General features: G+C 59.3%; 224 protein-coding genes, 9 tRNA genes and 1 pseudogene (1 of these 234 only partly in view). 150 read left to right on the top strand and 84 right to left on the bottom strand.

The genetic code is table 11. The features are described from left to right. Positions 1-78: 78 nt before the first annotated feature. Positions 79-288, bottom strand: coding sequence for a DUF2842 domain-containing protein (locus FHT78_RS12520; protein WP_029616260.1), 210 nt, complete (start codon positions 286-288; stop codon positions 79-81). 115 nt (positions 289-403) lie between these two features. On the opposite strand from FHT78_RS12520, the gene FHT78_RS12515 reads away from it, so the two are divergent. Further along, entirely contained in the window at positions 404-1,507 is a 1,104-nt protein-coding gene (locus FHT78_RS12515) for a COX15/CtaA family protein (RefSeq protein ID WP_183743952.1), read from the top strand. Positions 1,508-1,841: 334 nt separating this feature from the next. Here the strand turns inward: FHT78_RS12515 and ubiA are convergent, their stop codons facing one another. The 8 genes from ubiA to cml all read right to left on the bottom strand — a co-directional run bounded on the left by ubiA (position 1,842) and on the right by cml (position 9,825). Beyond that, positions 1,842-2,735: a 4-hydroxybenzoate octaprenyltransferase gene (ubiA, locus tag FHT78_RS12510; RefSeq protein WP_183743949.1), complete on the bottom strand. Its 894-nt coding sequence runs from the start codon at positions 2,733-2,735 to the stop codon at positions 1,842-1,844. Positions 2,736-2,841: 106 nt separating this feature from the next. After that, positions 2,842-3,195 (bottom strand): VOC family protein, encoded by a 354-nt coding sequence (locus FHT78_RS12505; RefSeq protein ID WP_183743947.1) that lies wholly within the window; start codon positions 3,193-3,195, stop codon positions 2,842-2,844. A 98-nt stretch (positions 3,196-3,293) separates the two neighbouring features. Then, entirely contained in the window at positions 3,294-5,114 is a 1,821-nt protein-coding gene (locus FHT78_RS12500) for an ABC transporter ATP-binding protein (RefSeq protein WP_183743944.1), read from the bottom strand. 219 nt (positions 5,115-5,333) lie between these two features. Further along, the gene (locus FHT78_RS12495) at positions 5,334-6,098 is read right to left on the bottom strand and encodes a hypothetical protein (protein ID WP_183743941.1); all 765 of its coding nucleotides are present in this window, start codon (positions 6,096-6,098) and stop codon (positions 5,334-5,336) included. 118 nt (positions 6,099-6,216) lie between these two features. Continuing rightward, positions 6,217-7,140, bottom strand: coding sequence for an N-acetyl-gamma-glutamyl-phosphate reductase (gene argC / locus FHT78_RS12490; protein ID WP_183743938.1), 924 nt, complete (start codon positions 7,138-7,140; stop codon positions 6,217-6,219). Between the two features lie 80 nt (positions 7,141-7,220). After that, entirely contained in the window at positions 7,221-8,174 is a 954-nt protein-coding gene (gene speB, locus FHT78_RS12485; protein ID WP_183743935.1) for an agmatinase, read from the bottom strand. After that, a complete protein-coding gene (locus FHT78_RS12480; RefSeq protein WP_183743932.1) occupies positions 8,164-8,532 on the bottom strand; it encodes an antibiotic biosynthesis monooxygenase in 369 nt (122 codons plus the stop codon). The genes speB and FHT78_RS12480 overlap by 11 nt, the downstream gene beginning before the upstream one ends. 105 nt (positions 8,533-8,637) lie before the next feature. Continuing rightward, the gene (gene cml, locus FHT78_RS12475; protein ID WP_183743930.1) at positions 8,638-9,825 is read right to left on the bottom strand and encodes a CmlA/FloR family chloramphenicol efflux MFS transporter; all 1,188 of its coding nucleotides are present in this window, start codon (positions 9,823-9,825) and stop codon (positions 8,638-8,640) included. A 279-nt stretch (positions 9,826-10,104) separates the two neighbouring features. Here cml and FHT78_RS12470 point away from each other — a divergent pair, with 279 nt between their 5' ends. Further along, complete coding sequence (locus FHT78_RS12470) at positions 10,105-10,482, top strand: VOC family protein (RefSeq protein ID WP_183743927.1); 378 nt, start codon at positions 10,105-10,107, stop codon at positions 10,480-10,482. Positions 10,483-10,535: 53 nt separating this feature from the next. Here FHT78_RS12470 and rpsI read toward each other — a convergent pair whose 3' ends face one another. Together rpsI and rplM are read right to left on the bottom strand one after the other, a co-directional pair. Continuing rightward, positions 10,536-11,009 carry a 30S ribosomal protein S9 gene (gene rpsI, locus FHT78_RS12465; RefSeq protein ID WP_007819867.1) on the bottom strand — a complete coding sequence of 158 codons (474 nt, stop codon included), beginning with the start codon at positions 11,007-11,009 and terminating at the stop codon, positions 10,536-10,538. Between the two features lie 3 nt (positions 11,010-11,012). Further along, on the bottom strand, positions 11,013-11,477 hold the full coding sequence (rplM, locus tag FHT78_RS12460) for a 50S ribosomal protein L13 (protein ID WP_113427559.1): 465 nt from the start codon (positions 11,475-11,477) through the stop codon (positions 11,013-11,015). A gap of 345 nt (positions 11,478-11,822) precedes the next feature. Here rplM and FHT78_RS12455 point away from each other — a divergent pair, with 345 nt between their 5' ends. After that, entirely contained in the window at positions 11,823-12,656 is an 834-nt protein-coding gene (locus FHT78_RS12455) for an enoyl-CoA hydratase (protein WP_183743925.1), read from the top strand. On the opposite strand, the gene FHT78_RS12450 is transcribed toward FHT78_RS12455, so the two are convergent. Continuing rightward, positions 12,657-13,493: an EamA family transporter gene (locus FHT78_RS12450; RefSeq protein ID WP_183743923.1), complete on the bottom strand. Its 837-nt coding sequence runs from the start codon at positions 13,491-13,493 to the stop codon at positions 12,657-12,659. It abuts the gene before it with no gap. Positions 13,494-13,973: 480 nt separating this feature from the next. Beyond that, complete coding sequence (locus FHT78_RS12445; protein ID WP_183743921.1) at positions 13,974-14,297, bottom strand: hypothetical protein; 324 nt, start codon at positions 14,295-14,297, stop codon at positions 13,974-13,976. A gap of 119 nt (positions 14,298-14,416) precedes the next feature. Between FHT78_RS12445 and FHT78_RS12440 the strand changes: the two genes are divergently transcribed. The 4 genes from FHT78_RS12440 (at position 14,417) to FHT78_RS12425 (ending at position 19,898) form a co-directional block, all read left to right on the top strand. Then, entirely contained in the window at positions 14,417-14,845 is a 429-nt protein-coding gene (locus FHT78_RS12440; protein WP_183743919.1) for a CoA-binding protein, read from the top strand. Positions 14,846-14,962: 117 nt separating this feature from the next. Next, positions 14,963-16,246: an O-acetylhomoserine aminocarboxypropyltransferase gene (locus tag FHT78_RS12435; RefSeq protein WP_183743917.1), complete on the top strand. Its 1,284-nt coding sequence runs from the start codon at positions 14,963-14,965 to the stop codon at positions 16,244-16,246. A 1,031-nt stretch (positions 16,247-17,277) separates the two neighbouring features. Beyond that, positions 17,278-17,622, top strand: a complete 345-nt coding sequence (locus FHT78_RS12430) for a cupin domain-containing protein (RefSeq protein ID WP_183743915.1) — start codon at positions 17,278-17,280, stop codon at positions 17,620-17,622. 149 nt (positions 17,623-17,771) lie between these two features. Then, positions 17,772-19,898, top strand: coding sequence for a bifunctional diguanylate cyclase/phosphodiesterase (locus FHT78_RS12425; protein WP_183743913.1), 2,127 nt, complete (start codon positions 17,772-17,774; stop codon positions 19,896-19,898). Positions 19,899-19,961: 63 nt separating this feature from the next. On the opposite strand, the gene FHT78_RS12420 is transcribed toward FHT78_RS12425, so the two are convergent. Both FHT78_RS12420 and FHT78_RS12415 read right to left on the bottom strand, forming a co-directional pair. Next, a complete protein-coding gene (locus FHT78_RS12420) occupies positions 19,962-21,206 on the bottom strand; it encodes a cytochrome P450 (protein WP_183743911.1) in 1,245 nt (414 codons plus the stop codon). A gap of 45 nt (positions 21,207-21,251) precedes the next feature. After that, the gene (locus FHT78_RS12415; protein ID WP_183743909.1) at positions 21,252-22,505 is read right to left on the bottom strand and encodes a GGDEF domain-containing protein; all 1,254 of its coding nucleotides are present in this window, start codon (positions 22,503-22,505) and stop codon (positions 21,252-21,254) included. Between the two features lie 380 nt (positions 22,506-22,885). On the opposite strand from FHT78_RS12415, the gene clpP reads away from it, so the two are divergent. The 5 genes from clpP to FHT78_RS12390 all read left to right on the top strand — a co-directional run bounded on the left by clpP (position 22,886) and on the right by FHT78_RS12390 (position 30,916). Next, positions 22,886-23,515: an ATP-dependent Clp endopeptidase proteolytic subunit ClpP gene (gene clpP / locus FHT78_RS12410; RefSeq protein ID WP_183743907.1), complete on the top strand. Its 630-nt coding sequence runs from the start codon at positions 22,886-22,888 to the stop codon at positions 23,513-23,515. A gap of 304 nt (positions 23,516-23,819) precedes the next feature. Then, positions 23,820-25,097 (top strand): ATP-dependent Clp protease ATP-binding subunit ClpX, encoded by a 1,278-nt coding sequence (gene clpX, locus FHT78_RS12405; RefSeq protein WP_183743905.1) that lies wholly within the window; start codon positions 23,820-23,822, stop codon positions 25,095-25,097. 401 nt (positions 25,098-25,498) lie between these two features. Continuing rightward, positions 25,499-27,916 (top strand): endopeptidase La, encoded by a 2,418-nt coding sequence (gene lon / locus FHT78_RS12400; protein WP_183743903.1) that lies wholly within the window; start codon positions 25,499-25,501, stop codon positions 27,914-27,916. A 207-nt stretch (positions 27,917-28,123) separates the two neighbouring features. Then, positions 28,124-28,399: an HU family DNA-binding protein gene (locus tag FHT78_RS12395; RefSeq protein ID WP_183743901.1), complete on the top strand. Its 276-nt coding sequence runs from the start codon at positions 28,124-28,126 to the stop codon at positions 28,397-28,399. Between the two features lie 315 nt (positions 28,400-28,714). Continuing rightward, positions 28,715-30,916 carry an esterase-like activity of phytase family protein gene (locus FHT78_RS12390; protein ID WP_183743898.1) on the top strand — a complete coding sequence of 734 codons (2,202 nt, stop codon included), beginning with the start codon at positions 28,715-28,717 and terminating at the stop codon, positions 30,914-30,916. 66 nt (positions 30,917-30,982) lie between these two features. On the opposite strand, the gene FHT78_RS12385 is transcribed toward FHT78_RS12390, so the two are convergent. Continuing rightward, positions 30,983-31,969, bottom strand: a complete 987-nt coding sequence (locus FHT78_RS12385) for an aldo/keto reductase (protein ID WP_183743896.1) — start codon at positions 31,967-31,969, stop codon at positions 30,983-30,985. 149 nt (positions 31,970-32,118) lie between these two features. Between FHT78_RS12385 and FHT78_RS12380 the strand changes: the two genes are divergently transcribed. The 26 genes from FHT78_RS12380 to FHT78_RS12255 all read left to right on the top strand — a co-directional run bounded on the left by FHT78_RS12380 (position 32,119) and on the right by FHT78_RS12255 (position 56,733). Beyond that, positions 32,119-32,520 carry a cupin domain-containing protein gene (locus FHT78_RS12380; RefSeq protein ID WP_183743893.1) on the top strand — a complete coding sequence of 134 codons (402 nt, stop codon included), beginning with the start codon at positions 32,119-32,121 and terminating at the stop codon, positions 32,518-32,520. A 328-nt stretch (positions 32,521-32,848) separates the two neighbouring features. Further along, positions 32,849-32,925, top strand: a tRNA-Asp gene (locus tag FHT78_RS12375). Between the two features lie 71 nt (positions 32,926-32,996). Next, positions 32,997-33,073, top strand: a tRNA-Asp gene (locus FHT78_RS12370). A gap of 248 nt (positions 33,074-33,321) precedes the next feature. Beyond that, positions 33,322-33,687, top strand: coding sequence for an NADH-quinone oxidoreductase subunit A (locus tag FHT78_RS12365; protein ID WP_008521906.1), 366 nt, complete (start codon positions 33,322-33,324; stop codon positions 33,685-33,687). Continuing rightward, positions 33,678-34,262, top strand: coding sequence for an NADH-quinone oxidoreductase subunit B (locus tag FHT78_RS12360; RefSeq protein ID WP_183743890.1), 585 nt, complete (start codon positions 33,678-33,680; stop codon positions 34,260-34,262). The genes FHT78_RS12365 and FHT78_RS12360 overlap by 10 nt, the downstream gene beginning before the upstream one ends. An 18-nt stretch (positions 34,263-34,280) precedes the next feature. Then, the gene (locus FHT78_RS12355) at positions 34,281-34,883 is read left to right on the top strand and encodes an NADH-quinone oxidoreductase subunit C (RefSeq protein ID WP_183743888.1); all 603 of its coding nucleotides are present in this window, start codon (positions 34,281-34,283) and stop codon (positions 34,881-34,883) included. 67 nt (positions 34,884-34,950) lie between these two features. Continuing rightward, positions 34,951-36,141, top strand: a complete 1,191-nt coding sequence (locus FHT78_RS12350; RefSeq protein WP_112544556.1) for an NADH-quinone oxidoreductase subunit D — start codon at positions 34,951-34,953, stop codon at positions 36,139-36,141. After that, entirely contained in the window at positions 36,141-36,413 is a 273-nt protein-coding gene (locus FHT78_RS12345) for a hypothetical protein (RefSeq protein ID WP_183743886.1), read from the top strand. Before FHT78_RS12350 ends, FHT78_RS12345 begins: the two co-directional genes overlap by 1 nt. A 16-nt stretch (positions 36,414-36,429) precedes the next feature. Then, entirely contained in the window at positions 36,430-37,575 is a 1,146-nt protein-coding gene (locus FHT78_RS12340; RefSeq protein WP_183743884.1) for an NADH-quinone oxidoreductase subunit E, read from the top strand. 12 nt (positions 37,576-37,587) lie between these two features. Further along, on the top strand, positions 37,588-38,892 hold the full coding sequence (gene nuoF / locus FHT78_RS12335) for an NADH-quinone oxidoreductase subunit NuoF (RefSeq protein ID WP_183743882.1): 1,305 nt from the start codon (positions 37,588-37,590) through the stop codon (positions 38,890-38,892). 4 nt (positions 38,893-38,896) lie between these two features. After that, the gene (locus FHT78_RS12330; RefSeq protein WP_183743880.1) at positions 38,897-39,553 is read left to right on the top strand and encodes a 5' DNA nuclease; all 657 of its coding nucleotides are present in this window, start codon (positions 38,897-38,899) and stop codon (positions 39,551-39,553) included. A 223-nt stretch (positions 39,554-39,776) separates the two neighbouring features. Beyond that, entirely contained in the window at positions 39,777-41,858 is a 2,082-nt protein-coding gene (gene nuoG / locus FHT78_RS12325; protein ID WP_183743878.1) for an NADH-quinone oxidoreductase subunit NuoG, read from the top strand. A gap of 12 nt (positions 41,859-41,870) precedes the next feature. Further along, positions 41,871-42,917, top strand: a complete 1,047-nt coding sequence (nuoH, locus tag FHT78_RS12320) for an NADH-quinone oxidoreductase subunit NuoH (RefSeq protein ID WP_183743876.1) — start codon at positions 41,871-41,873, stop codon at positions 42,915-42,917. A gap of 37 nt (positions 42,918-42,954) precedes the next feature. Next, positions 42,955-43,446 carry an NADH-quinone oxidoreductase subunit NuoI gene (gene nuoI / locus FHT78_RS12315; protein WP_183743874.1) on the top strand — a complete coding sequence of 164 codons (492 nt, stop codon included), beginning with the start codon at positions 42,955-42,957 and terminating at the stop codon, positions 43,444-43,446. Positions 43,447-43,588: 142 nt separating this feature from the next. Then, a complete protein-coding gene (locus tag FHT78_RS12310; RefSeq protein ID WP_183743872.1) occupies positions 43,589-44,206 on the top strand; it encodes an NADH-quinone oxidoreductase subunit J in 618 nt (205 codons plus the stop codon). Positions 44,207-44,231: 25 nt separating this feature from the next. Further along, positions 44,232-44,540: an NADH-quinone oxidoreductase subunit NuoK gene (nuoK, locus tag FHT78_RS12305; RefSeq protein WP_007823900.1), complete on the top strand. Its 309-nt coding sequence runs from the start codon at positions 44,232-44,234 to the stop codon at positions 44,538-44,540. A gap of 7 nt (positions 44,541-44,547) precedes the next feature. Beyond that, the gene (gene nuoL, locus FHT78_RS12300; protein WP_183743870.1) at positions 44,548-46,545 is read left to right on the top strand and encodes an NADH-quinone oxidoreductase subunit L; all 1,998 of its coding nucleotides are present in this window, start codon (positions 44,548-44,550) and stop codon (positions 46,543-46,545) included. Further along, positions 46,545-48,056, top strand: a complete 1,512-nt coding sequence (locus FHT78_RS12295) for an NADH-quinone oxidoreductase subunit M (RefSeq protein ID WP_183743869.1) — start codon at positions 46,545-46,547, stop codon at positions 48,054-48,056. The genes nuoL and FHT78_RS12295 overlap by 1 nt, the downstream gene beginning before the upstream one ends. Positions 48,057-48,070: 14 nt before the next feature. Further along, positions 48,071-49,516, top strand: coding sequence for an NADH-quinone oxidoreductase subunit NuoN (gene nuoN, locus FHT78_RS12290; RefSeq protein ID WP_183743867.1), 1,446 nt, complete (start codon positions 48,071-48,073; stop codon positions 49,514-49,516). After that, on the top strand, positions 49,516-50,280 hold the full coding sequence (locus FHT78_RS12285) for a biotin--[acetyl-CoA-carboxylase] ligase (RefSeq protein WP_183743865.1): 765 nt from the start codon (positions 49,516-49,518) through the stop codon (positions 50,278-50,280). The genes nuoN and FHT78_RS12285 overlap by 1 nt, the downstream gene beginning before the upstream one ends. A gap of 17 nt (positions 50,281-50,297) precedes the next feature. Beyond that, positions 50,298-51,968, top strand: a complete 1,671-nt coding sequence (locus FHT78_RS12280) for a ribonuclease J (protein WP_183743863.1) — start codon at positions 50,298-50,300, stop codon at positions 51,966-51,968. A gap of 3 nt (positions 51,969-51,971) precedes the next feature. After that, entirely contained in the window at positions 51,972-52,376 is a 405-nt protein-coding gene (mce, locus tag FHT78_RS12275) for a methylmalonyl-CoA epimerase (RefSeq protein ID WP_183743861.1), read from the top strand. 110 nt (positions 52,377-52,486) lie between these two features. After that, a complete protein-coding gene (locus FHT78_RS12270; RefSeq protein ID WP_183743859.1) occupies positions 52,487-52,762 on the top strand; it encodes a DUF1467 family protein in 276 nt (91 codons plus the stop codon). A gap of 587 nt (positions 52,763-53,349) precedes the next feature. Beyond that, positions 53,350-54,672: a proline--tRNA ligase gene (gene proS, locus FHT78_RS12265; RefSeq protein WP_183743858.1), complete on the top strand. Its 1,323-nt coding sequence runs from the start codon at positions 53,350-53,352 to the stop codon at positions 54,670-54,672. Positions 54,673-54,689: 17 nt separating this feature from the next. After that, on the top strand, positions 54,690-55,994 hold the full coding sequence (locus tag FHT78_RS12260; RefSeq protein ID WP_183743856.1) for a lipoprotein-releasing ABC transporter permease subunit: 1,305 nt from the start codon (positions 54,690-54,692) through the stop codon (positions 55,992-55,994). Positions 55,995-56,049: 55 nt separating this feature from the next. Then, the gene (locus FHT78_RS12255) at positions 56,050-56,733 is read left to right on the top strand and encodes an ABC transporter ATP-binding protein (RefSeq protein ID WP_183730168.1); all 684 of its coding nucleotides are present in this window, start codon (positions 56,050-56,052) and stop codon (positions 56,731-56,733) included. 3 nt (positions 56,734-56,736) lie between these two features. Here FHT78_RS12255 and FHT78_RS12250 read toward each other — a convergent pair whose 3' ends face one another. Beyond that, positions 56,737-57,198, bottom strand: coding sequence for a DUF5680 domain-containing protein (locus FHT78_RS12250; protein ID WP_183743854.1), 462 nt, complete (start codon positions 57,196-57,198; stop codon positions 56,737-56,739). Positions 57,199-57,268: 70 nt separating this feature from the next. On the opposite strand from FHT78_RS12250, the gene FHT78_RS29650 reads away from it, so the two are divergent. The 4 genes from FHT78_RS29650 to FHT78_RS29775 all read left to right on the top strand — a co-directional run bounded on the left by FHT78_RS29650 (position 57,269) and on the right by FHT78_RS29775 (position 61,500). Next, the gene (locus FHT78_RS29650) at positions 57,269-57,394 is read left to right on the top strand and encodes a hypothetical protein (protein WP_281412849.1); all 126 of its coding nucleotides are present in this window, start codon (positions 57,269-57,271) and stop codon (positions 57,392-57,394) included. Positions 57,395-57,510: 116 nt separating this feature from the next. Then, positions 57,511-60,996 (top strand): DNA polymerase III subunit alpha, encoded by a 3,486-nt coding sequence (gene dnaE / locus FHT78_RS12245; protein WP_183743852.1) that lies wholly within the window; start codon positions 57,511-57,513, stop codon positions 60,994-60,996. A gap of 161 nt (positions 60,997-61,157) precedes the next feature. Then, positions 61,158-61,364, top strand: a complete 207-nt coding sequence (locus FHT78_RS29780; protein ID WP_348644737.1) for a helix-turn-helix domain-containing protein — start codon at positions 61,158-61,160, stop codon at positions 61,362-61,364. Continuing rightward, the gene (locus FHT78_RS29775) at positions 61,309-61,500 is read left to right on the top strand and encodes a winged helix-turn-helix transcriptional regulator (protein WP_348644735.1); all 192 of its coding nucleotides are present in this window, start codon (positions 61,309-61,311) and stop codon (positions 61,498-61,500) included. Before FHT78_RS29780 ends, FHT78_RS29775 begins: the two co-directional genes overlap by 56 nt. 3 nt (positions 61,501-61,503) lie before the next feature. Here FHT78_RS29775 and FHT78_RS12235 read toward each other — a convergent pair whose 3' ends face one another. After that, a complete protein-coding gene (locus tag FHT78_RS12235) occupies positions 61,504-62,754 on the bottom strand; it encodes a L,D-transpeptidase family protein (protein WP_183743850.1) in 1,251 nt (416 codons plus the stop codon). A 152-nt stretch (positions 62,755-62,906) separates the two neighbouring features. Between FHT78_RS12235 and FHT78_RS12230 the strand changes: the two genes are divergently transcribed. Next, on the top strand, positions 62,907-64,637 hold the full coding sequence (locus FHT78_RS12230; protein ID WP_183743848.1) for a GNAT family N-acetyltransferase: 1,731 nt from the start codon (positions 62,907-62,909) through the stop codon (positions 64,635-64,637). Between the two features lie 193 nt (positions 64,638-64,830). Here the strand turns inward: FHT78_RS12230 and FHT78_RS12225 are convergent, their stop codons facing one another. Beyond that, positions 64,831-66,120, bottom strand: a complete 1,290-nt coding sequence (locus FHT78_RS12225) for a DNA polymerase IV (protein WP_183743846.1) — start codon at positions 66,118-66,120, stop codon at positions 64,831-64,833. Between the two features lie 76 nt (positions 66,121-66,196). Here FHT78_RS12225 and FHT78_RS12220 point away from each other — a divergent pair, with 76 nt between their 5' ends. After that, positions 66,197-66,784 carry a GNAT family N-acetyltransferase gene (locus tag FHT78_RS12220; RefSeq protein ID WP_183743844.1) on the top strand — a complete coding sequence of 196 codons (588 nt, stop codon included), beginning with the start codon at positions 66,197-66,199 and terminating at the stop codon, positions 66,782-66,784. Here FHT78_RS12220 and FHT78_RS12215 read toward each other — a convergent pair. Together FHT78_RS12215 and FHT78_RS12210 are read right to left on the bottom strand one after the other, a co-directional pair. Further along, a complete protein-coding gene (locus FHT78_RS12215; protein ID WP_183745329.1) occupies positions 66,759-67,433 on the bottom strand; it encodes a hypothetical protein in 675 nt (224 codons plus the stop codon). The two genes, FHT78_RS12220 and FHT78_RS12215, sit on opposite strands and share 26 nt — an antisense overlap. Further along, complete coding sequence (locus tag FHT78_RS12210; protein ID WP_183743842.1) at positions 67,433-67,747, bottom strand: DUF3572 domain-containing protein; 315 nt, start codon at positions 67,745-67,747, stop codon at positions 67,433-67,435. Before FHT78_RS12210 ends, FHT78_RS12215 begins: the two co-directional genes overlap by 1 nt. A gap of 132 nt (positions 67,748-67,879) precedes the next feature. On the opposite strand from FHT78_RS12210, the gene FHT78_RS12205 reads away from it, so the two are divergent. Together FHT78_RS12205 and FHT78_RS12200 are read left to right on the top strand one after the other, a co-directional pair. Beyond that, positions 67,880-68,251 carry a response regulator gene (locus tag FHT78_RS12205; protein ID WP_003547430.1) on the top strand — a complete coding sequence of 124 codons (372 nt, stop codon included), beginning with the start codon at positions 67,880-67,882 and terminating at the stop codon, positions 68,249-68,251. 17 nt (positions 68,252-68,268) lie between these two features. Continuing rightward, positions 68,269-69,642 (top strand): PleD family two-component system response regulator, encoded by a 1,374-nt coding sequence (locus tag FHT78_RS12200; RefSeq protein WP_183743840.1) that lies wholly within the window; start codon positions 68,269-68,271, stop codon positions 69,640-69,642. Positions 69,643-70,401: 759 nt separating this feature from the next. On the opposite strand, the gene rpmG is transcribed toward FHT78_RS12200, so the two are convergent. From rpmG to topA, 5 genes are all read right to left on the bottom strand, one after another. Beyond that, complete coding sequence (gene rpmG / locus FHT78_RS12195) at positions 70,402-70,569, bottom strand: 50S ribosomal protein L33 (RefSeq protein WP_003587245.1); 168 nt, start codon at positions 70,567-70,569, stop codon at positions 70,402-70,404. Between the two features lie 93 nt (positions 70,570-70,662). Next, a complete protein-coding gene (locus tag FHT78_RS12190) occupies positions 70,663-71,847 on the bottom strand; it encodes an MFS transporter (RefSeq protein ID WP_183743837.1) in 1,185 nt (394 codons plus the stop codon). A gap of 250 nt (positions 71,848-72,097) precedes the next feature. Next, the gene (locus tag FHT78_RS12185) at positions 72,098-72,550 is read right to left on the bottom strand and encodes a DUF983 domain-containing protein (RefSeq protein ID WP_183743835.1); all 453 of its coding nucleotides are present in this window, start codon (positions 72,548-72,550) and stop codon (positions 72,098-72,100) included. A gap of 20 nt (positions 72,551-72,570) precedes the next feature. Then, complete coding sequence (gene rnr / locus FHT78_RS12180) at positions 72,571-74,940, bottom strand: ribonuclease R (protein ID WP_183743833.1); 2,370 nt, start codon at positions 74,938-74,940, stop codon at positions 72,571-72,573. A 2-nt stretch (positions 74,941-74,942) separates the two neighbouring features. Next, positions 74,943-77,618 carry a type I DNA topoisomerase gene (gene topA / locus FHT78_RS12175; RefSeq protein ID WP_183743831.1) on the bottom strand — a complete coding sequence of 892 codons (2,676 nt, stop codon included), beginning with the start codon at positions 77,616-77,618 and terminating at the stop codon, positions 74,943-74,945. A gap of 256 nt (positions 77,619-77,874) precedes the next feature. Between topA and FHT78_RS12170 the strand changes: the two genes are divergently transcribed. Then, on the top strand, positions 77,875-78,081 hold the full coding sequence (locus tag FHT78_RS12170) for a hypothetical protein (RefSeq protein WP_183743829.1): 207 nt from the start codon (positions 77,875-77,877) through the stop codon (positions 78,079-78,081). On the opposite strand, the gene dprA is transcribed toward FHT78_RS12170, so the two are convergent. The 4 genes from dprA to FHT78_RS12150 are packed head-to-tail and all read right to left on the bottom strand — an operon-like array spanning position 78,061 to position 82,128. Then, positions 78,061-79,209, bottom strand: a complete 1,149-nt coding sequence (dprA, locus tag FHT78_RS12165) for a DNA-processing protein DprA (RefSeq protein WP_183743827.1) — start codon at positions 79,207-79,209, stop codon at positions 78,061-78,063. The two genes, FHT78_RS12170 and dprA, sit on opposite strands and share 21 nt — an antisense overlap. Continuing rightward, entirely contained in the window at positions 79,209-79,829 is a 621-nt protein-coding gene (gene plsY / locus FHT78_RS12160) for a glycerol-3-phosphate 1-O-acyltransferase PlsY (RefSeq protein WP_183743825.1), read from the bottom strand. Before plsY ends, dprA begins: the two co-directional genes overlap by 1 nt. Before the next feature lie 53 nt (positions 79,830-79,882). After that, positions 79,883-81,175, bottom strand: a complete 1,293-nt coding sequence (locus FHT78_RS12155) for a dihydroorotase (protein WP_183743823.1) — start codon at positions 81,173-81,175, stop codon at positions 79,883-79,885. Continuing rightward, on the bottom strand, positions 81,172-82,128 hold the full coding sequence (locus FHT78_RS12150; RefSeq protein WP_183743821.1) for an aspartate carbamoyltransferase catalytic subunit: 957 nt from the start codon (positions 82,126-82,128) through the stop codon (positions 81,172-81,174). Before FHT78_RS12150 ends, FHT78_RS12155 begins: the two co-directional genes overlap by 4 nt. A 281-nt stretch (positions 82,129-82,409) precedes the next feature. On the opposite strand from FHT78_RS12150, the gene FHT78_RS12145 reads away from it, so the two are divergent. The 3 genes from FHT78_RS12145 to FHT78_RS29765 all read left to right on the top strand — a co-directional run bounded on the left by FHT78_RS12145 (position 82,410) and on the right by FHT78_RS29765 (position 84,665). After that, entirely contained in the window at positions 82,410-84,068 is a 1,659-nt protein-coding gene (locus tag FHT78_RS12145; protein ID WP_183743819.1) for an acyl-CoA dehydrogenase family protein, read from the top strand. Positions 84,069-84,227: 159 nt separating this feature from the next. Beyond that, entirely contained in the window at positions 84,228-84,503 is a 276-nt protein-coding gene (locus tag FHT78_RS29770) for a hypothetical protein (protein ID WP_348644733.1), read from the top strand. A 24-nt stretch (positions 84,504-84,527) separates the two neighbouring features. Then, entirely contained in the window at positions 84,528-84,665 is a 138-nt protein-coding gene (locus FHT78_RS29765) for a hypothetical protein (protein ID WP_348644732.1), read from the top strand. A 106-nt stretch (positions 84,666-84,771) separates the two neighbouring features. Here FHT78_RS29765 and FHT78_RS12135 read toward each other — a convergent pair whose 3' ends face one another. Then, on the bottom strand, positions 84,772-87,624 hold the full coding sequence (locus tag FHT78_RS12135; protein WP_183743817.1) for a ribonuclease E/G: 2,853 nt from the start codon (positions 87,622-87,624) through the stop codon (positions 84,772-84,774). 628 nt (positions 87,625-88,252) lie between these two features. On the opposite strand from FHT78_RS12135, the gene FHT78_RS12130 reads away from it, so the two are divergent. From FHT78_RS12130 to prfB, 3 genes are all read left to right on the top strand, one after another. Further along, positions 88,253-89,503: an N-acetylmuramoyl-L-alanine amidase gene (locus FHT78_RS12130; protein ID WP_183743815.1), complete on the top strand. Its 1,251-nt coding sequence runs from the start codon at positions 88,253-88,255 to the stop codon at positions 89,501-89,503. 269 nt (positions 89,504-89,772) lie between these two features. Further along, positions 89,773-92,232 carry a penicillin-binding protein 1A gene (locus FHT78_RS12125; protein WP_183743813.1) on the top strand — a complete coding sequence of 820 codons (2,460 nt, stop codon included), beginning with the start codon at positions 89,773-89,775 and terminating at the stop codon, positions 92,230-92,232. A 120-nt stretch (positions 92,233-92,352) separates the two neighbouring features. Beyond that, a protein-coding gene (gene prfB, locus FHT78_RS12120; protein ID WP_183743811.1) for a peptide chain release factor 2 occupies positions 92,353-93,484 on the top strand; the annotation gives its coding sequence in 2 pieces (ribosomal slippage) (positions 92,353-92,421 and positions 92,423-93,484; 1,131 coding nt in all). A gap of 52 nt (positions 93,485-93,536) precedes the next feature. On the opposite strand, the gene FHT78_RS12115 is transcribed toward prfB, so the two are convergent. From FHT78_RS12115 to FHT78_RS12105, 3 genes are read right to left on the bottom strand one after another with little or no spacing between them, the layout of a single operon-like run. Next, complete coding sequence (locus tag FHT78_RS12115; RefSeq protein WP_183743809.1) at positions 93,537-94,556, bottom strand: dienelactone hydrolase; 1,020 nt, start codon at positions 94,554-94,556, stop codon at positions 93,537-93,539. Positions 94,557-94,587: 31 nt separating this feature from the next. Then, the gene (locus tag FHT78_RS12110; RefSeq protein ID WP_183743807.1) at positions 94,588-95,118 is read right to left on the bottom strand and encodes a hypothetical protein; all 531 of its coding nucleotides are present in this window, start codon (positions 95,116-95,118) and stop codon (positions 94,588-94,590) included. A 4-nt stretch (positions 95,119-95,122) separates the two neighbouring features. Next, positions 95,123-95,896 carry an NAD kinase gene (locus tag FHT78_RS12105; protein ID WP_183743805.1) on the bottom strand — a complete coding sequence of 258 codons (774 nt, stop codon included), beginning with the start codon at positions 95,894-95,896 and terminating at the stop codon, positions 95,123-95,125. 262 nt (positions 95,897-96,158) lie between these two features. On the opposite strand from FHT78_RS12105, the gene FHT78_RS12100 reads away from it, so the two are divergent. The 4 genes from FHT78_RS12100 (at position 96,159) to FHT78_RS12085 (ending at position 97,948) form a co-directional block, all read left to right on the top strand. Beyond that, a tRNA-Thr gene (locus FHT78_RS12100) sits at positions 96,159-96,234 on the top strand. A 107-nt stretch (positions 96,235-96,341) separates the two neighbouring features. Further along, entirely contained in the window at positions 96,342-96,674 is a 333-nt protein-coding gene (locus tag FHT78_RS12095) for a hypothetical protein (protein WP_183743803.1), read from the top strand. A 159-nt stretch (positions 96,675-96,833) separates the two neighbouring features. After that, positions 96,834-97,340: a DinB family protein gene (locus tag FHT78_RS12090; protein WP_183743800.1), complete on the top strand. Its 507-nt coding sequence runs from the start codon at positions 96,834-96,836 to the stop codon at positions 97,338-97,340. Positions 97,341-97,351: 11 nt separating this feature from the next. Further along, positions 97,352-97,948, top strand: a complete 597-nt coding sequence (locus FHT78_RS12085) for a TetR/AcrR family transcriptional regulator (RefSeq protein WP_183743798.1) — start codon at positions 97,352-97,354, stop codon at positions 97,946-97,948. Positions 97,949-97,994: 46 nt separating this feature from the next. Here the strand turns inward: FHT78_RS12085 and FHT78_RS12080 are convergent, their stop codons facing one another. Next, the gene (locus FHT78_RS12080) at positions 97,995-98,153 is read right to left on the bottom strand and encodes a hypothetical protein (protein WP_183743796.1); all 159 of its coding nucleotides are present in this window, start codon (positions 98,151-98,153) and stop codon (positions 97,995-97,997) included. A 171-nt stretch (positions 98,154-98,324) separates the two neighbouring features. Further along, complete coding sequence (gene rlmB / locus FHT78_RS12075; protein WP_183743794.1) at positions 98,325-99,215, bottom strand: 23S rRNA (guanosine(2251)-2'-O)-methyltransferase RlmB; 891 nt, start codon at positions 99,213-99,215, stop codon at positions 98,325-98,327. A 203-nt stretch (positions 99,216-99,418) separates the two neighbouring features. Between rlmB and FHT78_RS12070 the strand changes: the two genes are divergently transcribed. Together FHT78_RS12070 and FHT78_RS12065 are read left to right on the top strand one after the other, a co-directional pair. After that, positions 99,419-99,503, top strand: a tRNA-Tyr gene (locus FHT78_RS12070). A gap of 25 nt (positions 99,504-99,528) precedes the next feature. Beyond that, a tRNA-Gly gene (locus tag FHT78_RS12065) sits at positions 99,529-99,602 on the top strand. 33 nt (positions 99,603-99,635) lie between these two features. Here FHT78_RS12065 and FHT78_RS12060 read toward each other — a convergent pair. After that, the gene (locus FHT78_RS12060) at positions 99,636-99,833 is read right to left on the bottom strand and encodes a hypothetical protein (RefSeq protein WP_183743792.1); all 198 of its coding nucleotides are present in this window, start codon (positions 99,831-99,833) and stop codon (positions 99,636-99,638) included. Positions 99,834-100,218: 385 nt separating this feature from the next. Here FHT78_RS12060 and tuf (FHT78_RS12055) point away from each other — a divergent pair, with 385 nt between their 5' ends. The 12 genes from tuf (FHT78_RS12055) (at position 100,219) to rpoC (ending at position 115,431) form a co-directional block, all read left to right on the top strand. Continuing rightward, the gene (gene tuf / locus FHT78_RS12055) at positions 100,219-101,394 is read left to right on the top strand and encodes an elongation factor Tu (RefSeq protein ID WP_183743778.1); all 1,176 of its coding nucleotides are present in this window, start codon (positions 100,219-100,221) and stop codon (positions 101,392-101,394) included. Positions 101,395-101,598: 204 nt separating this feature from the next. Further along, positions 101,599-101,733, top strand: coding sequence for a hypothetical protein (locus FHT78_RS29645; protein ID WP_281412848.1), 135 nt, complete (start codon positions 101,599-101,601; stop codon positions 101,731-101,733). A gap of 172 nt (positions 101,734-101,905) precedes the next feature. Beyond that, complete coding sequence (locus FHT78_RS12050; protein WP_183743790.1) at positions 101,906-102,799, top strand: NAD(P)-dependent oxidoreductase; 894 nt, start codon at positions 101,906-101,908, stop codon at positions 102,797-102,799. Between the two features lie 215 nt (positions 102,800-103,014). Beyond that, a tRNA-Trp gene (locus FHT78_RS12045) sits at positions 103,015-103,090 on the top strand. A 189-nt stretch (positions 103,091-103,279) separates the two neighbouring features. Next, complete coding sequence (secE, locus tag FHT78_RS12040; protein ID WP_183743788.1) at positions 103,280-103,480, top strand: preprotein translocase subunit SecE; 201 nt, start codon at positions 103,280-103,282, stop codon at positions 103,478-103,480. A gap of 17 nt (positions 103,481-103,497) precedes the next feature. Further along, positions 103,498-104,028 (top strand): transcription termination/antitermination protein NusG, encoded by a 531-nt coding sequence (nusG, locus tag FHT78_RS12035; protein ID WP_007817111.1) that lies wholly within the window; start codon positions 103,498-103,500, stop codon positions 104,026-104,028. A gap of 175 nt (positions 104,029-104,203) precedes the next feature. Next, positions 104,204-104,635, top strand: coding sequence for a 50S ribosomal protein L11 (rplK, locus tag FHT78_RS12030; protein WP_037110089.1), 432 nt, complete (start codon positions 104,204-104,206; stop codon positions 104,633-104,635). A 4-nt stretch (positions 104,636-104,639) separates the two neighbouring features. Next, a complete protein-coding gene (gene rplA / locus FHT78_RS12025; RefSeq protein WP_183743786.1) occupies positions 104,640-105,341 on the top strand; it encodes a 50S ribosomal protein L1 in 702 nt (233 codons plus the stop codon). Between the two features lie 329 nt (positions 105,342-105,670). Further along, positions 105,671-106,189: a 50S ribosomal protein L10 gene (gene rplJ / locus FHT78_RS12020; protein ID WP_183730074.1), complete on the top strand. Its 519-nt coding sequence runs from the start codon at positions 105,671-105,673 to the stop codon at positions 106,187-106,189. 56 nt (positions 106,190-106,245) lie between these two features. Further along, the gene (gene rplL, locus FHT78_RS12015) at positions 106,246-106,629 is read left to right on the top strand and encodes a 50S ribosomal protein L7/L12 (RefSeq protein WP_004669074.1); all 384 of its coding nucleotides are present in this window, start codon (positions 106,246-106,248) and stop codon (positions 106,627-106,629) included. A gap of 259 nt (positions 106,630-106,888) precedes the next feature. Further along, a complete protein-coding gene (rpoB, locus tag FHT78_RS12010; RefSeq protein WP_183743784.1) occupies positions 106,889-111,031 on the top strand; it encodes a DNA-directed RNA polymerase subunit beta in 4,143 nt (1,380 codons plus the stop codon). 188 nt (positions 111,032-111,219) lie between these two features. Beyond that, a complete protein-coding gene (rpoC, locus tag FHT78_RS12005; RefSeq protein ID WP_183743782.1) occupies positions 111,220-115,431 on the top strand; it encodes a DNA-directed RNA polymerase subunit beta' in 4,212 nt (1,403 codons plus the stop codon). Between the two features lie 200 nt (positions 115,432-115,631). On the opposite strand, the gene FHT78_RS12000 is transcribed toward rpoC, so the two are convergent. Further along, a complete protein-coding gene (locus FHT78_RS12000; RefSeq protein WP_112547859.1) occupies positions 115,632-115,925 on the bottom strand; it encodes a transcriptional regulator in 294 nt (97 codons plus the stop codon). Positions 115,926-116,422: 497 nt separating this feature from the next. Between FHT78_RS12000 and rpsL the strand changes: the two genes are divergently transcribed. The 31 genes from rpsL to rplQ all read left to right on the top strand — a co-directional run bounded on the left by rpsL (position 116,423) and on the right by rplQ (position 135,744). Further along, positions 116,423-116,794, top strand: a complete 372-nt coding sequence (rpsL, locus tag FHT78_RS11995) for a 30S ribosomal protein S12 (RefSeq protein ID WP_003547537.1) — start codon at positions 116,423-116,425, stop codon at positions 116,792-116,794. 105 nt (positions 116,795-116,899) lie between these two features. Then, entirely contained in the window at positions 116,900-117,370 is a 471-nt protein-coding gene (rpsG, locus tag FHT78_RS11990) for a 30S ribosomal protein S7 (protein ID WP_112571934.1), read from the top strand. 29 nt (positions 117,371-117,399) lie between these two features. After that, a complete protein-coding gene (gene fusA, locus FHT78_RS11985) occupies positions 117,400-119,499 on the top strand; it encodes an elongation factor G (protein ID WP_183743780.1) in 2,100 nt (699 codons plus the stop codon). Positions 119,500-119,565: 66 nt separating this feature from the next. Continuing rightward, entirely contained in the window at positions 119,566-120,741 is a 1,176-nt protein-coding gene (gene tuf, locus FHT78_RS11980) for an elongation factor Tu (RefSeq protein WP_183743778.1), read from the top strand. A 307-nt stretch (positions 120,742-121,048) separates the two neighbouring features. Continuing rightward, complete coding sequence (gene rpsJ / locus FHT78_RS11975) at positions 121,049-121,357, top strand: 30S ribosomal protein S10 (RefSeq protein WP_003547547.1); 309 nt, start codon at positions 121,049-121,051, stop codon at positions 121,355-121,357. Positions 121,358-121,390: 33 nt separating this feature from the next. Continuing rightward, the gene (rplC, locus tag FHT78_RS11970; protein ID WP_183743776.1) at positions 121,391-122,032 is read left to right on the top strand and encodes a 50S ribosomal protein L3; all 642 of its coding nucleotides are present in this window, start codon (positions 121,391-121,393) and stop codon (positions 122,030-122,032) included. A 13-nt stretch (positions 122,033-122,045) separates the two neighbouring features. After that, a complete protein-coding gene (gene rplD, locus FHT78_RS11965) occupies positions 122,046-122,666 on the top strand; it encodes a 50S ribosomal protein L4 (protein ID WP_007812861.1) in 621 nt (206 codons plus the stop codon). Further along, complete coding sequence (locus tag FHT78_RS11960) at positions 122,663-122,956, top strand: 50S ribosomal protein L23 (protein WP_007812862.1); 294 nt, start codon at positions 122,663-122,665, stop codon at positions 122,954-122,956. Before rplD ends, FHT78_RS11960 begins: the two co-directional genes overlap by 4 nt. An 11-nt stretch (positions 122,957-122,967) precedes the next feature. Continuing rightward, on the top strand, positions 122,968-123,804 hold the full coding sequence (gene rplB / locus FHT78_RS11955) for a 50S ribosomal protein L2 (RefSeq protein ID WP_183743774.1): 837 nt from the start codon (positions 122,968-122,970) through the stop codon (positions 123,802-123,804). Positions 123,805-123,819: 15 nt separating this feature from the next. Continuing rightward, positions 123,820-124,098 carry a 30S ribosomal protein S19 gene (rpsS, locus tag FHT78_RS11950; protein ID WP_007531666.1) on the top strand — a complete coding sequence of 93 codons (279 nt, stop codon included), beginning with the start codon at positions 123,820-123,822 and terminating at the stop codon, positions 124,096-124,098. Between the two features lie 2 nt (positions 124,099-124,100). Continuing rightward, complete coding sequence (rplV, locus tag FHT78_RS11945) at positions 124,101-124,490, top strand: 50S ribosomal protein L22 (RefSeq protein ID WP_007812866.1); 390 nt, start codon at positions 124,101-124,103, stop codon at positions 124,488-124,490. Further along, positions 124,490-125,224 carry a 30S ribosomal protein S3 gene (gene rpsC, locus FHT78_RS11940; protein ID WP_112572305.1) on the top strand — a complete coding sequence of 245 codons (735 nt, stop codon included), beginning with the start codon at positions 124,490-124,492 and terminating at the stop codon, positions 125,222-125,224. Before rplV ends, rpsC begins: the two co-directional genes overlap by 1 nt. A 38-nt stretch (positions 125,225-125,262) precedes the next feature. After that, on the top strand, positions 125,263-125,676 hold the full coding sequence (gene rplP, locus FHT78_RS11935; RefSeq protein ID WP_003573792.1) for a 50S ribosomal protein L16: 414 nt from the start codon (positions 125,263-125,265) through the stop codon (positions 125,674-125,676). Between the two features lie 12 nt (positions 125,677-125,688). After that, positions 125,689-125,889: a 50S ribosomal protein L29 gene (gene rpmC / locus FHT78_RS11930; protein ID WP_018115518.1), complete on the top strand. Its 201-nt coding sequence runs from the start codon at positions 125,689-125,691 to the stop codon at positions 125,887-125,889. 12 nt (positions 125,890-125,901) lie between these two features. Then, positions 125,902-126,141: a 30S ribosomal protein S17 gene (gene rpsQ, locus FHT78_RS11925; RefSeq protein ID WP_018115517.1), complete on the top strand. Its 240-nt coding sequence runs from the start codon at positions 125,902-125,904 to the stop codon at positions 126,139-126,141. Between the two features lie 262 nt (positions 126,142-126,403). After that, on the top strand, positions 126,404-126,772 hold the full coding sequence (gene rplN / locus FHT78_RS11920; RefSeq protein WP_003573790.1) for a 50S ribosomal protein L14: 369 nt from the start codon (positions 126,404-126,406) through the stop codon (positions 126,770-126,772). Between the two features lie 12 nt (positions 126,773-126,784). Then, positions 126,785-127,093, top strand: coding sequence for a 50S ribosomal protein L24 (gene rplX, locus FHT78_RS11915; protein WP_183743772.1), 309 nt, complete (start codon positions 126,785-126,787; stop codon positions 127,091-127,093). Beyond that, entirely contained in the window at positions 127,086-127,643 is a 558-nt protein-coding gene (gene rplE / locus FHT78_RS11910; RefSeq protein ID WP_183743770.1) for a 50S ribosomal protein L5, read from the top strand. The genes rplX and rplE overlap by 8 nt, the downstream gene beginning before the upstream one ends. 32 nt (positions 127,644-127,675) lie before the next feature. Next, on the top strand, positions 127,676-127,981 hold the full coding sequence (gene rpsN / locus FHT78_RS11905) for a 30S ribosomal protein S14 (protein WP_018115514.1): 306 nt from the start codon (positions 127,676-127,678) through the stop codon (positions 127,979-127,981). Between the two features lie 12 nt (positions 127,982-127,993). Next, entirely contained in the window at positions 127,994-128,392 is a 399-nt protein-coding gene (gene rpsH, locus FHT78_RS11900; RefSeq protein ID WP_112572299.1) for a 30S ribosomal protein S8, read from the top strand. 41 nt (positions 128,393-128,433) lie between these two features. Beyond that, positions 128,434-128,967, top strand: a complete 534-nt coding sequence (gene rplF / locus FHT78_RS11895; protein ID WP_018115513.1) for a 50S ribosomal protein L6 — start codon at positions 128,434-128,436, stop codon at positions 128,965-128,967. Positions 128,968-128,979: 12 nt separating this feature from the next. Further along, entirely contained in the window at positions 128,980-129,342 is a 363-nt protein-coding gene (gene rplR, locus FHT78_RS11890) for a 50S ribosomal protein L18 (protein WP_097593488.1), read from the top strand. Between the two features lie 130 nt (positions 129,343-129,472). Continuing rightward, entirely contained in the window at positions 129,473-130,042 is a 570-nt protein-coding gene (rpsE, locus tag FHT78_RS11885) for a 30S ribosomal protein S5 (RefSeq protein WP_112572295.1), read from the top strand. A 13-nt stretch (positions 130,043-130,055) separates the two neighbouring features. Next, positions 130,056-130,265 carry a 50S ribosomal protein L30 gene (gene rpmD, locus FHT78_RS11880; RefSeq protein WP_007812887.1) on the top strand — a complete coding sequence of 70 codons (210 nt, stop codon included), beginning with the start codon at positions 130,056-130,058 and terminating at the stop codon, positions 130,263-130,265. A 16-nt stretch (positions 130,266-130,281) separates the two neighbouring features. Further along, complete coding sequence (gene rplO, locus FHT78_RS11875; protein ID WP_183743768.1) at positions 130,282-130,755, top strand: 50S ribosomal protein L15; 474 nt, start codon at positions 130,282-130,284, stop codon at positions 130,753-130,755. 235 nt (positions 130,756-130,990) lie between these two features. Continuing rightward, positions 130,991-132,331 carry a preprotein translocase subunit SecY gene (secY, locus tag FHT78_RS11870; RefSeq protein WP_183743766.1) on the top strand — a complete coding sequence of 447 codons (1,341 nt, stop codon included), beginning with the start codon at positions 130,991-130,993 and terminating at the stop codon, positions 132,329-132,331. Then, positions 132,328-132,978: an adenylate kinase gene (locus FHT78_RS11865; RefSeq protein ID WP_183743764.1), complete on the top strand. Its 651-nt coding sequence runs from the start codon at positions 132,328-132,330 to the stop codon at positions 132,976-132,978. Before secY ends, FHT78_RS11865 begins: the two co-directional genes overlap by 4 nt. Positions 132,979-133,196: 218 nt before the next feature. After that, positions 133,197-133,565 (top strand): 30S ribosomal protein S13, encoded by a 369-nt coding sequence (gene rpsM, locus FHT78_RS11860; RefSeq protein WP_183743762.1) that lies wholly within the window; start codon positions 133,197-133,199, stop codon positions 133,563-133,565. A 133-nt stretch (positions 133,566-133,698) separates the two neighbouring features. Next, positions 133,699-134,088: a 30S ribosomal protein S11 gene (gene rpsK / locus FHT78_RS11855; protein WP_003547577.1), complete on the top strand. Its 390-nt coding sequence runs from the start codon at positions 133,699-133,701 to the stop codon at positions 134,086-134,088. Positions 134,089-134,185: 97 nt separating this feature from the next. Then, positions 134,186-135,196 carry a DNA-directed RNA polymerase subunit alpha gene (locus FHT78_RS11850; RefSeq protein WP_183743760.1) on the top strand — a complete coding sequence of 337 codons (1,011 nt, stop codon included), beginning with the start codon at positions 134,186-134,188 and terminating at the stop codon, positions 135,194-135,196. 125 nt (positions 135,197-135,321) lie between these two features. Next, on the top strand, positions 135,322-135,744 hold the full coding sequence (rplQ, locus tag FHT78_RS11845; RefSeq protein ID WP_112572283.1) for a 50S ribosomal protein L17: 423 nt from the start codon (positions 135,322-135,324) through the stop codon (positions 135,742-135,744). Positions 135,745-135,848: 104 nt separating this feature from the next. Here the strand turns inward: rplQ and FHT78_RS11840 are convergent, their stop codons facing one another. Beyond that, on the bottom strand, positions 135,849-136,718 hold the full coding sequence (locus FHT78_RS11840; RefSeq protein WP_183743758.1) for a DUF817 domain-containing protein: 870 nt from the start codon (positions 136,716-136,718) through the stop codon (positions 135,849-135,851). Between the two features lie 118 nt (positions 136,719-136,836). On the opposite strand from FHT78_RS11840, the gene FHT78_RS11835 reads away from it, so the two are divergent. Further along, a complete protein-coding gene (locus tag FHT78_RS11835; protein ID WP_183745327.1) occupies positions 136,837-137,253 on the top strand; it encodes a DUF2809 domain-containing protein in 417 nt (138 codons plus the stop codon). Here the strand turns inward: FHT78_RS11835 and msrQ are convergent. Then, positions 137,250-137,924: a protein-methionine-sulfoxide reductase heme-binding subunit MsrQ gene (gene msrQ, locus FHT78_RS11830; RefSeq protein ID WP_183743756.1), complete on the bottom strand. Its 675-nt coding sequence runs from the start codon at positions 137,922-137,924 to the stop codon at positions 137,250-137,252. The two genes, FHT78_RS11835 and msrQ, sit on opposite strands and share 4 nt — an antisense overlap. Beyond that, complete coding sequence (msrP, locus tag FHT78_RS11825; protein ID WP_183743754.1) at positions 137,924-138,871, bottom strand: protein-methionine-sulfoxide reductase catalytic subunit MsrP; 948 nt, start codon at positions 138,869-138,871, stop codon at positions 137,924-137,926. Before msrP ends, msrQ begins: the two co-directional genes overlap by 1 nt. 320 nt (positions 138,872-139,191) lie before the next feature. Here msrP and ilvD point away from each other — a divergent pair, with 320 nt between their 5' ends. Continuing rightward, a complete protein-coding gene (ilvD, locus tag FHT78_RS11820) occupies positions 139,192-141,030 on the top strand; it encodes a dihydroxy-acid dehydratase (protein WP_183743752.1) in 1,839 nt (612 codons plus the stop codon). Between the two features lie 58 nt (positions 141,031-141,088). On the opposite strand, the gene FHT78_RS11815 is transcribed toward ilvD, so the two are convergent. Further along, positions 141,089-141,493: a GFA family protein gene (locus tag FHT78_RS11815; RefSeq protein ID WP_018115500.1), complete on the bottom strand. Its 405-nt coding sequence runs from the start codon at positions 141,491-141,493 to the stop codon at positions 141,089-141,091. Positions 141,494-141,568: 75 nt separating this feature from the next. Here FHT78_RS11815 and FHT78_RS11810 point away from each other — a divergent pair, with 75 nt between their 5' ends. Continuing rightward, entirely contained in the window at positions 141,569-142,027 is a 459-nt protein-coding gene (locus FHT78_RS11810) for a MarR family transcriptional regulator (RefSeq protein WP_183743750.1), read from the top strand. 6 nt (positions 142,028-142,033) lie between these two features. Here the strand turns inward: FHT78_RS11810 and FHT78_RS11805 are convergent, their stop codons facing one another. Beyond that, positions 142,034-142,384 (bottom strand): lysozyme inhibitor LprI family protein, encoded by a 351-nt coding sequence (locus FHT78_RS11805; protein ID WP_183743749.1) that lies wholly within the window; start codon positions 142,382-142,384, stop codon positions 142,034-142,036. 277 nt (positions 142,385-142,661) lie between these two features. Here FHT78_RS11805 and FHT78_RS11800 point away from each other — a divergent pair, with 277 nt between their 5' ends. Further along, positions 142,662-144,062, top strand: coding sequence for a DegQ family serine endoprotease (locus FHT78_RS11800; protein ID WP_183743748.1), 1,401 nt, complete (start codon positions 142,662-142,664; stop codon positions 144,060-144,062). Then, positions 144,059-145,375 carry a replication-associated recombination protein A gene (locus tag FHT78_RS11795; RefSeq protein ID WP_183743747.1) on the top strand — a complete coding sequence of 439 codons (1,317 nt, stop codon included), beginning with the start codon at positions 144,059-144,061 and terminating at the stop codon, positions 145,373-145,375. Before FHT78_RS11800 ends, FHT78_RS11795 begins: the two co-directional genes overlap by 4 nt. An 18-nt stretch (positions 145,376-145,393) precedes the next feature. Here the strand turns inward: FHT78_RS11795 and FHT78_RS11790 are convergent, their stop codons facing one another. From FHT78_RS11790 to FHT78_RS11760, 7 genes are all read right to left on the bottom strand, one after another. Further along, positions 145,394-145,696 (bottom strand): DUF1883 domain-containing protein, encoded by a 303-nt coding sequence (locus FHT78_RS11790; RefSeq protein WP_037106598.1) that lies wholly within the window; start codon positions 145,694-145,696, stop codon positions 145,394-145,396. A 124-nt stretch (positions 145,697-145,820) separates the two neighbouring features. Then, the gene (locus tag FHT78_RS11785; protein WP_183743746.1) at positions 145,821-146,084 is read right to left on the bottom strand and encodes a hypothetical protein; all 264 of its coding nucleotides are present in this window, start codon (positions 146,082-146,084) and stop codon (positions 145,821-145,823) included. Between the two features lie 23 nt (positions 146,085-146,107). Continuing rightward, positions 146,108-146,293: a hypothetical protein gene (locus FHT78_RS11780; RefSeq protein ID WP_183743745.1), complete on the bottom strand. Its 186-nt coding sequence runs from the start codon at positions 146,291-146,293 to the stop codon at positions 146,108-146,110. A 122-nt stretch (positions 146,294-146,415) separates the two neighbouring features. Then, positions 146,416-147,336: a 4-hydroxy-tetrahydrodipicolinate synthase gene (gene dapA / locus FHT78_RS11775; protein WP_183743744.1), complete on the bottom strand. Its 921-nt coding sequence runs from the start codon at positions 147,334-147,336 to the stop codon at positions 146,416-146,418. Between the two features lie 9 nt (positions 147,337-147,345). Beyond that, positions 147,346-147,492 (bottom strand): hypothetical protein, encoded by a 147-nt coding sequence (locus tag FHT78_RS11770; RefSeq protein WP_183743742.1) that lies wholly within the window; start codon positions 147,490-147,492, stop codon positions 147,346-147,348. 114 nt (positions 147,493-147,606) lie between these two features. Next, complete coding sequence (locus FHT78_RS11765; protein WP_183743740.1) at positions 147,607-148,611, bottom strand: 2-dehydropantoate 2-reductase; 1,005 nt, start codon at positions 148,609-148,611, stop codon at positions 147,607-147,609. A 157-nt stretch (positions 148,612-148,768) separates the two neighbouring features. After that, on the bottom strand, positions 148,769-149,608 hold the full coding sequence (locus tag FHT78_RS11760) for an oxidoreductase (protein ID WP_183743738.1): 840 nt from the start codon (positions 149,606-149,608) through the stop codon (positions 148,769-148,771). 124 nt (positions 149,609-149,732) lie between these two features. Between FHT78_RS11760 and FHT78_RS11755 the strand changes: the two genes are divergently transcribed. Beyond that, positions 149,733-150,620: a LysR family transcriptional regulator gene (locus tag FHT78_RS11755; protein WP_183743736.1), complete on the top strand. Its 888-nt coding sequence runs from the start codon at positions 149,733-149,735 to the stop codon at positions 150,618-150,620. Between the two features lie 3 nt (positions 150,621-150,623). Here FHT78_RS11755 and FHT78_RS11750 read toward each other — a convergent pair whose 3' ends face one another. Further along, positions 150,624-151,049 carry a lipocalin-like domain-containing protein gene (locus FHT78_RS11750; protein WP_348644743.1) on the bottom strand — a complete coding sequence of 142 codons (426 nt, stop codon included), beginning with the start codon at positions 151,047-151,049 and terminating at the stop codon, positions 150,624-150,626. 269 nt (positions 151,050-151,318) lie between these two features. Between FHT78_RS11750 and FHT78_RS11745 the strand changes: the two genes are divergently transcribed. Then, a complete protein-coding gene (locus tag FHT78_RS11745; protein WP_183745323.1) occupies positions 151,319-152,248 on the top strand; it encodes an alpha/beta hydrolase in 930 nt (309 codons plus the stop codon). 30 nt (positions 152,249-152,278) lie between these two features. On the opposite strand, the gene FHT78_RS11740 is transcribed toward FHT78_RS11745, so the two are convergent. Together FHT78_RS11740 and FHT78_RS11735 are read right to left on the bottom strand one after the other, a co-directional pair. Further along, positions 152,279-152,884, bottom strand: a complete 606-nt coding sequence (locus FHT78_RS11740; RefSeq protein WP_183743734.1) for a carboxymuconolactone decarboxylase family protein — start codon at positions 152,882-152,884, stop codon at positions 152,279-152,281. A gap of 97 nt (positions 152,885-152,981) precedes the next feature. Continuing rightward, the gene (locus FHT78_RS11735; RefSeq protein WP_183743732.1) at positions 152,982-153,401 is read right to left on the bottom strand and encodes an NUDIX domain-containing protein; all 420 of its coding nucleotides are present in this window, start codon (positions 153,399-153,401) and stop codon (positions 152,982-152,984) included. Between the two features lie 117 nt (positions 153,402-153,518). Between FHT78_RS11735 and FHT78_RS11730 the strand changes: the two genes are divergently transcribed. Further along, positions 153,519-154,007, top strand: a complete 489-nt coding sequence (locus FHT78_RS11730; protein WP_183743730.1) for a GAF domain-containing protein — start codon at positions 153,519-153,521, stop codon at positions 154,005-154,007. 135 nt (positions 154,008-154,142) lie between these two features. Further along, a complete protein-coding gene (locus FHT78_RS11725) occupies positions 154,143-155,831 on the top strand; it encodes a dihydroxyacetone kinase family protein (protein ID WP_183743729.1) in 1,689 nt (562 codons plus the stop codon). Between the two features lie 5 nt (positions 155,832-155,836). Here FHT78_RS11725 and FHT78_RS11720 read toward each other — a convergent pair whose 3' ends face one another. Then, positions 155,837-156,205 carry a hypothetical protein gene (locus FHT78_RS11720; protein ID WP_183743727.1) on the bottom strand — a complete coding sequence of 123 codons (369 nt, stop codon included), beginning with the start codon at positions 156,203-156,205 and terminating at the stop codon, positions 155,837-155,839. 267 nt (positions 156,206-156,472) lie between these two features. On the opposite strand from FHT78_RS11720, the gene FHT78_RS29340 reads away from it, so the two are divergent. The 3 genes from FHT78_RS29340 to FHT78_RS11710 all read left to right on the top strand — a co-directional run bounded on the left by FHT78_RS29340 (position 156,473) and on the right by FHT78_RS11710 (position 158,857). Next, entirely contained in the window at positions 156,473-156,664 is a 192-nt protein-coding gene (locus FHT78_RS29340; RefSeq protein ID WP_246715297.1) for a hypothetical protein, read from the top strand. Between the two features lie 230 nt (positions 156,665-156,894). Next, positions 156,895-157,884, top strand: coding sequence for an aldo/keto reductase (locus FHT78_RS11715; RefSeq protein ID WP_183745321.1), 990 nt, complete (start codon positions 156,895-156,897; stop codon positions 157,882-157,884). 247 nt (positions 157,885-158,131) lie between these two features. Then, positions 158,132-158,857 carry a DUF2270 domain-containing protein gene (locus tag FHT78_RS11710; protein WP_183743725.1) on the top strand — a complete coding sequence of 242 codons (726 nt, stop codon included), beginning with the start codon at positions 158,132-158,134 and terminating at the stop codon, positions 158,855-158,857. A 297-nt stretch (positions 158,858-159,154) separates the two neighbouring features. On the opposite strand, the gene FHT78_RS11705 is transcribed toward FHT78_RS11710, so the two are convergent. From FHT78_RS11705 to FHT78_RS11685, 5 genes are all read right to left on the bottom strand, one after another. After that, the gene (locus tag FHT78_RS11705) at positions 159,155-162,967 is read right to left on the bottom strand and encodes a vitamin B12-dependent ribonucleotide reductase (RefSeq protein ID WP_183743723.1); all 3,813 of its coding nucleotides are present in this window, start codon (positions 162,965-162,967) and stop codon (positions 159,155-159,157) included. A gap of 582 nt (positions 162,968-163,549) precedes the next feature. Then, entirely contained in the window at positions 163,550-164,116 is a 567-nt protein-coding gene (locus FHT78_RS11700) for a hypothetical protein (protein WP_246715262.1), read from the bottom strand. 219 nt (positions 164,117-164,335) lie between these two features. Beyond that, entirely contained in the window at positions 164,336-164,833 is a 498-nt protein-coding gene (gene gpt / locus FHT78_RS11695) for a xanthine phosphoribosyltransferase (RefSeq protein WP_183743719.1), read from the bottom strand. Between the two features lie 168 nt (positions 164,834-165,001). After that, on the bottom strand, positions 165,002-165,844 hold the full coding sequence (locus tag FHT78_RS11690; RefSeq protein ID WP_183743716.1) for a universal stress protein: 843 nt from the start codon (positions 165,842-165,844) through the stop codon (positions 165,002-165,004). Positions 165,845-165,943: 99 nt separating this feature from the next. Next, the gene (locus FHT78_RS11685; protein ID WP_183743714.1) at positions 165,944-166,720 is read right to left on the bottom strand and encodes a competence/damage-inducible protein A; all 777 of its coding nucleotides are present in this window, start codon (positions 166,718-166,720) and stop codon (positions 165,944-165,946) included. A gap of 221 nt (positions 166,721-166,941) precedes the next feature. Between FHT78_RS11685 and wrbA the strand changes: the two genes are divergently transcribed. The 4 genes from wrbA (at position 166,942) to FHT78_RS29640 (ending at position 170,340) form a co-directional block, all read left to right on the top strand. Continuing rightward, a complete protein-coding gene (gene wrbA / locus FHT78_RS11680) occupies positions 166,942-167,538 on the top strand; it encodes an NAD(P)H:quinone oxidoreductase type IV (protein WP_183743712.1) in 597 nt (198 codons plus the stop codon). A 148-nt stretch (positions 167,539-167,686) separates the two neighbouring features. Further along, a tRNA-Leu gene (locus FHT78_RS11675) sits at positions 167,687-167,772 on the top strand. A gap of 353 nt (positions 167,773-168,125) precedes the next feature. Then, complete coding sequence (locus tag FHT78_RS11670; protein ID WP_183743710.1) at positions 168,126-169,910, top strand: adenylate/guanylate cyclase domain-containing protein; 1,785 nt, start codon at positions 168,126-168,128, stop codon at positions 169,908-169,910. A gap of 298 nt (positions 169,911-170,208) precedes the next feature. Beyond that, a complete protein-coding gene (locus FHT78_RS29640) occupies positions 170,209-170,340 on the top strand; it encodes a hypothetical protein (protein WP_281412846.1) in 132 nt (43 codons plus the stop codon). Between the two features lie 31 nt (positions 170,341-170,371). Here FHT78_RS29640 and FHT78_RS11665 read toward each other — a convergent pair whose 3' ends face one another. Then, a complete protein-coding gene (locus tag FHT78_RS11665) occupies positions 170,372-170,734 on the bottom strand; it encodes a VanZ family protein (protein ID WP_183743708.1) in 363 nt (120 codons plus the stop codon). A gap of 195 nt (positions 170,735-170,929) precedes the next feature. Here FHT78_RS11665 and ilvA point away from each other — a divergent pair, with 195 nt between their 5' ends. From ilvA to FHT78_RS11650, 3 genes are all read left to right on the top strand, one after another. Beyond that, positions 170,930-172,180, top strand: a complete 1,251-nt coding sequence (gene ilvA / locus FHT78_RS11660; protein ID WP_183743706.1) for a threonine ammonia-lyase — start codon at positions 170,930-170,932, stop codon at positions 172,178-172,180. 36 nt (positions 172,181-172,216) lie between these two features. Beyond that, entirely contained in the window at positions 172,217-172,546 is a 330-nt protein-coding gene (locus tag FHT78_RS11655) for an HlyU family transcriptional regulator (protein WP_183743704.1), read from the top strand. 223 nt (positions 172,547-172,769) lie between these two features. Further along, entirely contained in the window at positions 172,770-174,041 is a 1,272-nt protein-coding gene (locus FHT78_RS11650) for a GGDEF domain-containing protein (RefSeq protein WP_183743702.1), read from the top strand. Between the two features lie 18 nt (positions 174,042-174,059). Here the strand turns inward: FHT78_RS11650 and FHT78_RS11645 are convergent, their stop codons facing one another. After that, positions 174,060-174,836 (bottom strand): SDR family oxidoreductase, encoded by a 777-nt coding sequence (locus FHT78_RS11645; protein WP_183743700.1) that lies wholly within the window; start codon positions 174,834-174,836, stop codon positions 174,060-174,062. A 107-nt stretch (positions 174,837-174,943) separates the two neighbouring features. Here FHT78_RS11645 and FHT78_RS11640 point away from each other — a divergent pair, with 107 nt between their 5' ends. After that, positions 174,944-175,522: a TetR/AcrR family transcriptional regulator gene (locus FHT78_RS11640; protein WP_183743698.1), complete on the top strand. Its 579-nt coding sequence runs from the start codon at positions 174,944-174,946 to the stop codon at positions 175,520-175,522. 49 nt (positions 175,523-175,571) lie between these two features. On the opposite strand, the gene FHT78_RS11635 is transcribed toward FHT78_RS11640, so the two are convergent. Further along, positions 175,572-176,186 (bottom strand): FMN-dependent NADH-azoreductase, encoded by a 615-nt coding sequence (locus tag FHT78_RS11635; protein ID WP_183743696.1) that lies wholly within the window; start codon positions 176,184-176,186, stop codon positions 175,572-175,574. A 139-nt stretch (positions 176,187-176,325) separates the two neighbouring features. On the opposite strand from FHT78_RS11635, the gene FHT78_RS11630 reads away from it, so the two are divergent. Together FHT78_RS11630 and FHT78_RS11625 are read left to right on the top strand one after the other, a co-directional pair. After that, positions 176,326-177,294, top strand: coding sequence for a LysR family transcriptional regulator (locus FHT78_RS11630; protein WP_183743694.1), 969 nt, complete (start codon positions 176,326-176,328; stop codon positions 177,292-177,294). Positions 177,295-177,483: 189 nt separating this feature from the next. Beyond that, positions 177,484-178,041, top strand: coding sequence for a DUF2087 domain-containing protein (locus FHT78_RS11625; RefSeq protein ID WP_183743692.1), 558 nt, complete (start codon positions 177,484-177,486; stop codon positions 178,039-178,041). A gap of 41 nt (positions 178,042-178,082) precedes the next feature. On the opposite strand, the gene FHT78_RS11620 is transcribed toward FHT78_RS11625, so the two are convergent. From FHT78_RS11620 to FHT78_RS11605, 4 genes and pseudogenes are all read right to left on the bottom strand, one after another. Then, the gene (locus FHT78_RS11620) at positions 178,083-180,071 is read right to left on the bottom strand and encodes a bifunctional 2',3'-cyclic-nucleotide 2'-phosphodiesterase/3'-nucleotidase (RefSeq protein ID WP_183743690.1); all 1,989 of its coding nucleotides are present in this window, start codon (positions 180,069-180,071) and stop codon (positions 178,083-178,085) included. 144 nt (positions 180,072-180,215) lie between these two features. Then, positions 180,216-180,530, bottom strand: a pseudogene (locus FHT78_RS11615) (PilZ domain-containing protein); the annotation flags it as partial. Between the two features lie 86 nt (positions 180,531-180,616). After that, positions 180,617-181,498 (bottom strand): DMT family transporter, encoded by an 882-nt coding sequence (locus FHT78_RS11610; RefSeq protein WP_183743688.1) that lies wholly within the window; start codon positions 181,496-181,498, stop codon positions 180,617-180,619. Between the two features lie 70 nt (positions 181,499-181,568). Next, entirely contained in the window at positions 181,569-182,030 is a 462-nt protein-coding gene (locus FHT78_RS11605; protein WP_183743686.1) for an Lrp/AsnC family transcriptional regulator, read from the bottom strand. Between the two features lie 157 nt (positions 182,031-182,187). On the opposite strand from FHT78_RS11605, the gene ald reads away from it, so the two are divergent. Next, positions 182,188-183,306 (top strand): alanine dehydrogenase, encoded by a 1,119-nt coding sequence (gene ald / locus FHT78_RS11600; protein WP_183743684.1) that lies wholly within the window; start codon positions 182,188-182,190, stop codon positions 183,304-183,306. Positions 183,307-183,322: 16 nt separating this feature from the next. Here ald and FHT78_RS11595 read toward each other — a convergent pair whose 3' ends face one another. From FHT78_RS11595 to FHT78_RS11575, 5 genes are all read right to left on the bottom strand, one after another. Further along, positions 183,323-183,832, bottom strand: coding sequence for a DUF1203 domain-containing protein (locus FHT78_RS11595; RefSeq protein WP_183743682.1), 510 nt, complete (start codon positions 183,830-183,832; stop codon positions 183,323-183,325). A 98-nt stretch (positions 183,833-183,930) separates the two neighbouring features. After that, a complete protein-coding gene (locus FHT78_RS11590; RefSeq protein ID WP_183743680.1) occupies positions 183,931-184,491 on the bottom strand; it encodes a GNAT family N-acetyltransferase in 561 nt (186 codons plus the stop codon). A gap of 5 nt (positions 184,492-184,496) precedes the next feature. Further along, entirely contained in the window at positions 184,497-185,366 is an 870-nt protein-coding gene (sseA, locus tag FHT78_RS11585; RefSeq protein WP_183743678.1) for a 3-mercaptopyruvate sulfurtransferase, read from the bottom strand. A gap of 17 nt (positions 185,367-185,383) precedes the next feature. Further along, positions 185,384-186,121, bottom strand: coding sequence for an alanyl-tRNA editing protein (locus FHT78_RS11580; protein ID WP_183745319.1), 738 nt, complete (start codon positions 186,119-186,121; stop codon positions 185,384-185,386). A gap of 5 nt (positions 186,122-186,126) precedes the next feature. After that, entirely contained in the window at positions 186,127-187,167 is a 1,041-nt protein-coding gene (locus FHT78_RS11575; RefSeq protein ID WP_183743676.1) for a cysteine synthase A, read from the bottom strand. Between the two features lie 360 nt (positions 187,168-187,527). Here FHT78_RS11575 and FHT78_RS11570 point away from each other — a divergent pair, with 360 nt between their 5' ends. Continuing rightward, positions 187,528-188,358, top strand: a complete 831-nt coding sequence (locus tag FHT78_RS11570) for an SDR family NAD(P)-dependent oxidoreductase (RefSeq protein WP_183743675.1) — start codon at positions 187,528-187,530, stop codon at positions 188,356-188,358. A gap of 207 nt (positions 188,359-188,565) precedes the next feature. Here FHT78_RS11570 and FHT78_RS11565 read toward each other — a convergent pair whose 3' ends face one another. Next, positions 188,566-188,889 (bottom strand): hypothetical protein, encoded by a 324-nt coding sequence (locus FHT78_RS11565; RefSeq protein ID WP_183743674.1) that lies wholly within the window; start codon positions 188,887-188,889, stop codon positions 188,566-188,568. A 296-nt stretch (positions 188,890-189,185) separates the two neighbouring features. Between FHT78_RS11565 and FHT78_RS11560 the strand changes: the two genes are divergently transcribed. From FHT78_RS11560 to FHT78_RS11550, 3 genes are all read left to right on the top strand, one after another. After that, complete coding sequence (locus tag FHT78_RS11560; RefSeq protein ID WP_183743673.1) at positions 189,186-189,773, top strand: alpha/beta hydrolase; 588 nt, start codon at positions 189,186-189,188, stop codon at positions 189,771-189,773. 86 nt (positions 189,774-189,859) lie between these two features. After that, entirely contained in the window at positions 189,860-190,423 is a 564-nt protein-coding gene (locus tag FHT78_RS11555) for a methylated-DNA--[protein]-cysteine S-methyltransferase (RefSeq protein WP_183743672.1), read from the top strand. A gap of 75 nt (positions 190,424-190,498) precedes the next feature. Continuing rightward, the gene (locus FHT78_RS11550; protein WP_183743671.1) at positions 190,499-190,888 is read left to right on the top strand and encodes a RidA family protein; all 390 of its coding nucleotides are present in this window, start codon (positions 190,499-190,501) and stop codon (positions 190,886-190,888) included. Between the two features lie 154 nt (positions 190,889-191,042). Here FHT78_RS11550 and FHT78_RS11545 read toward each other — a convergent pair whose 3' ends face one another. From FHT78_RS11545 to FHT78_RS11520, 6 genes are all read right to left on the bottom strand, one after another. Next, positions 191,043-191,624: an NAD(P)H-dependent oxidoreductase gene (locus tag FHT78_RS11545; RefSeq protein ID WP_183743670.1), complete on the bottom strand. Its 582-nt coding sequence runs from the start codon at positions 191,622-191,624 to the stop codon at positions 191,043-191,045. After that, positions 191,621-193,030: an FAD-binding oxidoreductase gene (locus FHT78_RS11540; protein ID WP_183743669.1), complete on the bottom strand. Its 1,410-nt coding sequence runs from the start codon at positions 193,028-193,030 to the stop codon at positions 191,621-191,623. The genes FHT78_RS11545 and FHT78_RS11540 overlap by 4 nt, the downstream gene beginning before the upstream one ends. A gap of 1 nt (position 193,031) precedes the next feature. After that, positions 193,032-194,345, bottom strand: coding sequence for a cytosine deaminase (locus FHT78_RS11535; protein ID WP_183743667.1), 1,314 nt, complete (start codon positions 194,343-194,345; stop codon positions 193,032-193,034). Further along, positions 194,345-195,199: an ABC transporter permease gene (locus FHT78_RS11530; protein ID WP_183743665.1), complete on the bottom strand. Its 855-nt coding sequence runs from the start codon at positions 195,197-195,199 to the stop codon at positions 194,345-194,347. Before FHT78_RS11530 ends, FHT78_RS11535 begins: the two co-directional genes overlap by 1 nt. Further along, positions 195,199-196,023, bottom strand: a complete 825-nt coding sequence (locus tag FHT78_RS11525; protein ID WP_183743663.1) for an ABC transporter ATP-binding protein — start codon at positions 196,021-196,023, stop codon at positions 195,199-195,201. Before FHT78_RS11525 ends, FHT78_RS11530 begins: the two co-directional genes overlap by 1 nt. A 66-nt stretch (positions 196,024-196,089) precedes the next feature. Beyond that, a complete protein-coding gene (locus FHT78_RS11520) occupies positions 196,090-197,106 on the bottom strand; it encodes an ABC transporter substrate-binding protein (RefSeq protein WP_183743661.1) in 1,017 nt (338 codons plus the stop codon). Positions 197,107-197,289: 183 nt separating this feature from the next. Here FHT78_RS11520 and FHT78_RS11515 point away from each other — a divergent pair, with 183 nt between their 5' ends. Further along, positions 197,290-198,240 carry a LysR family transcriptional regulator gene (locus FHT78_RS11515; RefSeq protein WP_183743659.1) on the top strand — a complete coding sequence of 317 codons (951 nt, stop codon included), beginning with the start codon at positions 197,290-197,292 and terminating at the stop codon, positions 198,238-198,240. Here the strand turns inward: FHT78_RS11515 and FHT78_RS11510 are convergent, their stop codons facing one another. Further along, entirely contained in the window at positions 198,241-199,038 is a 798-nt protein-coding gene (locus FHT78_RS11510; protein WP_183743657.1) for a creatininase family protein, read from the bottom strand. Between the two features lie 277 nt (positions 199,039-199,315). On the opposite strand from FHT78_RS11510, the gene FHT78_RS11505 reads away from it, so the two are divergent. Next, a complete protein-coding gene (locus tag FHT78_RS11505) occupies positions 199,316-199,975 on the top strand; it encodes a peroxiredoxin (protein WP_007815641.1) in 660 nt (219 codons plus the stop codon). An 81-nt stretch (positions 199,976-200,056) separates the two neighbouring features. Here the strand turns inward: FHT78_RS11505 and FHT78_RS29335 are convergent, their stop codons facing one another. After that, entirely contained in the window at positions 200,057-200,350 is a 294-nt protein-coding gene (locus tag FHT78_RS29335) for a hypothetical protein (RefSeq protein WP_246715293.1), read from the bottom strand. A 118-nt stretch (positions 200,351-200,468) separates the two neighbouring features. On the opposite strand from FHT78_RS29335, the gene FHT78_RS11495 reads away from it, so the two are divergent. Further along, a tRNA-Asn gene (locus FHT78_RS11495) sits at positions 200,469-200,543 on the top strand. A 560-nt stretch (positions 200,544-201,103) separates the two neighbouring features. Next, the gene (locus FHT78_RS29330) at positions 201,104-201,331 is read left to right on the top strand and encodes a hypothetical protein (protein ID WP_246715260.1); all 228 of its coding nucleotides are present in this window, start codon (positions 201,104-201,106) and stop codon (positions 201,329-201,331) included. A gap of 344 nt (positions 201,332-201,675) precedes the next feature. Here the strand turns inward: FHT78_RS29330 and FHT78_RS11490 are convergent, their stop codons facing one another. Then, on the bottom strand, positions 201,676-202,065 hold the full coding sequence (locus FHT78_RS11490) for a KTSC domain-containing protein (RefSeq protein ID WP_183743653.1): 390 nt from the start codon (positions 202,063-202,065) through the stop codon (positions 201,676-201,678). 465 nt (positions 202,066-202,530) lie between these two features. Here FHT78_RS11490 and FHT78_RS11485 point away from each other — a divergent pair. Next, positions 202,531-202,604, top strand: a tRNA-Cys gene (locus FHT78_RS11485). Positions 202,605-202,670: 66 nt separating this feature from the next. On the opposite strand, the gene FHT78_RS11480 is transcribed toward FHT78_RS11485, so the two are convergent. Then, a complete protein-coding gene (locus FHT78_RS11480; protein WP_348644730.1) occupies positions 202,671-202,889 on the bottom strand; it encodes a hypothetical protein in 219 nt (72 codons plus the stop codon). A 543-nt stretch (positions 202,890-203,432) separates the two neighbouring features. On the opposite strand from FHT78_RS11480, the gene FHT78_RS11475 reads away from it, so the two are divergent. The 5 genes from FHT78_RS11475 to exoR all read left to right on the top strand — a co-directional run bounded on the left by FHT78_RS11475 (position 203,433) and on the right by exoR (position 211,338). Continuing rightward, a complete protein-coding gene (locus tag FHT78_RS11475) occupies positions 203,433-204,098 on the top strand; it encodes a protein-L-isoaspartate O-methyltransferase (protein WP_183743649.1) in 666 nt (221 codons plus the stop codon). A 230-nt stretch (positions 204,099-204,328) separates the two neighbouring features. Beyond that, complete coding sequence (locus FHT78_RS11470) at positions 204,329-205,201, top strand: DUF2497 domain-containing protein (RefSeq protein WP_183743647.1); 873 nt, start codon at positions 204,329-204,331, stop codon at positions 205,199-205,201. Positions 205,202-205,318: 117 nt separating this feature from the next. Further along, positions 205,319-208,162, top strand: coding sequence for a valine--tRNA ligase (locus FHT78_RS11465; RefSeq protein ID WP_183743645.1), 2,844 nt, complete (start codon positions 205,319-205,321; stop codon positions 208,160-208,162). A gap of 390 nt (positions 208,163-208,552) precedes the next feature. Beyond that, on the top strand, positions 208,553-209,821 hold the full coding sequence (locus FHT78_RS11460; protein ID WP_183743643.1) for an OmpP1/FadL family transporter: 1,269 nt from the start codon (positions 208,553-208,555) through the stop codon (positions 209,819-209,821). 713 nt (positions 209,822-210,534) lie between these two features. Next, positions 210,535-211,338 (top strand): exopolysaccharide production regulator ExoR, encoded by an 804-nt coding sequence (gene exoR / locus FHT78_RS11455; protein ID WP_183743641.1) that lies wholly within the window; start codon positions 210,535-210,537, stop codon positions 211,336-211,338. A 75-nt stretch (positions 211,339-211,413) separates the two neighbouring features. Here the strand turns inward: exoR and xth are convergent, their stop codons facing one another. Together xth and erpA are read right to left on the bottom strand one after the other, a co-directional pair. Further along, positions 211,414-212,205, bottom strand: a complete 792-nt coding sequence (xth, locus tag FHT78_RS11450) for an exodeoxyribonuclease III (protein WP_183743639.1) — start codon at positions 212,203-212,205, stop codon at positions 211,414-211,416. A gap of 118 nt (positions 212,206-212,323) precedes the next feature. Further along, entirely contained in the window at positions 212,324-212,656 is a 333-nt protein-coding gene (gene erpA, locus FHT78_RS11445) for an iron-sulfur cluster insertion protein ErpA (protein WP_113206856.1), read from the bottom strand. A gap of 220 nt (positions 212,657-212,876) precedes the next feature. Between erpA and FHT78_RS11440 the strand changes: the two genes are divergently transcribed. The 11 genes from FHT78_RS11440 to surE all read left to right on the top strand — a co-directional run. Further along, positions 212,877-214,094, top strand: a complete 1,218-nt coding sequence (locus FHT78_RS11440; RefSeq protein ID WP_183743637.1) for a deoxyguanosinetriphosphate triphosphohydrolase — start codon at positions 212,877-212,879, stop codon at positions 214,092-214,094. Between the two features lie 62 nt (positions 214,095-214,156). Beyond that, on the top strand, positions 214,157-215,914 hold the full coding sequence (gene argS, locus FHT78_RS11435) for an arginine--tRNA ligase (RefSeq protein WP_183743635.1): 1,758 nt from the start codon (positions 214,157-214,159) through the stop codon (positions 215,912-215,914). Positions 215,915-215,975: 61 nt separating this feature from the next. Then, positions 215,976-219,269 carry an SPOR domain-containing protein gene (locus FHT78_RS11430; RefSeq protein WP_183743633.1) on the top strand — a complete coding sequence of 1,098 codons (3,294 nt, stop codon included), beginning with the start codon at positions 215,976-215,978 and terminating at the stop codon, positions 219,267-219,269. Between the two features lie 108 nt (positions 219,270-219,377). Next, on the top strand, positions 219,378-220,391 hold the full coding sequence (gene nagZ / locus FHT78_RS11425) for a beta-N-acetylhexosaminidase (protein ID WP_183743631.1): 1,014 nt from the start codon (positions 219,378-219,380) through the stop codon (positions 220,389-220,391). 25 nt (positions 220,392-220,416) lie between these two features. Then, positions 220,417-221,277, top strand: a complete 861-nt coding sequence (locus FHT78_RS11420) for a ScpA family protein (protein WP_183743629.1) — start codon at positions 220,417-220,419, stop codon at positions 221,275-221,277. After that, positions 221,274-221,996, top strand: a complete 723-nt coding sequence (gene scpB, locus FHT78_RS11415; RefSeq protein ID WP_183743627.1) for an SMC-Scp complex subunit ScpB — start codon at positions 221,274-221,276, stop codon at positions 221,994-221,996. The genes FHT78_RS11420 and scpB overlap by 4 nt, the downstream gene beginning before the upstream one ends. Positions 221,997-222,178: 182 nt before the next feature. After that, entirely contained in the window at positions 222,179-222,370 is a 192-nt protein-coding gene (locus FHT78_RS11410; protein WP_183743626.1) for a twin-arginine translocase TatA/TatE family subunit, read from the top strand. Positions 222,371-222,421: 51 nt separating this feature from the next. Further along, positions 222,422-223,063 carry a Sec-independent protein translocase protein TatB gene (tatB, locus tag FHT78_RS11405; protein ID WP_183743624.1) on the top strand — a complete coding sequence of 214 codons (642 nt, stop codon included), beginning with the start codon at positions 222,422-222,424 and terminating at the stop codon, positions 223,061-223,063. Further along, entirely contained in the window at positions 223,060-223,887 is an 828-nt protein-coding gene (gene tatC, locus FHT78_RS11400; protein ID WP_183743622.1) for a twin-arginine translocase subunit TatC, read from the top strand. The genes tatB and tatC overlap by 4 nt, the downstream gene beginning before the upstream one ends. Positions 223,888-223,980: 93 nt before the next feature. Further along, positions 223,981-225,264 carry a serine--tRNA ligase gene (gene serS / locus FHT78_RS11395; protein ID WP_183743620.1) on the top strand — a complete coding sequence of 428 codons (1,284 nt, stop codon included), beginning with the start codon at positions 223,981-223,983 and terminating at the stop codon, positions 225,262-225,264. A 4-nt stretch (positions 225,265-225,268) separates the two neighbouring features. Continuing rightward, positions 225,269-225,653 carry the 5' end (the start) of a 5'/3'-nucleotidase SurE gene (gene surE, locus FHT78_RS11390; protein ID WP_183743618.1) on the top strand. It continues 389 nt past the right edge of the window, so 385 of the gene's 774 nt are visible here — the first part of the coding sequence; the start codon lies at positions 225,269-225,271; the stop codon falls past the right edge of the window.

The raw sequence follows: 225,653 nt of genomic DNA, 5'->3' as shown, positions 1-225,653 counted from the left end.
CCAAAGACATATAATTGGTTTAACTGCAGCCGGCGGTTGGGGTTTTCCGCAGATCAGGGTTATTCCGCCGTTAATCGACTATTGCTGCTTCGGACCTGCCATCCACTTGATGATGACCATGGCCGGCAGCACCCAGAGCAGGCCGGTCAGTGCGAAGTAAAGCAGATGCCCCCACCAAGGCGCGTTGCCGAGTGTAGCGACTGCGATGGTATTCGCCACAATCGCATAGAAAAGCACGAGGATGATGATCAGGATCGTGCCAATGAATTTGCGAAGGCGGATGGGCATCGTATAGCTTTCGAACGAATGGGATTGAACCGGCGCGACGGCATGCCGCAAAGGTTCGGGGCTTGTTTTGCATCAGCCGGTGGGGCAAATCAACTGCCGGATAAAAGGAGAGATCATGGCCGTCGCGAACCTCAGCCCGGAGCAGGCGATCCGCACTGAAGTGCGCAGGCAGGACAACAATCGCCGCGCCGTTCGCATCTGGCTGGGCTTCGTGCTCTTGGCGCTCTTCTGTCTGGTGCTTGTGGGGGGTGCTACGCGGCTCACCAATTCCGGCCTATCCATCACCGAATGGAAGCCGATCCATGGCGTCATCCCGCCGCTGAATGCTGCCGAATGGGAAGAGGAATTCAAGCTCTACCAGCGGATTCCCGAGTTCCAGCAGCTGAACAGTGACATGACGGTCGATCAATTCAAGAACATCTTTTGGTGGGAGTGGGCGCACCGGCTGATCGCACGCGGCATCGGTGTGATCTTCGCGCTGCCGCTCATCTTTTTCTGGGTGACGGGCAGGATCGAGAAACGCCTGCGCTGGCCGCTTACAGGCATCCTGGCGCTCGGCGGCCTGCAGGGCTTCATCGGCTGGTGGATGGTCTCCTCCGGCCTTTCTATGCGCACGGATGTCAGCCAGTACCGGCTTGCGACCCATCTTGTCATGGCCTGCCTGATCTTCGCCTCCTGCATGTGGATCATGCGCGGGCTCTCACCGCATTCCGGCGATCTGGCCCCGACAAAGAATTCCAACCGCTGGGCGGCGGCGATCGCCATCTTCTCGCTCTTCCAGATCTACCTCGGCGCACTGGTCGCCGGCCTCGATGCCGGCTTCACCTACAATACCTGGCCTCTGATGGATGGCGCCGTCCTGCCTGGCGATCTCTTCATCCAGCAGCCCTTCTGGATCAACCTCTTCGAGAACCCGAAGACGGTGCAGTTCGTCCATCGCCTCGGCGCCTACACGCTCTTTGCAATCACGCTCATCAATATGGTGATCGCACTGCGCGCCGCCGCCTCGACCACCCATGCGCGCCGGGCCGTGGTGCTCTTCGCGCTCGTCACGATCCAGGCGGCGATCGGCATCACTACGCTGTTGCTCGAGGTGCCGCTGCACTGGGGCCTGCTGCATCAGGCCGGTGCGTTGGTGGTCTTCGGTTTCGCCGTCGCCAACTGGCGCGGCTATTACGGCGAATATCCCCGTGCCACTATTATCGCCGAGCGCGATTGAGTAGGGCAGCGGCGTCCTTCTACCCCGACTCGCGGAAGAGTGAATGGGATCAATGCGATAAGCCCTCGCATGGATTTGCCGTGACATGCTAGATTGCCAGCTTGGCGGGCGATCCTATGAAGGGGGATGTTCACATGAAAGGATTTCGCGCATTCGTGATGGCCGGCGCTCTGATCACGCTTTCCGCGATCGCTTCGGGCTGCACATCAACGGGGAGCTACGACTATGGTGAGGATACCTCCCTGAACCCGGCTTGCGCCGGTGGTTTCCGTCCCAGTGATAATCGGCCCTGCTCTTATTGAGCCAATATGGCTCACCAGGTTCTGGCAAAGGCCTAGGCCGCCAGCAATACCCCGGTCAGGATGTTTGCCAGGAACAGGCGGTAATTCACTTCCGGTCGTGCAAGGTCTATCCGCCAAGTCTGCCAGATAAGGTGCGCGACGATGACTAGCATTCCGAACGCATAGGGCAGGGACATGCCCGACAGCCAGCCTCCGAGCGACCATGCGGCGATCGTCAAAGCGTAGAACAGGCCAATCATGAGCTTGCCATGCCGGCCGAACAGGATCGCGGTCGATTTCAGACCGAGGCTTCTGTCGTCTTTCACGTCGACATAGGCATAGACTGTATCGTAGCCAATCTGCCACGCGATAGCTCCAGCCCACATAAGCACGGCTCCGGCAGGAATGTGGCCGCCAATTTCGGCCCAGGCCATGAGCATGCCCCAGTTGAACGCTGCGCCAAGCACTGCTTGCGGCCAATGAGTGAAGCGCTTGCAGAGCGGGTAGACGAAGACAAGCGGCAGAACGAATAGGGCAACCAGCCGCGTATAGGGTGACAGAAACAAGAGAAGAGACGCCGCCAGGGTGAGCTCGATGGCCAAAAAGGTCATTGCCTGACCCACGCCGATCTGGCCGCTCGCCAGAGGCCGAAAACGGGTTCGCTCGACATGGCCGTCAAATTTCCGGTCGCCGATATCGTTGATCGTGGAGCCGGCGCTTCGCATCAGCAGGGCGCCGAGCGTGAAGACGGCGAGCTGCCGGATATCGGGCAGGCCATGTGCGGCCTGAAACAGCGCCGCCCAGCATGGAAACAGCGTCAGCCATATTCCGACCGGACGATCGAGCCGCGCGAGCCTCGTATAAGGTCGCCATGGGCCCGGCAACAGCCGGTCCACCCAGTCACCCTGATGAATATCGCTCAAATCCGGGCGGTCTAACGTGCTCATGGCGTGATCCGCTTATTTTCGAAAATTTTCAATGAAAGCAATTATTTCGCAGAGTAGAGGTTTTCGCAGCCGCTGCAATGGTCGTCCCTGCGGCTGACGGAGCCGATTAGCCTGCGTGAGAGAGGATGTTCAGCAGCTTGCCGGTGGGGTCGCGAATAAAGAAGCGTCGCACCCCCCAGGGCTCGTCGGCCGGCCCGTAGACGATCTGGTGCCCGCCCGTCATAGCGCGCTGATGGACCTCGTCCACATCGTCGACCTCGATCGAAAGGTCGGGCACTGCGGTTCCCGATCCGCCCTCCGTCGCGATTCCGATCTGGGCGATTGCTCGCCTGTCGGATGCAAGAGTGACGATCCAGCCATGATCCATTACGATGTCGAGATCGAACAGCTCGGCATAGAAGTTGCGCACCTCTTCAATGGAAGCGGCGGCGATATTCGGGACGATGCGCAACACCGTCATGGATGTTCCTCCCTGGAAAAGAATAAGACTTGGTCGATCTGCGGAACAGTTCAGGCTCTGTCTGGGGAACTGTTCCGCATGTCGTAGTTCATCTGACCTCAGATGCTCGCCTGCAGTCCATAGAGGCTGGCATAGATACCGCCGCTCTCCATCAGCTTGTCATGATTGCCTTCTTCGACGATACCGTCGCCAGTAAGCACCAGAATACGGTCGGCGTGTCGGATCGTTGAAAGGCGATGCGCGATGACGAGTGTCGTTCGCCCCTTGGCAAGCGTCACGAATGCCTGCTGCACGGCGCGCTCGCTTTCATTGTCGAGCGCGCTCGTCGCCTCATCGAAGATGAGGATGGCAGGGTTCTTGAGGAAGGCGCGAGCGATCGTTAGCCGCTGGCGCTGCCCGCCCGACAGCTTTACGCCGCGTTGGCCGATATCGGTCTGGTAGCCCTGCGGCAATGCCATGATGAAATCATGGGCATGGGCGGCGCGGGCGGCGGCTTCTACCTCTTCGTCTGTCGCATCCGGTCGGCCGTAGCGCAGGTTGTCCGCCACGGTCCCGGCGAAGAGATAGACATCCTGCTGCACCACGCCGAGGTGCCGGCGCAGCGAGGCGAGCGTCACGTCGCGGATATCGGTGCCATCGATTTCGATCGAACCGCCGGTGACGTCATAGAAGCGGGGAAGCAGCGCGCAGAGCGTGCTTTTGCCCACACCGGACGGGCCGACGAGCGCGACGAATTCACCAGGCCGGATCGTCAGCGACAGATTGCTGAGCACCTCCGCCCCGTCCTCATAACTGAAATCGACGTTCGAAAGCCGGATCTCTCCTTTCGGGTTACTCATTAGCCGGGCCGAGGGACGATCCACCACGTCAGGATCGATTTCCAGGATCTCCATCGCCCGCACGAAACCCGTATAGCCTTCCTGCCAAAGCCGGGCGAGATTGGCCATACGCTTGACTGGATCGACGAGGACCCCGACGCAGAGCAGGAAGGTCAGGAGATCGGCAATGGTGAGCTCCGCAGCAAGGATACGCAACCCGCCGAGGATGACGACCAGAAGCGTGATGATCTGGGCGAAAGTCTCGGCGCCGGCGGAGAACCAGGCTTCGCTGCGGTAGCCATCAGCGCGGCTCCGAAGGAAACGCCTGTTCAGGACAGCAAAGCGCTTCCGCTCCAGATCCTCGTTGGCGAACGATTGGACGACACGGATGCCGGCCAAGGCATCCTCGACCCTTTCGTTGACGGCGGCGATCTCCTGTTTGCTCGCTTCGAGGGCGCGACTCATGCGCCGGTTGAAATGCAGCGCATAAGTCACGGCAAAAGGTGTCAGCAGGAGGATCAGAAGGGCAAGCTGCGGATCGATGAAGAACAGGACTGCCATCGCCCCGCTATATTTGAGAACGGCGATCAGCAGGTCTTCCGGCCCGTGATGGAAAAGTTCGCCGAGCCAGAAGGAATCGCCGACGATACGGCTCATCAACTGGCCGGTGCGGTGCCGGTCGTAGAAGCCGAAGGAGAGCTTCTGGCAGTGGTCGAACAGTTCCTGTCGGATATGCGCCTCGATATGCGCGCCCATCATGTGGCCGCGATAATCGACGAAGAAGATGGCCGCGGTCTCGATCGCCACGATGGCTAGCATGACGCCGCCCATGCCGAGGATCTGCCAATAAGCCGAAGCCGTATCGGTGAGCGCTATGAGATGACGCATGATGATGTTGGCGCAGAGAGGCAAGGCTACCGCGGCGGCGGCGACGACGATGGCGCAGGCAATATCGGCCATAAGCAGCGGGAGATGCGGCCGGAAATAGGACAAGAATTTGCGCAGGCGCAATTGGCGCCTGTTGTAGGATTGCGATGCTGTTGGGGTGCTACGGTTAAGATGCGGCGGGTTTTTCCTCGCGCGTGAAAGCAAACTGGACATGAACACGAATATCCTGAGTGTTGATCTTGTTTTTCTGGTTGCTCAGGATCGTTTTCATCAGTGCCTCCCATCGGCGTGGAACAGGGGCTGTGCCTTTCGAGCAGCACGGCCTTGCTGGTAGCATGGCGCTTTTACCGCAAAACGCCGCGAAAGGCGATAGTCTTTTGCTATGACGTATGATGGCCGATAGGCTCAGGTCTGGTCTTCGGAGCATTCCCCTTACGGATCCGGCCCGCTGATTTCCTCCTGCAAGCGCTCGAAAGCCGTCGGAAACAACGTGGCGGGCGGGCTGTAGGGATTGGAGAAGGCGTAAATGAAGAAGAGGATGATGCCGGTAAAGATGCCGAAGATCGATAGCAGCAGCAGGTTTCGGCTGTCGGGTGCGTAAGGGTAGTAGCCGATGGCGGTGAAGATCACACCCGAAACCGCGGCAAACCAGAAGATCAGGCTGATAGAGTCGGTGCCGCTGTTTTCCCGCCGGTCACGGGATTCCGAGATCATATGGATTTCCTCGAGCATGTGGCTGCGCAGGCTCTCCTGCTTGGCGTTGACGGGAGCCAGTTCGAGAATTTTCAGATAAGCGATGTTCCATTGATCCCAGGCCGCCGAAGAGAGCTCGCCGGTGCGCCCGAGCTCGTTCCATTCCTGCTCGATGACGATGCGGACATAGTCTTTCAGCGCCTTCTGGATTGGCGCCTGCGCTTCCGGCCCATAGCGCTCGGCATCATAGAAGACATCGCCGACCGCATTGCTTTCCACTGCGCTTTCCGTCCGCAGCGCCTGGTATTCGATCATCTCCTGCGCGAAAACGAGGGCAAGAATGAGGGCATGCAGGCTGGCGATGCGGGTAATGACTGAACTCGCCAGCTCCCTGTCGCGCCCGCCCGGGTCACCGCCCATGAGCAGATACATGAAGTAATAGGCCGCAAGCACTGTTGCGGTCGTGCCTCCAATAATGGCAATGCCGATCAGAACCGACGCCATTTGTCTCCCCCCGGAAGGGAGTGTACGGCTTTCACAACAGGCGGGCAATCGTATCGGGGCTAGCGAAGAACAGTGTTGAAGACAGGCATGCCGCAAGACATCAGGCAATTGCCGGGCGTTACACGCCCAGCATCAAATCCATGTTCTGCACAGCGGCACCCGAGGCGCCCTTGCCGAGATTGTCGTAGACGGCGACAAGCAGCGCCTGCGCGATGTCGTCATTGGCAAAAACGTGCAGGCGCATGCGATTGGTATTGTTGTAGATTTCCGGGTTGAGTTCCGGCGTGCGCTCCGACGCCTCCAAGGGGGCGACCACCACGAAACCCTTGATGCCGGCATAATAGTCGGCGATAGCGGCATGCAGGTCAGCACCTTTCGGCACTTTGGGCAGATGCGACAGCTGCAGCGGAACGGTGACCACCATGCCCTGCGCGAAATTGCCGACGACCGGCTGAAAGAACGGTACGCGTCCGAGCTTGGCATAGCGTTGCAGTTCGGGAAGGTGCTTGTGCTTGAAGCTCAGGCCATAGGGCATGTATTTGGGCGCATCCTCGCCCTTGGCGACGTAATCCTCGATCATCGTACGGCCGCCGCCAGTATAACCGGAAATGCCGTTGACCGTGACCGGAAAATCGGCCGGTATGAGGCCGGCTTCGATCAGCGGGCGCAGCGTGGCGATCGGGCCTTGCGGCCAGCAGCCGGGATTGGCGACACGCTTGGCCGAGGCGATGATAGCAGCCTGCTCCTTGCTCATTTCCGGGAAGCCATAGGCCCAGCCTTCGGCGACGCGATGCGCGGTCGAAGCGTCGATCACCTTCGTCCGGTCGTTCTCGATCAGGCTGACGCTTTCCTTGGCGGCGTCGTCAGGCAGGCAGAGGATGGCAATATCGGCCTCGTTGAGCAAGGCACCACGCACCGCCTTGTCCTTGCGGCTTTCGGTCGGGATCGACAGCAGCTCAAGATCGCGGCGCTCCGCCAGACGCTCGCGGATCTGCAGACCCGTCGTTCCAGCCTCGCCATCGATGAAGATCTTTGCTGCCATGATTATCCTGCACTTTCACTGGGTTCGGATTGTTTCCGGAATCAATTTGCCATGAAGTTGAATCAATTTGATAACAGCGGTTATCCCACCGTCGCGCGCCGTTCGGCGTGGAGGCCCAGCATATACATTGCGACCGTCGCCCCTGCAATGGCGGTGATATCGGCATGGTCATAGGGCGGAGAGACTTCGACGACGTCGGCGCCGCGGATATCGAGCTGTTTCAGCCGCTGCAGCACGGAGAGGATCTTCGCGCTGGACGGGCCGCCGGCAACAGGCGTGCCGGTGCCGGGCGCAAAGGCCGGGTCCAGGCAGTCGATATCGAAGGTTAGATAGGCGGGCGAACCCTTCGTGTGCGAAATGATCATCGACGCGATATCCGATGCGCTCATCTCTTCAACTTGATGGCCGTAAACCAGGTGGATGCCGAAATCTTCTGGCGCATGCGTACGGATGCCGATCTGGATCGAGCGGTCAGGATCGATGAGGCCGGCGCGGGCCGCACGGGCGACGAAGGAGCCGTGGTCGATACGGCGCTCGTCGTCCAGCCACGTGTCCTGATGCGCGTCGAACTGCACGAGCGCCAGCGGGCCGTGGCGATCGACATGCGCCTTCAGCAGCGGCCAGGTGACGTAATGATCGCCGCCGAGGGTGAGCAGGAAGGCGCCGCTGTCGAGAATGGCGCTCGCCTGCCGCTCTATGGCTGCAGGCGTATCCTGATGATTGCCGTAGTCGAGCAGGCAGTCGCCGTAGTCGATGACGGCCATTTCGGCGAAGAGATCGCGCTGAAACGGATATTGCGGATCGTTGTCGAAGATCGCCGACGCCCGGCGGATCGCCTGCGGCCCGAAACGCGTGCCCGGCCGGTTGGAGGTTGCGGCATCGAAGGGAATGCCCCAGACGACGGCATCGGCTCCTGTCAGATCCTTGGTGAAGCGGCGGCGCATGAAGGAAAGCGCGCCGGCAAAGGTCGGATCGGAGGCAGCCGATGTCAGGCTCTGTGCCGTGAAGGCATGGTCGATGGTCTTATTCGCCATGGGAGGCTCCTTCCTCTGCGATAAATTCGTAAGCGCGTTCTACCCGCGCAATGCGAACCTTATATTGCTTGTACCAGCGCTCACGACCGAGGCGCTGGGCGGCGAGGTGGCTCGCGACCTGCTTCCAGGCCTTCAGGCTTTCCTCGTCAGCCCAGTAGGAATTGATGATGCCGAAGCCATCGGCATCCCGCGCGCTTTCGGCCCCCAGACAGCCCGGCTGCTGCAGCGCGAGCTCGGCCATCCGGTCTGCCATTGCGCCATAGCCATTGTCGCCCTCGGTACGAACGGACGAGAAGGTCACGACGTAATAGGGTGGCTCGGGAGTGGCGGCGAAGGGTGAGGGTTTGGCAGAGGGCATAGTCGGATTCCTTGTCTCTGCAGGAAGGGGTAGGCAAGCTTCCTGCAGATTTCAAGGAATCACATTTCAAGCCGGGCAGCGGATCTTCTCCGCCGCCTTTTGGCATCAGCCGCGAGCGCGGATGCGCCATAGAGTAAACAGGGTGATAATACCCATTACCGTGCAATAGCCGGCGAGTGGCCATGCGGTATTGCCATCCAACAGCAGCACGAAGAGCGTGCCGATGCAGCCGACGATCAGGCTCTCGACACAGAAGTACAGTGCGACTGCCGTTCCGGCTGTTTGGCCAAAGGCCGCCAGCGCCCCGTTTGCCGTAACCGCGGTCGTGAGCACGATGCCGACGGCGATCACCCACATCGGCAGGACGAAGCTGGCGAATGAGGGAGCAAGCAACACTTCGCCGAGGCCGAGGAACAACGCGCCGACAAGAAGCAGGCCCATGCCGCGGGCAAGGCTGCTGGCCATTCCCCACCGTGCGACGAAGCGGCCGGCGAAGCGTGCGGATAGGATCATCACCGCTGCCGCCGTGGCGAAGGAAAGGCTGAATGCGAGACCCGAAAAGCCGGCATGGTCGATCAGCACGCGAGGTGCAGTGGAAAAGAACACGAAGAAGGCGCCCATCGCCGCGCTGAAGCCCGTCGTGTAGGTCCAGAAATGCGCATTCGTCAGGATTGAACGGATGCTGATCGTTGCCGCGACTGATGCCGCAGGCATCGTTTCGTGCCAACCCTTCAGGGCATTGAAGATGGCCGCAAGCATCAGTCCGCCGAGCAGCAGGAAGATGGCGCGCCACCCGGCATGATCGGCAATCACGGCGCCGGCGATCGGTCCGAGCGCCGGCACGAAGGAGAGGATCGCGCCAAGCAGGCTGTAGATGACGGCGCCTTCCGGCCTCGCGGCATAGACATCGCGCACCGTTGCGAAGGTCGCCACAAGGGCCGCCGACGCCCCGACCGCCTGAAGCAGACGCAGCACGACGAACAGTGCGGCCGACGAAGTGGCTGCGAGCACAAGCGAAGAGATCGCAAACAGTAGCGCGCCACCAAGCAGCACCGGGCGCCGGCCGATCCGGTCCGACAGGGGTCCGAAGAGCATCTGTCCGGCGCCGAGGATGAGCATGTAGAGACTGAGGGTCAGTTGAACGACCGTCGCCGATGTGCCGAGTGCTTCGGGCATCGTCGGAACGACGGGGAGGTAGATGTCCATGGCAAGCGAGGCCAGGATATCGAAGGGCGCCAGAAGCAGCAGCGCTGCCGGCAAGGAGCAAGTCCAGTTCCTGTTTTGGGAAGGCATAGGTATTCATCCGCTCGAATGAGTTCATCGGGCGGCAATCTGCCTTCTCATCGCAGTCTGGATCGATTGGACAGATGCCGCAACAACTTCAAAAGGTTGCTGCGGCCTATCTGTCTGCGGACGGGGTGGCTCCCATGTCAGGTCCTGTCTTGTCCGGTCTGAAACACGACGTGGCCTTAGCAGCCAGCAGTACCGGCGGCAATAGGTGAATGTGGCGCGTTGACTTCGCAAACCGCTTCCAAGAAGCTGCGCCGACTAAACCAGAAGGAGCCACGGGCAATGTTCGACCACATTTCAATCGGGGTAAAAAGCCTCGATAGATCGCGCCAGTTCTACGATGCGGCACTGGCGCCGCTCGGCTATGAGCGGCTGTCGAATTTCGAGGGAACGATGGGGTACGGCGCCGATAGGCCTGCCTTCTGGGTGAGTGAAGTGGAGCGTCCGGTGCCGGCCGATCGCGGCTCGGGGCTGCATTTCTGCTTCGTCGCGACGAGCGAGGAAGCCGTCAACGCCTTCTATGCGGCCGCATTGGCCAGTGGCGGCGAGGATAACGGCCCTCCGGGCATCCGCCCGGATTACAGCCAGTTCTATTACGCCGCCTTCATCATCGATCCCGATGGATATCGGCTGGAAGCCTTCTACAACAAGCCGGAATAAAAAAAGGCCGGGCGAAAACCCGGCCTTTCCATGAAAGCATATCCAGAAAGCAATTAGCGCTTCGAGAACTGGAACGAACGGCGGGCCTTGGCCTTACCGTACTTCTTACGTTCGACGACGCGGCTGTCGCGGGTCAGGAAGCCACCCTTCTTCAGGACCGAGCGCAGGCCCGGTTCGAAGTAGGTGAGGGCCTTGGACAGACCGTGGCGAACGGCACCGGCCTGGCCGGAGAGGCCGCCGCCGGCAACGGTTGCGACGATGTCGAACTGGCCGTCACGGGCAGCAGCTACGATCGGCTGGCGCAGGATCATCTGCAGAACCGGACGAGCGAAATATTCCGCGAATTCCTTGCCGTTGACGATGATCTTGCCGGAGCCCGGCTTGACCCAGACGCGGGCAACGGCGTTCTTGCGCTTGCCGGTTGCGTAGGAGCGGCCAAGCGAGTCGACCTTGCGGACGTGAGCCGGAGCAGCAGCTGCTACTTCAGACGACGTGCCGAGATCCTTCAGGGAGGAGAGGTCAGCCATTTATCAGGCGCTCCTTACGTTCTTCTTGTTCAGCGTTGCGACGTCGAGGACGGTCGGCTGCTGTGCTTCGTGGGGATGGTTCGGGCCGGCGTAAACGCGCAGGTTCTTCATCTGGCGACGACCGAGCGGGCCGCGCGGAACCATGCGCTCAACAGCCTTCTCGAGAACGCGCTCCGGGAAGCGGCCTTCGATGATCTGGCGAGCGGTACGCTCCTTGATGCCGCCGGCATAACCGGTATGCCAGTAGTAAACCTTGTCGGAATACTTCTTGCCGGTGAAAACGACCTTTTCAGCGTTGATGACGATAACATTGTCGCCGTCGTCAACGTGAGGCGTGAAAGTTGCCTTGTGCTTGCCACGCAGACGCATAGCGATAACGGAAGCGAGACGGCCAACGACGAGCCCTTCGGCGTCGATGACGACCCACTTCTTCTCCACCTCTGCAGGCTTCTGGGAGAAGGTTGCCATAGTAGTTACTCTCTTTTGGATCCCCATGCCCGAGGGCGAGGGGCGTTTCTTGTTGCTTGGTTGGATGACTGTAAAGACGCCCAAAAAGAAAACAGCCCCGAGAGGCTGCATTTCCGGCGCGGCTTATAGCGGCAATCGATTAGTTGGTCAATACAAGCCATTCTGGCTTCCGGAAAAATAGCTTAGAAAAAACAATATGTTAAATGTGAGGTATAGTGATACCTCACCTTATTGCGCCCAGAAACAGGAAGTTTCGCATCCGAGAAGCCATGTATTGTCGTATTCGGCTCGAAATCGCCCCACCCTTGTGGCACAAGGCGGATACAGACAGCACAGGAACATGCCATGGCCGAGATCGTATCCTTCCGCAAGGACAACAACAATTCGGGCGAGGGCGCCCTCGTGCTTCGCCAGCTTTCCGGCGGCATATTGCGCCTGACGCTCAACAATCCACCGGCCAATGCTCTCTCTATATCAGTCATGGAAACGTTGATGGGCGAGTTGCAGGGTGCTGCAGATGACCAGGACGTACGCATCGTCGTCATCGCCTCGACCGGCAATGTCTTTTCCGCCGGTCATGACCTGAAGGAATTGACTGCGCACCGCGCCGACGAGGACGACGGCGTCGCCTTCTTCGAAGAAACCTTTGCGCTGGCCGCGGATCTGATGCTCGAGATCAGTCGTTTGCCGAAGCCGGTCATCGCCGAGGTCGACGGGCTCGCGACCGCAGCGGGCTGCCAACTTGTAGCAAGCTGCGATCTCGCGATCTGTACAGATACGTCCACCTTCTGCACGCCAGGCGTCAATATCGGGCTTTTCTGCTCGACGCCGGCTGTCGCCGTTTCGCGCGCCGCCCACCGTAAGCAGGCGATGGAGATGTTGCTGACAGGCGAGACGATCGATGCCTCAACAGCAAAGGATTTCGGTCTGGTCAACCGTATCGTGCCGAGGCAGTACCTGACCCAGGTGGTCAGCAAATACGCTTCCGTCATTGCCTCAAAATCGCCGGAGGCCCTGAGGATCGGCAAGGAATCCTTTTATACGCAGCTCGAAATGCCCATAGCTGAGGCCTATGGCTATGCCGCAAGCGTAATGGTCGACAGCATGCTGACCGGCGATGCGCAAGAGGGCATCGGCGCCTTTCTCGCAAAGCGCACGCCCGAATGGAAGGGCGAGTGATCAGGCAAGCTTCAGGATCAGCCCGCCAAGCGCGATAACGATGCCGGCGAGGTAACGCCAGACGCTGGCCTTTTCCTTCAGGACCGTGACCGAGATGACGAGTGCAAACAGGATGGCGGTTTCCCGCAGCGCCGCCACCGTCGCGACCGGCGCCTTTGTCATGGCCCAGAGCGCCAGCCCGTAAGAAGCGATCGAGCCCGCGCCACCAATCAATCCGCGCCACCAGTTGCGCCTGATGTGAGTGGCGACAGTCATCAGACCGCGCTGCGACAGCGCCCAGGTAAAGAGCAGGACCGGCGGCAGAAGCGACATCCACAACGTATAGGAGACAGCGTTGCCGGAAAGCCGGGCGCCGATGCCGTCAACATAGGTGTAGGTCGCGATGACGCAGGCGTTGATGAGCGCCAGCATGATCGCATGGCGGCTGCCGTGGCGCGCTTCGAAGGCGAGCGTGAAGATGCCGATGCAGATGGTCAAGGTTCCGGCAAGCGCTCCACCCGTCAGTTGCTCTCCCAGGATGAAGCCGCTGGTGGCGACGATGAGCAGGGGTGCGCCGCCGCGCATCAGCGGATAGACCAAGCCGATATCGCCGGCTCTATAGGCGGCGGCAACCAGCTGGAAATAGGCAAATTGCAGGATTGCGGAAGCGCCAATGAAGGGCCAGGCCTGCGGCTGCGGCAGTGGAAGCAAAGGTAGGAAAGGCAGCGAGGCGACCGCGCCGCCTGCAGAGATCAGTGCCGCATCGAGCGACTTGTCCTTGCCGGCTTTGACGATGGCATTCCATGTCGCGTGCAGAAGAGCACCGAAAAGGACGAAAAGAATAACGTCGAGGGGCAAGGTGGACGGTCCGGACGCAGTGCAACAAAATACAGGGAAACACCACAGCTTTCCCGCTTGGACCCGCCCTGAAATAACAACCTGTATTTGCGTGATTTAAGTTGAAGGGTGTATTCCGCGCGGTCCAGTTTTCAATAGCATGGATTGTTCAGATGAACAATTGCCCAGCACTGAAGCAATTTTTACGTGCGCTCGAAATGCGTTCAATTACCTTCATCCGACTCAACTATGAGATGCCTCTAATGGACACGTGAACATCTCGTGATCAAATTATGTATGAAAGGTGAAATTCTTCTTTGAAGGAGGGTGTCAACGATCCTATGATGCTGAAATATAGACATTATTCTATAACTTTGAAACGATTATAAACTAGCAACCAAAGGATGTTGTGACTACAATTTGTAGCCTCAGATTGACGCCCAGGTCCTCTCGCAGGTGCGAAAGAACCGATAATATTCATAGTTCCCAATGAATGCCGACTTAGAGACTATAGTGTGGAATGAGTAGCATCCCGTCCAGGTTGTCTATATTCTGGCAGTTCAGCACCCGGCACCTGGGATTGTCCTTGGAGGGAATACTCGTCCATTCCGCATAATCGGTCGCGTCGCAATAGTTGCTGTTGCGGACATAGCGGTCGTAGAGAGGAAGGCCGCGCGGTGAGGTGTAGCGAAAGATGACAGCGCCTTCATTGTGGATCGCCGCCCGCACGCTCTGGCAGCTCATGGCAAGCGGATTGTAGCGCGAGATCGCAAGCGCCGGCGAGGCGGTCAGCACGAGCGCAAGAGCAAGGGCGATTTTTTTCATGGCACGATTTCTCCCTGATATTTTCCGGCACCTATATATACGCTCAAACAGACCAACGGTTTCAATGAACCCCGACTCTGAAATCCGCCCCAGGTGACACCAGACTGGAGACCCCTGACATGAACCATTATGTCTACTCTGACGACTATCTCTCCGGCATTTTGAAATTCGTGAAAACCATCGCGCTAACGGGGGCTTCGCCCAATCCGGCCCGGCCGAGCAATGGTGTCATGGGTTATCTCCTGTCGCGCGGCTACAAGGTCATTCCCGTCAATCCGGGGCAGGCGGGCAAGCAGATCCACGGGCAGACCGTTTATGCTCGTCTTGCCGACATTCCCGAACCCGTCGACATGGTCGATGTCTTCCGCGCATCCGAATACCTTGATGGTGTGGTGGACGAAGCACTCGCACTCGATCCCCGCCCGCAGGTCGTGTGGGCCCAGCTTGGCGTGAGCGATGGTGCGGCCGCCGCCAAGGCCGAAGCCGGCGGTATCAAGGTCGTCATGAACCGCTGTCCGGCAATCGAATATCCGCGCCTTTTCGGCTGACGCCATCAGGTAGGACGGATTTTCTTCGGAACGTGCTGCGGTTGAAAAAGATCGCGGTTAACTTTCGCAGTCGAGTGGCTATGATCGCGCCCGTCAACAATTGCACGGGAGGACGAAATGGCCAAAAACGATCCGGGATTCAATACGCTGGCGATCCATGCGGGTGCGCAGCCCGATCCGGCGACCGGCGCGCGGATAACACCGATCTACCAGACAACGGCCTTCGTCTTTAACGATTCCGACCATGCCGCAGCCCTCTTCGGCCTGCAGCAATTCGGCAATATCTACACCCGTATCATGAACCCGACGCAGGCGGTTCTGGAAGAGCGCGTCGCAGCCCTTGAAGGCGGCACGGCAGCGCTCGCGGTCGCCTCCGGCCATGCGGCGCAGATGATCGTCTTCCATACGCTGATGCGCCCGGGCGAGAATTTCGTCGCCGCTCGCCGTCTCTATGGTGGCTCGATCAACCAGTTCGGCCACGCCTTCGAGAATTTCGGCTGGCAGGTGCGCTGGGCTGACCCTGATAATCCCGGTGATTTCGAGAGCAGGATCGACGACAAGACCCGGGCGATCTTCATTGAGAGCCTTGCCAATCCAGGCGGCACATTCGTCGATATCGCCGCGATCGCCGAAATCGCCCATCGTCACGACCTGCCGCTGGTCGTCGACAACACCATGGCGACGCCGTATCTCATCCGGCCAATCGAGCACGGTGCGGATATTGTCGTGCATTCGCTGACCAAGTTCCTAGGCGGCCACGGCAATTCCATGGGCGGCATCATCGTCGATGGCGGCACCTTCGACTGGTCGAAGACCGGTAACTATCCGATGCTTTCCAGCCCGCGGCCGGAATATAACGGCATCGTCCTGCACCAGACCTTCGGCAATTTCGCCTTCGCGATCGCTTGCCGTGTGCTCGGCCTGCGTGACCTCGGCCCCGCGATCTCGCCCTTCAATTCCTTCCTGATCCTGACCGGCATCGAGACGCTGCCGCTGCGCATGCAGCGCCACAGCGACAATGCGATTGATGTCGCCAAATGGCTGAAGGCCCATTCCAAGATCGCCTGGGTGAATTATGCCGGCTTGGAAGACGACCCGAACCACGCCCTGCAGCAGCGCTACTCACCGAAGGGTGCAGGCTCGGTCTTCACCTTCGGTGTCAAGGGCGGCTATGAGGCCGGCAAGGCGCTGGTCGAGGGCCTGGAACTCTTCTCACATCTCGCCAATATCGGCGATACGCGCTCCCTGGTGATCCATCCGGCCTCCACCACGCACCGACAGTTGACGGATGAGCAGAAGATCTCCGCAGGCGCCGGGCCGGACGTGGTGCGCCTTTCTGTCGGCATCGAGGATGTGAAAGACATCATTGCCGATCTCGAGCAGTCGCTATCGAAGATCTAAGCGTCCCTCGCAGCATCGCTTGTATTTTCGCAGGCTGGTTTGTCGGGATAGGCCCATGGGATCAGCGTCCGAGTGGATTAGACTCGGGCGCAGCTTTCATGCGATCGACGAAAATAGTGGACAAGAAAAACTCGAGATTGCCGGCCCTGTGGGCTTTTTTTCACAACAGGCGGCTACCACAGTGCCTGAATGGCGACGACGACGAGAAAAGCAACTATCACCGCGGAAGCAATCCGTAAGACCGTGCGATTAGCCTGGGCGAGGACCTGTGGCTTCGGGTCCCGCTTGGGATTGAATTTATGACGACGTTTCTGTGAGGCTCTCGCCTCGGACGATTTGTTTCCTGCTGCCATGGCTGTTTCGCTCGAGATGGTGGATTTCTGGAACGCCAATCTAGCATGAAAGCTTCCTGGGTGACCCATTGAACAGTTTTTCCGCTATTTGATAATTGAATTCGACCGCCTCAATCCGAACCTGGCTCTGATCGTCGCTGCAGGTGGACCAGAACTATCGCAAGACGGCGATAGACTTTGCTTGACTGGGCCATTTAGAGCCTGAGGCCAAACTGGTTCGGCGGCGAAAAGTCCTTTATCCCGACCCTTGGCCAATCGCATTTCCTGTCGAACTGGAGTTTAGAGACGGTGCGGTGGCAAGTCGGGTCTGTCCTGAACGCATAACCTGGAAGGGAGATGTAGCGACTTGCCGACATGCCGAACACAAGGCAAATCGTCAATGCGGCACAAAAAGGCTTCATGGATGCCTCCCTTGTAGTGTGAAGGGAGGCATTTTCACATAGGGCAACGCTCTCGGACATATATCAATTTGTGCTAATACGCATCTAGCCTGCATCGCAACGTTGAAATGGCTGTCTCTGTCTTCGCTGCGACGAAGGTACGAAGCCGACCCGCCGGGCACACGCCTGTTTAGGAATTTTTGATTGTCACGATGGTCGGCTAGTTTTTGACATCTGCCGATGTCGCTCTTTTTGTGCTTAATCTTTGCCGCGAAGGATACTGAGGAAAAGGGTGACCATGGCAAACGCGATCCCCTTCGATATTGACGACGTCGAACCGGAAGTCGGTGCTCCCGACGCCGAGCGCATCATTTCCGGCAATCCGCAATTCCGCACCTGGAATCTGGAGGAGGCCGAGGGCGGCCTCTATGCCGGCATCTGGGAGGCGACGCCTGGCAAGTGGCGCATCGTCTACGAGGAATGGGAATATTTCAGCCTGCTTTCCGGCCATTCGATCGTGACCGAGGATGGCGGTGAGCCGGTGCATCTAAGGGCAGGCGACCGGATGATCCTCAGACCAGGCTTCAGGGGAACCTGGGAAGTCGTTGAAACGACTCGCAAGGATTACGTGATCAAAATTTGAATATCGGCCGGATAGGGTGTTTTTGATTATCCTAATTAAGGATGCCTACATCATCAAATGATAGACCCTTATCTGCAGCGCATTGCGGACATGATGTCTTCTGCCGTCACCATAGACATGGCCTTGCAATTCATCTTTTCGGGATTGGCATGTCGTCGAACCTTGCGGGTAGACACGTTCGCACCCAAACATCTTCCATCATTGCGACAACCGTTTGCTTCCTTGTCGTCGCTCTCGTGCTGACAGGCCTCATGGCTCATGTCGTGGTCAAGATGACCCGATCTGCAAACGAGATCGATGATGCCAGAGCCACGCGCGCCGCCCGTGCGGCAATTGCAGCCTTTGTCGGCCGCTTAAGCGCGACAACCACGGACAATGCCGTTTGGGACGATGCCTATAAAGCGATGTCATCCGCTGATGCCGCGGATTGGGCCTACGAGAATTGGGGTAAAACCAGCGCGGATTATCCCCTCTATGACGGAGCGGTCGTGATCGCCCCCGACCGCTCGTCGATCGTCTCCGCATATGCCAAAGGCAAACCCTTCCAACCAGGTGTTTTTTTCGGCGCCGCCTTTTACCGGCAAATCGACAAAGCTGCCGACTCCGGACAGGCGCCGGTCGTCAATTTCATAAAGACGGAAAAAGGCATCGCGCTGATCGTGTCGCAGGCAATCCAGCCTTTCACCGCCGAAGGCGAGCTTCCGAAGCTGAATGTGCTGAGCCTCTACAAGGAGCTCACGTCGGAAGTTCTCAATACTCTTTCGAACGAGCACGAACTCGAAGGGTTGCGCCTTGCGGCCGCGCCCGAGCCGGGCCTGCTGAGCACCCCGATCACGGACATCAAAGGGGGCATCATCGGCCATCTTGTCTGGCCCAGCAAAGCGCCCGGAAAAGCCGTGTTTGACCAGGTCTATCCTTACGTTGCTGCTGCCGTCATCATCCTTGTGATGTTCCTTGGGGGCGTTTTGCTGGTGGGCGCATTCGAGGCCCGGCGCCTGCGTCAGCTGGCGCAGGCAGCGATTTTCGAAGCAAACCACGATAGCCTGAGTGGCCTGTTGAACAGGCATGGGCTTCTCGCACTGCTGGAAGAGTTGGACGGCGCCGATTTTTCGTCGCCCCGGCTCTATCTGGTCGATCTCGATGGGTTCAAGGCCGTCAACGACGCCTGGGGGCACGCCGTAGGGGATGATCTGATCCGGATCGTATCGAACGCCCTGACCGCCTGCCACCCGGAAGTCGTTGCGGCGGCCCGGCTGGGAGGCGACGAGTTCGCGCTGGTGCAGATTGGAACCGCCACGCGTGCGGAAATACAAGACACTATTCTGGCGCTGTTTGCCGAACCCTTCAAGATCGATGGTCGGACGATCGAAGTCGGGGCAAGCATTGGGGCGGCGGGACGTGAGGGAGACATACCGTCTTTGGAGCTTCTCCGCAGGGCAGACATGGCACTCTACCGCGCCAAGGCCAACGGCAGAGGCCGAGCGGTCGAATACGATCCGGAGCTGGATCGGGAACGCCTGAGAGTCGCCGAAATGGAAGCTCTGTTGAAGAGCGCCATCAGCAATGGTGCGATCGAAGCCTTTTTCCAGCCTCTTGTCTCTGCCACGACAGGTGCTGTCACTGGTCTTGAAGCACTTGCACGTTGGCGAGCTCCAACAGGAAACATCAGCCCGGAGATTTTCATCCCGCTTGCCGAAAGGTGCGGCCTCATTGATGCGCTCGGCGTTCATATGCTGAAAACATCGATCGAGCATGCCAGGAACTGGCCCGGTCTGGCATTGTCGGTGAATGTTTCGCCGGTCCAACTCTGCAATCCGGAATTCGCCGCCGTAGTGATTTCGCTACTGCAGGAACTCGATTTCGATCCGAAGCGCCTGACACTGGAGATCACCGAAGGCGTTCTCATGACAAATCCGGAACAGGCCCGCCGCTCGATAGATCATCTCAAACAGGTGGGTATAAAATTCGCCCTCGATGACTTTGGCTGCGGCTATGCGAGCATTGGTGCATTGCGGCAGTTCGGGTTCGATCGAATGAAGATAGACCGCTCGCTCGTGTCTGCTCTCGATCAAGCCTCGAATGGTGCCGATGTCCTCAGAGCAACCATCTCTCTGGCGACCGCTCTGCAAATTCCCGTTACCGCTGAAGGCATTGAGAATACGCGCCAGGCGGCGATCCTGCGAGAGGCCGGCTGCGATCAGCTGCAAGGTTATCTCATCGGAAAACCAATGTCGGCAGTCGACATATCCAGCAAGCTTCAAGAGCAAGCCGCGTGATGCCGCACGGATTGCGACTGCACGCTCTGTGGCGGTCGTCCTGTCTTTGAGCAGTGTGGTGGCCTACCAGACGAGATCCAGGCGATCGAGGCCGTGGAAATGATAGACATCCTTGACGACGGGTGTCCTCATAAGCTTGAGCCCCGGCAGCCGCTCGAACAGTATCGGCAGCACGACGTTGAGCTCCAGCCGCGCCAGCGGCGCGCCGATGCAAAAGTGGATGCCGGCGCCGAAAGAGAGGTTGGGCGCCTCGTTGCGGTCGGGCTTGAAGGTAAGGGGATCGCGGAACTTGGCCGGATCGAGATTGGCGGCGGCCAGGATCATGCTCACCTTGTCGCCACGCTTGAACTCCACCCCATCGATCTCTGCGTGTTCGAGCGCCCAGCGCTGGAAGATATGGACGGGCGCGCAGATGCGCAGCGACTCCTCGACGGTGCGTTCGGTGGCGGCCTCGTCGCGGAAAAGCTCTGCCGGGTCGTAGCCGCTGTCCAGGATGATGCGCACCGAATTGCCGATCTGGTGGACCGTCGCTTCGTGGCCAGCATTGAGCAGCACGATGGTCGTCGAAACGAGCTCGTCTTCCGTTAGGTACTGGCCCTTGTGCTCGGTATGGATCATATGCGTCAGCAGGTCGTCACGCGGCTCGACCCGGCGCTCGGCAATGACTGTCTTCACATAGTCGGAAAATTCTCGTGCCGCCTGTTCCGCAGCATCTTCGTCCGCGCGGGTGCGCCCGAACATATACATGCGCACATAGGCATGCGACCACTTGAGGAGCTGCGGCCCCATTTCTTCGGGGATGCCGATCATGCGGGCGATCATTGTCACGGGGATGACATCGGCAAAGGCCGAGAGCAGCTCGACCTCGCCTCTGTCGGCGAAGCCGTCGATCAGTCTGTGGGCGAGCTCTTCGATTTCCGGCTTCATCCTCTCGACATGGCGCGAGACGAAGGCGCGGTTGACGAGCGTGCGCAGTCGCGTGTGTTCTGGCGGCTCGAGCTCCAGCAGCGAATAGCGCTCGGCGAGATCGAAGGCGGCGATGTGCGGCTCCGGCTCGGGGAGGCCGAGCTCCTCGCGGCTGGCAATATGCAGGATCTGCCGGCCGAAGCGGCGGTCACGCAGCAGCCCGTTCACATGATCGTAGTTGGTCACGAACCACTGCTTCTGCTCCTCCCAATAGAAGGTGGGGCAATGGGCATGGAGCGCGGCATAGACTGCGTTTGGATTGCCGTAGAAGGCAGGGTCGTTGCCATCGAGCGACACATGGCGGGTGGCTGGATCGATCTTGAGGAAGGGCGGTATCATCATGGCCAGAGGCTTAGCGGATTTGCCACGCCTCGAAAAGACGGACGCTTAACTTGCGCGGGAGAGCTCGCCCATGCGGCGCAATGCTTCCACCTGATCGTCGACGGTCGCCACGAGCTCGCCGGCATTGGAGCTGGGCTCGGTGGGCGCGGGTGCCGCTGCTTCTTCCTCGCCAAAGACGACCGTGCAGTTGCGGCCGGCAGCTTTGGCCGAATAGAGCGCCCGGTCGGCAGCCGAGACCAGCCGGTCGATATTAGCGTCGATCGCCGAGGAAAGCGCGATGCCAACGCTGACGGTGGCGGGGATCAGTGCCTCGCCCGTGCTGACTGGCAGGCGGCAGAATTCGGCGCGGATCGATTCCGCCAGTGCTTCCGCTTCCGTTTGGTCGCGGACGGTCACGAAGGCTGCGAATTCCTCGCCGCCCATGCGGCCGAAAATGTTGTTGGGGATATACTGACGGGCAAGGCGGGCAAAGGCGGTCAGGACGGCATCGCCGGATTGATGGCCGAAGCGGTCGTTGACGCGCTTGAAATGATCGAGGTCGAAAAGGATGACAGCGACCTGATGCTGCTCGTTATGTGCCTTTTCCTGGATTTTATCGAAATAGCCGAGCAGGCCGCGGCGGTTCAGCACGCCGGTCAGCGCATCTGTCAGTGTCAGCACGCGCAGATGGCGTTCCGACCGTTCCATGATGAGGCGGCAGGTAAGCGCGAAGGCGATGGTGAGCAGGAAGGCGCTCGCCATGGCGGCCGCGCCGCTGAAATTCGTTGCCTGAGCATCCGAAGGCAGGATCAGCGCCATTGTGATGGCCACGCCGAAGCAGAGGAAGGCCTGCAGCACGAAGACGACCATCAGGAAGACGCGCGTGCGTTCACGGCGGATATCGCCCGCGGCAACCGCCATGCCGAGCGCAGTGGCGCCGGTCGCCGAAGCGAGATTGTAAAGAATGACCCGGTTGGAATAATCTTCGTTGATCCAAGGCAGGAAGACGCCCGCGAGCCAGATTACCGGCGGCAGCAGCGCCCACCATTCCATTTTCTTGCGGTCGAGGGCAAGGAAGCCGGCAACCCAGGCGCTCTGTCCGAGCAAGGCGATGGCATTGCCGATTTCGATGGAAAGCAGGTTGGGAATTTCGCCGCGGGCGGCGACCAGTGCAAAGCCGATGCCGCTGAACAGGAAGCCTAGTCCCCAAAAAAGGTAGGCGGCGCTTTTCTGGTTGTGGCGCCAGGCCACGAACAAAACCAGCGCCAGCGTAAGGGCCTCAGAGCACCAGATGGACAGACCTGTAGCGACATTGAACACGGCAGCAACCCCTTGAGTGTTGGCGCATTCTGGCCGAAGAAGCTCGCTGTTTGATTAATGGCGCGAACCTCGGGCCGAGATTTCGGCGTTATCTGCCGGTAAGCTTTCCGCCCGGTAAATGTTCGTAAGATCTGTCGAATGTGGTAAGCCTTTCTTCATCCTGTCACCGACAAAAGCTGTGGGACGGAAAGGTCTGGCCTCGCCGTTAACAGGCGTTTGGAACAGACGGGATAGGGAAATGCCAAAGCCATATGCCGCGCCTGCTTCTTAACGTTATCCTTATGCGTGTCTTGAAGAGGGGGGCGGGGACACTCTATGTAGGAACAAGGCATTTTTCTTTGATTCCCGGCATTCGCCGGAAAGACGTTAAAAGGACGCACATGAGAAACCCAGTCGATACCGCTATGGCCCTCGTGCCGATGGTTGTGGAACAGACCAACCGCGGTGAACGCTCCTACGACATCTATTCTCGCCTGCTCAAGGAACGCATCATCTTCCTGACGGGTCCTGTCGAGGACCATATGGCGACACTCGTCTGCGCCCAGCTTCTCTTCCTCGAGGCCGAAAACCCCAAGAAGGAAATCGCGCTCTATATCAATTCGCCGGGTGGCGTCGTCACTGCCGGTATGGCGATTTATGATACCATGCAGTTCATCAAGCCGGCCGTCTCGACGCTATGCATCGGTCAGGCTGCTTCCATGGGGTCGCTCCTTCTGGCTGCTGGTCATAAGGACATGCGTTTCGCCACGCCGAACTCCCGCATCATGGTCCATCAGCCCTCGGGCGGTTTCCAGGGCCAGGCATCGGACATCGAGCGTCACGCCCGTGACATCTTGAAGATGAAGCGTCGCCTCAACGAAGTCTACGTGAAGCACACGGGCCGTACCTATGAGGAAGTCGAAAAGACCCTCGATCGCGACCATTTCATGGATGCGGACGAGGCCCAGACCTGGGGCGTCATCGACAAGGTTCTGACATCGCGCGTGGAAATCGAAGGCGATCAGGCCTAGTAATTAATAGGGATGGTGTTTTCGCTGCCACAGTTCTATCCCATTTGTGATTGAACAAGGGGTTTCAACTGGCGGCGGAGACGCTAATAGTAGCTATTAATGCTATGTTGAATTTTTATGACATAGCATTCGGCATTCGAAGGGGAATTCGTTGCCGCCGGCACCCGGACATGATTGATTCGGCCCGGTTCGTACCCCCTGAAGCCTTTGTCGGCAGAAGCTCCGGGTAGGGGCGCCGTCAGGGAGCTGATTGAGTGGACCGCGATTTCGTGTTGGAAATGCGGCGTGCTGGAAGGAAAGTGATATGAGCAAGGTCAGCGGCAGCAACGGCGGCGACAGCAAGAACACCCTCTATTGTTCTTTCTGCGGAAAGAGCCAGCATGAAGTCCGGAAGCTTATTGCCGGACCGACCGTGTTCATCTGCGATGAATGCGTCGAATTGTGCATGGACATCATCCGCGAGGAGAACAAGTCCTCGATGGTCAAGTCCCGTGACGGCGTTCCCACGCCCCAGGACATCATCAAGGTTCTCGACGAATATGTCATCGGCCAGCGTCAGGCGAAGAAGATCCTGTCGGTTGCCGTTCACAACCACTACAAGCGCCTCGCGCACGCCTCCAAGAACGGCGATGTGGAACTGGCGAAGTCGAACATCATGCTGGTCGGCCCGACCGGTTGCGGCAAGACCTATCTTGCCCAGACGCTGGCCCGCATCATTGACGTTCCCTTCACGATGGCCGACGCGACCACGCTGACGGAAGCCGGCTATGTCGGTGAAGACGTCGAAAACATCATCCTGAAGCTTCTGCAGGCTGCGGACTACAATGTCGAGCGCGCCCAGCGCGGCATCGTCTACATCGACGAAGTCGACAAGATTTCCCGCAAGTCCGACAACCCGTCCATCACTCGCGACGTATCGGGCGAGGGCGTGCAGCAGGCGCTTCTGAAGATCATGGAAGGCACGGTTGCCTCGGTTCCACCGCAAGGCGGCCGCAAGCACCCGCAGCAGGAATTCCTGCAGGTCGACACGACGAATATCCTGTTCATCTGCGGTGGCGCCTTTGCAGGCCTCGACAAGATCATCTCCGCTCGCGGCGAAAAGACCTCGATCGGCTTTGGCGCGACCGTCAAGGCGCCGGACGACCGCCGCGTCGGCGAAGTGCTGCGCGAACTTGAGCCCGAAGATCTGGTCAAGTTCGGCCTCATCCCAGAATTTATCGGCCGTCTGCCGGTTCTGGCGACGCTTGAGGACCTTGATGAGGACGCACTGATCCAGATCCTGTCCGAGCCGAAGAACGCGCTGATCAAGCAGTACCAGCGCCTGTTCGAGATGGAAGACGTGGAATTGAGCTTCCACGAGGACGCGCTGCGCGAAATCGCCCGCAAGGCGATCATCCGCAAGACCGGCGCCCGAGGCCTCCGCTCGATCATGGAAAAGATCCTGCTCGACACGATGTTCGAACTGCCGGCGCTGGAAGGCGTGCGCGAAGTCGTCATCTCGGAAGAGGTCGCACGGGGCTCGGCCCGTCCGCTGTATATCTATGCGGACCGCCAGGACGAGAAGGCAAACGTCTCGGCCTGACTTGCGTTGGGAACCGTTATTTCAAGGGGCTTGCCTTGTGCGGGCCCCTTTCTATTTGAAAACGGGTGCCGGGCGCTGATAATAGTTGCGGGCAAGGTTGAAAACAGCCTTGGCCGATATTGCGCAAACGATGACCCTTGGCAATGATGCTGTGATTCCGTAGCCTGTTGCTGGCGTTGCTATTTTAGGCGGTTCGGAAATGGTAAGCGTCGCTCCAGATAGGCGCTTCATTGTGTTGGCGTTCCATGTAATAAAGCTGTCACAACCGTGGAACGCGGGCGTTAACGTGGCTTGAAAAGCGTAGTCAGAACCTCCACTTGTAGCAACAAGTGAGAGTGCCGGCCGGATCCCAAGCGGCCGCGCCAGAGAGCCCGGTAACGGGACGATGGAAAGGAATAAAAATGACGAAGAAAACGTCTGTAGCGAGCAGCACCGCTTATCCTGTTCTCCCCCTGCGCGACATCGTGGTGTTCCCCCATATGATCGTGCCGCTGTTCGTCGGGCGGGAAAAGTCGATCCGTGCGCTCGAAGAGGTCATGGGTTCCGACAAGCAGATCATGCTGGTCACCCAGATCAACGCCAGCGACGACGATCCGGACCCTTCTGCGATCCACCGTGTCGGTACGGTCGCGAACGTCCTCCAGCTTTTGAAGCTGCCTGACGGCACCGTGAAGGTTCTGGTCGAAGGACGCGCCCGCGCCGAAATCGATACCTATACGAGCCGCGAAGATTTCTACGAAGCTCTCGGTCACGTGCTCGAAGAGCCGCATGACGATCCGGTCGAACTGGAAGCTCTGTCGCGTTCGGTCGTGTCGGAATTCGAGAGCTACGTGAAGCTCAACAAGAAGATTTCGCCCGAGGTTGTCGGTGCGGCCAGCCAGATCGACGACTATTCCAAGCTCGCCGATACGGTCGCCTCGCATCTCTCTATCAAGATCACCGAGAAGCAGGAGATGCTGGAAACCACCAGCGTCAAGGCTCGCCTCGAAAAGGCGCTCGGCTTCATGGAAGGCGAGATCTCGGTCCTGCAGGTCGAAAAGCGCATCCGCTCGCGCGTCAAGCGCCAGATGGAGAAGACCCAGCGCGAATACTACCTGAATGAACAGATGAAGGCGATCCAGAAGGAGCTCGGCGACGGCGAGGAAGGCCGCGACGAGATGAGCGAACTGGAAGAGCGCATCGCCAAGACGAAGCTCTCCAAGGAGGCCCGTGAAAAGGCCGACGCGGAGCTGAAGAAGCTACGCCAGATGAGCCCGATGTCGGCTGAAGCCACCGTCGTGCGCAATTATCTGGACTGGCTGCTCGGTATCCCCTGGGGCAAGAAGTCGAAGATCAAGGCCGATCTCAACAATGCCGAGAAGATTCTCGAAGCCGATCATTTCGGTCTCGAGAAGGTCAAGGAGCGCATCGTCGAGTATCTGGCGGTCCAGGCCCGCGCCACCAAGATCAAGGGTCCGATCCTGTGCCTCGTCGGCCCTCCGGGCGTCGGCAAGACCTCGCTCGCCCAGTCGATCGCCAAGGCCACCGGCCGTGAATATGTCCGTATGGCTCTCGGTGGCGTTCGTGACGAGGCCGAAATCCGCGGTCACCGCCGCACCTATATCGGTTCGATGCCCGGCAAGGTCATCCAGTCGATGAAGAAAGCGAAGAAGTCCAACCCGCTCTTCCTGCTCGACGAAATCGACAAGCTCGGCCAGGACTACCGCGGCGATCCGTCTTCGGCTCTACTCGAGGTGCTTGATCCGGCCCAGAACTCGACCTTCATGGACCACTACCTGGAAGTCGAATACGATCTGTCGGACGTGATGTTCATCACCACGGCGAATACGCTGAACATTCCGGCTCCGCTGATGGACCGCATGGAGGTCATCCGTATCGCCGGCTACACCGAAGACGAGAAGCGCGAAATCGCCAAGCGGCACCTGCTGCCGAAGGCCATCAAGGAACATGCGCTGCAGCCGAGTGAATTCTCGGTCAGCGACGACGCCCTGATGGCAATCAGCCAGCAGTACACCCGCGAAGCCGGTGTCCGTAACTTCGAACGCGAATTGATGAAGCTTGCCCGCAAGGCGGTCACCGAGATCATCAAGGGCAAGACGAAGTCGGTTCACGTTACGGCAGAGAACATCGACGATTATCTTGGCGTTCCGCGCTTCCGCCACGGCGAAGCCGAGCGCGAGGATCAGGTCGGCGTGGTCACGGGTCTTGCCTGGACGGAAGTCGGCGGCGAGCTGCTGACGATCGAAGGCGTCATGATGCCCGGCAAGGGCCGCATGACCGTCACCGGCAACCTGAAGGAAGTGATGAAGGAATCGATCTCTGCGGCGGCCTCCTATGTCCGCTCGCGTGCCGTCGATTTCGGTATCGAGCCGCCGCGCTTCGACAAGAGCGACATTCACGTGCACGTGCCGGAAGGCGCGACGCCGAAGGATGGTCCGTCTGCCGGTGTCGCGATGGCAACCGCGATTGTCTCGATCATGACCGGCATTCCGGTCAGCAAGGATGTGGCAATGACGGGTGAAATCACCCTGCGCGGCCGTGTCCTGCCGATCGGTGGCCTGAAGGAAAAGCTGCTTGCCGCACTGCGCGGCGGTATCAAGAAGGTGCTGATTCCGGAAGAGAACGCCAAGGATCTGGCCGAGATTCCTGACAACGTAAAGAACAACATGGAGATCATTCCGGTCTCACGTATGGGCGAAGTGATCAAGCACGCGCTTGTCCGTCGTCCCGAGCCGATCGAATGGGATGGCACGGTTGAAACGCCGGTCATCGCGACCGTCGAAGGGCTAGATGACGCAGGCGTTGCCATAGCTCATTGAGACTTGGCGGCCACATTTACGCCCAATTGTTGCAAATCGTGAAAAAGGCCGGCGGAAACGCCGGCCTTTTTTGTGAAAACGTCATGTAGGCGCTTGCTTTTCCTTGATTTGCAGGGTTTTTGGGTTCTCGGCGGGCCTGATGAAAGCGATTTCTGCGCCTAGCTTCCAGATTGAGTTGTTTCAAACCATTTAGAAAGGGGTGGAAACATGAACAAGAATGAACTCGTGTCCGCAGTAGCCGAAAAGGCTGGACTGACGAAGTCTGACGCAGCATCTGCCGTCGACGCCGTTTTTGACGTTGTGCAGACCGAACTGAAGGGCAAGGGCGATGTTCGCCTCGCAGGCTTCGGCAGCTTCACGGTTTCTCATCGCGCTGCCACGAAGGGTCGCAACCCGTCGACCGGCGCCGAAGTCGACATCCCGGCACGCAACGTGCCGAAGTTCACGCCCGGCAAGGGCCTGAAGGACGCCGTCAACGGCTGATACGAGATTGTCCGCCGGCCGCAAACGAGAACGGCCGCGCAGGATTTTGAGGGGGTTCGGTAATGCCGGACCCCTTTTTGCTTTCAGCGCTTGCCGTATGCCGCGCTTCGTCTTACGACGGTGATGCTTTCGAGCCGGGGCAAAAGCCCCACCAGCGGTAAGGGCTTCGGCTCGAGCCTGCGAGCGCAGCGAGATGCATCGCGAATGGCAGGCGGCCTGACGCAAACCGTACAAAATGTCGCAGGTTGTCATGTGTCTGTCATGGCAGTCCCGCAGAAAACCTTTGTTCGATTGTTCGATATTGGGGGATTTTCAATGACATTGTCTGCGCACAAGGCGGCGCTTGCTGCCGTGCTTTTCGCATCCGTTGCCTTCCCGGCAGTGGCTGAGCCGGTTTTCAACCGCATCGCCTCTTTCCCGGTCGCGACCAACCTGCCGGCCGATAAGGACAAGCTTTCGGCTACCTCGGCCGAAATCATCACCGCTTCGCAGGATGGCAACACGCTGATCTATAGCGACAGCCCGCTCGGCGCGATCGGCTTCATCGACATTACCGATGCCAAGGCGCCCAAGGCCGGCGGCGCGCTGATGATGGACGGCGAGCCGACCTCGGTGACGACAGCGGCCGGCAAGGCGCTCGTCGCCGTCAATACCGGCGAAAGCAAGCAGAAACCGTCGGGCCGTCTGGCGATCGTCGATATCGCTACCAAGAAGATCGACGCGACCTGCGATCTCGGCGGCCAGCCCGATTCGATCGCCCTCAACAAGGACAGGACGCTCGGCGCGATCGCGATCGAAAACGAGCGTGACGAAGAGGTCAATGACGGCAAACTACCGCAGATGCCGGCAGGCGACCTCGTCGTCTTCCAGCTCAAGACCGATGGCAGCGTCGATTGCGGCACCATCAAGCATATCGCCCTGACCGGCCTTGCCGGCGTCGCTCCTGACGATCCGGAACCGGAATTCGTTTCCTTCAACAGCCAGAACGAAATTGCGCTCACGCTGCAGGAAAACAACGAGATCATCATTCTCGACGGCGCGACCGGCACGGTGAAGACGCATTTCTCTGCCGGCAGCGTCGATCTCACGGGCATCGACACCAAGCGTGACGGCGCCCTGAAGTTCACCAGCGAGAAGAAGGGCGTCCTGCGCGAGCCTGATGCCGTCAAGTGGCTGGACGACAACCGGCTCGTTGTCGCCAACGAAGGCGACTATGAAGGCGGCTCGCGCGGCTTCACCATCTTCGACAAGACCGGCAAGGTCCTGTTCGAATCCGGCAGTTCCCTCGAGCGGGCCGTCGCCGCGCTCGGCCACTATCCGGAAAGCCGCTCCTCGTCGAAGGGCGTCGAGCCGGAAGGGCTGGAAGCCGCGAAATTCGGGAACGACGACCTGTTCTTCCTGCTCGCTGAACGCGCTTCCGTCGTGGGCGTGTACAAGGACACCGGCGCCGATCCGGAACTGCTGCAGATCCTGCCCTCGGGCGTTTCTCCGGAAGGCGCGGTCGCCATTCCGCAGCGTAACCTGCTTGCCACCGCCAACGAACTCGACCTTGGCAAGGAGGGCGGCGCGCGTTCGCACGTCATGATCTATGAACGCGGCGAAGGCGAGAAGGCTTATCCGCAGATCGTTTCCGCCGAGAAGGACGGCAATCCCATCGGCTTTGCAGCTCTTTCTGGTCTCGCCGCCGTTCCGGGCAAGCCGGGCATGCTCTATGCCGTCAGCGACAGCTTCCTCGCCTCACAGCCGACGATCTACACGATCGACGCCACCAGGAAGCCGGCCGTCATCACCGATGCGCTCGTCGTCAAGCGTGACGGTGCTCCGGCTCAGAAGCTCGACATTGAAGGCGTCGCTGTTGCTGCCGACGGCTCCTTCTGGCTGGCCTCGGAGGGGTATACCGAGCGCCTGGTGCCGCATGCTCTCTACAACGTCACCGCAAAGGGCGACATCAAGACCGAGATCGCCCTGCCGAAGGAACTGCTCGCCAACGAAATCCGCTTCGGCTTCGAAGGTGTCACGATCGTCGGCACCGGCGATGACGCGACGCTGTGGATGGCCGTTCAGCGCGAGTGGAACGACGATGAGAAAGGCTTCGTGAAGCTCGTCTCCTATAATCCGAAGAAGAAGGAATGGGGCGGCGTGCGCTACCCGCTCGACAAGACCGAGAGCGGCTGGGTCGGTCTCTCCGAAATCACCGCTCAGGGCGACAGCGTCTACATAATCGAACGCGACAATCTCGTCGGCGATGCAGCCAAGCTGAAGAAGCTCTACAAGGTTGCACTCTCCGACCTGAAGCCGGGCAAGCTCGGGGCCGATCTGCCCGTGGTCAAGAAGACGGAAGCCCATGATTTCATCGGCGATCTGAAGTCGGCCACCAACGGCTACGTTCTCGACAAGCTGGAAGGTTTTGCCTTCGACGCGTCGGGCAAGGCCTATGCCGTGACCGACAATGACGGTGTGAGTGACTCTTCGGGCGAAACCCTGTTCTTCCCGGTCAACATGGCCGCCACGAACTGAGTTCGTAGTCCCATGAAATGGAAAGGCCGGACTCTTGCCCGGCCTTTCCATTGATTCTTGTCAGAGCTACCAGCGCTGATGCACATGCGGCGCAATCAGTCGCCCGTAGATTTCACGCGTTGCGGCCATGACGTCGGCCGACAGCGGCGCGAGATCGGCGGCGGCCGCATTGGCCTTGGCCTGCTCGACATTGCGTGCGCCGGGGATGACTACCGTGACTGCTTCCGCCATCAGGATCCAGCGAAGCGCAAAGGCCGCCATGCTGGTGCCGGCTGGAACGAGCTTGCGCACTTCCTCGACGGCCTGCAGGCCGACCTCGAAGGGCACGCCTGCGAAGGTCTCGCCGACATCGAAGGCCTCGCCATTGCGGTTGAAATTGCGGTGGTCGTCGCTTGCGAACGTCGTGTCGCCGGTGATCTTGCCGGAGAGGAGGCCGCTGGCAAGCGGCACGCGAGCGATGATCGCCACGTTCTTGCGCCGGGCTTCGCTGAAGAACAGATGATCGGGACGCTGACGGAAGATGTTGTAGATGATCTGGATGCTGACGACACCGGGATATCCGATCGCTTTCAGAGCTTCCTCGACCTTCTCGACGCTGACGCCATAGCCCTTGATCTTGCCGGCCTTCTGCAACTCGTCCAGACCCCCAAAGACTTCCGGTCGATAGAGCACCTCCGTCGGCGGGCAGTGAAGCTGTACGAGGTCGAGGCTGTCCACCTGCAGATTCTTGAGGCTGCGGTCGATGAAACCTTCCAGATTGGCCTTGGTGTAGCCCTCAGTGACATGCGGGTTCAGACGGCGGCCGGCCTTGGTCGCGACCATCGGGCGTTCGCCGCCACGCGCCTTCAGCACATCGGCAATGATCTTTTCGGAACGGCCGTCACCATAAACGTCGGCGGTGTCGATGAAGGTCATGCCGGCGTCGAGTGCGGCATTCAAGGCAGCGCGGCCGTCCGCTTCGCTGACATCGCCCCAGGAGCCGCCGATCTGCCAGGCGCCGAAGCCGATATTGGTGATGGTAAAGGGCAGGCGGCCAAAAGCATGATGTTTCATGGAAATTTCTCCGATGGTGATGAAAGGTTCTCGAAGTAGCAGGCGCCGGGTAGGGCGACAATCGCCGATCGCGCTTGGATCGTCTGCTGCGATCAAATATCCTTGTCGGTGACGATTCAACCGCAGCCGACGGAAGAACAGGAAAGATCATGGATATCAAGACTGCAGGCTCGCGCCCTTCCACGAAGGGCCAGGCCGATTATTTCACCGGCTCCGTTCGTCTCGATCCGCTTGTCGAGGCGCCGGAGCCTGCGCGTGTGCGGGCCGCTCACGTAACCTTCGAGCCGGGCGCCCGAACCTCCTGGCATACGCATCCCCTGGGGCAGACGCTGATCGTTACCTCAGGCAGAGGCTTCGTTCAGACATGGGGCGGCGAAATCAGGGAAATCCGCTCGGGTGATGTCGTCTGGTTCCCACCGGGCGAGAAGCACTGGCATGGGGCGAGCCCCGAGACCGCCATGAGCCACATCGCCATCCAGGAAGCATTGGACGGCAGCGTGGCGGACTGGCTGGAGCAGGTCAGTGACGAGCAATATGCCGGCAAGGCCTGAGGCGGCAGCAACGGACTTCAGACTCTGAGAGGGCGCATGCTATTCGGGCTTCCGTTGCGAAGCTCTGTCGCGGGCGTTTCAGGCATCCCGCCGCTTCGTGCGGGCTGCTTGTGGAAAAACCTGACGCAGTGGATCTCAGGTCCGCAGGCAAAGCAGAATCGCCGATTTGTCGGGAGGATCGGGAAGGCCTTCCGAAACAATTTCAGGACTGTCATGGTTTTGTCTCCAAACCTGCTTGACACTAAAAGGCGAACCCCTTAGTTAGCCGCTCATCCAAGCGGCCAGCCCGTTCGGATGAGGTGCTCAGCACCGGATTGCTTGAAAGAATGCGGGTGTAGCTCAGTCGGTTAGAGTGCCGGCCTGTCACGCCGGAGGTCGCGGGTTCGAGCCCCGTCACTCGCGCCATTTCAAGCAGGCGTCAAATTGACGCCGTCTGTCCGGTTCGTGATATCCTCAAGGTCCGAAAGGTCCAATGCGCGGGTGTAGCTCAGTCGGTTAGAGTGCCGGCCTGTCACGCCGGAGGTCGCGGGTTCGAGCCCCGTCACTCGCGCCATTTTTCTTCAAAAAGCCATGCAGTTTCCGAGGGTCAGCCATGCGGCCTTCCGCGACATTTGCGGATTTGTCGCGACATCGTTGCATCTGCTTGATAACGTCCGTCTGACGCTGTTCGAATAGCTTCTGTAAAAGTCTTGCGCCGGGGCTCCGGCTGCGCTAACCACGGCTTGTTGCAACGCACGTTCGCTTGCCGGGCATTTGCCCAGTTGCGCCGCCAGGCGCCGCCCGCAAGCAGGGATGAACATGATGACTGAACTACTCAGTTCCTATATTCCGATCGCTATTTTCATCGGCATCGCGCTCGTAATTGGCCTGGCGCTTCTCATTGCGCCGTTTGCCGTTGCCTTCAAGGCGCCCGATTCCGAAAAGCTTTCGGCTTACGAATGCGGCTTCAACGCATTCGACGACGCACGTATGAAGTTCGACATCCGCTTCTACCTCGTGTCGATTCTCTTCATCATCTTCGACCTTGAAGTCGCCTTCCTCTTCCCATGGGCCGTTTCCTTCGGCGCCATCGGCTGGTTCGGCTTCTGGTCCATGATGGTCTTCCTTCTCGTGCTGACCATCGGCTTTATCTATGAATGGAAGAAGGGAGCCCTGGAATGGGAGTAGCCCCCGCTAGCAATCAGCCGCTGGTAGCGCAGCAGCCGAAGGGGATTATCGATCCCTCGACCGGCAAGCCGATCGGCAGCAATGACGCGTTCTTCGGTGAGATCAACAACGAGCTCGCCGACAAGGGTTTTCTTGTCACCTCGACCGATGAGCTGATCAACTGGGCTCGTACCGGCTCGCTGATGTGGATGACCTTCGGTCTTGCCTGCTGCGCTGTGGAGATGATGCAGCTCTCGATGCCGCGCTACGACGTCGAACGCTTCGGCTTTGCGCCGCGCGCTTCGCCGCGCCAGTCCGACGTCATGATTGTCGCCGGCACGCTGACCAACAAGATGGCGCCTGCGCTTCGCAAGGTCTATGACCAGATGCCCGAGCCGCGCTACGTCATCTCGATGGGCTCCTGCGCCAACGGCGGCGGCTACTATCACTATTCCTATTCGGTCGTTCGCGGCTGTGATCGCGTCGTACCGATCGACATCTACGTGCCGGGCTGTCCCCCCACGGCGGAAGCATTGCTTTACGGCGTGCTGCTGCTGCAGAAGAAGATCCGCCGCACCGGCACGATCGAACGCTAAGGGCAAGGACAGAAAATTATGAGCGAAGCCCTCACTGAGCTTTCGTCGTACCTTTCGCAAGCGCGCGGCAACCTGATTGCCGCCTCGCAGCTCAAATATGGCGAGCTGACGCTGACGACGACTGGCGACAATCTGATCCCGCTGCTGACCTTCCTGCGCGACGACGCCAAGTGCGGCTTCGTCAACCTGACGGACGTCTGTGGTGTGGACTGGCCGCAGCGCGAACTGCGCTTCGATGTCGTCTATCATCTCCTGTCTCCGAAGCAGAACCTGCGCATCCGCGTGAAGGTGGCGACAGACGAAGATACGCCGGTTCCATCCGCCTGCGCCGTCTATCCGGGCGCCGACTGGTTCGAGCGGGAGACCTGGGACATGTACGGCGTGCTCTTCACCGGCCACCCGGACCTGCGCCGTATCCTGACCGATTACGGTTTCGAAGGTCATCCGCTGCGCAAAGATTTCCCGACGACCGGTTTCGTCGAAGTTCGCTACGACGATGCGGCAAAGCGCGTCGTTTACGAGCCGGTGGAACTGAAGCAGGAATTCCGTAATTTCGATTTCTTGTCCCCTTGGGAAGGCACGGAATACGTGCTGCCCGGCGACGAAAAGGCGAAACAGTAAGTTTGAGGCGTGTGGCGGGCCGAGAGCCCGTTGTTCACTGACTACCTGAAAAAGCGAGCCCATCGCCATGACCGAACATAACGTCCGTAACTTCAACATCAATTTCGGGCCGCAGCATCCGGCAGCGCACGGCGTTCTGCGTCTTGTCCTTGAGCTTGACGGCGAAATCGTGGAACGCGTCGATCCGCATATCGGCCTGCTGCACCGCGGCACAGAAAAGCTGATCGAAACCAAGACCTACCTGCAGGCTGTTCCCTACTTCGATCGCCTCGACTACGTGGCGCCGATGAACCAGGAGCATGCCTATGCTCTGGCTGTGGAAAGGCTGCTCGGCATTGAGATCCCGATTCGCGGCCAGCTGATCCGCGTCCTCTACTCGGAAATCGGCCGTATCCTGTCGCATCTTTTGAACGTCACGACGCAGGCCATGGACGTCGGCGCGCTGACGCCGCCGCTCTGGGGTTTCGAAGAGCGCGAAAAGCTGATGGTGTTCTATGAGCGCGCCAGTGGCTCCCGCATGCATGCCGCTTATTTCCGTCCGGGTGGCGTTCATCAGGACCTGCCGGAACAGCTCGTGCAGGATATCGGCAAATGGTGCGACGAATTTCCGGGCAAGCTCGACGATATCGACGATCTTCTGACCGGCAACCGCATCTTCAAGCAGCGCAACGTCGATATCGGCGTTGTCTCGCTGGAGGATTGCTGGGCCTGGGGCTTCTCGGGCGTCATGGTGCGCGGTTCGGGTGCTGCCTGGGACCTGCGTCGCGCGCAGCCCTATGAATGCTATTCGGATCTTGAGTTCGACATTCCGGTCGGCAAGAACGGCGACAACTACGATCGTTACCTGATCCGCATGATCGAGATGCGCGAATCGGTGAAGATCATGAAGCAGTGCGTCAATCGTCTGCTCGGTGATGCCAAGGCGGGACCGTTCTCCTCGATCGATGGCAAGGTCGTTCCGCCGAAGCGCGGCGAGATGAAGCGTTCGATGGAAGCGCTGATCCACCACTTCAAGCTCTATACCGAAGGCTATCACGTTCCGGCCGGTGAGGTTTACGCTGCTGTCGAAGCGCCGAAGGGCGAATTTGGCGTCTATCTCGTCTCCGACGGCACCAATAAGCCCTATCGCTGCAAGATCCGCGCTCCGGGTTATGCGCATCTGCAGGCGATGGACTTCATGTGCCGTGGTCACCAGCTTGCCGACGTCGCGGCCGTTCTCGGCTCGCTCGACATCGTCTTCGGTGAGGTGGACCGCTAATGCAGGCTCTGCCGCTCGCGACAGCCTTTCTTCTTTCGGCCTCCGCTGCCTTTGCACAGGATGCCGGAAAGCTCGGCACACCGCTGGGCCATGAAGAGGCGCAGCCGCCGGCAGAGCAATCGTCCATGGGTGAGCTTTTGTCCATGGGCTATCAAATCAAGGCCGCCGTGCCGAATGGCGGCAAGTTCGTGGTATTTATGCAAAAAGACCAGTCGGCCTATGCCTGTGAAATGCAGTCTCTGACTGCTTCGCGGTGTGGAACGCTAAACTGACAAGGCGTGAGGAAGAATGTCCGTTCGTCGATTAGCCGAAGATCAATTCCAGCCGGCCGCATTCGCTTTCAGCGATGAAAATGCGGTCTGGGCGGAAAAGACGATTCAGAAATATCCCGCAGGCCGTCAGCAGTCCGCGGTCATTCCGCTGTTGATGCGTGCGCAAGAGCAGGATGGTTGGGTCACCCGCCCGGCGATCGAAAAGATTGCCGACATGCTGGACATGGCCTATATCCGCGTTCTCGAGGTCGCGACCTTCTACACCCAGTTCCAGCTTCATCCCGTCGGTACCCGCGCTCACGTGCAGGTCTGCGGCACGACGCCCTGCATGCTGCGTGGCTCGGAAAAGTTGATGGGCGTCTGCCGCAGCAAGATCCATCAGCACCCGTTCGAGCGCAACGCCGAGGGCACGCTCTCCTGGGAAGAGGTCGAATGTCTCGGGGCTTGCGTCAACGCTCCGATGGTGATGATCGGCAAGGATACCTACGAGGACCTGACGCCGGAGCGCCTGGAAGAGATCATCGATACGTTCGCGGCCGGCAATGGGGCGAGCGTCAAGGTTGGCCCGCAGATCGACCGTCACCTGTCCTCGCCCGAAGGTGGCCCGACGACCCTGCTGGGCGATGTTGCCGTTAGCCGCACCTGGGTTGACAAGGCTCCAGCGACTGCACCGGCAGACGGCGCGCCGGTTCCGCCTTCCGAGGCGGCACGTCCGAAGAGCACCGACGCCGAGACCAATGCGTCGCTGAAGACGCCGGCAACGTCTCCCAAAGCATCGGCGAAGAATGCGAAGGCTGCCGAAGTTCAGCCGCTCTCTGGCACCGCCGCTTCCGAGCCGGCGCCGAAGGCTGCCCCTGAGGTTGCTGCCAAGCCCGCGCTGACCGACAAGAATCGTCCGGCCGGCATCGAGAAGCCCGCCGCTCCCGATGATCTCAAGATGATTTCCGGCGTCGGTCCGAAGATCGAAGCAACGTTGAATGAAATCGGCATCTTCACCTTCTCGCAGATCGCGGGCTGGAAGAAGGCCGAACGCGAATGGGTCGATGGTTTCCTGAATTTCCGCGGCCGCATCGAGCGCGACGACTGGGTCAAGCAGGCCAAGGCGCTCGCCAAGGGCGGCGAAGCGGAATATATCAAGGTCTTCGGCAAGAAGCCGCGGTAAGAGGTGTGAAGCATGTTAGAAGATAAGGACCGCATCTTTACCAACATCTACGGCCTCAAGGACAAATCCCTGAAGGGGGCGATGAGCCGCGGCCACTGGGACGGCACCAAGCAGATCCTCGAAAAGGGCCGTGACTGGATCGTCGACGAGATGAAGGCTTCCGGCCTTCGCGGTCGTGGCGGCGCAGGCTTCCCGACAGGCCTCAAATGGTCGTTCATGCCCAAGCAGAGCGACGGCCGTCCGCATTACCTCGTCGTCAACGCCGACGAATCCGAGCCCGGCACCTGCAAGGACCGCGACATCATGCGCAACGATCCGCATACGCTGATCGAAGGCTGTGTGGTCGCAAGCTTCGCCATGGGCGCCAACGCCGCCTATATCTATGTGCGCGGCGAATATATCCGTGAGCGCGAAGCCCTGCAGGCCGCAATCGACGAATGCTACGATGCCGGCCTTCTCGGCAAGAACAACAAGCTCGGTTGGGACATGGACATCTATGTCCATCATGGCGCCGGTGCTTATATCTGCGGCGAAGAAACCGCGCTGCTCGAAAGCCTTGAAGGCAAGAAGGGCCAGCCGCGCCTGAAGCCGCCGTTCCCGGCCAATATGGGTCTCTACGGCTGCCCGACGACGGTCAACAATGTTGAATCGATCGCCGTCGCCCCAACCATCCTGCGCCGTGGTGCGGGCTGGTTCTCGTCCATCGGCCGTCCGAACAACGTTGGAACCAAGCTCTTCATGCTCTCCGGTCACGTCAACAAGCCGTGCACCGTTGAAGAGAGCATGGGCATCACCTTCCGCGAACTGGTGGACAAGCACGCCGGCGGCATTCGTGGGGGCTGGGACAATCTGCTTGCCGTCATTCCGGGCGGTGCATCGTGCCCGATCGTTCCGGCCAAGGACATCATCGACTGCCCGATGGACTTCGACGGTCTGCGCGCTGTCGGTTCCTCCTTCGGTACGGCCGCCTCGATCGTCATGGACAAGTCCACCGACGTCATCAAGGCCATCGCCCGTATCTCCGCCTTCTTCAAGCATGAGAGCTGCGGCCAGTGCACGCCGTGCCGCGAAGGCACGGGCTGGATGTGGCGCGTGATGGAGCGCATGGCGCGCGGCAACGCCCAGAAGCGCGAAATCGACATGCTGTTCCAGGTCACCAAGCAGATAGAAGGCCACACCATCTGTGCGCTCGGCGACGCCGCCGCATGGCCGGTGCAGGGTCTGATCCGTAACTTCCGTCCAGAGATCGAAGCCCGCATCGACCAGTATACGGCCAATGCGCTCGATCACGGTGCGGTTCTGGAGGCGGCCGAGTAAGTACATGACGATCAAGGCACCCGACAGCAAGGTGGGAGAAGGGGCATCCGATTTCGCGGCTGACTTCGGCCGTCTTGCTGCCGGCATGCTGGAAAATGCGCGCGCGATGCCCGTTCATCCGCTGATGGCGCATCCAGCTGCGGCATTTGCCGCAGCCACAGCGATCGGTTTTGGCATTTCCACGCAGATGGCCGGCGTTTTCTTCGGCGCGCTGCAGGGCGCGTTCGAGACGGCGAACATGGCGGCCGCAGCGCTCGATGAAACGCCGCCTGACGAAGAAACACCCGAGATGGATATCCGTCCGGAAAATATTCGCCCGGCTGAAACGGTTGCGCCGGTTCGTAAGGCGGCAAAGCCGAAGCTGACGGTGGTTTCCAGCAAGGCCCCGGCAGCGGAAGCCGCGAAGCCTACGGTTGCCAAGGCGAAGCCCGGCACAAGGTCCAGGAAGGTTGACGACCTGAAGCTGATCGCCGGCATCGGTCCGAAGCTGGAGCAGGTGCTGAACAAAAGAGGCATCCGCACTTTTGCCGATATTGCGGCATGGAGCGACGGCGACGTTGTGAGCCTGGACGCCGAACTCGGTTTCGACGGTCGCATCCTGCGCGATGACTGGGTTGGCCAGGCGAAGGTGCTGGCGACACGGGGTCGCAGGAAGAAGTAGTTTCCGGCCACAGGCGATGGTCGGAGGAATGGCATCCGAGCGACGGGGCAGGGGGCTCCGGATCGTGGTGCCGATGGCGGGTTTCGGGTCTCGGAACCAGCGAAAGAGAATTTGGGCAATTCCGGCGCCAGGACGGACGAAAGGTCTGTCTTGGCAATATGGATGTTGCAAAAATAGGTTTGTTTGCCGGTGCCCGGCGAATGGGAAACAGGACTGAGTGACGATGGCAAAACTGAAGATTGACGGTAACGAGATCGAAGTTCCGGATCATTACACGCTGATTCAGGCGTGCGAAGAGGCCGGTGCTGAAGTTCCGCGCTTCTGCTTCCATGAGCGTCTGTCGGTTGCCGGCAATTGCCGTATGTGCCTCGTCGAGGTCAAGGGCGGTCCGCCGAAGCCGCAGGCTTCCTGCGCCATGGGCGTGCGCGATATTCGAGGCGGTCCGAACGGCGAACTGCCTGAAGTCTTCACCAACACGCCGATGGTCAAGAAGGCCCGCGAAGGCGTGATGGAATTCCTGCTGATCAACCATCCGCTCGATTGCCCGATATGCGACCAGGGCGGCGAATGCGATCTGCAGGACCAGGCCATGGCCTTCGGTATCGACACCTCGCGCTATCAGGAAGACAAGCGCGCCGTCGAAGACAAGTATATTGGGCCGCTCGTCAAGACGGTTATGAACCGCTGCATTCACTGCACGCGTTGCGTCCGTTTCACGACGGAAGTGGCAGGCATTTCCGAGCTCGGCCTGATCGGCCGCGGCGAAGACGCCGAAATCACCACCTATCTCGAGCAGGCCATGACCTCCGAGCTGCAGGGCAACGTCGTTGACCTCTGCCCGGTCGGCGCACTGACTTCGAAGCCCTTCGCCTTCACGGCCCGCCCGTGGGAACTGAACAAGACGGAATCGATCGACGTCATGGACGCCGTCGGCTCTGCAATCCGCGTCGATACGCGGGGCCGCGAAGTCATGCGCATCCTGCCGCGCGTCAACGAGGCCGTGAACGAAGAGTGGATTTCGGACAAGACCCGCCACGTCTGGGACGGCCTGAAGACGCAGCGCCTCGACCGGCCTTACGTCCGCAAGGGCGGTCGCCTGCAGCCGGCGAGCTGGAGCGAAGCCTTCGGCGCCATCAAGGCTGCCGTTTCGGCAACCTCTGGCGATAAGATCGGCGCGATTGCCGGCGACCTCGCTTCGGTCGAAGAAATGTATGCCCTTTCCGAACTGGTCAAGTCGCTCGGTTCCGAGAACCTCGACTGTCGCCAGGATGGGGCGGCACTTGATCCGTCGCTCGGCCGCGCAAGCTACCTCTTCAATCCGACCATCGCGGGCATCGAACAGGCTGATGCGCTCCTTATCATCGGCGCCAACCCGCGCTTCGAAGCGGCTATCCTCAACGCCCGCATCCGCAAGCGTTACCGTCGAGGCGGCTTCCCGATCGGTGTGATCGGCGAGGGCGGCGAGATGCGTTACAAGTATGATTACCTCGGCGCAGGCCCTGATACGCTGAAGGACATTCTCGACGGCGGCCACGCCTTCGCCGAAGTCCTCTCCAAGGCCTCCAAGCCGATGATCATCATCGGTCAGGGCGCTCTCACGCGCACGGATGGCGCAGGCGTTCTGGCCACCGCCGCCAAACTCGCCGTCAATGTCGGCGCAATCGCGGAAGGCTGGAACGGCTTTGCGGTGCTGCACACCGCCGCATCGCGGGTCGGCGGCCTAGACCTCGGCTTCGTGCCGGGCGCTAAGGGCGTCAATGCCGCTGAGATGCTGAAGACCATGGACGTGCTCTTCCTGCTCGGCGCCGATGAGTTTGATGTCTCGGCAAAGACGGCGAAGTTCACGGTCTATATCGGCTCGCATGGCGACAATGGTGCGCATGGCGCCGATGTCATCCTGCCGGCCGCCGCCTACACGGAAAAGTCCGGCACCTGGGTCAACACCGAAGGCCGCGTCCAGATGGGCAACCGCGCCGGTTTCGCACCGGGCGATGCCCGCGAAGACTGGGCGATCATCCGTGCCCTGTCCGACGTGCTGGGCAAGAAGCTTCCTTTTGATTCGCTTGGTGAATTGCGCGGCAAGCTCTACGCAGCATTCCCGCATTTTGCTGCCATCGACGAGATCGCCGAAGGTGACAGCGCCCAAATTGCCGCACTGGCGAAAAAAGCCGGTAAGATGAACAAATCCGGGTTTGCGTCGCCGGTCAAAGACTTCTATTTGACGAACCCGATAGCGCGCGCCTCGGCTGTCATGGCCGAGTGCTCGGCATTGGCCCGCAACAATTTCAAAGTCGCGGCAGAGTAAGGGCAGGAACTCATGGATTCTTTCTTCTCGACCTATGTCTGGCCGGCGATCATCATGATCGGTCAGTCGCTGCTGCTGCTCGTCTGCCTGCTGGTCTTCATCGCTTACGTCCTGCTTGCCGACCGCAAGATCTGGGCTGCCGTCCAGCTCCGCCGCGGTCCGAACGTCGTCGGCCCCTTCGGCCTGTTCCAGTCCTTCGCAGACCTTCTGAAGTTCGTCTTCAAAGAGCCGGTCATCCCCGCTGGCGCCAACAAGGCGGTCTTCCTGCTTGCTCCGCTCGTCACCGTGCTTCTTGCGCTGTCGACCTGGGCGGTTGTGCCGCTGGCCGACGGCTGGGTGATCGCCAACATCAATGTCGGCATTCTGTATATCTTCGCGATCTCATCGCTCGAGGTCTACGGCATCATCATGGGTGGGTGGGCTTCGAACTCGAAGTATCCATTTCTCGGCGCGCTGCGCTCGGCAGCGCAGATGGTGTCCTATGAGGTTTCGATCGGCTTCGTTATCGTCACCGTCCTTCTCTGCGTCGGTTCGCTGAACCTGACCGATATCGTCAATGCGCAGCATACGGGCCTTGGCACCATGCTCGGACTGCCGAACTCGTTCCTCGACTGGCATTGGCTGTCGCTGTTCCCGATGTTCGTCGTCTTCTTCATCTCGGCGCTCGCCGAGACCAACCGCCCGCCCTTCGACCTTCCGGAAGCAGAATCCGAACTCGTCGCCGGTTTCATGGTCGAATACGGTTCTGCTCCGTACATGATGTTCATGCTCGGTGAATATGCGGCCGTCGTCCTGATGTGCTCGCTGACGACGATCCTCTTCCTGGGGGGCTGGCTGCCGCCGGTTGATTTCTGGCTCATTAACTGGGTACCGGGCATCATCTGGTTCATGCTGAAGGCGTGCCTGGTGTTCTTCATGTTCGCCATGGTCAAGGCTTTTGTGCCCCGCTACCGCTACGACCAGCTCATGCGCCTCGGCTGGAAGGTTTTCCTTCCGCTGTCGCTCGCCATGGTCGTCATCGTTGCATTCGTGCTGAAACTGACGGGATGGGCCGGCTGATGTCCAACCTCGTTTCCGGCAAAATTGGAGATTGAAGATGGGAAGCCTGTCCGCCTCCATCAACTCGCTTTTCCTCAAGGAATTCGTCGGCGCCTTCTTCCTGTCGATGCGCTATTTCTTCAAACAGAAGGCGACGATCAACTATCCCTTCGAAAAGGGTCCGGTCAGCCCGCGCTTTCGTGGCGAACATGCGCTGCGCCGTTATCCCAACGGCGAAGAGCGCTGCATCGCCTGCAAGCTGTGCGAAGCGATCTGTCCCGCTCAGGCGATCACCATCGAAGCCGGCCCGCGCCGCAATGACGGCACGCGCCGCACGGTGCGTTACGACATCGATATGGTGAAATGCATCTATTGCGGCTTCTGCCAGGAAGCTTGCCCGGTCGATGCGATCGTCGAAGGCCCGAATTTCGAATTCGCCACCGAGACCCGCGAAGAGCTCTACTTCGACAAGCAGAGGCTGCTCGACAACGGTGACCGGTGGGAGCGTGAAATCGCCCGCAACATGGCGATGGATGCGCCGTATCGTTGATTGAAATTTGAAATGCCGCTGATCGGACGCTCTCGTCCACTGCGGTTAACATGCACCGGGGCTTTGTCGGCGGAAGCTGCGCGAAGTCCTATCGGGCAGGGAAACTCCCGGCTGCCCGGGGGAAGATGAAAAAGGCACCAACATGGGTCTGCAGGCTCTATTTTTCTATCTTTTCGCCTTTGTCGCGATAGCGTCGGCGTTCATGGTCATCTGGGCGAAGAACCCGGTTCACTCGGTTCTGTTCCTGATCCTGGTGTTCTTCAATGCGGCGGGTCTCTTCCTGCTGCTGGGTGCCGAATTCCTGGCGATGATCCTGCTTGTCGTCTATGTGGGCGCGGTCGCTGTTCTCTTCCTCTTCGTGGTGATGATGCTCGACATCGACTTCACCGAGCTTCGCGCCGGTGTTCTCGAATATGCGCCGATCGGCGCGCTCATCGGTCTCATCCTCGCAGCCGAACTGATCGTCGTCATCGGCGGCAGCGCGATCTCGCCGGAGATCGCCAAGACGGTCGCCATGCCGATCCCGGCGCTCACCGAACGCACCAATACGGCCGCGCTCGGCGACGTGCTCTACACGAATTACGTCTACTTCTTCCAGATCGCTGGTCTGATCCTGCTGGTCGCCATGATCGGCGCGATCGTGCTGACGCTGAAGCATCGCACCAACATCAAGCGGCAGAATATTTCCCGCCAGGTTGCCCGCACGCCCGCGACCGCCGTAGAGGTGGTCAAGGTCAAGCCGGGTCAGGGCGTGAGCTGAACCGAGAGGTCAAGGAACAAAGAACATGGTCATCGGACTTTCCCATTATCTCACGGTCAGCGCCATCCTCTTCACGATCGGCATCTTCGGGATCTTCCTGAACCGGAAGAACATCATCGTCATCCTGATGTCGGTCGAACTGATCCTGCTGTCGGTCAACATCAACATGGTCGCCTTCTCGTCGTTTCTTAACGACATCGTCGGCCAAGTGTTCGCACTGTTCATTCTGACTGTTGCTGCTGCTGAAGCGGCGATCGGTCTTGCAATTCTCGTTGTCTTCTACCGCAACCGCGGTTCGATCGCGGTCGAAGACGTTAATATGATGAAGGGCTGAGCGGCTCATGTTCCTCTATAAGGCTATCGTCTTCCTTCCCCTGATCGGCGCGATCATCGCGGGCCTCTTCGGCCGCGCGATCGGCGCCAAGGCGTCGGAATATGTCACCAGCGGCCTGATGATCATCGCCGCCATCCTATCCTGGGTCGTCTTCTTCACGGTTGCGCTCGGCCATCCGGAAGGTGCGATCAAGGTCGAGGTTCTCCGCTGGATCCAATCTGGTGGTATCGATGTCTCCTGGTCGCTGCGTGTCGATACACTGACCTCGGTCATGCTGATCGTCGTCAATACGGTCTCGACGCTGGTGCACGTCTATTCGATTGGTTACATGCACACCGATCCGCACCGGCCGCGCTTCTTCGCCTATCTGTCGCTCTTCACCTTCGCCATGCTGATGCTGGTGACCTCCGACAACCTCGCCCAGATGTTCTTCGGCTGGGAAGGCGTAGGTCTGGCCTCGTATCTGCTGATCGGTTTCTGGTACAAAAAGCCCTCGGCCTCGGCGGCTGCGATAAAGGCCTTCATCGTCAACCGCGTCGGCGACTTCGGCTTCGTGCTCGGCATTGCCACCGTCTTCGTGCTGTTCGGCTCGATCAATTTCGACACGATCTTCGCCAATGCTTCGACCTTCGCTCCGGCGGAAGGCGGCGGTGAAGCCGGTGAAGTGATCCTGAACCTTTTCGGCATGCATCTCGACAAGGCGCACGCACTGACCGGTGCCTGCCTGCTGCTCTTCATGGGCGCAATGGGTAAGTCGGCGCAGTTCCTGCTGCACACCTGGCTGCCGGACGCCATGGAAGGCCCAACCCCGGTGTCCGCACTCATCCATGCCGCAACCATGGTGACCGCCGGCGTCTTCCTCGTCGCCCGCATGTCGCCGATCTTCGAACTCTCGCATGATGCGCTCGTCGTCGTGACAGTGATCGGTGCGATCACCGCTTTCTTCGCGGCGACCGTCGGCCTCGTGCAGAACGACATTAAGCGCGTCATCGCCTACTCGACCTGCTCGCAGCTCGGCTACATGTTCGTTGCTCTTGGCGTCGGTGCTTACGGCGCGGCAATCTTCCACCTCTTCACGCACGCCTTCTTCAAGGCACTGCTCTTCCTATGCGCCGGCTCGGTCATCCACGCCGTCGATGGCGAGCAGGACATGCGCTACATGGGTGGCCTGCGTCCGCATATCAAGATGACGTTCTGGATGATGATCATCGGCACGCTGGCGATCACCGGTGTCGGCATCCCCTTCACCCCGGTCGGCTTCGCAGGCTTCTTCTCGAAGGATGTCATCATCGAGGCTGCCTATGCAGCGCATTCGCCGGTTGCAGGTTTCGCCTTCACATTGCTGGTCATTGCCGCTCTCTTCACGAGCTTCTATTCCTGGCGTCTGATCTTCATGACCTTCTACGGCAAGCCGCGCGCTTCGCATGAGGTCATGCATCATGTCCATGAATCGCCGCAGGTCATGCTGGTGCCGCTCTACATCCTTGCGATCGGTGCGGTCTTGGCGGGCGTGCTCTTCGAAGGCCGCTTCTACGGCGAGGAATATGCCGAGTTCTGGAAGGGGGCGCTCTTCACCGGTGCCGAAAACGAGCTGGTGGAAGAGTTCCATCACGTCCCGGCCTGGGTTGGCCTTAGCCCCTTCATTGCCATGCTGCTTGGCTTCGTCACCGCCTGGTACATGTACATCAGGTCGCCCTCGACGCCGCGCAAGCTCGCCCAGCAGCACCGTGTGCTCTACCAGTTCCTGCTCAACAAGTGGTACTTCGACGAACTCTACGATTTCCTCTTTGTCCGCAGCGCCAAGGCGCTCGGCAACTTCCTGTGGAAGAAGGGTGATGTCGGCGTCATCGATACCTACGGTCCGAACGGCATTGCCGCCCGCGTCGTCAACGTCACCGACCGTGTCGTACGCCTGCAGACCGGTTACCTCTATCACTATGCCTTCGCGATGCTGATCGGCGTTGCGGCGCTCGTTACCTGGATGATGCTCGGGAGTTCCTTCTGATGACCGATTGGCCTATTCTTTCAACGGTCACCTTCCTGCCGCTCGTCGGCGTGGTGCTTCTGTTGCTGATGAACGGCGAAACCGAGAATGGCCGCAAGAACGTGCTGTGGATCTCCTTGATCACCACGGTCTTCACTTTCATTCTCTCGCTCTTCATCTGGATCGGCTTCGACAACGCCAATCCGGGCTTCCAGATGATCGAGCAGCATAGCTGGCTCGGCACCGGCATCGGTTACCATGTCGGTGTAGACGGCATCTCCATGCTGTTCATTATCCTCTCGACCTTCCTGATGCCCTTCTGCGTGCTCGCAAGCTGGCTCTCGATCGAGAAGCGCCTGAAGGAATACATGATCGCCTTCCTCATCCTCGAAGTGATGATGGTCGGTGTCTTCGTCTCGCTTGATATCGTTCTCTTCTACGTCTTCTTCGAAGGCGGCCTCATTCCGATGTTCCTGATCATCGGCGTCTGGGGCGGTGCGAACCGCGTTTATGCGAGCTACAAGTTCTTCCTCTATACGCTGCTCGGCTCGGTGCTGATGCTGCTCGCCATCATGGCCATGTACTGGCAGTCGGGCACGACCGATATCGCCCAGCTTCTGGACTACAAGTTCCCGCCGGCAATGCAGACCTGGCTGTGGCTTGCCTTCTTCGCCTCCTTCGCGGTGAAGATGCCGATGTGGCCGGTCCACACCTGGCTCCCTGACGCGCACGTCCAGGCGCCGACCGCTGGTTCCGTCATCCTGGCAGGCGTGCTCCTGAAGCTCGGCGGTTACGGCCTGATCCGCTTCTCGATCGGCATGTTCCCCGTCGCGTCGGACTATTTCGCGCCGCTCGTCTTCGCGATGTCCGTTATCGCTATCATCTACACCTCGCTGGTCGCGATGATGCAGGACGACATCAAGAAGCTGATCGCCTATTCCTCGGTGGCTCACATGGGCTACGTGACGATGGGCATTTTCGCTGCCAACGCTCAGGGTCTGCAGGGTTCGATCTTCCAGATGCTGTCGCACGGCATCGTCTCGGGCGCGCTCTTCCTCTGCGTCGGCGTCGTCTATGACCGCACCCATACGCGCGAGATCGCTGCCTATGGCGGCCTGGTCAACAACATGCCGAAATACGCGGTCGCCTTCATGGTCTTCACCATGGCGAATGTCGGTCTGCCCGGCACTTCGGGCTTCATCGGCGAATTCCTGACGCTGATCGGCGTCTTCCGCGCCAACACCTGGGTTGCGCTTTTTGCCGCCACCGGCGTCATCCTCTCGGCCGCCTACGCGCTCTGGCTCTATCGCCGGGTGATCTTTGGCGCACTGGAGAAGGAGAAGCTGAAGGCTCTGCTCGACCTTTCGCCTCGAGAACAGATCATCCTTTATCCGCTGATCGCGCTCACCATCTTCTTCGGCGTCTATCCGGCTCCGGTCTTCGATGCGACCGCAGCTTCGGTAGACCATCTGATCAACAGCTATTCGGCCGCAGTGCAGGCAGCGCAGAATGTTGCGCTGTCGATGAAATGACGGGACTTTAGGACATGACCGCTGAAACAATCTCCCTGAGCCTGTACCTGTCCGCGCCGGAAATCATCCTCGCGATCGGTGCACTTCTGCTGCTCATGATCGGCGTTTTCTCGGGCGAGCGGTCCGGTCCGCTCGTCAGCGCGCTGGCGATGATCGTGATTGCCATCTCCGGCCTGTGGCTGATCTTCGTTCCCGGCGACGGCCTTGCTTATGGCGGCGTCTATCTCGCCGATGGCTTTGCACGCTTCATGAAGGTGCTGGCACTGATCGGCTCCCTCGTCGCGCTGTTCATGTCGATGGGTCATGCTCGGGAAAATCAGCTCGACAAGTTCGAGTTCCCGATTCTTCTGGTGCTGTGTACGCTCGGCATCATGCTGATGATCTCGGCCAACGACCTGATCGCGCTCTATCTCGGCCTTGAACTGCAGTCTCTGGCGATCTACGTCATCGCTGCGATCAACCGCAATAGCCTGAAGTCGACCGAAGCCGGCCTGAAGTATTTCGTCCTTGGCGCGCTTTCCTCGGGCATGCTGCTCTATGGCATGTCGCTGGTATACGGCTTCACCGGGCACACGCATTTCGCCGAGGTTGCGCAGGCGCTCACGGTCGAAGGAGCACGTTCGCTCGGCCTGATCTTCGGCCTCGTCTTCATCCTCGCCGGCATTGCCTTCAAGATCTCGGCCGTTCCGTTCCACATGTGGACGCCGGACGTTTATGAAGGCGCACCGACCCCGGTCACTGCCTTCCTCGCGAGCGCGCCGAAGGTTGCCGCCATGGCGATGATGACCCGTATCGTCATCACCGCCTTCCAGCCGGTGCTATCAGATTGGCAGCAGGTCATCGTCTTCATTTCGATCGCTTCCATGCTGCTCGGTTCATTTGCGGCCATCGGCCAGAAGAACATCAAACGACTGATGGCCTATTCCTCGATAGGTCACATGGGTTACGCGCTGGTCGGTCTCGCCGCCGGAAACCAGACGGGCGTTGCCGGCGTCATGCTTTACATGGCGATCTACATGGTCATGACCCTCGGCTCCTTCGCCATCATCATGTCAATGCGCCGCAAGGATGGTACGGTTGTCGAGAATGTCAGCGATCTTGCCGGCCTGTCGACGACGAACCCCTTTATGGCTGTCGTGCTGACCGCACTGATGTTCTCGCTTGCCGGTATCCCGCCGCTCGCCGGCTTCTTCGCGAAGTACTTCGTCTTCGTTGCCGCCATCGAGGCCAAGCTCTATACGCTTGCCGTCATCGGTGTTCTGGCATCGGTCGTCGGTGCTTACTACTACCTGCGCGTCATCAAGCTGATGTGGTTCGATGAGGCGTCCGGCGAATTTGCCCGAGTCTCCGGTTCGCTGCGTCTCGTCTTCGGTCTTTCCGGTCTCTTCGTTGCGGCCTATGTTCTCATCGGTGGTCCGATCGGCGGCGCGGCCGAGCTTGCTGCGGCGACGCTCTTCTGATGGCTTCCGACAAGCGGCGCCGGATATCGCTCGGCGATGTCAGGCACGAGGCCTTGTCGGAAACGTCCTCAACAAATACGGAATGCCTTGCCCGGGCTCGGGCAGGGGACGGCGGTCTGCTCTGGGTGACCGCCGAACGACAAACCGGCGGCCGGGGCCGCCGGGGCCGTCCCTGGGTTTCCGAGCGCGGCAATCTCTACGCCTCCCTTCTGCTCATCGACCCCGCACCGATGGAGCGCCTCGCCTCCCTGCCGCTGGCAATCGCCGTCGCGGTTCATCAGGCAGTTCGCAGCGTTCTGCCGCCCGGCGCCCAGCCCGTAGAGGTGAAGTGGCCGAACGATATCCTGATTGGACGCAAGAAGACCTGCGGCATCTTGGTAGAAGGTGAGCGGCTGGTTGACGGGCGCCACGCTGTCGTGATTGGCATCGGCATCAACGTAGCCGTCATGCCCGATAACCCGATCTATCCCGTCACCTGCCTGCGCGATCAGGGAAGTGCGGCTTCACCCGAAGAACTCTTCGCTCATCTCTTCGCCTCCATGACCGAGGCGCTGAATATCTGGGATGAAGGGCGGGGTATCAGCGAGATCACGGCGCGGTGGCGTGCGGTTGCCTGTGGCATTGGCGAAAAGATAACCGTGAATTTGCCCGACAGGTCGATTTCCGGGTTTTTCGCCGGAATAGATGATAATGGCCTGTTGATGCTCGATACCGGCGAAGGCAGGATAATGCCGATTGCAGCCGGCGATGTATTCTTTGGATAGTGGAAAAAACAAACGTTATGGCGAAACAGGACGAACTGGTATTTCTGCCCCTGGGCGGCGTCGGCGAGATTGGTATGAATCTCGCGCTGTACGGCTACGGCCCGGCGGATCATCGCCAGTGGATCATGGTAGATTGCGGCGTCACCTTTCCGGGGCCGGATCTGCCGGGTGTGGATCTCGTCCTGCCCGACATCCGTTTCCTTGCCAATGAGCGCAAGAACCTCAAGGCGATCATCATCACTCACGCTCATGAGGACCATTACGGCGCGCTCGCCGACCTCTGGCCGGGCCTCAATGTGCCGGTCTACGCCTCACCTTTCACGGCTGGGCTCCTGGAAGCCAAGCGCAATTTCGAGAAGGATGCGATCGGTGAAGTGCCGGTGACCATTTTCAAAGCCGGTGATAGGATCAATGCCGGGCCCTTCAGCATTGAGGGCGTTGCCGTCAACCATTCTATCCCCGAGCCGATGTCGCTGATGATCCGCACACCGCTCGGCAATGTCATCCACACCGGCGACTGGAAGATCGATCACGAGCCGTCGCTCGGGCCGCTGACGGACGAGACCCGTTTCCGTCAGCTCGGTGATGAAGGCGTGCTGGCGCTTCTCTGCGATTCCACTAATGCGCTGCGCGACGGCGTGTCGCCCTCGGAAAAGGATGTCTCGGAGAGCCTGCGCAAGATTATCGAAGATGCCGAAGGTCGCGTGGCGATCACCACCTTCTCCTCCAATGTCGGCCGTATCCGCACTGTCGCCGAAGCCGCCGAAGCTGCGGGTCGCGAAGTGCTGCTGCTGGGAAGCTCGCTCAAGCGGGTATGTGACGTCGCTCAGGATATCGGCCTGATGGAAGGCATAAAGCCGTTCATCTCCGAAGAGGATTATGGTTTCATCCCGCGTGACAAAGTCGTCGTCATTCTCACCGGCAGCCAGGGCGAGCCGCGCGCTGCCCTTGCCAAGCTTTCCCGCGATGAGATGCGCAACGTAGCCTTTGCCGCCGGCGATATCGTAGTCTTCTCCTCGCGTGCCATCCCCGGTAACGAGAAGGCGATTCAGGACATCAAGAATGGCCTCGTCGAGCAGGGGGTTCATATCATTACCGACACGGAGGCGCTGGTGCATGTCTCCGGCCATCCGCGTCGCAACGAACTGCAGAAGATGTACGAGTGGACGCGGCCGAAGGTCGTCGTGCCGGTGCATGGCGAGGCAACGCACCTGACGGCGCACAAGGAGCTTGCCGAACAATCGGGTATTCCGACCGTACCGCGCGTGCGCAACGGGGATGTGCTGAGGCTGGCGCCGGGACCGGTCGAGGTGATCGATGAAGCGCCGCACGGTCGCATCTACAAGGACGGGTCACTGATCGGTGACTTTGACGAAATGGGCATCGGCGAGCGCAAGAAGCTCGCTTATGTCGGTCATGTCGCCGTCAGCATTGTGCTGGATAACCGCTACGACATCATAGGGGAGCCCGATCTCGTGGCGATCGGCCTGCCGGCCTATGATGACGAAGGCGAGGATATGGAGGATATGCTGTTCGATGCCGCGATTGGCGCGTTCGAGAGCATTCCACGCGCCCGCCGCAAGGATATCGACATGGTACAGGAGGCCCTGCGCCGCGCCGTTCGCTCCGCCGCCAACAACGCGTGGGGCAAGAAGCCGGTCGTCACCGTTTTCATCACCAGGGTCTGAGTGATGATTGGCCGGGTGAACCATATCGCCATCGCCGTGCCTGATCTGACTGCTGCGGCTGCAAGCTATCGCGACACGCTGGGCGCCGCGGTCTCCGAGCCGCAAGCTTTGCCGGAGCATGGCGTGATGGTCGTCTTCGTGGAACTGCCGAATACCAAGGTGGAACTGCTGGAGCCGCTCGGTGAAGCCTCGCCGATTGCGGCCTTCCTCGAGAAGAACCCGTCCGGCGGCATGCATCATATCTGCTATGAGGTCGACGATATTCTGGTCGCGCGCGACAGGTTGGCGGCATCAGGGGCGAGGGTGCTTGGCAATGGTGAGCCGAAGATCGGCGCTCACGGCAAGCCGGTGCTCTTTCTCCACCCGAAGGACTTCTTCGGAACGCTCATTGAGCTGGAACAGGCCTGATCGCACTGCGGCAGAGTGACCTAAATTATTCGTAGCCTTTGAATTGGCCGTCATTCCCGCTTATAAGCACGCGAAACGAAGCGCCAAGGCGCGATACCGACGAGACCAAGATGTTTCAGGCCTTCCTCCAAGGATTCGCAGTCTATTTTATCATCTGGTGGATCACGCTTTTCGCTGTCCTGCCGATTGGTCTTCGTACGCAGGCGGAGGATAATGATGTTGTGCTGGGGACCGTGCCGAGCGCGCCGACCCGTTTCCGCCCGCTTTTCGTCTTCTCGCTGACGACGTTCATCTCCGGCGCCATCTACGGTATCTGGTACATCTGCTCGACCTATTTCGGTTTCGGCTTCGATGCACTTCCGCAAATAGGGCCTAGCTTCTATTAGAAATGACTTTTGCTCAATCTTTGAGCAGATGTAAAGGTGCCGCGAAACCGTCACACGCATGTCATGCAAATGAGGCAATGACCTTGCGTAACGGAAAGCAGTTTTACCTAACGAAAGATGAGGCTGGTTTTCGGGTCTGTTGGGAACCGAAAAAGCAAAAAAAAACAAGGCTAAAAGCCTTGTTTTAAGTATCGCGTGATCCTTAACCGTTACCGGGGCAGCGACAAGCGCGCCTAAGATCTGATCCTCCCAAGACTTGACCGCGAGTACGGCAAGAATTTAACCTTCCTGCCTGTTTTGTGGGCTAAAGCTAGCTCAAAGAATGTGCTTTGTCATCAGCTTTTTTTGCATTTTTGCTACAGTCACGCAAAATTTTTCTGTTGACAAGATTTACCTTCAAGCCCTTATAAATACGCGTTTTTTCGCGCCAGCTCAATTTGTAGGTGCTAACATGCGTCTGCGGGAGTCAGCTTGCGCTGGTCGCGGGTTTCTTTCCTGCCGCGAAGCGGCTATGAACGCTCCCATCTTTAATAAATACCGTCGATTCCGCTTGGGTAAGCGGCGTCTCAACTATACCGGAATCCGCCATGCGTCTGTCCCGCTTCTTCGTACCCATCCTTAAGGAAAATCCCAAGGAGGCGGAAATCGTCTCCCATCGGCTGATGCTGCGCGCCGGCATGATCCGCCAGCAGTCGCAGGGTATCTATTCATGGCTGCCGCTCGGCAAGAAGGTGCTGGACAAGGTCAACAACATCATCCGTGAGGAGCAGAACCGCGCGGGCGCGATAGAACTCCTGATGCCGACGTTGCAGTCCGCGGAGCTCTGGCAGGAGAGCGGTCGTTACGATGCCTACGGCAAGGAGATGCTGCGCATCAAGGACCGTCAGGACCGCCCGATGCTCTACGGCCCGACCAATGAAGAAATGATCACGGATATCTTCCGTTCGTCGGTCAAGTCCTACAAGGACCTGCCGCTCAATCTCTATCACATCCAGCTGAAATTCCGTGACGAGGTCCGTCCGCGCTTCGGCACCATGCGCTCGCGCGAATTCTTGATGAAGGACGCCTATTCCTTCGATCTGACGCGCGAAGGTGCGGAACATTCCTACAACAAGATGTTCACCGCCTACCTGCGCACCTTCGATCGTCTCGGCCTGCGCGCCATTCCGATGCGCGCCGATACCGGCCCGATCGGCGGCAATCTCAGCCATGAATTCATCATCCTCGCCGATACCGGCGAGTCGGAAGTGTTCTGCCACAGGGATTTCGTCAACTTCGATATCCCCGCGGGAAACACCGATTTCGACAGCGTCGACCGTCTGAAGTCGATCTTTAGCAAGTGGACGTCGCTCTACGCCGCGACCTCCGAAATGCATGACGAGGCCGCCTTCAACGCCATTCCGGAGGGCGAGCGTCTTTCTGCGCGCGGTATCGAAGTCGGCCATATTTTCTATTTCGGTACCAAGTATTCCGAGCCGATGGGTGCGAAAGTCCAAGGACCCGATGGCAAGGAACACTTCGTTCACATGGGTTCCTACGGTATCGGACCGACGCGCCTTGTTCCCGCCATCATCGAAGCATCGCATGATGAGAACGGAATCATCTGGCCGGAGTCGGTCGCGCCCTTCGATGTCGTGGTCATCAACATGAAGGCGGGCGACGAGGCCTGTGACGGCACCTGCGAACTGATCTACGCAGCGCTGACGAAGGCGGGCAAGGACGTGCTCTATGACGACACGGACGATCGTGCCGGCACCAAGTTTGCGACCGCCGATCTGATCGGCGTGCCGTACCAGATCATCGCCGGTCCGCGCGCGGTCGCAAACGGCGAAGTGGAAGTAAAGAACCGCAAGACTGGCGCCCGCGAAACGATGACCATCGAGGCGGCGATCAACAGGTTCGTGGCTTAAAGTAGGACGGAGGCGAAATGGCAGAGGCAGCAGTGGACCGGAGTTCCAAATCCGGCTTGGGTCCGGCTGGCAAGCCATTCTCTACCTTCGAACGTCTGGTGGCGTGGCGTTATCTGCGCGCCCGCCGCAAGGAGGCTTTTATATCGGTCATTGCCGGCTTCTCCTTCGTCGGCATCATGCTGGGTGTTGCAACGCTGATCATAGTCATGGCCGTGATGAACGGGTTCCGCACGGAACTCGTCTCCCGCATCCTCGGCATCAACGGCCACATGATCATCCAGCCAGTCGATGGTCCCTTCACCGACTATGCGGACCTCGTGAAGAAATTCGAGGCGGTGCCCGGTATCAAGATGGCGCTGCCATTGGTGGAGGGCCAGGTGCTGGCCTCTTCGCAGACGGGCGGCAGCACTGGCGCGCTCGTGCGCGGCACTCGGGCCGAAGACCTGACCAAGCTCAAGACGGTTTCCGATAACATCAAGTCCGGCGATATGGTGGGTTTTGCCGCGGGCGACGGCGTTCTGGTCGGAAGCCGCATGGCCGATCAGCTGGGACTGCGGGCGGGCGACCTGATTACGCTGACATCACCGGAGGGTGACGTAACGCCGATGGGTGTCAATCCGCGTATCAAGTCCTACAAAATTTCCGGCCTCTTCGAGATCGGCATGTCGGAATACGATGCCTCGATCATCTATATGCCACTCGAGGAATCGCAGCTTTATTTCAATGCCGACGGGCTGGTGCAGTCGATCGAACTCTTCGTCAACAACCCTGATGATATCGACAATCTGAGGCCCAAGGTGGAGGAGGCGGCCGGCCGGCAGATCGCCATCACCGACTGGCGCCAGCGCAACCAGACCTTCTTCTCCGCCCTGCAGGTCGAGCGCAATGTGATGTTCATGATCCTGACGCTGATCGTGCTCGTCGCTGCGCTTAACATCATCTCCGGTCTCATCATGCTGGTGAAAGACAAGGGCAGCGATATCGCGATCCTGCGTACCATGGGCGCAAGCTCCGGCGCCATCATGCGCATCTTCTTTATGACGGGGGCTGCGATCGGCATCGTCGGCACGATCGCCGGCGTGCTGCTCGGCGTGTTCGTCTGCATCAACATCGAATCCATCCGCCAGTTCTTCTCCTGGGTATCGGGCACAGTGCTTTTCGATCCGCAGCTCTATTTCCTGAGCCAGTTGCCGGCGGAAATGGATGTGAGCGAAACAGTTTCTGTCGTCATCATGGCGCTGACGCTCTCTTTCATCGCGACGATCTTCCCCGCCTGGCGCGCCTCCCGCCTCGACCCCGTCCAGGCCCTCCGTTACGAATAGGCCAGGATCCAAGGTCATGCATGATCCAAGGCCAAATCCAAGGAATGCCGCATTCATGAAACGGAACGTCGTTCTCAAGCTTTCGGGCGTCGAGCGCCATTACGGACAGGGCGAAACGCTGCTGACCATCCTCAAGGGCGCGGATTTCTCGCTGACGAGCGGTGAGATGGTGGCGCTGGTTGCACCGTCAGGCACGGGCAAGTCGACGCTTTTGCATGTGGCTGGCCTGCTGGAGCATCCTGATGGCGGAGAAGTCACGGTCAACGGCCGCCCCTGTGATGGCCTCTCCGATGACAAGCGCACCGCCATCCGCCGCGGCGAGATCGGCTTTGTTTATCAGTTCCATCACCTGCTGCCGGAATTCTCGGCGCAGGAGAACATCATGATGCCGCAGCTCATCGCCGGCCTCTCATGGAAGGAAGCGAGCGAGCGGGCAAAGATGCTTCTGGATTACATGCGCATCGGCCACCGCGGTACGCATCGCCCAGGCGAGCTTTCCGGCGGTGAGCAGCAGCGCGTGGCCATTGCGCGCGCCGTTGCCAATGCGCCGAGCCTGCTTCTGGCGGACGAGCCGACCGGCAATCTCGACCCGGAAACCGCGAGCTATGTCTTCGACGCTCTGGAGGCTCTGGTGCGTCAGTCCGGCCTTGCCGCGCTGATCGCCACACACAACCACGAGCTTGCCCGGCGCATGGACCGGCGCGTCACGATCTCCGACGGCAAGGTCGTGGATTTCTGATCATCAGGGGATAATCAGCCCGCCGCGATAATCGAGCTCATAGGCCTTTTGACCACCTACGAGAATGAATTCGTGGCCACGGAAATGCGTGCAGTCGCCTTCGCTCGCATCGACATAGCGCCCCAGCGAATGATCGAAGACCATGCCGCCAAGGAAGCGGCCCTGCTTGTAGAGCTGTGACAGCGCGGCGCTAATGATCGCGCCGGCGACAGTTCCGTCGATGATATCGGGCTCGATGATCCGCCCGAAATAATTCATCGCCCAGACCGGCTTTTCCTCCAGCCACACGACTTCCTGACCGGCAAAATCCGTACCGCCGAAATAGCTGTCGAGATACCGCCAGATGCCACGCTTGTAGCCGATATCGTGGGCACCGATCCGATAAGACGGCTGCGACTTGGCGCCGGCGACATATGTCTGCGATTTGGCTTCGACAATGAAGCTGTTGAGTTCCAGAACGTCCATAGTCCCTCTGCTCCGATGTTAACCATGTCCCGCAGAAGCGGGGTGGAATCCTGTTGACAACAGAACATACATGGAACAAACTAAAAACATAAGAGCAAAGGAGAGCCAGATGACTGACATGATCCGTGATATCGCAGCATTCACCTCCATCGCAATGTTCGTTGCCAGCTTCTCGCTGATCGTGATGGCAATGTAAGAATTCAGGGGATCGCATGGCAGCCATGCGGTCCCGAAGCAGGACTTTTTCTGGACAGAATCGCCTCCGATGCCGACAATGCGCATTCTTTATTGATGCAGTTGGAAGGGCACGTCATGGCGGATGCGGAACAGGGTGCGATCGGCGGAAAGCCAGGCTTCGTGCATCTGAGGGTTCATTCCGCCTATTCGCTGCTTGAAGGCGCATTGCCTCTCAAAAAGATCCTCTACAAGGCAGCGAGCGACAATCAGCCAGCCATTGCCATCACCGATACCAACAATCTCTTCGTCGCCCTGGAGTTTTCCCAGAAAGCGATGGATGACGGGCTCCAGCCAATCATCGGCTGCCAGGTATCGATCGATATGGAAGACGGCCTCGAAACCGAAAAGCGGGGAGGTCAGCAGGCGCTGGTCAAGCTGCCTTCCATCGTACTTCTGTCCGCGACCGACGCAGGCTATGAGCGGCTGGTCGATCTTGTCAGCCGCGCCTATCTCGGCGGCGAGGGCAACTCGACAATTCACATCCGCGCCTCGTGGCTGGATGAGATCGGCACGGAAGGCCTGATAGCGTTGACGGGTGCCTCGACCGGGCCGATCGACATGCCGCTCAAGGACGGTCATGCCGCGCATGCGGAGACCCGGCTCCTGACGCTGAAGCGCATCTTCGGGGACCGGCTTTATGTCGAGTTACAGCGGCACGGCACTTACGACAAGCGGCACGAACAGAAGATCGTCGGCCTTGCCTACAAGCACGACCTGCCGCTGGTCGCGACCAACGAAGCCTTCTTCCCGACGCGTGACGATTATGACGCTCACGACGCACTGATGGCGGTCGCCCACAACGCCATCGTGTCCGACGACAGCCGTTTCCGCCTGTCGCCCGATCACTATCTGAAGAGCCGTGCGGAGATGGAAAAGCTCTTCGCCGATCTCCCGGAGGCGTTGGAAAATACTGTCGAGATCGCCCGACGCTGCTCCTTCATTCTGAAGACCCGCAAGCCGATCCTACCGCGCTTCACTGGCGCCACGGACGATCCTGAAGAGGCCGAACGCGCCGAGGCGCTGGAACTCCGCCGCCAGGCACAGGAGGGGCTCGATATGCGTTTGGCCACGCTCGGCATGTCGGCGGGTTACGAGGAGAAGGATTACCGCGAGCGGCTGGAATTCGAGCTCAGCGTCATCGAGCGCATGAAGTTCCCCGGCTACTTCCTGATCGTTGCGGACTTCATCAAGTGGGCCAAGCAGAATGACATTCCCGTCGGTCCTGGCCGCGGCTCGGGTGCGGGTTCGCTGGTCGCCTATGCATTGACCATCACTGACGTCGATCCGCTGCGTTTCTCGCTGCTCTTCGAACGCTTCCTCAATCCGGAACGCGTCTCGATGCCGGACTTCGATATCGACTTCTGCCAGGACCGCCGTGAAGAGGTGATCCGTTACGTGCAGCGTAAATATGGGCGCGAGCAGGTGGCGCAGATCATTACTTTCGGTTCGCTCCAGGCGCGCGCCGCACTGCGCGACGTCGGCCGCGTCCTGGAAATGCCCTACGGTCAGGTCGACAAGATCTGCAAACTGGTGCCGAATAACCCGGCAAACCCGACGCCGCTTTCCAAGGCGATCGAGGAAGAGCCGAAGCTCCAGGAAGAGGCGGCCAAGGAGCCGGTCGTCGCCCGCCTTCTGGATATCGCCCAGAAGATCGAAGGCCTCTACCGCCACGCTTCGACTCACGCCGCCGGTATCGTGATCGGCGACCGCCCGCTGTCGAAGCTCGTGCCGATGTATCGCGATCCGCGTTCCGACATGCCGGTCACTCAGTTCAACATGAAGTGGGTTGAACAGGCCGGTCTCGTGAAGTTCGACTTCCTCGGCCTGAAGACGCTGACTGTGCTCAAGGTCGCCGTCGATTTCTGCAAGAAGCGCGGCATCGAGGTGGATCTCGCCAAGATCCCGCTCGACGACAAGAAGACCTATGAGATGCTGTCGCGCGGTGAAACGGTCGGCGTGTTTCAGGTGGAAAGTGCGGGCATGCGCAAGGCGCTGATCGGCATGAAGCCGGACTGCATCGAAGACATTATCGCGCTGGTCGCGCTTTATCGTCCGGGTCCGATGGAAAACATCCCGACCTACAACGCCCGCAAGCATGGCGACGAGGAACTCGAATCGATCCACCCGATGATCGATCATCTGCTCAAGGAAACGCAGGGCGTTATCGTCTACCAGGAACAGGTGATGCAGATCGCCCAGGTCCTGTCGGGCTACTCGCTTGGCGAAGCCGATCTTCTGCGCCGCGCCATGGGCAAGAAGATCAAGGCCGAAATGGACCAGCAGCGCGAACGTTTCGTCGTCGGTGCGGTCAAGAACGGCGTGTCGAAGCCGCAGGCCGACAATATCTTTGAACTGCTCGCGAAGTTCGCAAACTACGGCTTCAACAAGTCGCACGCGGCCGCCTACGCCATCGTCTCCTACCAGACGGCCTATATGAAGGCGCATTATCCGGTCGAGTTCCTGGCCGCTTCGATGACGCTCGACATGTCGAACACCGAAAAGGTCAACGACTTCCGCCAGGATGCTAAGCGCCTCGGTATCGAGGTCATTGCGCCTTCCGTCCAGACCTCGTTCCGGCATTTCGAGACCGGCGATAACCGCATCTATTATGCGCTTGCAGCTCTCAAGGGCGTTGGCGAATCCGCGGTTGACCACATCGTCGAAATGCGCGGCGATAAGCCCTTTGCCAGCATTGAGGATTTCTGCCTGCGCATCGATCCGCGCCAGGTGAACCGCCGCGTGCTGGAAAGCCTGATCTATGCCGGGGCCTTCGATTGCTTCAACCTGGATCGCGCCCAGCTTTCGGCAGGTCTCGACCGCGTGCTCGGCTATGCGCAGCGCGCCCAGGAAAACAAGCTCAGCGGCCAGTCGGATATTTTCGGCGGAGCGCTTTCCTCTGGCCCGGAAAAGATCGCCCTGCCGCCGTTCTCGCCCTGGCTTGCCTCCGAGCGGCTGCTCAAGGAATTCCAGGTGTTGGGCTTCTACCTGACCGCCCATCCGCTCGACAGCTACAACAACATCCTGCAGAAGATGCGCGTGCAGACTTTCGCGGATTTCTCGACGGCGGTGAAGCAGGGTGCTGCGAACGGGCGACTGGCGGGCACCGTCATTTCGAAGCAGGAGCGCAAGACACGCACCGGTAACAAGATGGGCATCATCGTCTTCTCGGATTCCTCCGGCCAGTACGAAGCCGTGCTCTTCTCCGAAATGCTGAACCAGTATCGTGACATACTGGAGCCCGGAAAATCCTTCGTTATCACCGCGATCGGCGAAGAGCGACCGGAAGGCGTCAGCCTGCGTCTGCAGACCATCCAGTCGCTGGAGGAAAAATCGCTGCAGATGCAGAAGGCGCTGCGTGTCTATGTGCGCGACTCCGGCCCGCTGCGTGCCGTTGCCGCGCACCTGAACGCCAAGGGCGATGGCTTGGTCTCCTTCATCGTGATCAAGGAGGAGGGCAAGCGCGAGGTTGAAGTCGTGCTGCAGGACAAATACCGCATCACGCCGGAGATCGCCGCCGCCTTGCGGGCCGCTCCTGGTGTCGTCGACGTCGAACTCGTCTGAACGAAAAGAGCGACCGGCAGTGCGCCGGTCGGCTGTTTTTCAGCCGGCCTGCAGGCGGCGGGAAGCATCCGCGCAGCGGCTTCTGCCGAAGCCCAAGTGACTGCTGCAGCACCGATCGCGATTACGATATCTACCGGTGGGATTCGCGGGAGGAGTGCGAGGTGCGCCAGATCCTCGATCGCATTGCCGACAAATGGTCGCTGCTGGTCATTGCCCTGCTCGAAAAACGCACCCTGCGTTTCACCGAATTGCGCAAGAGGATCGATGGCATCAGCCAGCGCATGCTGACGACGACATTGCGCCAGCTCGAGCATGAAGCCGGGGCTGATCGAGCGGACAGTCTATCCTATTGTTCCGCCAAGGGTTGATTACGCTCTGACCGAGCTCGGCTGCACGCTGCATGACACGATCAAGGCGCTCGTGGTCTGGACAGAGACGAACCAGGCGAAGATCATCACTGCCCGCCGAAGCTACGACGAGCGCGCCGGTGAGAAGCTTTGGTAAGCCTTAGCTCTCGCGCGTGATGGTGATGAATTCCGTGCCGTCACCGGTTTCGGAGCCGACCCCTGTATCTGATATTGTCAGAGTCGAGCCGGGCGAGATCAGTGCGTCGATCCGGCGACGGATTTCTTCAGACATCGAGATGCGGCTGAGCGCTCTGGCGATTGGACGGCCGCTGATGATGGAGCTTTCCTGATTGACAATGCCGAGCCGCCTCACCGTCTCGCGGGACAGGTTGTTTTCCAGCGTTACGCCCAGCCAATCCGCCGTGCCGGCCGCCTCATCGACTGAATGCAGCGAGAAAAAGTGCGTGCCGAGAGCAAGGCCTGGATCGGCGATGCCAATGGGGGCCTCGAAGAGCGGCTTGAAATCCTTCCGCACCATGATGACCCCATTCGGAGGTTCGCCTTTGCCTGCCGCTGCGTAAACTTCCCTAAGGAGAGTATCCGTGATCAGACCTTTGTCGCGGGCAAATTCCTTTGGCCGCAGTGCCTTGAAAGCATTGATGGCCTGAACGGTTGCAGGGCCGGCCAGCCCGTCAGGTGCGCCCGCGGCAAAGCCGAGCTGGTTCAGCAGGGTTTGGATATCGATGACGTTTTCACGCAGCGTCCGGCGCGTCATCAGCATGCTGATCGGCGCGGTATCCGAAGCGGGCGCCTGCAGCTGGAACTGCGGCATCGGCAGGGCAGCCGTCGTCTCGTTCATGGCGACCTGCACCTGCGTCTTCGCGTCACTGATGGCAGGCCGCAGTTCCACGTCCGATAGCAGTGGCGCCGGTTCGGGCCGGTCGGGGCGGAACAAGGTCGGATGCTCAATCGGCTCTGGTGTCAGCTCACTGTCGGTAATGATGACGGGCACGCCCATCTCAGTCATCTTGTAGAGCGATTTCGCAAATTCGCCCGGCATGCGCACGCAGCCATGCGAGGCCGGATAGCGCGGCACGGAATTAGACTCGTGCAGCGCGATGCCGGACCATGTCAGCCGCTGCATGAAGGGCATCGGCGCGTTCGAATAAATGTTGGATTCGTGGTACTTCTGCTTTTCGATGACGGAGAAGATGCCGCTCGGCGTCGTGTGCCCGTCCTTGCCGCTCGAGATCTTGGAGGTCGCCACGACCTCCGCACCGTCATAGACGGCCAGCGACTGCTTATCCTTCGACACGAAAATCTGCAGCGTGCGCGCGTCTGCTGCAAAAGCCGGATGGACAAGAGCGGTTGCCGACAGCAACCCGATAAGGACGCTTACACGCACAGACATGACGCAATACACCACATGCACAAAAACGACGCGAGTTAAGCACGCGAAGTTTAACGAAGGCTTGAATACACGGCGGCGCTTCGATCACGAGATTGTGGGATATTCAATTTTATGCAAATCTAAAATACCGGAAGTCTTGGGGGAGACTTGGAATGCATGTCGATATTGTTTCTGCGTTCGATGATCTGCATGCCCTGAAAGATAATTGGAACGAGGTATACGCTGCCGATCCGGAGGGGAACTACTTCCTCTCCTGGCACTGGATCGCCAAGTGGCTGGAGCGACGCGCCTCGTGGTTCGTTCTCGCAGTCAAGCGGCAGGAGGAGGATGAGCGATACGTCGCTTTCCTGCCCATCCAACTGCATATCGAATTCGAGGAAGGGCAGGGCCTCGTCAATATCCTGCGGCTCGGCGGCACACCCTATGCCGGCTACAACGGCCTCCTGACACGTCCCGAGGATGCCGAAGCGGCGCTCAGCGCCTTTGCCGATTGCTTGCAGACCTTCAACTGGAAACATCTCGACCTTGACGATGTCTATATGTCAGAGGAGAGGCTGAGAGCGCTTCTTGAAGCTTTTCCGGCTTCCGAATTTTCAAGAAGGAAGGTCGCTCGCCGGGCGCATATCACCTCGATCGGTGAAAATATCGACCACGACGTCTATGTCTATGTGCCGCTCAGCGATGATTTCGAGACCTTCCTCGATGAGCGTCTCGGTCCGCAGACCCGCCGCAATGCGCGAAAAGCGCTGCGCGATCTCGTCGCCCCGCAGAACGAACTGTGCATCACCCACGCCACCGCCGAGACGATGGAGCGTGACCTCGCGCTCTTCTATGAGATGTGGAACCTGCAATGGGGCGAGCGCCAACCGCGCTACGGAAAGTTCATTCTTGACAGCAGCCGTCATATGCTGCCGGCCTGCATCGAGCACGGCACGGTCTTCATGCCGATCCTCTGGCATCGGGACAAGCCGGTTGGTACCTTCATCATCTTCCTGGATCCCCACCGCAAGTCAATGATGTGCTTCCTCGGAAGCCGGGACCTGACCTTCCGCCGCTCGATCAGCCCCGGCTTCATGCTCCATTGCTACAATCTGCGCTGGGCGGTCGAGAATGGCTACCGCATCTACGACATGGGCACCGGCAATTACAGCTATAAGGATCTACTCGGGTCGGAGCATCATCTCGTCGAGAAGCTGCAGATCTCTACGCTGTCAGGCCGCAATATAGGCGACCGTCTCGATCCGCGCTCGCTTGGCATCGCCATGCATCAGGGGGTGCATTTCTTCAGGAATGGAAACCCGACCGCCGCCGAACTCTGCTGTCGGCAGATCCTGGCCGTCGACGAGAAACATGCACAAGCCACGTTATTGCTGGCGAAAATCGAGGCGGAGCAGCGGCCAAGGCTGACCGGTGATCCCGAAATCCATTTCAATGCCGCCGCCGAACGTCATCGGGCTGGCGATCTTGCTGCTGCGGAAGCTGGCTATCGCGACGTGATCTCAGTCATGCCGGATCATTTCGATGCTCTGCAGCATCTGGCATTGCTGCTCTTGCAGAAGGGCGATCTGCGTGGCGCAGCAGTCTGCGTCGACAAGGCGATCGAGGCGAAACCGACATCTGCCTCGGCCTATTGCAATCGCGGCAATATCCAGGCGCGGCTTTCGAATTTCGATCAGGCGCTCGCAAGCTACGATAGGGCAATCGCACTCGATGCCCGCCACGCCGTCGCCCTCAACAATCGCGGCAATGTCTTACGGCGATTGGGGCGCCGCGATGAGGCGCTGGAAAGCTATGATCGTGCCATCGCGATCGAACCCGGTTATGCGCAGGCTGCGAAGAACAGGGAAGCGGCGCTGCAGGAAGTGTCCACGGTGCCGGCCTAAATTCGGACGCACAAAGGACGCTCTAACTCTTTGAATCTACACATCAGCCTTTCCGAAAATCGATTCTGATTTTCGGGCCGATGCCATGCGCTTAAGCGTGTCGCGATCTTTCAGATTCGCTTGCCACGCTTTAGGTCTTTATTTTTCGCATGTCTTTATCGCAAAACCGCTGCACACTTTTGCGCGACATGCGTTAGCGGTTCCCTTTGCCGCCAAAAGTATAGCCGGTTTCGACCGTGCCTTTGCCGAACTTGTCGCGCAACTTGTCCATGGCGGCTTCTGCCGCCGCGCGCCGGCCGGATTGCTGGTCGATGAGATCGGGCGGGTCGGCGCGGCGGGCGTCTCCGAGATCGGTGACACCGATGCCGATCAGCCGGAATTTCGTGCCGTCCGTTTCCTTCCCCAGAAGATCGAGCCCAGTGCGGAAGATCTTGTCGGCCAGTTGTGTCGGATCTTCAAGGCGCCGGTTGCGGGTGCGCGATTTGAAATCGGCCGTCTTCATCTTCAGCACGACCGTCTGGCCGGCAATGCCGCTCTTCTTCAGCCGCCAGGCGACCTTTTCCGAGAGATTGCGCAGGATCGGCACCAGATCGTCGTGACGCGAAATATCATCGAAAAAGGTAGTTTCGGCCGAAACGCTCTTGGCGGCATCGTTGATATGCACCTCCCGGTCGTCGATGCCGCGTGACAGGCGGGAAAGCCGCTGGCCGATGCTGCCGTAACGGCGCATCAGGTCGTTCTCCTCCATTTGCTGCAGCTGGCCGATCGTGTGGATGCCGTCTGCCTCAAGCGTTGCGGCAAGGGCCTTGCCGACGCCCCAGATGGTCGTCACCGCGCGAGGGGCCAGAAACCCGACTGCTTCTTCTTGCCCAATGACGGAAAAACCACGCGGCTTTTGCAGATCGGAGGCGACCTTCGCCAGGAATTTGCAATAGGAAAGACCGACCGAGACGGTAATGCCGATTTCCTTCTCGACGCGGCGGGCGAACTTCGCCAGTGTGCGGGACGGCGGATCGTGATGCAGCCGTTCAGTGCCGCCGAGTTCCAGGAAGGCCTCGTCGATGGAGAGCGGCTGCACAAGCGGCGTCAGCTCCTGCATCAGCGCGCGGACCTGCCGCCCGACCTTGACATATTTCTCCATGTCCGGGCGGATGACGACCGCCTGCGGGCAGGCTTCTAGCGCCTTGAACATCGGCATGGCCGAGCGGACGCCGTGGATGCGGGCGATATAACAGGCAGTTGAGACGACCCCACGCTTGCCGCCGCCGATGATCACAGGCTTGTCGGCAAGCTCCGGATTGTCCCGTTTCTCCACGGCGGCATAAAAAGCGTCACAATCGATATGCGCGAGTGTCAGATCATAGAGTTCTTTGTGGCGCACCAGACGCGGGCTGCCGCAGGCATGGCAGCGGCGCGCGTCTCCTCTCTGCTCGGCAAGGCAGTCGCGACAGAAGCCGGGTGTCTTGTCAGATGCGGGCGTCATGGTGAGAACAAAGGTTGAACACTGCGACATTACGCCCTAAGCTTTCGAGTCTCAAGAGAGGGAGGAGAGCTTGGCCGTGGATATCGATCTTCTTTTCGAACCTGTCACGTCCGAGCGCTGGGGCGATTTTGAAAAGCTGTTCGGCCCGCAGGGCGCCTTCTATCATTGCTGGTGCGTGGCGCTGCGTCTTCCACATGCCGTCCGCACAAAGATGGAGCCTTCTCAGCGTAAGGCCCATATGCAGGACCGCATTACGTCGGGACCGCCGCCGGGCATTCTCTGTTATACCGAGGGTGAGCCTGTGGCCTGGGTTCAAGTGGGGCCGCGCCACGACGTGCCGCAGTTCAATTCGCCGCGAACGGTCTCGCGGCCACTCGAGGAGGGTGACGCTCATGATCCCGCGATCTGGGCAGTCAGTTGCTTCTTCCTGTTGCCGAAGCTGCGCGGAAAAGGCTTGAGCCATAGATTGCTTTCTGGCGCCATCGACTATGCCCGCGGCCAGGGCGCGCGGCTGCTGGAAGCCTGTCCTATCGACCATGTGAAGCAGTCGAAATCCGTCACGCTTTGCATCGGCTCGACGGCGATTTTCGATAAGGCCGGTTTCGAGACGATCGCGCGGCGTAAGGATGGCCGACCGCTCATGCGGCTGGATTTGCACGCCTGATCGCGTGTGCCGCAAGATGTTGGTCGATGAGTTCGGCGGCATGAGACCAGTCTCTTGCCCGCGCGATATCCTCGGCGGCGGCTGGCGCGAACCGGTGAACGGGTGTGTCAGGCATGAGATGGATGAGCAGGCAATCTGCCACATGTTCCCTAACGGAATGCAGGTTGCGCGCCATATCATCGATAAAGATGACCGGAAGATCGCGACTGCCATGCAGCGCCTGCACGATCGGTCCCTTCGGCTGTTCGCTGGCGAGCAACGGAAAGGTGAGGCCGGCGCTGTCGAGAAGGCGGCGACGATGGGCGGAAAAACGCGGCGGCATCGCGGTGAGGAACAGGACGTCGGCATCATCAGACAAGCGTTCGAGCGTCGAAACGACGGGATCGATAGGCCTTTGCCAGCTCTCCTGGGCCTCGAAGAATTCCAGGATCAGCCGGCTGACATGCTGATCCTCAAGCGCAAGCCCGTCTGCCAGCGAGACGATGTTGCCATGAAGGCGGAAGGAGCGCGGCAGAAATTCGTGGCCGAGACCTTTGAGATACAACTGAAAAGGATCGATGAATTGCAGCACCACATCATCGACATCGCAGACGATGAGCGGCCTGTCGCCAAGGCGGATATGCGAAATGTCGAATTCGGCGCTCGCGATCAGTATTCTCCGGAGTCGAGGCCTGGCGGCGAGAAGTGGCGCCATGCCGCGGTCAGCGCTTCCGGCGTCGTGTTCGTCGCTTCACAGAAAGCGATCGCCGTCGGCTCATGGTTCATCAGGAAATCCAGCATACCGGCTAGAAAGCCGGGGTCATTGATGGCATTGCGCACCTGCTGCGGTTCCACCCCTGTCAATGCCAGGAAGCGACCGAAGAGATCCGGATCGTTCGCAAGCCAGCCGAGGACGGCGATGGCCGTTTCTTGCGGATCTGCTGTCGCCGCAAGTTGTTTCGAAGTCTTGAAATTGCTTTGCATTGCGGTGGTCGAGTTACCTTTTCTTCAACCAAATACCGGTAGCTTGCACTATCGGTTTCATGGAGCCATTTGTCAGCTAATGTCTTTATCATGGACATTTGGCTTCAAGAGCGGACGTAGGGACAGCTGATCATGCCCAAACAGGTGATGATTGTAGAAGATAACGAGCTCAACATGAAGCTCTTTCGCGACCTCATCGAGGCCTCAGGCTATACCACGATCCAGACCCGCAACGGCATGGAAGCGCTGGATCTTGCGCGCAAACATCGTCCCGATCTTATTCTTATGGATATTCAGCTTCCGGAAGTTTCCGGCCTCGAAGTCACCAAGTGGCTGAAGGAAGATGATGAACTGCATGTGATCCCGGTCATCGCCGTTACGGCCTTTGCCATGAAGGGCGACGAGGAGCGGATCAGGCAGGGCGGTTGCGAGGCCTATGTCTCGAAGCCGATCTCCGTTCCGAAATTCATTGAGACGATAAAGACTTATTTGGGCGACGCCTGAGGAATCGGAAAAGATTCATGACTGCGCGAATATTGGTTGTTGATGATATTCCGGCAAATGTGAAGCTGCTCGAAGCGCGGCTTCTGGCCGAATATTTCGACGTGCTGACCTCTGCCGACGGCTACGAGGCATTGGCGATCTGCGAGCGCAACCAGGTCGATCTCATCCTGCTCGACATCATGATGCCCGGTATTGACGGTTTCGAAGTCTGCGAGCGGCTGAAGGCCAATCCGAAGACCGCCCATATTCCTGTCATCATGGTCACGGCGCTCGATCAGTCGGCCGACCGCGTGCGAGGCCTGAAGGCCGGTGCCGATGACTTCCTGACGAAGCCCGTCAACGACCTGCAGCTCATCTCCCGCGTAAAAAGCCTCCTGCGCCTGAAGACGCTGAGTGACGAACTGCGCGTGCGCGCCGAGAGCGCCCATACGATGGGCTTGGACGAGTTGATGCGCGCCGGCGATGGACGCGTCGACGAGGCGGGACAGGTGCTGCTGGTTGACAGCCGCGCCAACTCACAGGAACGCATCATCAAGACGCTGAAGCCCGTGGCAGACGTGGTCGCCATCTCCGATCCGCAGGCAGCTCTTTTCGAAGCCGCGGAGAACGCCTTCGAACTCGTCATCGTCAACGCCAATTTTGATGAATACGATCCGCTCAGACTTTGTTCGCAGTTCCGCTCGCTGGAACGGACCCGTTTCCTCCCGATCCTGATCGTCACCGAGCAGGGCGCCGACGAGATGGTCATCCGCGCGCTCGATCTAGGCGTCAATGACTATATCGTGCGCCCTGTCGATCCGAACGAGCTGGTCGCCCGCAGTCTGACGCAGATCCGCCGCAAGCGCTACAACGACCGCCTGCGCGCCAGCGTCAAGCAGACGATCGAACTCGCCGTCACCGATCCGCTGACCGGTCTTAATAATCGCCGTTATCTCGACAACCATCTCAACGTGCTCTTCAACCGCTCGATGGCGCGGGGCAGGCCGCTCTCCGTGCTGATCACCGATATCGACCGCTTCAAGCAGGTCAACGACACCTACGGCCATGACGGCGGCGACCAGGTGCTGAAGGAATTCGCAAACCGCGTGCGCTCAACCGTCCGTGGCGCTGATCTTGCTTGCCGCTACGGTGGGGAGGAGTTCGTCGTCGTCATGCCGGACACCTCGCCGGAAATTGCCGCGGCCGTTGCCGAGCGCCTGCGCGCGGCCATTGAAAGCACGCCGTTCCTGCTGAAGTCATCGGGCGAAACGCTGAATATTACCGCCTCTTTCGGCATATCCTCGCGCATCGCTTCAGTCCTAACGCCCGACCAGCTCATGAAGCAGGCAGACCTTGCGCTTTATGAGGCGAAGAACACCGGCCGTAACCGCGTCGTGGCCTCGGCTGCCTGACGATACAGCGTTCCATAATGCGTCGCTGTCAGTTATCCACTGGATAGCTGAACCTTACGAATATTTAATTTTGTTGGCTGCAACGAAGGCGCCGGTTTTTCAACCCGACAGCCGAAAAATGGACTTTAAAGCGTGTTTCTTTGGATAACACGTATCGCCTGTTCCCGGAGGCTAGAGGTGGCGAACGCGAAAAGAAGAGCGGACTATAGTCGCATCCTGATTGTCTGGCCTGTGTAAATCGTATTTCGCAAAACGTAGCGGCGAGGCCTCACGTAAGGGGAGGATTTGAGGTATTATTGTAATATATTTCTGAAATTCTTGCTGATATCAAATATTGTCCTTTTGGTAAAAGAGGTTTGGTTGTGCCTTTACACGTGCCAAAACTGGACTTTTAACCATAGAATCATACTCAGAAATTCTACCATTAAGAATTTGTTGATTTTCTTTCATTTTTGCGCAAATTATCGGCTTAGAACAGAAAACGCTCCCGTGGAGGAGCTGTCGATACCCCATGATGCTCAGGTCCGCCGCATCTCCTGGGTCGTGGGGTCGGTCGGCTGGTACGCAATCTTAAACGGTTCCTCGTGCCGTTTTGCATGCTGGCCGACCCCCTTTTCGTAAAAACGCCGTCGCTTCCCGAAGATGGAAGGGCGGCGTTTTTCTTTGTTTGCGCCAACATTGTCATCAGCAGGTCCAGTGCAAACAAAAAGCGCGCTACCGGAGGCGCGCGCTTTTTGAAAGAGCCGTGAGATCAGGTAATTACTTGATCTTGGTTTCCTTGAACTCGACATGCTTCTTGGCAATCGGGTCGTACTTGGTCTTCGTCATCTTGTCCGTCATCGTACGGCTGTTCTTCGTCGTGACGTAGAAGAAACCGGTGTCGGCCGTCGACAGAAGCTTGATCTTGATGGTGGTAGCCTTGGCCATGGTCGTCCTGCCTTTAAGAAAATGAAAGCCGTGGAAAGCCGGATAGGCTCCACGGCAAATTCTGGCGCGAAACTACGAATCTCGCCCGAAAAGTCAAGCCCGCTTTCCCAGGAAAAGCAGTCTTATGCCGGCGAGCAAGGCATAAAGCCCGAAGAAACCGGCAATTGCATAGGCAAAACCGTTGTTTCCGGCAAGGTCGATGGCCGCACCGATCACCTGGGGACCTGCAACTGTGCCGACGGCATAACAGAAAACGAAGGCCGCATTGGCGGCCGCAAGGTCCGAACCGGTCAGCCGCGAGCCGAGATGGCTGAGTCCAACAGTGTAGAGGCCCGAGACGCAGCCGCCCCAGAAAAGCAGGATGCCGGCCATGAGAAGCCAGTTGTTGACGAGGATCGGCAGCATCATCGTGCCGACGAAACCGGTGAGGGCCATCAGCGCCAGCAGGGGACGCTTGTCCTTGATGCGGTCAGAAAGCAGGCCAAGCGGGATCTGGAAGATGACATTGCCGACACCCATCATGGTGAGGAGCAGAGCGGCTTGCGATTCGGTGAAATGCGCGCGCACCGCAAAGATAGGAAAGAGCGAGAGACCGCCGGCCTCGACCGCGCCGAAGATGAAGACGGCTGCCGTTGCGGTTGGCACCAGGAAGACGTAGCGCATGAAGTGCAGTTCCGGCTTCTCGTCCAGAACGGGGCTCTCATAGCGGGCGATGAAGATCGGGATGGCGGCAAGCAGGATCGCGCCGGCACCGACCAGAAAGGGAAGGACGCCGTCACTGCCGAGCAATGAGAAGATCAGCGGTCCTGCCGCAAAACCGATGGACAAGACCGTGGCATAGATGCCGAGCACGAATCCGCGCTTTGATGGCGGTGAAGCGGCGTTGATCCAGAATTCGGAGAGGATGAAGAGCGTGGTCGTCGCGCCGTGGAAGGCGAAGCGCAGCGGGAACCACATCCAGAAGTCCTGCGCATAGTAAAACCCGAGTGCGCTGAGGGCCGAGATCAGCACCGCCCACATCATTGTCGGCGCTACACCGTATTTGTGGGCAAGCTTGGTGGTGATCGGCGCCGCTACCATCGCAGCGATACCGGCCATCGCGGTGTTGAGGCCGATAAGGGTGGAGGAAATGCCGCGCTTTTCGAGAATAATGCTGAGCAGAGGAAGTCCCAGGCCGATCGCAATGCCCACGGCGGAGATGGACGAGACGGCTGCCACCAGAGAAGGCCAATGGATTTCCTCGACATCGCCCGGTGTGCCGTTCCTCGGCTGAGACATTTATCCATCCTTAGAGAAGTATGCGGACGAATCGTCCGTCTGATGCCACATAGAAAGACATAGGCATGCCAAATCCAAGTGACGGGCAGGGTTTCACAATAGTTCTGGCATCCGCCGGCGATTTCTTGAGTCTAAGCTTTCCCCATACAAGAAATGATGAGCGTATCTTTCCTCTGCGACAGTCGGCTACAAGCCCTGACGCTTTGGCCGCTGCCACTACACGCGAAATATGTCTGGAAGGTGAAGGTGTTCAAGCTTGGCGGCGGGGTGTGTCGTAGTCGTCGGGCTCATCATCATGGCCGCCGAAACCATGCATCTTCAACGCCCACTGCAAGCCTATGACGCCGCCTTTGATAGGCTGGATCGAGACGAGCGCCGTGATGACGGTGATCGGTGCCCAGATGGCAAGATGCACCCAGACCGGCAACACGAAGACCATATCAGTCAGCATGAAGCCGCCGATCACAACGTGGCCGAGTACGAGGATGACGAGATAGGGCGGCAGATCGTCGGCACGCTGGTGATACATTGCCTCGCCGCAAGCGGCGCAATGGTCGACCGGCTTGAGGAATGCGCGAAACAGCTTGCCGCTTCCGCAGGCCGGACAGCGGTTCAACATGCCGCGCATGATGGAGCGTCCGAGCGGGCGCTCGACGTCGGACGTATCCCCGTAGCGGACGACCTCGCTTGTCGATGTGCTCATCAGTCTTTCCCTTCTCGGAACTAGCGTCGCCCGCGCGGCGGCCTTGTTCCTACCTTCTTGCGAGCGCGGCCTGCGTCACGCCGTCCCGCCTTGTGGAAGGAACGCACTGCCGTCGGCATCTTGCGTGCCTCGCTCAGCATCTCGAAGCGCAAGGCGCCCGCAAGCGGGATCGCCTCGGCCAGCCGCACCGTTACATCATCGCCGAGACGATAACCGAGACCGGTCTTTTCGCCAGTCAGTGCCTGATGCGCCTCGTCATAGATGAAATAGTCGGTGCCGAGCGTAGATATGGGGATGAAGCCGTCTGCACCATAGTCCGGCAGCAGGATAAACAGGCCGGCCTTGGTAACGCCTGAAACGCGCCCCTCAAATTCCTGGCCGACACGCCCGGCAAGGTGATGAGCGATGAGGCGATCGACCGTCTCGCGTTCTGCAGCCATCGCTCGGCGCTCGAAAGTAGAGATTTCGGCGGCGATGTCGTCGAGCGTCGCTTCTTCGTCCGGCGTGATGCCGCCTTCGCCGAAGCCGAGTGAACCGACCAGCGCACGATGCACGATAAGGTCGGCATAACGCCGGATCGGCGAGGTAAAATGCGCATACTTCATCAGGTTCAGGCCGAAATGGCCGATATTTTCAGGACTGTAGATCGCTTGGCTCTGCGAGCGCAGTACCATCTCGTTGACCATCGTCTGGTGCGGCGTGTTGTCCGCCTTGGCGAGGATGCCGTTGAAGCTGTTGGCTCGCATATTGCCGCCCTTGGCAAGCGAGATGCCGAGTGTAGCGAGGAACTCGCGCAGCACCTCCTGCTTGGCAAGCGTCGGCATATCGTGGATACGGTAGATCAGCGGCTGGCGCTTTTTTTCCAATGTCTCGGCAGCGCAGACGTTCGCCTGGATCATCATTTCTTCGATCAGTTTATGCGCATCGAGCCGCGGCGGCACGAAGACCCGGTCGATGGTGCCGTCGGGCTTCAGCAGGATCTTGCGCTCGGGCATGTCGAGCTCGAGCGGCTGGCGCCGGTCGCGGCCGCGCTTCATCGTCTCGTAGGCGTGCCAGAGTGGCTTGAGGATCGGCTCCAGCATCGGCCCGGTCTTGTCGTCGGGCTTGCCGTCGATCGCCGCCTGCGCCTGCTGGTAGGACAGCTTGGCAGCGCTCTTCATCATGATGCGGTGGAAGGTGTGGCCGATCTTGCGGCCGTCCTTTGAGAAGACCATGCGCACGGCAAGGGCAGGGCGATCGACGCCTTCCTTCAGCGAGCAGAGATCGTTGGAGATGCGTTCCGGCAGCATCGGTACGACGCGATCCGGAAAATAGACGGAGTTGCCGCGCTTCAACGCTTCCCTGTCGAGCGGCGAATTCGGCCGCACATACCAGGAGACGTCGGCAATTGCGACGGTGACGATAACGCCGCCCGCATTGTCCTCGGACGGATCATCCTCGGCATAGACGGCGTCGTCATGGTCCTTGGCATCGGCCGGGTCGATTGTGATCAGCGGCAGGTCACGCCAGTCTTCTCGATGCGACATGGTGGCCGGCTTGGCGTCATCCGCCTCTGCGACGGCGGCTGGCGGGAAGACATGCGGAATGCCATGCGCATGAATGGCAATCATCGAGATCGCCTTTTCCGAACCGACGGAGCCGATGACCGAAAGCACTTTGGCACGAGCTAGGCCGAAACGGCCAAGACGCGCAATCTCCACTTCGACGAGATCGCCGTCCTTGGCATCGCCCTTATAATCGGGGTCGATCAGCATTTCCTCGCCGCGCCGGTCGATCGGTAGCAGGCGTCCGGCACCACCCGGCGCGTCCTTGAAGACACCCATGGTGGCACCCCGACGCTTGTCGATCACCTTGATGATGCGGGCGGTATAGGCCGGCCCGCCGCGGTCGACTGCCGGGAATATCTTGGCAAGGATACGGTCACCCATGCCCGCAACCGGCGACTTACCCTTGCCCTGACGGCCCGCCGGCGATTGCTGGCGAATGGAAACGGCAGGGGCCACGCCCTGATCCTCCGGCCATTCGGCCGGGCGGCCGATCAGCTCGCCATCCTTATCGCGCGTAGTGATGTCGAGCACGGTGACGGGCGGCAGCGCACCGGGCCGGATCAACGACTTGCGGGTCTTCTGCAGCATGCCTTCCTGCTCCAGCTCTTGCAGCAGGTGCTTAAGCTCGACGCGGCTTTCGCCCTTCAGCCCGAAGGCCTTGGCGAGCTCGCGCTTGGAGGCTTTCTGCGGATGTTCGGCGATGAAGCGCAGGATGACGTCTCGCGGCGGCAGAATGCCGTGCACGATGTTCAGTGGCTCAGGCGCAGGCTCCCTGCTCGCGCGTCCGAATTTTCCCGGGCGCTTGCCCATGGCTCTCGTAGTTTCGCGCGGTTCTCTAGCCACTCTCAGCTCTTTTTCGTTTTCGCCGGCGCTTTTGCCTTGGTTGCCTTGGGCTTTGCAGCGGTCTTCGTCGTCTTTGCTTCGGCCGCCGCGGCCTTCGGCTTCGCGGCTGGCTTAGCCTTCGCAGCTGTCTTGGCCTTGGTCTTGCCGGCCGGAGCCTTGCCGGCCTTTTCCGCAATCAGCGCCAGCGCCTCTTCGACGGTGATGGCCTGCGGATCCTTGCCCTTCGGCAGCGTCGCATTGACCTTGCCCCAGTTGACATAGGGGCCGTAGCGTCCGTCGCGGACGGTGATCGGACCGCCATCAGGATGATCGCCCAGTTCCTTCAGGGCTGCCGGCGTGCCGCGACCTGCGCCCGGCGCCTTGGCCTGCTTTTCAGCTATCAGCGTCACGGCGCGGTTGAGGCCGACCGAGAAGACGTCCTCGATGCTTTCCAGATTGGCGTAGGTACCGTCATGCAGCAGGAACGGTCCGTAGCGACCGAGCCCGGAAGAGATCATCTTGCCGGATTCCGGATGTTTGCCGATATCGCGCGGCAGCGAGATCAGCGCCATCGCCTTCTCGTAGTCGATATCCTCGGGCTTCCAGCCCTTCGGCAGCGAGGAGCGCTTTGCATCCTTGCCATCGCCACGCTGGATATAGGGCCCGAAACGGCCCGAACGCAGCGTCAGTTCTTCGCCGGTGGTCGGGTCGGTGCCAAGGCTCTTCGGCTCGTTCAGCGCAGCACCTTCGGCCTCGCCGCCGTTTTCGGAGGAAAGCTGGCGGGTATAGTTGCATTCCGGATAATTCGAGCAGCCAACGAAGGCGCCGTATTTGCCGAGCTTCAGCGATAGGTTGCCGGTGCCGCAGACCTGGCAGATGCGCGGATCACTGCCGTCTTCGCGTTTGGGGAAGACGAGCGGAGCCAGCGCCTCGTTGAGCGAATCCAGAACGTTGGTGACGCGCAGTTCCTTGGTGTCCTCGATCTGCGAGAAGAAATCCTTCCAGAAATCGCGAAGTACCTGCTTCCAGTTCAGTTCGCCGGCCGAAATCCGGTCGAGCTTCTCTTCGAGATCGGCCGTAAAATCATATTCGACATACTTGGTGAAGAAGCTTTCGAGGAAGGCGGTAACGAGACGCCCCTTCGCCTGCGGAATGAGCTTGCGCTTGTCGATCGTCACATAGTCGCGGTCGCGCAGCGTCGCCAGCGTCGCGGCATAAGTGGACGGACGGCCAATGCCAAGCTCTTCCATCTTCTTGATGAGCGAGGCTTCTGAGTAACGCGGCGGCGGTTCGGTAAAGTGCTGCGTGGAATTGATTTTCTGCTTGGCAAGATTCTCGCGCGCATTGATCTCCGGCAGGCGGCCATCCTCGTCGTCAGCGTCGTCGCTCTGCTCGCCATCTTCCTTCTGGTCGGTATAGGCGGCGATGAAGCCGTCAAAGCGGATAACGGACCCGACGGCACGCAGGCCGGCCTTCTGGCCGTTGTTGTCAGCGATGATTTCCGCCGTGGTGCGTTCGATTTCAGCCGACGCCATCTGGCTGGCAATGCCGCGCTTCCAGATCAGGTCATAGAGGCGGATCTGGTCGGCATCGAGAAACTTGCGGACGCGGTCCGGCGAACGGTTGAAGTCGGTCGGGCGGATTGCTTCGTGTGCCTCCTGAGCGTTTTTCGCCTTGGTGGAGTAGAAGCGCGCCTTTTCCGGCAGGTAGCGGTCACCGAATTGCTCGCCGATGGCGCGTCGTGCCGCATCGATCGCTTCAGGCGCCATCTGGACGCCGTCCGTACGCATATAGGTGATCAGACCGACGGTCTCGCCGCCGATATCCACACCCTCGTAAAGCTTCTGTGCAATCTGCATGGTGCGTGATGCCGAGAAGCCAAGCTTGGAGGAGGCCGCCTGCTGCAAAGTTGAAGTCGTAAACGGCGGGGCCGGATTGCGCTTGACGGGCTTTGCCTCGACGCTTTCGACGACATAGCTTGCTTCTTCCAGCAGCGCCTTCAGCCTCCCGGCTTCCTCGGCGTTGCCGATCGATCGCGGCTGCAGCCGCTTGCCATTGGCGGTAACGAGCCTTGCTTCGAAATCGTCTCCGCGCGGTGTCTTCAAGAGCGCCGAAAGATTCCAGTATTCCTCGGAGATGAAACGTTCGATCTCGGATTCACGGTCGCAGACGAGGCGCAGCGCAACTGATTGCACGCGGCCGGCCGAACGCGCGCCGGGCAGCTTGCGCCAGAGAACTGGCGACAGATTGAAACCGACGAGATAGTCGAGGGCGCGGCGTGCCAGATAGGCGTCAACCAACGGGACATCGATATCGCGCGGATCGGCCATCGCGTCGAGCACGGCCTTCTTGGTAATGGCGTTGAAGACGACGCGCTTGACCGGCTTGCCGTTGATGACCCGCTTCTTGTTCAGAAGATCGAGCACATGCCAGGAGATAGCTTCACCTTCGCGATCAGGGTCAGTCGCAAGGAACAGGGCATCGGAGGATTTCACCGCGTCGGCAATATCCTTCATGCGCTTGGAAGAGGCGCCATCCACCTCCCACAGCATTTCGAAATCCTGATCCGGAAGAACTGATCCATCCTTGGCAGGCAGATCGCGCACATGGCCGAAGGAGGCGAGCACTTTGTATCCTGGACCCAGATACTTATTGATCGTCTTGGCCTTGGCAGGCGATTCCACCACTACAACATTCATGATGATTCTCTAAAAAAGATGCCGATCCGGCGAAGAAGCAGGCGCAACACGCACTGCAACATGAATACCGGCCCTCCGACATGGACAGGGAATTCGCTCCGGTCAAGAGGTTTGCTTCAATTTTACCTCTTTGCCGGGTGCTGCAACCATTGCGAGATTTATATGATATTGCAATTCACGATGAATGAGCTATCGTTTTTGAAGTGTGGTTCGGGCTCTTGGCAAGGCAGCCCTCTCCGTTTTCAGAGAGACAATTATGGCGCCTAAGGTTGCAGGAAAAGACACCGCTCGTTCCGCATCGCTTGAAAACATTACTTTCATTCGCCAGATGCTCCAAGAGTTGCAGAAGGTGGCCGAGCGCGAAAATGCGGAGATGCTCTGCTATCTCATCGAAATGGCCTTTGTGGAAGCCGGAGACCTGCAGTCACGCATCAATGACAACTCAGTCGGTCATGGAAATTGAAACCTGTCCGCCCGCATGGCGATGGAGCCGCCCGGCCATATCCAGCTCCAGAAGAACAAGATAGACAGCAGAAGCCGAAAGAGCGGTGTGACGAATGATATCGTCGACCTCCACCGGCGTCGGACCGAGCGCATCGATGACGAGCGTGCGGTCCGTTTCGTCTGGCGGAAGCGCTATCCTGCCGCTTTCGCGTTTCGGTTCCTCGGCAGACGGCAGCGAAAAGAGATCGGGTTGGGTGAGCGGCGCCAGTGCTTCCACGACATCCTCGGGCGAAGTGACGATCATCGCCCCGTCCTTTAGAAGGCCGTTCGTGCCGTGGCAGCGCGGATCGAGCGGCGAACCTGGCACGGCAAAAACAAGCCGACCGAATTCGCCAGCCATCCGCGCCGTGATAAGCGAACCGGAACGAACTGCTGCCTCCACGACCACAACGCCAAGCGAGATGCCCGCAATCAACCGGTTGCGACGGGGAAAATCACGTGCACGCGGCTCCCAGCCGAAAGGCATCTCGCTGACGGCGAGCCCGTTGCCATTCCATATCTCCTCTAACAGCCCGACATTTTCAGGCGGGTAGGGCTGGTTCAGCCCTCCTGCCATTGCGGCAATCGTGCCGGTATCGAGGCTCGCTCGATGGGCGGCCGTGTCGATGCCACGGGCAAGGCCGGAGACGATGGCATAGCCGACCCGGCCGCAGTCTCGGGCAATCATCGCCGCGAATTTCGCGCCGCTGACAGATGCATTGCGCGAGCCTACGATGCCGACCGCTGGCTTGTTTAGCACGGAAAGATCGCCTTTGACCGCGAGCAACGGCGGCGCGCCGTCGATCTGGCGGAGCGCCTGCGGATAATCAGGCTCGCCGATGCCGACGAAGCGGGCGCCGAAGCGCTGCGCCGCCTCGAGTTCGCGGTACGCTTCGGCTTCGGTGGCGATGCGGATCGAACGGGTGGCGCCACCGCGTGCCGATAATTCCGGCAGCATGGAGAGTGCTGCCTCCGCCGAGCCGAAATGGTTGATGAGATCGCGGAAGGTCGCGGGGCCGACATTGTCGGAGCGGATCAGCCTCAGCCAGGCGATCCTCTGCCTCTCCGTCAGCGCAGTTCCTTTTGGCCTTGCGCTGAGCGCGTCCATCACCCCTTAGCCCCGATCTTGCTTTCCGTCCCGCTTATCAGGCGAGTGATATTGGCCTTGTGCTTCCAGTACGAGATGACGGTCATGATCGCCATGGTCGCCGCAACCTTTTCGTCGCCCAATATCCACAATGCAACCGGAATGACAAGCATCGCAACGAGAGCGGAAAGCGAGGAATAGCGACTGATAAAGGCAGTCCCCAGCCAAACGGCTGCAAAGAGCAGCACCATGAGCGGCGCGACGCCAAGCAGCGTGCCGATATAGGTGGCAACACCCTTGCCGCCCTTGAAGCCGATCCAGACCGGGAACAGGTGGCCGATGAAGGCAAAGAAACCGGCGATGATGCCTGCTTCCTCTCCCGCGAAATAAGCCATGATCCAAGCGGCCGCAGCGGCTTTCAGCGCATCGAGCAGCAGGGTTGCGGCAGCGAGCTTCTTGTTGCCGGTACGCAGGACATTGGTCGCGCCGATATTGCCGGAGCCGATGCTGCGCACGTCGCCAAGGCCGGCGGCGCGCGTAAGAATAAGGCCAAACGGGATAGAGCCGAGCAGGTAGCCAACGACGACGGCGGCAAGCGCCAGAGGCAGGGTAATCTGCCAGGTGACAAGATCAGATATCATTTTTGTTCCCCAAGTCTTTTGCCGAGAGAATGCCCGGAAGGGCAGGGCAGTCCTCAGTCCTGCAATGCGTGAACCAGCCTGCCCCCGACATAGGTCGCAACGGCCCGCCCGCTGAAGCGCGCATCCTCGAACGGCGTGTTCTTCGAGCGGGAGAGAAGCATGTCCTTGGAGACAAGCCAAGGTTCTTCGAGATCGATCAGCGCGATATCGGCCTTGGCGCCGGGCTTCAACGTGCCGGCATCGAGGCCGAAGATCTGCGCCGGCCGCGTCGACATGGCATCTATGAGCCGCATCAGGCTGACCTGCTCGCTGTGATAAAGCCGTAGCGCTGCCGCAAGCATCGTCTCCAGTCCGACGGCACCATCTTCGGCCTCGGCGAAGGGCAGGCGCTTCGTATCGACATCCTGCGGGTCATGCGAGGAGACGATGATATCGATCGCGCCTTTTGCCAGTGCATCCACCATTGCAACCCGATCGTCTTCTGAGCGCAATGGCGGATAGAGCTTGAAGAAAGTGCGGTATTCGCCGATGTCGTTCTCGTTGAGCGCCAGATTGTTGATCGAGACGCCACAGGTGACCCTCACGCCGCGCGAGCGGGCAAGCTCGATCGCCTCGACCGATTCCGGCACTGAGATCATCGCCGCGTGGTAATTGCCGCGCGTCAGCTGCGCGATGCGCAGGTCGCGTTCGAGCGGGATCAGCTCCGCTTCCTTGGGAATGCCGGAGAGGCCGAGCCAGCTTGCAAGCAGTCCTTCATGCATGACGCCATTGGCGCCAAGATATTTGTCACGCGTGGCACAGGAAATGACGGCGCCGAATTCGCGTGCATAGGTCATCACCCGGCGCAGCACTTGCGTATCGGAGATGCTGGAATGCGCGTCGGTGAAGGCAACCGCGCCTGCCTGCATCAAGAGGCCGATTTCCGTCATCTCCTCACCGGCGAGCCCCTTGGTGATTGCTGCTGCCGGATAGACGTTGATGACGGCCGTATCCCGTGCCGTCTTCTTGACGAACTCGACGAGCGCGATGTCGTCGATGACGGGATGCGTATCCGGCATCATGATGATGGAAGTCACACCGCCCGCTGCCGCGGCCCGGCTTGCCGAAGCGATGGTCTCGCGATACTCGCCGCCCGGTTCGCCGATATGGACGCGCGCATCCACCAGGCCAGGCGTTGCGACGAGGCCGGTGCAATCGCGCACGGTAGCACCTTCGGGCGCGCCCTGGTTCTGTGCATCCTTGCCGGCCGCGACGATGAGGCCGTCCTTGACAATAACAGTGCCGATCTCATCGACATTGCGGGAAGGATCGATGATACGGACGTTCTTGAGGACGAGATTGCTCATGCGCCCACTCCATCGGTGCGGGGACCCTGGTTCTGGGAGACGAGCAGTGCCTCCATGACGGCCATGCGTACGGCGACCCCCATTTCCACCTGTTCGGCAATCACGCTCTGCGGGCCGTCGGCGACCTCGGAGGCGATCTCCACGCCGCGGTTCATCGGTCCCGGATGCATGACGAGCGCATCTTCCTTCGCTGCCTTCAGCGTTTCCGCGTCGAGGCCGTAGAAATGATAATATTCGCGCACCGATGGCACGAAGGCGCCGGACATGCGCTCGCGCTGCAGCCGTAGCATCATGACCACATCGGCGTCCTTCAGCCCTTCCTTCATCGAATGGAAGACCTCGACGCCCATCTCGGCAATACCGGCCGGCAGCAGCGTGGCAGGAGCGACAACGCGCACCCTTGCGCCCATGGCGTTCAGAAGCAGGATGTTCGAGCGCGCCACACGCGAATGCAGGACGTCGCCGCAGATCGCCACGACGATCCGTGAGAGCCGGCCCTTGGCGCGGCGGATCGTCAACGCGTCGAGCAGCGCTTGCGTGGGATGTTCATGCTGGCCGTCGCCGGCATTGACGACGGAGCAGGAGACCTTCTGGGCGAGAAGTGCGGCGGCACCGGCGCTGGAGTGGCGGATGATCAGAACGTCCGGTCGCATCGCGTTCAGCGTCATCGCTGTGTCGATCAGCGTCTCGCCCTTCTTTACCGAGGAGTTGCCGACCGACATGTTCATCACGTCTGCGCCGAGGCGCTTGCCGGCGAGTTCGAAGGAGGCTTGCGTTCGTGTCGATGCCTCGAAGAAGAGGTTGATCTGCGTCAGTCCCCGAAGGGTCGACGTCTTCTTCTCTCTCTGCCGGCTGATCTTGACGGCTTCGTCGGCCTTGTCGAGAAGATAGGTAATATCCTGCTCGGTGAGGCCTTTGATGCCAATGAGGTGGCGGTGGGGGAAAAAGACCATGACCCTGCCTCTTATTGTCTTCGCGGGGTCTATAAAGAGTGCGGGGGGAAGGGGCAAGCTTGTGCTGCACGCAAATTCTATGTTCCCCATGCATTTTCCGTCGAATCCCGCTACTGCATGATTCATTAAATCGGAATCGATTTAAGGATAAAATTATGCAGCAATTAAAAGTGCTACAGCGTCTTTTGCACCTCTGAAAGACGCGCGGCGCTGTAGAGCAGAAATCTGCGTATCACTAACTTCCGGTTTCCCTTGCCGGGCTCATGAAATAGAAGCGAACGATGACCTCCGCAAACCGGACTGAAGACAAACTCGCCGAACTCAACCAGCCGAGCCTCTGGTCGGGAATCAATGCCTATCGATCCGATCCGCTGATCGTCGATCTGACCGCAACGCTGCCGCGCACTATCCGTGAAGACCTTGAAAACATGGGCCGCTTCGTCACCTCGCCGGAAGCGCAGGAACTGGCGCGCATGGCAAACCAGGGGACGCCGCAGCTGCGCACCCATGGCCCGCGCGGCGAACGTCTTGATATCGTCGAATTCCATCCCGCCTGGCATGCGCTGATGCGCCGTTCCATGGCGTCCGGCCTGCATTCTTCCGTCTGGGATCCGCAGGCGGATACGGAGGCCAAGGACCAGGCCCACCATATTCGCGCCGCCCGCTTCTATCTGACGGCGCAACTCGAATCCGGCCATCTTTGCCCGTTGACGATGACAAGCGCATCTGTTGCCGCGCTCTCGGCTTCACCGGCCGTTCAGAAGGACTGGGCGCCGAAGATCCTGTCACGCAAATATGACTCGTCCAACCGCCCGGCCATGCAGAAATCGGCCGTGACGATCGGTATGGGCATGACGGAAAAGCAGGGCGGCACGGATGTCCGCGCCAACAAGACCGTGGCGGAAAAAGTCAGCGAAGGCATTTACCGGCTGTCCGGCCACAAGTGGTTCATGTCCGCGCCCATGAGCGACGCCTTCATCATGTTGGCACAGACCAAGGAGGGCATGGGCTGCTTCCTGGTGCCGCGCCTGCTTGAGGATGGTTCTGCCAATGGCCTGCAGTTCCAGCGCCTGAAGGACAAGGTCGGCAACCGCTCGAATGCTTCGTCCGAAGTGGAATTCACCGATACGTTCGGTTTCCTGCTCGGCGGTCCCGACGCCGGCATCCGCACCATCCTCGATATGGTGACGCTGACGCGGCTCGATTGCGCGCTCGCCTCCTCGGGTATCATGCGCGCATCGCTCGCCGAAGCCGTGCATCACACCCGCGGCCGCAGCGTTTTCGGCAAGATGCTGGTCAACCAGCCGATCATGACCCGGGTGCTTGCAGATATGGCGCTCGATGTGGCAGCCGCCACGGCTCTCTCCTTCCGCTTGGCAGATGCCTTCGACAAGGCCCGTGGCAACGCTGAAGATGCCGCCTATGCCCGCGTGATGACGCCGGTCGCCAAATATTGGTGCTGCAAGATCGCCCCGTCGCTGATCTATGAGGCGATGGAGTGCATCGGGGGTAGCGGTTACATCGAAGAACGTCCGATCGCCCGCCATTATCGCGAGGCGCCCGTCAATGCGATCTGGGAAGGTTCTGGCAACGTCATGGCGCTCGATGTGCTGCGTGTGCTGAACCGTGGCAAGGATTTGTTCGAGACCGTGTTTGCAGGTTTTGCGCGCGATCTCGGGCCGGCCGGCAAGAAGACGATCGACGTGCTGCGCGCCGCGATCGCGCTCTGCGAACAGGACGAGGGCGCTGCCCGCCTGCTCGTTGAGCAGCTGGCGCTCGTTGCCGGTGCTGCCGAGCTTTACCGGCTTGGGGCAGGGCGCATTGCCGACGCCTTCATCGAGACCCGTCTTGCGGGCGGCTGGCGTTCGACCTACGGCATGCTCGATTCCCGCTTCGACGCCAGCTATATCGTCGACCTGCTTTACCCGCCAGCTGCCTGATGCAGGTGTTTCGGAACGCACGGCGGGACGACCTCGATCAGATCTACGGCATTTCGCTTGCGACCGGCGCTGGCGGTCGGGATGCGAGCCGCCTCTATGGCGATAGCCGCCTTGTCGGCCATATCTATTCTGCGCCCCTAGGTCGTGCTCAACCCAGAAATGACGATCGTTGCAGAGGATAAGCTGGGCATCGTCGGCTACATCGTCGGCGCTTACGATACAGCCACACTCGAAGCTCGACTTGAACGCGAATGGTGGCCAGCGCTGCGCGATCAATATGCCGATCCGGCTGGCGATCCCAAGCGCGCAGCTTTGCGATCCGTCATCCGCACACCATGTGGGAAGATCGTTGAGTCCCATCCGGCCCATACCCACATGAACCTGATGCCACGCCCGCAGGGTCAGGGTGTTGGAAGCCGTCTTCTGGAGCATTGAATATCTGAAGCGCGTCAGGCAGGTGTGCGCGGCATTCACCTCGGCGTCAATGCCGACAACGAGGGTGGTCTGTGCTTCTGGTCCTCCCGTGGTTTCGAGCGCCTGCTCCCGCCTCTCGTCCCGGAAGCGGAAACCTCCGTCTGGTTCGGCCGCACACGCTAATCTAGCCCTGCCTGCCACAGGCTGAGCATTCCTCATTCGACGGCACAAAAAAATCCGGCCGCGTTGCCGCAGCCGGATCATGTCATTTACCGCCGAAAATCAGCTTTCAGAAGAAGCCTCGACGCTGCCACCAGCCAGCCTTTTTCGGCTTGGCTTCGCCCTCGGCTTCCGCGCCTTCGGTGCGGGTGGAGGTGACCGTCGGTTCGGAGGATGAGATATTGGAGCCGCGGTTGGCACGAACAGGCTTTGCCTCTTCCTGTGCCGGCGTCGCGAGATCCGCAGAAGCTTCCACCGCTTCCGGCTCTGCATCGACGACAAGCGCCTCAGTGACGGGCACTTCAATCACTGGCTCCTCGACGGGCGAGGGTGCTGTGGCCTTGCGACGACCACGGCCGCGGGCGGGTTTGACCTCCTCGGCCACGCTTTCGCTCCCTTCGATCGCAGCCATCGCAGACTGGCTCTCGACGGTTTCCGCCGCGATAACTTCGATCACGTCTGCTTCCGTTTCGGGCGCTTCACCGTCGGCGCTATCATCGCCTTCATCCGCCTCACCGTCTTCCGCAGCTGCACTGGTCTCAGCGCCTTCATCACCACGGTTGCGGCGACCGCCACGCTTGCCGCGACGGCGGCGCTTGCGGCGCTGGGAGTCTTCGCTGTCGGCGCGGGCTTCGGCCGGTGCCTCGGCGGTATCGTTGTCGCCTTCGCTGCCTTCGTCCTCGCCCTCATCGCCATCGTCAGCCTCGCCGGAGACTGCGTCGGCGGCAACCTGCTGCTCAGCATTGCCGTTGCGGCCACGGCGGCGGCGGCGGCGCTTGCGCTTGCGACCACCTTCGCCTTCGCCCTCTGCGCGGGCGGCCGGACGCTCCGCGGCAGCGGGCTTTTCTTCCAGCTCTTCGTCCTCCTCCTCGTCATGTTCGATGACGACATCGTCATCATCGTCGTCGGGGATGGCGGCGAAGTTGAAGAGGCTTTCGATCTTGACCGGGTTTTCGACCGGCTCGCCGCGATCGATCGCGAAGTGCTGAGCACCCACCGAGCCGTCCGCATCGATGATGATCGCCACACCGAAGCGGGCTTCATAATCAACGATCGTCTGACGCTTATGGTTGAGCAGATAGAGCGCGATGTCAGGCGTCGTGCGCACGGTGATATTGTGCGTCGTGTTCTTGAGCAGATATTCCTCGATGCCGCGCAGCACATGCAGAGCGACCGAGGATTGAGAACGGACATGGCCGGTGCCGCCGCAATGCGAGCAGACCTGCGTCGTCGATTCGAGAACGGAAGCGCGGATGCGCTGGCGCGACATTTCCAGAAGGCCGAAATGTGAGATACGGCCGACCTGGATGCGGGCGCGGTCGTTCTTCAGGCATTCCTTCAGCTTCTTCTCGACAGCGCGGTTGTTGCGCTTTTCTTCCATGTCGATGAAGTCGATGACGATAAGCCCGGCAAGGTCACGCAGGCGGAGCTGACGGGCGACTTCGTCTGCAGCCTCGAGGTTAGTCTGGAGAGCCGTGTCCTCGATCGAGTGCTCGCGGGTCGAGCGGCCGGAATTGACGTCGATCGAAACCAGCGCCTCCGTCTGGTTCATGATCAGATAGCCGCCGGACTTCAGCGTTACCTGCGGCTGCAGCATGCGATCGAGCTGCGCCTCGATGCCGGAGCGAGAGAAGATCGGATGGATGTCGCGGTAGGGCTGAACCACCTTGGCATGGCTTGGCATCAGCATCTTCATGAAGTCTTTCGCTTCACGGTAGCCTTCTTCGCCGGAGACGATGATCTCGCCGATATCCTTGTTATAGAGGTCGCGGATCGAACGCTTGATGAGCGAGCCTTCCTCGTAGACGAGGCAGGGAGCCGTCGAAGCGAGCGTCAGCGTGCGGACGTTCTCCCACAGGCGCATCAGATATTCGAAGTCGCGCTTGACCTCGACCTTGGTGCGGTTCGCACCGGCCGTGCGCAGGATCACGCCCATGCCCTGCGGCACCTCGAGCATGCGGGCGATTTCCTTCAGCCGCTTGCGGTCCTGGGGGTTGGTGATCTTGCGGGAAATGCCGCCGCCGCGCGCCGTGTTCGGCATCAGAACCGAATAGCGGCCTGCGAGCGAAAGATAGGTGGTGAGGGCAGCGCCCTTGTTGCCGCGTTCTTCCTTGGCGACCTGCACCAGCAGGATCTGGCGGCGCTTGATGACCTCCTGGATGCGGTACTGCTTGCGCGGCTTGCGCTGCACGCGGTCCGGAACCTCTTCCATCGCGTCTTCGGCGCCGACCGATTCGATGACTTCTTCTTCGCCATGGTCGTCGTCATCGTCGTCGTCATCCTGACGGCGCTTGGAAACGTCGACATCCTCGGAGATGGTGTCGGTTTCGACCATCGCGGCCATCTCGCCGCCGGTCGAACCTTCGTCATCGTTGTCGGCAACCGATGCTTCCGGCGCCGACGCTTCTTCAGCAACCGGCTCGGCTGCCTTCTTGCGGCTGCGGCGGGCGCGAGGCTTCTTGGCCGGGGCTTCTTCAGCGACGGGCGCAGCCTCTTCGGTGTGTGCTGTTACATCTTCCGCAGCAGCTGCCGCGGGCTGTTCGACCGGAACGATGCCGATATCGGGCTGTTCCTGTGTCGAGAGATCGACGACCGGAGCGGTCTCGACATGCTCGACATCCTCGTCGCGGCGATGCTCCTCGGCTTCGGCGCGAAGCAGGGCCTGACGATCGGCAAGCGGGATCTGGTAATAATCGGGATGGATTTCGGCAAAGGCCAGGAAGCCGTGCCGGTTGCCGCCATAATCGACGAAAGCGGCCTGCAGCGAGGGCTCGACCCTCGTTACTTTTGCAAGATAGATGTTGCCGCGAATCTGCTTCTTGTGCTGCGATTCGAAGTCAAATTCTTCTATACGATTTCCGCGAACGACAACGACGCGCGTCTCTTCCTCGTGAGACGCATCGATAAGCATTTTGTCTGCCATGTAAGCTGAGCTCCTCGGCGAGGCCGCGAGAGCGCATTCCCGACTGCTATTGACACAGGAAGAATGCGGTCCGCCGTGGCCGCGCCGGATAATGAAAGTCGCGATTGGTGCGAGGGAGAGGGCAGCAGCCAGACCGCAGCCGGAACCGTTTTGTTCCGGGGCCTGTACACTTCAGATAAAACCTGCTGCGAAACCATCAACAACCAAGCGTGATCGACAATGACGAAGACCCGTTTCGGGTCCGATGAGTTTGCTCCCTGAGAGCGTGGTGGCTGATCCACCGATGAAATCCCAGCATGAGGCCGGAAAATCAGGATCCAGTTCTCGGGTAAAAATGCATTAGACGGCGGACGATTACCGGTTGTAGCGCCAGGTCCGGGGTCGGCTGGCTGCCTCGCGGCGACTCTATCCCGTCAACACTTTACCCTAAAATTCGTTGTATGTTTTCTCTGTCACAATAGCAAGGGAAAAGCCAAATGTGCCATAATATTGATGGATTTCGAATCCCATACACTTATCGGGGATAAGCGAACCCGATTCGCGGGTCGGTGCGCTCGCTCGCCTCTAGCGGGCGTTCGCAGGGACGATGTAAGGTCCATCGCAGGAATAAATAGGGTGTGGCGGGCTATTGTTTAAGAGGTTTCGAATCGCGGCGGAGTTGTCAGCAGGGCGAAAACTGGGGTTTGTGGGGTGGCTTTTCGCCTTTGCATCGCTTTGCGCGGTTCCCGGCAGCGCAGCCGGTACAAAGAATTCCTTGCTGGCTTACGGAGCGCGTATAGTCGGCGATGAAGCGAGAACCCGCATCGTCATCGATTTCGATCGTGAGCCTCGTTTTTCCGTCCACTACATCGCCAATCCCGAGCGCATCGTTGTCGACCTGCCCGCAACTGCTTTCGGCTTTCCCGCCAAAGACCTGGAGGCGCGCGGCCTCTTCAAGGACATCCGTTATGGCGCCATGGACGAAGGAAGCGCCCGCATCGTGTTGACGGCGGCGCGCCCTGTCCAGCTCGCCCTTGCCAAGGTGCAGACGGATGAGAGCGGCAATGGCCACCGGCTGGTGCTCGATGCCGAGATGATCGACAAGCAGAAGTTCGCCGAATTGGTGAAGACCCAGTCCTGGAACGACCAGTCCGGTGCGGCTGAGACGACGAGCGCCATTCCCCAGCCGGAAAAGGCAGCACCCGGGGATTTCGTCATTGCCGTCGATGCCGGCCACGGTGGTATCGACACGGGGGCCATCGGCGTCGATACTAAGACCGAGGAAAAGCTGGTGACGCTCGCCTTCGCCAAGGCGCTGGCCGATCGCTTGAACAAGGAGCCGGGCATCAAGGCCTTCCTGACGCGCGACGATGACGAATTCCTGTCGCTGTCGCAGCGTGTGCTGATCGCCCGGCAGAACCATGCTGGGCTCTTGATTTCCCTGCACGCAGATACGCTGAAGCAGAAAGATATTCGCGGCGCAACGGTCTATACGATTTCCGACAAGGCCTCGGACAAGCTCGCCGCCGATCTCGCAGAACGCGAGAACCTTTCGGACCAGATTGCCGGCAAGGAGACGGTAACCGAGCCGCCTGAAGTCGCAGATATCCTTCTCGACCTGACACGGCGTGAGACGCAGGCGTTCTCGATCTCGCTTGCCGAAAGCGTACTCGCATCCTTCAAAGATCAGATCGGCACGATCAACAACCCGCATCGTCACGCCGGTTTTCGCGTATTGCAGGCGCCGGACGTTCCGTCGATCCTGCTTGAACTCGGGTTCCTCTCCAATGTCGAGGACGAAAAGCGTCTGCTTGATGATGCTTGGCGGTTGAAGATGGCTGATCTCTTGACCGATGCGGTGAAGCGTTATCGCGCGAGCGTGATGGCGAACGGCGGTTAGGCTCTGCGTCTTCAGGGCGTTGCCCGGAAGTGACACCTCGGCCGAAACCCGCGTCCCTGCCGAATGGGAGGGGAAAGTAGCAGACCAGGCCCTATTTTCCTCACATTCGCGCCGTTACTCCGCTCTATAAGTTTCGCGTAAGTGAGACGAAATCGGCTTGTAGCGCCCACGCGCATGGAGTAAGCCGCGCAGCGTGCAAAGAGACATGATCTGTGCGATTGTGCGGCCGCGCCGATCTAATGATTAGAAATACCGGTAGCTGAAAAAATATGGTTAGACTTCTTGGATATTTCTTCGGGATAGCCTGCGTCCTGTTCCTGGGCGCTGCGGCTGTTATTGCCGTCTATCTTGCTAATGTCGCGAAGGATCTTCCTGACTATGCGGTGCTTAACAGCTATGCGCCACCGGTTACCACCCGCGTTCACGCCGGTAACGGTGCGCTCATGGCCGAATACGCCAAGGAAAAGCGCCTCTTCCTGCCGATCCAGGCCATTCCGGACCGCGTGAAGGCTGCCTTCCTTTCGGCCGAAGACAAGAATTTCTACAACCATCCCGGCGTCGATCTGACCGGTCTTGGCCGCGCCATTCTCGTCAATCTTCAGAATTTCGGCTCCGGACGCCGGCCGGTCGGTGCATCGACGATTACCCAACAGGTGGCGAAGAATTTTCTTCTGACCTCCGACCAGACGATTGACCGCAAGATCAAGGAAGCAATCCTGTCCTTCCGTATCGAGCAGGCCTACAGCAAGGACAAGATCCTCGAGCTTTACCTCAATGAGATCTTTTTCGGCCTGAACTCCTACGGTATCGGCAGTGCCTCGCTCACTTATTTCAACAAGTCGGTCACCGAGCTGACGGTCGCCGAATCCGCCTATCTCGCATCGCTGCCGAAAGGCCCGGCCAACTACCATCCCTTCCGTCATCCGGAGGCTGCGCTCGAGCGCCGCAATTGGGTTATCGACCGCATGGTCGAGAACGGTTATGTGAGCCAGAGCGACGGCGAGGATGCCAAAAAGCAGCCGCTCGGCGTCACCGCCCGCACCAGCGGACCGTCTCTTTTCGCGTCTGATTATTTCGCCGAGGCTGTCCGTCGCCAGCTCATTGATCAGTATGGTGAGAAGTCACTTTATGAAGGCGGCCTTTCGGTGCGCACCTCGCTCGATCCGCAGATGCAGCTCTTTGCGCGCAAGGCGCTGCAGGATGGCCTGATCAATTACGACGAGCGCCGTGGTTTCCACGGACCTATTAAGCAGATCAGCACGTCTGGCGACTGGGGTCCGGCGCTCGCCGAAGTACCCGCTCTCTCGGACGTGCCGGAATGGCGACTGGCGGTCGTGCTCGCCGTTTCCAATGACAGCGTCGATATCGGCCTTCAGCCACCCAAGGATGGAGGCGGCAAAGTCGCAGCCGAACGTGAGCGTGGTTCGATTGCAGCCAAGGATATGCAGTGGGCATTCCGCTCCGCCGCCGGCGACCGCAAAACGACGAAGTCACCGGTCGGCGCCGTCTCGGCCGGAGATGTCGTCTACGTCGAGCGCCTCGGCGGCGACAATTCGACCTCCTATCGTCTGCGCCAGCCGCCGAAGGTACAGGGTGGTCTCGTCGCCATGGACCCGAAGACCGGCCGCGTTCTCGCTATGGTCGGGGGCTTCTCCTATGCCCAGTCGGAATTCAACCGCGCCACGCAGGCGATGCGCCAGCCGGGCTCCTCCTTCAAGCCCTTCGTTTACGCCGCCGCGATGGACAACGGCTATACGCCGGCCTCGGTCATCATGGACGCGCCGATCGAGATCGTTTCGGGCGGTCAGGTCTGGAAGCCGGAAAACTACGGCGGCGAAGTCGGCGGCCCCTCGACGCTGCGCTCCGGTATCGAAAATTCGCGCAACCTGATGACGGTGCGCCTCGCCAATGACCTCGGCATGAATATCGTTGCCGAATATGCCGAACGCTTCGGCATTTATGACAAGATGCCGCCGCTGCTCGCCATGTCGCTCGGCTCGGGCGAAACAACGGTGCTGCGTATGGTTTCGGCTTACTCGGTCATCGCCAATGGCGGCAAGCAGATCAAGCCGACGCTGATCGACCGTATCCAGGACCGTTACGGCAAGACAATCTTCAGGCATGAAGAGCGTCTCTGCGAAGGCTGCAACGCCGGCGACTGGCAGAACCAGGAAGAGCCCAACATCGTCGATAACCGCGAACAGGTTCTCGATCCGATGACCTCCTACCAGATCACCTCTATGATGCAGGGCGTCATCCAGCGCGGTACGGCTGCCGGTAAGGTCGATCTCTCTGGCCGCGATGTTGCCGGCAAGACCGGTACGACCAACGATGAGAAGGACGCCTGGTTCGTCGGCTTCACGCCGGATCTGGTTGCAGGCCTCTACTTGGGCTTCGATACGCCGGCCCCGCTCGGCCGCGGCGGCACGGGTGGCGTTCTCTCCGCGCCGATCTTCAATGAATTCATGCAGGCGGCCGTCAAGGATATGCCGGAATCCAAATTCGTGGTCCCGGCCGGCATGAACATGATCGCGATCAACCGCAAGACCGGCATGGCTGCTGTCGATGGCGAGCCGGGCACCATCATCGAGGCCTTCAAGCCAGGCACCGGGCCGGCTGACAGCTTCTCTGTCATCGGCATGGACGGCACGATGGCGCCGGAAGAAATCCTGCGCACGTCGCCACAGGCAAACCAGGCGGTCCAGACCAACACACCCGGCCTGTTCTGATCGAGACCGATTTCCTCTGCGCCCGCCGCGGCTCTTTACATCCACGGCGGGCGTCTCTATGTCACGAGCCTTGCAGAATACCCCGGCACTCACAGAATACCGAAGCAAAGAAGCAGGAAAATGCGAGCGGAAATCCAGAACGTAGTCGATGAAACCAAGCAGGCTATCACCCTGCTGAGGAGGCATCTTTGACTGGGACCAGGCGGTAAGACGACTGGACTGGTTGAACAACAAGGCAGAGGACCCCAACCTCTGGAACGATGCGCAGGAAGCCCAGAAGCTGATGCGCGAGCGCCAGCAGCTTGATGACGGCATCAATGGCGTCAAGGCGCTGGAACAGCAGCTTTCCGACAATGTCGAACTCATCGATCTCGGGGAAGAAGAAGGCGACGAAAGCATCGTCAAGGAAGCTGAGGCCGCGCTGAAAAGCCTGCAGGCCGAGGCAGCCCGTCGACAGGTCGAAGCCATGCTATCAGGCGAGGCCGATGGCAACGACACCTATCTGGAAGTCCATTCCGGCGCAGGCGGCACCGAAAGCCAGGACTGGGCGAACATGCTTCTGCGCATGTACACTCGCTGGGCCGAGCGCCAGCGCTTCAAGGTCGAGCTTCTGGAAGTCCATGACGGCGAAGAAGCCGGCATCAAGTCCGCAACGCTGCTGGTCAAGGGCCACAACGCCTATGGCTGGCTGAAGACCGAATCGGGCGTGCACCGCTTGGTGCGTATCTCGCCCTACGACAGCAATGCGCGCCGCCACACGTCCTTCTCGTCGATTTGGGTCTATCCTGTCGTTGATGACTCGATCCAGATCGAGATCAACGAAAGCGACTGCCGTATCGACACCTACCGTTCATCGGGTGCCGGCGGCCAGCACGTCAATACAACGGACTCGGCCGTGCGCATCACGCATATCCCGACCGGAATCGTCGTGCAGTGCCAACAGGAGCGTTCGCAGCACAAGAACCGCGCCAAGGCTTGGGACATGCTGCGCGCCCGCATGTACGAAGCGGAGCTGAAGAAGCGCGAGGATGCCGCCAACGCCGAAGCCGCTTCCAAGACGGATATCGGCTGGGGACACCAGATCCGCTCCTACGTTCTGCAACCCTACCAGCTCGTCAAGGACCTGCGAACCGGAGTTGCGAGCACGGCTCCTGACGAAGTGCTCGACGGCGACCTGAACGAGTTCATGGAAGCAGCACTTGCTCACCGCATCAGCGGTGCGGCCGACGCTGTCGTCGATGACGTCGACTGAGCGGTAAAGGCGGACCTGAGATAGAAAGCCCCGGAAACGGGGCTTTTCTTTTTCAGGTGTCCACCGGAGCGTCTATTCCGCGAAAGAACACATCCGATAGTTCGGCGATTTCCTGGTGGACATCAGCACGCTCTACGCCTGCAGCGTCGGTGAAGAGCTGCTCTGCGAAGGAAAGCCCCAACGCCGTGCCCTCGGGCAGGAAGATATAATGCCCAAGACCGCCCTGGAGTATCTTAAAGGTGCTTCGATCAAGCCGCGCATGCAGCCATTTTGAACACTCTTCGACGGGGGCCGTGTCGTCGGCGTCGCCGACCAGAATGAGCGCAGGCTTGTCGATGGCTCTCAGGCTCTCTTCGCTGAAGCCACGCACCGATCTTCCCGGCGCGCAGACCAGCGCCGCCTTGATCCTGTCGTCGCGATAGGATCGCGACATCCGTGACCATGAATCGCGAAATGCCGTGCTCGTGCGAAGCAGCGACGGAATATGATCGGCGAGGTCAGGAAATTCCCTCGGGCCGCGCGGCCCCCCAGGCTTCAATCTGGATTGTTCGAACTGCGAGAATTGCGCGACCGCGCCGAGAAGCAGCATCACCGTATAGGCTCCTGCTGAAAAGCCGGCGGCGAATACGCTCCTGGTATCGATATGCCCGGCAAGATCACCTTGCCAGTCTTTTTGGCGATCGAGCATGAGGCTGAGATCGGGCGCGCGCTCCCAAAGGCAGGCAAAGCCCTCGGCGCGATAGGCTTCGCCGCCGGTATTGCCGTGGTGGTCGACGCCGAGCGCGATAAATCCACGATCGACCAGGCGGCGGGCGAGCCATTCCAGCCCTGCAGCTGAGCCGCCGGTGCCGTGCGACAGCAGGACCAGCGAGTAGAGCTTCGTCGCCGGCTGAACGGGCGCATCGCGGGCGACCGCGGGCCTTCGGAACCAGCTTCGTCCCGGGATTTCGGTTTCGATCGATCCCTCGGCTGCCGGATACCAGACGGACCAGCGGACAGGTCTTGGGCCGGTCTCGTTCCAGTCCGGCCGTGTCTCGTCGTGGAGAACGCCTTCGCGAAAGCCGAGTTTCATGGCTTAGCCCCAATGAATGGACCTGCGACGCTCAGTTGGTCGCCTTCTCCACGGTAATGTCCCCGAATTCGTCGATCAGCACTGTCCAACCATCGGGTTCGGCAGCTGGATCGGGCTTCAGATAGACCGTGGCAAAAAGGCCCGGTTCCTTGATGAGTCCGCTCGAATTTTCGGGTCTGATGTCGGTGACATAGGGTTTGAGATCGCTGATTTCCTGGAGTTCGACCGTCGAGATGATGGCAGGACCGGCATCACTCTGCGCGATCTGCTGCAGAAAGACCTTGGAGGTCTTGTCCGGCTGGCGGACAGCGAAAAGCTTGTAATAGCCGTGCCGCTGCTCTTGCTTGGCATTCTCCTTGCTTACATTTGGGGTGCCGACGCTCTGCGTGGTTGTCGGGGCACGCTCGACCGGCATCGAATTGCCATCGTCTTCCCAATAGCCGGTGCTGGTCGCGAAGAGGATCGAAGCCGGCAGAATATCCTCATGCACGGTCTGGGCTTCGGCGGTGATCGCCAACCCCGAAATAAGGAGGGCCGTCATAAATGCTTGCCGCATCGCCATCATTTCAATCCTCGAATTGTTCTGCCAGAATCCTGTCTGACCAGGAGCGGTCAGGATCGGAAAGGATGCGTGCGGTCATGTCCTCGGACTGGGCGATGCGGACATGCAGTATCGATTTGATCTCCGTATTGTCGGCGACCGCATTCACCGGCCGTTTCTCTGCTTCCAATATATGGATGTCCACCGTGACCCGGTTGGGAAGCAGCGCTCCGCGCCAGCGCCGGGGGCGGAAGGCGCTGACCGGCGTCATGGCGAGCAGGGGGGCGTCAAGCGGCAGGATCGGACCGTGGGCCGAAAGATTGTAGGCGGTCGAGCCTGCAGGCGTTGCCACCATGAGGCCGTCGCAGATCAGTTCCTCCAGCCGTACGTGGCCGTCGATCTCCACCCTGAGTTTGGCTGCCTGATAGGACTGGCGGAAAAGATAGACTTCGTTGATTGCAAGCGCGGACGACTTGCTGCCGTCGGCATTGGATGTTGTCATTTTCAGCGGATGAAAGGCATTCTCGACAGCGGCGCAGATGCGGTCATGCAGGTCTGTGGTCTTGTAATCGTTCATCAGAAAGCCGACCGAGCCGCAATTCATGCCGTAGACGAGCTTGCCGCTGTTCATCGTGCTGTGCAGTGTCTGAAGCATGAAGCCGTCGCCGCCGAGTGCGACGATGACATCGGCCTGGTTTGCGGGCACGTCGCCGTAAAGGCGAATCAATTCGTCTCGCGCGGCGAGTGCTTCCGTGGTCGGCGAGGCGATGAAAGAAAGCGTCTGAAATGAACGGCCCATACAATGCCCTTTGTTATGCTGCTCTAGCTAAAGGATAAAGGGCTCGTACGACAAGACGTTTTGCATTGCGGGTCAAGTTCGGTGGTCTTATCGCCCAGACAGATCGGCCGGTGATTTCGATAATGAACACGTCCACATGGAGTCCAGCGGGCTTTCCCAACCACGGCGTTGATCGACAACCCGCTGTGGATAGCTTCGCCGGGCTGCCGGAAAAGGCAAATTTTCTTTACAAAAGATCAGAATCTGCTACTTCGCAGCCATTGCCCTTGTAGCTCAGTTGGTAGAGCACCTGATTTGTAATCAGGGGGTCGCGGGTTCGAACCCTGCCGGGGGCACCAGATTTTCTCAGTAGTTCCATCAGATGAACAGAGACTGAAGGGTCGCTTCAGCGGCGATTCAGGAGCACCAGGTCATCCTCGCTTCATCAGAAACGAGGAAGTGAGCCATGAGGATCTCCAGCCTTCTCCTAGCAGCCGCCCTTTCGGCCGGTACTTTGTTTTCCGCCGTTGCTCCGGCTGCGGCCATCCCTCTCGACCGTCCGGCAGCCTCGCAGCAGAGCGATGTGATCCAGATCCGCGGCGGTGATCGGGATTGGGGCGACCGCGATTGGGGTGATCGCCGTGACTGGCGCGAGCGTCGCGAGTGGCGCGAACGTCGCTACTGGCGTCCGGCCTGGGGCTATGAACGCCGCTGGAGCCCGTGGCGGGAAGAGCGTTGGCGCGAGCGCCATTATTGGCGTCGCCACCATGACGGACCTTATTGGCTCTACCGGAGCTGATCCCTGACCGAGGCAAGCTATTTTCCAACTCCTAATAAAACCCGTCGCAACCTTCGAGTTTGCGCCGGGATCTTTATTTGATCGGGATTCACTTTTATTGACTGACTATCAGTCAATAAATTAAGATATACATCGTCAATTGCCGCGATGGAGTTCGCCATGTCTGCAAAAACACTCCTGACCTCTCTCTTTCAATATAAGGCCAGCGTCGACGAGGAGCTTCTGGCCGCGCTTGCTGCTTTTCCCGAAAACGACCCATCGGAAGACCTCCAGTCCGCTTTTCGTGTTCTCAATCACGCTCAACTCGTCGACCGGATCTTCGCCGCCAACCTGCAGAAGGAGCCGCATGGCTATACGGAGAGTTGGACAAGCGAGCCGCCAGCTTTTGGCGATCTCGCTTCCGCGATTAGGAAAACCGACAGGTGGTATCTGGACTATATGGTACAGGTAACGCCCGAGGAACTGGAAGAGACGATCGACTTCACGTTCACCGATGGCGGGCAGGGCCGCATGTCGCGGGAGGAAATGCTGACTCATGTCATTACCCACAGCGGTTATCACCGCGGCGAAGTCGGTCGTCTTTTGCCCGACATTGAAAACACTGCTATGCGCGACGTATTCGCAGGCTACCTGCACCGGGCGGAACCTCGGCGTCGTTGGCATTGACGGACTTTCCGATGACATCACGCACGCCCGGCAGGCCAAGGACCAAACCAGCCGAGGAAAGGCGGGACGATCTCATGCTCGTGGCCGAACGCCTCTTTCTCGAGAAAGGGGTTGACCATACGACGATCGAGGAGGTCACCCAGGGTGCTGGCGTCTCAAAGGGAGCCTTTTACCTTCACTTCTCTTCGAAAGCGGATGTCATCGAAGCATTGCGGACCCGCTTCGTTCAGAAGCTTCTGAACGGCATCGTGGAAGAAGTAGGTAAACAGCAAACTGATGACTGGAACGGCAAATTGACGGCTTGGGCAAAAGCCTGCGCCATGGGTTATCTGAACGCAGCGCGCTTGCACAATCTCGTCTTTGCTGCTGCTCCGCCTCCCAGCCGCGAGGGGCTGACGAACAACATCCTGATCGATAATCTCCAGCAATTGCTTGCAGCAGGAAGCCGTGAGCGAGCCTGGTCACTGCAGGAGCCCGCATTCACCGCCATATTCCTGTTCAACGCTCTGCACGGTGTCGTAAATCGGAATGCCATCGGCGACGATAGTGCCAAGCGAACAGAACTGCTTCGCAATATCGAAGAAAGTGTTCTGCGCCTCGTCCGGTGAAGCGATTTGCACTCACTTCCGTGCGGGTTCGGTCAAGCTCGGTCGGCTATTGCACGGATGGAGGTGGATTGGATGGCGTCGTCGACGGTGCCAGGGGATCCGGCTGGCGGATCGGGTGAGACTTGTCCACCCAAGTGATGCTCAAAATGATCATGACGAGGACCGCGATAAAGAGAACGCCGAAGATCAGCGGTCGAAATGCCATAATGCGGATTTCCTTTTTGTCGCCGCCCCAGGGATGGATGCGTTGCCGACGATAGTGACCGCCAAGCTCTTTCCATAGCGGAATATGGGCCATGGGAGAAGGTGTTCAACCGCGATTGCGATCATCCTTCTGTTCCACACGACATATCAAGAGTGATCTGCCGACTATGGCCTATGCCTTCAGGTGCAGCCTTGCCGCATAAAGGGCAATCGCCGCTGCATTCGATACGTTCAACGACTTGATGGCGCCGGGCATATCGAGCCGAGCGAGCGCACTGACGGTCTCGCGCGTCTTCTGCCGCAGGCCTTTGCCTTCAGAGCCGAGCACCAGAGCAATTCTGCTGCCCGAGAATGTGCCTTCGAGCGCTGCCGGTCCTTCCGAATCGAGTCCGATTGTGAAGAAGCCGAGCCTGTGCAATTCGCCGAGCGCATCCGAGAGATTTGTGATCTGTATGTAAGGTATGAGTTCCAACGCGCCGGAAGCCGATTTAGCGAGTACGCCCGATTCGGTCGGGCTGTGTCTCTGCGTGGTGATGACGGCGCCTGCATTGAAGGCGACAGCCGAGCGCATGATGGCGCCGACATTGTGCGGATCGGTGACCTGATCGAGCACGAGAAGCAAGGGACTGTCCTTCAGTGCTTCCAGCCGCCGGACGGGCAGGGGCCGCGTTTCCAGCATCACGCCCTGATGGATCGCTTCGGGACCGAGCACCTTGTCGATATCCTGCGGCGAAACCATGTCAACGGGAATGCCGATCGTATCAGCATCGATCTCCAATCGTGCAAGCGCGTTCTGCGTCACCGATAGTCTGATGTTTTTGCGTTCAGGGTTTTCAAGCGCGGCACGAACGGTATGAAGGCCGTAGAGGAAAACCTGGTCGGGGGCGAGTGCCGGCGGCTTCCAGTCGTCTCCGCCACGCTTGCGTTTCTGTGGCGCGGGTGTCGGGATTTCACCGCGTTCGCGCTTGGCGTCGCGGTGCGCGCGCCTCAACGTTGCGTAATGCGTGTCCTTTGCGGACTTGTCGGTAACGGGCGTGCCGCCGGATTTCTTATCTTTGCTCATGCGGCTTTATAACGATGGCGCCAGTTGCCGCATAGGCTTTCTTTCATGTGCCGGCTTTCAACAGGCGATGAAATTTTTCCTGTTTTTTCCATTGTCATCGTGTTGACAGACTGAAATCGTCCGGTCATATACGCGGCGCAGACGACGGGGCGACAACGCTTCAAAGTCTGACGAACTTGGTCTTCACGATCCGGACGAAAACTGGAGAGATGCCCGAGTGGTTAAAGGGGACGGACTGTAAATCCGTTGGCTCAGCCTACGTTGGTTCAAATCCAACTCTCTCCACCATTCGTCATTGGATCGGACCAACCCCGCGGGTATAGCTCAATGGTAGAGCAGCAGCCTTCCAAGCTGAATACGCGGGTTCGATTCCCGCTACCCGCTCCATCTCTCTTTCGCCATCGACAATATACGGCAGTTTCAGAGCACGGAAACGAAGCTCATGATATTGCCGATCAGCCAATAGCCGAGCACACCGACGGCTATGCCTGCGATGAACAGCGAAGATCTGCCTTTGATCTTGCCGGCGCTCTCATCCGCCTCATCATCGCTGCGATAGCCGAATGTGCGGTGGTCTTCTGCAAAAGCCGAATAGTAGTTGTTGTAATCTGATTGCATCGAGTGTTCCTCCCTATATTAGGTATCTATCATGCAAACTTTCCTCATCCGTGAAATCAATTAGTAAAATGTAATGTAATCCGATCGGAAGGTTTTGCGCCGATACCATGATGCGGCGATCTGCGGATAACCGCAAAAATTGCTGCCGCCACCGGTTCGCCGTTTGACAATTGCCGGCCCTCTTCCGATTTTGACTTAGATTTCAAATGTTTTGGGGAGGGGAAGAGCGAATCACCTTGCGAGTGGCGAATCCTCCACCATATGTCGTGACACGCCAAGAATGGCGTCTGCAATTAGGTCTTGCGCAATTTCGCCGAAAGCCTTAAACGGCGGCACTAAACCGGTTCGCCGGGGTCACCCATTTACGTCCACAGGAAGCATTCAAATGGCAAAGAGTAAGTTTGAGCGCAACAAGCCGCACGTCAACATTGGCACGATCGGCCACGTTGACCATGGCAAGACGTCTCTGACGGCAGCGATCACGAAGTACTTCGGTGAGTTCAAGGCGTATGACCAGATCGACGCTGCACCGGAAGAAAAGGCGCGCGGCATCACCATTTCGACGGCTCACGTCGAGTATGAGACGCCGAACCGTCACTATGCGCACGTCGACTGCCCCGGCCACGCCGACTATGTCAAGAACATGATCACCGGTGCCGCGCAGATGGACGGCGCGATCCTGGTCTGCTCTGCCGCTGACGGCCCGATGCCGCAGACGCGCGAGCACATCCTGCTCGCCCGCCAGGTTGGCGTTCCGGCAATCGTCGTGTTCCTGAACAAGGTCGACCAGGTTGACGACGCCGAGCTTCTCGAGCTTGTCGAACTGGAAGTGCGCGAACTTCTGTCGTCCTACGACTTCCCGGGCGACGACATCCCGGTCGTCAAGGGTTCGGCGCTTGCTGCGCTTGAAGATTCCGACAAGAAGATCGGTGAAGACGCGATCCGCGAGCTGATGGCTCAGGTCGACGCCTACATTCCGACGCCTGAGCGTCCGATCGACCAGCCGTTCCTGATGCCGATCGAAGACGTGTTCTCGATCTCGGGCCGCGGTACGGTTGTGACCGGCCGCGTCGAGCGCGGTATCGTCAAGGTTGGCGAAGAAGTCGAGATCGTCGGCATCCGTCCGACCTCGAAGACGACGGTGACCGGCGTTGAAATGTTCCGCAAGCTGCTCGACCAGGGCCAGGCTGGCGACAACATCGGCGCTCTGGTTCGCGGCGTGAACCGTGACGGCGTCGAGCGTGGCCAGATCCTGTGCAAGCCGGGCTCTGTCAAGCCGCACAAGAAGTTCAAGGCCGAAGCCTACATCCTGACGAAGGAAGAAGGCGGCCGTCATACGCCGTTCTTCACGAACTACCGTCCGCAGTTCTACTTCCGCACGACGGACGTGACCGGCATCGTGACGCTTCCGGAAGGCACGGAAATGGTCATGCCTGGCGACAACGTCACGGTTGACGTCGAGCTGATCGTTCCGATCGCAATGGAAGAAAAGCTTCGCTTCGCGATCCGCGAAGGCGGCCGCACCGTCGGTGCAGGCATCGTCGCTTCCATCATCGAGTAATCGGATTTATCCCCGATTTTAGGAAGAACCCCGCTGGAAACGGCGGGGTTTTTTCGTTTTTAATAGCCTTCCGGCCGTTCATGAGATGTTGTAAAAATATCGTTAAGATTGGCTCATTCAGTATTTTATTCATCTCACGTTCAGAAAGCGTTTTGCGATCCGGACTTTTTGGTTCAGACTCTCCTGTGTAGAAAGGAGAGTAGGATGATTCACAAGGCTACATTCGTTGCGACGATTTTCGCGATGTATGTTTTCACGATGTTTTTCATCGCTGCAATTCCGCAAGAAGTTGTTCAGGCAGCTGGCGTGCAGATCGACGAACTAAGCGTCGTCAAATAATTGCGTAACAAGCCGCCGGAGCGTCCGGCGGTGATTGAAAATGGCAGGGCAGGCGCTTCCAGTTGGAAGCCCCTGGCCGGAGTAGGTTTGAACCTGCTGACGAGACGCTCGCTTGCTCTTCGCGCGGAAGAGTTTATCTATGCCTCCGATTTCATGACGCGGAGGATTTTCCATGAAAAAGCGCATTCTCTTCACCGGCGGGTCGGGCAAAGCGGGACGCCATGCTGTGCCATGGCTCGTCAACGCTGGCTATGAGGTCCATAATGTCGACCTCGTGCCCCTCGAAAGTCCTGGTGTCACCAATCTCATTGCGGATATCACCGATAGCGGCCAGATGTTCAATGCGCTCTCCATGCATCGGGACTTTCCGGATCTGGATGCAGGCAAAGGCGTGCAGCCTTTCGACGCCGTCGTGCATTTCGCTGCAGTGCCACGTATCCTGATCAAGCCTGATAACGAGACCTTCCGCATCAACACGATGGGCACCTACAATGTCATCGAGGCGGCGGTGAAGCTCGGCGTCAGGAAGATCATCGTCGCGTCGAGCGAAACGACCTATGGCGTCTGCTTCGCCGAAGGCCATCGCGATTTTCACCAGTTCCCGCTGGATGAGGACTACGATGTCAATCCGATGGATTCCTACGGCCTCTCCAAGGTCCTGAACGAGAAGACGGCCCGGGCTTTTGCTGAGCGGTCCGGTTTCGATATTTACGCATTGCGCATCGGCAACGTCATTGAGCCGCATGAATACGAGAAGTTTCCGACCTATTTCGCCAATCCGGAAATGCGCAAGCGCATCGCCTGGAGTTATATCGACGCGCGCGATCTCGGCCAGATCGTCCACCGCTGCATTGAGAAGGACGGGTTGGGTTTTCAGGTCTTCAATGCTGCCAATGACACCGTTTCGGCCAATACGCCGTCGCGAGAACTCGCCAAGCGATTCTACCCGAATGTGCCGTTCACCCGTGAGATCGGCGAATATGAGGGCCTGCTTTCCAACCGGAAGATTCGCGAGGTACTCGGCTTCAAGGAAGAACACGACTGGCGCAAATACGTGAAAGTCTGAGATTCCGGTTGGAAAATCTTGCGGTCGGGCGCATTTAATTTCGTGTCCGGCCGTCGGATGCGATGCTGCCGACCACTTCTCCCGGTGCCTGCGGAGGAATGGTTCTGAAAATCGAAAATCGCTCTTGCATATCCCGAGCCGCCGTCTTAAAGGGAGCGCCATGCTTTTCACCCGGCTCAAGACCGCAAGGTCAACAGGCTGAATGCAAAGTGTAAAGGGGTATAGCTCAGCTGGTAGAGCGGCGGTCTCCAAAACCGCAGGTCGGGGGTTCGAGCCCCTCTGCCCCTGCCATTTTCCTTGAACGGACAGCGCGCTGTATCGCAGCTTTCGGCGAGGATTGAACACATGGCGACAAATTTCGTTAAACATCGCTTTGCCTCTTGTGTATTCGGAAATCGATGTTTATTTAGGGTTCAACAGACACGCGGTGCGTGGGGCTGATAGTTTCAGCTTTACGCGCCGTAATTGCGTGGGCAGTCGATGGCATCCAAATCCAATCCGTTTTCGTTTCTGCAGCAGGTTCGCACGGAGACGTCTAAAGTTACCTGGCCGTCGCGCCGTGAGACGATGATCTCGACGGTCATGGTGCTGTTTATGGTTGTTTTTGCCGCGCTGTTTTTCTTTGCCGCTGACCAGCTCATTGGCTGGGTGCTGAGCTTCGTGCTCAATGCCGGCAACTGATACGGGTGGAGATGAAAATGGCGGCACGTTGGTACATCGTCCACGCATATTCCAATTTTGAAAAGAAGGTGGCTGAGGACATCGAGAACAAGGCTCGCCAGAAGGGGCTTGAGCACCTGTTCGAGAAGATCCTCGTGCCGACCGAAAAGGTGGTGGAAGTGCGTCGCGGCCGCAAGGTCGATTCCGAGCGCAAGTTCTTCCCGGGCTATGTCATGGTTCGTGCCAACCTGACGGACGAGGCCTATCACCTGATCAAGAATACGCCGAAGGTCACGGGCTTCCTTGGTTCGGACAATAAGCCGGTTCCGATTCCGGATTCTGAGGCCGAGCGCATCCTCGGTCAGGTTCAGGAAGGTGTCGAGCGGCCGAAGGCTTCTGTTACCTTCGAAATCGGCGAGCAGGTTCGTGTTTCCGATGGTCCGTTCGCCTCGTTCAACGGTACGGTTCAGGATGTGGACGAAGAGCGTTCGCGCCTGAAGGTGGAAGTGTCGATCTTCGGTCGCGCGACCCCGGTCGAGCTGGAATACGCTCAGGTCGAGAAGGTCTGATTTTTGAGATCGAGGCTCAGTCGTTTGTGGCTGATCCTCGCGCGGCAAATGCCGCATCGCGTGGAAGGTGAGGGGTCTTAGCCGGGCCTCAAGAATCCGAACCACGCAACCGCAGCCGCCGGAGCGATCCGGCATCAGGGCCGGGTGACCGGCCATCAGTGAAAGGCAGAGAGATATGGCTAAGAAAGTTGCAGGCCAGCTCAAGCTGCAGGTCAAGGCAGGATCGGCAAACCCGTCCCCGCCAATCGGCCCGGCGCTTGGTCAGCGTGGTATTAACATCATGGAATTCTGCAAGTCGTTCAATGCGGCTACGCAGGAAATGGAAAAGGGTATGCCGATCCCGGTCGTCATCACCTATTACCAGGACAAGTCCTTCACCTTCGTCATGAAGCAGCCGCCGGTCAGCTACTTCCTGAAGAAGGAAGCCAAGATCCAGTCCGGTTCCAAGACCCCGGGCAAGGGCGCAAAGGCTGGTTCGCTCACCAAGGCTCAGATCAAGACGATCGCCGAAGCCAAGATGAAGGACCTGAACGCAGCAGATATCGAAGGTGCAATGGCGATGATCGAGGGCTCTGCCCGCGCCATGGGCCTGGAAGTGGTGGGTTAAGACCATGGCAGGCAAGCGCACTCAGAAGATCAACGAAGGTGTTGATCCGACCAAGCTCTACGCTCTGACGACCGCCATCGGCATGGTCAAGGAACGTGCCGTCGCCAAGTTCGACGAAACCGTTGAGATTTCGATGAACCTCGGCGTTGACCCGCGTCACGCAGACCAGATGGTCCGCGGCGTCGTCAACCTGCCGAATGGCACCGGCCGTACGGTTCGCGTTGCTGTTTTCGCCCGTGGCGTCAAGGCTGACGAAGCCAAGGCCGCCGGCGCAGACGTCGTTGGCGCAGAAGAGCTTGTTGAAATCGTCCAGGGCGGCAAGATCGATTTCGATCGTTGCATCGCAACCCCGGACATGATGCCGCTCGTCGGCCGCCTCGGTAAGGTTCTCGGCCCGCGTGGCATGATGCCGAACCCGAAGGTCGGTACGGTTACGATGGATGTCGCTGGTGCCGTCAAGGCTTCCAAGGGCGGCGCTGTCGAGTTCCGCGTCGAAAAGGCTGGTATCGTTCACGCCGGCATCGGCAAGGCATCTTTCGATGCCAAGGCTCTGGAAGAAAACATCCGCGCCTTCGCTGACGCCGTCATCAAGGCAAAGCCGGCTGGCGCCAAGGGCAACTACGTCAAGCGCGTAGCGCTCTCCTCGACCATGGGTCCGGGCGTCAAGATCGAAGTGGCCTCGGTCACCGCAGCCCCGGCTGCTTAAGTTTCATCGGGCTCTGGTCCGATAGCAAGAATTCCGGCCTCGCAAGGGGCCGGGATATTCCGGAGAAATCCGGAATCCTGTCCGAGATTGCAGGTGGTTTTCCCTTAATCACTGTTGCCTGCATGAGACGGGTAAGACCCGAATTGCATGAAGTTCTGCTTCTAGGAAATCGGTTCGAGCCTTGGATGCCTTGTGCCTTCCTTGCCTTAAGTGGCGCGGAGCGCGAGGGGACAGGATCCTCAAGCGTCGCTTGGGGTCTCTTTTGATCCCGGGAGGCAAAGGCAACCCGGTGGGTCCGTTCAAGCGGTCCCGCCAACTGGAGATAGGCAGTGGAAAGAGCGGAAAAGCGCGAATTCGTCACGGAACTGAACGATGTCTTCAAGGCATCGGGCTCGGTTGTCGTGGCCCACTATGCTGGTGCTACAGTCGCACAGATGAACGATTTTCGTTCGAAGATGCGCGCTGCTGGCGGCACCGTCAAAGTCGCGAAGAACCGCCTGGCCAAAATTGCCCTTCAGGGTACGGAAGCGGAAGGGATTTCCAATCTCTTCAAGGGTCAGACCCTCATTGCTTACAGCAATGATCCGATCACCGCTCCGAAGGTCGTCATGGATTTCGCCAAGACCAACGACAAGATCGTGGTTCTCGGCGGCGCCATGGGCACGACAACGCTGAACGCCGAAGGTGTCAAGTCGCTTGCGACCCTGCCTTCGCTGGACGAACTGCGTGCGAAGCTGCTGGGCATGATCCAGACTCCGGCTACCCGCATTGCAGGCGTTGTTGCAGCACCGGCAAGTCAGCTTGCTCGCGTGTTCTCGGCCTACGCCAAGAAGGACGAAGCCGCTTAAGGCGGTTTTTCGCTGTACATACTCAACAGTTCGAACCGAACAAAAGGAACTAGAAAATGGCTGATCTCGCAAAGATCGTTGAAGACCTCTCCTCGCTGACCGTCCTGGAAGCCGCTGAGCTTTCCAAGCTGCTCGAAGAAAAGTGGGGCGTTTCCGCCGCTGCTCCGGTAGCTGTTGCTGCCGTTGCTGGTGGTGCAGGCGGTGCAGCTGCTCCGGCTGAAGAAGAAAAGACTGAGTTCGACGTCATCCTCACGGATGCCGGCGCCAACAAGATCAACGTCATCAAGGAAGTCCGCGCCATCACCGGCCTCGGCCTCAAGGAAGCCAAGGACCTCGTCGAAGGCGCTCCGAAGGCTGTCAAGGAAGGCGTTTCCAAGGCTGAAGCTGCTGACATCAAGAAGAAGCTTGAAGACGCTGGCGCAAAGGCTGACGTCAAGTAATCTTGAACTGCTTTTGGGAGGCGGTGCTTGCCGTCTCCCATTTGCCGTTTTTATGAACGAATTACCCAAAAGCCGCGTGAAAACGGCTTTTGGGTAATGGGTTCTTCAAGAGCATGGTCTCGAACCGAGGCGCCAAGGCAATCCGGCCTGGCTGTTTCGGGAGGTGGGACGAGGTTGAACTACTCATTGGTTGACGGGATCGACTGGCCATCGGTTCCCGTCCGTTGCAGGCCCGGATGCAATTTTTGAAGGAGCGACGATGGCTCAGACCCTTTCGTTCAATGGTCGCAGGCGCGTACGCAAGTTTTTTGGTAAAATCCCCGAAGTCGCAGAAATGCCGAACCTCATCGAGGTTCAGAAGGCGTCCTACGACCAGTTTCTGATGGTTGAAGAGCCCAAAGGCGGTCGTCCCGACGAAGGCCTCCAGGCTGTCTTCAAGTCCGTTTTCCCGATCACCGATTTCTCCGGCGCTTCCATGCTGGAGTTCGTGTCCTATGAATTCGAGCCGCCGAAGTTCGACGTCGACGAATGCCGCCAGCGCGACCTGACCTATGCTGCGCCGCTGAAGGTTACTCTCCGTCTCATCGTGTTCGACATCGATGAGGATACGGGCGCGAAGTCGATCAAGGACATCAAGGAGCAGTCCGTCTACATGGGCGACATGCCGCTCATGACGAACAACGGTACGTTCATCGTGAACGGCACCGAACGCGTGATCGTGTCCCAGATGCACCGCTCGCCGGGCGTCTTCTTCGACCACGACAAGGGCAAGAGCCATTCTTCCGGCAAGCTGCTCTTTGCTGCCCGCGTGATCCCGTATCGCGGTTCCTGGCTCGATATCGAATTCGACGCCAAGGACATCGTCTATGCCCGTATCGACCGTCGCCGCAAGATTCCGGTGACGTCGCTACTGATGGCCCTCGGCATGGACGGCGAGGAAATTCTCGACACTTTCTACACGAAGTCGCTCTACAAGCGCGACGGCGAAGGCTGGCGCATTCCCTTCAAGCCGGAAACGCTGAAGGGTGCAAAGGCGATCACCGAGATGGTCGACGCCGATACCGGCGAAGTCGTCGTCGAAGCTGGCAAGAAGCTGACCCCGCGTCTGCTCCGCCAGCTCTCCGACAAGGGCCTGAAGGCCCTCAAGGCGACGGACGACGATCTCTATGGCAACTACCTTGCCGAAGACATCGTCAACTACTCGACGGGTGAGATCTATCTCGAAGCCGGCGATGAAATCGACGAAAAGACGCTTGGCATCATCCTCGCGAACCACTTCGACGAGATTCCGGTTCTCGGCATCGACCACATCAATGTCGGCGCCTACATCCGCAACACGCTCGCAGCAGACAAGAACGAGAACCGTCAGGACGCTCTGTTCGACATCTACCGTGTCATGCGTCCGGGTGAACCGCCGACCATGGAATCGGCCGAAGCCATGTTCAACTCGCTGTTCTTCGATGCGGAGCGTTACGACCTCTCCGCCGTGGGCCGCGTGAAGATGAACATGCGTCTCGACTTGAGCGTCGAAGACACCGTCCGCATCCTGCGCAAGGACGACATCCTGGCCGTGGTCAAGATGCTTGTCGAGCTGCGCGACGGCAAGGGCGAGATCGACGATATCGACAACCTCGGTAACCGCCGCGTCCGCTCGGTCGGCGAGCTGATGGAGAACCAGTACCGTCTCGGCCTGCTGCGCATGGAGCGCGCGATCAAGGAACGTATGTCCTCGATCGAAATCGATACGGTCATGCCGCAGGACCTGATCAACGCAAAGCCGGCTGCTGCAGCCGTCCGCGAATTCTTCGGTTCCTCGCAGCTCTCGCAGTTCATGGACCAGGTGAACCCGCTTTCGGAAATCACCCACAAGCGCCGTCTCTCGGCACTTGGCCCTGGTGGTCTGACCCGCGAGCGCGCCGGCTTCGAAGTCCGCGACGTTCATCCGACGCACTATGGCCGTATTTGCCCGATCGAAACGCCGGAAGGCCCGAACATCGGTCTCATCAACTCGCTGGCGACCTTCGCACGCGTCAACAAGTATGGCTTCATCGAAAGCCCGTACCGTCGCATCGTCGATGGCAAGGTGACCAATGACGTGCTTTACCTCTCCGCCATGGAAGAGGCGAAGTACTACGTTGCCCAGGCCAACGCCGAACTGACGTCGGACGGTTCCTTCGTCGATGAATTCGTCGTCTGCCGTCACGCCGGCGAAGTTATGCTCGCCCCGCGCGACAGCATGAACCTGATGGACGTTTCGCCGAAGCAGGTCGTTTCGGTCGCAGCCGCTCTCATCCCGTTCCTGGAAAACGACGACGCCAACCGCGCTCTCATGGGCTCGAACATGCAGCGTCAGGCCGTTCCGCTCCTGCGCGCTGAAGCGCCGTTTGTCGGCACAGGCATGGAACCGGTCGTCGCCCGCGACTCCGGTGCTGCCATCGGCGCACGCCGCGGCGGCGTGGTCGACCAGGTGGACGCGACGCGTATCGTTATCCGCGCCACGGAAGACCTCGAAGCCGGCAAGTCCGGCGTCGATATCTACCGCCTGCAGAAGTTCCAGCGTTCGAACCAGAACACCTGCGTCAACCAGCGTCCGCTGGTTACAGTCGGTGACGTGGTCAACCGCGGCGACATTCTCGCCGATGGCCCGTCCACGGATCTGGGTGATCTGGCTCTCGGCCGCAACGCGCTCGTCGCGTTCATGCCCTGGAACGGCTACAACTACGAAGACTCGATCCTGCTCTCCGAGCGTATCGTTGCCGACGACGTGTTCACCTCCATCCACATCGAAGAATTCGAAGTGATGGCGCGTGACACCAAGCTTGGTCCGGAAGAAATCACGCGCGATATCCCGAACGTTTCGGAAGAAGCGCTGAAGAACCTCGACGAAGCCGGTATCGTCTATATCGGTGCCGAAGTTCAGCCGGGTGATATCCTGGTCGGCAAGATCACGCCGAAGGGCGAAAGCCCGATGACGCCGGAGGAAAAGCTCCTGCGCGCCATCTTCGGTGAAAAGGCATCCGACGTGCGCGACACGTCCATGCGCATGCCGCCCGGCACCTACGGCACGATCGTCGAAGTGCGCGTCTTCAATCGCCACGGCGTTGAAAAAGACGAACGCGCAATGGCAATCGAGCGCGAAGAGATCGAGCGTCTGGCAAAGGACCGCGACGACGAGCAGGCGATCCTCGACCGTAACGTCTACGGCCGTCTGATCGACATGCTGCGCGGCCAATCCTCCATTGCTGGTCCCAAGGGCTTCAAGAAGGGCACCGAGCTGTCGAACGCCGTCATCTCCGAGTATCCTCGCTCGCAGTGGTGGATGTTCGCCGTCGAAGACGAAAAGGTCCAGAGCGAGCTGGAAGCACTCCGCGGCCAGTACGACGAATCCAAGTCGCGCCTCGAACAGCGCTTCATGGACAAGGTCGAAAAGGTCCAGCGCGGCGACGAAATGCCTCCGGGCGTCATGAAGATGGTCAAGGTCTTCGTCGCTGTTAAGCGCAAGATCCAGCCGGGCGACAAGATGGCTGGCCGTCACGGCAACAAGGGTGTCGTTTCGCGCATCGTGCCTGTCGAAGACATGCCGTTCCTCGAAGACGGCACGCATGTCGACGTCGTTCTGAATCCGCTCGGCGTGCCCTCGCGCATGAACGTCGGCCAGATTCTCGAGACGCACCTTGGTTGGGCTTGCGCCGGCATGGGTCGTCAGATCGGCGAGATGCTGGAGGCCTACAAGGCCGGCGGCAACATTGAGCCGCTCCGCAAGACGATCGGTGACGTTGTCGGTGACGGTCCGAAGGCCGAGCAGGTCAAGGATTTCGACGATGAATCGGTTCTGCGTCTGGCCGACCAGTGGAAGCGTGGCGTGTCCATCGCAACCCCGGTCTTCGACGGTGCGAACGAAGAGAACGTCAATGAGATGCTGCGTCTGGCAGGTCTCAAAGACACGGGTCAGTCGACGCTGTACGACGGCCGCACCGGCGAGCAGTTCGACCGCCAGGTCACGGTTGGCTACATCTATATGCTGAAGCTCAACCACCTGGTCGACGACAAGATCCATGCTCGTTCGATCGGTCCGTACTCGCTCGTCACCCAGCAGCCGCTGGGCGGTAAGGCGCAGTTTGGCGGCCAGCGCTTCGGCGAAATGGAAGTCTGGGCGCTCGAAGCTTACGGTGCAGCTTATACGCTGCAGGAAATGCTGACGGTGAAGTCGGACGACGTTGCCGGCCGTACCAAGGTCTACGAAGCGATCGTCCGTGGCGACGATACCTTCGAGGCTGGTATTCCGGAAAGCTTCAACGTTCTCGTCAAGGAAATGCGCTCGCTGGGTCTCTCGGTGGAGCTCGAAAATTCCAAGGTTGAGGACCTGCAGGCTGCAAGCCAGCTGCCGGATGCCGCCGAGTAACCACTTGATAGGGTGTGCGCCTTAATAGGGCGCACACCGTTCCCGCCGTGGCCCCAAAACGTGTTGGCCGGGCAGGGACGCTTTCGCCGCATTCTGCGGTTATTGTCGTTTAAGCGCTGGTGCGGCTCCCGGGAATTCGCCGCCAACCTCGCAAGCTAAGGGCGCTTTCGCCCATGAAGGAGACAGGCATGAACCAAGAGGTCATGAATCTTTTCAATCCGCAGGTGCCTGCACAGAACTTCGATTCCATCCGGATTTCGATCGCTTCTCCGGAGAAGATTCTTTCCTGGTCCTACGGTGAGATCAAGAAGCCGGAAACCATCAATTACCGCACGTTCAAGCCGGAACGCGACGGTCTCTTCTGCGCGCGCATCTTCGGGCCGATCAAGGACTACGAGTGCCTGTGCGGCAAGTACAAGCGCATGAAGTACAAGGGCATCATCTGCGAAAAGTGCGGCGTCGAAGTCACGCTGTCGCGCGTTCGCCGTGAGCGCATGGGCCATATCGAGCTCGCAGCTCCTGTTGCCCACATCTGGTTCCTGAAGTCGCTGCCGAGCCGCATTTCCACGCTGCTCGACATGACGCTGAAGGATGTCGAGCGCGTCCTCTACTTCGAAAACTACATCGTCACCGAGCCGGGCCTGACCGCGCTCAAGGAGCACCAGCTCCTGACGGAAGAAGAATACATGCTCGCCGTCGACGAATATGGCGAAGACCAGTTCACGGCCATGATCGGTGCAGAAGCCATCTATGAGATGCTGGCATCGATGAACCTCGAAAAGATCGCTGGCGATCTGCGCTCGGAGCTTGCCGACACCACGTCGGATCTCAAGCAGAAGAAGCTGATGAAGCGCCTGAAGATCGTCGAGAACTTCATGGAATCCGGCAACCGTCCGGAATGGATGATCATGAAGGTCGTCCCGGTGATCCCGCCGGACCTGCGCCCGCTGGTTCCGCTCGATGGCGGCCGTTTCGCAACGTCGGATCTGAACGATCTCTACCGTCGCGTCATCAACCGTAACAACCGCCTGAAGCGCCTGATCGAACTGCGCGCTCCGGGCATCATCATCCGCAACGAAAAGCGCATGCTGCAGGAATCTGTCGACGCGCTCTTCGATAACGGCCGCCGTGGCCGCGTCATCACCGGCGCCAACAAGCGTCCGCTGAAGTCGCTGTCCGACATGCTCAAGGGCAAGCAGGGCCGCTTCCGTCAGAACCTGCTCGGCAAGCGCGTCGACTATTCCGGCCGTTCGGTCATCGTGACCGGTCCGGAACTGAAGCTGCACCAGTGCGGCCTTCCGAAGAAGATGGCGCTCGAGCTCTTCAAGCCGTTCATTTACGCCCGTCTCGACGCCAAGGGGTATTCCTCGACCGTCAAGCAGGCCAAGAAGCTGGTTGAGAAGGAAAAGCCGGAAGTCTGGGATATCCTCGATGAGGTTATCCGCGAGCATCCGGTTCTCCTGAACCGTGCACCGACGCTGCACCGCCTGGGCATCCAGGCCTTCGAACCTACCCTGGTCGAAGGCAAGGCCATCCAGCTGCACCCGCTCGTCTGCACGGCCTTCAACGCCGACTTCGACGGTGACCAGATGGCCGTTCACGTGCCGCTGTCGCTCGAAGCTCAGCTCGAAGCCCGCGTTCTGATGATGTCGACGAACAACATCCTGCATCCGGCAAACGGTGCACCGATCATCGTTCCGTCGCAGGACATGGTTCTCGGCCTGTATTACCTGTCGATCATGAACCAGAACGAGCCGGGCGAAGGCATGGCCTTCTCCGATCTCGGCGAGCTGCACCACGCCCTCGAAACCAAGGTCGTGACGCTGCACACCAAGATCCGCGGCCGCTTCAAGTCGATCGGCGAGGACGGCAAGCCCTACTCGAAGATTTATGAAACGACGCCGGGCCGCCTGCTTATCGGCGAACTCCTGCCGAAGAACGGCAAGGTGACCTTCGATATCTGCAACCAGGAAATGACCAAGAAGAACATCTCCAGGATGATCGACGCGGTCTACCGTCATTGCGGCCAGAAGGACACGGTCATTTTCTGTGACCGCATCATGCAGCTTGGCTTCAGCCATGCCTGCCGCGCCGGCATTTCGTTCGGCAAGGACGACATGGTCATCCCAGACACCAAGGCCAAGATCGTTAACGACACCGAAAATCTGGTGAAGGAATACGAGCAACAGTACAACGACGGTCTCATCACGCAGGGCGAAAAGTACAACAAGGTTGTCGACGCCTGGGGCAAGGCAACCGAAAAGGTCGCCGAAGAGATGATGGCCCGCATTAAGGCTGTCGAGTTCGATCCGGCTACTGGTCGTCAGAAGCCGATGAACTCGATCTATATGATGTCCCACTCGGGTGCTCGTGGTTCTCCAAACCAGATGCGCCAGCTGGGCGGCATGCGCGGCCTTATGGCCAAGCCGTCGGGTGAAATCATCGAGACGCCGATCATCTCGAACTTCAAGGAAGGCCTGACCGTCAACGAGTACTTCAACTCGACGCACGGCGCCCGTAAGGGTCTGGCAGACACCGCCTTGAAGACCGCAAACTCCGGTTACCTGACCCGCCGTCTCGTCGACGTCGCGCAGGATTGCATCGTGACGCACGTTGATTGCGGCACCGAAACCGGCCTTACCATGACCGCCATCGTCGATGCCGGTCAGGTCGTGGCTTCGCTCGGCGCCCGCATCCTCGGCCGTACGGCTCTCGACAATATCGACCATCCGGTCACCGGCGAGCGTATCGTCGATGCCGGCAAGATGATCCTCGAGCCCGATGTCGCGGAAATCGAAAAGGCTGGCATCCAGTCGATCCGCATTCGCTCGGCATTGACCTGCGAAATCCAGACGGGCGTCTGCTCGGTCTGCTATGGCCGTGACCTTGCTCGCGGTACGCCGGTTAACATGGGCGAAGCCGTCGGTGTCATTGCCGCTCAGTCGATCGGTGAACCGGGCACGCAGCTCACCATGCGTACGTTCCATCTTGGTGGTACGGCAACCGTGGTCGACCAGTCGTTCCTGGAAGCCTCGTACGAAGGTACGGTGCAGATCAAGAACCGCAACGTGCTGCGCAACTCCGAAGGCAACCTTGTTGCGATGGGCCGTAACATGACCGTCCAGATCCTGGACGAGCGTGGCGTGGAGCGCTCCTCGCAGCGTGTCGCCTACGGTTCGAAGCTGCATGTCGATGAAGGCGACAAGGTCAAGCGCGGTCAGCGTCTGGCAGAGTGGGACCCCTACACCCGTCCGATGATGACGGAAGTGGCCGGTACCGTTCAGTTCGAAGATGTCGTCGACGGCCTCTCGGTTCTGGAAGCGACCGACGAATCCACGGGTATCACTAAGCGTCAGGTTATCGATTGGCGTTCGACCCCGCGCGGTTCGGACCTGAAGCCGGCCATCGTTATCAAGGACGCAAGCGGCAATGTCGCGAAGCTGTCGCGCGGTGGCGAAGCTCGCTTCCTGCTCTCGGTCGATGCGATCCTGTCCGTCGAGCCGGGCCAGAAGGTCTCGCAGGGTGACGTTCTTGCCCGTTCGCCGCTGGAAAGCGCCAAGACCAAGGACATCACCGGCGGTCTGCCGCGCGTCGCAGAACTGTTCGAAGCTCGTCGTCCGAAGGACCACGCCATCATCGCTGAGATCGATGGTACGATCCGCCTCGGCCGCGACTACAAGAACAAGCGTCGCGTCATCATCGAGCCGGCGGAAGACGGTGTCGAGCCTGTCGAATACCTGATCCCGAAGGGCAAGCCCTTCCACCTTCAGGAAGGCGACTATATCGAAAAGGGTGACTACATCCTCGACGGTAACCCGGCTCCGCACGACATTCTGGCGATCAAAGGCGTGGAAGCCTTGGCTTCCTACCTCGTCAACGAAATCCAGGAAGTCTATCGTCTGCAGGGCGTTGTCATCAACGACAAGCACATCGAAGTGATTGTCCGCCAGATGCTGCAGAAGGTGGAAATCACCGATGCAGGCGACTCGACCTATATCGTCGGCGACAACGTCGACCGTATCGAGCTCGAGGACGTCAACGACCAGCTCATCGAGGAAGGCAAGAAGCCTGCCAGCGGCGAACCGGTTCTGCTCGGTATCACCAAGGCATCGCTGCAGACTCCGTCCTTCATCTCGGCCGCTTCCTTCCAGGAAACGACCAAGGTGCTGACGGAAGCTGCTATCGCCGGCAAGACCGACGGCCTGCAGGGTCTGAAGGAAAACGTCATCGTCGGCCGCCTGATCCCGGCCGGTACCGGTGGCACCATGACCCAGATCCGCCGCATCGCGACGGCTCGCGACGACCTGATCCTGGAAGAGCGCCGCAAGGGCTCCGGGGCAGGGGCCGCAACGCCGATGCTACAGGACCTGGCGAACGAAAGCGCTCCGGCTGCCGAGTAATCGGCAGTTATGCATCTTTGACATTCAAAGCCGCCCGGAGAAATCCGGGCGGCTTTGCTTATCAAGATCGTCAGAAATATAGGGTCCGTTGAGGAGTATGGCGACGACGACGGTTTGAATGCCGGCCAAAAACGGAAAGGGTGTCGGCGGGAAAGACGAAGCCTCCACCAGCGTGCAGGCTCCATTTCTCGTATATAGGCTCAGCTGAAGCGGATGATTGAAACCTCGCCATCCAGCGCACCTTGATAGGCGGAGGCATGAGGCTCTTCGGAGGGCACTTCGGTCAACATGCCGATCTGGTCGAGGTCGGCCTCGATGAAGCCTTCCTCGGCAAGTGCGTTCAGGGCTTCGCGTACGGCGCTGTCGTCATCGGCGGCTTTCAGCATGACATGCAGATCCACGCCCTCGCTCGTATCGGATTCGTAGCCTTTGCCGATGATGATGAAGATCATCGGTCCGTCGAAATTGTTGTCGTTGTCCGGTGTCCCGATCATCCCTTTGTCCTTCGGCTATATGAGAATCGCAATATGCAGACCCCCATATCAGGGCTTGATGTCTGCAATACCGATTCCTATCTGTTTTTGCTGCTATGCCCAAGTTTATCTTGCCGGGTATCCTTAATCGCCCTAAAGAGCCTGTAAACAGCGCGCGCACAGGGCTTTTCAAGTCGTTGGGACGGAGATTATTTCTTAACCGGCCTTGACGAACAGGGTGGAAACCAGTAGTACGCCCGCCATCAGATCCCATGTGAGGTTTGGCTGTTTGGGGCGACGCGCCCTGAAGATCGCCTCAAACAAGGTTCTATACGCACGTTGAAGTCATGATGCTGCACGCATGACGCATCTCTTTTGCGTCCTCTGCTCTATGTGGTCCATCTGCGGAAGCGGATCGGGCCATATTTTGCGCATTGAGGGGAAATATGTGTGGCAATGCCGGAAACGGCGAAGTTCGAGCCCGCAAGGGTACTGAGACAAACGTAAGGGATGGTTGAATGCCTACCGTAAACCAGCTGATCCGCAAGCCTCGCCAGGCGAACGTAAAGCGTAATAAGGTTCCCGCTCTTCAGGAGAACCCGCAGAAGCGCGGCGTTTGCACCCGCGTCTACACCACGACGCCGAAGAAGCCGAACTCGGCTCTGCGTAAGGTCGCAAAGATCCGCCTCACCAACGGCTTCGAAGTCATTGGTTACATTCCCGGCGAAGGTCACAACCTTCAGGAACACTCTGTCGTCATGATCCGTGGCGGCCGCGTCAAGGACCTTCCGGGTGTCCGTTACCACATCATCCGCGGCGTTCTCGATACCCAGGGTGTCAAGAACCGCAAGCAGCGTCGTTCCAAGTACGGTGCGAAGCGTCCGAAGTAATTTCGCCCCGGGCGATGCCGCCCGGAACGCTTGAAAGTGAGTTTCCGGCGCTGCGCGAGGTCCTCCGCGTGGTGAAGCGCCTTAACAGTTAAAGAGACGAGAAGTATGTCCCGACGTCATAAAGCAGAAAAGCGCGAGATCAATCCGGACCCGAAGTTCGGTGACCTCGTAGTTACGAAGTTCATGAATGCCATCATGCTGGACGGCAAGAAGTCCGTCGCTGAAAGCATCGTATACGGCGCATTTGACTCCGTGCAGAACAAGTCGAAGCAGGAGCCGCTGACGGTCTTCCATTCCGCGCTCGACAACATTGCTCCGCACGTCGAAGTCCGCTCGCGCCGCGTCGGTGGTGCGACCTACCAGGTTCCGGTCGATGTTCGTCCGGAGCGCCGCCAGGCTCTCGCCATCCGCTGGCTGATCGCTGCTGCTCGCAAGCGCAACGAGACCACCATGATCGATCGTCTTTCGGGCGAACTTCTCGATGCCTCCAACAACCGCGGTTCCGCGGTCAAGAAGCGCGAAGACACGCACAAGATGGCTGACGCCAACCGCGCGTTCTCGCACTATCGCTGGTAATCCCGAACGATATCGAAAGGCAGTCCATTATGGCTCGCGAATATAAGATCGAAGACTACCGCAATTTCGGTATCATGGCGCACATCGACGCCGGCAAGACCACGACCACCGAGCGTATTCTTTACTACACCGGCAAGTCGCACAAGATCGGTGAAGTCCACGATGGCGCAGCCACGATGGACTGGATGGAGCAGGAGCAGGAGCGCGGCATTACGATCACGTCCGCTGCTACCACGACCTTCTGGAAGGGCCGTGACGGCAAGATGCGCCGCTTCAACATCATCGACACCCCCGGCCACGTCGACTTCACCATCGAAGTCGAGCGTTCGCTGCGCGTTCTCGACGGCGCCATCGCGCTGCTCGATGCCAACGCTGGTGTTGAGCCGCAGACCGAAACCGTCTGGCGTCAGGCTGAGAAGTATCATGTTCCGCGTATGATCTTCTGCAACAAGATGGACAAGACCGGCGCGGACTTCTATCGCTCGGTCGAGATGATCAAGACCCGTCTGGGTGCGATCGCTGTCGTCATGCAGCTGCCGATCGGCGCTGAAAGCGACTTCAAGGGCGTTATCGACCTGGTCGAGATGAACGCTCTCATCTGGCGCGACGAATCGCTCGGCGCCCAGTGGGACGTCGTCGAGATCCCGGAAGACATGAAGGCCAAGGCTGAAGAATATCGCGAAAAGCTGATCGAGACCGTTGTCGAGATTGATGAAGCCGCGATGGAAGCCTATCTCGAAGGCAACATGCCTGACAACGACAAGATCCGCGAACTCGTTCGTCGCGGCACGATCGACGTCAAGTTCCACCCGATGTTCTGCGGCACTGCATTCAAGAACAAGGGCGTTCAGCCGCTGCTCGACGCTGTTGTCGATTACCTGCCGTCGCCGCTCGACATTCCCGCGATCAAGGGTATCGACTTCAAGACCGAGGCCGAAATCGAGCGTCATGCAGACGATGCCGAGCCGCTTTCCATGCTCGCATTCAAGATCATGAACGACCCCTTCGTCGGTTCGCTCACCTTCGCCCGCATCTACTCCGGTAAGCTCGAAAAGGGCTCGTCGGTCATGAACACGGTCAAGGACAAGCGCGAGCGCGTCGGCCGCATGCTGCAGATGCACTCCAACTCGCGTGAAGACATCGAAGAAGCCTTTGCCGGTGACATCGTTGCTCTCGCAGGTCTCAAGGAAACCACCACGGGCGACACGCTCTGCGATCCGTTGAAGCCGGTTATCCTCGAGCGCATGGAGTTCCCGGAGCCGGTCATCCAGATCGCTATCGAGCCGAAGTCCAAGGGCGACCAGGAAAAGATGGGCCTTGCGCTCAACCGCCTGGCAGCAGAAGATCCGTCCTTCCGCGTGAAGACGGACCAGGAATCCGGTCAGACGATCATTGCCGGCATGGGCGAACTGCATCTCGACATCATTGTCGACCGTATGCGCCGTGAGTTTAAGGTTGAAGCAAACGTCGGCGCGCCGCAGGTTGCTTACCGCGAAACCATTACGCGCCAGCACGAAGAAGACTACACGCACAAGAAGCAGTCCGGCGGTACCGGCCAGTTCGCGCGCGTCAAGATCGTCTTCGAACCGAATCCGGATGGCGACGACTTCAAGTTCGAATCCAAGATCGTCGGCGGTGCTGTTCCGAAGGAATACATCCCGGGCGTTCAGAAGGGTATTGAAAGCGTTCTGTCTTCCGGTCCGCTGGCTGGCTTCCCGATGCTCGGCGTCAAGGCGACGCTCATCGACGGTGCCTTCCACGACGTCGACTCCTCGGTCTTGGCATTCGAAATTGCTTCCCGCGCCTGCTTCCGTGAAGCGGCAAAGAAGGCTGGAGCTCAGCTCCTCGAGCCGATGATGAAGGTCGAAGTCGTTACCCCGGAAGATTACGTCGGCGACGTTATCGGCGACCTCAACTCCCGCCGTGGTCAGATCCAGGGTCAGGAAAGCCGCGGTGTGGCCGTTGTCATCAACGCCAATGTACCGCTGGCCAACATGTTCAAGTACGTCGACAACCTGCGCTCCATGTCGCAGGGCCGTGCTCAGTACACGATGACTTTCGATCATTACGCGCCGGTCCCGTCGAACGTCGCAACCGAAATCCAGGCAAAGTATTCCGGTCAGAAGTGACCGGAATACCAATTGTCCGATAACAAGAATTAGCGCCCCTCAGGGCCAAAGAATGGAGAGCCGAAAATGGCAAAGAGTAAGTTTGAGCGCAACAAGCCGCACGTCAACATTGGCACGATCGGCCACGTTGACCATGGCAAGACGTCTCTGACGGCAGCGATCACGAAGTACTTCGGTGAGTTCAAGGCGTATGACCAGATCGACGCTGCACCGGAAGAAAAGGCGCGCGGCATCACCATTTCGACGGCTCACGTCGAGTATGAGACGCCGAACCGCCACTATGCGCACGTCGACTGCCCCGGCCACGCCGACTATGTGAAGAACATGATCACCGGTGCCGCGCAGATGGACGGCGCGATCCTGGTCTGCTCTGCCGCTGACGGCCCGATGCCGCAGACGCGCGAGCACATCCTGCTCGCCCGCCAGGTTGGCGTTCCGGCAATCGTCGTGTTCCTGAACAAGGTCGACCAGGTTGACGATGCCGAGCTTCTCGAGCTTGTCGAACTGGAAGTGCGCGAACTTCTGTCGTCCTACGACTTCCCGGGCGACGACATCCCGGTCGTCAAGGGTTCGGCGCTTGCTGCGCTTGAAGATTCTGACAAGAAGATCGGTGAAGACGCGATCCGCGAGCTGATGGCTCAGGTCGACGCCTACATTCCGACGCCTGAGCGTCCGATCGACCAGCCGTTCCTGATGCCGATCGAAGACGTGTTCTCGATCTCGGGCCGTGGTACGGTTGTGACCGGCCGCGTCGAGCGCGGTATCGTCAAGGTTGGCGAAGAAGTCGAGATCGTCGGCATTCGCCCGACCTCGAAGACGACGGTGACCGGCGTTGAAATGTTCCGCAAGCTGCTCGACCAGGGCCAGGCTGGCGACAACATCGGCGCTCTGGTTCGCGGCGTGAACCGTGACGGCGTCGAGCGTGGCCAGATCCTGTGCAAGCCGGGCTCTGTCAAGCCGCACAAGAAGTTCAAGGCCGAAGCCTACATCCTGACGAAGGAAGAAGGCGGCCGTCATACGCCGTTCTTCACGAACTACCGTCCGCAGTTCTACTTCCGCACGACGGACGTGACGGGCATCGTGACGCTTCCGGAAGGCACGGAAATGGTCATGCCTGGCGACAACGTCACCGTTGACGTCGAGCTGATCGTTCCGATCGCAATGGAAGAAAAGCTTCGCTTCGCGATCCGCGAAGGCGGCCGCACCGTCGGTGCAGGCATCGTCGCTTCCATCATCGAGTAATTCATTCGGCTGCCCCGGCGGGGTGGCCGATTCGATGACATTATTATGATGCAAGCGGCGCAAGCCGCTTGCTTATTACACAGAAATGTTGCAAATGGCGCGCGAGCGCGATTTGCGTACCGCTTTGGATAACGAAGCGGCGACTAAAACAAACAATAAGGTGGGCTAAAAGGCCCTGAAGAATGGATAGGGATGCCGCATGCGGCGTCGCTCTCGATCTTTGAAACCGGTGGTCCGCCTTAGGAAGAAAGAAAAACCCGTGTCTTGTCCAAAGACATGCGGAAAACAAACACAAGGATAACGTCGAATGAACGGCCAAAATATCCGCATTCGCCTGAAGGCGTTCGATCACCGGATTCTCGATGCTTCCACGCGCGAGATCGTGTCGACGGCGAAGCGCACCGGTGCAAGCGTCCGGGGCCCCGTTCCGCTTCCGACCCGCATCGAGAAGTTTACGGTTAACCGGTCCCCGCACATCGACAAGAAGAGCCGCGAACAGTTCGAGATGCGCACGCATAAGCGCCTGCTCGACATCGTAGACCCGACCCCGCAGACGGTAGACGCGCTGATGAAGCTCGATCTCGCCGCCGGTGTCGATGTTGAGATCAAGCTCTGAGCTTGCTCGAGCTGAGTTGGAAGGATTGAACCGATGCGTTCAGGTGTGATTGCACAGAAGGTGGGAATGACCCGCGTCTACAACGACGCCGGCGAGCATGTCCCTGTAACGGTACTGCGTTTGGATGGCTGCCAGGTTGTGGCCCAGCGCACCGTAGAAAAGAATGGCTATACCGCGCTTCAGCTCGGTGCTGGCCAGGCCAAGGTAAAGAACACGTCTAAGGCCATGCGCGGCAACTTTGCCGTCGCTAATGTTGAGCCCAAGGCCAAGCTTCAGGAATTCCGCGTTTCGGAGGACCATCTGCTTGATGTTGGTACCGAACTCAAGGCCGGCCACTTTGCTGCGGGCCAGCTCGTCGATGTCACCGGCACGACGATCGGTAAGGGTTTTGCCGGCGCCATGAAGCGCCATGGTTTCGGCGGTCTTCGCGCCACGCACGGTGTGTCCGTTTCGCACCGTTCGCATGGTTCGACGGGTTCGCGCCAGGATCCGGGCAAGGTTTTCAAGAATAAGAAGATGGCTGGTCACATGGGCCAGACGCGCGTGACGACGCAGAACCTTGAAGTGGTTTCGACCGATGAAGATCGCGGTCTGATCCTGATTAAGGGTGCAGTACCCGGTTCCAAGGGTGCCTGGATCATCGTGCGCGACGCCGTCAAGTCGGCAGCGAAGTAAGGGAGCCAGACCAATGGAATTGAACGTCAAGACCCTCGAGGGAAAAGACGCTGGGAAGGTTTCCCTTTCGGAAGCGATTTTCGGCCTTGAGCCCCGTGAAGATATTCTCGCCCGCGTTATCCGCTGGCAGCTTGCCAAGAAGCAGCAGGGCACGCACCAGGCAAAGGGCCGCGCCGACGTCTGGCGCACCGGCGCCAAGATGTACAAGCAGAAGGGTACGGGCCGCGCTCGTCACCATTCGGCTCGTGCTCCGCAGTTCCGCGGCGGTGGTAAGGCTCACGGCCCGGTTGCTCGCAGCCACGAACATGACCTTCCCAAGAAGGTTCGTGCACTTGGCCTGCGTCATGCGCTGTCCGCTAAGATCAAGGCAGACGAACTGATCATCATCGATGATCTGGTCGCCAACGAAGCAAAGACCAAGGCTCTGGCCGGCGTATTCGCAACGCTGGGCCTCACCAACGCCCTCTTCATCGGCGGCGCCGAGCTCGACGGTAACTTCAAGCTCGCTGCCCAGAACATCCCCAACATCGATGTTCTGCCGATCCAGGGCATCAACGTTTACGACATCGTCCGCCGCGGCAAGCTCGTGCTTTCCAAGGCTGCCGTTGAAGCGCTAGAGGAGCGATTCAAGTGACCGATCTCCGCCACTACGATGTGATCGTTTCTCCTGCGATCACCGAAAAGTCCACGCTGGTATCGGAAAACAACCAGGTTGTTTTCAATGTCGCCAAGAAGGCGACGAAGCCGGAAATCAAGGCTGCAGTCGAGGCGCTCTTCGGCGTCAAGGTTACGGCTGTCAACACTCTGCTGCGCAAGGGCAAGACCCGTCGTTTCCGCGGTTTTGTCGGCAAGCAGCAGGACGTGAAGAAGGCTGTCGTGACGTTGGCTGAAGGCCAGACGATCGACGTCTCCACCGGTCTCTGAGGAATAAAAAGATGGCATTGAAAACTTTCAATCCGACGACCCCGAGCCAGCGCCAGCTGGTCATCGTCGACCGTTCGGGCCTCTACAAGGGCAAGCCGGTCAAGGCGCTGACGGAAGGTCTGACCAAGAGCGGCGGTCGTAACAACCTCGGCCGCATCACTGCCCGCTTCATTGGCGGCGGTCACAAGCGTACCTATCGCATCATCGACTTCAAGCGTCGCAAATTCGACGTTGAAGGCACGGTTGAGCGTATCGAATACGATCCGAACCGCACGGCTTACATCGCGCTCGTCCGCTACTCCGACGGCGAACAGGCCTACATCCTCGCTCCGCAGCGTCTTGCTGCTGGCGACAAGGTCATCGCTTCCGACAAGGCTGTCGACGTCAAGCCCGGCAATACGATGCCGCTGCAGTACATCCCGGTCGGCTCAATCATCCACAACGTGGAAATGAAGCCGGGCAAGGGCGGCCAGATTGCCCGCTCTGCCGGTTCCTACGCGCAGCTCGTCGGCCGTGACCAGGGCATGGCGATCCTTCGCCTGAACTCGGGCGAACAGCGCCTCGTGCACGGCACCTGCCTTGCTTCGATCGGTGCGGTGTCGAACCCTGACCATGCTAACATCAACGACGGTAAGGCCGGTCGTACTGTTTGGCGCGGCAAGCGTCCGCATAACCGCGGCGTCGTCATGAACCCGGTCGACCATCCGCATGGCGGGGGTGAAGGCCGCACCTCGGGCGGCCGTCATCCGGTTTCGCCGTGGGGCAAGCCGACCAAGGGCAAGCGCACCCGGTCGAACAAGTCGACCGACAAGATGATCATGCGCTCGCGTCATCAGCGTAAGAAGTAAGAGAGGAAGTCCTCAATGGCTCGTTCAGTATGGAAAGGTCCGTTTGTTGACGGCTATCTTCTCAAGAAGGCTGAGAAGGTTCGTGAAGGCGGACGTGCAGAAGTAATCAAGATCTGGAGCCGTCGCTCCACGATCCTGCCGCAGTTCGTTGGTCTCACCTTCGGCGTCTACAACGGCAGCAAGCATGTTCCGGTCAGTGTCAATGAAGACATGGTCGGTCACAAATTCGGTGAATTCTCTCCGACGCGTACCTATTACGGTCACGGCGCGGACAAGAAGGCAAAGAGGAAGTAACGATGGGTAAGGCTAAAGCCGAACGCCGGCTGAAGGACAACGAGGCGCAAGCAGTCGCCCGTACGCTCCGCGTCAGCCCACAGAAGCTCAACCTGGTTGCCGCGGCTATCCGCGGCAAGAAGGTCGAGCGTGCACTCGCTGAGCTGGAATTCTCCCGCAAGCGTATCGCTGGCGCCGTCAAGAAGACGCTCGAATCTGCGATCGCCAACGCTGAGAACAATCATGACCTCGACGTCGACGCTCTCGTCGTCGCCGAGGCCTATGTCGGCAAGTCGATCGTCATGAAGCGCTTCCACGCTCGCGGCCGTGGCCGCGCATCGCGGATCGAACGTCCGTTCGCTCACCTGACGATCGTCGTTCGTGAAGTGCAGGCACAAGAGGAGGCCGCATAATGGGTCAGAAAATCAATCCGATTGGTTTCCGTCTTGGCATCAACCGTACCTGGGATAGCCGCTGGTTTGCGGACAATGCCGAGTATGGCCAGCTCCTGCACGAAGACCTGAAGATGCGTAAGTTCGTCATGAGCGAACTGAAGCAGGCCGGTATCTCCAAGGTGGTCATCGAGCGTCCGCACAAGAAGTGCCGCGTCACGATCCACTCGGCCCGCCCGGGCCTGATCATCGGCCGCAAGGGCGCCGACATCGACAAGCTCCGCAAGAAGCTGTCGGACATGACGAACTCCGAAACGCACCTCAACATCGTTGAAGTGCGCAAGCCGGAAATCGACGCAACGCTCGTTGCTCAGTCGATCGCCCAGCAGCTCGAGCGCCGCGTGGCTTTCCGTCGCGCCATGAAGCGCGCCGTTCAATCCGCGATGCGTCTTGGCGCCGAAGGCATCAAGATCACCTGCGCCGGCCGTCTCGGCGGTGCGGAAATCGCTCGTACGGAATGGTACCGCGAAGGCCGCGTTCCGCTGCATACCCTGCGCGCTGACATCGACTACGGTACGGCTGAAGCCGAAACCGCATTCGGTATCTGCGGCATCAAGGTCTGGATCTTCAAGGGCGAAATCCTTGAGCACGATCCGATGGCTTCCGAACGCCGCGCGCTGGAAGGCGACGCACAGGGCCCGGCAAGCCGCGAACGCGACCGTGGCGATCGTCGCCGCGAACGCGACAACGCGTAATTAGCGCTGGCGAAAGATAAGCTCGGAGAAGTAAGAAAATGTTGCAGCCAAAGCGTACTAAGTACCGCAAGCAGTTCAAGGGCCGCATCAAGGGCGTTGCCAAGGGCGGTTCCGACCTTGCCTTCGGTGAATTCGGCCTGAAGGCTCAGGAGCCCAACCGCGTTAATGCTCGCGAGATTGAAGCGGCCCGCCGCGCGATCACGCGTTACATGAAGCGCGCCGGCCGTGTTTGGATCCGCGTGTTCCCGGACGTTCCGGTAACCGCAAAGCCTACCGAAGTCCGTATGGGTAAGGGTAAGGGTTCCGTGGAATACTGGGCATGCAAGGTCAAGCCTGGTCGTATGATGTTCGAGATCGATGGTGTCTCCGAGGAAATCGCACGTGAAGCGCTTCGTCTCGGTTCGGCCAAGCTCTCGGTCAAGACGCGCTTTGTACAGCGCATCGCAGAGTAAGGAGAAGGCACGATGAAAGCCGAAGAAGTACGCGGCCTCACGGCCGACCAGCTCAAGGACAAGCTCGCCGACCTGAAGAAGGAGCAGTTCAATCTGCGCTTCCAGAAGGCGACGAACCAGCTTGAAAAGACCTCGCGCATCAACGAAGTCCGCAAGGATATCGCCCGCGTGAAAACCATTGCCCGCCAGAAGGCGGCGGAAGCAAAGGCGTAAAGGAAGAAGAACATGCCGAAGCGCATTTTGCAGGGCGTCGTCGTTGGCGACAAGAACGAGAAGACTGTCGTAGTTCGCGTTGAGCGTCGTTTCGCTCACCCGCTGCTCCAGAAGACCGTTCGTCGTTCCAAGAAGTACAAGGCCCACGACGAAAACAATCAGTACAAGATCGGTGATATCGTCTCCATCGAGGAGTGCGCACCGATCTCCAAGGACAAGCGCTGGACGGTCGTTGCCGCCCAAGCCAAGTAAGAATTTTGCGCGAGGCCTTGCGTCTCGCGGAAATTTCTGTATGAAGCAGCGTCGGAACGCTCGAATGCCGGGCGTTCTTTTGCTTTAAGCGCACGGAAGGTCCCATCTGGGAAACCACCCTGGCAACGATCTACCCCCGCGCTATTCAAGCTATTGCCGCGTTTTCGCTGTCCTTGTGACGAGCGGCCGGTAGACAATTTTCATAAGCCGGAAGAGGGGGCTTTGCCCAACCATTCCGGTAAGAACAAGAAGGCGACCTGATATGATTCAGATGCAAACAAACCTCGACGTCGCGGATAATTCCGGCGCACGTCGTGTCATGTGCATCAAGGTGCTGGGCGGCTCGAAGCGCAAGTATGCCTCGATCGGCGACGTCATCGTCGTTTCGATCAAGGAAGCTATTCCGCGCGGCCGTGTAAAGAAGGGTGACGTGATGAAGGCGGTTGTCGTTCGTACCGCCAAAGACATCCGTCGTCCGGATGGCTCTGTCATCCGCTTCGATACCAACGCAGCAGTCCTCATCGACAACAAGAAAGAGCCGATCGGCACCCGTATCTTCGGACCGGTTCCGCGCGAACTTCGCGCAAAGAACCACATGAAGATCATCTCGCTGGCTCCCGAAGTACTGTAAGGAGCGGGAACGATGCAGAAGATTCGTAAGGGCGACAAGGTCGTCATGCTCGCAGGTAAGGACAAGGGCCGCACTGGCGAAGTCCTCCAGGTCCTGCCGAAGGAAGATCGCGCCGTGGTGCGCGGCGTAAACGTCGTAAAGCGCCATCAGCGCCAGACGCAGACGCAGGAAGCCGGCATCATTTCGAAGGAAGCTTCGGTCCATCTGTCCAACGTCGCCATCGTCGACAAGGACGGCAAGCCGACCCGCGTTGGCTTCAAGGTTGTTGACGGCAAGAAGGTCCGCGTGGCTAAGCGTTCGGGAGAAGTGATCGATGGCTGAGGCAAAGTACGAGCCGCGGCTCAAGAAGGAATATGTCGAGCGGATCCGTAAGGCGATGCAGGAGAAGTTCTCCTACGCCAACGAGATGATGATCCCGAAGCTCGACAAGATCGTTATCAACATGGGTGTGGGCGAAGCGACGGCTGATTCTAAGAAGCCGACCGTTGCTGCTGCCGACCTGGCTGCCATCGCTGGCCAGAAGCCGGTCATCACCCGCGCACGTAACTCTATCGCTGGCTTCAAGGTCCGCGAAAACATGCCGATCGGCGCGAAGGTCACCCTGCGCGGCGCCCGCATGTACGAGTTCCTGGATCGCCTGGTCAACATCGCGCTTCCGCGCGTTCGCGACTTCCGCGGCCTGAACCCGAAGAGCTTTGACGGCCGTGGCAACTTCGCCATGGGCATCAAGGAGCACATTGTGTTCCCAGAAATCAACTACGACAAGGTTGATCAGATGTGGGGCATGGACATCATCGTTTGCACGACGGCAACGACCGACGACGAAGCTCGCGCGCTCCTCGCGGAGTTCAGCTTCCCGTTCCGTCAGTAACCGTAACGACGAGCGTAGAAAAGGAACCTGACATGGCGAAGACAAGCGCAGTTGAAAAGAACAAGCGCCGCCGTAATACGGTCGCAAACCAGGCTGCCAAGCGCGCAGCTCTGAAGGCGATCATCATGAACCAGGCTCTTCCGATCGAAGAGCGGTTCAAGGCCTCGATCAAGCTGGCATCCCTGCCGCGCGACGGATCGAAGACCCGCATTCGCAACCGTTGCGAAGTGTCCGGTCGTCCGCGCGCTTACTACCGTAAACTGCGTATGTCGCGTATCGCGCTGCGCGAACTGGGCAATCTCGGCAAGGTGCCGGGCATCGTCAAGTCGAGCTGGTAAGGAGCAGGTTAGATGACAATGACTGATCCGTTGGGCGATATGCTCACCCGTATCCGCAACGGCGCTTCGCGTCGCAAGTCGTCGGTTTCGACGCCTGCTTCCAAGCTCCGTGCGCGTGTTCTCGATGTGCTCCAGGCTGAAGGTTACATCCGTGGCTATTCCGTCGTCGATTTCGGCAACGGCAAGTCCGAGCTCAATATCGAACTCAAGTACTATGAAGGCGCATCGGTGATCCGCGAGATCGGCCGTGTGTCCAAGCCGGGCCGCCGGGTTTATGTCTCGGTCAAGTCCATTCCGCAGGTCGCGAACGGCCTCGGCATCACCATCCTTTCGACCCCGAAGGGCGTGATGGCCGATCACCAGGCTCGCGAACAGAACGTTGGTGGCGAGGTTCTCTGCTCGGTCTTCTAAGACTGCGCAGGGTCTCCATAGCGAACAGACAGGATTGAAACATGTCTCGTATCGGTAAGAAGCCCGTTCAGGTGCCTGCTGGGATCACGGCTACGGTCGATGGCCAGAAGGTTACTGCTAAGGGCCCGAAGGGCGAGTTGTTTTTCGTCGCAAACGACGAAATCAGCGTGAAGCTCGAAAACAATGCGGTCGTCGTAGCGCCGATCAGCCAGACGAAGGAAGCTCGTTCGAAGTGGGGCATGTCCCGCACGATGATCGAAAACATCTTCAAGGGCGTCAAGGACGGCTTCGAGCGCAAGCTTGAAATCAACGGCGTTGGTTACCGCGCTTCGCTGCAGGGCAAGAACCTGCAGCTGGCTCTCGGTTTCAGCCACGACGTGGTCTATGAACCGCCGCAGGGCATCACGATCGCTGTGCCGAAGCCGACGGAAATCGTCGTCACCGGCATCAACAAGCAGCAGGTCGGTCAGGTCGCCGCCGAGATCCGCGAATACCGCGGTCCGGAGCCCTACAAGGGCAAGGGCGTCAAGTATGCCGAAGAGCGGATTGTCCGCAAAGAAGGCAAGAAGAAGTAAGGATCACGCGAAATGGCTAGCAGGAAAGAAGCACTTGCACGTCGTGCCAACCGCGTGCGCCGTCATCTCAAGTCGGTGGCCAATGGCCGTCCGCGCCTGTCGGTTCATCGCTCGTCGAAGAACATCTACGCACAGATCATCGACGATGTTGCCGGCAAGACGCTTGCCGCTGCATCGACCCTCGACAAGGATCTGCGCGGTTCTCTGAAGACCGGTGCCGACACAGCAGCAGCTGCCCTCGTTGGCAAGCTCGTTGCAGAGCGCGCATCGAAGGCAGGCGTTACCGAGGTCGTATTCGACCGTGGCGCCTTCATCTATCACGGCCGTATCAAGGCCCTGGCAGATGCAGCCCGCGAAGGCGGTCTGACCTTCTAATAGTTTCCGGCCGAAGCCTTTCTGGTCTTCGGCCGGATGTCACTGGACCGCAAATCGTTCCCTTTGGGAAGCTGGTGCGGTCCTCATTTTGTTTGCCGATTGCACCCGGAAAAGAAAAAGGAAGAGGACAATGGCACAGGAAAGAAGGCCGCAGCGGGAAGACCGCCAGAGCCGCGAAGAGCGCGATAGCGAATTCGTCGACAAGCTGGTCGCGATCAACCGCGTCGCTAAGGTTGTTAAGGGTGGCCGTCGCTTCGGCTTCGCCGCTCTCGTCGTCGTTGGCGACCAGAAGGGTCGTGTAGGTTTCGGTCATGGCAAGGCGCGCGAAGTGCCGGAAGCTATCCGCAAGGCAACCGAAAGCGCAAAGCGCGACATGATTTTCGTACCGCTGCGTGACGGCCGTACGCTGCATCATGACGTTCATGGCCGTCATGGCGCCGGCAAGGTTCTGCTGCGTTCGGCCAAGGTCGGTACCGGTATCATCGCCGGTGGTCCGATGCGCGCCGTTTTCGAAACGCTCGGCGTCCACGACGTCGTCGCCAAGTCGACTGGTTCGTCGAACCCCTACAACATGGTTCGCGCTACCTTCGACGCTCTGAAGCACCAGGTTCACCCGAAGGACATCGCAGCCCAGCGCGGCATCAAGTATGCTACGCTCCAGGCTCGCCGTGCCGCTTCTGGCAACGCCTCTGAAGAATAAGAGGAGCTGACCAATGGCCAAGGCTACCAAGAAGGCTGAAGCGAAGACTGTTACGATCGAACAGATCGGCAGCCCGATTCGCCGTCCGGACGTCCAGCAGCGCACGCTGATCGGTCTCGGACTGAACAAGATGCACCGTCGCCGCACGCTGGAAGATACTCCGGCCGTTCGTGGCATGATCCGTGCAGTCCAGCATCTCGTTCGCGTCGTCGACGAGAAGTGAGCCCGGAGTAACGCTCATGAAACTCAATGAAATCAAAGACAACGAAGGCTCTACCCACAGCCGCAAGCGCCTCGGCCGCGGTATCGGCTCGGGCTCCGGCAAGACCGGTGGTCGCGGTGTAAAGGGTCAGAAGTCCCGTTCGGGCGTCGCCATCAACGGCTTCGAAGGCGGTCAGATGCCCATCTACCGTCGCCTGCCGAAGCGCGGCTTCACCAACATCTTCGCGGCCGACTACGTCGTCGTATCGCTGGCACGCATCCAGGCTGCCGTCGATGCCGGCAAGCTCGACGCGAAGTCAACCGTTGATGCAGCTGCTCTGAAGGCCGCTGGCGTCATCCGCCGCGCCAAGGATGGCGTTCGCGTTCTCGCCGATGGCGAGCTCAAGGCCAAGCTCACGCTCGAAGTTGCAGGCGCTTCCAAGTCAGCCATCGAGAAGATCGAAAAGGCTGGCGGCAAGGTAACGCTTCTTTCTGCCGCAGCGGCAGAATAATAAACTCATGATATATCGCCCGGGGTGCTTCACACCGGGCGATTTTGCTCCCATATGTGAGCCTCACAAAAACCTGCTTGGACGCATCCGCGTCGAGACAGTAAGACTGAAAACGAGGGTGAGGCATAGGGTTGCGCCAGCGATCCGTCCGAAGCCCGGTTTTTAAAAGAAATTCATACTGATTCCGGTGCCGGCCGACTCGAGAGCGCCCGGAATTGGTAGCGCGGAGAAACGCATGGCTTCTGCAGCGGAACAACTGGCTTCAAACCTCAATTTTTCGACCTTCGCCAAAGCCGAGGATCTTAAGAAGCGCCTGTGGTTCACACTGGCAGCTCTCCTTGTCTACCGGCTGGGTACCCATATTCCGCTTCCGGGCCTCAATCCGCAGGCATACGCCCAGGCCTTCCAGGGCCAGGCAGGAGGCATTCTCGGCCTCTTCAACATGTTCTCGGGCGGCGCCGTACAGCGCATGGCGATCTTCGCCCTCGGCATCATGCCCTACATCTCCGCTTCGATCATCGTGCAGCTTATGACCTCAGTCGTTCCGGCGCTCGAAAACCTGAAGAAGGAAGGTGAGCAGGGCCGCAAGATCATCAACCAGTACACCCGTTACGGCACGGTCATCCTCGGCGCGCTCCAGGCTTACGGCATTGCCGTCGGTCTCGAGAGCGGCAATGGCCTTGTCGTCGATCCGGGCTGGTTCTTCAAGATTTCGACCGTTCTGACGCTACTCGGCGGTACCATGTTCCTGATGTGGCTCGGTGAGCAGATCACCTCGCGCGGCATCGGCAACGGCATTTCGCTAATCATCTTCGCAGGCATTGCCGCCGGTCTTCCGACCGCTCTTGCCGGTACTCTGGAACTCGGCCGTACTGGCGCGCTGTCGACGACGCTCATCCTGGCCGTCATCGTCGTCGCAATCGCCGTCATTGCCGTCATCGTCTTCGTTGAACGTGCACAGCGCCGTCTGCTCATCCAGTATCCGAAGCGCCAGGTCGGCAACCGCATGTTCCAGGGCGATACCTCGCACCTGCCACTGAAGCTGAACACCTCGGGCGTCATCCCGGCTATCTTTGCATCGTCGCTGCTGCTTCTGCCGGCGACGCTCGCAGGCTTTGCCAGCACGACGGCGATGCCCGCCTGGGCGACCTCCATCGTTGCAGCGCTCGGCCATGGCCAGCCGCTCTACATGGTGCTTTATGCAGCTCTGATTGCTTTCTTCGCCTTCTTCTATACGGCCATCGTCTTCAATCCGAAGGACACTGCCGACAATCTGAAGAAGCACGGCGGCTTCATCCCCGGCATTCGTCCGGGCGACCGTACCGCTGAATATATCGACTATGTGCTGACCCGTATCACAGTGATCGGCGCTATCTATCTCGTCTTCGTCTGCATTCTGCCGGAGATTCTGGTGTCGCAAACCGGCATCCCATTATCCCTTGGTGGGACTTCGCTTTTGATCGTGGTTAGCGTAACTCTTGATACGGTGGCACAGATCCAGGGCCACCTGATCGCACAGCAGTACGAAGGCCTGATCAAAAAATCGAAGCTGCGTGGAGGAAAGAGGGGGCGATGAGACTTATACTTTTGGGGCCGCCGGGCGCGGGTAAGGGGACCCAGGCCCAGCGGATCGTGGAAAAGCACGGCATTCCGCAGCTTTCCACGGGTGATATGCTGCGCGCCGCCGTTCAGGCCGGTACTGAAGTCGGCAAGCGCGCCAAGGCTGTCATGGACGCCGGAAATCTTGTCTCGGACGAGATTGTCAATGCCATCGTCTCCGAACGAATCGATCAGCCCGATTGCGCCAACGGTTTCATCCTCGACGGCTTCCCGCGCACGCTCGTGCAGGCAGATGCAACAGAGGCGATGCTGAAGGCCAAGGGTCTCGATCTCTCTGTTGTCATCGAATTCCGTGTCGACGACAAAGAGCTGGTCCGCCGCGTGGCAGGTCGTTACTCCTGCGCCGAGTGCGGCACCGTCTATCACGACTCGGACAAGATCCCGGCCAAGGAAGGCGTCTGTGATAAGTGCGGTTCGACCCACTTCAAGCGTCGTCCCGACGATAATGCCGAGACCATGACAAAGCGTCTCGAGGTCTACTACAAGGAAACCTCACCGCTGATCGGCTATTATTATGCCAAGGGCAAACTGAAGTCCGTGGATGGCATGGCCGAAATCGATCAGGTTACGACCGAGATCGAACGCATTCTTTCCGAGCTTTAAAGCTTTGAAAATAAACTTTGCGGGAGCGGTTGCTTTTTTGCACTGATTCCGCTAAACCGCGCCAACTCGCGACATTCCCTGCGATCGGCGCGGATTTCCCGAAGGAAGTCCGGGTTCGATCGTTTTGTGATGTTACGAACCTGAATTAATCGAGCGGCCTCTGGCTGCATAACGAAGCCCTATTGCCGGATGGCAACTGGAATGCAAGGAGAATAGGCGTGGCACGTATCGCTGGCGTCAACATCCCGACTGCAAAGCGCGTCGTCATCGCGCTGACCTACATTCACGGGATTGGATCGAAATTCGCGCAGGAAATCGTCGAGAAGGTCGGTATTCCGGCTGATCGCCGCGTTCATCAGCTGACGGATGCTGAGATCCTTCAGATCCGCGAAACCATCGACCGTGACTATCAGGTCGAAGGTGATCTTCGTCGCGAAACCGCGATGAACATCAAGCGTCTGATGGACCTCGGCTGCTACCGCGGCCTGCGTCACCGTCGTGGCCTTCCGGTCCGTGGTCAGCGCACGCACACCAATGCCCGTACCCGCAAGGGTCCCGCAAAGGCGATCGCTGGTAAGAAGAAGTAATTTCCGGGAGACCGGAGTGAGGAGGCTGGCGGTCTGCGCCGGCCTCTTTTGAGTTTGGAGCGGAGTCATATAGGCGCCGCTCCGGTGTAGCCGCTGGGATTACGGCGGTGAAGAGATCAACGAAAGGAATACCATGGCTAAGGAAGCCGTCCGCGTTCGCCGTCGCGAGCGTAAGAATATCTCGTCGGGTGTCGCTCACGTCAACTCGACCTTCAACAACACGATGATCACCATCACCGACGCGCAGGGCAATGCGATTGCCTGGTCGTCTGCTGGCGCCAAGGGCTTCAAGGGCTCGCGCAAGTCGACCCCGTTCGCTGCCCAGATCGCTGCCGAAGACTGTGCCAAGAAGGCTCAGGAACATGGCATGAAGTCGCTGGAAGTCGAAGTCTGCGGCCCGGGTTCCGGCCGTGAATCGGCTCTGCGCGCGCTCCAGGCTGCCGGTTTCATGATCACGTCCATCCGCGACGTGACCCCGATCCCGCACAATGGCTGCCGTCCGCGCAAGAAGCGCCGCGTCTGATCATCGCTATCGTCACTGGTGAGCGCCTCGGCGCTCCCGGTGGTTTTCAAGCTCGGTTGCCACGATTGGATGGTGGCAACGAACGGAAGGCAAAATTATGATTCAGAAGAACTGGCAGGAATTGATCAAGCCGAACAAGGTGGAGTTCTCTTCGAGCTCGCGCACCAAGGCGACTCTCGTTGCAGAGCCGCTTGAGCGCGGTTTCGGCCTCACTCTCGGCAACGCGCTGCGCCGCGTGCTGCTCTCCTCTCTGCGCGGTGCCGCTGTTACGGCCGTGCAGATCGACGGCGTGCTGCATGAATTTTCCTCGATCCCGGGCGTTCGCGAGGACGTTACGGACATCGTGCTCAACATCAAGGAAATCGCCATCAAGATGGATGGCGACGATGCCAAGCGCATGGTCGTGCGCAAGCAGGGTCCGGGTGTTGTAACGGCTGGCGACATCCAGACGGTCGGCGATATCGAAATCCTCAACCCCGAGCATGTCATCTGCACGCTTGACGAGGGTGCCGAGATCCGCATGGAGTTCACCGTCAACAACGGCAAGGGCTATGTTCCGGCCGATCGCAATCGCGCGGAAGATGCTCCGATCGGCCTCATCCCGGTGGACAGCCTCTATTCGCCGGTCAAGAAAGTGTCCTACAAGGTTGAAAATACCCGCGAAGGACAGGTTCTCGACTACGACAAGCTGACCATGTCCATCGAAACCGATGGCTCTATTTCCGGCGAAGATGCCGTCGCTTTCGCGGCACGCATCCTGCAGGACCAGCTTGGCGTCTTCGTCAACTTCGACGAACCGCAGAAGGAAACCGAAGAGGAAGCAGTCACCGAACTCGCTTTCAACCCGGCTCTCCTCAAGAAGGTGGACGAGCTCGAATTGTCCGTTCGTTCGGCAAACTGCCTGAAGAACGACAATATCGTCTACATCGGCGACCTCATTCAGAAGACCGAAGCAGAGATGCTCCGGACCCCGAACTTTGGTCGCAAGTCGCTGAACGAAATCAAGGAAGTTCTCGCTTCCATGGGCCTGCACCTCGGCATGGAAGTGCCGGCATGGCCGCCCGAGAACATCGAAGATCTCGCCAAGCGCTACGAAGACCAATATTAAGAACCAAAAAGGCAGGCTCTTCACGGCTGCCTTTCCCCGTCAAACAGCAGGCCTATCGCCTGCATGTGCCAGGAAACGGCAGGCCCGGTAGCAAAGTAAGGGCACTGCATTAAAGGAGAATAGCAATGCGCCACGCAAAAGCCGGCCGCAAGCTGAACAGAACCGCAAGCCATCGCAAGGCGATGTTTGCCAACATGGCTGCTTCGCTCATCACCCATGAGCAGATCGTCACGACGCTGCCGAAGGCCAAGGAAATCCGTCCGATCGTGGAGAAACTCGTCACCCTCGGCAAGCGTGGCGACCTGCACGCTCGTCGTCAGGCGATCTCGCAGATCAAGGACGCCGCTGTCGTTTCGAAGCTCTTCGACACGATCGCTTCGCGTTACGCCACCCGCAACGGCGGCTACCTGCGTATCATGAAGGCCGGCTTCCGCCAGGGCGACAACGCCGCTCTCGCGGTCATCGAGTTCGTTGATCGTGACACCTATGCGAAGGGCGCAGCCGACAAGGCCCGCGTCGCTGCTGAAGAGCAGTCTGTCGCTGCATAAGATTTTCCGGTTTCGGAAAGCAGAAAAGCCGGGTCTTGCGCCCGGCTTTTTCGTTTGTGATGTTCCGGTGAACCGGCACGGGATCAGCGTTCATCGCCGATCGTTCAATCAGGCACGTGAATGCTCCGTTTGATGTGCTTGAGATTGGCGACGATCGTAAAGGTCATAATCACCAGCAGGCACCATGAACTCCACTTGCCGATATGGACGGTTGACCATGCTCCGAGTTGATTGGGATATCGCCATACGCCGAAGAATGTGCTGATGTTCTCCGCAAGCCAGATGAAGAAGCCGATCAGGACGAAGGCGGCGAGCAAGGGCATCTTGCGGTCCTGGTCGTAGGGCCTGAAGATGACGGTGGTGCGAGCATAAAGTCCGAGCGTGCAGGCTGCGATGTACCAGCGATAATCGCCAATATAGTGGTGGGTGAAGAAGTTGGCGTAGATCGCCAATGCCATAAGCCCTGCCATCCAGTAGGATGGATGATGCCTTACGCGCAGATCGAAAAGGCGCCAGGCCTGAATGACATAGCTGCCGACAGCCGCATACATGAAGCCTGAAAAAAGCGGGACGCCAAATAGCTTGGTATAGGCGAAATCCGGATAGCTCCACGACTGGATACTGCCTGAAGTTTTGAAGACCTCGAGCGCAAACCCAACCAGATGAAAGACCGAGATCGCCTTCAATTCGTCGATGGTCTCCAGCTTTGCCCAGACCATCCACGCCTGGATTGCGAGAGCGATGATCAGTAGCAGATCATAGCGCGGGATACCGATGACACCCGCACGCGGAACCATGAATATCGCTAGAAAAAAGAGGCCTGCGAAAAGGCAGGCCCGGGCTTCCTTGATGCCGAAATAAAAGAATTCGATGAAAAAGCGCTCTATGCCGTCGCGTTGATGCTCGGTCGGCTGGTCGATCAAATGCTGGTCCAAGCGGGGAAACAATCTTTGAAGCGCGGCAGCTTTAGGCATGTCGTGACGAGAGCCTCTGACCTGATCTGGAATCAATATGAAGTTGATAATCCCACCTCTCGGCATTAGGCAGCTCAAATCGGTTGAGATTGTGGTGGAAACATTTGAATTGCGCAAAATGATTCAACGCACGCAAGGTCTTCGTCTGATGCTTTTGATCGTCATCATCGTCCTGGGTTTAGCACTCAGGCGGTTCGGCTATGCTATCGATCTGCCTTTCTTTATCGTCAAATATGGTGGTTCGCTGCTTTGGGGATCGATGGTGTATTTCCTGCTGGCATTTGCTGTTGGAGGCCTCAGCGCGAGAATTCGGCCTGCAGGAATTGCCATCATCGCGTTCGCTATCGCCATATGCGTTGAGCTCTTCCGGCTCTACCACACCCCCTGGCTCGATGCCTTCAGATTGACGACCGCCGGCGCCTTGCTGTTGGGACGGATATTCTCGCTCTGGAATATTGTCGCATACGCTTTCGGAATAGCGGCCGCCTGTGCGCTTGACCCGGCGTTCAGGCTATTATCGCCCTCGAAGCCTTAACGCGGCTTTACGAAGCCGATGAAGCCACGGCACGGCTCGCCGCGAGCTTGTCCTGGCCCCTTCTTCCGGCTCCGCCCGATCGGTTTGTAGGAGCGATAGAGGATCAGCGTGACGATCAACCCGACATAGATATACTGTTCGAGGCCGAGGATCTTCGTGGACAGTGCGAAGTGTAGCGCGGCTGAGGCGGCGATGATGTAGATGAGGCGATGCAGCCAGATCCAGTTCTTGCCGAGCCTGCGGATCGAGAAATTGTTGGAGGTGATGGCGAGCGGCACCAGCATCGCCAGTGCCCCCATGCCGAACATAATGAAGGGGCGCTTCACGACGTCGTCGATGACAGCTGCTATATCCAGCGCCTGATCGAGTATCATGTAGACGGTGAAATGCATCAGTGCGTAGTAGAAGGTCAGAAGGCCGAGCGCACGGCGATAACGGAGATAATTCCAGCCGAGGAGATCGCGGACAGGGGTGACGGCAAGCGTGAGGATCAGGAAACGGATCGTCCAAATGCCGAGAAAAAGCTCGAATGTCTTTACTGGATCGGCACCGAGTTGATCCGTCGCGCCGAGATAGAAATACCAGGCGGCGGGCACGAGCCCGACGACATAGAGCAGCCAGACGGACGCCGGCAGCCAGCGTTTCGGAATGGCGAGCGAAAACCCCGTCATCAGAAATTCACCCTCAAATCCATGCCGCCGTAGAGGCTGGCAACTTCATCTGCATAGCCGTTGAAGGGCAGGGTCGGGTGGCGACTTGCACCGAAAAAGCCGCTTTCGCCGATGCGCCGCTCGGTCGCCTGGCTCCAGCGCGGATGGTCGACCGCAGGATTGACGTTGGCATAGAAGCCGTATTCCTGCGGGTTGGTGACCTGCCAGGTGTTCTTCGGCTGCTGATCGGTGAGCGTGATGCGCACGATCGACTTGATGCCCTTGAAACCATACTTCCACGGCACGACGAGGCGCACCGGCGCGCCATTCTGGTTCGGCAGCGTTTCACCATAGAGCCCGACGGCGAGCAGCGTCAGGGGGTGGCGTGCTTCGTCCATGCGCAGGCCCTCGACATAGGGCCAGTTCAGCGACTGGAAGAGGCCGGCCTGGCCGGGCATCTCCTCGGGGCGCACGACAGTCTCGAAGGCGACATATTTGGCGCTGCCCTGCGGCTCCACCTTGTCGAGAAGCGAGGCGAGCGGAAAGCCGTTCCACGGAATGACCATCGACCAGGCTTCCACGCAGCGCATGCGATAGACGCGCTCCTCGATCGGGAACTCCTTCATCAGCGCCTCGATATCGAAGGTGCCGGCCTTGTTGACCATGCCGTCGACTTTGATAGTCCACGGCAGCGGCTTGAACTTGCCGGAAAGTGCTGCGGGATCACCCTTGTCGAGGCCGAATTCGTAGAAGTTGTTGTAGGTGGTGACGTCCTTGATCGGCGTCAGCTTGTCATCGACCGTGTACTTGCTCTTGACGGTCGTAAGCGCCGCAGCACTCGCCTTGCCGGCGCCGTAGAGCGCCATCGCGCCGAACGTCGCAGCGCCGAGAAATTCCCGGCGCTTCAGGTAAACCTCGCGCGGCGTGATCTCCGAGGAGCGGATTTTGGGCGGACGATAGGCTGGCATATCGAATTCCTCCTGGGCGGGGCGACCCGTGAATCTTCGGACGCAGATAGCGCGTTTCTGATCTGTGTGTATGCCTTGAATCTTAGGGACGAAAAGCCAATTTTTTGTGTTCGTCCGTGATGGAATAGACCGTAACAAAAGTGTCCTGGCATCCGTATAAGCCTGATGGTGCCGCCCGTACCGCTTTAGGCGTTCCCGGTAGTGACAGCTCAGGCCGATTGGATTAGGACAATTCCAAAAAGCAGCGACTGCCTGGCCTTCGCAAATCCCTTGCCGCCCCGCATCGCCAGAGAATTCCTGGATATTTGAGGAAGACACCGATGCCAGCTTACCGTTCCAGAACCACGACCCACGGCCGCAACATGGCGGGCGCGCGCGGCCTTTGGCGCGCTACGGGCATGAAGGATTCGGATTTCGGCAAGCCGATCATCGCCGTGGTCAACTCCTTCACCCAGTTCGTGCCCGGCCACGTGCACCTCAAGGATCTCGGCCAGCTCGTCGCCCGTGAGATCGAAGCGGCCGGCGGTGTTGCCAAGGAGTTTAACACAATTGCCGTCGATGACGGCATCGCCATGGGCCATGACGGCATGCTCTATTCGCTGCCCTCGCGCGAGCTGATCGCCGACAGCGTCGAATACATGGTCAACGCCCATTGTGCCGACGCGATGGTCTGCATCTCCAACTGCGACAAGATCACCCCCGGTATGCTGATGGCGTCGCTCCGCCTCAACATACCCACGGTCTTCGTCTCCGGCGGCCCGATGGAGGCCGGCAAGGTCGTCCTGCATGGCAAGACGCATGCGCTCGATCTCGTCGATGCCATGGTTGCTGCCGCCGACGACAAGATTTCCGATGAAGACGTCAAGGTCATCGAACGTTCGGCCTGTCCGACCTGCGGTTCATGCTCCGGCATGTTTACCGCAAATTCCATGAACTGCCTGACCGAAGCCCTCGGCCTGTCGCTGCCCGGCAACGGCTCGACGCTTGCAACGCACGCCGATCGCAAGCGCCTCTTCGTCGAGGCCGGCCACCTGATCGTCGATCTCGCTCGTCGTTATTACGAGCAGGAGGATGAGACGACCCTGCCGCGCGTGATTGCCTCCAAGCAGGCTTTTGAGAATGCCATGGCGCTCGATATCGCCATGGGCGGCTCCACCAACACCGTTCTGCACATCCTGGCGGCTGCGCATGAAGGTGAGGTAGATTTCACCATGGCCGACATCGATGCGCTGTCGCGCCGTGTTCCCTGCCTTTCCAAGGTTGCGCCGGCCAAGTCCGATGTTCACATGGAAGATGTTCATCGCGCCGGCGGCATCATGTCGATCCTCGGTGAGCTCGATAAGGGTGGCCTTCTCAACCGCGACTGCCCGACCGTTCACGCCGAAACGCTGGGTGACGCCATCGATCGCTGGGACATCACCCGCACCAACAGCGAAACAGTCCGCAAGTTCTATCGTGCGGCTCCCGGCGGCATCCCGACCCAGGTCGCCTTCAGTCAGGAAGCCCGCTGGGACGAGCTCGATACCGACCGCGTCGGCGGCGTCATTCGTTCGGTTGAGCATCCTTTCTCCAAGGATGGTGGCTTGGCAGTTCTCAAGGGCAATCTGGCGGTTGACGGCTGCATCGTGAAGACGGCCGGCGTCGATGAATCGATCCTGAAGTTCTCCGGCCCGGCCAAGGTCTTCGAAAGCCAGGACGCGGCCGTCAAGGGCATCCTCGGCAATGAGGTCGTCGCCGGCGATGTCGTCGTCATCCGCTACGAAGGTCCGAAGGGCGGCCCGGGCATGCAGGAAATGCTCTATCCGACGAGCTATCTGAAGTCGAAAGGCCTCGGCAAGGCTTGCGCGCTGATCACCGACGGCCGCTTCTCGGGCGGCACCTCCGGTCTCTCGATTGGCCATGCCTCGCCGGAAGCTGCAAACGGTGGCACGATCGGCCTCGTGCGTCAGGGTGACATGATCGATATCGATATCCCGAACCGTAAGATCAGTCTGCGTGTCAGCGACGCGGAGCTTGCTGCCCGCCGCGCCGAGCAGGATCAGAAGGGCTGGCATCCGGCCGAGCCGCGCAAGCGCAACGTCTCTACTGCGCTCAAGGCCTATGCAGCCTTCGCAACCAGCGCCGATCGCGGCGCGGTACGCGATTTGAACGCGCGATAAGCCGGTTTTTCGCAGATTGGTTGGAGCAGCTGATTAACTGTCGGCTGCTCTTTCATTTTCAGAGATGCCTCGTTTCGGCCGGTACGGTCCACCAGCTGTTGTTCCTGCCGTCGAAATATTGCACCGGCGCCTCCACAAGCTCGGCGGGATCAAGATCGTCAAGGCAGGCAAGATTGATCGAGACATAGGCGCCGCCCATTGCCTCAATGTAACCGTCGCCATACGCAGGCACCCCGCAATTGGCGCAGAAGCGATGGTGGCCCGAGAAGGTTCCGAACTGATAGTCGCTGATGCCTGTCTCCTCGCACAACAGGCGGAAATCCTCTGGCTTGATGTTCGTGCCCCAATAGCGGAGCTTCCAGCAGATCGAGCAATTGCACTTTCCAGTTCCTGCTTGAATATCGATATCGGCTTCATAGCGGATGCGGCCGCAGTGGCAGCTTCCGTGATAGGTCTTCTTCATGTGCTCCTCCTTGCGCATTGTTATGTGATGTGACAACATATTGTCATTATCGATGAATGACAACATGTTGTCAATATGATCAAGAAACGAACGCCTGAAGGCGATGTCTTCGCCGCTCTTTCCATCGCCGTGATCCGGCTCTCGGCCCACCTGCAGACGGAAGGCGATGCGCTTGCCAGGCCCGCAGGGCAGACCAGCGCGCGCTGGCAGGTGCTCGCCGCGGCCGACCATGCGCCCATGTCGGTTGCCGATGCTGCGCGTGCGCTTGGCCTCGCACGTCAGGGTGTGCAGCGTATCGCCGATCTCCTGGAAGGCGAGGGGCTGATTGCCTACCGCCCCAATCCCGTCCACCAGCGCGCCAAGCTCATGGAACTGACGGAGGCGGGCAAGAGCGTTCTTACTGATATCGCCGCGCGGCAGACGGTCTGGGCAAACGCACATGGCGCCATCTACGGCAAGGACCGGCTTCACCAGGCAGCCGGCCTCATCAACGAAATGATCGCCGATTTCCAGAGCGGAAGAGATCAGGGCTGAACATCCTCAGAGCGGACGATTGATGTTCTTGTAGGTCTCGCCGAGCTGCTTCATCCGATCCTGATAGGCAGCACCAATGCAGGCGGCATCCGCGCCACAGGCCTGCCTCTTCTTCAGCCATGCGGTCTGCTCATCCTGCAGCGTACCGCGCGCGCCCATGGCCAGCAGACCCGACAGCAGCTCAAAAGTCGTCACCATCTTCACATCTGCATCATTGAGCGACCGGTCCTCGCAGATCACCTTCTCATCCGGCTGTAGCTCCTTCGCATCGCAGTTGAAGCTTGCCGCCCGTGCGCCTTCCGGTGCAAGAGCGAGGAGTGTGGCGCAGATGACGGCGGACGGGATGGTGGTCTTCATAATCTCTCCAATTGTAAGGGCACTCTGTTTCGGCCTCACGGCAAAGATGATGCAACTCCGTTTCACGGCAAGGATCAAACCCATCGGCCGCTTCAAGCTAATGTCCCTGCTCGGTGACTGCGTCCTGCATTTGAGCTTAGATATCAGTAACCTGCTTGATTTTGCTGATTCAAATTCCCAAATCCGCGATGCCTCTATCTTCCATGCTTCCGCCCTCTTTCCTTTCTAGCGTCGGGCGCTACAACATTTTTCGTGAGAGCATTTCAAAAGGATTCCCATGCAAGGCCTGTTCAAGCACGCCTCCGTTTCGCTTCTTGCACTAACGCTCCTGCTGCCCGCCTACGCGCAGGCGCAGACCAAGACAGTGCCGGAAAGCCAGATGCAGATGCAGCTTTCCTTCGCGCCGCTGGTCAAGCAGACCTCGGGCGCCGTCGTGAATGTCTATGCTGAAAAGACCATTCAGCGGCAGTCGCCCTTTGCCGGCGATCCCTTCTTCGAGCAGTTCTTCGGTCAGCAGATGCCGAACCGTTCCGAAAAGCAGTCTTCGCTCGGCTCTGGCGTCATCGTCGAGGCGAACGGTACTGTTGTCACCAACAACCACGTCATCGATGGCGCCGACGATATCAAGGTCGCACTGTCGGACGGTCGAGAATTTCCCTGCAAGGTCATTCTGCGGGACGACCGCGTCGATCTCGCGGTGTTGAAGATCGACAGCAAGGCTGATTTTCCGGCGCTGCCGATCGGCAATTCCGATGCCGTGGAAGTCGGCGACCTCGTACTGGCGATCGGCAATCCCTTCGGTGTCGGCCAGACCGTCACCAGCGGCATTGTGTCAGCGCTTGCCCGCAATCAGGTGGTCAAAAACGAGTTCGGCTTCTTCATCCAGACGGATGCTTCGATCAATCCCGGCAATTCCGGCGGCGCGCTGATGAACATGAAAGGCGAGCTGATCGGCATCAACACGGCGATCTTCTCGCGGGGCGGCGGTTCGAATGGTATCGGCTTTGCCATTCCCGCCAACCTAGTCAAGGTCTTCCTCGCCTCGGCCGATTCCGGCGTCAAATCCTTTGAGCGTCCTTATATCGGCGCAAGCTTCGATCCGGTGACGTCGGAGGTTGCCGACGCTCTTGGCCTTGATAAGGCGCGCGGCGCGCTGATCGCCAAGGTCACCGCGGATAGCCCGGCTGCCAAGGCCGGCCTCAAGGTGGGCGAGGTCATCACCGCCGTCGATGGTATCTCCGTGGAACATCCGGATGCGCTTCTCTACCGCCTGACAACGGCCGGCCTGGGCAAATCCGTCAATCTGACGGTCACGGAGAATGGGCGCGCGCAGCAGGTAACGCTCGCCCTTGCTCGCGCACCGGAAACCCAGCCGCGCGACCAGCGTACCATCGGCGGGCGTACGCCCTTTACCGGCGCGGTCGTGGAAAACCTTTCGCCGCGTGTGGCCGACGAGCTCCGGATGCCGCTTGATTCGACGGGCGTTGTCATTTCCGACGTTGCTGCGGATTCTCCTGCTGCCCGGCTCGGTTTCGAGCCGAAAGACATAATCGTCGCTATCAACGGGTCCGAAGTGAAAACCAGCCGTGACCTGCAGGAGATCGCCGATTCCGATCCCAGCCTCTGGCGGGTCGAGATCGAACGCGATGGTCAGCGCATCAGGCAGTTCTTCCGATGAGTGACGACCTCTTCGCGCCGCGTGTTCCGGAAGAGGTCGCCAGCCGGCGGCCGCTTGCCGATCGTCTGCGGCCGAAGACGCTTGGCGAAGTCACCGGTCAGGAACATCTGACCGGTGAGGATGGCGTTCTGCGCCGTATGATCCAGAGCGGCTCTCTCGGCTCCATGATCTTCTGGGGGCCTCCCGGAACGGGCAAGACGACGGTCGCGAGGCTGCTGTCAGGCGAGGCGGGCCTGGCCTTCGAACAGATCTCGGCAATTTTCTCCGGCGTCGCCGATCTGAAGAAAGTTTTTGAAGCTGCCCGTATGCGTCGCATGGACGGCCGCCAGACGCTGCTTTTCGTCGACGAGATCCATCGCTTCAATCGCGCCCAGCAGGACAGTTTCCTGCCGGTCATGGAGGATGGCACCGTCATCCTCGTTGGCGCCACGACGGAAAACCCGTCCTTCGAGCTCAATGCCGCTCTTCTGTCGCGCGCCCGCGTGCTGACCTTCAAGTCGCATGATGAAGACAGCCTCGAGGAACTGCTGAAACGCGCCGAGACGGTCGAGAGCAGACCACTGCCGCTGACCGAGGATGCGCGCGCCAGTCTGATCCGTATGGCGGATGGCGACGGCCGCGCGGTGCTGACGCTGGCTGAAGAAGTCTGGCGCGCCGCCCGCGAGGGCGAAACCTTCGATACCGAGGGTCTGACGCGCATCGTCCAACGCCGGGCGCCTGTTTACGACAAGGCGCAGGACGGTCACTACAATCTGATCTCGGCGCTTCACAAGTCGGTCCGCGGCTCCGATCCCGATGCCGCCCTCTATTACCTTGCCCGTATGTTCGATGCCGGCGAGGATCCGCTCTATCTCGGCCGGCGACTGGTGCGCATGGCAGTGGAGGATATCGGGCTAGCCGATCCGCAGGCGCTGGTGATCTGCAACGCTGCCAAGGATGCCTATGATTACCTCGGTTCGCCGGAAGGCGAACTGGCGCTCGCGGAGGCCTGCGTCTATCTCGCGACCGCCCCGAAATCCAATGCCGTTTATACCGCCTTCAAGGCAGCGACGATTGCCGCCAAGCAGAACGGCTCGCTCCTGCCGCCGAAGCATATCCTCAACGCGCCGACGAAGCTGATGAAGGGCGAGGGATATGGCGAAGGCTACCGCTACGACCACGACGAGCCGGATGCCTTCTCGGGCCAGGATTATTTTCCCGAAAAGATGGGTCGCCAGACCTTTTACGATCCACCGGAACGCGGTTTCGAACGCGAGATTCGCAAACGGCTGGATTGGTGGGCAAAACTTCGCAAGGAGCGCAATCCTCGCTGAAATCGGGCAGCGCTGATCTCAAGCGCGCTTCTGTGCGGCCGGAGCGGTGATCAGCTTGACGGAAGAATCCGCCAGTCCGTGATGGCCTTCCATATCGACGACGATATGCCAGTGGCCGCTCTCGGGAATGGCGAGCCTGACCGGAGACTTACGCGCAACACCGCCGATATACTTGAAATCGAGCACTTCCGTGAACCGCTGGAAGTTCGGAGCCGTCATCAGCCGCACATTATTCACAGCGCTCAGCGACACCTCGACGATCGTTCCGGCGCGCTGTTCCTTGATATCGTAATGGGTGAAGCGGAAGTTCGGTTTCGGCATTGGTCTCGCGGCACAAATAGTCTCTGCATGCGGGACTCTATCAGGGTGGCAGTTAAGGAAAAGTTGGAAATCCGGGGCCTGGGGCCGTTCCTGCTGTTTCAAAATGGCAGGAACGGCGCAGTATTTAGTGGATATTGCCGGCGCCGCGCGTAAGAGGTGCAAAATCGAGCACTACGCCCGCTGCGGCACGGCAGATCTCATCAGGATTGTGGTTGCACTCTTCCGCTGCGAAATGGAGGGCCGCGGCTTCGTTGATGAAGAGACCGCCGACAAGCCCCTCGCGATCCTGGACGATCCAGCGGCCGCCCCTGTCGCGACCGACGGTGAAGCGGGCCGGACGAGCGGTGACGGGAGCCGAAATCTGCCGGCGTTGCTGTGCATTTGCCATGGTCGTGATCCTCTGCCCGGCGCTTACTGGGAAATCAGTTGGAAGCTTATCTGCACGAGCCCGGCGAAAGCCATGACGGCGCCGAGCCGCGGTGCGACGGCTACCAGGCCGGCAAACAGCGGATGAGAGGGATCAGCCGGGCCTGCACAGGCGCTTTCGCTACGTTGCAGCAGGTCAGTCTTGGCAGGCGTATCAGTCAGGCGTGACATCGTTTGTCCTTTCGAAGTCTAACTCAACCGCCGTAAGATGGTTGCGGCGGTGTCACGCTGATCAAGATAGATGCCGGCGGATAGGGTTTCCATTTGGCGCCGCAAGTAAAAACATTAAAATCTCATAGGGATAGCGCGATGCGATGGGTGCCGCCACCGACAAAGGGAGAAAGCGCGGCTACAATCGCAGAGCGGCTTTCGGTCTCGGCCGGTACGAGTGGCAGGCGAAGATCGGCCTCTGTGCCGCGCAGCACCTGCAGGGCGTATTTCAGCCGGGCAGGATCACTCTCCGAACCCAGCGCCGTGAGGAGTAGATGCAGCCTGTCGCTGAGCGCAAGTGCCGCGGAGATATAGCTCCCATACGCCGCCTGCTGCAGCGAGGTGACGAGGCGCGGGAGGATATTGGCAGCCGCCGATATGATGCCGTCACCACCAGCAAGATGAAATGAAAGCGCCGTGCCGTCATGGCCGGACAGGAAGCGGAACCGATGTCGCAGCGCCGGTGGCATGTTGGCGAAGCGGGCGATATCCCCGGTCGCATCCACGATGGCGACAATCGCATCGAGTTCGGCCAGTCGCTCCAGCGTTTCTACTGTCAGGTCACTAGCGGTGCGGGCTGGTGCATTCTCGATCAGAACAGGCAGATTGCTTGCCGCGGCGATTTGCTGGAAGTGATGGAGGATACCCTTCTGCCCCGGCTTGGAATAATAGGGCACGGTGACCAGTGCAGCGCGGGCGCCGCACTCTTCCGCGTCCCGTATCAGGGCGATCGTGCTTTCGGTGCAGTTTGTTCCGGCCGCGGCGATCACCGGAATACGGTCCGCCGCGGTCCGGACGCAGATGTCGAGCACCATGCGGCGTTCCTGCGGTGAGAGGCTGAGCCCTTCACCCGCCGCCGTGCAAAGAGCGAGTCCATCGACGCCGCTCAGCACCTGCCATTCAACGAGAGCTTCCAGTGCCGCGCCGTCGACCTCGCCGTTGTGGAACGGCGTAACGAGCGCGGTGATCGCGCCGCCCGGGCGCAGTCTTCCGGTACTATCCATGATAGGGCCTCAGAGCGAGCCGAGGATGACGTAGAGTTCCACGCAGGCGAGCACGATGCCGAAGATCATCAGCGTCTGCGCCGTGCGCTTCTCGCGCATCTGCCGATTGCCGCGTGTGATGCGATGCGGGCGAAGCGGCAGATATTGAGGGGACATGACATCTCGCATGGCGGTAACCTTTGCTGTTGTGGCAAAGGCTACTGCCGGCTCCGATAGGAAATCCATTCGGAGTGGAAATCGAAGATATAGGAATCACATAAAGATGCGACGTCAGCCGCCGCGCTGGTTTTCCTTATCGAGTTGCGTCACCAGCGCCAGTACGACTTCAGAGATAGGTGTCGGCACGTTGGCAGTGCGCCCGAGTGCCACGACCATACCGACGAGTGGCACGATTTCCAGCGCCTTGCCGGCGAGCAGATCCTGCAGCATCGAAGTGCGCACCGGGCCGATGTGACGCGATTGCTGCAGTCTCTCCTCGATGGTGATACCGAAGTTTGCGCCAAGCGCACTGCCGACCGCGCGCACTTCGTTCATGATCTTCCCAACCATGTCAAAAAGCGCGGGATCGGCCATGATGTCGGTCATTAAGGCTCGTGTCAGCGCGCTGATCGGGTTGAAGGCCGCATTACCCGTCAGTTTGTTCCAGATCTCGTCGCGAATGCGCGGCGTGGTGGAGACATTGAGGTCGGCCTCGGCAAAAAGGCCGGCAATGGATTCGAGATCGGTCGACATCTCGCCGGAAGGTTCGCCGAGCACGAAGCGGCCTTTGTTGGAAAGGCGGATTTCGCCTGGATTGACGACTTCCGCCCCTTGCATCGCCACGCAGCCGATCACCCGTTCCGGGCCGATCAGGCGCCATAGTTTCCCGCCGGGATCCAGTTCGTCGAACTGCAGCTCGGCATGGCCGCTTTGCGTATCGCGATGAAAGTACCACCAGGGAATTCCGTTCAGCACCATGACAACGCGTGTATTACCCTTCAGGAGCGTGGCCATGCCCTCAGCTGCCGGTCCGAGCTGGTGGCCCTTGAGGCCGGTGATGATGAGATCCTGCGGTGGCAGCGTGGTCGGATCGTCGGTTGCCGTGATCCGCACATTGATCGGTTTGTCTGCATCGGCTTCATGCAGGGAAAGGCCGTTCTTCTGGATCGCTTCCAGGTGCGCGCCACGGGCGACGACGGAGACGGTGCCATTGTCGCCGAGCCGGCTTGCAAGCTTGACGGCAATCGCGCCTCCAAGAGCGCCTGCTCCGTAAATACAGATCGATGTGCTCGCCATTCCTGTCTCTTTCTATTGCTAATGACGCGGTAGACATAGGCCATCGAAGTGGCAGGACGAATGAAAATCTCGCCTTTTCGAACGCTCTTCACGTGGAAATGAAAACAAGCGCGCAGTCGGCGCGCTTGTTGTTGTCGTCGTGAAAGGTCAGACCGTCTTAGGCCGTCCGTTCGAAGTCCGTGGAGACCGCGAGCTGACGCCACTGAGCCAGTTCCTTCTCCACGTTGGCATGTTCGTCTTCAATCTTGGCGACCGTATCACTGCCGAAAGGCATGCGCAGCGGCGGGTTGGCTGCGTTCACCATTTCGATAATGCCGGCGGTTAGCTTGGCCGGGTCGCCCGGTTGAGCGTGGTTGGCGCTCGCCGCAAAGTCGCGCATGTTGCCGGCCGGCGTGCCAACATAATCGGGGATGGAAGCCGGGCTGATCGCCAGCGAGTTGTCATGCAGGAAATCCGTGCGGAAGAAGCCGGGCTCGATGATCGTGACCTTGATGCCGAACGGTTCTACTTCGGTCGCCAGCGATTCCGACAGGCCTTCGACGGCGAACTTCGTCGAGCCGTACACGCCCCAGCCAGGAAAGCCGTAATAGCCGCCGATCGACGAGAAGTTCAGGATATGGCCCGAGCGCTGGCGGCGCATATAGGGCAGCACGGCGCGAGTGACCTTCAGGAGGCCGAAGACGTTGGTGGCATAGATCTTCTCGATCTCCTCTGCCGTTGCTTCCTCGACGGCGCCGAGCAGGCCGTAGCCGGCATTGTTGGCGAGGATGTCGATGCGACCGAAGCGGGCAACGGCGGCAGCGGCGGCCTCTTTTGCCTGACCTTCATTGGTGACGTCGAGAGCGACGGCAAGCAGGTTCGGATGATCGCCGAACTGTTCGGTGATGTTCCCAGGGTTGCGGGCGGTGGCAACGACAGCGTCGCCGGCAGCAAGAGCGTCCTTGGTCATCAGCGCGCCAAAGCCACGCGATGCACCCGTGATAAACCAGACTTTCATGACAATTCCTTTCCTTGAGACTGTTTGTTTCAGCAGTGCGCTGCTGACGGAGAGGAATTTGACGCAAATCCGGCTCATGTATAAGATTTGTTATTTGATAGATTATGATGAATGAGGTTCATTAATGCGAGCGACCGAACTCTCTGAAATGGCTGCCTTTGCCGCTGTCGCCAGGCACAAGAGTTTCCGCAAGGCGGGAGAGGAGAGGGGTGTCACCGCCTCTGCGATCAGCCACGCTGTCCTCAACCTGGAGGACCGCATCGGCATCCGGTTGCTGAACCGCACGACCCGCAGCGTCTCGCTGACGGAGGCCGGCGAACTGCTTCGCTCCCATCTCGATCCGGCCTTCGGCGAGATCAATTCCGCGCTCGATGCGCTGAACCGTTTCCGCGATACCCCTTTCGGTCGCGTTCGTATCAATGTCGGCAATTCCATTGCTCCCTTCGTCGTCGGCCAGGTCATCGGGCCGCTCCTGATGAAGAATCCCAATCTGCAGCTCGAGATCGCGGCGACTGACCGGCTGGTGGATATTGTCGAGGAAGGCTTCGATGCCGGCATTCGCTTCGGCGAGCGTGTTACGGAGGGCATGATCGCCGTACGCATCAAGCCGCGCATGCGCCTCGTCGTCGTCGGCTCCCCCGCCTATTTTGAAACACGGCAGAAGCCCGAGACCCCACATGATCTGAAGCGCCATATCTGCATTCAGAACATGTTCCCCTCGGGCGCGCGTTACCCTTGGGACTTTGAAAGGGACGGGCAGACCATCACGTTTCACCCGACCGGTCCGCTCTCGCTCGACGACCACGAATTGATGACGGCGGCTGCCTTGAGCGGTGTGGCGCTCGCCTATGTCTGGGAGGGCAGGGTGGCCCCGCTGATCGCAAGCGGCCAGCTTGTCCAGATACTGGACGAATGGTGCCAGCCGGAGGAGCAGCTTTATCTCTACTATCCCAGCCGGCGACATATTTCGGCAGGCTTCCGGACGGTAATCGAAGCCATCAGAGGCGATTGAGCCTCAGAGCTTGCGAAACTCCAGCCTATAGATGACATCCTCTCCCGTGACGGGATCGGTGCCGGGTGCATCGCTGATGACGAGTATGTCGCCCTCCATATGCAGCGGGCGGATCAGGGGGCGTTCCCATGTCGGATTCCACGCGGCCTCGACATGATGGATCACTTTGTCGCCCTCCAGAGTATAGGCAGCCGTATAAGCCAGCATCGTATCGAAAAGTGCGGCCTTTTCATTGTCGTTGGGGGCTTTGCCGTTGGGTCTCGGCCTGCGTCGGTTGGTAACGAAGGCCATCATCCGGCCATCGGCATGATAGGCGATATATCCAATGGGATCGGTGCCCATGGCGTCGCTGACTTCTCCCGTCGCAACGACGGTTCGCGTCCACGAGATCATGCGCCACGTCCCGAGCAGGGCGGCTCTGTCCAAGATCTTCCCCTCCTCGACGTATTTTAGCACAGCTAAAAATACGGACTACGAACCTATGCGATCACTCAAAACTCCCTTTTGACTCTCGGTGGCGAAGTGGTGAAGATGCGCCGCACGAAGGAAGAGCAGCGCCGGAGGGGCGAATGAGAAAGCCGGTTTTTTCCGCTGGCAATTGGTGGAAAGTGGAATGTCGTCGGACAATGCTGTCGGCCTTTGCGGCTGCAGTTCTAATTGCCTTTCCAGCGGCCGCGCAGGAAAAGCCAGCACGGGACATGCCGGCGCAGACGCCGGCCTCGCATGAGCAGGTCGAAAAACTGCTTTCTCGCTGGCAGGAACATTTCAAGGGCGCCGTAAGTCTGCGCGACCGCCGTACTGCTTTCCGCGTTTTCATGGAATCGCTGCCGGAGCCGACACGCATCCAGATCCGGCATGTCGATGCCGATGGGGTTGATGCCGAACTTATCTGGCCGGCGCGCCTTCATCATCCAATCGGACGGCGTGTTATCCTTTTCATCCATGGCGGCGGCTTCTACGGTGGCTCCATCCGTAGCCACAGCCTACTTGCCGGCTCGCTTGCCAAGGCCGCGTCAAGCGATGTGCTGCTCATCGATTACCGGCTGGCGCCGGAATATGGCTATCCGGCACAAGTCAATGACGCGCTGACCGCCTATCGCTATCTGCTCGACAGCGGCTACAGCAACGGAAATATCGTGGTGGTGGGCGATGGCGCTGGCGGCAATCTCGCGCTCGAGGCCGTGCTGCGGCAGATGCGTTCCCGCCAGCCGCTGCCCGCTGCTGTCGTGGCGCTCAGCCCCATCACCGATCTGTCCGCCTCAGGTGCATCGGTCACAGCGAACGCCACCAACGATCCGGTGCTGGACAAGGATGCGCTGGATGCGCTGCGCAAGGCCTATCTCGGCAACAATTCCCCGACTGATCCCGACATTTCTCCGCTTTACGCCAACCTCGCCGGTTTTCCGCCCTTGCTGCTGCAGGTCGGTTCCGGTGAACTGCTGCTCGACGACACGCTGCGGCTTGCCGACAAGGCGCAAAAGGCCGGCGTCGACGTGACGGCCGAGGTCTGGCCGGGAATGCCGCATCACTGGCAGCTTTTCCCATCTCTGCTCGGTGATGCCGACAAGGCCGGCCAGAGGATCGCCGAATTCGCGATTACCCATTTTGCAGACCCGCCGGCACAGTAAGGTCAATCGAGAACCGAGCGATCTGAGCTTCTACGAGTGGTTCGAATTCAGTCCTTCGATCGGCCGGCCTATGGCGAGGTTCTGACGGAGTTTGGGATCGAGCCGCTCGGCATAAGCGTGATCGGGGGCCGCGCCCAGCGCATCCAGCATCTTGGAGAAGAAACACCGCGCGGCCGCTGCTGCGGTGACATCGAAGATTTCCGCGTCATCAAGCCCATGCCGCTTCAAGCCGTCAATGTCCTGCTGCGTCACCGAGGTCGCGTCACGCGCCACCTTGGCGGCAAAATCCATGATCGCCCGCTCGGTGGCATCGATGGGCGCTTTTTCGCTGCCGTCGGCGACGGCCGAAAGACTGTCATTGGTGAAGCCGTCGCGCAGCAGCACGGAACCATGGGCCAGCATGCAATAGGAAGACTTGAGCTCCCTGGCCGCCGCCAGCGTTACCAATTCATAACGCCGCTGGCTCATATGGCCGCGAATGCTGGCAAGCAGCGTCCCCCAGTGCTCCATCACCTCGGGCCGGTGGCCGAAGGCCCGGTACATATTCGGCAGATAGCCGTAGCTCGCTTCGGCCGAGGCGTACATCGAAGCCGTCTTCTCGCTGGCGGAAGCATCTGGGGTACGAATGAAAGCCATGGCACGATCCTCCCTTGATCCTCTGGGAGAATAGAGCGGCATCCGGCGACATCAATCTGCTCGCCGATCGCTTTCCACAAAACGGGTGCCTGATGCTTCAGCCGCCCACCCGGCTCTGCCGCTGGCGGTAGAACGGCAGGATATGGCGTTCCGTCAGCGGCGCCATGATGATCTCGCCTGGTTCAGACGGCGATATCCAGCGGACCTCCTCGATCTCCGCCGTTGCTTTGATCTCGGCATCCGTCACGTGCAGCAGGAAGACCTCGGCGACAACGAGATGATCCGGCTCATTGGCCGCCGGCGCCTGAAATTGCCCCAGGAATTCGAGTTCGACAGCCGTCGCGACGACGCTGATTTCTTCAGAGAGTTCCCGCATCAAGGCTTGCTCGGGCGTCTCTCCCGGCTCGATCTTGCCGCCCGGCTGCATGAAGGCCGTAGTGCCGTGCTTGCGCACCAGAAGCGTGTGGCCGTCGCCCCGCAACAGGAGGGCGGCCGATATTCTGATCGTTTTCATCATGCACAAATCTGACCGGATTCGCTGCAGCAATTCAACTGCCGTAGTCGGATCGGCAATTTGTCGAAACCCGCTTGACCACCTATATCAACGGCTCGGAAACAGGAAGTGGATGTGACAATGTTCCAGGCGTCATCGATCGAAGCCGCCAACAAGGCTGAGTTCTATCGAGAGCTTGCCCAGCAGCTGCAGGGCATGCTCGCAGGCGAACCGGATTTGATCGCCAACGCCGCCAACATGTCCGCTCTGATGTACCATATGATGCCCGATCTGAATTGGGAAGGCTTCTACCTGCTCAAGGGCGAGGAGCTCGTGCTCGGCCCGTTCCAGGGCAAGCCGGCCTGTGTGCGCATCCCCGTCGGCCGGGGTGTTTGCGGCACCGCGATCAAGGAGCGCGCCTCCATTCTCGTGGAAGATGTCCATGCGTTTCCCGGCCATATCGCCTGCGATGACGCATCCCGCTCCGAGCTCGTTGTTCCCATCAGAAGCGGGAACGAGATCGTCGGCGTCATCGACCTCGACAGCCCGCTTCCCGCCCGTTTCGATGCCGATGACCAGGCAGGCATCGAGCGCTTGGCGGAGATTTTTGCTGCGGCAACCCGCTTCTGAGTCGACTGGCTTGGCGACGATCCGTCGCTGAATTTCAGGTCGCATTTGATCCTGTATTCACCTTTGGCGAAATCGTGCTAGGCACTGATCGAACGACGTTTGCGTTCAGGCTGGGCTGGTTGTTGGGAGAGAACCATGAAAAAGCTGATCAACGATCCTTCCATCGTCGTACGGGAGATGTTGGAAGGGGTCGTTGCACTCAGCCCGGCAACCATATTGCTGGCCGACGAAAACGTCGTCATCCAGTCCGATCTTCCCGAACCTGCCAAGCGTAAAGTCGCCGTTCTCTCCGGCGGCGGCAGCGGTCACGAGCCTGCACATGCCGGCTATGTCGGCAGGGGCATGCTGACGGCGGCCGTTGCAGGCGATGTCTTCACCTCGCCGAGCACCGACGCCGTTCTTGCCGGCATCAGGGCCGCAAGCGGCCCGGCCGGTGCGCTGCTCATTGTCAAAAACTATACGGGCGATCGTCTGAATTTCGGCCTTGCGGCGGAGCTGGCGCGTGCGGAAGGAATTCCCGTCGAGATCATCGTTGTCGCCGACGACGTTGCGCTCCGGGAGACCGTTCCTGCCGATCGCCGCCGCGGCATAGCCGGAACGGTTCTGATCCACAAGCTCGCCGGTGCTGCCGCCGAGCAAGGCCTGCCGTTGCAGGAAGTCGCCCGCATCGCCCGGTCAGCATCCGAACAGCTTTCATCCATGGGCATTTCGCTTGGGCCTTGCACCCTGCCGGCAGTCGGCAAACCCGGTTTCTCTCTCGGTGAACAGGAGATCGAGGTCGGTCTCGGCATCCATGGCGAACAGGGCGTTCGCCGCATTCCGATCGCACCGGTCGACCAGCTCGTCTCACTCGTCCTGGAAACGATCGAGGCCGACGGAAGGCTCAAGAGCGGCGATCGCGTCGTCCTGTTGGTGAATGGTCTCGGCGCAACCCCGCCGATGGAACTGTCGATCGTCGCCCGTTCCGCACTCGCTGCACTCGAAAGCAAAGGTGTCTCGGTCGAAAGGGCTTGGGCCGGCACCCTCCTGTCAGCCCTGGATATGCCGGGTTTCTCGCTCTCCATTCTGCATGTCGATATCAGGTCTCTCGAGCTGATCGACGCACCGACCTCTGCGGATGCATGGCCACGGGGCGGGGCGGTCAACCGCAACCGCGTGCTCCCATCCTTCGGATCAGCAGAAGGCCCAATCGAATCCCGAACGATTAGCCCCTCCGGGAAGCGACTTCAGAAGACGGCGCAGGCTGTAGCAATCGCATTGATCGCTGCAGAAGCCCACCTGACCGAACTAGACAGCATCACCGGCGATGGCGATCTCGGCGCCAGCATGAAGCGCGGTGCCGAAGCCGTGCTGGCACTTCCCGACGCCGCCTTTGCGGATGTCGCAAGCGGACTGATGGCGATGGGCGATGCTCTCAGACGTGCCATCGCCGGCAGCTCCGGACCGTTCTATGCCACTGCCCTGCTGCGCGCTTCACGCCAGCTCGCAGGCATAGAGACCCCGACATCAGCCGAGATGGCCGGAGCCTTCTCCGCCGCCGTCCAGGCCGTCTCCGATCTCGGCGGCGCAAAGGCCGGTGACCGGACGATGATCGACGCTCTTCGTCCGGCCGCAGATGCCTTCGTCACCAGCCTCGCCCAGGGTAATCCAACCCGCGAGGCATGGCAGGAGGCCATTACTGCCGGAATTGTGGGAGCGGAAGCCACGAAGGCGATGCGCCCGAGACTGGGTCGCGCCAGCTATCTCGGCGACCGCGCCATCGGCCATCCGGATGGTGGGGCCGTGGCGGTTACGGTTTGGCTTAAGGCGATCGCAGCGGCTTGATGGCGCTAGAAGGCGAAACGTCCGGCAAGCATCGCCAGAGGAAAAATTGCGGCCGAAAACAGCAGGATGATGTTGTACCAGCGCGAATACCACGGAAATACGGTACTGCTTGGAAGCGCCTCGGCGACACGATAGCCGAGGACCGCGCCGAACGAATGCCATGCAAGCACGACCAGAGACGCGTAGGCGCCTGGAACTGAAAGCCTGATAAACAGCCAGATCAGTGCTGCGGACACCGAGGCGCCGCCGATGAAATAGGCGGTCGCCGTCAGGCCGCGGCCAAGATAGGCCATCACGACGTCAGGGCCGAATACCAAGCCGATGACTGCAGCACAGTCCGGGCGGCGGGTACGCAATGCGTTGAAAATTTGCATGAAAGTCCCGGCGAAAATCGATGGTCGCAATTGAGTTTCAGGAGCTGACTTTTCGTAAGTTGTATTGGATGCTGCAAAAAACGCCAGCCGCCTCCCCGCAGTCGCCAGAAGCTCAAGGCTGAGCGGCCGATCTCAGCAGACTGCGCAAATGACGAAATCTTGATCGACGGCGCAGTTTTCGGAACTCTGATCCGGCCTACTTCCTTAGCCGACGCTGATATGCGCTGCTTTCTGGTGTCGCCGATTGTCGGTATGGGGGTAGATCAAATGTCTCAATTTCGAAAACTGCTGATCATTGGCTCAGCTGTCATCATGGCGATCATCGCTTCGTCCTGCACGACCAGCTCGGATAGTTCGATACAAACCGGTTCGATAGGGTATGGAGCCGAAAGCGCTGACTTTGGGCTCCGACCGGCGTGCCTCGGCGGATTTGGCAACGATCGCCCTTGCAGTTACTAGCAGAGGCTGGGGAGGTGAGCCGCACAAACGGAAAAAAGCCAAACGTTCATGCGGGATTTGAGAGCGGCTCACGACCGGCAAGGTGATGAAGGACGTAGCTCCCGATGAAAGCGAAGCCTCCCATATTGTCGCCGATGCCGTAGATTGTCCGAAATCGCTAATCGCTCGACCGCGAAAAACCGATCCTTTTAGGGGTCAGCACATTTTTTATAACCTATGGGAGCTGCATGATGGAATATCGTCGTCTAGGGAAGTCGGGTCTGAAAGTGAGCGAGTTCTCCTTCGGATCGTGGGTCACGTTCGGGAAGCAGGTCAATGGCGGCGATGCCGTCGACCTCATGAAGCTCGCCTATGACAATGGGATAAACTTCTTCGATAATGCGGAAGGATACGAAAGCGGCAAATCCGAAATCGTCATGGGCGAAGCGCTGAAGTCGCTTGCTTGGAGCCGCGACAGCTATGTCGTTTCCAGCAAAGTATTTTGGGGCGGCCCGAAGCCGACACAGCGCGGCCTGTCGCGCAAGCATGTGACGGATGCCTGCCACGCAGCGCTCAAGCGGCTCCAAGTCGACTATCTCGACCTCTACTTCTGCCACCGTCCGGATATCGATACGCCGATCGAGGAAACGGTCCGCGCAATGCACCATCTCGTTGCCCAGGGCAAGGTGCTCTATTGGGGAACGTCGGAATGGTCCGCGCAGCAATTGACGGAAGCCTATGCCGTCGCCCGCGATCTCCGCATCACGCCGCCGACCATGGAACAGCCGCAATACAACATCTTCGAACGCCAGAAGGTCGAAGCCGACTACCTGCCGCTCTACGACCTCATCGGCCTCGGTACCACGATTTGGTCGCCGCTTGCCTCGGGCGTTCTGACCGGCAAATACAATGACGGCATACCCGCCGACAGCCGCATGAACCTGCCCGGCTATGAATGGCTGAAGGAAAAATGGTCCACCGACGCCGGCCGCACCCAGCTCGAACAGGTTCGCCAGCTTGCAAAGCTCTCTGACGAGATCGGCCTCTCGATAACCCATCTCGCGCTTCTCTGGTGCCTCGCCAACAAGAACGTCTCGACCGTCATCCTCGGCGCATCGCGCGCAAGCCAGCTGCAGGACAATCTCGCGGCTCTCTCGCACAAGAGCAAGGTGACGGCCGACGTAATGGAGCGGATCGACAGCATCGTCGGCAACAAGCCGGAAGCGCCGCGGCGTTTCTGATCCTCCTGGACCAGATGGAGCCTATCCGGCCCAAGCCTCATAGCTTCTATCAATATTCCGATATGAAAATGGCCGAACCTTTCGGGTCCGGCCATTTCTATTTCTAGCTCACTTCGATAACCGCGCTGCTTGTTAAACCTTGAATAGCTTTTGCGATGGCTGGGTTGAAGGAGCAAAATATTCCTTCGCAGCAGCGGCGGACCGTAAGACCGTTGCGAGAAAGAGCAAATGCGAGGAGGAAACAACGATGGCCACCGAGCTAACGACATCCCATCTTCTGGATAGCGCCACGGCGCCTAAACGGCCGCCGCTCCCCACGACGACGGGGGAAATCACCAACACGCTGAACCATTATTACCGCGGCGAGCTCGCGCGGATGACCAGTTGGCGGGACCGCATTGACCGGACGTCGAACTGGGCGATCACCGTCGTGGCGGCGCTGCTCTCCGTGTCCTTGTCGACACCAACGTCCCATCATGGCGTGTTGTTGTTCGGCATGTTGCTGATCACATTGCTGCTGATGATCGAGGCGCGACGTTATCGCTTCTTCGATGTTTATCGGGCGCGGGTGCGGCAAATGGAGCGCAGCTACTTTGCGCAGATTTTGATGCCCGAAGCCGAGCTCAATCCCGATTGGGCCCTATCGATTGCCAAGAGCCTGCGTGCACCGCGGCTTCTCCTCGGCTATTTCGAGGCTATGCAGCGACGGCTGCGGCGGAATTATTGCTGGATGTATGCGATCCTGCTGATGGCATGGATCTTGAAGATCTCGACGCCAAAGCTGCAAGCGGAAGGTGCGCCGCAAGAGCTGGCACATTCGTGGAGCTATATTGTCGACAATGCGGCACTCGGACCGATTCCCGGCTGGCCGGTGATCACGACCGTGGTTGTCTTCTATGCCCTCATTCTCTACGGCACCCTGCGCCGCAAGTTGGATGACGGTGATTTTCCCCATGGCGAAGCGCATGTCTGATCGTTTGGCAATGCCGGACCAGTGCAGGATGAATTCTCCCTTCACTGCCCGCCATTCGGTCGCCGGACTCTAGCCTGTGGGCATCATCCGCTTGCGCATTGCACATCCATCGGGCGCGGTCTGCTTTGCGCGGAAGATGATTTCTCCGGATTATTCAAGGAAAACCATCACCCGCATGAGTGGGCGCGACACCGATATGAAAATGGCCGGACCATTCCGATCCGGCCACTTCAATTTCTAGCTCACTTCAATGGCCGCGCTTCAAACGAGTGACGGCGGCCAAGATTTCCCAAGGAATCAGCTGCAGCCACTGGTCGCACCACACGTGTCGCACTTCTCGCAGGTGCCGTTGCGCACCATCGTGAAGTTCTGGCACTCGGAGCACATGTTGCCCGTATAGCCCTGCATGATAGAGCGGGCGCGGCGTTCGGCTTCCATCTTCTTGGCTTCCGTCTTGGCGGTTGCAGCGTCGGCTGCGGCCTTGTCGGAGAAGAGAGCGGTTGCGTCGCTGCCGGCTTCTTCGAGCACTTCTTCGGCGATCTCTTCTGCCAGCTCCTTGGCGCGCTCTTCATAGTCACGCTTGAAGGCGACGATTTCGGAGGTGGAGATGGCGACTGTCGGCTCCAGCTTGCGGGCGGCGGCTCCCGCAAATGAGGTTACCGAGCCGGTCGAAGAGGCGCGGGCAGGGGCTGCCGTTGCCGCTCCCTTGGGTTCGCCGGCCTGGCGTTCGCCGCCGGTGCCGGAAACGAGCGTCGGCTTATAGCCGCGGGTCCAGCCGGTGGAGAGCAGGTTGGTCTTGCCTTCCTGGATGCCCTTGCCAAGCGCGGTGTTAGAGAAGTCCGACGTATCGACATGGGCAAGATCGTGACGGCCGAGGTAGGAAACGGCAAGTTCGCGGAACACGTAGTCGAGGATCGACGTGGCATTCTTGATCGCGTCGTTACCGATGACGATGCCGGCCGGTTCGAACTTGGTGAAGGTGAAGGCCTCCACATATTCTTCCAGCGGCACGCCATATTGCAGGCCGAGCGAGATGGCGATGGCGAAATTGTTCATCATCGCGCGGAAGGCAGCCCCTTCCTTGTGCATGTCGATGAAGATTTCGCCGAGCCGGCCATCCCCGAATTCGCCGGTGCGGAGGTAAACCTTGTGACCGCCGACGGCAGCCTTCTGGGTGTAGCCCTGGCGGCGGTTCGGCAGCTTCTCGCGTTCGCGGGACACACGCTCGATCACCTTCTCGATGATCTTTTCGGTGACCGTCACGGCTTGGGCAGCGAGCGGCTGCTGGATCAGATCCTCAAGCGCATCCTCGTCGCTCTCGTCCTCGATCAGCGAAGCGTTGAGCGGCTGCGACAGCTTGGAGCCGTCACGGTAGAGGGCATTCGCCTTCAGGCCGAGCTTCCAGGAGAGCATATAGGCGTTTTTGCAATCCTCGACGGTCGCTTCGTTCGGCATGTTGATCGTCTTCGAGATCGCACCCGAGATGAAGGGCTGGGCTGCCGCCATCATGCGGATATGGCTTTCGACTGAAAGGTAGCGCTTGCCGATCTTGCCGCACGGATTGGCGCAATCGAAGACCGGCAGGTGTTCCTTCTTGAGGAAGGGCGCGCCTTCCAGCGTCATCGCACCGCAGACGTGGATATTGGCAGCCTCGATGTCCTTCTTCGAGAAGCCGATATGCTCCAGCAGACTGAAGCTCATGTCGCTGAGCTGTTCGTCGGAGACCTTCAGGGTGGTCTTCAGGAAGTCGGCGCCGAGCGTCCACTGGTTGAAGACGAACTTGATGTCGAAGGCGCTCTTCAGAGCCGCATTGACGGCTTCCACCTTCTCGTCGGTGAACCCCTTGGCCTTCAGTGTCGAGGGGTTGATGGCCGGTGCCTGGTTGAGGTTGCCGTGGCCGACAGCATAAGCTTCGATCTCGGCGATCTGACTTTCGGAATAGCCGAGCGTGCGCAGCGCATCCGGAACGGCGCGGTTGATGATCTTGAAATAGCCGCCGCCGGCAAGCTTCTTGAACTTCACGAGTGCGAAGTCAGGCTCGATGCCGGTCGTGTCGCAATCCATGACGAGGCCGATCGTGCCGGTCGGTGCGATGACCGAGACCTGCGCGTTGCGGTAGCCATGCTTTTCGCCGAGTTCGAGCGCCTTGTCCCAGGCAGCCATTGCATGGGCGGCAAGATCCCGGTCCGGGTTTTCCTGATGGATCAGCGCGACCGGGTTGACCGAGAGAGCCTCGTAGCCCGCATTCTCGCCATGGGCGGCGCGGCGGTGATTGCGGATGACGCGCAGCATGTGTTCGCGGTTCGGCTCGTAGTTCGGGAACGGACCGAGTTCGGCAGCCATTTCGGCCGAAGTTGCGTAGCAGATACCGGTCATGATCGCCGTCAGCGAGCCTGCAATGGCGCGGCCTTCGGCGCTGTCATAGGGGATGCCCGTCGACATCAGCAGGCCGCCGATATTGGCGTAGCCGAGGCCGAGCGTGCGGTATTCATAGGAGAGTTCCGCGATGCGCTTGGAAGGGAACTGCGCCATCATGACCGAGATTTCGAGCACGACGGTCCACAGGCGAACGGCATGTTCGTAGTCGCCGATATTGATGCGCTTGGTGGCCTTGTCCTTGAACTGCAGAAGGTTCAGCGAAGCAAGATTGCAGGCCGTGTCGTCGAGGAACATGTATTCTGAGCACGGGTTCGAGCCTCGGATCGGGCCGCCGGCCGGCGAGGTGTGCCAGTCGTTCATCGTCGTGTTGAAGTGGATGCCCGGATCGGCCGATGCCCAGGCAGCATAGGAGATCGTTTCCCAGAGGCCGCGGGCCTTCAGCGTCTTCATGACCCGGCCGTCCTTGCGGGCGGTCAGGTTCCAGTCGCCATCTTCCTCGACGGCGCGCAGGAAGTCGTCCTTGATCGAGACGGAGTTGTTGGAGTTCTGGCCCGAGACGGTGAGATAGGCTTCCGAATCCCAGTCCGTGTCGTAGGTCTTGAACTCCATGTCCTTGTAGCCCTGGCGGGCAAACTGGATGACGCGCTGGACATAGTTTTCCGGAACCTGGTCCTTCTTGGCAGCGCGGATTTCGCGCTTCAGCGCCGGGTTCTTGGCCGGATCGAAGCAATCGCCATTGTCGCCTTCGCAATTGACGCAGGCCTTCATGATCGCCTTCAGATGCTGAGCGACGACCTTAGAGCCGGTCACGAGAGCGGCAACCTTCTGCTCTTCCTTGACCTTCCAGTTGATATATTCCTCGATATCGGGATGGTCGATGTCAACGACCACCATCTTGGCCGCACGCCGCGTCGTCCCGCCAGACTTGATGGCCCCGGCAGCGCGGTCGCCGATCTTCAGGAAGCTCATCAGGCCGGAAGACCGGCCGCCGCCGGAGAGCTTCTCGCCTTCGCCGCGCAGCATGGAGAAGTTGGAGCCGGTACCGGAGCCATATTTGAAGAGGCGCGCTTCCCGCACCCAGAGGTCCATGATGCCGCCTTCGTTGACGAGGTCGTCCTCAACGGACTGAATGAAGCAGGCATGCGGCTGCGGATGTTCGTAGGCCGATTTGGACTTGGTGATCTTGCCGGTGAAGGGATCGACATAGAAGTGGCCCTGGCCCGGACCGTCGATGCCGTAGGCCCAGTGCAGGCCGGTGTTGAACCACTGCGGGGAGTTCGGGGCGACGCGCTGCGTGGCGAGCATATAGGCAAGCTCGTCCTTGAAGGCGGCTGCATCTTCTTCCGAAGAAAAGTAACCGCCCTTCCAGCCCCAATAGGTCCAGGTGCCGGCGAGACGGTCGAAGACTTGGCGCGCATCGATTTCAGAGCCGGTCTGTTCGTCCTTCGGCAGGGTCTTCAGCGCTGCGTCGTCGGCAACGGAGCGCCAGAGGAAGGAGGGGACATCGTTCTCTTCGACCTTCTTCAGGCGGGCAGGAACGCCGGCCTTGCGGAAATATTTCTGGGCCAGAACGTCGGTGGCGACCTGCGAGAACTGCGCGGGGACGTCGATGTTTTCGAGGCGGAAGACGATGGAGCCATCAGGGTTCTTGATCTCGCTCGTCGCCTTGCGGAATTCGATATCCGCATAGGCGCCTTGACCAGCCTTCGTAAACCGACGTTCGATGCGCATGTCCTTAACCTCTTGTTGGCACCCAAAGGGCGCAAAATTCCCGTCCGGCTACACGGTGTCCCGTCGTGCAGCCGGTGCTCGTTCCGTCTTGTGACAGGATTGTCATCCGGAGATGATTTTCCTGTATCTTGTGGTGAGGCTGGCTGCAAACGCTAAATATAGTGTTAACAGCTTATTTTTACCAGTCCCCGATGTCGTTTTTTGAGGCTGGAAAAAGGCGCAAAACTCTCCTCGGGCGTTACCGCCTTTGACGGCACAACACCCTGACTTTGCGTTCAATTTTCCTGGGAGAACCGGGCTCGTTACTTCCGGTTCAGTCGCCGCCGCAACATCTGACACATTAAGTTTGAAACAGCTGATTCCGTCAAGGGGTGGAACGTAACCGTTTGCTAACCACAACATCTTGTGGATGTCCTTGTGGAGACTGGGGAAAATCCTGGTAAACCTGAAAATACAAAGGCTTGCGAGGACGATTTAGTGAAGGAACGGGCGAATTGTTAGAAAAATCGACTAAGGCAAAAGTTAGGATGGCTTTTGCGGCGTAAATGCGCATGCCGATTCGGCAACGGAGGTCAGCCCGGTTTAGAGGGCGTCGATGGCGATCGTGACGGTTGCGGTGCCGATCGGAATGCCCTTCTCGTCGGTGACGACGAAGCTTGCCTGAGTCTCCAGAAGCTGCGTTGATTCATCGCGTTCCGCCCGGCCAATATAGATATCCTGCGAAGCGAGCGAGAAGGTTTTCAAAAACTTGTCCTCGTCACCCTGCCAATAATCCGTGGTGATGCCGCTCTGGCCGACATTGAGCCCGTGGCAGTCGGTGACGAAGAATTCGAGGATCGTTCCCTGCGAATCGTCCTGCTTCGACTTGAGGTATTGCGAGACGGACTTCGCCATCAGTGCCTTGACCATTTGCAGGTCGCCCCGCGCGACCTCCGCCCGGTAGGTCTCGTCCAGCACCCGCATATCCATTTCGCTGACATCGCCGAATTTGCTATTCTGCTCTTCGATCGCTTTCACGACGAGCGGCATTTCGACCGTCGGCCGGACGAGTTTTTCGACATATTCGCGTACAATGCCGACATAAGCCGGCTCAGCCCCCGCAGGAGTATAAAGAAACAGGCAGCCGACCAACCCGGAGGCGGTTGCCATTTGAAATCTGCCCAAGCGTGCCATCAGCTTCCCCAACCCACTCAGCCGCATTTTGATGCCCGATCTTTCTGCGGCCGGTAGTTGCTTGACCTTATGCTAATAAAATAAAATGGATGTTACCGGCTGGGGGCAGAAAATAGCTGTCGGGAAGACGAAATCTGGAACAATTTCCAATTGTAAATTGGAAATTGCTCTTTCGAATGCGCGTCCGAATTATGCCTAGTCGCGTGGACCTTTGGCGATCGGCTCCTGATAGGTGAAGCCCATGTCCCAGGGGAAGTAGATCCAGGTGTCCTGGCTGACTTCGGTGACGAAGGTATCGACCGTTGGTACGCCCTTCGGTTTGGCGTAGACGCAGGCGAAATGCGCCTTCGGCAGCATGCCGCGCACCTGGGCCGCGGTCTTGCCGGTATCGGTGAGGTCGTCGACGACGAGCACGCCTTCACCGTCGTTTTCTGCGAGCTCGGGTGCTATGCCCTTCAGCAGTACCATGTCGCCTTGGTTGACGTAATCGTGATAGGAGGCGATGCAGACGGTTTCGATGAGACGGATGTTCAACTCGCGCGAAATGATTGCCGCCGGAACGAGGCCGCCACGAGTGATACAGACGATCGCCTTGAACTCCTGGCCGAGACCGGCGAGCCGCCAGGCAAGCGCTCGCGCATCGCGGTGGAACTGATCCCAGGAAACGGGAAAGGCTTTATCGGGAAGGGACATCGGGCTGCTCCGCGGCATGAGGAAACGACACGCCGTTTGCCGGCGACCGGGCGGACATCGGCTGGCAAAACGCAAATCGCGCAGCCGGAACTGCGCGATGGATGCCGAAGCCTGATGTCATCGGTCGCCGCAATTAGCGGGATTTGGAGGCAAAAGGCAAGAGCAGCCTCAACGCGAGAGCAATGTCAGCGCGGTCATGGACTGCAGAAGCGTCTTTGTCGTCCCACCGAATATCGCCTGCCAGAGCCAGGAATGTGTATAGGCACCCATGACCAGAAGGTCGATGCTATCGTCCGAAAGCCGGTTCTCGATAATGTGCGACGCGTTCTTGTCACCGCTTTCGGCCGTGGCAAGCGTCACATTCACGCCGTGGCGGGCAAGCGTTGCAGCGATCTCGGCGCCTGCAGTCGTCGCCGATTGGGTTGCGGTTTCTGCCGGATCGACGGAGAAGATTTCCACGGCTTCGGCAGCCTTCAGGATCGGCAGCGCATCGAATGTGGCGCGCGTTGCTTCCTTTGAACCGTTCCAGGCAATCAGCACGCGCTTGATCGGCTTCGGCTGGCGGATGATGTAGGGGATCATCAGTACCGGGCGGCCGCTTTCGAACAGGAATTCATCGACATCCACGTGACTGTCGGAGGGTCTTGCGGGATCTGCTTGCGAGGCGATCAGCAGGTCGGCGCTGCGCGCGCTTTCGATCAGCGGCGCTGAGCCGTATCCCGTCGACGTCGCAAAGGCACGCCATTCAAAGGAAGCGACGGCCGCCTCCGCACGGGCACGGAAAATCCGCTCGACCTCGATGGTCTCTGAATGGGCCATGTCCTGAAGCGCCTGCACGGCGACCGGATCGGGAATTTCCATCGGTGCGACAAGCGGCACGGCGGCGATCGTTTCGGCGTGCAGGCCGATCACATGGGCGCCGCTTTCTGCGGCAATGGCAAAGGCGAAATTGGCGACGGCGGCGCTATTGTCTGTTGTATCCAGAATGGCGAGAATGGTTTTATAAGACATATCAATTCTCCTTTGCGACTGAAATGATGGTCCGCCAGGAAAGGAATGCGCCGGAATGCGGTGCAGTTCCTTGACCACGGTCAAGACCCCATCCCGTCCTCACGCTTCCGCGGAATGGTTTTCGGCAAGATCCTTCCCGCGTCTGATGTCCTCGATCATGGCTCGCACCTGCGCACCTGCAGCCTCGATCACGTCCTGCGAGCGGCCGCGCACCACGATCTCGGTTGAAAATTTGTGCCCCACATAACGCGGATAGGAACCGATGCTGGTTTCCGGATGTGCCTTCTGGATCGCCGTCAGCGGCGTGCCGATCTCGCCTTCACCATAGGGGCAGGCGATAGCGAGCGAGAGGACGGGCGTGCCGGTCCTCAGCGTCGGCAGCACATTGTCGACCATGGCCTGGAAGACCTGCGGAACACCTGCCATCACATAGACGTTGCCGATGATGAAGCCGGGCGCGGTCGACACCGGATTGGCGATATGGGCAGCCCCGCGCGGCATGCGGGCCATGCGCTGGCGAGCCTCGGTGAATTCCATCTCCCGGCGCTTGTACATCTCGGCAAGCAGCACCATCGCCGCAGCGTCATGCTCGCAGGGAACGCCGAAGGCCTTCGCTACGGCATCCGCGGTGATATCGTCATGCGTCGGCCCGATGCCGCCCGACGTGAAGACGTAGTCGTATTTGCCGCGAAGCGCATTCAACGCTTCGACGATCGCATCTTCCTCGTCGGCGACGATCCGAACCTCTTTCAGGTCGATCCCCGAAATGGTCAGCATGTCGGCGAGGTGGCCGATATTCTTGTCCTTGGTCCGGCCGGAAAGAAGCTCGTCGCCGATGGCTAGCATGGCGGCGGTAACGACAGTCTCATTGCTCATAGGGATATTTCCGTGGGGTGAAGCTTGGAAATAGGTAGCGTCGTTTGGCCGCTTTGCAAACGGCAAAGCGACGCGGCTCAAGTGTCGAAACGAAACGGCAAGTGAAATTTCGTCTACAGGCGGTGAACAGTGAGTTCTTGCGCGCAGGACTATGTTGAACCGGGTGCGCTGGTAGAACGGTCGCGGTCACGAAATTCAACCAGTCCTCGTTGGAGATAACAATGGCGAAGATTCTCGTCCTCTACTATTCGGCTTATGGCCACATCGAAACCATGGCTTATGCCGTAGCCGAAGGCGCGAAGTCCGCCGGCGCTGACGTCGTCGTCAAGCGCGTTCCGGAACTGGTTTCCGAAGAAGTCGCCAAGGCTTCCCACTACAAGCTCGATCAGGCAGCCCCGATCGCCACAGTCGACGAACTGGCCGATTACGATGCGATCATCGTCGGTGCCGGCACGCGCTTCGGCACGGTGGCATCGCAGATGCGCAACTTCTGGGACCAGACGGGCGGCCTGTGGTTCACCGGCAAGCTTGTCGGCAAGGTCGGCTCGATGTTCACCTCGTCCGCGACCCAGCATGGTGGCCAGGAATCGACGATCCTCGGCTTCGTCCCGACCTTCCTCCATCAGGGCATGGCCTACGTCGGCCTTCCTTATGCCTTCCAGGGTCAGATGGGCACGGAAGAAGTAAAGGGCGGCTCGCCATACGGCGCATCCACCATCACCAACGGCGACGGCTCCCGCCAGCCCTCGGCAATCGAACTCGAAGCCGCCAAGTACCAGGGCGCGCACGTCGCCAAGATTGCTGCGAAACTGGCTTGAGCTTCGCCAAAATCAGTTTTGAGACGGCGGTCCCTTGGACCGCCGTTTTATTTTTGGCACAAAGTTATCGGCAGGTTTCGCAAAACGCGGGGGGTGTCCTGCAAACAAAACTTGACGAATCCGCCTAAGTCGTTGATCTGGACGGCGCGCGAGCGTGGCGAAATTGGTAGACGCAAGGGACTTAAAATCCCTCGGCCTTAGGCTATACGGGTTCGATCCCCGTCGCTCGCACCACATTGAATTATCGTTTGAAAAGCAGCTTATCCTCCCTCGAACAGAAATCCCGACATTTCCTGGGGGAGGGGCAGCCGCGGCGCGGACGCGGAGACTGGGCCAAACAGGCCATAACGTTGTTGGATGGATTTCCAGCAAACTCCCGGACTGCTTGTCGACTTGCAGATATGGTCGATTTGCAAAGAACGTATGGGCCTCATCTATGCTCACGGATGTCGAAGCGCTGGCTGCTTTGCCCGCCTCGCATTATCAGTGGGCGCTAATTTAGATAGGCGTTCGCAACGGCCTGCGGTAGAATGGGCAGAGGCCGCCAATTCCGGTCTGGCCATGGCGAATCCGTTGTTGGCAAATCGATGAAACAAAGACTAGCAGCAGTCCTGGCGGCCGACATGGCAGGTTATAGCCGGCTGATGGAGGCGGACGAAGCAGGCACGCTCGCCCGCCTCAGAACGCATCGGATAGAGTTGATCGACCCTGCCATCGCCAAGAACGAGGGCCGCATCATCAAGACGACGGGCGACGGCATGCTGGTCGAATTCCAAAGCGTGACCGACGCTGTGAGATGCGCCATGGAAATCCAGCAGCGCATGAAGCGGCGCAATTCCGACGTGCCGCAGGATCGACGGATCGAATTCCGGATCGGCATCAATGTCGGCGATATCATTTTCGACGACGATGACATTTTCGGCGATGGTGTGAACATTGCCGCGCGCGTCGAACAACTAGCCGATGTCGGAGGCATCTGCATCACGGCCGCGGTGGCGACGCAGATTGCCGACCGGCTAGAAGTGGCCATCGAGGACCTTGGCGAGAAGGCACTAAAGAATATCAGCCGTCCGGTTCACCTTTACCGGGTCGGTGTCGACGCCGCCGTCCTGGCGCCCACAGCGGATGCCGCGGACGCCAAGCGGTCCGCTTCCAAACCCACGATCGTCGTTCTGCCCTTCAACAACATGAGCGGCGATCCCGAGCAGGAGTTCTTCGCAGACGGTCTGACCGAGGATATCCTCACCGAGTTGTCGCGCCGTCACGAGCTGTTCGTCATCTCGCGCAACTCCAGCTTCGTCTATAAGAACCAGCCCGTCAATGTGCGCGAGGTGGCCGAGAAGCTCGGCGCCCAGTACCTGGTCGAAGGCAGCGTACGGAAAATCGGCGACAGGGTGCGCGTCACGGTCCAGTTGATCGACGCGGTCAACGATGCCCATGTCTGGGCGGACAAATACGACCGCAAACTCGACGACATATTTGCCATCCAGGACGAGGTGACGGCCGCGATCGCCGCCACGCTTCCCGGGCGCGTCGAGGCGGCCCAGCGAGACCAACTCGCCCGCACGAAGCCGGCAAACATGGCCGCCTACGAATGCGCGCTCGCGGCCAAGGTGCTGCACCACAGAAGCAGCCCCTCGGACAATGCGCAAGCCCAGGCGTTGATCGACAGGGCCATCGAACTCGACCCAGGCTATGCGCATGCCCATGCCTGGCGCGCTTGCATCCTCGGGCAGGCCTGGGTGAACGGCTGGTGCAGTGACAAGGATGCCGCTTGGGCGCAGGTCAATTCCGAGTTGGAGCGGGCGCTTGCGCTCGACGATAACGACGCCGACGTGCATCGCATTCTCGCCGCGGTCAATGTCAACAACAACCAGCTGACGACAGCACGCTATCATCAGGAGCGCGCCCTCTCGCTCAACCCCAATTACGACCTGGTGGTGGTTCAGCAGGGCGAGTTGCTGACTTGGCTCGGCCGGCCGGAAGAAGGAGTCGAGTGGATCCGCAAGGCCATGCGGCTCAACCCGCATCATCCGGCACGTTTTTGGAGTCACCTGGGAAAGGCCCATTTCACCGCCCGGCAATATGGCGAGGCGATCGAGGCCTTCATGCATCTTTCCGCCATGGACCACGTCCAGCACGCTTTCGTCGCGGCCTGCTATGGATGGCTCGGCGATGATATTGCGGCATCCGCACATATGAGGCAGGTCAACGCGCTTGCGCCCGAATTCGGCATCGAGCCGTTCCTCGCTACGCTGCACTACACCCAAGAATCCGATACGCAGCATATCCGCGACGGGCTGATCAAGGCCGGTGCCGGCGAGTTCGTCTCAACGGCCAGCGACGTAGAAAAACGCAAGACCCTTGGCTGAATTCCAGATCTCTCGACAGTGGGTTGTCCTCGACTGAGGGCGGCGCCGTCGAAACGCGCCAGCAGCTTTATGCTGAGCGCTGACTCCGGTAATTAAGCAGCGGATTCCGTCAACGCACACCCATCGGCCTTAGCCTATACGGGCTCGATCCCGTCGCTCGCGCTACCTTTATAAATCCGTTCGAATATGCTTGTATAATGTGAATAAACCATAGGCAGCGCTTGTCTATGGCCTTAACGGTGCAAAAAATGTGGGCACTGTGCGGTTGAGTAAGTATTGTCTTAGTGGGAGTAAGACGATGGTTTACGACTGGGATGGAGCAAGAACGCGGCGCATCAGGCTCTTCAAGATGAGCGCCTTTCTATTGTTGGGAACGACGATGGCGGTGGTGCCGCTGTTCTTTTGGACATTGCAACTGCGCGGGCTTTGACGTGCCGGACGCGTGTCAGCGTCCCGGCAAATTACGCGGGGGCGTTCGCCCCGGTTTTCGTTTCACGCCATTTGTTGAAGACCCAGCCGACGATTAGGCCGAGTGCTGCGCCTGCTGCCTTGATGCCTGCATCGTGAAGGCGCGCATGCCGCGTCGGCGACAGGTACTGCAGATATTCGATCGCGAACGCACCGAAGATCAGCAGCACGGCAACCGCCTTCCATTGTTTCGGATAGGCGAGAGCAAAAGTCAGCCCTGCTGTCAGGTAAGCCGCGGCACGGTCGATGTCAGGTGTTTCGATCGTGTGGGGTCGCAATTCGATCGGCGAAACTGTGACGAATAGGATGAAGGCGAAAAGAAGCCATGCCAGCAGCTTTGTGATCTTGGGTGTCATCTTGCTGTCATATTAGTAATTGCTGCGCGACATCAAGTTAAAAGCCGTCCACCTGACCCGGATATTGGGCGCAATTAGAAGACGCGCTTAAGGAAGCCTTTCATCAAGCGAACCGCAAATGGCGCAAACGGGCTTCTTTCTGTCGGTTGCCTGTGTCATAGCGACGTCTGGATTTTTGAAAATGGACGAACGCCCGTGACAAGACACGATGTCGAAGGCGCAGAAGAGGCAATGCGCAGCCTTTTCCCTGCTACGCCGCTGCAGCTCAATGACCACCTCTCCGCCCGCTATGGCGCGGATATCTGGCTGAAGCGCGAGGATCTTTCGCCTGTTCGCTCCTACAAGATCCGCGGCGCGTTCAATTTCTTCCGCAAGGCGATTGCCGAAGGTGCGGGCGGCAAGACTTTCGTTTGTGCTTCTGCCGGCAATCACGCGCAGGGCTTCGCCTTCGTCTGCCGCCACTTCGGCGTGCCGGGCGTCGTTTTCATGCCGGTCACCACGCCGCAGCAGAAGATCGACAAGACCCGCATGTTCGGCGCCGGCTTCATCACCATCAAGCTCATCGGGGATTTCTTCGACCAGTGCTATCAGGCGGCCCGCGATCACGTCGAAGCGATCGGCGGCGTCATGGTGCCGCCTTTCGATCATGTCGATATCATCGAGGGCCAGGCGACCGTTGCTGCAGAAATCATGCAGCAGCTTCCCGAAGGCACGGTGCCCGACATGGTTGTCCTGCCGGTCGGCGGCGGTGGCCTTGCCGCCGGCATCACCGGTTATCTCGACGGCATCGTTGCGAAATCCGATTTTATCTTTACCGAACCTGCCGGCGCCCCGAGCTTGCGCCGCAGCCTCGAAGCCGGGCAGGTGGTGACGCTTCCCAAGGTCGACAATTTCGTCGACGGCGCGGCCGTCGCCCGCATCGGTGACCTGAATTTCGCGGCCCTGAAGGACTTTTCGGTCGAACAGGTCAGGCTGATGCCGGAAAACGCCATCTGCGTTACCATCCAGGAGATGCTGAACGTCGAAGGTGTCGTGCTGGAGCCGGCTGGCGCCCTGTCGCTGACGGCGATCGCCGCCATGGATCGCGAGGCCATCAAGGGCAAGACGATCGTCGCCGTCGTCTCCGGTGGCAATTTCGATTTCGAGCGGCTGCCCGATGTCAAGGAAAGGGCGATGCGCTATGCCGGCCTGAAGAAATATTTCATCCTGCGCCTTGCCCAGCGCCCCGGCGCACTGCGCGATTTCCTCAATCTTCTCGGGCCGCATGATGATATCGCCCGCTTCGAATACCTCAAGAAATCGGCGCGCAATTTCGGTTCGATCCTGATCGGTATCGAGACGACGGCCCCGGAGAATTTCGTAACGCTGGTTGCCAATTTCGAAAGCGCGGGCATGGGCTTTGAGGATATTACCGAAAACGAGATCCTCGCAAACCTGATCATTTGACTTTGCGTCAACTGCACTGCGTGCTAAAGGCGGATTATGGCTTCGTTCCTTTCAAACATTCTTTCGGTCTTCTCCGGCGGTGGCAAATCCTCGAGCGAGGCAGCTGCGGGTCCTTCGGGTGAGCCTCAGCTCTATGGCGATTGCACCATCTATGCCGAGCCGCAGAAGGAAGGTGGCCAATATCGTCTGGCCGGCCGCATCGAAAAGAAGGTCGGTGAGGACGTTCTCGTCCGCAAGTTCATCCGCGCTGATCTCTTTTCCTCGTCGGATGATGCGATTGAATGCACGGTGCGCAAGGCGCAACAGATTATCGATCAGCACGGGCCTTCGCTTTTCAGCGATGGCGAGAAGCTTCGTCAGGTCTAACGGCAAGCTTAGTCCGAACTGACATTTCCCGTTGTTTTTCAAAACTATGACAGCATTTCCGTGACGGAAACTGCTGCTTTGCTCACCTAATCTTAAAGGATTATGGTGAAGGTGGCGCCTGCAGGTTTTGCAGGGCACCGCTTGTGTTTGAGCTTTCCGGACGATTGAACAGAAGATCCGCCGCGGCGGCTGCGGCTTGCACTCCTGTTGTGGGTGGAGGACTGTGATGGAGCTTTTCAACTCCGCGCTCTTCATCTTCGAAGCCATCGGCTATTTCGTGCTGATGGTCAGCCTCCTGCATTTTCGCCATCGCCTCGGATTGGGCGTCTTCCTGACGGCGCTCGGCGTCATGCATTTCATGGAGACGTATCTCGCAGCAGTTTTCTATGTTTCCCTGCCGTTTGGGAACGTCTCGCCGGGTTCTTCAGTATTCTTTTCCGGCAAGCTGATGATGATCCTTATGCTCTACCTGCAGGAGGACGCGGCGACCGTTCGCCAGCCGATCTATGGTCTGTTTCTCGGCAATCTTCTGACCGTCGCCATTGCCTGGGTGCTGCAGCTTCATCAGCCGCTGGAGCTGTCGCCCGGTCATCCCGCTGACGTTGACTTCCTCAAGGAGATGGGCTGGCTGATGGTCTGGGGCACGGCAATCCTCTATCTCGACTCGCTCGGAATCATCCTGCTTTACGAGAAACTTGGCGATTTCATGCGCCGGCGCGTGGTGCTGCGCTTCATGATCTCCGGGCTCGTGCTTTTGACCTTTGACCAGATCTGTTTCTTCAGCGGTCTTCATTATTTCGTGGGCGTTCCGATGGCTGCCTTCTGGGCGGGATGGGAAGCCAAAATGCTGGCTGTCTGCCTCTATTCCCTGATGTTTGCCGTCTACGAATACTATGTCCGCCGGGACGGCGTTGCCGCCTCGGCCCGCTCGATCAGCGACCTCTTCGGCGATCTAACATTTCGCGAGCGCTACAACGATCTTCTGGAGCGCACCGGCCGCGACATCTTGACCGGCGTCTATGACCGCAGCCGCATGGAGCTGGAGGCGCCGCTGATGGTACGCGAGGCGCTTCGGCAGGGCCAGTATGCGACCGTTCTCATCATCGATGCCGACCATTTCAAGGACGTCAATGACGGCTTCGGCCATCTTCAGGGCGATGAGGTTCTGAAGGCCATTGCTTCGAGGCTCGGAACGACGCTCCGCTCCAGCGATCGCATCTTCCGCTTCGGCGGTGAAGAGTTCGTCGCCGTCTGCCCCGGCACAGGCCATGAGGAAGGCTTGCTGTTGGCGGAGCGCCTGCGCTGGACGATCGAGACCAGTGTGAAGACGCCGGATGAGGCGTCGGTATCGGTGAGCATAGGGGTTGCGACCGCCGACGAAGATGGCATCAGCTTCACGACCGTGCTGTCTGCGGCAGATAGCCGCCTTTACGATGCAAAGAAGAGCGGCCGCAATTGTGTCGTCGGCCGCTCCGGAGTGGTCAAGATCAGCTAGAGCGCAAATCCGTCTCGCTCAGGCGGTTCGGAAGATCTTGGCGCCGGAGGGAGCGCTCGTCATGCCGCCATCGACAGTGATCTCAATCCCCGTGACATTGCTGGAATCATCCGAGGCGAGATAAAGCGCAGCCTTTGCGATCTCGTCTGCCTCGCTCATGCGGCCGAGCGCGCTCATATTCCCGAGCTTTTCTTCGAGTGCCGTCATTGCATCCTCCGTCTGCGCGTAGGGCGACCAGATCGGCGTGCGCGTACCGCCAGGCGTTACCTGGTTGACGCGGATGCCGCGCGGTGCAAGTTCAGAGGCGAGGTTGCGGGTCATGGAGCGCACAGCACCCTTCGTGGCGGCGTAGGCAGACCAGCCCGGCGCACCGAGAACGGCGTGAACGGAACCATTGAGAATGACCGAGGCGCCATCATTCAGATGCGGCAGTGCGGACTGAACCGTGAAGAAGACCGAGGTCAGGTTGGTGCTGATGATCTTCTCGAACTGTTCCAGCGAGGTCTGGCCGAGCGGCGTTGCGCCGCCGATGCCGGCATTGGCAAAGACGATATCGAATTTGCCGACATCGGAAGCAGCTTCGGCGAAGACCTTCTCCGCGGCCGCAACATCGGTGAGGTCGATCTTCAGCGCCAGCACATCGCCGCCAAGCGCTTTCTTGGCTGCTGCGAGCGTTTCCGGGTTACGGCCGGTAATGATGACCTTCGCGCCTTCGGCAACGAAGACCTTGGCGGTGGCAAGCCCGATGCCGCTGTTGCCGCCGGTAATGAGTGCGACCTTGTTCTTAAGACGCATGGGAATGGCTCCTATTGGAAAATGTCTCGATCTGGATTATGATCGATATCCATAAGGATTATGACTGTAATCCAGATAAGTCAAGTCCGTATGTCGGGAGATTTTCAATGGGCCATTCGCAACTGGAAAAGCAGAAGACGCACGATAGGATCCTCGAGATTGCTTCCAAGCGTCTGCGGGAGAAGGGGCTTGAGGGTATCGGCGTCGCCGACCTGATGAAGGAGGCCGGGCTCACGGTCGGCGGCTTCTACAAGCATTTTGCATCACGCGATGAGATGGTGGCGGAAGCCATGAAGCTGGCTTTCGGGTCCTGGGAAGCGAAAGTGCGGTCAGAGGGCAGGGCGCCGGCAGATATTCCGATCGCGGAATATTCCGCCAATTACCTGAGCGAGGTCCATCGCGATGACGTAAGCGGCGGCTGCCCTTTTGCTGCGCTGACCGCCGATCTTGCCCGCAGCGGCGAGAAATGCCGGTCGCTTGCGACCGAGCAGCTGAAGACGAATCTCGGAAATATGACAGACCGTATGAGCGCCGCCGACGAGGCTGAGGCGCGCCGCAAGGCAATCATCGTCTCGTGCCTGATGACTGGCGCGCTCGGCCTTGCGCGCATCGCGGACGATGAAAAACTCTCCGACGAAATTTTGGAAACGGCCCGCTCCTTCGTCAATGATTTCTCTGCAAAATGAAAGGGCCGGCTTGCGCCGACCCCGAGTAGAACTTTTTTGAATTTAAAGCTTAGGCAGCAAGAGCAAGCTCTTCGACGCGCGACTTGGCAGCGCCGATGGCCTTTTCGGCAGCTTCCGGGCCAAAGGCGAGGCCTTCGACATAGATGGTTTCAATATCGGTTATGCCGAGGAAGCCGAGAACCGATTTCAGGTAAGGCACGGCATGGTTCATGCCGGCGGCCGGACCCTGGGAATAGACGCCGCCCGAAGCAAGGACGACATAGACCTTCTTGCCGGTGGCGAGGCCGACCGGGCCGCTTTCGGTATACTTGAAGGTGAGGCCGGCGCGGGCCACGTTATCGATCCAGGTCTTCAGCGAAGAATAGATATTGAAGTTGATGAGGCCAGTGCCGATGACGATGCTGTCGGCTGCGAGCAGTTCATTGACCAGTTCGTCGGAAGTCTTGACGGCAGCAGCTTCCTGGGCGGTGCGGGCTTCCGGCGGCTTGCGAATAGCGGCCGTAAATAAATCGTCGATGTGCGGAAGCGGATTTGCGGCAAGGTCGCGGCGAACGACGACGCTACCCGGGGCCTGAGCCTTGAGCTTGTCGGCAAGCTCGACAGCGATCGACGTGGAAAGCGACTCGGAACGCGGGCTGGACGTCAGAAGAAGAATGGAAGACATGGTTGAATTTCCTCTCGAATTGGTTTCAGCGACCGATTGGGAGCGGCAAATCGCTGTGTTCGAGAGAGAAATAAGGCTGGTCTGATATCGAAAAAACTGTGATAATGTCGATCAAGATTATCGATGGATTGGATGGAAGATGCTTCCCAACCCGACTCTGGATCAATTGCAGGTTTTCCTGACCGTCGCCGAAACCGGCAGCTTTTCGGCCGCTTCGCGCATGCTGAACCGGGCACAGTCGGTCATCAGCTACACGATCGCCAATCTGGAAGCCCAGCTTGAAATACTGCTCTTCGAGCGTTCAGGCGCCCGCCAGCCGAAGCTGACGGATGCCGGCAAGGCGATGCTGGAAGATGCCCGTCGCATGCTGGCCGACCTCGAGGTGATGCGCGCCCGCGTGAAAAGCATTAAGCAGGGGCTGGAGGCCGAGCTTTCTCTGGCGATCAGCGTCATGGTGCCTGCTGATGCCGTCATGATGGTGCTACGCGAATTTCGCGAAAAATTCACCGGTGTTGCGCTGAACCTCAACGTCGGTGAGCTCGGCATGGTCATGGACATGGTGATGAACGACAAGGCTGATATCGGCGTCGGCGGCGCGCTTGTGAGGCAGGAAGATTCACTGATAGCCGAGAAGATTGGCTATTCTTTCATGGTTCCTGTCGTCGCGCCGGATCATCCGCTGGCGCGTATCGAAAGGCCCTTGACGCTGGCCGATGTGCGCGAAGAGACCCAGCTCGTGGTCTCCGATGCCTCCGGGCTTACCAAGGGGCGGGATTTCAATGTTCTGTCCTATAGGACATGGCGCGTCAGCGACATTGCGACCAAGCACCAGCTCATTAAGGGTGGTCTTGGCTGGGGTGGCTTGCCGGTCTCTCTGGTTGGTAACGACATCATGAAGGGCAATCTGGTCGCCATCAAGCTGGAGGCCTACGAGCAGGGCGAGTATCCGGTCTACGCTATGCACAAGGCCGCCAGCCCGCCAGGCCCTGCCGGCAGGTGGCTGGTCGAGGCCTTCCGCAGGCGGCTTGCCATGTGCCCGAGCCACGGAGAAATGGTCAGTATGCTCGGCATCGACGAACTGCATGCGATGCCGGAGGCTGCAGAGTAGCCACAAGCTTGACGGGTTTCCGGCCTTTGCTATAACGGCGTCGCGGTCTGCAGTTCACCGAGGCGTCGCCGTCCCGCATGGGAAGCTAAACCTGCTCCAGAAAGATCATCAGCACTTGTCCTGTGCCGAAGTCGAAAGCCGGCGACCACCGACACCTTTTTTGAGGGAACGGCGCGTTGAGGATAAGACGTGACCAGATCTATCTTTCCAATGGAAATCGCCGATCTTTCGGCTTTTGCCAAATCTCTCCGCAAGCAGATCGAAGCGCTCGGTGACAAGCCGAGCCATGTCGAGATGCTCAATCTGCTGACTCGCGCGGCGGGTTATCGCAACTATCAGCATTTCCGCAGCGTGGCGCACTCCGCCGAAGTCCTGAAGGACTGGAGCCTGAAGCTGGATACCCAGCCTTTGCCGGACGAAGAGCGTGTGCAGAAGGCATCGCGCCATTTCGACGGCAACGGTCGACTGATCCGCTGGCCGGGCAGAAGGGGGCTGCAGGAGCTTTGCCTATGGTTCTTGTGGTCGAAAATACCAGCGGATGCGGAACTGACTGAGCGTGAAATCAGCGACTTGATAAGTCGCCTGCATCTCTTCGGCGATGCCGCACTGCTGCGCCGCGAGCTTTTCGACTTCGGGCTTGTCCACCGCACCCGCGATGGCAGGCAATATCGCCGGATCGAAAAGAAGCCGCCGGGTGAACTTGGGCTGCTTCTTCGTCGCATCGAAGCCGAGGCAGAAATTGCGTGAGCAAAAAAGGGCGCGGTTGAAGGAACCGCGCCCCTGCGGTTTTAGAGAACCAGCCTGAACTTCGCGAAGCCCTCGGCACCTTCGCCGGCATCCTCGATCTTCACGCTCTTGACGTCGGCGAGGTACTGTTTGGCTTTCGGGCCGCTTTCGAACACGACGGTCGTGCCGGGCAGGGGCTTGAAGGTCCAGTTGCCATCGGCGGAGGGGTTGATCGTGCCCTGATCATGGACGTAGCGGACGATGACGTCGCGGTTAGTGTCCGGTGCCCGGAAGATCACCTTGTCGGAAGCGATTTCCGGGAAGCTGCCACCGCCGCCAGCACGATAATTGTTGGAAACGACAACGAACTTCTGCGTCGGATCGATCGGTTTGCCCTCGAAGGCCAAGTTCTGGATTCGGTTGGAGTCCGGATTGACGGCCTTGCCCGAGGGATCATATTTCGGCGGCTGCGACAGGTCGATCTGATAGGTCACGCCATCGATCACGTCGAAATTGTAGGACGGGAAGTCATTGTTCAGCAGAAGCGCGTCTTTGGCGCCGGGCTGGATGTGGTTGAACATGCCGGCGGACATTTCAAGCCACTCCTTCACCTGCGCACCGGTAATGGCGACGGCCTGAACCGTATTCGGATAGAGGTAGAGGTCGGCGACATTCTTGATGGCGATATTGCCGGCTGGAACATCCGTATAATAGTCCGCACCGCCGCGGCCACCGGCCTTGAAGGGGGCTGCGGCGGAGAGAACCGGCAAATCTTTGAACTGCGTATCGGCGAGCATCTGCTTGATGTACCAGGTCTGAGCCTGCGAAACGATCTGTACGGAGGGATCGTCGGCGACGAGCGCAAAGTAGGAATAAAGCGGCGTGGAGGTCTTGCCGACAGGCGTGCGGACATAGGCAAGCGTTGCCTCATGCTCTGCCTTGGCGGCCTCGACCACTTCCTTCTTGTCGGTGACGTCAGCAACGACTTTCTTCTTGTCATCGCGATGGTAGATCGGCCGTGCTTCCGAGGTGAAGGCGACGATCTTCCAACTGTTGCCGTCCTTCTCCAGCAGCAGGTCGATCAGGCCGAGATGCGAACCCCAGAAGCCGGCCATGACTGCGGGCTTGCCATGCAGCGTGCCTTTGACCGGATCTGCATTGGCAATGCCATCCCAGGATTTCGGGCCGGGGAAGACCAGATGCTGGTGACCGGTGAAGATCGCGTCGATACCCTCGACGGCTGCCAGATGGAGCGAGGCGTTTTCCATTTTCTCAGACGGGCCTGAGCCATCGATGCCGGAGTGGGAAAGCGCAATGACAATATCGGCGCCGGCTTCCTTCATGACCGGCACCCAGGCCTTGGCGGCCTGAACGATATCGCGCGTCTGCGCCTTGCCTTCGAGGTTCTTGATGTCCCACAGCATGATCTGCGGCGGCACGAAACCAATGAAGCCGATTTTAACAGGGCTTTCATTGCCGGCGCCGTCCTTGATCCGCTTTTCGACGATGATGTAGGGCTTGAAGAACAGATCATCCTGCTTCGGATCGGAGGCGAGCTGGCCCTTGGTCAGGTTGGCGCAGACGAACGGGAAGTTCGCGCCGTTCAGCACCTTGAACATGAAGTCCAGGCCGTAGTTGAATTCGTGGTTCCCGAGCGTGCCGACCGTATAGCCGAGCGTGTTCATCGCCTTGATGACCGGATGCACGTCGCCATCCTTCATCCCATGCTGATAGGCCACGTAATCGCCCATGGGATTGCCCTGCAGCACGTCGCCATTATCGATCAGCAGCGAGTTGACGGCTTCCGCGCGGATCGTGTCGATGATCGTTGCGGTGCGCGACAGGCCCATCGTGTCGTTCGGTTTGTCGGCATAATAGTCGTAGGGGAAGACGTTGACATGAATGTCGGTCGTTTCCATCAGCCGCAGATGCGCCTGGTTGGCCGCAGCTCGCGCACTGAATGGGTGCAGCAGCACCAGAGCGGAAGTGGCGGCAAGACCGCCGAGCAGGGAACGACGGCTCATTGCAGGCACATCGAAAATGGAAGGCATGGAAACACTCCTTTTGACATCATGCATCACCCGGTTCGATGAACTTAGGATGATTGGCAAAGGAGTACATCGCGAAAATGACAGAATGGCAAAGACGATGCCGCCAAAGCGGCACCATGCTGGAGAGCTTTACCGAACGCGTGGCACTTCGCGATGGAAGAAGCGGAAATAGGAGGCAATGAGCGCGCGTGCATTGGAATTGGCGTCGAACTGGATGCCGACGCGACCATTATGTGTCCAACGGATGACGCCTTCGAGCAGGCCGAGATTTTCAGCTTCGATGCGAACCTTGCTGCCCGAAGCCGCATAAAGCGGCGCCTTGACTTCGAGTGCAGCACCCGTAGCGGAAATATCAAGGATGCGGGCATCTACCTGGTTGTTCAGATAACGGATCTTGCCAAAAACGCGGCAACTCCTGCGGTCGGCCTTGCGGGCCGTGATCTTGAGATTGCGTATCATGCTTACCCCGTGACGAATTCGGGAGGAGCATATGCAGCGAAGATTGAAATGCCTTTAGGCGCTTATTTAAAATTGGCGCGAAAGTCTCAATTCGGGACGACGGCCCTCCGCGCCACAACATGTTCGCGCCAAACGGTAAAGATGCCCGCCGCAACTACGATGATCGAACCGGCGATCATGTTCAGCGTCAGCGTCTCCCCGTAGATCAGCACCCCGAGGATCGAAGCGTAGACGAGTTGGATATAGGTGAGCGGCTGCACAGCGGCGGCATCGAGACTGTCATAGGCGCGGATCAGAAAGTAGTGGCTCGAGGTGCCGGTCAGGCAGACGGCCAGCATCCACATCCAGTCCCAGCCCTGAACCGGCGTCCAGTAAAAAGGGCCTGCAAGCGTCATGACGAGAGCCCCGACGACCCCCGTATAGAAAAAACTCGTCATCGCCGAATCCTGCCGGCTCACGTAGCGGGTGGCGATCACGTAAAGCGCGAAGTTGATGCAGGAGACGACGGCAAGAAGCAGGTTCACGTCGAAGAACCCGCCCTCCGGCTTGAGGATCAGCAAGACGCCGCAAAGTCCGACACCGATTGCCGTCCAGCGGCGCCAGCCAACCCTTTCGCCAAGCAGTGGAATGGCAAGCAATGCGACGATGATGGGGGTGGCGGCAAAGATTGCCTGCGAATGCGCCAGCCCGATCAGCGCAAAACAGGTGATTGCCAGCACCACTTGCGCCGCAAGCAGAACACCGCGTGAGATCTGCAGAAAGGGATGTTTCGTGCGGGCGGTGGCGGCGATGCCACCGCGCATTTTCGCGGCCAGAACGACGGTGAACAGGCCGAAGGCCCAATAGCGCACCATCGTCACGAAGATAGGCGAATAGGCTGAACCAAGATGTTTTGAGATCGCGTCCTGCAACGAAAAGATCGTCAGTGCCAGGAGCAGGAAGATATAGCCGTGGGTTTTGGATTTCATGTCTAGCCGTTAAAGCGGGAGATACCCGCTACGCCAAGCTAGGGCAGGTTTCCAAGGGCTTTGCAAGGGCTCAGAGGCCGACATTCGGCCTGTCGATAATTTCGCGCAGCGCAAAACTAGAGTTGATCTTCACCACATGCGGCAACGCCGAAAGCCAGTCGCGGTGGATGCGCTCATAATCTTCCAGATCACGGGCGGCGACCCGTAGGATATAGTCGTACTCACCGGACATCAGGTAGCAGACGAGCACGTTCGGGCAACGTTTCACTGCCGCCTCGAATTCCGACAGCGTCTTGGCGAACTGGCCGGACAGCGAGATGTGCACGATCGCGATCATCTTGTAATCGAGTGCCTTGCGCGAAAGCCGCGCATGATAGCCGCCGATGACACCGCTCTTTTCGAGAATATCGAGCCGTCGCGAACAGGCAGAAGGCGATAGTCCCACCTTGTCGGCGAGCTCTGCATTGGTGATGCGGGCGTTGATTTGCAGCGCCCTCAGAATCGCAAGATCGATACTATCGAGGTCAGACATTCGAAGAACATTCGAAAAATGGACGGTTAGCGCAATAATCGCCGGAACTTTGCTGAAACGCAAATCCTCTTTGCAAGGACATTTCGCGGCCTTGGTGGTTGGATTTGGGGCGAGAAAACGCTCCGCGGAATGCGGACATAAAATGAGAGGAACGCGAATGCGTGTCGGTTGCCCGAAGGAAATCAAGAACCATGAATATCGCGTCGGTTTGACGCCGGCTTCGGTCAGAGAATATGTCGCCCACGGCCATGAAGTCTGGGTGGAAACAAAGGCGGGCGCCGGCATTGGTGCCGATGATGCCGCCTACGTGGCTGCTGGCGCGAAGATCGCCGCCTCTGCCAAGGATATCTTCGAAAAGTGTGACATGATCGTCAAAGTCAAGGAGCCGCAGCCCCCGGAATGGGCGCAGCTTCGCGACGGTCAGCTTCTTTACACCTATCTGCATCTCGCGCCCGATCCGGAACAGACCAAGGGTCTGCTCGCCTCCGGCGTGACGGCAATCGCCTATGAGACCGTGACGGACGATCGCGGCGGCTTGCCGCTCCTGGCACCGATGTCCGAAGTCGCCGGCCGTCTGTCGATCCAGGCCGGCGCAACCGCGTTGCAGAAGGCCAATGGCGGCCTCGGCATCCTGCTCGGTGGCGTGCCCGGCGTTCTCCCGGCAAAGGTCGCGATCATCGGCGGCGGCGTCGTCGGCCTGCACGCGGCCAAGATGGCTGCCGGTCTCGGCGCCGATGTCAGCATCCTCGACAAGTCGCTGCCGCGCCTGCGCCAGCTCGACGACATTTTTAACGGCCGTATCCACACGCGCTATTCCAGCATTCAGGCACTGGAGGAAGAAGTCTTCTCCGCCGATCTCGTCATCGGCGCGGTGCTGATTCCGGGTGCTGCCGCACCGAAGCTCGTCACCCGCGAAATGCTCTCTGGCATGAAGAAGGGCTCCGTGATCGTCGACGTCGCGATCGACCAGGGCGGCTGCTTCGAGACCTCGCATGCAACGACCCATTCCGAGCCGACCTATGTCGTCGACGGCGTCGTGCATTATTGCGTCGCCAACATGCCGGGCGCCGTTCCCGTCACGTCAGCTCACGCACTGAACAACGCAACGCTCGTCCATGGTCTGGCGCTTGCCGATCGAGGCTTGCGCGCCATTGCCGAAGACAAGCACCTGCGCAACGGCCTCAACGTCCACAGGGGTCGCATCACCAACAAGCCGGTCGCTGACGCGCTTGGGTATGAAGTTGTGGCGACGGAAAGTGCGTTGAACGTAGCGTAAACCAGCTGACTCAAGGTCAGATGAAGGCGCCGGCTTCCGCAAGGGCCGGCGCTTTTACTTTGTCGACCCGACACTGGTAGCAATTGTTACGCGCCGAGCGCACATGCACATAAGCGATATCGGACCGAGCGAGCAGTTCCTCCGCATAGGCCGGAATCTTGTTGATCGCCGTCACCGCGCCAGTGCCATAAACGATCCTGTCGTTCTCACTGTAACCTCGCACAATGAAGTCGCGGCTCGTGGTCAGGACGGGAGGTAGGATTTCGTCAGCGGAATAGCGTTGGCAGGGCTGTTTGTGCAGAAAGATCGGGCCGGTTTCCGCATAAGGCTGCAGCTCCGGAAAAGGCCGGTAGGCGAAGACGAAAAGCTCTTCGCCGTTGTCGATATTCCTCAGGCAATGCCGGCAGGGATAACCCTCGCCATCGGAAACAAGCGTTTCCGGCAAACGATCATAGGCGTCGCGTCCGCCATTCCAGAGTGCTTCCGCTTCTGCTGTGGGTACGGCGGAAAATTGAATGCTGTTCATGGCAAATCTCCTCGTGAGCTTTGCCATAGTGTCTGCGCTTCAAGCCGTCTAAACCACCCGATTCTTGCCTGAACCGACGGAGCTCGGGACCAGCGCAATCAGCCTCTTCTGGCTAGCTCCAGCAATTCCTTGTCGCTCAGCGGACGAACAATCCCGGTTCCCGTAGAGACGGGTGAGAAGCCGAACATCTGATAGAGCTGTAATGCCCGCGGATGGTCGAGGTTATTGGTCGTCGTCGTGACCTTCTTCGGGTTCAGCGTCCAGATAGCGTAGAGAGCCTGAAGCAGGAACCATTTGCCGATGCCAAGGCCGAGCGCGTGCTCGATGAGCCCGAAATGGGAAAGCTCGATCGTATCTTCGTCCTCGCAAAGATATTCGTAGAAGCCGGCCGGCGCACCGTTGACGTAGAGTACGCTGATATTGTTGCGCTTGTCATGCAGCGCTGCCGTAAGCTCCTCGTCACTCATCCTCAACCGATCGACCCACTGCCAGCGCGCGCCGACCTGACGGTAGAGATAGCGATAGAAGGCCAAGGGAATACCAGGCGCGCGCATGATTGCCGTCTGGATGTTGACGGGCACTGGCAGGCTTGCCTTCGGCGGCGCAACCATTTCAAGCCGCGTGATATGGGCCTTGAGCGAGGCGGGCGTCTTTCCCATGGGCATCAAGCTTTGACCGGTTCCGGCGGACCGGTGACGACGGGCGTATCCTCACGGCTGCCCCATTCGCTCCAGGAGCCGTCATAGAGCTTGTTGTCGGTATGCCCCAGCGATTCCAGCGCCAGCGTGATGATGGCAGCGGTAATGCCCGATCCGCAGGAGGTGACAACCGGCTTGGAGAGGTCGATACCGGCATCCTCGATCGTCTGCTTCAGTTCCGGCAGCGATTTGAAGCGGCCTTGATTGGCAAAGACGCCTGATGGCAGACTGCGGGCGCCGGGCATATGGCCGGAGCGCATGCCGGCACGCGGTTCTGGCTCGGTTGCTGCGAAACGGCCCGCGCTGCGAGCATCGGCGATCTGGAGCGCAGCGCTGGAAACGATATCGCGCATTTGCTCGAGATGGACGACGCGGCTCGCATCATAATTCGTCTTGAAGGTGGCTGGAGCATAGTGCGGCACTTCCGTTTCGAGCGGCCGTCCCTCAGCCTTCCAGCCGTCCAACCCGCCATCGAGCACGAAGACGTTCTTGGCGCCCATCACCCGGAACAGCCACCAGACGCGCGGCGAGGCGAACATGCCGATACCGTCATAGACCACGATCCGGTCGTTCTCGCCGATACCGAGCTTGCCGACTTCCGCGGCGAAATAATCGGGCGAGGGGATCGTGTGCGGCAGGTTCGTCGAGTGGTCGGCGATCTTGTCTTGATCGAAACGGATGGCGCCCGGAATATGACCGGCGGCATATTCCGCATCGGCGTCACGCTTCTGGGCCGGAAGATAGAAGGATGCGTCGAGCACGCGCAGATCGGGCTTGCCGAGTTCAGCTTGCAGCCAGTCGGCCGCGACGACGAAACGGCTCTTGGTCTCGCTCATAATGATCTCCCCAGATATCAAGCTTGTTCGCCGGGTGTGCCGAAGCGAATACGGAAGCGCCGGTTTTCTTTGCCTTTCTTCTCGATCTTGGCAATGTGAATCTGGCCGACTTCCTGTGTTTCCGAAACATGCGTGCCGCCGCAGGGCTGACTGTCGACAGCAGAATTCTCACCGATGCAGACGAGGCTGACACGGCCGAGGCCGATAGGCGGGCGCACGTTCTTCGATTTGACGATGCCGGGATTGGCAGCAAGCTCCTCGTCCGTAATCCACTGAACATAGACCGGATGGTTCTGGTTGACGAGGTCCATCAACTTCGCCGTCACTTCGTCCTTGTCAATCGTGTCAGTCATGTCGAAATCGACGCGGCTTTCATCCTCGCCAACGGCAGCGCCGGTGATCGGATAGGAGCAGACGACGGAGAGGAGATGGCAAGCTGTATGCATGCGCATCAACCTGTAGCGGCGCGGCCAGTCGATGTGCAACACCAGCTTTTCGCCGGTCTCCGGTCGCGGCTGGCCTTCCAGCGGCACATGAATGACAATGTCCTTGGTGGCGCCATGCTTTGTCTGGCCAAGTTCTATCCTGGAGCCATCGATACGTTCGAAGAAGCCGGTGTCGCCCGGTTGCCCGCCTGATGTCGCGTAGAAGCAGGTTTGGTCCAGTTCAATGCCCCCGTCTTCATGAACGGCCGTGACGACTGCTTCGCATGTAGAAAGATAGAAATCGTCACGGTAGAGGGCATTGACTGGCATTGTTTTCACGCAGCGGGTTCGTAGGGTATTTTGATATCCGTCGAGCCAACCATCCAGGCGGGAATGGGAAGGCCCTTGGATGACAGGAAATCCGGGTTGAAGAGTTTGGACTGATAGCGGTTGCCATAGTCGCAGAGGATTGTCACGACCGTGTGGCCAGGGCCGAGATTCCTGGCGAGGCGAACCGCACCGGCAATATTGATTGCCGTGGAGCCGCCCAAGCAAAGTCCCTCATGCTCGACCAGATCGAAGAGGTAGGGAAGCGCCTCGACATCGGTGATGTGATAAGAGAAATCAGGCGTGAAGCCTTCGAGATTGGCAGTAATGCGCCCCTGGCCGATACCTTCCGTGATCGATGAGCCCTCGGACTTCAACGTGCCGTTCGCGTAGAATTCGTAGAGTGCGGCACCTTCAGGGTCGGCTATGCCAATCTTGATGTCCTTGTTGAAGCCTCGGAGACCTGCCGCAACGCCAGCAAGCGTGCCGCCGGAGCCGACCGAGCAGATGAAGCCGTCGATCTTGCCGTCGGTATCCTTCCAGATCTCGGGCGCGGTCGTTTCGATATGCGCCTGGCGGTTCGCGACATTGTCGAACTGGTTCGCCCAGATCGCCCCGTTCGGCTCGCTCTTGGCAAGCTGCTCGGCAAGGCGGCCGGAAACCTTCACATAATTGTTTGGGTTCTTGTATGGGACGGCCGGAACTTCGACGAGCTCGGCGCCGAGCAGGCGCAGCGCATCCTTCTTTTCCTGGCTCTGCGTTTCCGGAATGACGATGACGGTGCGGTAACCGAGCGCCTTGGCGACGAGCGTCAGGCCGATGCCGGTATTACCCGCCGTGCCCTCGACAATGACGCCGCCGGGCTTCAGCAGCCCCTTCTTCTCGGCATCGCGGATGATGTAGAGCGCCGCTCGGTCCTTCACCGATTGCCCGGGATTGAGGAATTCGGCCTTGCCGAGAATGGTGCAGCCGGTCGCCTCGGAAACACCCTTGAGCTTGATGAGGGGCGTGTGGCCGATAGCCTCGATGACGGAGGGGTGGAAGGTCATGGAATCTGCCTCGTTTCAGCATAGTTTAGGAACGGTCTTTTCCCTTCACAAGGCGGCATTGGCAAGAAATCCTATTCCATGCCTTTTAAGCCGACGACAAAATTAGTCTTCCGTTTCCGGCGTTTCGCTCAGTTGCGGTGGCGCCGGCGCCTTCCATGCTTCAAAGCGGTGGCGGATATCCTGCATCGCCTATGCTGCTTCGGGCGGGCCTATCGCGCTGACCGGCTCCTTCCGGGCAGGTCGTGGGTAACCTCATCGGCTGAAAGCAGCCACAATGCTGTGATAGAGCCATTATCCCGGGAGAGACGAGGAGCTTCCGGGCCTGCATTCGCATTAAATCGGCAGACCGGAGGAAGTGTCATGCGTAATTTCATTGCCCGCCCGGAACATGGTGTTGTCTGGATTTCCGGTGCGAGTTCCGGAACAGGCCGGGCGCTTGCGCTGAAACTCGCAGGCGAGGGATACAAGGTCGCCGTCACTGCCCGCAATCACGATAAGCTGGTGGAATTGCAGGTCGAGGCGGCTGGATTGTCTGGCAGCATTATCGTGCTCGATGGCGATGTGACCGATGCCGAAGACATGGAACATATCATGGCCTCGATCGAATATGAGCATGGTGCGCTCGCCATGGCGATCCTGTGTGCAAGCGTCTATCAGCCCGTCCACGGCGAGGATTTGAACCGGGCCGATTTCGAGAAGACTTTTGCCGTCAACCTGTCAGGCGTCGTCAACTGCCTGCTGCCGGCGATCCGCCACATGAAGGCGAAGGGGCAGGGGCAGATTGCCGTCGTTTCCTCAGTGACGGGCTACACGGGATTGCCGACCAGCGCCGCTTACGGCGCGACCAAGGCTGCCCTGATCAACATGGCCGAAAGCCTGAAATTCGATCTCGACAAGATTGGCATCCGCATCCAGCTCATCAATCCGGGCTTCGTCGATACGCCGGCACGCAAAGATACTTTTCCCGTGCAGGCACTGGTTTCGCCCGAGGCGGCGGCAGAGCGTATTGCGGCGGGCCTCAAGTCGCAGGCTTTCGAGATTACCTTCCCGAAGCGCTTCACCTATATGCTGAAGTTCCTCCGGATCTTGCCCTACGGTCTCTATTTCGCGCTCGTGAACCGCGTCACCGGTTGGCGTGAGCGGCCCGTTGATGACAGTCACCGATCGGCGACACCGCATCCGGCCGAGTAGTCAGCGGTGCGAAAAGACCACCTGCCGCACATCGATGTTGTAGGCGCGGAAGCCTGCCTCGTAATAGAACAGATAGAGTTACCCTGCCAATGGCTGCCCATTGTCTTGCCTGAGGGTCTGTTATGCAGGTACGGGGCAATCATCGGTTTCATAAAATACACATGAAAAAGGCCGGTCGAGCCGGCCTCTCTCAATCATCTTTGCCGGTCAGTTGTCGTATTCCCGGCAGGCTTCGCTGATCGAAGCGCCGCTTTGGCCGCCGCGTGTATCAACACCCGTGTTCTGCTGCGGCATTCCGGGGCAATCGATGGCCTGACCGCCGATGCTCTGCGTCGTCATCGGATCTACCGGGCCAACGGGAACCGGATGAATGCCATTATCGTCATTCGTATAGTCTGACGAATAGTTACCCGAGCCCGGGTCCGTAGAGCCGCCATTGGTTGGGCCGATGCTATCGGGATTGGACTGAGCAAATGCCGACGAAGCCATGCCGATGGCAAGCAACGAAGCGGCGATAAGGGATTTACGCATGGGAGCTATCCTCCTTCGATTTTCATCTTCGGTGACCCTTTCCTAACCCCCGAGAAAACTCCTGGTTCCAAATTAGGCTTCAGAATTTAAGCGGGGTGGTTGAGACAATCACGCACGTACGCATATCCTGCCAGCTGCCGACTATATCGCTGAGCAGCAGTTTCTGATGCCGGCGATGGATTTTTCCTGCTTTCTAGGAAGTTTTGGAGCTTCATTTCTTTAGTCCATAAATTTTATGGATAATTCTGACGAAGATGCGTCGCACCAGTTTGCTGCGCATACGCCAGGAGATAGCAATGACAAAAATCCTGATCGTGCCGGGTCTGTTCGGTTCCGACGAGGGGCATTGGCAGCACTATTGGCTTGATGATGTGCCACAGAGTCGGATGGTCTGCCAGGACGACTGGAACCACGCTCGTCTGGACCGCTGGATGGAGCGGCTGGAACAGGCGCTGCTGGAGGCGGGGGAAGCCTATATCGTTGCCCATAGCCTCGGCTGCATTCTGACGGCGAGGCTCGCTGACCGGCCAATGGCCCGGCGGGTCAAGGGAGCGCTTCTGATCGCCCCTTGCGATTTGCCGGCCACGGAAAGGCTGCATTCCGGTTCGCTCGCTTTCGGCCCCATGCCGACAAACCCGCTTCCCTTTCCGAGCCTCACCGTCGGCAGCCTCGACGACAAATATATGTCGCTCGACCGTTTGAGCTTCTACACTCGTCTCTGGAAAACCGAGGTTCGCAACATAGGCCTCGCGGGCCATATCAATATCGCCAGCGGTTTCGGCCGTTGGACCGGCGGCTATGCGCTGTTTGATGTGGTCAAAGGCAAGGCGAAGGCAAAGAGACCGCAAATATCCACGCTTGCCGCGACCACCGCATCGGCGTGACGCTTTATCGGGCATGCGCAAGAAACGGGTTGAACTTAAGCTTCCGCGGTACGATTCTAATAGCCAACGGAATGCGAGGCTTCACGATGGCTCAGAAAGTGCATCAATACCTGATCTTCGAAACCGCCGGCGGTTTTTGCGGCATTGCCTGGAGCGATGCCGGCGTGACGCGGTTCCAGCTGCCGACGAAGAGCGCGGATTCGACAGAACGCTTGTTGCTGCGCCGTTTGCCGGTTGCCGAACCTGGCAAGCCGACGCCGCAGATTCTGGACGCCGTCGCCGCGGTAAAACGCTATTTCGAAGGGGAGGAAGTCGACTTCTCCAGCATCGCCGTTGACCTTGATGGCCAGGATGCGTTCTTCCGCGATATCTATGCTGCCGCGCGCCGCGTCAGTTGGGGTCGCACGACGACCTACGGCACGCTGGCGAAGGAGCTTGGCGCAGGGCCGGAGGCAGCGCGCGATGTCGGCCAGGCCATGGCGAAAAACCCCGTCGCGCTCATCATTCCCTGCCATCGCGTGCTGGCGGCAGGTGGAAAGATCGGCGGCTTTTCGGCGCCCGGCGGTTCGACCTCCAAGCTTCGCATGCTGGAACTCGAGGGCGTTCATGTCGGCCCGCCGCCACCTGCCCAGCAGTCTCTCGATTTTTGAGGACGAACCGCGAGCAAGTGGTTGGAATGTGCCTAAAACCCTCGCTATAAATCTCTGTCTATAGCGAGGTTTTTCATGAAGAAGATTTTCAACCCGCCATCCGTCCGCCGTCCCTTCGGAAATTACAATCACGGTCTGCTCATACCGCCGGACGCATCCTTGCTTGTCACGTCAGGTCAGCTCGGCATCGGCCTCGATGAAAAGATTCCTGAGGATGTGACGGCCCAGGCCGAGCTCTGCTTCGAAGCGATCAAGGCGATCCTCGCCGAGGCCGAGATGAGCTTTGCTGATGTCATCCGCATTTCCGGCTTCGTGACGAAGCGGGAAGACTTCCCGGCCTATATGGTGGTGCGCGACCGCTTCACGCTCGACCCGAAACCGGTTTCGACGCTCATCATCATCAACGGCTTTACCCGGCCGGAATTCCTGGTGGAAGTGGAAGTAACGGCGGCGAAGGTTTTCTGAGATTTGATCGCAAGCTCCGCGGCGATGACGACGGGGCGGCTTAACGGCGTGGCGGCAACGTATTGGGCGGTGCGCGCATGCTGGCCAGTATCGGCGTCGAAGAGATCGACGACCATGCGGGTGCGCCCCTTAAGTGTAACGATGCAAGCCGCCCTTAGAATCGCTCCATCGCGTCCTTCACTTTCGCCAGGAACGCTGCCCGTGTCTCCGGGGTGCAGTTGTTCATGTCGTAATGGGCGAGAAAGGTAACCGGCTTGAACGGGTCGATCTGCGCCCGCAAGACACGCTTCACGATCTTCTTCGGCGGATTGCCGGCAACGAAGGCGCGGAAAGGTGTCGCGCCATAGGTCAGCACCGCCCCAAGCTTCTTGATATGCCGCAGGCGGGATTCGACCTTGCCGTTCACGAGCGCGAAGGAAACCCCGGGAAGCCAGACCCGGTCGAAATAACCTTTCAGGATCGCCGGGAAGCCGAAATTCCAGACCGGTGTGCAGATGACCAGCGCCTCTGCCTGCTTCAGCCTGTCGACATAGGGTTTCACCAGCGAAGTATTGTCGGGATAGTCGTGGTAGACGAGCCGATCATGTTGCGACAGGACGGGATCGAAATTCTCCGCATAGAGATCGCAGGCATCCACATCGTGCCCGGCCTTGGCGAGGCTCTCCAGGGTTTGTCTGTAGAGCGCTTTGCCATAGCTTTCCTCGACCGGGTGCGAGTGGAGGACGAGAACCCTCATGAAGCCTCCATGACGGCGGCAAGGCCCGGGAAAAGGTAGTTCTTGCCGGCATCGAAATCGAAATTGGGATTCTCCCAGGCGATCATCTTGCCAGGATTGAGCAGTCCCTTCGGGTCGGTCTCATGTTTGAAGGCGAGCTGCACCTTGTCAGTACGCTTCATGCCGCCCTCTTCGAGCGTATAGCGGTGCGGGTTGAAGATAGGGCAGCCATGATCCTGATGGATCTTGATGATCTCTTCCAGCCGCTCCTCTGTCGTATAGCGTACTAGCGGCAGGCCCGAGCACTGGATCTGTCCGTCGAACTTGATGAATTCGAGATGACCCGGCACCTCATCGCCGAAAATCTCCACCATCTTCTTCACCTTGGCGACATGGTCCGGCCCAGGATACTGCACCTGAAGATAGGTGAAATTCGGATCGACCTTGAGCGCCCGCAGCGTCGTATGGTTCCACGCAAGCTCGTAGGCATGCGGAATGCCGCGCATGCTCTCGACCTTGTCGGAGCGGAACATGATCTCGCCTTTCTGCGCCGTCGTGAAGGCAAGGAAAGCATCCATGGAATGCGGCGCGATCATCAGCACGACGATCGACTGGCCCTGGCGGATATAGGGCTTGTGACGGGTGAAATATTCACGCGGGATGGGTGCGGCGATCGGGGCGATTTCCTTGACGAGAATGCCATTGCACTTCGCCAGCGCATCGGAAAAGCGCACCGCATCCATGAAGTCATCGTAGCCGACCAGCACATCCACCCAGTCATAAGCGGGTGCGAGCGGCATCTCGATTTCCGTGATGATGCCGTTGGTGCCGTAGGCATGGCTGACCTTCTGCAGATCCCAGCCGGTCAGGTCGAGCACGCGCGGCTCCGCCTCCATGGTCACGACACGCAGGCGCAGGATATTGCCGAGGTCGCGCAGTCCCCCCCAGGTGATCGAACCGACACCGCCGGAACCGCCCGCGATAAAACCGCCGACAGTCGCCGTTTGGGCGGTCGAGGGATGGAAGCGCAACTCCTGGCCGGAATGCGCCTTGGTCTGCTTGTCGAGCTGGGCGATCACGATGCCGGGTTCGCAGATGACGCGACCGGGATGGATTTCCTTGATCTTGTCCATGGCGGCGAGGTTGAGCACGATACCGCCTGAGAGCGGCATGGCCTGGCCGTAATTGCCAGTACCGGCGCCGCGCGGCGTGACGGGCACCCCATGGGCGAAAGCGACCTTCAGCGTCTGGATGACTTCAGCTTCATTCTTCGGCGTGACGACGATATCGGCCGTCACATTATCGAGCTGCGCCTTCAGGATCGGCGAATACCAGTAGAAGTCCCGGCTCTTCTGGCGAACGAGCGCCGGATTGTCCTCGATCGCGATACCTTCGAGTTCTTGTCTGATCTTCTGATAATCGGCCATGTTAGGCTCCAACGACGCTATCGAGTTCACGGTAATCCGGCAGGCTGCGGTCGATCACCTTGCCGCGACGAAGCACGACGCGGTCAGACTGCGGACGGGAAAGGAATTCGCTCCAGCGCCTGGCGCTGAAGAGCACGAGATCCGCAGGACTGCCGACGGCAATGCGGCTCATCTGCGGCCTGCCGGCAATCTTGGCCGGTGACGTCGTGACGACGCGTGCCGCGGTGTCGAGCGGATGATCGAGATGCAGGATGCGCACTGCCTCACGAAACACTTCGACCGGATCGAGATCGCCATAGGCGTAGAAGGGGTCGCGTGTATTGTCGGAGGAGACGGCCGTCTCGACACCGGCAGCCGCCAGTTCCTTGAACAGAGTGACGCCGCGCCAGCGCGGTGTGCGGCCGGGATAGCGATCCTGCAGGTACATGTTGCACATCGGCAGCGAGATGACCGAAACCCTGGCCTTTTGAACCAGTTCGACCGTCCGTTGCGCGGTATCGTCATCCTGCCGCGCCAGCGAGCAGCAATGGCCTGCCGTCACCTTGCCTTCGAACCGGTTGCGCAGAACGGCTTCGGCGATCGCCTTCAATGTTTCTGCGCCAGGGTCGTCGGTCTCGTCGACATGCAGATCGACATCGAGGCCGTTCTCCGCCGCCGCGCGCAAAAGCGTATCGAGCTGCCAGTCGAGTGCTGGTCCCATCTTGGTGACACCGCCAAGCAGCCCACCCTTGTCCTTTACGACAGCAACGAGATCAGCGAAAAAAGCCTCGTCGACCATGTTGTCCAGCGGGAAGAGAGCGACCGCCTGCAAGGCAATCTTGTCTCTCCATTCCTCCCGGATCTCGGCAAAGACCTCGAAGGAGATACGGTGCTGGGGTGCCAGCGAATCCAGATGCGTGCGGATAAGCCCAGTGCCGTGCGCATAGGCTGAACGCAGCGAAAATTCCATGCGCTTGCGCACATCCGCCGCCGACCAGTTTGCCTCGCGGTCCCGGCCGACCGCCTCTAGCGCACCCATGAAGGTTCCGTCGGGGTTGGGCTTGCGCGGCCAGATATGGCCCTTGTCCAGATGTGTATGGATATCGGCAAAGCAAGGCCACACCATGCCTTCCCGCATGTCTGACTTGGCAAATTCGGCCGGTGCTGTTCCGGAGGGCAGGATTGCCGAGATGAGACCATCGGCAATCACGATATCCGCCTTGACAAGGCCTTCATTGGCCGGAGCCGAGAAGCCGCTGGTGGCGACAGCGGGAAGTGTTGCGTTGGCGAGCACGAAACGGCCCGCATTCGGGGGGGACATGAAGGAATAGGTCATCAATTTTCCCGCTTCAGGCTGCTCTCATGCCAGCGATGCAGACTGAGCCATGAAATGAAGGAGGTAATGGCGAAAATCGCGACGCCGAGCATGGACAGCATGAAGAGCGCGGCAAAAAGGCGGGGAATGTTCATGCGATATTGCGATTCCAGCAGACGGAAGGCGAGGCCGGAACCGGCACCCGCCGAACCTGCGGCGAATTCGGCAACCACGGCGGCAATCAGCGCTAGGCCGCCGCCGATGCGAAGCCCGGTCATGAAATAGGGCTGGGCGGCCGGGATCTTCAGATAGATCAGCGTCTGCCAGCGCGAGGCGCCGTAGAGTTCGAAGAGGTTGATGAGATTATGATCGACGCTCTTCAGGCCTTGCACCATGTTCGACAGGATCGGGAAGAAGGCGACGAGGAAGGCGCAGATCAGAAGTGCCACCTGAGTTGACGGCGCATAGATCAGGATCAGCGGCGAGATCGCTACGATTGGGGTCACCTGCAGGATGACCGCGAGTGGATAGAAGGCGATTTCGATCCAGCGCGATTGCACCAGGAAGATCGCAAAGCCGACGCCGCCGATCAGCGCCAGTATCAGTGAGATGAACGTGATCTGGGTCGTGACCCAGAGGGCAGGGGCAAGTGTCCCCCAGTCGTTGATGAAAGCCGCAGCGACTGCGCCGGGACCAGGCAGGATGTAAGGCGGAACGCCCGAGAGCACCACATAAAGCTCCCAGATGACGATGAGTACGCCGATGACCAGGAAGGGCACGACAATGCGTAGCGCCAGATCGCGCCTGTTGGCATTGACCGGATTGGGAAGGGGCAGGGGTGCGACTTCGGTCGCTTCGATACTATCGACGCTCATCAGTGTTCCTCCGCCCCGCCAATGGCCTCGATCAGCGAACGTGACGCTGTTTCACAGGCTTGCCGGTATTCTTCCGAAGTTCGGTAATGCGAATCCCGTTCCAGACTGGTCGTCAGCGGAAAGTCCGCATGGACGCGGCCCGGCCGTGCCTTCATCACCACGATGCGGTTGGAAAGATAGGCGGACTCGAAGACGGAGTGCGTCACGAAGATCACCGTAATGCCCGTCGCTTTCCACAGCCGCAGGACGTCGTCATTGAGCTTCTGGCGCGTGATTTCGTCGAGCGCTGCAAAGGGCTCATCCATCAGCAGCAGTTTCGGTTTGGTCACCAAGGCGCGGGCGATCGACACACGCATCTTCATGCCGCCCGAGAGCTCACGCGGATAGGCATTGGCGAAGTCCTGCAGGCCGACGGTTGCGAGCGCTTCCGTGATCCGACTGCTTGCTTCCGCCTGGGACACGCCGCGCAGCTTCAGCGGCAGGTAGACATTGCCGAAAACCGTCTTCCAGGGCATCAGCGTCGGCTCCTGGAAGACGAAGCCGATATCGCCTTCCGGCAGGCCCTTCGAATTGATGCGCGAACTCGGCCAGTCGATCTTGCCCGACGTGGCGTCGCCAAGACCGGCGATGATGCGTAACGCCGTTGATTTACCGCAGCCGGAGGGGCCGAGAAGGCTGATGAATTCGCCGCTTTCGACCGTCAGCGACATGCCCGACAGCGCGACCGTGCCGCTGGAAAAGACCTTCGAGACCGACTGCATGACGACCAGCGGCCGCTTGCGTGTTTCCTTCGAAGGTGCCGCCTTGGTTTCGGCTAGGGACATTCTCTCGCTCTTTTATCGAAGGGGATGCGGCCCGCCGCCGAAAGGCGGCGGGTCTGCCTGGGAGGCTTATTTCTTCAGAGACATGCCGGTACCCTTGCAGACGAACTTCGTCGTAAAGGCCTTGGTGTAGTCGGTCTCAGGCTTGAAGACCTTGATCGCCACCATTTCATCGAAGAACTTCTTGTAGTGAGCGTCGGTAATGCAGCCGATGCCCTTGTCCAGACCTTCGCCGGATTCGATGATGCCGTATTCCTTCATCTTGGCGATCGAATAAGCGATCTGGCCATCCGTCATTTCCGGATTGTCCTTCTTGATCAGCGCATTGGCCTTGCTGTTGTCGCCGTAGAGATAGTTGTACCATCCCTCGATCGAGGCATCGACGAAACGCTGCACGACTTCAGGCTTGGCATCGACCATCTGCTGGGTCGTGGTGATCATCGTCGAATAGGGCGAATAGCCGTTGTCGGCGAGCAGGAAGACCTTCGGCTCCCAGCCGGTCTGCTTCTGGATCTCGTAAGGTTCCGAAGTCAGGTAGCCCTGCTGGGCGGATTGTTTGTCGGCAAGAAACGGGCCTGGGTTGAAATTGTAGGGCTTGTACTGCTCGTCCTTGAAGCCTGGAAAATTTGCCTTCATCCACTCGAAATAAGTGAGGTAGCCATCCTTGCTGAGGAAAAGGGTCTTCAGCTTCGCAAGATCCCCGAACTTGTCGACGCCGACGTCAGGATGAGCGATCAGGATCTGCGGGTCTTTCTGAAAGATCGCGGCGACATCGACGAGCGGAATGCCCTGCTCAACGGCGGAGATTTCGCCCTGCGGCCCGCCCATATAGAAGTCGATCTTGCCGGAGATCAGCAGCGCGTTGTTGGCGGCATTCGGCCCGCCCTGCACGATGGAAACGTCAAGGCCATATTTTGCATAGGTTCCGTCGGCGACCGCCTGATAGAAGCCGCCATGCTCGGCCTGTGCGAGCCAGTTGGTGCCATAGCTGACCTTGTCGAGCGCATAGCCGGGCGCAGTGGCGGCAAGCATGCTGCCAAGCCCCAGAACTGCAGAAAATACTGATGTTTTCAATCTGTTGGACATGACGGCGTTCCCCTTCTGGTGCCTTGGAAGCTCGTTTCCGGCCTCCGATTTTCTTCATTTGAGCGATTGCTTCGCTCTTTGAAAAGCATCAAAATTCGTGCGCAATGATGCCTTTTTGGCATCTCACCTGATGTCTGTGCCTAATTTGGGCGCTGTGCTTAAAAACGATGCAATGAGGTCTCGATGCTGCACTCCAGAAAGCTTCTGTACATCAACGAGATCGCCCGCACCGGCTCGATCCGGAAGGCTGCCGCGCGTCTCAACGTCGCTTCTTCGGCGATCAACCGGCAGATACTGGCACTCGAAGAGGAAATGGGCGCACCGCTCTTCGAGCGCCTGCCGCGCGGCCTCCGTCTGACGGCCGCGGGCGAACTCTGCATCGAGCATATTCGCGAGGTTCTGAAGAATTACGAGCGGTTGGAGGGGCGCATCAGGAGCCTGAAAATGCAGCAGGCCGGGAAGGTGCGGCTGGTAACGACGGTCGGCCTCGCCGCTGGGCCGTTGCCGGAAATCATCGCTCGGTTCCAGTCGGAGCATCCACGCGTTTTCATCCACCTGCGCAACGATGCCGGCACGATGACGGTCAATCCGGTGCTGTCAGGTGAGGTGGATATCGGCCTCGGCTTCAATATCCCAGCCACGCCCGGCATCCGCACGCTCGGCAATTTCGATATCCCGATCGGTGTCATCCTGCCGCCCGGCCATCCCCTGATCGGACCCGGACCGATCAGCCTTGCCGATGTCGTACAGGAGCGGCTGGTGCTTGCGCAGCAGGGCACCAGCCTGCGCGAAGTCATCAACCTCGCAATGGCGAGGCTCGATATCCCTGTCGAGCCGGTTCTGGAGACAAACGCTTCGGAAATGCTGAAGAAACTGGTCAAATGCGGGGCAGGGCTCTCGATGCTGAACCCGCTCGATGTCATCACCGAATGCCGCCAGGGCGAGCTGGTTTTTCGCCCGATTGCCGAGCCGCACAGCCGCCATCAGCCGATGAAACTCTTCGCCCGCGCCCGTGCGCCGCTCGATTCAGCCACCAGCCTCTTCGTCGAATACTTGCTAGCCGAGCTTGCCGGCCTCGTGCAGGAACTGCAAGCCAAGGGACACATCCCGCTTGAGCGGCCTGTCGTCGCCTGACTATTGCGAATAAAGATTGGAGAGCGGATAGCGCTTCAGGTCATGAAGTAGCTCGATAAAACCCTTCACCTGATGGCGGCAGATTGCCTCGCCCTTTTCGGCCGTACCCTTTGAGGCGTCGCCGACAACGCCGTTCGGATTGAGATCGTGGGCGATCCAGGCCAGCGAATGCGGTGGCAGCGGCTGGATATACTGCGATTGCTCGCGCATCCATTCGGCCTTCGAAACGAAATTCTCAGCCTTCTCCATCCGCACCAGTTCCGGCCGGAAATGCAGCATCAGCGATGTCTCCACCTCGCCGCCATGAATGCCGTAACGTGTCTCGTGCTCGCTGATCATACCGTCAGGATTGCCGAACCGTCCCCATTGGGTGGAAATCACGGCCATCTGGTAACGCACGCGCAGCTCACGGGCGACGATGCTCATGATATCGACATTGCCGCCATGCGAATTGACGATAACGAGCTTGCACACACCAGCCTCCGCCACCTTCGCGCCGATCGCCGTCCAGACGAGGATCAGCAGCTCGGCGCCGAGGGAAAGCGTGCCTGGACCGTAGACGTGCTCATTCGCCTTGCCGATTTCCTGGGTCGGCAGGACGAGGATATCGAGGTCGTCGGGCCGTTGCCGGCGCAGTTCCGCCAGCATGCCGTTGGCGATCGCCACATCGGTTGCTATGGGCAGATGCGGTCCGTGTTGCTCTGTCGAAGCGATCGGCAGGATAGCAATGGTCGTGTCGGCAGAGAGAGCGGCAAAATCATAAGTGTTCAGTTCATTCCAGTAGAATGGTGTTGCCATTGCTGCTTCCCTCGTTGTCATTCTTCGATAGTGAGTAGGGAATAACGCGACATGCGAAAAGCATCGATTTGCGCGCGTGCCGCTGCCTTTTTGCGCGCATAATATCTTAGTCCGATGTCAGGCCATCTTTGCGCACTGGAAATAAATATTCCGCCGTTGCCTCTTTCGGGGAAGGCTTTGGTTTGACCGCGCTTGGCTCAGGTCTGTAGATAGTCATCAGCACGCAGAAACGCCTGCGAGTGTCCAGATTTAACGATCCGCAATTGGAGGGCCGACCATGAGTCTACGTATCAACGATATTGCTCCCGATTTCACCGCCGACACCACCCAGGGGCCGGTTCAGTTCCATGACTGGATCGGCAACGGCTGGGCGGTTCTCTTCTCCCATCCGAAGAATTTCACACCGGTCTGCACGACCGAGCTCGGCACCATGGCTGGCCTCGAAGGGGAGTTCAAGAAGCGCGGCGTCAAGATCATCGGCATTTCCGTCGATCCGGTCGAAAGCCACGGCAAGTGGAAGAACGACATCAAGACGGCAACCGGCTTTGACGTCGAATATCCGCTGATCGGCGACAAGGACCTCAAAGTCGCCAAGCTCTATGACATGCTGCCGGCCGGTGCCGGTGAAAGTTCCGAAGGCCGCACGCCCGCAGACAACGCCACCGTGCGCTCGGTCTTCGTCATCGGCCCGGACAAGAAGATCAAGCTGATCCTGACCTACCCGATGACGACGGGCCGCAATTTCAACGAGATCCTGCGCGCCATCGATTCCATCCAGCTCACCGCCAAGCACCAGGTCGCGACGCCGGCCAACTGGAACCAGGGCGACGACGTCATCATCACCGCGGCCGTCTCCAATGAAGACGCGATCGCCCGCTTCGGCTCCTTCGACACGGTTCTGCCTTATCTGAGAAAGACCAAGCAGCCGTCTGCCTGATCTGCCGGCTTGGTGATCGATTCAAAAGACGCTCCGGTGTCCGGGGCGTCTTTCTTTTCTAGCTTGCTGAACACGTCGAATTTACGCAGGTCGCTTTCGGCGATGCCACCAGACTGCAAAGCGGCGGCGCCATCTGCGCGCGACCGGAAGATCGTGAGAAAGGACGAGGAAGCCGAGCGGCAGCATCCAGAAGCCGAGAATTGGCAGAAAGCCGAGAATGCCACCGAAGATAAGCAATGCGCCGGTTGCCATTCTTGCGATGCGAGAGCGCGGCATTGGGATCCGCAACGAGCCAAGAACCAGCTTGCCGTCCTTGTGATCAATACCGAAACGCTTTTCTCCGGCCTTATTCGGTCTATTTTTCTTTTCAGTCATCCACAAGAGATGGGCGCAAGCGACGCAAATACAAGCTGATTTCATTTTTTTGAAAAAACCGCTTGGCAAATCGGGAAAGCATTTGTATTACCCCGCTCACGCCGCGGCCAAGCGGTGATCCCTGGTAGCTCAGCGGTAGAGCATTCGACTGTTAATCGACAGGTCGCCGGTTCGAATCCGGCCCGGGGAGCCAGTTTTAGAGAAGCGCCTGTTTTCGTTGAGAATTCCGAAGCAGGCGCTTTCTTCTCCACATTTGAAACGCGTTTTCTGCGGTTCGACTCCGGTGAATAACCATACTGGCGAAACGATTTGCCCCGAGTTGATAGCTCGATGGACGCGCCCGGCGTGCGCCGTTGTGAAGCAACGCGCACCGGCCGCGGGCAACGGTCTACGCGCTGCCCACTGGCCTGCCGTGTCTACGCGGCAGGATGCAATTCCAATTCATGGCACTTTCCCGAAATAGCCGGCGGACATGTTCTCACGCCTCTTTCGCACTTGAGGAAGCCGGGCACCGAGGCGGGGCAAGTCGCTGGATCTGCCGTAGGTTCTACTCGCCTCCTTCATCCGCAACGCACGCTCGCCGCCATTCGATCCGCACTGGAATCGGCCGGCGTCGAATTCTTTGAAGACGCGCGGTGATGGCGTAGTGAAGCTGCGCTATCAGCATTAGTCGCGCCACCTGCCCTCAGCTAAGGCGGAACTAATAAGTCCGGAGCTGGTTACTTCAGACACTCGTCTCTAGCGGAGGCTACGATGTGGGCTATCTTGATGGGTGCCGCTCTTATAATTGGCGGACTGCTTTTTTTCTTCTCATCGGCGCTTCGTCGAAAATCGAGTGATCCGCATCAAATGCCCCAAGGCGGCAGCACGCTGGAACCACGGCACCAGGGCATCAGGTTTCTCGGAGTATCCCAAAACTGGCAAGCCCTTACCATTATCGCGGTAGGCGTACTTCTCTTGGCTTTTGGTGCATATTTATGACGCTGAACAGCAGTTGACCGTACCAACTTGTCTTAATAGCTTCCAACTGCGGCCTACCAAACCGCACACCACCATACTGGCATTGCCAAATCGACGTTCTCAATGTGGGCCGCCACCCACAAGATGCCGCAGGCCATTCCCGAACCAGAAAGAGGGCAAGCGCGCTATAGACGCGAAGCTGGACGAGATCAGCGGGCTCACACGATATGCGCCCGGTTCGGCTAACTCAGGCGAAGTTATAAACCTTGGATTTTTTGCCGTCTTCTTCTTCGCAATTACGCTTGGTACGCTAGCGGAGCTTAGCGTCGCAACACGACGCGAAGCTCCGATGGGCCGTAGCACCTCTATTGAGGCGAAACGGCGGGCTTCTCGCCAGAGGCTGGAGCAATCGTTCCCGACTTGGCGATCTCCGACAGGTGAATTGGCAGCTCGCCATTTTCCTCAAGGGCCGTTGCCGTAATCACGAGTGCGCCGATGAAAAATATCAGCAGCTTCACCGTGTGAGAGCTGAGGCTGGCTTTCTGCCACCAGCCGGCCTGGATACGCGAAGGCTCCAGATAATATTTATAGTAAAATTCCGGATCGCTGGTTTCGATGAGGTTGTCGTAAATATGCGGCAGCACCCCGGCATGCCGGACTGCACGACCGCCGGCGAATTTGGCATGAAGGCCCTGGGTCTCCGGATCGTAGGATACAGCGCGGATCTGCTTCGAATTCAAAGGCACCCAATTCATTTCTGCTCCTATCTCTCCCTCCCGGACAGAGGATGGAACGCCGACGCCGGAAGTCAAGTTAAGATTTTTTTAATATTATTCTCGTCTAATTTCCATATTATCTAATATAATAAAAGTCGAGGAGCCGCCGCCGTTATAGATGAGGCCTATCGGATAAGTATAGGTGACAGGCTAAAGGCCTGCTGAGTTCCCCTATTGCGCGATTTGGAGCGCGTGGAGGCCCGCTTGGGCAGCTGTTAGCCTAATTGTTGTTCAAGTAGGGCTCCCTTTCTTGGCGGAGCGAGCTTTTTATCTTCAGGCGCGGGGCGGATGTCTCGCCGCCTTCCGCAGCCGGATCGACGCTTGTTCTGTACGAACCAGATGTGGCCAGAGTTTGAAATTGCAGGAAATGTTTTTGGAAAGCCCTCTTGCGATTTCCTTACGATCATTCTAAACGCTCGCCACGGCTAGCATGACAGCCCGTGAGGCCTCGTGGCGGAGTGGTGACGCAGAGGACTGCAAATCCTTGTACCCCGGTTCAATTCCGGGCGAGGCCTCCAAATTTCTCACCGACATGGAAATCCGATCCGCCTCATAAATGAGCGGCATCGATTCCGCGTGTCGCATCACCAGATGCGGGAAACCGAGCTGAAATCGAACTGCGCCGGCTTGATGCCGGTCAGGGAATAAAGCGCCCGCAATCCGCCGTTGCGCAGCCCCGCCAGATAGTCGACATCATCAACAGCCATTTCGTTCTCTATCCTCGCATCGGCGCCGAGCAGCCGCTGCAGCGCCTGCGCCGAGATGCGTGTGAAATTGCAGATGGTGCCGTTCTTGAATTTCACAAGCAGTAACCGCGCTTCCGGATTGTAATGAAGCGTTTCGATGTCTGGCGATTGGATGGCGAATGTTTGCATGCGGCCAAACTAGCGGAAGCCGCGGCTGGTGCAACAGTATGGTTGATATAGAGTTAATGGCGCAATCGACTGTACCGGCTTGATCCAACTGGACGCGGAAATCTATTTCTCCGGCGCGCCGAGTAAGTCGCCAGAAAACTTTTACTGGGAGAGTACGATCTGTTCAGTTCGTTTCGCGGTCCAGCAGCCCGCAGCAGAATATGCCGACGAGTGCTGCGCCGATGAAAAAGTCGAACAGCGTAAAATATTCCAGAATGGCAGACATGGCCTGCTCCTCCTCATTTCCTCCGGTTGGCACAGTATCACGAAATCGCAATTCGCTCCACGCGGAAGTTGCAGCTATCGTTTTCACCTGTTGCATGCGGAGAGGGGTTTCCGGGATTCTTCAAACGGGTCTCCGGCAAGCCTTGAAAGCATCCGTGCCGGAGATTAAGAGACGGAAGACAGAACCGCTTTCATCGGCGAGAGGATATGATGGATTTCGAAGCAGCACGCGCAAAGATGGTCGACAACCAGATCCGCACCACGGACGTTACCTCGCATTCCGTGCTGACGGCCTTCCTCACCGTCCCGCGCGAAGTATTCGTGCCGGAGAGGGCGAAGGTTCTGGCTTATATCGACAATGATATCGAAATTGCTCCGGCAACCGCTGGCAATCCGGCCCGTTTCCTCATGGAAGCGTCGCCGCTCGCCAAGTTGCTGCAGCTTGCTGCAGTCACCAAGGATGATGCCGTTCTCGAAGTCGGCGCCGGCACGGGGTATGCCTCCGCGCTGCTATCGCTGATTGGCGGCTCCGTCGTGGCGCTCGAATCGGACGAAACCCTTGCTGCAGAAGCCAAGGCAAATCTCGCCGGGTACGCAAATGTGCAGGTGGCGACCGGCCCGCTTGAGAAGGGCAATGCCGCCGGCGCTCCCTATGATCTGATCTTCATCAACGGTTCGGTGGAAGAGGTTCCTGCGGCACTTCTCGTCCAGCTGCGGGATGGCGGTCGTCTCGTTGCCGTTCAGGGTTATGGCAATGCTGCCCGCGCGAAGGTCTTCGTCAGCGAGCGCGGCGCTGTTTCCGAAAACGTCTTCTTCAATGCTTCGGTCAAGCCTCTGCCTGGTTTCGCCAAGGCTCGCGAATTCGTGTTCTAAGGCGGTTTCAGTGCTGTTTTTTGAGCGGGCGCCATGGGCGCCCGTTTTAGTTTTCGGCTGTCTTAAAAGCCTTCACAGACTTCGCTTACACTTGGGTAACAAAACTGTGCATGGCTGCATTTGTTTGATTCGCGCTGATTTTTTTCCCCTTTGGGGTATTCTAAGGTCATGGTGATTCGGGTGCATGCTCCACGCCATCCGGTCGTTGTTAAGGGATAACGGGGATAGATATGGCTCAGCCAGGTGTAGTGCGTGAACCGTCCATGGAAGAGATCCTGGCCTCCATTCGACAGATCATAGAAAGCAATGAGCCAGGCGCCGGAAAGGCGATTTCCACCTCGCTTCCTCCCGTTTACGGGGCGGAAGAAGAAAACGACTCCGAAATTCATCTGACGGTCGACGATACCTATGCCGGTGTCGAGTTCCCCGAGCCGGCTGCGCTGCGTCCCGATCCGCGTTTCGTCGCTGCAAATTCTGCCGGCACGGCGTCTGAACCGGAAATGCCAGCCCGCGCCATGTCGCTTGCCGATGTCGCAGCCCGCGTCCGTGCCGCTTCCGAGCGTAGCGTTGTTCAGCCCGCTCAAACGCTCCGTGATATGCCCCAACAATTCCGTGAACTGCAGTCGCAGCAGGCTTATAACGCGCCGCGCGCAGCTGCTGCTCCGCGCCCGATCGAGCCGGCTCCGGCTCCCCGCGTTGCCCCCGTCGCCGATTATGCACCCGAACCTGCGCCGGTCTTTGCCGAGCAGCGCCTGCCCGATGTCCCGCAGCCTGCGCTCGACGAAGAGGCGCCCGTGTTTCCCGCTGTGGAGCAGCGCGTCGAGCCGCTGGCCTTCCAGCCGGCCGAAGTTGCGTCCGAGCGCGTAGCGGAAGACGGTCAGCCGTCACTTCTGTCGCAGAACACGGGCCTGCAGGTTGCCCGTTCCTTCGAAGAGCTTGCCGCCGCCATCGATGGCGCCGCCGAGCGCCGCTCGCTGGATGAGATCGCCGAAGACATGCTACGGCCGATGCTGCGCGAGTGGCTGGATGATAACCTGCCGACGCTCGTCGAACGTCTCGTGCGCGAAGAAATCGAACGCGTGGCGCGCGGCCCTCGCCGCTGATCGGACCGCTTTTCCAGACAAGAGCCGCTCCGGTCTCCGGGGCGGCTTTTTTATTGACTTGGCCGTAGCCATCCTATTTACAAAACGCCCATCCTCGAACCTCGAATTGGTCAGAAAATGCTCGAAAAGACCTACGATTCCGCCGCCGTAGAACCGAAAATCGCCGCGAAATGGGATGAGGCGGATGCCTTCCGCGCCGGCGCCAACGCAAAGCCGGGTGCGGAGAGCTTCACCATCGTCATCCCGCCGCCGAACGTTACCGGCTCGCTGCACATGGGCCATGCGTTGAACAATACGCTGCAGGACGTCATGGTGCGGTTCGAGCGCATGCGCGGTAAGGATGTGCTTTGGCAGCCGGGCATGGACCATGCCGGTATCGCCACGCAGATGGTTGTCGAGCGCAAGCTGATGGAGCAGCAGCTTCCCGGCCGCCGCGAGATGGGCCGCGATGCCTTCATCGAAAAGGTCTGGGAATGGAAGAGTGAATCGGGTGGCCTGATCTTTAATCAGCTGAAGCGCCTCGGCGCTTCCTGCGACTGGTCGCGTGAGCGCTTCACCATGGACGAGGGCCTGTCGCAGGCTGTTCTCGAAGTCTTCGTCACGCTCTACAAGGAAGGCCTGATTTACAAGGATAAGCGCCTCGTCAACTGGGATCCGAAATTGCTGACGGCGATTTCCGACATGGAAGTCGAGCAGATCGAGATCAAAGGCAATCTCTGGCATCTTCGCTATCCGCTGGAAGAGGGTGTCACCTATCAGTACCCAATCGCTTTTGATGACGCGGGCAAGCCCACCGAATTCGAAACGCGCGACTACCTCGTGGTTGCGACGACGCGGCCGGAGACGATGCTTGGCGATACCGGCGTTGCGGTCAATCCCAAGGACGAGCGCTACAAGTCGATCGTCGGCAAACACGTCATCCTGCCGATCGTTGGCCGTCGCATTCCGATCGTGGCCGACGACTATGCCGATCCGACAGCCGGAACGGGCGCGGTCAAGATCACACCCGCACACGATTTCAACGACTTTGAAGTCGGCAAGCGGGCTGGCCTGCGTGCGATCAACATCATGAACATCGACGGCACGATCACGATCAAGGACAACGAGGATTTCCTCGAAGGGCTTGATCATCCGGCCGCCCTGCACGGCGCCTGGGATCGCCTCGAAGGTCAGGATCGTTTCTATGCGCGCAAGATCATCGTCGAGATCTTCGAAGAGGCCGGCCTGCTCGACAAGATCGAGCCGCATAAGCACATGGTTCCGCACGGCGACCGCGGTGGCGTGCCGATCGAGCCGCGTCTGACCGAGCAATGGTGGGTCGATAACAAAACCCTTGCCAAGCCTGCCATTGCCTCCGTTCGCGAAGGCCGGACAAAGTTCGTGCCGAAGAACTGGGAAAACACCTATTTCCAGTGGATGGAGAATATCCAGCCGTGGTGCATCTCCCGTCAGCTGTGGTGGGGGCACCAGATTCCGGCCTGGTACGGCCCGGATGGTCAGGTTTTCGTCGAAAAGACCGAAGAAGAGGCGCTGCAGGCCGCCATCCAGCACTATTTGTCGCATGAAGGGCCGATGAAGGCCTATGTCGAGGACCTGCTTGAGAATTTCAGGCCGGGCGAGATTTTGACGCGTGACGAAGACGTGCTCGACACATGGTTCTCCTCGGCACTCTGGCCGTTCTCGACGCTTGGCTGGCCGGACAAGACGCCCGAGCTGGAGCGATATTATCCGACCAGTGTTCTTGTCACCGGTTTCGATATCATACCGTTCTGGGTTGTCCGCATGATGCAGATGGGCCTGCATTTCATGAAGGACGAGGACGATAACCCGGTTGAGCCGTTCCGTACCGTCTATATTCACGCCCTGGTCCGCGACAAGAACGGGCAGAAGATGTCGAAGTCCAAAGGCAACGTCATCGACCCGCTCGAACTGATCGACGAATATGGTGCAGATGCGCTGCGTTTCACGCTGGCGATCATGGCTGCGCAGGGCCGTGACGTGAAACTCGACCCGGCCCGCATCGCCGGTTACCGCAATTTCGGCACCAAGCTCTGGAACGCCACGCGCTTTGCCGAAATGAACGGCGCCAAGAGCGATCCGCATTTCGTACCGGAAGCGGCTGAACTCACCATCAACCGCTGGATCCTGACGGAGCTTGCCCGTGCGGAACGTGACGTTACGGAAGCTCTTGAAGCTTACCGCTTCAACGATGCCGCCGGCGCGCTCTATCGCTTCGTCTGGAACCAGTTCTGCGATTGGTATCTCGAACTTCTGAAGCCGGTCTTCGGCGGTGAAGACGAGGGCGCGAAGGCCGAAGCTCAAGCCTGCAGCGCTTATGTTCTGGAAGAGATCTACAAGCTGCTGCATCCCTTCATGCCCTTCATGACCGAAGAACTGTGGGCACACACGGCGGGTGAGGGCCAGGAACGTGACGGATTGCTCTGCCACGCCGAATGGCCGTCGCCGTCTTATGTCGACAATGCAGCGGCCGATGAGATCAACTGGCTGATCGACCTTGTTTCCGGCATCCGCTCGGTGCGCTCGGAAATGAACGTGCCGCCGTCGGCCACCGCCCCACTCGTCGTCGTCGGGGCCAACAGCCTGACGCGTGAACGGCTGTTCCGTCATGACGCGGCCATCAAGCGCCTGGCGCGTGTCGAGGGTATTTCGCTGGCGGAATCTGCACCGAAGGGTGCCGCTCAGATCATCGTCGCAGAAGCGACCGCCTGCCTGCCGCTCGGCAATCTGATCGATCTCTCGGCGGAAAAGAACCGCCTCGAAAAGGCGATTGCGAAGGCCGAGAGCGAAGTCGCGCGCATTGATGGCAAGCTCTCGAATGAGAAGTTCGTCGCCAATGCCAACCCGGAAGTGGTGGAGGCCGAACGCGAACGTCATGCAGAACTGACGAGCCAGCTCGAAAGCCTGAAGACTGCTCTCGCGCGAGTTAGCGAAGCGGGATAATCGCGGCTAACGAGTATAATTTTTCTCAAGGCGCGTTCCATTGGAGCGCGCCTCTTGCGTTAAAGAGCCTGACGATTCGTAAGGAATTGGGCGCTTTTGCCGATTCTGCCTGTGGATATAACCCATTTGAGGGACATCGCACGCGAAAACCAGCACTGTTGTCAGTTTGTTACAGCCACCGCGCTTGGTGGAATGAATATCTAATAGAACCCTAAAAACTGACAGATAGAAGAATAGGATTTTATATATCTGATTTTTTGACGTGCCCGTCAATCAGTTACGTAAATTAGTCATAACGCAACTTCGCGTCGCAGCGGAGCGCCTCGTTGCGATTTGTTAAGTTCACTAGCACAGTGTGATTACATCAATTGCTTGAGTGGGGGAGACACAATGGCAGCGCGTATGTTTTCCAGGGGCGTAACATCGCTCATCGTATTTTCGGCACTGGCTTCACCGTCCTTTGCAGGTGGTCTGGAGCGTGGCGGCTACAATATCGATCAGTTGTTCGATACGTCGTCCTTCTCGTTCCAGTCGGGCATTATCTATGTCACGCCTCAGCGCAAGCTAACGAACGCGCGTGACACGGCTCCCGCCGATGGGAATTTGAACAACCGTTCGAGTACGGCCGATGATACCGCGAACTATACGATCCCATATATTGGCTTCAAGGCCGGCTTCGGCGATGCGATCGACTGCCTGGTCGACTATTCCGAACCCTTCGGTGGGCATTCCGATCCCGGCTTAAACTGGGCCGGTGCTAACAACAACATCGAGACCGAGATCAAGACCCGCAACTACGGCGGTACCTGCTCCTATCGTTTCGATGTCGGCCCGGGACAGCTTCGCGTCATCGGCGGTGGCTTCTATCAGGAGGTCGAGGGCTTCAAGGAGCGCCTCGTTGCTCCTATCGGACCGCCGGCTTCAGCAATTTACAGCGGCATTGGTCGGCTGGACCTTGGCGATGAGGCGTGGGGATGGCGTGCGGGTCTTGCTTACGAAATACCTGAATATGCTTTTCGTGCCAGCCTCGTTTACAACAGCAGGGTTAAATACGACAATTTGACCGGCACAGTGGACCTGACCGAAGTGCCCAAGGCCATAAATCCGGCCAATCCTGCTCTTGGTGTCGTGACCCCCGTATTCGGTTCTGCTGAAGCGCCGGATTCGTTGGAGTTGAAGTTGCAGAGCGGCATCGCACCGGATTGGCTCGCCTTCGGATCGGTCAAGTGGACGAACTGGAGCGTCCTTCAGTCCGTGCCTTTCTGCCCGACTTCGACGAAGGGCCTGGTCGCCTGCACCTCCGGTGGGGCGACGGAACTGACTTCGCTTGACCTCCTCTATCGTGATGGCTGGACCATCACCGGTGGCGTCGGCCACAAGTTCAACGACCAATGGGCCGGCGCGGTCAGCCTGACCTGGGACCGTGGCACCAGCCAGGGCTATGGCGCTCAGACCGATAGCTGGACAGTCGGTGTCGGCGCTGCATTCACGCCTACCGAGCATATCGAGTGGCGCGTTGCTGGTGCCGTTGGTATTCTAACGAGCGGTTCATCGGGCGTCGTCACTCAGAACGGCGTCACGTTTGGAGATGATGTCTCCTATTCCTTTGGCAACGACTTGGTTGCCGCACTATCGACCAGCCTAAAGGTCAAGTTTTAATTCCCTGATTTGAAGAATTGAGGAGGCTGGCGGTGCCGGGCTCTTCTTCATTTGCCGTCATTAATCATCCCGTCTTCTCGTCTCGTTTTGTGACGATTCAGCAACACTTTTTTACGACCGTTCGCGTATGATGTCGGCGGGGCGAATTTGTCCATTTCCCGCCACAAAGAGGGCGCAGCGCTATTAGCGGGCGAGGAGATGACAAGCGTAGGTGTGCGTAAGCAGTAGCATGGGTCGAATTTTTTCGGGTAACGCCAGACATCGCGATAGCAGCGGCGAGAAGCCAGCGGCAACGGCCGTTTTGCTTTTCGCCAAAGGCATTTCCGGCAGAAAATCCCCCCTTTCGATAGTGTTGCAGATTTGCTCGTTCCGATCATTTTCATTCCCTCGGCATGAAGCTTCGTTCTCTGGGCACGGTAGCGATACCGGTTTGGTCACATTTGCTGTTTACGAAGACGACAGAGGCGGACGGGCAGGGTCCTGGAACGCAAAGGTAGTACCGCAGACATCACATGCGAGCCGTGCCGGAAGCCGGATGGTTCACGAGGATGTGCTGGTTTTGACAGAGGGGCATGGGGCTGGAAGCGACGCGGGTAAAGGAGCCTTGGAGCCCGCCGCGGGATCGCTCGCCTGGAAGGAATGCATCCACGCGGGCAGAACGGCGAAGAAAGCCGCCGCCAGGCGTCTGGGATGAACGAAAGAAACCGGTAAAGATGGTAACGTCCGAGTTCAGATTGTTCAAATTCATGCTGCTCAGCATGTCGATGGCCGTTTCCCTGGCCTTGGCCTGTCCGGTCCTGGCATTCGACATCAAGACGGGCGTGACGAAGGAATCAGGACCCTTCGATCTCTTCAAGTTTGGTTTCAAAGCTTACAAAAACGGTCAGAAGGAAGAGGCGGTAGAAGCCTATAAATACGCCGCTGAGAAGGGACATACCGGTTCTCGCTGGGCGCTCGCCAACATGTATGCCGATGGCGATGGCGTGGCGCAGGATGATTTCGAAGCCTTCAAGATCTACAGCGAGATTGCACAGCAGGGCGTAGAGCCCGGCTCGGAGGATACCGGCTTCTTCATCAATGCGCTGCTGTCGCTTGCCAATTATTACAGGCACGGCATTTCTGGCAGCCCGGTGAAGATCGATCTCAACCAGGCCCGGCAGCTCTATTTCCAGGTCGCTTCCACCTTCGGTGTTCCCGAGGCTCAGTTCCAGCTTGCGCAGATGATGCTCGCGGGTGAGGGCGGAAGCGCCAATATCAACCAGGCCAAGAAATGGCTCAATCAGGCCCGCAAGAGCGGCCATCCCGGTGCCATGGCGGTCTTCGGCAACATCCTCTTCGATGAAGGCCAGTCTGCCCGCGGTCTAGCGCTTATGACGGCCGCTCTCGACCGCTGTAAGCCGAAGGATTGCAGTTGGATGCAATCGCTTCAGGAGGATGCATTCTCGGTCGCTAGTGAAACCGATCGGCGTACGGCCATATCCCTATCGCATACGATTGCGAGCGGCTCGGACAACTAAGCTTTCGAGCAATTCCGGCAAAAGTGCGCAGCGATTTTGCGTCCGGAATCGCGTAAAACGAAAATGGTTTAAATCTCAGGCAGCGAAATCGAAGTAAGCAACGACGGGCACGTGATCGGAGGGCTTTTCCCAGGCACGCACATGCTTTTCGATGGCTGTTGACGTCATGCAGTCGGCTGCTTCCGGCGACAGCATCAAATGGTCGATACGGATGCCGTTGTTCTTCGGCCAGGCGCCGGCCTGATAATCCCAGAAGGAATAGAGTGCTGTCGCATCGGTTGCAGAACGCACCGCATCAACGAGACCGAGATTTTCCAGCCGGCGGAAGGCTTCGCGTGTCTGCGGCAGAAAGAGTGCATCGCTTTCCCAGACCTTCGGGTCGAAGCAATCATGCGGCTCGGGGATGACATTGTAATCGCCGGCCAGAATGAAAATTTCCTCGTATTCGAGGCGCTCGGCCGCGAATTTGCGCAGGCGCTCCATCCAGGCGAGCTTGTAGGGGTATTTTTCCGTTTCCGGCGGGTTGCCGTTCGGCAGGTAGAGGCAGCAAACGCGCGCCACCTTGTTGCCAGGCAGGGAGAAGACGGCTTCGAGGAATCGTGCCTGCTCATCGAGCGGATCACCCGGCAGGCCGCGATTGACTTCGGAAGGCGAATCCTTGGAGAGAATGGCAACGCCGTTGAAGCCCTTCTGACCATGCGTTTCCACATGGTAGCCGAGCGCCTCGATTTCCAGCCGCGGGAAGCCTTCGTCGATCGTCTTGATTTCCTGCAGGCAGACGATATCAGGACTGGAATCCTTCAGCCATTGCGTGAGGTTGTCGATACGCGCCTTGACGCCATTGATGTTCCAGGTCGCTATCTTCATGGCTTTATCCTGCTAACTCGCTTCGGCTCTTTTATCGCGCTCCCACGTTGGCGGACAAGACAGGAAACCGGCCGGAAGAAAATCTTCGGCCGGTTATTCGTGGAAAGTCGGTTTTGGATCAGATTGCGAAGCTGGTGCCGCAGCCGCAGCTTGCCACCGCATTCGGGTTCTTGATCTGGAAGGACTGCCCGAGCAGGTTGTCGACGAAATCGATCTCGGAGCCGGCCATGTAGACCAGCGAGAGACTGTCGATCAATACCTTGGCATCATTCTTCTCGACGACGATGTCGTCATCAGCCACGCCGTCCACGAGATCGAATTTGTAGGAAAAGCCGGAACAGCCGCCCCCTTCGACGGAGACGCGCAACGCGCTCTTGCCGGGATCGCTGCCGACGATAGCGGCAATACGCTTTGCCGCGGCATCGGAAAGGGTTACATTCGCTTCAGTCATTTTTCCTCCTGCCGGGGTCAAGATCCGGAGAGAATACTATTTGGACGTTTGATGTTCAAACGCATGATATCAAAGAAACTTATCATGATCCTTCCATAAAGGACAGGATCTGGCGAAGCGGTCGACAAAGCGCCTCTTTGCCGTTTCTGTAAGCTATAGGTATGAAGAGCGGAAAGCGGCGTCAATGGGCAAGGTCGCAACGCGTTAGTGACGGTGAAGAATGAGCTTCGACAGGCATGCATTGGGTTTCGGTTACGGGGAACGAGCGGTCTATGCGGCAGATCCATGGAAGTCGCGCGGGCGTCTCTATCCGGAGAGCGGCAGCCCGACACGGTCCGATTTCCAGCGTGACCGCGATCGCATCGTCCATACGACGGCCTTCCGCCGCCTGAAACATAAGACGCAGGTCTTCATCGCCCAGGATGGCGATCACTACCGAACACGCCTCACGCATACGATCGAGGTGGCTCAGATCGCCCGCGCGCTTGCCCGCGCCCTGAAGGCTGATGAGGATCTGGCCGAGGGCGTGGCGCTCGTCCACGATTTCGGCCATACGCCTTTCGGCCATACGGGCGAGGATGCGCTGCATGAAGAACTGCTGCCCTATGGCGGCTTCGACCACAATGCCCAATCCTTGCGCATCGTCACCAAACTCGAGCGGCGTTATGCTGAATTCGACGGCATCAACCTGACATGGGAAAGCCTGGAGGGTCTCGTCAAGCACAACGGTCCGCTGCTGACGGCCGATGGTGTCGGCACGCGAGGGCCGGTGCCGCAGCCGATACTCGACTATTGCGAACTGCATGATCTGGAACTTGCGAGCTATGCGAGCCTGGAAGCCCAGGCGGCAGCGATTGCCGACGATATCGCTTACAACACCCATGACATCGATGACGGCTTGCGCTCGGGCTACCTGAATTTCGAGATGCTGGAGGAAATTCCGTTTCTTGCCGGGCTGATGGCCGAGGTCAGGGAGCGTTATCCGCATCTCGAGCCGAGCCGCTTCACGCATGAAATCATGCGCCGTCAGATCACGCGCATGGTGGAGGATGTTATCGGCGTAGCGCAGAAGCGCCTGGCAGAGCTGAACCCGCAAAGCGCCGACGATATCCGCAATGCGGATCACGTAATGGCAACTTTTTCGGACGAGATGGCCGAGACCGACAGGCAGATCAAGGCGATGCTCTTCAAGCGCATCTACCGGAATGCCGATATTATGCGCATCCGCGCCGGTGCCGCTCAGATCGTCAAGGATCTCTTCGGTGCCTATATGGCCAATCCCAAGGAGATGCAGAGCCATTATTGGGTCGACCATATCGCCGGTCTTTCCGACGCGCCGAAAGCCCGCCATGTTGGGGACTATCTGGCCGGCATGACGGATACCTATGCCATCAGTGCCCACAGGCGATTGTTTGACCACACTCCGGATTTGCGATAGGCAGCGGGCGCCCGGCAGCCGCCGGCAAACCTGTTGGCACAGCCTGTGCATGGAAGAGTGCGATGAATCTTTTTACCGATTTCGAAGCCAGGATTAAAAACGCCCTTGAACAGCTCGATCTGGTCAAGGAAAAGCGATCCGAGCTCGATTTCGGTCGCATTGCCGTAGAGCCGCCGCGTGATGCGAGCCATGGCGATGTGGCGACCAACGCTGCCATGGTGCTTGCCAAGCCGCTCGGCACCAATCCGCGTGCGCTTGCCGAAATCATCATTGCCAAGCTGCAGGAAGACACCGACGTCGCCGAGGTTTCGGTCGCCGGCCCGGGTTTCATCAATATCCGGCTCTCCGTCGGCTACTGGCAGCGCCTGCTTGCCTCGATGATCCAATCGGGCACCGGCTACGGCCGCTCGGCACTGGGGCAGGGCAAGAAGGTCAACGTCGAATATGTCTCGGCAAATCCGACCGGCCCCATGCATGTCGGCCATTGCCGCGGCGCTGTCGTCGGCGATGCGCTGGCAAACCTGCTCGCCTTTGCCGGTTACGATGTCGTCAAGGAATATTACATCAACGACGCTGGCTCGCAGATCGATGTGCTCGCGCGCTCCGTCTTCCTGCGTTACCGCGAGGCGCTCGGTGAGAAGATCGGCGAGATTCCATCCGGTCTCTATCCCGGCGACTATCTCGTTCCGGTCGGAGAATCGCTCGCTGCCGAATATGGCGTGCGCCTGCACAACATGCCGGAAGAGCAGTGGATGCCGATCGTCAAGGATCGCGCCATCGAGATGATGATGGTGATGATCCGCGAGGATCTTGCCGCCCTCAACGTCCATCATGACCTCTTTTTCTCGGAACGCATGCTGCATGCCAATGGCGCAGCTGCCATCCGCACCGCCATCAACGACCTGACCTTCAAGGGCTATGTCTACAAGGGTACGCTGCCGCCTCCGAAGGGCCAGTTGCCTGAGGATTGGGAAGACCGCGAACAGACTCTCTTCCGCTCGACCGAAGTCGGCGACGATATCGATCGTGCTCTGATCAAGTCGGACGGCTCCTACACCTATTTCGCTGCCGACGTCGCCTACTTCAAGAACAAGTTCGACCGTGGCTTCAATGAAATGATCTATGTGCTCGGCGCCGACCACGGCGGCTACGTCAAGCGCCTCGAGGCAGTTGCACGTGGCGTCTCCGACGGTAAGGCGAAGCTGACGGTGCTGCTCTGCCAACTTGTTAAGCTCTACCGTGATGGTGAGCCGGTTAAGATGTCGAAGCGTTCGGGCGATTTTGTCACATTGCGCGATGTCGTCGACGAAGTCGGGCGTGATTCGGTCCGCTTCATGATGCTTTACCGCAAGAACTCGGAGCCGTTGGACTTCGATTTTGCCAAAGTAACGGAACAATCCAAAGATAATCCGGTCTTTTACGTGCAGTATGCGCATGCCCGCTGCATGTCCGTCTTCCGGCAGGCGAAGGAAGCCTTCCCCAATCTTGCTCCGACGCCCGAGCTTTTGGCCCAATCCGTTGCAGGAATTACGGATTCCGCCGAATTGCAGCTGATTGCCAAGGCTGCAGAATTCCCGCGTATCGTCGAAAGTGCAGCCCAGTCTCAGGAGCCGCATCGCATCGCTTTTTACCTCTATGATCTTGCCAGCGCCTTCCACGCCCACTGGAACAAAGGTAAAGATCAGACGGAATTACGATTTGTTAACGATAAGAACCGAGAATCAAGTATTGCCAGACTTGGGCTGGTGTACGCCGTCGCGTCGGTTTTGAAGTCGGGACTTGCCATTACAGGCACTGCCGCACCGGACGAAATGCGATAACGTCACCATTTCCCCACAATGCGCTGGCATTTGAGTGTTTGCGTTTCTGAGTGGGATGGGCATGGCTGATAAACGACTTGCGTATGACACGCGTGGTAAAGACGATATGTTTGCCGACGACGATCCGTTGGCAGAACTCGCTCGTATTGTTGGCTTTGAACCTCGCGTCGCGGCCAATACCGTAAGCGAACCCGCACGGCAGGAGCCGGCTCTCAATCTCGAGGACGAGCTTCTCCGTGAGTTCGAGCGCTATGACGCGCCGCGTCCTTTGGCTGCTCTCGATCATCCGGCCGAGCCAATCGCTCAGGAAGTCGAAATCTACGACTATGTCGAGCCTGTCCACGAGGACGTGCCCTCCATCGGCGAAGAGCTTGCCCCGTCGGTTGTGTCCGATTTCGAGGCACCTGTCGTCGAGCCAGAATTTTATGAGGAAGCTTCCGCAGCTCCCGAAGTAGCTGCGCCTGAACCGGTCGCAGCCGAATGGGAAGCGCCTGTCGCCACCGACCGGGCTCCCACTCCGTCGAAGCCGGTCGCTGTTCCCGGAGAACCTCCTGTTATCTTCACGGCCTATGGTGGCGCCCGCGACCTGATCGAAGAGCTTGAGCTTTCGATCGGCGGCTCCGTCGCTCCGGCCGTTCAGCCACCGGCGAAGGCGCCGCAGTGGTCGGCTGCCAGCATTCGTCTGCCGATCGCTAATTTTCACGCACCGCGTCGCGAAGAGCCGGTTCTTTCCGAGCCCGTCGTCGAGGCGCCTATCGTCGATTCACCCGTTCTTGAGCTGGCTCAGGCTTCGGTTGATGCCCTCGCTGTCGAGCCTGAATTTGCGGCCGAGCCGGAATTGACGGTCGAATCCGAAGTGGGTGCGCCTAAGGTAGCCGACGAGACTCTACCGGTCGCGGGGGGTGAAGCCGCGGATTTCGAGCCGGTTGCGGCATCCTTTGGTTTTCCGGCCGAGATCGATCGCCACGAAGAAGTCGCCCTTCCTGACCAGCCTGTCGCAACGGCCGAAGATGTCGCTGCCTTCGAAGGGCCTGGCGAACCCGACAATGCCGGGTTCGATCTGATTGCCGCTACAGCCGAAGGCGACGTTCACGCCGATGCTGGCCTGACGGAAGCGCCGCCGGAGCCAGCCTTCGATCCGGGTGCCTTCGATCTCGACGATCTCTTGGCGGATGTCTCCCGTTATCCGGTGCCTCAGCGCGCGGCGCCCGAACTTGTTGCCGCGCCGGTGGCGCCGCAGCCGGTAGAGGCAACTGCCGCGCCAGTTTTCGAGGCTCCCGTCTTTGAGGCTCCTGTCTTCGAAGCGCCCGTTGCTCGCGCACCTGCGCAGCCGACGGTGATCGCGCCCGTGCCGATGAGCCGTGCGACTCCCGTTCTTCGCCAGCCCGAAGCGCCGAAGTCGGCGGTTCGGGAGCCAGCAGAGCCGGTCTCGCAGCCTATCGCGCCCGCGCCGGTCGCACGTCAGCCGGAAATGGAAGCCGAAGATCCCTTTGCCGGCCACGATTTCGAGCTGGATCTCGCCGGCATCGAGCTGGAACTCGCCGATCTCGATTTCTCAGAGCCGCCGGCTCCGCAGCCCAAACCCGAGCCCGTGCGTGCAGCGCCCTTGGTCGCAGCTCAACCTACGCCACGTTCGCAGCCACAAGCCGCGCCGGTTTTCGTGCCGGAGCCGCAGCCAGCACCGGTGAGCTACGCCAAGCCGGTGCCGGCAAGTGAATCCACCGAGGATCTGCCCTTCGATCCCTCGATGATCTCCGATCCGGAAGATCGTCCCGAGACGGTTGAGGACATGCATGTTCCGACGCTGCCGCCTGTCGAGCATCCGGAACCGATCGCCAAGACCGCCGACTTCGATTTCGATCTCGATGCCGAGATCGCAAGCTTCTTCGAGCCCGCCAAGCGCCACGAAAAGGCGCCGATCGCCCCTGCCTGGGCGCCCCCGGCCGCTGCTGCAACGGCCGTCGCTGCGGCCAAGCCGGCAAGCACCGCCTTCGCCGACGGTCTTGATGATTTTGAACGCGCGCTGGAAGAGGACTTCCGCCGCAGCGTGCGCGAGCCGGTCGAACGCCGCGAGACCGTTTCCGAAGTCCATATCGAATCCGCAAGCCAGACCGCGGATTTCAACCGCGCCCGCTCCATGCGCCGCCTGCTGGCTGCAGCCGCTATGCTGGTCGTTTTTGCTGGGGGCGCATATGGTGTCTACAGTTGGGTGTCCAACGGTTCCGGCCTCGGCATCGCCGGTTCCGGCGAACCGCGCGTCATCACTGCCGATAAGGATCCGGTAAAGGTCGCTCCCGAAAATCCGGGCGGCAAGACCGTGCCAAACCAGGACAAGGCCGTCTATGATCGTGTCGCGGGCGCTGCCGAAGAGCCGAAACAGAAGGCTCTGGTCTCCTCCGACGAACAGCCGGTCGATGTCGTTCAGCGTACGCTGACGCCTGAAGTCTCGCCTGATGACGATGAAGGCAACGGCGATTCGGTGCTGCCGACTGCCGTCGGCGAGACGCAGGATCCGCGGCTGCTGCCGGACCACAACGCGACTGCGGATGCCTCCACGGCCAATGATGATGCAACGCCTTCCGTCTCGCCACGCAAGGTCCGCACGATGATCGTCAAGCCGGACGGCACGCTCGTTGCCCGCGAAGAGCCGGCACCTGCCGAGCAGTCCGCGCCGGCAAAAGAAGTTGCATCGGCAACGCCTGCAGCCCAGCCGGCCGCGACACCGTCCGCCGCGAGCTTCCCGGCTAGCACCGGGAATCAGAACGGCAATCAGGTTGCGTCCGCCGCTCTTCCGCCCGTCGGAGCAGCGCCTGCAGCCCAGCCCTCTCAGACGGCGAAAGTGGCTGAGGTAAGCGCCGCCAACGCCGATAAGGTCGACCCGCCGGTTCGCGCGGTCAAGACGACATCGGTCACCGATGCAGCATCGGCTGCGACGACGGATACGGCACCCGTCCCGACGGCCCGGCCGGTCGAACAGCCGGTCAATGTCGTCGGCACGGTAACCGAAAACGGCAATGTCCGCCCAACGGCTCAGCAGAAGCCGACGCAGGTCGCTTCGGCATCTGCAGCAGCCGCTGCCCCGCCGGCACAGCAGGCTCCGGCTGCCGCCAGCGGTGGCTACGGTATCCAGATTGCATCGCTGCCGTCTGAGGATGAGGCAAAGAAGTCCTACGCCAGCCTGTCGAAGAAGTTCGCCGGCGTGCTCGGTGGCCGCGCCTACGAAATTCGCAAGGCCGATATTGCCGGAAAGGGTACCTTCTACCGCGTTCGCATCCCGGCCGGCTCCAAGGATGAAGCTGCCGTCCTTTGCGAGCAGTATCGCTCCGCCGGCGGAAGCTGCCTGATCTCCAAGTAAGCTTTCTGGCTTTCTTTATCGCAACGGCGGGCTTGTCCCGCCGTTCTTTTTTGTGGGATGGCGCTTGACCTTGCTCGCAATTCGCGTGGCGGCCCTTATGATTCGAGCATGACCGAATCAAAAGCAACGATCCTTGGCTGCAGCGGCCTCAAGCTGACCGACGAAGAGAAGGCCTTTTATAGGGCAGAACGCCCGTGGGGCTTCATCCTCTTCGGACGTAACATTTCCGAAGCCCAGCAGATCAGCGATCTCATTGCCGAGCTGCGCGATTGCGTCGGCTGGCATGCGCCCGTGCTGATCGACCAGGAAGGCGGTCGCGTTCAGCGCATCCGCCCGCCAATCCTGCAGCACTATCCGCCGGGGCAGGCGCTTGGCGACCTTTATCGCCGCGATCGAGCGCTTGGGCTGCGCGCCGCTTGGCTGATGTCGCGCCTGCACGCCTTCGATCTCCAGAGGTTCGGCATCAATGTCGATTGCCTGCCGGTGCTGGACGTGCCGGTCGAAGGCAGCAGCAATGTCATCGGCAACAGGGCCTATGGCGGCGATCCCGTCACTGTTACGGAAATGGGCCGGGCTGCTGCCGAAGGGCTGAAAGCGGGCGGCCTGCTGCCCGTCATGAAGCACATGCCGGGGCATGGGCGCGGTTTTGCGGATTCACATCTGGAGCTGCCCGTTGTAACGGTGTCGCGCGAGGAGCTGGAAGCGCACGACTTCCCGCCCTTCATCGCCATGAAGGACGAGTTGATGGCAATGACCTGCCATGTCGTCTTCACGGCCATCGACCCCGATAATCCGGCGACCACCTCCCGCAAGATGATCGATGAGGTGATCCGCACAGAGATTGGCTTCAAGGGACTGTTGCTGTCGGACGATACCTCGATGAACGCGCTCGCCGGCACGATCGGTGAACGAGCGGCGAATATCATTGCAGGCGGCTGCGATATCGTGCTGCACTGCAACGGTCATATGGACGAGATGCGTCAGGTCGTGGCAAATGTACCGCCGCTGGCAGGCCCTGCGCGTGGACGGGCGAAGGCCGTCGAGGAAGGCTTCCCCACGCCGGATTCTGCGGAAGAGGCGGTGATAAGGGCGGAATTCGACGCCATCTTCGCAATAGCATGAGGGACGGCCGGAAAGGCAGGGTAGGGTGAACACGATCAAGGGTACAGAGCGGTCCCAGGTGGCATCGACGCCGATGGACAAGCTGTGGCAGGAGAATGGCGCTGAGCGCGCTACGCATGAGCCGGCCCTTGTGATCGATGTCGCGGGCTTCGAAGGCCCGCTCGACCTGCTGCTTTACCTGGCCCGCAACCAGAAGGTCGATCTGTCGCGGATTTCCGTTCTCGCCCTTGCGGAACAATATCTGCAGTTCATCGAAACCGCGCGCCGTATTCGTATCGAGCTGGCTGCCGATTATCTCGTCATGGCGGCCTGGCTCGCTTACCTGAAGTCGCGGCTGCTGATCCCGCAGCAGGTCAAGGACGACGGCCCCTCGGGTGAGGAGATGGCTGCAACGCTCGCCTTCCGTCTCAAGCGTTTGGAAGCGATGCGCCAGGTGGCCGACGGTCTCGTCAATCGCAACCGGCTCGGCCGGGATATCTTCGCCCGCGGCGCGCCGGAGCATATTCCCGCTCGCCATCAGTCCGATTATGATGCCAATCTCTACGATCTGCTGAGCGCTTATGCGTCATTGCGGCAGCGTCACGCCATTACACAGGTGACGATCGAGCGCCGCAACGTCTGGTCGCTGACTGATGCCCGCGAACTGCTGACCCAGATGATCGGCGATATCGTCGACTGGACGGCGCTCGAGCAATATCTGCTGCGTTATCTCGCAAGCCCTGCCGAGCGTGTTACCGCTGTCGCCAGTGCCTTCGCCGCCTCGCTGGAGCTGGTGCGCGAGGGCAAGCTGGAAATCCGCCAGGATGGCGCCTTCCAGCCGATCTATATGCGCCGCGGCCCGAAACATGCCACCCTGCAGGTGGTCGAACAGGAGCAGTCGGATTGATCGGCGCGCAGGACGAGGACTTTGAAGGTGAAGATGGGGAAGGCAAAGACGCTTTCCGCAATCTGCAGGCGGAGATCGAAGCGGAGCGTATAGCCGAAGCGCTGGTCTTCGCCTCCGCCCAGCCGGTATCCGAAGGCTTCATCACCGAGCGTCTGCCGAAGGGCTTTAATGCGCGCGAGATCATGCTGCGCCTGAAGGACCACTACGCGCCGCGGGGCGTCAATCTCGTGCAGGTCGATGATGCCTGGGCCTTCCGCACTGCCGCTGACCTCTCCTTCTTCATCCGTCGCGATGAGAATGAGGTCCGCAAGCTCTCCCGCGCAGCGCTGGAAGTGCTGGCGATCATCGCTTATCACCAGCCGGTGACGCGCGCCGAGATCGAGGATATCAGGGGCGTACAGACCTCGCGCGGCACGCTCGACGTGCTGATGGAAGCGGGCTGGGTGCGGTTCCGTGGCCGCCGCCGCACGCCGGGCCGGCCGGTGACGCTCGGCACGACGCGAGATTTTCTCGACCATTTCGGCCTCGAGGAATTGCGCGACCTGCCGGGTCTCGAAGAGCTGAAGGGTGCCGGCCTTCTCTCTGGTCGCATCCCCGCCAATTTCAACATTCCTTCGCCCCTCATGAACGACGAACTGACCGAGGACGAGGATCCGATCACTCAGATGGATCTCGAGGAACTCGGGCTGCTGGCGCCCGGCGGCGCTTCTGAGGAATAGCGACGGCTGGTCTTGCTTTTGCCACGCCCGCGCAAAACAATGTCAATCACGACTTTTCGATAGATGAATGGCTTGTCACAAAGGCCGATACCGTGACATTAAGCTCAATCCAGAAGGATTGATGTTGGAAACCAGATCGGAAATTCTTACATCGAGGGAACACCGCAACAGGGAGTATGGTAATGGGTTCTTTTAGCATGTGGCACTGGCTTATCGTTCTGGCCATCGTGCTTTTGTTGTTCGGCCGCGGCAAGATCCCCGAACTGATGGGCGACGTTGCCAAAGGCATCAAGAGCTTCAAGAAGGGCATGACGGACGAAGACGCGCCGGAAACCGCAAAGACCGTCGATCACAAGGCCGACGAAACGAAGTAATTACGTACGGGAAAGGGCGCAGCCCCCGCGCCGCCCGTTCAGGAGCCTTGCATGTTCGATATTGGCTGGACCGAACTCTTGGTTATCGCGGTCGTTCTGATCGTGGTTGTCGGTCCCAAGGATTTGCCGCCGATGCTGCGCGCTTTCGGCAAGATGACGGCACGTGCCCGCAAGGTCGCGGGCGAGTTTCGTGCCCAGTTCGACGAAGCGCTGCGCGAAGCCGAACTTGATGACGTGCGGAGCACGATCAGCGACGCTCAGAAGCTCAACCCGGTCAATAGCCTGCGCGAGGCGATGAACCCGCTGCGCCAGATGGGCAACGAGATCAAGGCCGACCTGCAGAATTCGACCAAGGTCGAGAAGCCGGCAGAGCAGCGCCCGCTAGAGCATGGCGCCGAGACTGCGACGGAAGTGCCGCCTGCGGAAGTTTCCGTGCCGGCGCCGTCCATGAGCCTGCCGGAAACGCCGCCGGTCGTTCCTGCGCCGCAGCCGGTCGCTGCCGCCCCCGTTGCTCCGGTCGCCGTGGCCGAAAAGCCGAAGGCGGTGCGTAAGCCGCGTGTGAAGGCTGCAGCCAAAGCTGACGCGGTCGCGTTGGTCGCATCACCGGTCGAGAAGCCGAAGCGCGCTGCTGCAACAAAGAAGCCGACCACTGTTGCAAAGCCGGCCGCTAAAAAGAAGAAGGACGAGGCATGAGCGGTGATATACAAGACAAGCCGCAGCCCTTGATCGAGCACCTGATGGAGCTGCGCACGCGGCTGATCTGGTCGATCGCTGCCTTCTTCATCGCCTTCATCGTGTGCTTCATCTTCGCCAAGCACATCTTCAATTACCTCGTCTACCCCTACAAGCTTGCCGTCAGCTGGGCCAATCTCGATGTCGAGAAAGCGCAGCTGATCTATACGGCGCCGCAGGAGTTCTTCTTCACGCAGGTCAAGGTCGCCATGTTCGGCGGGCTTGTGATCGCCTTCCCGATCATCGCAGCACAGATCTACAAGTTCGTCGCTCCTGGCCTCTACAAGAACGAACGACAGGCTTTCCTGCCGTTCCTGATCGCATCGCCCATCCTGTTCCTCATGGGCGGCGCGCTGGTCTATTTCTTCTTCACGCCGATGGTCATGTGGTTCTTCCTGTCGATGCAGCAAGCGCCGGGCCACGATGAGGTGGCGATCTCGCTCTTGCCGAAGGTCTCGGAATATCTGAGCCTCATCATGACGCTGGTCTTCTCCTTCGGCCTCGTCTTTCAGCTGCCGGTCATCACCACGCTTCTCGCCCGCGTCGGCCTTCTGACGTCGCAGTGGCTCGCCGAAAAGCGCAAGTTCGCGATCGTGCTCGCCTTCGTGGTGGCTGCTGTCCTGACGCCGCCTGATCCGATGTCCCAGATCGGTCTTGCGCTGCCGACGATCCTTCTCTACGAGATTTCCATCTACGCGGCACGACTCGTGGAGCGTCAGCGTTCCCAGCAGGCGCTTGAAGAGGCTAGCGAATCCTCTGAGGTCTCCAAGACGGACAGCGTCTGAGCGGTTCGCGATACTTCCTTGAGTTCTGCCGTTTCCATCCGGTCGGGGGTTTCTCCGACCGGTTCATGTCTGTTGAAACGATCTGGAACGACGATGCTCGATATCAAATGGATCCGTGAGAATCCCGAGGCTCTCGATGCCGCCCTTGCCAAGCGCGGCGCGGAACCTCTGTCGCAATCTCTCATCGCCCTTGACGAAAAGCGCCGCTCCGCGGTGCAGAAGGCGCAGGACCTGCTCTCCCGCCGCAACGCCGCCTCCAAGGAGATCGGTGCTGCCATGGCGCAGAAGAATGCCGAGCTTGCCGACAAGCTGAAGGCCGAGGTCGCCGAGATCAAAGAAACGCTGCCGGCTGCCGAAGAGGAAGAGCGTGCGCTTTCCGCCGAACTCAACGATCAGCTCTCGCGTATTCCGAACGTACCGTTTGACGACGTACCTGTCGGCAAGGACGAACACGACAATGTCGTCACCCGCATCGCCGGCGAAAAGCCGCGTTGGAACCACACGCCGAAGGAGCATTTCGAAATCGGCGAGGCGCTCGGCTATATGGATTTCGACCGTGCTGCCAAGCTCTCCGGTTCGCGCTTCACGGTTCTGACCGGGCCGCTCGCGAGACTTGAACGGGCGCTCGGCCAGTTCATGATCGACCTTCACACAAGCGAGCACGGCTATACCGAAGTCAGCTCGCCGCTGATGGTGCGCGCCGAAGCCGTGTTCGGCACCGGCAGCCTGCCGAAGTTCGAAGAGGATCTGTTCAAGACGACGGACGGTCGCTATCTCATCCCGACGGCTGAGGTGACGCTGACCAATCTAGTGCGCGAGGAAATCCTCGACCAGGAAAAGCTGCCGCTGCGCTTCACCGCCTTGACCCCGTCCTTCCGCTCGGAAGCGGGTTCGGCCGGCCGCGACACGCGCGGCATGCTGCGCCAGCATCAGTTCTGGAAGTGCGAGCTGGTCTCGATCACGGATGCCGAAAGCTCGATTGCCGAGCATGAGCGCATGACTGCCTGTGCTGAAGAAGTGCTGAAGCGCCTCGGACTGCATTTCCGCACCATGACGCTCTGCACCGGCGATATGGGTTTCGGTTCGCGCAAGACCTACGACCTCGAAGTCTGGCTGCCGGGCCAGAACACTTTCCGTGAAATCTCGTCCTGCTCCGTTTGCGGTGATTTCCAGGCGCGACGTATGAACGCCCGCTATCGCGGCAAGGACGACAAAGCGACGAAATTCGTTCACACGCTGAACGGCTCCGGTACGGCGGTCGGCCGCTGCCTGATCGCGGTTCTCGAAAATTATCTGAACGAGGATGGTTCCGTCGCGATTCCGGACGTTTTGCTGCCCTATATGGGCGGTTTGACGAAGATCGAACGGGCGGCTTGAGACAATGCGCATCCTGCTGACGAATGACGACGGTATCCATGCCGAAGGCTTGGGTGCGCTGGAACGGATCGCAAGGGCGCTTTCCGACGATGTCTGGATCGTCGCCCCCGAAACCGACCAGAGCGGCCTTGCGCATTCGCTCAGCCTTTCGGAGCCGCTCAGGCTCCGGAAGATTTCCGACAAGCATTATGCGCTGCGCGGCACGCCGACCGATTGCGTCATCATGGGTGTCAAGCAGGTGCTGGATTTCAAGCCGGACCTCATTCTGTCCGGCGTCAACTCCGGCTCCAACGTCGCCGACGACGTAACCTATTCCGGCACGATCGCCGGCGCCATCGAGGGCACGATGCAGGGCGTGCGTTCCTTCGCGCTCAGCCAGGCCTATAGCT

The organism is Rhizobium sp. BK196 (assembly GCF_014193255.1).
GTDB lineage: Bacteria > Pseudomonadota > Alphaproteobacteria > Rhizobiales > Rhizobiaceae > Rhizobium.
This window is presented reverse-complemented; position numbering and strand designations above follow the sequence as displayed.

Bases quoted from the DNA above. Each gene is read 5' to 3' on its own strand.
- FHT78_RS12135 (WP_183743817.1), bottom strand. From the start codon at position 87,624: ATGGCAGACAAAATGCTTATCGATGCGTCTCACGAGGAAGAGACGCGC.
- FHT78_RS12260 (WP_183743856.1), top strand. From the start codon at position 54,690: ATGGCAGAGGCAGCAGTGGACCGGAGTTCCAAATCCGGCTTGGGTCCG.
- FHT78_RS11715 (WP_183745321.1), top strand. From the start codon at position 156,895: ATGGAATATCGTCGTCTAGGGAAGTCGGGTCTGAAAGTGAGCGAGTTC.
- FHT78_RS29340 (WP_246715297.1), top strand. From the start codon at position 156,473: ATGTCTCAATTTCGAAAACTGCTGATCATTGGCTCAGCTGTCATCATG.
- argS (WP_183743635.1), top strand. From the start codon at position 214,157: ATGAATCTTTTTACCGATTTCGAAGCCAGGATTAAAAACGCCCTTGAA.
- FHT78_RS11630 (WP_183743694.1), top strand. From the start codon at position 176,326: ATGCTTCCCAACCCGACTCTGGATCAATTGCAGGTTTTCCTGACCGTC.
- FHT78_RS11640 (WP_183743698.1), top strand. From the start codon at position 174,944: ATGGGCCATTCGCAACTGGAAAAGCAGAAGACGCACGATAGGATCCTC.
- dapA (WP_183743744.1), bottom strand. From the start codon at position 147,336: ATGGATAGTACCGGAAGACTGCGCCCGGGCGGCGCGATCACCGCGCTC.
- nuoF (WP_183743882.1), top strand. From the start codon at position 37,588: ATGTTAGAAGATAAGGACCGCATCTTTACCAACATCTACGGCCTCAAG.
- FHT78_RS11620 (WP_183743690.1), bottom strand. From the start codon at position 180,071: ATGCCTTCCATTTTCGATGTGCCTGCAATGAGCCGTCGTTCCCTGCTC.
- FHT78_RS12350 (WP_112544556.1), top strand. From the start codon at position 34,951: ATGACCGAACATAACGTCCGTAACTTCAACATCAATTTCGGGCCGCAG.
- FHT78_RS12125 (WP_183743813.1), top strand. From the start codon at position 89,773: ATGGTTAGACTTCTTGGATATTTCTTCGGGATAGCCTGCGTCCTGTTC.
- FHT78_RS11790 (WP_037106598.1), bottom strand. From the start codon at position 145,696: ATGCCGAAACCGAACTTCCGCTTCACCCATTACGATATCAAGGAACAG.
- ilvD (WP_183743752.1), top strand. From the start codon at position 139,192: ATGCCAGCTTACCGTTCCAGAACCACGACCCACGGCCGCAACATGGCG.
- proS (WP_183743858.1), top strand. From the start codon at position 53,350: ATGCGTCTGTCCCGCTTCTTCGTACCCATCCTTAAGGAAAATCCCAAG.
- FHT78_RS12395 (WP_183743901.1), top strand. From the start codon at position 28,124: ATGAACAAGAATGAACTCGTGTCCGCAGTAGCCGAAAAGGCTGGACTG.
- FHT78_RS11545 (WP_183743670.1), bottom strand. From the start codon at position 191,624: ATGAGGGTTCTCGTCCTCCACTCGCACCCGGTCGAGGAAAGCTATGGC.
- erpA (WP_113206856.1), bottom strand. From the start codon at position 212,656: ATGACTGAAGCGAATGTAACCCTTTCCGATGCCGCGGCAAAGCGTATT.
- FHT78_RS11730 (WP_183743730.1), top strand. From the start codon at position 153,519: ATGTTCCAGGCGTCATCGATCGAAGCCGCCAACAAGGCTGAGTTCTAT.
- FHT78_RS12095 (WP_183743803.1), top strand. From the start codon at position 96,342: ATGAGGATCTCCAGCCTTCTCCTAGCAGCCGCCCTTTCGGCCGGTACT.
- FHT78_RS12330 (WP_183743880.1), top strand. From the start codon at position 38,897: ATGACGATCAAGGCACCCGACAGCAAGGTGGGAGAAGGGGCATCCGAT.
- FHT78_RS11685 (WP_183743714.1), bottom strand. From the start codon at position 166,720: ATGAGCAATGAGACTGTCGTTACCGCCGCCATGCTAGCCATCGGCGAC.
- rpsE (WP_112572295.1), top strand. From the start codon at position 129,473: ATGGCACAGGAAAGAAGGCCGCAGCGGGAAGACCGCCAGAGCCGCGAA.
- FHT78_RS11515 (WP_183743659.1), top strand. From the start codon at position 197,290: ATGCTGCACTCCAGAAAGCTTCTGTACATCAACGAGATCGCCCGCACC.
- FHT78_RS12420 (WP_183743911.1), bottom strand. From the start codon at position 21,206: ATGATGATACCGCCCTTCCTCAAGATCGATCCAGCCACCCGCCATGTG.
- FHT78_RS11525 (WP_183743663.1), bottom strand. From the start codon at position 196,023: ATGTCCCTAGCCGAAACCAAGGCGGCACCTTCGAAGGAAACACGCAAG.
- FHT78_RS11470 (WP_183743647.1), top strand. From the start codon at position 204,329: ATGGCTCAGCCAGGTGTAGTGCGTGAACCGTCCATGGAAGAGATCCTG.
- FHT78_RS12455 (WP_183743925.1), top strand. From the start codon at position 11,823: ATGGCCGAGATCGTATCCTTCCGCAAGGACAACAACAATTCGGGCGAG.
- rpsL (WP_003547537.1), top strand. From the start codon at position 116,423: ATGCCTACCGTAAACCAGCTGATCCGCAAGCCTCGCCAGGCGAACGTA.
- tuf (WP_183743778.1), top strand. From the start codon at position 119,566: ATGGCAAAGAGTAAGTTTGAGCGCAACAAGCCGCACGTCAACATTGGC.
- FHT78_RS12480 (WP_183743932.1), bottom strand. From the start codon at position 8,532: ATGCCCTCTGCCAAACCCTCACCCTTCGCCGCCACTCCCGAGCCACCC.
- rpsJ (WP_003547547.1), top strand. From the start codon at position 121,049: ATGAACGGCCAAAATATCCGCATTCGCCTGAAGGCGTTCGATCACCGG.
- FHT78_RS11725 (WP_183743729.1), top strand. From the start codon at position 154,143: ATGAAAAAGCTGATCAACGATCCTTCCATCGTCGTACGGGAGATGTTG.
- nagZ (WP_183743631.1), top strand. From the start codon at position 219,378: ATGACCGAATCAAAAGCAACGATCCTTGGCTGCAGCGGCCTCAAGCTG.
- FHT78_RS11475 (WP_183743649.1), top strand. From the start codon at position 203,433: ATGATGGATTTCGAAGCAGCACGCGCAAAGATGGTCGACAACCAGATC.
- FHT78_RS12145 (WP_183743819.1), top strand. From the start codon at position 82,410: ATGACCTCCGCAAACCGGACTGAAGACAAACTCGCCGAACTCAACCAG.
- FHT78_RS11745 (WP_183745323.1), top strand. From the start codon at position 151,319: ATGCCGGCGCAGACGCCGGCCTCGCATGAGCAGGTCGAAAAACTGCTT.
- clpX (WP_183743905.1), top strand. From the start codon at position 23,820: ATGAGCAAGGTCAGCGGCAGCAACGGCGGCGACAGCAAGAACACCCTC.
- FHT78_RS12185 (WP_183743835.1), bottom strand. From the start codon at position 72,550: ATGAGCACATCGACAAGCGAGGTCGTCCGCTACGGGGATACGTCCGAC.
- FHT78_RS12360 (WP_183743890.1), top strand. From the start codon at position 33,678: ATGGGAGTAGCCCCCGCTAGCAATCAGCCGCTGGTAGCGCAGCAGCCG.
- dprA (WP_183743827.1), bottom strand. From the start codon at position 79,209: ATGGACGCGCTCAGCGCAAGGCCAAAAGGAACTGCGCTGACGGAGAGG.
- rplP (WP_003573792.1), top strand. From the start codon at position 125,263: ATGTTGCAGCCAAAGCGTACTAAGTACCGCAAGCAGTTCAAGGGCCGC.
- rpmD (WP_007812887.1), top strand. From the start codon at position 130,056: ATGGCCAAGGCTACCAAGAAGGCTGAAGCGAAGACTGTTACGATCGAA.
- FHT78_RS12250 (WP_183743854.1), bottom strand. From the start codon at position 57,198: ATGGACGTTCTGGAACTCAACAGCTTCATTGTCGAAGCCAAATCGCAG.
- secY (WP_183743766.1), top strand. From the start codon at position 130,991: ATGGCTTCTGCAGCGGAACAACTGGCTTCAAACCTCAATTTTTCGACC.
- FHT78_RS11570 (WP_183743675.1), top strand. From the start codon at position 187,528: ATGCGTAATTTCATTGCCCGCCCGGAACATGGTGTTGTCTGGATTTCC.
- FHT78_RS12470 (WP_183743927.1), top strand. From the start codon at position 10,105: ATGTTCGACCACATTTCAATCGGGGTAAAAAGCCTCGATAGATCGCGC.
- FHT78_RS11840 (WP_183743758.1), bottom strand. From the start codon at position 136,718: ATGCCTAAAGCTGCCGCGCTTCAAAGATTGTTTCCCCGCTTGGACCAG.
- FHT78_RS11560 (WP_183743673.1), top strand. From the start codon at position 189,186: ATGACAAAAATCCTGATCGTGCCGGGTCTGTTCGGTTCCGACGAGGGG.
- FHT78_RS29650 (WP_281412849.1), top strand. From the start codon at position 57,269: ATGGAACAAACTAAAAACATAAGAGCAAAGGAGAGCCAGATGACTGAC.
- FHT78_RS12355 (WP_183743888.1), top strand. From the start codon at position 34,281: ATGAGCGAAGCCCTCACTGAGCTTTCGTCGTACCTTTCGCAAGCGCGC.
- FHT78_RS12205 (WP_003547430.1), top strand. From the start codon at position 67,880: ATGCCCAAACAGGTGATGATTGTAGAAGATAACGAGCTCAACATGAAG.
- FHT78_RS11810 (WP_183743750.1), top strand. From the start codon at position 141,569: ATGATCAAGAAACGAACGCCTGAAGGCGATGTCTTCGCCGCTCTTTCC.
- FHT78_RS12235 (WP_183743850.1), bottom strand. From the start codon at position 62,754: ATGTCTGTGCGTGTAAGCGTCCTTATCGGGTTGCTGTCGGCAACCGCT.
- FHT78_RS12445 (WP_183743921.1), bottom strand. From the start codon at position 14,297: ATGAAAAAAATCGCCCTTGCTCTTGCGCTCGTGCTGACCGCCTCGCCG.
- rpoC (WP_183743782.1), top strand. From the start codon at position 111,220: ATGAACCAAGAGGTCATGAATCTTTTCAATCCGCAGGTGCCTGCACAG.
- rplD (WP_007812861.1), top strand. From the start codon at position 122,046: ATGGAATTGAACGTCAAGACCCTCGAGGGAAAAGACGCTGGGAAGGTT.
- dnaE (WP_183743852.1), top strand. From the start codon at position 57,511: ATGGCGGATGCGGAACAGGGTGCGATCGGCGGAAAGCCAGGCTTCGTG.
- FHT78_RS12210 (WP_183743842.1), bottom strand. From the start codon at position 67,747: ATGCAAAGCAATTTCAAGACTTCGAAACAACTTGCGGCGACAGCAGAT.
- nuoK (WP_007823900.1), top strand. From the start codon at position 44,232: ATGGTCATCGGACTTTCCCATTATCTCACGGTCAGCGCCATCCTCTTC.
- rplV (WP_007812866.1), top strand. From the start codon at position 124,101: ATGGGTAAGGCTAAAGCCGAACGCCGGCTGAAGGACAACGAGGCGCAA.
- rpsQ (WP_018115517.1), top strand. From the start codon at position 125,902: ATGCCGAAGCGCATTTTGCAGGGCGTCGTCGTTGGCGACAAGAACGAG.
- FHT78_RS12285 (WP_183743865.1), top strand. From the start codon at position 49,516: ATGGCTTCCGACAAGCGGCGCCGGATATCGCTCGGCGATGTCAGGCAC.
- nuoG (WP_183743878.1), top strand. From the start codon at position 39,777: ATGGCAAAACTGAAGATTGACGGTAACGAGATCGAAGTTCCGGATCAT.
- rpsK (WP_003547577.1), top strand. From the start codon at position 133,699: ATGGCTAAGGAAGCCGTCCGCGTTCGCCGTCGCGAGCGTAAGAATATC.
- FHT78_RS11635 (WP_183743696.1), bottom strand. From the start codon at position 176,186: ATGTCTTCCATTCTTCTTCTGACGTCCAGCCCGCGTTCCGAGTCGCTT.
- FHT78_RS11505 (WP_007815641.1), top strand. From the start codon at position 199,316: ATGAGTCTACGTATCAACGATATTGCTCCCGATTTCACCGCCGACACC.
- FHT78_RS11465 (WP_183743645.1), top strand. From the start codon at position 205,319: ATGCTCGAAAAGACCTACGATTCCGCCGCCGTAGAACCGAAAATCGCC.
- FHT78_RS11440 (WP_183743637.1), top strand. From the start codon at position 212,877: ATGAGCTTCGACAGGCATGCATTGGGTTTCGGTTACGGGGAACGAGCG.
- rpsN (WP_018115514.1), top strand. From the start codon at position 127,676: ATGGCGAAGACAAGCGCAGTTGAAAAGAACAAGCGCCGCCGTAATACG.
- FHT78_RS12295 (WP_183743869.1), top strand. From the start codon at position 46,545: ATGACCGATTGGCCTATTCTTTCAACGGTCACCTTCCTGCCGCTCGTC.
- rplA (WP_183743786.1), top strand. From the start codon at position 104,640: ATGGCAGGCAAGCGCACTCAGAAGATCAACGAAGGTGTTGATCCGACC.
- FHT78_RS12520 (WP_029616260.1), bottom strand. From the start codon at position 288: ATGCCCATCCGCCTTCGCAAATTCATTGGCACGATCCTGATCATCATC.
- nuoN (WP_183743867.1), top strand. From the start codon at position 48,071: ATGACCGCTGAAACAATCTCCCTGAGCCTGTACCTGTCCGCGCCGGAA.
- xth (WP_183743639.1), bottom strand. From the start codon at position 212,205: ATGAAGATAGCGACCTGGAACATCAATGGCGTCAAGGCGCGTATCGAC.
- FHT78_RS11835 (WP_183745327.1), top strand. From the start codon at position 136,837: ATGATTCAACGCACGCAAGGTCTTCGTCTGATGCTTTTGATCGTCATC.
- gpt (WP_183743719.1), bottom strand. From the start codon at position 164,833: ATGTCCCTTCCCGATAAAGCCTTTCCCGTTTCCTGGGATCAGTTCCAC.
- FHT78_RS12495 (WP_183743941.1), bottom strand. From the start codon at position 6,098: ATGGCGTCGGTTCTGATCGGCATTGCCATTATTGGAGGCACGACCGCA.
- ald (WP_183743684.1), top strand. From the start codon at position 182,188: ATGCGTGTCGGTTGCCCGAAGGAAATCAAGAACCATGAATATCGCGTC.
- FHT78_RS11575 (WP_183743676.1), bottom strand. From the start codon at position 187,167: ATGACCTTCCACCCCTCCGTCATCGAGGCTATCGGCCACACGCCCCTC.
- rplK (WP_037110089.1), top strand. From the start codon at position 104,204: ATGGCTAAGAAAGTTGCAGGCCAGCTCAAGCTGCAGGTCAAGGCAGGA.
- FHT78_RS11785 (WP_183743746.1), bottom strand. From the start codon at position 146,084: ATGGCAAATGCACAGCAACGCCGGCAGATTTCGGCTCCCGTCACCGCT.
- FHT78_RS11690 (WP_183743716.1), bottom strand. From the start codon at position 165,844: ATGTCTTATAAAACCATTCTCGCCATTCTGGATACAACAGACAATAGC.
- FHT78_RS12440 (WP_183743919.1), top strand. From the start codon at position 14,417: ATGAACCATTATGTCTACTCTGACGACTATCTCTCCGGCATTTTGAAA.
- FHT78_RS12500 (WP_183743944.1), bottom strand. From the start codon at position 5,114: ATGTCCAGTTTGCTTTCACGCGCGAGGAAAAACCCGCCGCATCTTAAC.
- FHT78_RS11865 (WP_183743764.1), top strand. From the start codon at position 132,328: ATGAGACTTATACTTTTGGGGCCGCCGGGCGCGGGTAAGGGGACCCAG.
- FHT78_RS12080 (WP_183743796.1), bottom strand. From the start codon at position 98,153: ATGGCATTTCGACCGCTGATCTTCGGCGTTCTCTTTATCGCGGTCCTC.
- argC (WP_183743938.1), bottom strand. From the start codon at position 7,140: ATGGCAGCAAAGATCTTCATCGATGGCGAGGCTGGAACGACGGGTCTG.
- FHT78_RS29640 (WP_281412846.1), top strand. From the start codon at position 170,209: ATGGTTTACGACTGGGATGGAGCAAGAACGCGGCGCATCAGGCTCTTC.
- nuoI (WP_183743874.1), top strand. From the start codon at position 42,955: ATGGGAAGCCTGTCCGCCTCCATCAACTCGCTTTTCCTCAAGGAATTC.
- rpsC (WP_112572305.1), top strand. From the start codon at position 124,490: ATGGGTCAGAAAATCAATCCGATTGGTTTCCGTCTTGGCATCAACCGT.
- FHT78_RS12390 (WP_183743898.1), top strand. From the start codon at position 28,715: ATGACATTGTCTGCGCACAAGGCGGCGCTTGCTGCCGTGCTTTTCGCA.
- FHT78_RS11710 (WP_183743725.1), top strand. From the start codon at position 158,132: ATGGCCACCGAGCTAACGACATCCCATCTTCTGGATAGCGCCACGGCG.
- speB (WP_183743935.1), bottom strand. From the start codon at position 8,174: ATGGCGAATAAGACCATCGACCATGCCTTCACGGCACAGAGCCTGACA.
- FHT78_RS12190 (WP_183743837.1), bottom strand. From the start codon at position 71,847: ATGTCTCAGCCGAGGAACGGCACACCGGGCGATGTCGAGGAAATCCAT.
- secE (WP_183743788.1), top strand. From the start codon at position 103,280: ATGGCATCCAAATCCAATCCGTTTTCGTTTCTGCAGCAGGTTCGCACG.
- FHT78_RS11740 (WP_183743734.1), bottom strand. From the start codon at position 152,884: ATGGCTTTCATTCGTACCCCAGATGCTTCCGCCAGCGAGAAGACGGCT.
- FHT78_RS11535 (WP_183743667.1), bottom strand. From the start codon at position 194,345: ATGACCTATTCCTTCATGTCCCCCCCGAATGCGGGCCGTTTCGTGCTC.
- rpsG (WP_112571934.1), top strand. From the start codon at position 116,900: ATGTCCCGACGTCATAAAGCAGAAAAGCGCGAGATCAATCCGGACCCG.
- FHT78_RS11800 (WP_183743748.1), top strand. From the start codon at position 142,662: ATGCAAGGCCTGTTCAAGCACGCCTCCGTTTCGCTTCTTGCACTAACG.
- FHT78_RS11565 (WP_183743674.1), bottom strand. From the start codon at position 188,889: ATGCGTAAATCCCTTATCGCCGCTTCGTTGCTTGCCATCGGCATGGCT.
- lon (WP_183743903.1), top strand. From the start codon at position 25,499: ATGACGAAGAAAACGTCTGTAGCGAGCAGCACCGCTTATCCTGTTCTC.
- wrbA (WP_183743712.1), top strand. From the start codon at position 166,942: ATGGCGAAGATTCTCGTCCTCTACTATTCGGCTTATGGCCACATCGAA.
- FHT78_RS29770 (WP_348644733.1), top strand. From the start codon at position 84,228: ATGACGATCGTTGCAGAGGATAAGCTGGGCATCGTCGGCTACATCGTC.
- rpsH (WP_112572299.1), top strand. From the start codon at position 127,994: ATGACAATGACTGATCCGTTGGGCGATATGCTCACCCGTATCCGCAAC.
- FHT78_RS12105 (WP_183743805.1), bottom strand. From the start codon at position 95,896: ATGGGCCGTTCATTTCAGACGCTTTCTTTCATCGCCTCGCCGACCACG.
- rplC (WP_183743776.1), top strand. From the start codon at position 121,391: ATGCGTTCAGGTGTGATTGCACAGAAGGTGGGAATGACCCGCGTCTAC.
- tatB (WP_183743624.1), top strand. From the start codon at position 222,422: ATGTTCGATATTGGCTGGACCGAACTCTTGGTTATCGCGGTCGTTCTG.
- FHT78_RS11770 (WP_183743742.1), bottom strand. From the start codon at position 147,492: ATGTCCCCTCAATATCTGCCGCTTCGCCCGCATCGCATCACACGCGGC.
- FHT78_RS11665 (WP_183743708.1), bottom strand. From the start codon at position 170,734: ATGACACCCAAGATCACAAAGCTGCTGGCATGGCTTCTTTTCGCCTTC.
- nuoH (WP_183743876.1), top strand. From the start codon at position 41,871: ATGGATTCTTTCTTCTCGACCTATGTCTGGCCGGCGATCATCATGATC.
- FHT78_RS29775 (WP_348644735.1), top strand. From the start codon at position 61,309: ATGAAGCCGGGGCTGATCGAGCGGACAGTCTATCCTATTGTTCCGCCA.
- plsY (WP_183743825.1), bottom strand. From the start codon at position 79,829: ATGATATCTGATCTTGTCACCTGGCAGATTACCCTGCCTCTGGCGCTT.
- FHT78_RS11490 (WP_183743653.1), bottom strand. From the start codon at position 202,065: ATGAATTGGGTGCCTTTGAATTCGAAGCAGATCCGCGCTGTATCCTAC.
- FHT78_RS11735 (WP_183743732.1), bottom strand. From the start codon at position 153,401: ATGATGAAAACGATCAGAATATCGGCCGCCCTCCTGTTGCGGGGCGAC.
- FHT78_RS11590 (WP_183743680.1), bottom strand. From the start codon at position 184,491: ATGGGAAAGACGCCCGCCTCGCTCAAGGCCCATATCACGCGGCTTGAA.
- FHT78_RS11850 (WP_183743760.1), top strand. From the start codon at position 134,186: ATGATTCAGAAGAACTGGCAGGAATTGATCAAGCCGAACAAGGTGGAG.
- FHT78_RS29335 (WP_246715293.1), bottom strand. From the start codon at position 200,350: ATGACTGAAAAGAAAAATAGACCGAATAAGGCCGGAGAAAAGCGTTTC.
- ubiA (WP_183743949.1), bottom strand. From the start codon at position 2,735: ATGAGCACGTTAGACCGCCCGGATTTGAGCGATATTCATCAGGGTGAC.
- FHT78_RS29330 (WP_246715260.1), top strand. From the start codon at position 201,104: ATGTGGGCTATCTTGATGGGTGCCGCTCTTATAATTGGCGGACTGCTT.
- FHT78_RS29645 (WP_281412848.1), top strand. From the start codon at position 101,599: ATGATTCACAAGGCTACATTCGTTGCGACGATTTTCGCGATGTATGTT.
- FHT78_RS12225 (WP_183743846.1), bottom strand. From the start codon at position 66,120: ATGACGCCCGCATCTGACAAGACACCCGGCTTCTGTCGCGACTGCCTT.
- FHT78_RS11595 (WP_183743682.1), bottom strand. From the start codon at position 183,832: ATGAACAGCATTCAATTTTCCGCCGTACCCACAGCAGAAGCGGAAGCA.
- FHT78_RS11705 (WP_183743723.1), bottom strand. From the start codon at position 162,967: ATGCGCATCGAACGTCGGTTTACGAAGGCTGGTCAAGGCGCCTATGCG.
- FHT78_RS12255 (WP_183730168.1), top strand. From the start codon at position 56,050: ATGAAACGGAACGTCGTTCTCAAGCTTTCGGGCGTCGAGCGCCATTAC.
- rpmC (WP_018115518.1), top strand. From the start codon at position 125,689: ATGAAAGCCGAAGAAGTACGCGGCCTCACGGCCGACCAGCTCAAGGAC.
- rplB (WP_183743774.1), top strand. From the start codon at position 122,968: ATGGCATTGAAAACTTTCAATCCGACGACCCCGAGCCAGCGCCAGCTG.
- topA (WP_183743831.1), bottom strand. From the start codon at position 77,618: ATGAATGTTGTAGTGGTGGAATCGCCTGCCAAGGCCAAGACGATCAAT.
- FHT78_RS11670 (WP_183743710.1), top strand. From the start codon at position 168,126: ATGAAACAAAGACTAGCAGCAGTCCTGGCGGCCGACATGGCAGGTTAT.
- FHT78_RS11765 (WP_183743740.1), bottom strand. From the start codon at position 148,611: ATGGCGAGCACATCGATCTGTATTTACGGAGCAGGCGCTCTTGGAGGC.
- FHT78_RS11520 (WP_183743661.1), bottom strand. From the start codon at position 197,106: ATGTCCAACAGATTGAAAACATCAGTATTTTCTGCAGTTCTGGGGCTT.
- FHT78_RS12345 (WP_183743886.1), top strand. From the start codon at position 36,141: ATGCAGGCTCTGCCGCTCGCGACAGCCTTTCTTCTTTCGGCCTCCGCT.
- serS (WP_183743620.1), top strand. From the start codon at position 223,981: ATGCTCGATATCAAATGGATCCGTGAGAATCCCGAGGCTCTCGATGCC.
- FHT78_RS12270 (WP_183743859.1), top strand. From the start codon at position 52,487: ATGTTTCAGGCCTTCCTCCAAGGATTCGCAGTCTATTTTATCATCTGG.
- rpsI (WP_007819867.1), bottom strand. From the start codon at position 11,009: ATGGCTGACCTCTCCTCCCTGAAGGATCTCGGCACGTCGTCTGAAGTA.
- FHT78_RS12310 (WP_183743872.1), top strand. From the start codon at position 43,589: ATGGGTCTGCAGGCTCTATTTTTCTATCTTTTCGCCTTTGTCGCGATA.
- FHT78_RS12430 (WP_183743915.1), top strand. From the start codon at position 17,278: ATGGCAAACGCGATCCCCTTCGATATTGACGACGTCGAACCGGAAGTC.
- rpoB (WP_183743784.1), top strand. From the start codon at position 106,889: ATGGCTCAGACCCTTTCGTTCAATGGTCGCAGGCGCGTACGCAAGTTT.
- FHT78_RS12050 (WP_183743790.1), top strand. From the start codon at position 101,906: ATGAAAAAGCGCATTCTCTTCACCGGCGGGTCGGGCAAAGCGGGACGC.
- FHT78_RS11580 (WP_183745319.1), bottom strand. From the start codon at position 186,121: ATGCCAGTCAATGCCCTCTACCGTGACGATTTCTATCTTTCTACATGC.
- FHT78_RS11530 (WP_183743665.1), bottom strand. From the start codon at position 195,199: ATGAGCGTCGATAGTATCGAAGCGACCGAAGTCGCACCCCTGCCCCTT.
- nusG (WP_007817111.1), top strand. From the start codon at position 103,498: ATGGCGGCACGTTGGTACATCGTCCACGCATATTCCAATTTTGAAAAG.
- nuoL (WP_183743870.1), top strand. From the start codon at position 44,548: ATGTTCCTCTATAAGGCTATCGTCTTCCTTCCCCTGATCGGCGCGATC.
- rplE (WP_183743770.1), top strand. From the start codon at position 127,086: ATGGCTGAGGCAAAGTACGAGCCGCGGCTCAAGAAGGAATATGTCGAG.
- FHT78_RS11430 (WP_183743633.1), top strand. From the start codon at position 215,976: ATGGCTGATAAACGACTTGCGTATGACACGCGTGGTAAAGACGATATG.
- FHT78_RS11410 (WP_183743626.1), top strand. From the start codon at position 222,179: ATGGGTTCTTTTAGCATGTGGCACTGGCTTATCGTTCTGGCCATCGTG.
- mce (WP_183743861.1), top strand. From the start codon at position 51,972: ATGATTGGCCGGGTGAACCATATCGCCATCGCCGTGCCTGATCTGACT.
- rplL (WP_004669074.1), top strand. From the start codon at position 106,246: ATGGCTGATCTCGCAAAGATCGTTGAAGACCTCTCCTCGCTGACCGTC.
- sseA (WP_183743678.1), bottom strand. From the start codon at position 185,366: ATGAGCGAGACCAAGAGCCGTTTCGTCGTCGCGGCCGACTGGCTGCAA.
- rpsS (WP_007531666.1), top strand. From the start codon at position 123,820: ATGGCTCGTTCAGTATGGAAAGGTCCGTTTGTTGACGGCTATCTTCTC.
- FHT78_RS12280 (WP_183743863.1), top strand. From the start codon at position 50,298: ATGGCGAAACAGGACGAACTGGTATTTCTGCCCCTGGGCGGCGTCGGC.
- FHT78_RS11795 (WP_183743747.1), top strand. From the start codon at position 144,059: ATGAGTGACGACCTCTTCGCGCCGCGTGTTCCGGAAGAGGTCGCCAGC.
- FHT78_RS12000 (WP_112547859.1), bottom strand. From the start codon at position 115,925: ATGATCGGGACACCGGACAACGACAACAATTTCGACGGACCGATGATC.
- fusA (WP_183743780.1), top strand. From the start codon at position 117,400: ATGGCTCGCGAATATAAGATCGAAGACTACCGCAATTTCGGTATCATG.
- rplX (WP_183743772.1), top strand. From the start codon at position 126,785: ATGCAGAAGATTCGTAAGGGCGACAAGGTCGTCATGCTCGCAGGTAAG.
- FHT78_RS12150 (WP_183743821.1), bottom strand. From the start codon at position 82,128: ATGGTCTTTTTCCCCCACCGCCACCTCATTGGCATCAAAGGCCTCACC.
- FHT78_RS11655 (WP_183743704.1), top strand. From the start codon at position 172,217: ATGGCTTCGTTCCTTTCAAACATTCTTTCGGTCTTCTCCGGCGGTGGC.
- msrP (WP_183743754.1), bottom strand. From the start codon at position 138,871: ATGCCAGCCTATCGTCCGCCCAAAATCCGCTCCTCGGAGATCACGCCG.
- rplF (WP_018115513.1), top strand. From the start codon at position 128,434: ATGTCTCGTATCGGTAAGAAGCCCGTTCAGGTGCCTGCTGGGATCACG.
- FHT78_RS11720 (WP_183743727.1), bottom strand. From the start codon at position 156,205: ATGCAAATTTTCAACGCATTGCGTACCCGCCGCCCGGACTGTGCTGCA.
- FHT78_RS11555 (WP_183743672.1), top strand. From the start codon at position 189,860: ATGGCTCAGAAAGTGCATCAATACCTGATCTTCGAAACCGCCGGCGGT.
- FHT78_RS12200 (WP_183743840.1), top strand. From the start codon at position 68,269: ATGACTGCGCGAATATTGGTTGTTGATGATATTCCGGCAAATGTGAAG.
- FHT78_RS12085 (WP_183743798.1), top strand. From the start codon at position 97,352: ATGACATCACGCACGCCCGGCAGGCCAAGGACCAAACCAGCCGAGGAA.
- FHT78_RS11610 (WP_183743688.1), bottom strand. From the start codon at position 181,498: ATGAAATCCAAAACCCACGGCTATATCTTCCTGCTCCTGGCACTGACG.
- FHT78_RS11815 (WP_018115500.1), bottom strand. From the start codon at position 141,493: ATGAAGAAGACCTATCACGGAAGCTGCCACTGCGGCCGCATCCGCTAT.
- msrQ (WP_183743756.1), bottom strand. From the start codon at position 137,924: ATGACGGGGTTTTCGCTCGCCATTCCGAAACGCTGGCTGCCGGCGTCC.
- FHT78_RS12230 (WP_183743848.1), top strand. From the start codon at position 62,907: ATGCATGTCGATATTGTTTCTGCGTTCGATGATCTGCATGCCCTGAAA.
- FHT78_RS11540 (WP_183743669.1), bottom strand. From the start codon at position 193,030: ATGGCCGATTATCAGAAGATCAGACAAGAACTCGAAGGTATCGCGATC.
- FHT78_RS11550 (WP_183743671.1), top strand. From the start codon at position 190,499: ATGAAGAAGATTTTCAACCCGCCATCCGTCCGCCGTCCCTTCGGAAAT.
- FHT78_RS12365 (WP_008521906.1), top strand. From the start codon at position 33,322: ATGACTGAACTACTCAGTTCCTATATTCCGATCGCTATTTTCATCGGC.
- FHT78_RS11760 (WP_183743738.1), bottom strand. From the start codon at position 149,608: ATGAAAGTCTGGTTTATCACGGGTGCATCGCGTGGCTTTGGCGCGCTG.
- FHT78_RS11605 (WP_183743686.1), bottom strand. From the start codon at position 182,030: ATGTCTGACCTCGATAGTATCGATCTTGCGATTCTGAGGGCGCTGCAA.
- FHT78_RS12115 (WP_183743809.1), bottom strand. From the start codon at position 94,556: ATGAAACTCGGCTTTCGCGAAGGCGTTCTCCACGACGAGACACGGCCG.
- FHT78_RS12385 (WP_183743896.1), bottom strand. From the start codon at position 31,969: ATGAAACATCATGCTTTTGGCCGCCTGCCCTTTACCATCACCAATATC.
- rplQ (WP_112572283.1), top strand. From the start codon at position 135,322: ATGCGCCACGCAAAAGCCGGCCGCAAGCTGAACAGAACCGCAAGCCAT.
- FHT78_RS11645 (WP_183743700.1), bottom strand. From the start codon at position 174,836: ATGCGTCTTAAGAACAAGGTCGCACTCATTACCGGCGGCAACAGCGGC.
- FHT78_RS12425 (WP_183743913.1), top strand. From the start codon at position 17,772: ATGTCGTCGAACCTTGCGGGTAGACACGTTCGCACCCAAACATCTTCC.
- FHT78_RS11805 (WP_183743749.1), bottom strand. From the start codon at position 142,384: ATGAAGACCACCATCCCGTCCGCCGTCATCTGCGCCACACTCCTCGCT.
- rlmB (WP_183743794.1), bottom strand. From the start codon at position 99,215: ATGAGCAAAGATAAGAAATCCGGCGGCACGCCCGTTACCGACAAGTCC.
- FHT78_RS12155 (WP_183743823.1), bottom strand. From the start codon at position 81,175: ATGAGCAATCTCGTCCTCAAGAACGTCCGTATCATCGATCCTTCCCGC.
- rpmG (WP_003587245.1), bottom strand. From the start codon at position 70,569: ATGGCCAAGGCTACCACCATCAAGATCAAGCTTCTGTCGACGGCCGAC.
- clpP (WP_183743907.1), top strand. From the start codon at position 22,886: ATGAGAAACCCAGTCGATACCGCTATGGCCCTCGTGCCGATGGTTGTG.
- FHT78_RS12435 (WP_183743917.1), top strand. From the start codon at position 14,963: ATGGCCAAAAACGATCCGGGATTCAATACGCTGGCGATCCATGCGGGT.
- FHT78_RS11755 (WP_183743736.1), top strand. From the start codon at position 149,733: ATGCGAGCGACCGAACTCTCTGAAATGGCTGCCTTTGCCGCTGTCGCC.
- rplR (WP_097593488.1), top strand. From the start codon at position 128,980: ATGGCTAGCAGGAAAGAAGCACTTGCACGTCGTGCCAACCGCGTGCGC.
- FHT78_RS11460 (WP_183743643.1), top strand. From the start codon at position 208,553: ATGGCAGCGCGTATGTTTTCCAGGGGCGTAACATCGCTCATCGTATTT.
- FHT78_RS11510 (WP_183743657.1), bottom strand. From the start codon at position 199,038: ATGGCAACACCATTCTACTGGAATGAACTGAACACTTATGATTTTGCC.
- FHT78_RS11780 (WP_183743745.1), bottom strand. From the start codon at position 146,293: ATGTCACGCCTGACTGATACGCCTGCCAAGACTGACCTGCTGCAACGT.
- cml (WP_183743930.1), bottom strand. From the start codon at position 9,825: ATGCCTTCCCAAAACAGGAACTGGACTTGCTCCTTGCCGGCAGCGCTG.
- FHT78_RS11700 (WP_246715262.1), bottom strand. From the start codon at position 164,116: ATGGCAACCGCCTCCGGGTTGGTCGGCTGCCTGTTTCTTTATACTCCT.
- rplO (WP_183743768.1), top strand. From the start codon at position 130,282: ATGAAACTCAATGAAATCAAAGACAACGAAGGCTCTACCCACAGCCGC.
- FHT78_RS12110 (WP_183743807.1), bottom strand. From the start codon at position 95,118: ATGGCGATGCGGCAAGCATTTATGACGGCCCTCCTTATTTCGGGGTTG.
- FHT78_RS12380 (WP_183743893.1), top strand. From the start codon at position 32,119: ATGGATATCAAGACTGCAGGCTCGCGCCCTTCCACGAAGGGCCAGGCC.
- FHT78_RS12060 (WP_183743792.1), bottom strand. From the start codon at position 99,833: ATGCAATCAGATTACAACAACTACTATTCGGCTTTTGCAGAAGACCAC.
- rplM (WP_113427559.1), bottom strand. From the start codon at position 11,477: ATGGCAACCTTCTCCCAGAAGCCTGCAGAGGTGGAGAAGAAGTGGGTC.
- FHT78_RS12340 (WP_183743884.1), top strand. From the start codon at position 36,430: ATGTCCGTTCGTCGATTAGCCGAAGATCAATTCCAGCCGGCCGCATTC.
- FHT78_RS12505 (WP_183743947.1), bottom strand. From the start codon at position 3,195: ATGACGGTGTTGCGCATCGTCCCGAATATCGCCGCCGCTTCCATTGAA.
- FHT78_RS12090 (WP_183743800.1), top strand. From the start codon at position 96,834: ATGTCTGCAAAAACACTCCTGACCTCTCTCTTTCAATATAAGGCCAGC.
- FHT78_RS12170 (WP_183743829.1), top strand. From the start codon at position 77,875: ATGGCGCCTAAGGTTGCAGGAAAAGACACCGCTCGTTCCGCATCGCTT.
- tuf (WP_183743778.1), top strand. From the start codon at position 100,219: ATGGCAAAGAGTAAGTTTGAGCGCAACAAGCCGCACGTCAACATTGGC.
- exoR (WP_183743641.1), top strand. From the start codon at position 210,535: ATGGTAACGTCCGAGTTCAGATTGTTCAAATTCATGCTGCTCAGCATG.
- tatC (WP_183743622.1), top strand. From the start codon at position 223,060: ATGAGCGGTGATATACAAGACAAGCCGCAGCCCTTGATCGAGCACCTG.
- FHT78_RS12515 (WP_183743952.1), top strand. From the start codon at position 404: ATGGCCGTCGCGAACCTCAGCCCGGAGCAGGCGATCCGCACTGAAGTG.
- rplN (WP_003573790.1), top strand. From the start codon at position 126,404: ATGATTCAGATGCAAACAAACCTCGACGTCGCGGATAATTCCGGCGCA.